The following is a 228,991-nucleotide window of genomic DNA, read 5'->3' as shown; positions in this document are numbered from 1 at the left end:
GGGCCCGCCTCCAGCTCGGCCCAGCCGGTCATGAAGGAGCCGCGCTTCTCCAGCCGGCAGTGGCCCGGACGGCCCCCGGCCGGCGGATGCCAGCGGACGACCTCCATGACGTCCTCGAACGCCGCCCGGCCCACACCGGTCCGGGCCGTGAACCGCGTCCCCACGCCCGTCGGCGGCGGCGTCGTCACCGCGACGCGGGTGAACGGGACGTGCTCCCCGTGCCGCTCCCAGTCGGTGAGCCGTCGCCACGCCTCGTCGACCGGGAGCCGGGAGTGGTGACTGATCAGAATGGATCTCACCACTGAAGGTATGTCACATCCTGGCGGCCTGTGCCGGGAACGGCTCGGGCTCGGTCACCACCGGTACCAGCGCCCCCGTCCGCCACCGGGCCCGGTGGACCTCATCAGGAAGCCCAGCAGCCAGATCACGAGCACGGCCACGGCCACCCACCACAGCACCTTGACGGCGAACCCCGCGCCGAAGAGGAGCAGGGCGAGGAGCAGGGCGAGAAGGATCGGAACCAAAAGACGTCCACCTCCTGCCGTTCGCCTGCCCGGTCGCACGCGGTTCATGTCCGGGACCAGGCGAGTAGACACTGTCTACCACCCTCTGGTAGACAGTGTCTATGTCACAGGAATCCGATACCTCCCTCCGGGAACGGCTGATCGACGCCGGGGTGGAGCTGGTGCTGACCGAAGGCACCGCCGCGCTCGGCCTGCGCGAGATCGCCCGCCGCGCCGGCGTCTCGCACGGGGCCCCGCGCCGGTACTTCCCGACGCACCACTCCCTCCTCTCCGCGATCGCCCGCCGAGGCTTCGCGGACCTCGGGGCCCGCGTCGCCGCCACGACGGAGCAGGCGACGACGGAGCAGGCCGCGACGGAGCAGGCCATGACGCCGCGCGCCCGGCTGGGCGCGCTGGCGCGGACGTACGTCGGATACGCGCTGGAATGCCGCGGCATGTTCGAGCTGATGTTCCGGCACGACCTGCTGGACAGCGAGAAGAACGCGCCGGACGGGGGCGGCGGCGGGGCCCGGCTCCGGGAGTCGACGCTCCCCATGTTCGGCCTCTTCACCGGACTCGTCGCCCACTGCCGCGCGAACGAGGCCACGCCGCCGGACGTCGCGGCCGCCGCCCTCTGGGCCAACCTCCACGGCATCGCCCAGCTCTGGACGTCGGAGAGCCTGCCCCTCGTCCTCGGCAGCCCCGCGCCGGAGATCCTCGACCGGCTCGTCACGGCCGCCCTCGACGCCCACCTCGGCCCGGTGAACCCATGACCGAGTCCGCACGCGCCCGCCTCGTCCTGCTCGTCAGCGTGGCCGGCGCGATGATCGTCGCGCTGGACGGCACGGTGCTGAGCGTGGCGCAGCCCAGCCTGCAACGGGACTTCGGCGCGGGCCTCGCCCAGGTCCAGTGGACGAGCACGAGCTATCTGCTGGCCGTCGCCGCGCTCCTCGTCGTCGCCGGACGCCTCGGCGACCGGTACGGGCACCCGCTGATGCTCCGCATCGGCCTGCTCGGCTTCGCGGCCGCCTCGGCCGGCATCGCGCTCGCGCCCGGCATCGGCTGGGTGATCGGACTGCGCGCCGTCCAGGGCGTGTTCGGGGCGCTCCTCCAGCCCGCGACCCTCGCCCTGCTGAGGTCGGCGTACCCGGAGGAGCGGCTCGGCCGCGCCGTCGCCCTCCGCACGAGCGCGATCGGGGTGGCGGCCGCGGCCGGACCCGTGCTCGGGGGCGCCCTCGTCGGCCCGCTGGGCTGGCGGGCGGTGTTCGTCATCAACGTGCCGGTCGCCCTCGCGAGCGCCGCGGTCACCCTCGCCGTCCGCGTCCCCGCGCCGCCCCACGACGGCTCCCGGCGGCTCGATCTCCCCGGCGCCGCTCTGCTCACGACGGCGCTCGCGGTCCTGGTGCACACCCTCGTCGGCGTACCGGAACACGGCTGGACCGCCCCGCCCACGCTCCTCGGCCTCGCGGCCGTCGCGGGGCTCGCGACGGCGTTCGTCGGGCACGAACGCCGCGCCGCGCGACCGATCGTGCCGCGCGCCGTGGCCCGGTCGGTACCGGTGACGGCGTCGATGACGCTGCTGTTGGTCACCTCGGCGGGCATGTTCGGCGCGTTGTTCGTGACGACGTTCTTCCTCCAGAACGTCCTCGGGTTCGGCCCGCTCGACTGCGGTCTGCGCGTGCTGCCGCTGACGGCCCTCATGGTGCTCGGCGCGCCCGTCGCGGGTGCTGCCCTGCGCCGCCACGGTCCGCGCCGTACCGCGACCGCCGGTTCGCTCCTCGTCGTCCTCGGCGTCGCCGGGCTCTCCCGGCTCGACGCGGACAGCTCGTGGACGGTCGCCGGGGCCGCCTTCGCGGTGCTCGGCGCGGGGTTCGCGACCGTGATGGTCACCGCCACCGGGACGGTCGTCGGCGACGCCCCGCCCGGCTACGCCGGGGTCGTCGGCGGCCTCAAGCAGACGGCGATGAACGTCGGGCCGGCCTTCGGCACAGCCGTCGCCGCGGGCATGATGCTCCTCCATCCGCAGGCCGGCGCCGGCGCCGCCCCGCGGATGGGCCCGACGCTCCTGGTCCTGGCCGGGGTCACCGCCCTCGGCCTGCTTCCCGCGTCCCTGCTCCCGCGCGGCGGGACGCCCCGGAAGGGAACTCCCGCACAGGACGAACCCCGCCCCGTCGCGTCGCACACCGCCGGCTGACCCGACCGCCGCCGGTTCAGCCCCCGACCAGGGGGCGCAGCCCGCCGATCACCACGGAGACGCCGAAGCCGAAGAGCCGGTCGCGCTCGGCCCTGCTCTGCCGCCGGATCCCGCGGGCCTGTTCCTCGACGGTGAACCCGTTGACGTAGCTGGTCAGGACGTCGCCGGCGGAGGCCGCGGTGTCGGCGTCCAGCCCCGTCTCCCGGAGCACCGCGACGAGGCGCTCGAAGAAGGCGTGTGCCATGGGGCCCGGCGCGCTCATGCAGGCGATGACCCGTGCCCCGTCGGTGTGCGCGAGCATGGCGTCGCGTAGCGTCCGGGCGATCGCGTCCAGTCGCTCCGCCCAGTCCCCGTCGGGCAGCGGTGCGGCCGTCGCGTCGGCGGCGATGTGTTCGGCGATCGCGTCCAGCAGGGCCTGCTTGCTGGGGTAGTGCCAGTAGAGGGCGCCGACCCGGACGCCCAGCGCGGCCGCCAGTTTGCGGGTGGAGAACTCGTCCAGTCCCACCTCGTCGAGCTGTTCCAGTGCTGCTTTCAGCACGATGGACCTGTCCAGCGGCATCGCGAACCTCCCATGTTCCTTCGCCGTCCCATGATGCCCGTAACCCCTTGCCGACTTGAACACCGACCAAGTAACTTGAGCACCGTTCAATTGAGCAGTGCTCAATAAGGGGGAGGCGACATGCGTGTCATCGTGATCGGCGCCGGACTGGGAGGGCTCTGCCTGGCGCAGGGGCTCCGGCGGGCGGGAGTCGACGTGGTGGTCTACGAGAGGGACGCCCGCGTCACGGCCCGCTTCCAGGGCTTCCGGATAGGGCTCGCCGAACAGGGGCTCGCCGCGCTGCGCGGCTGTCTGCCCGGGGAGCTCCGCCCCTTGGTGGAGGCGACCCTGGGCGACCTCACGGGCCCCGCGCGGGCCGTCGACCCGTGGCTGCGTCCGCTGAGTGAGCAGCCGATGGCAGGGGTCACCGCCGCCGACCGGCACGTCCTGCGCCACATCCTGCTCGCGGGACTCGACGACGAGGCTCTGCGCTTCGGCAAGGAGCTGACGACCTATCACGTGCGTTCCGACGGCCGGGTGGAGGCCCGTTTCGCGGACGGGACCAGTGACACGGCCGATCTGCTGGTCGGCGCCGACGGGATCAACTCTGCCGTACGGGCCCGGTTGGCGCCGGCCGTCCGGCCCCACGACACCGGCGTCCGGTTCGTCATCGGCCGTACGCCGCTCACCGACCGCTTCGCCGGTCTCGTCCCCGGCTTCGGCACCCGCGTCGTCGCCGAGGACGTGAGCATGCTGCTCGGCCTGATGCGCTTCCGCCGGTCGCCGCGCGAGGCGGCGGCCGAGCTGGCGCCGGGGCTCTCGCTGCCCGGCGCCGCCGACTACCTCCGCTGGGCCATGCTGCTGCCGCCGGGGCGGACGCCGGAGCCGACTCCCGGCCGCGACGGGGCGCAACAGACCGTACTGGCCCGGACGGAGGGCTGGCACCCCGAGCTGCGGGCCGTCGTCGAGGCCGCCGATCCCGACAACAGCACCCTGCTCTCGATCCGGGTGGTACGGCCCGGCCCGAGATGGCCCCTGGGCCCGGTGACCCTCCTCGGGGACGCCATCCACGCCACGTCGCCCAGTGGCGGCAACGGCGCGAACACGGCACTGAGGGACGCCGATCTGCTGCGCAGCCTGCTCCTCGACGCCCACGCGGGCCGCCGCACCCTGCCCGACGCTGTCGACGCGTACGAGCGCCGGATGCTCCGCTACGGAGCCGAGGCGGTGGAACACAGCCTGGCCGCCCTCGTCCCGTTCCTCCCACCGATGGACGGAACGGCGGCGGACGGGATGGCCACGGCTGTCGTGGCCGCCGGGGGCGTACCTCACTCCTCGCCGCAATCGCAACCCTGACGATCGTCAGGGGTCGGCGATGCCGTTCGGTCACGGCAGCAGCGCGGCACCGACCACCACGACCACGAACCGGCTGCCGAGCACCAGCAGCCCCGGCACGGCCACCGCCGCGATCGACGCCGCCGTCACCAGCACGGTCGGCGCCACCACCAGCGGCCGGGTCCGCCCCGGCAGACGCCCCGCCGACAAGGCCGCGGCCATCGCGGGCAGGGCCCACCACAGGCTGGTCGCCCCCAGCCCGGTCGCCGCCTCGGCGAACGGCGCCAGCACGGCCCCGGGGTCACGGCGACGCCCCGGCGCACGGGTCGCCGCCGTCGTATCGGTCGTTCTCGTTCCGTCCACCCGATTCGTTCCGTCAGCCCGCCCACGGTAAGGAGCGGTGGGCGGCTGGCGGAAACGATCTTCCACGGGGCAGGATGCGGCCATGACCGACACACGACTCACCCACGTCCCGGCGCCGGAAGGTGTCCTCCCCGGCAACGGCTACACCCATGTCGTCATGGGTGCCGGCCGCTTTGTCGCGCTCTCCGGACAAGTGGCCCTCGACGAGCGGGGCGAGGTGGTCGGCGAGGGCGACCCCGCCGCCCAGGCGCGGCAGGTCTTCGAGAACCTGCGGCGCTGCCTGGTGGCGGCGGGCGCCACGTTCGACGACGTCGTCAAGCTCACCTACTACGTCACCGACATCGCCCACCTCCCCGCCGTCCGCGAGGCGCGTGACGCGTACGTCGGCACCGCGCGCCCACCCGCCAGCACGGCCGTGCAGGTGGCCGCGCTGTTCCGCCCCGAGCTGCTCCTGGAGGTGGAGGCGTTCGCGCTCCTGAGTCAGGCGGCCGGGCGCGCGGAGTGAGCCGGGTGAGCCGGGTGGCGGCGTGACGCGGGCGCCGTCAGTTCCGGTGCCCCCGCGGGTACGGGTACGGCGGCGAAGATCGCGTCCTGCTGCTCCTGGAGCTCCTTCCGGCGCTCGGGCGTGGTCGTGGGCAGCCGCTCCTCCTCGTAGAGCTTGTGGGTCTCCTCCTGTGCCCGCTTGCTCGCCGGGGTGTGGAACTGCACCTCGAAGACGTGCCCCGAACGCGGCTCCTTCCAGGCGGAATTGACGCCCTTGTAGCCCTTCGGGCGGCTCCAGGTGTTGGACCACTTCACGCTGTCGTCGCCCCGGCCCGCGAGGACCCACGAGGCCAGGGCGACACCCGAGGCGTACCGGCCGTCGGGCCACTGGAGGGTGTAGCGGACGGAGTCGTTGATGCCCGCCAGCGCCTGGTCCACGGTCCGGCCGGGGGTCTCCTTGACGGCGGTGGCGACCTTGCGCTTGAGCGAGTCGGCGGACTTCAGCCGGTGGTCGAAACCGATCACCTGGGCGTGGCTGATCGCGGCCGCCGCCTTGACCTGCGGGCTGATGGACCGCTCCGCCGTGCGGGCGTGGAGGAGGAAGGCGTCGACCTTCTTGTTGTCGGCGGCGTTGAGCTCCAGCCCGTCGCCGTGCCACCCGCCGTCGCCGGGGCCGCCCTTGAAGGTCTTGCCGGAGACGTCGCCGTGGGCGCCGGGCAGGAGCCCGGCCGACACCCCGGCCGGGGACTGCCGGTCCCCGGCCGGAGCCGCCGTGGCCGCAGGGGCCGGGACGAGGCCGAGTGCTGTGACCAGCGCGGCCGAGGAGACGGCCCGGAGAGCGGTGCGGTGGAGGGTCATGGAAGTGTCGCGTCCCTTTCCTGGTGTGTACGTGCATGAGTACGCGTACACAACCGCACGACGCGCTCACCGGTGACGGGGGATCCCGGTGTGTCCCGACTTTTCGACGTGATCCGATCGGTGCCGTGGCGGGATCACCGCACACCGGCCACCGCCCGGTGCGCTCACTCGTGGAGCCAGAAGCCGGTCCGCTCCCGCCACTGCTCCAGCAGCGCCGCGTCCCCCGTGACCTCCGGGCCGCCACCCGCCGTGGGCCGCCCGTAGACGTACAGCAGGAGGTCGGCCAGTGGGGCGCTCGCCACGACGGCGGCCTCCCCGAGGGCACGGTTCCAGACCGGGACGTTGCCCGTGAGGTCCACCCGCCAGTGCGCCCGCGCCCCGGGCGCGGTGCCGGTGGCACGGAACGCGAGCGTACGGCCGGGGCCCAGCAGTGCGGGCACCCCGGGCCCCGGGGCGAACGCTTCCGGCACCGAGCCGAAGGACATCCACTCGTCGAGCGCGTCGGCGGCGACGTCCTCGGCGACGGCGAACTCCACACCGGCGGCCCGCGCCGCGTCCGCGCGGTGGACGGCCGTCTCGTGCGTCATCCTGCGGGCCCAGAACGCCGGGGAGGCCTCCCCGGGCACCGGCGTCCACACCCGCGACCCGGGCCCGGCGTCCCGCAGCGCGGCCACCAGCAGCTCCGCGCCCTCGGCCAGCCACGGACCGACCACGGTCAGGTCCTCGTCGGTGTACCCGGCGACGTCGTCGAGCCGCGCGTGGGACACGGCCTCCGACGACCGCGTCCGCACGATCGTCTCCGCCCAGCGGTGCGCCCAGCCCAGATGGCGCAGCAGCTGCCCGAGGTTCCAGCCGGGGCAGGAGGGCACGGGCGCACTCAGGTCCACGCCCTTGACATGCGTCGTCAACAATTCGGTCTGCGTGAGGATTTCGGCGCGGAGACGGTCGAAGCTCAGCTGTGTCATGCCGCCACGGTACGACCCGTGGTCGTAGGGCGCCTCCGCCGTGCGGCGGAGGGGCACCGGCCCCCGGAAGGATGTCCCGGGGCGCGGTGGACGGCAGGGTGGGGAGTGACGCCACGGCCGGCGGGCCCACGCCGCATCGCAGGGGAGTGCGGCGCGGGCCCGCCGACCGTGGTCCGGTCGGATGTGGTCCGGTCGGCAGTGCTCCGCGTCAGCGGAGGACGACGTTGTAGGCGGGGGTGACGTCGGGCTGGAGGTCGCCGTACCCCAGATCGGCCAGGATGGGGCCGAGGTGCTTGGCGAAGGCCTCCAGCGCCTCGGACGACTCCCAGACGTCGACGACCCGCCAGCCGCCGTCCACCGGGCCCGCGATGTGCGCGAGCAGTCCGGGCACGGGAAGGTCGGCCGGCGAGGTGAAGCCGCGGCCGTCGGTGATACGCGTGATGCAGTCGTCGTAGAGCTTCTTACCTGCGGCGCCCTCGACCTGGAACGTGACGATGATGGCCATGGTGGCGTGTGCTCCTGTCCCTGAGATCCGTGTGCGGCACGGCCCGCCGGGCCGTACGGACCAACGATCGCCCCCGAAACCGCCCGGGACACCCTCGTGGGTGGCGGCTCGTCGGAGCGCCGGGAGCTGATCCGTACGGTCCGGGCGCGGGTGCCGGTGCGGTGTGCTCAAGTCCCGTGGCCCGGGCGGCACCGAGGGACGTGATGGGCGGCAGACGGAACCCACCCCGCCGGTTGCCTATGCTGGCGGGCGTGAACGCCGCCGACCCCACCCCTCAGGACACCCTCGACGCACTGGCCGCCCAGGACGAGCTCACCGGCCTCGACCTCACCGGCCTGGACCTGCGCGCGGCCCTCGCCCGTCGCACGGCCCCCGTGGCCCTGCGCCGCTGCGACCTCAGCCGGGCCGATCTGCGCGGCGCCGATCTCACCGAGGCCGTGTTCGACGACTGCGTCGCCGTCGAGGCCCGCCTCCCGGAGGCCGTGCTGACGCAGGCCCGTTTCTCGGGCGGCTCCTTCGCCTCGGCGGACTTCGAGGCCGCCGACCTGGGCGACGCCGTCTTCGAGCGCACCGACCTCGCCAACGCCCGCTTCGCACGGGCCATGCTGGACGACGCCGCCTTCACCGGCTGCCGGATGACCGGCGCGGACCTGTCCGCGCTGCGTGGCCTGGCCGTCACCCTGACCCTGCGGAACTGCGCGATGCAGCTCGTCGACCTGCGTGACACGGCCCTGCGCGGTATCCACCTGACCGGCTGTGACCTGACCGAGGCACACCTGTACCGCGCCGACCTGCGGGACGCGGTCTTCGAGGACTGCCGGCTGCGCGAGGCGGACCTGAGGGAGGCCAGGCTGGACGGCGCCGACCTGCGCGGCGCCGACCTCGGCGAGATCGGCGAGGCCGTGGTGTCCCGGCTGCGCGGCACGGTGATCTCACCGGGGCAGGCCGCCGCCGTGTGCGCCGCGCTGGGCCTGCGGGTGGTCGGCTGAAGGCCCGCGGAAGCCCTATCGCTTGACGGCCTCCCCGGCCTTCGCCCAGTTGGCGCGCAGCCGGTCCAGATACGACTGGGCCTGGGGGCCGGGCTTCGCGCCCCGGGCGAACGCGCTCATGTTGCCCGCGCCGGCGTTGTAGCCCAGGGCCAGCAGCTCGTCCCTGGTGTAGGGACCGGACGGTTTCCGCGGCAGGCCCGTGGCCAGGTCGTGGAGGAACCACGCCGCGGCCTCGACGGCCAGGTCCGGGTCGTCGGGCAGCTCGTCCCACGACCGGTTCGCGAAGTCGCGGCCCTGTTTGGTGTCGCCGAAGGCCGCCTTGTGCATGTTCGCGATGCCGAACGCCGAATCGGGCTTCATGCGCTGCCAGGCGCGCTCCAGCGCCGGGTCGTGCGGCTTGTACGACTCGTTGTAGAGGATCGCCATCAGCAGCTGGGCGTCGGTCTTCGCCTGCCCCGCGTATTTCACGACCTGGGGTGCGAAGCGAGCGGGGTCCTGGTTCGCGGGCTGCCCCGACGCGCTCGGCGCGCCGGGGCTCGCCGAGGCGGGCGGCGGCGCGGCGCGGTCGCCCGTGCCGCCGCAGGCCGCGAGGGACCCGGCTGCCGCGACGGTCACCGCGACGGTCACCGCGACCGTCGCAGCGAGCCGCCGTAGGGATCGCCGGGGTGCCATGCGCCGTCCGCCTCCTCACCCGCCCCGAGGGGCCCTCACCATCCGCCGGAACGGTCCGTCAGAACGGTCCGTCAGAACTGTCGGTCGGAACCGTCCGTCAGACGTTGACGCCGAAGTCCGAGGCGATGCCCGCCAGCCCCGAGGCGTAACCCTGGCCGATGGCCCGGAACTTCCACTCGGCGCCGTGCCGGTAGAGCTCGCCGAAGACCATCGCCGTCTCGGTGGAGGCGTCCTCGGTGAGGTCGTAGCGGGCGAGCTCACGGCCGTCGGCCTGGTTCACCACGCGGATGAAGGCGTTGCGCACCTGCCCGAAGCTCTGGCCGCGCTGGTGGGCGTCGTAGATGGACACAGGGAAGACGATACGGGCGACCCCGGGCGGGACCGTGCCCAGCGAGACCTGGATCTGCTCGTCGTCCCCGTCGCCGCCGCCGGTGAGGTTGTCCCCGGAGTGGACCACCGAGCCCTCGGGGCTGCGGAGGTTGTTGAAGAAGACGAAGTGCTGGTCGGAGAGGACCTTCCCGGCCGTGTCGCACAGCAGGGCGGAGGCGTCGAGGTCGTAGTCGGCGCCGGTGGTGGTGCGCACGTCCCAGCCCAGCCCGATCATGACGGCGGTCAGGCCCGGGGCCTCCTTGCTCAGTGAGACGTTGCCGCCCTTGGCCAGGGTCACGGCCATGTTCTTCCTCCGGAGTTCGCTGGTCTGCGTGCTGTCATTGCGCAATAACGCCAGGCCAGAGCCTATGGTTCCCGACTTGCGCAAGCAATGAAGTAGTTTGTGACGAAGTGCTTTGCGGTGAAGTACCTTGTCACGCCTGTCACCCCTCTTCGGCCAGTACGACGATCTGGTCCCCTTCGTACAGAGTCAAGGGCTCGGTCCTGGACGGGTTGAGGCGCACCCCGTACGAGGGCGCGGTGTCGCGGTCCCGGCCGAGCCGGTAGCCGATTGCGGTCTCGCCCCGTCTGCGGGCGGCCTCGACGGCGGTCGCGAAGGTGGCCTCGGCGCCGGGCACCAGATAGTGGTCCGCCGGTTTGAGGTAGATCTCCGAGCCGGCCGGGTCGAGGAGGATGCGCAGCACCCGGTAGAGCCGCTGGTTCTCGGCCAGTTGCGTCAGCAGCAGGCAGATCAGCTTGTTGCTGACGATGAAGTCGTCGGCCTTGGTGACCTGGGCGACCTCGCGGTTGCTGTCGTTGTTCATCTCCGAGACGATCGAGTACGGGTCGCCGAGGCCGACTTCGATGTCACGCAGGTGCAGCAGCGTCACCAGCGTCTGGTTGTCGGCCTGTTCGGGGTCGACGGTCTCGTCCGAGAGGACGAGGATGTGCTGGTAGTCGCCGGGGGAGAGGGCCTCCAGCGACCGCCTGTTCGTCGGTTCGCAGTGCCTGTGCCCCAGCCGGAGGCGTTCCGGCGCGAGGTCGTCGAACCCGGCCGGACGTGCGGGGGAGGCCACGTCGAGGGCCGAGTCGGGCCGGGTGAACCGGTCCAGCAGCTCGATGATCTTCGCGGCCCGGGAGTTCCAGCCGATCAGCAGCGTACGGTCGGGGGCCGGCGGCCGCCCGGTGCCCCGGGCGATCGCCGCCTCCACGATCGGCGGCGGCCCGTCCGCGAGCCGGATGTACTCGTCGTCCCAGGCGACCAGGATGATGCCGTCCTCCGCGCCGATGAGGGTGTCCATGGCCGGGTTCAGCAGGATCCGGCCGTCCGCCCGTGCCACGCCTATGGGCACGCCGAGGGCGTAGCGGTGTAACGCCTCCCCGTAGGAGACCCCGGCGAGGGCCGGTTCGTGGGCGATGTAGATCTCGTTGCCGTAGAAGCTCAGCAGTTCGTTGCAGACCGTGGACAGGCCGGCCTGCCGGTGCGACTGCACGGTCAGCCGTACGGCGAGGTCGTCCGCGTCGACCACCAGGCCGCTCGGCCCCGCCGCGAGCCGGGCGGCGGCGAGGTTGCCCTCGTCCTGCACGGCCGCGATCAGCGGCGGCCGCCCCTTGGCCCACGGCCTGTTGTTGAGGACCAGCAGCACCTTGATCACCCTGGTGTCGCTGTCCCGGGAGAACGACGGCAGCACGACGACGGCCTTCGCCGTGTCCGGGCTGACCAGCTCCAGGTCCGTCTGCTTCAGCGGATTGCCGGACCGGCAGATCACCTGCGTACGGCGGGTGTCGGGGACCCGCAGCCGGATCTGCTCCTCCATGCCCACCTTGTCGCGGTCCGCCAGGATGACCACGCAGGAGCGCCGCTCGCTCTGATTGGCCTCGGCCAGCTCCTCGACCACCGTGAACACCTGCTCCGACCAGCCCAGGACGACGGTGTGGCCGCTTTCGATGATCGGCGAGTGCCCCTTGCGCAACTGCTGGATCCGGTGGTCCAGCCCCGTGGTCAGCACACCGATGAAGGTGCTGACGATGAAGATGCCCCCGATGGTCACCATCAGCATCAGCGCCAGGAACACCCAGCCCCCCTGGTCCCCGCCCATGGTGCCGGGGTCCAGGGTGCGCAGCATGCTCATCCACGCCACGCCCTCCCAGCCGCCGTTGGCCTCGGTGTCCTCGTCGGTGAACGTCACCACCAGCACGGTCGTCAGGCCTATCAGCACCAACGACGCCATCGCCAGCCAGCCGATGAGGGCCGGCGTGCCACGGTCCATGGTGCTGTCGAACCAGTACCGCAGCCGCTCCCGCCACTTCACCGCACCACTCCCGCCGTCCGCCGCCGACGGGGGAGGTTCTACCCCCGTCGGGGCGCCGGTAGCCCGGTCCGCGCGCCGGTCACGCGCCGCTGGGCCGGGCCCGTACGTGGATGCGCTCGCCCTGCGGACCGAAGAGGCTGAGGAACTCCACCGGCTCTTCCCCGGCGTTGGCGAAGCCGTGGGGGACGCGCGTGTCGAACTCGGCGGCCTCACCGGCGGTGAGAACGAGATCGTGCTCGCCGAGCGCCAGCCACAGCCGCCCCGACAGGACGTAGAGCCACTCGTAGCCCTCGTGGGTCTTCTGCCCGGGCCGTACGTCCTTCGGCTCCCGGGCCGGGACGATGTGCTTGAAGGCGCGCAGCCCGCCGCCCAGGTCACGGGTCAGCGGGATGAAGGTCTTCCCTTCCCGGGTGAACGGGCGGGGATGGACGCGAGGGTCGCCGGTGGGCGGCGCGCCCACCAGCTCGTCCAGCTGGACGCCATAGGCCTTGGCCAGCGGCAGCAGCAGTTCGAGGGTCGGCTTGCGCTGCCCGGCCTCCAGCCGGGAGAGGGTGCTGAGCGAGATCCCGGTGGTCTCGCTCAGCCGCGCCAGGGTGACCCCGCGGTCGTGACGCAGCGCCCGCAGCCGGGGGCCGACAGCGCTGAGTACCTGGGGAATGTCGTCGTCGGTCATCCCTCCATTTGCCGATCCGGCAAGAAATTTTGTCAAGCGGCCGGGGTCCGGGCGAGGCTCGACACGGACCCGCGACCGAAAGGGAAGACTCCCGATGAGCATCAGCGAGCACCAGCACCAGCACCACACAGAAGGCGCCGACGCCGACGTCGACGCCGCGGAGTACTGGGAGCGGCGCTACCAGGAGCGCGAACGCGTGTGGAGCGGCAGGGCGAACCCCGTCCTCGTCGACGTCGTCGAGCCGCTGCCGGCCGGCACCGCCCTCGACCTGGGCTGCGGCGAGGGCGCCGACGCCGTCTGGCTGGCCCGGCGCGGCTGGCGGGTGACCGCCGCCGACGTGTCCGCCACCGCCCTGGCCCGGGCCTTGGGCCACGCGGCCGACGCGGGCGTCGCGGACCGGATCGACTTCCAGCGGCACGACCTGGCCCGCACCCTCCCCGAGGGCACCTTCGGCCTGGTCTCCGCCCAGTTCTTCCAGTCGAACGTGGAACTGCCCCGCGAGCGGATCCTGCGCGCCGTCGCGGAGAAGGTCGCGCCCGGCGGCCTCCTGCTCGTCGTCACCCACGCCACCGTCCCCCCGTGGTCCTGGCACCCCCATGAGGACGCCGCTGTCCCCACCCCGGAAGAGGAACTCGCCGCGCTGGGCCTCGCACCGGGCGGGTGGCACACCGAGCGCCTGGACGCCCCCGCCCGCCAGGCCGCCGGCCCCGAGGGACGGACGGCCACCGTCACCGACAACGTCATCGCCCTCCGGCGCGCCGCGCGTTGAGCACGCGGGCCCGCTCGGCGGGGTCCCGCCGGGACCCCGCCGGGTAGGGTCGACGGCCATGGACAACGCCATGGACAACGCCATGGACATGAACATCCTCGTGCTCGGTGGTACGTCGTTCGTGGGCCGCGCGATCGTGGAGGACGCCCTGCGCGGCGGCGCCCGGGTGACCCTGTTCGGCCGGGGCAGGACGGGCACCGGCCTGTTCCCCGGGCTGACCCGGATCGTCGGAGACCGCGACACCGGCGACTACGCCGCGCTGCGCGACGGCCGTTGGGACGCCGTCGTGGACGTCAGCGGCTACGTCCCACGGCACGTCGGCCAGGCGATGGACGCGCTGGGCGACCGCGTCGGCCGGTACCTGTTCATCTCCAGCCACGCGGTCTACGACAACACGGGCCTGCGGCCGGGCTCCGACGAGGACACCCCCCGCCGCCCGCCCGAACGCGACACCGAGGTGCTCGACAACACCACGTACGGCCCGTGCAAGGTCGCCTGCGAGGACGACGTCCTGGCCCGGTACGGCACCCGGGCCACCATCGTCCGGCCGGGCAAGGTCGCCGGCCCGTACGACCCGTCGGACACCTTCACCCACTGGGTGCGGCGGGCCGCCCGAGGCGGCCGTGTCGCCCTGCCCACCGACCCCGCCCAGCCGGTCCGGATCGTCGACTCGCGCGACCTGGCCCGCCTCGTCGGCCGGCTGCTCGCCGACGACCGCCCCGGCGCGTTCCACGCCGTGGGCCCCGCCGAACCCACCACGCTCGGCGGCCTCATCCGCACCTGCGCCCGCGTGGCCGGGACACGGGTCGAGATCGTCCCCGTGACGGTGGCCCCCGACGAGCTGCCCCCGCTCTTCCCGCTCCTGCGCCCGGACCGGCCTTCCCAGCAGCGCAGCCCGGCCCGCGCCCGGGCGGCGGGCCTGCCCGCGACCCCGCTGGAGGTGACGGCGGCCGATGTCCTCGCCTGGGACCGCGCCCGCGGTCTGCCGGCGATCCGGCGCGGTTTCAGCCCCGGACAGGAGAGGGAACTGCTGGCGCGCCACGACGGCCCGGCCCGGGCTTCCGGGTGAACGGAGGGGACGGGCGGTGTCGTGCCCCGGTGTCCGAGGAAGGCATCAGGCGCGAACACCGAGGAACGAGGAGGGCGCTGTGGAGATGCCTCAAGTGGCCGTGTGCGAGGTTGCCGAGTGCGCGTACAACGAGGACACCGCCTGCCATGCCCTGGCCATCACCGTGGGCGACTCGACCCGCGCGCGCTGCGACACGTTCTTCGTGCACCCGTCCAAGGGCGGCGACGCGTCCGCCGTGGGGCGGGTGGGGGCCTGCCACATGGCCGGGTGCCTCCACAACGTCGGGCTCGAGTGCCAGGCCCCCGGCATCACGGTGGCCGCCCTCCAGGACGCGGCGGACTGTCTGACGTACACGGCGCGGTGACGGTCAGTCGCCCACGAGTTCCGCCGCCTCGTGGGCGTCGAGGAGTGGGCCGGTGAACTGCCGCAGCGTCCCCCGCCCCCTGTCCCGGACCAGTACATGGAGGGCCAGGGACGGGGCCACCGCCTCCATGAAGGCGGCGGGGGTGTTGGAGCGGACGACCGGGACCCGGTTGTACGGGTGGGTGTTCTCCGCGCCGCGGTCCTCGTAGCCCCACCGCGCGGGCACGGCGCGCAGCAGCGCCTCGCCGATGTAGCGCACGGCCCCGGAGGTGAAGTCCGCGTTGGGCGCGGCGTCGATGGCGGCACGGTCCGGGTAGCGCGACAACAGCAGCGGCTCCAGCGCGTCCAGGGAATCGAGACCGAAGTCGAAGGGGAAACCGGCCGGAAGGTGGGCCCGGTGCCACTCCTCCAGCGCGGTGTCCATGGTGGCCAGCCACTGGTCGAGGAACGCGCACGCGGGCCCGGTCATGCTCGCGCGGTCCTCGGCCGTGTACGCCTCGGCCCGGCCGGGATCGTTCAAGTTCTCCGCCTCCATCGTCGCCGGGACCGTCCGCCCGGGAAATCCGCCGCCGCTACGGTACAGGGACGCGTTCGGCGTTCCGGCAGCGCAAACGCCCATGTCGGTTCACTCGAACGGTAGATACGCGCCGACCGCTCGACGCGCCCACGGTTTGCCCACCCATGGGCGTAGCCCCGCCGGACCGGGGCATACTCCACGACCGTGACGGAAAAGCCCGCCCTCGTACCCGCCCCCGGGGCGCACCCGCACCCCGCCCCGCGCCGACGCCGCCGCGCCCCCGTCTACGAGCTGATCGACTGCGCCCTCCGCGGGCATCACCTCGTCGGCACCGACGCCGCCGCCGTGCGCGGGGCGGACGCGCTCGTCGTCCGCGAGACGGACGACGGGACGCGCTGGCACCGTTGCCTCCGCTGCGACGCGTGGCTGCCGCTGCCCGCCCCCGCCCGGCCGGAGCGGGAGTTCCCGCCCGGCCGGGCGGAGATCGCGCTCCCGCTGCGAGGCAGGCCGCTGCGCGACCGGTACGTCCTGCGGCTGATCGCCATCGACCGGATGGTGCACTTCGTCGTTCTGGCCGTGCTCGCCGCCGCCGTCTTCGTGTTCGTCCATGAGCGGAGTCGGCTCCAGAAGCCGTTCTACCGGATCGTCGACGCGATCCAGAACGGCGTCGGAGGGCCGAGCGGGCTGTCGAACCACGGGCTGCTCAAGGACCTCGACAAGGCGTTCGCCGCGCACACCTCCACCCTCTGGATCGTCGGCCTGGTCCTGGCCGCGTACGCGCTGCTCGAAGGCGTCGAGGCCGTGGGGCTCTGGTACGCGAAGCGGTGGGCGGAGTACCTCACCTTCGTGGCGACGGCGGTGCTGCTGGTGCCCGAGGTCTACGAGCTCACCGGGCACATCACCGTCGCCAAGATCCTCACCCTGGTCATCAACCTGGCCGTTGTGCTCTATCTGCTCATCGCCAAGCGGCTGTTCGGCGTCCGGGGCGGTGGCGGGTCCGAGGCGGCCGTGCGTGCCCACGACACCGGCTGGGGGGCGCTGGAGCGGGTCTTCACGGGGCGTGCTCAACCGCCCGCCGCACCCGGCATGTCCGGCAGCGCCCGACCGTAGAGCCAGCCCGCGAAGAACCCGCCCAGCGCCTCGCCCGTCACCTCCTCCGCCAGCGCGATGAACCGTTCGGTGTCGCACACGCCGCCCCCGTACCGGGTGAGCAGCTCGCGCGCCAGACGGAAGAACGCGTCGTCGCCCACGGTCAGCCGTAGCGCGTGCCGCGTGCCCGCGCTACGGCCGTACATCCAGTCCTCGTACATCTCGGCCGGCCCGGGGTCCGCCAGGACCGACCCCCTCGGTGTCCCGGCGCGCCGCAGCCCGGCGGTCTCCGAGGCGGCCATCGCCGACGCGGCGGGACCGCCGGAGGCCTCCCACCACAGCCACTCGGCGTACGTCGCGAACGCCTCCTTCAGCCAGAGGTCCCGCCAGCCCCGGATGCCCACGTGGTTGCCGAACCACTGGTGGGCCAGCTCGTGTGCCACCTCGTCCTCGTGGCCCCGGACGCCGTCGACGCGGTCGGTGCCGAACACCGGGAAGGTCTGCGCCTCCAGGGGGTCCCCGACGTCGTCGTCCACGACCACGACCCCGTATTCCCCGAAGGGGTACGGGCCGAAGAGGTCCGTGAACGCCCGGAGCATTCGCGGCTGTCCGCCGAAGTCGTACGCCGCCCGGTCCGCCAGCCGCTCGGGGAAGGCGTTGCGCAGCAGGACGCCGGGCGGGCCGCCGGACTGCTCGGTGAGGACGAAGCGGCCGATGGCGACGGTCGCCAGGTACGGCGCCATCGGGTTCGCGTGCTCGTACACCCACGTGGTACGGCCCGCTCCCGCCGCCCGGCGCTCCGTCAGCAGGCCGTTGGCGCACACCTGATACGGCCCGGGGGCCGTGATCTCGAAGCGGTGGGCGGCCTTGTCGTCGGGACGGTCGTCGCAGGGGTACCAGGACGAGGCGCCCACCGGCTCACTGGCGACCCGCACGCCGCCGTCCCGGGTGCGGAACCAGCCCGCCGCGTCGTCCAGTTCGGGCAGACCGACCGGCCGGGGCACCCCGTGGTAGGCCACGGTCACCTCGACGGGCTCGCCCGCAGGCAGGGGGCGTCCCGCCACGAGGTGGAGCTTCCTCTTGCGGTGCCGGAAGGCCACGGCCGTGCCGGCGACCGTGACCCGGGTGACGCGCAGGCGCGCCAGATCGAGGTCGAGCTCGTCGAGCGGGTGGTCGGGGACGACGGTCAGGGCCGCGTTGGCGAGGACGCGGCCCGAACCGGGCTTCCAGTCGAGGCGGATCCGGTAGCGCGCCACGTGGAAGGCCGTGCTCCCGTGGCCGGGGAAGTAGCGTTGCCGCCGCCGGGCCGGATGGCACACGGTCTCAGCGGGCCAGCCGGCCCAGCAGGGAGGCCGCCGCGGCGATGCCCAGGAGCGCGGCGAGGGTGAGGACGGCGAAGTCGGTGACGAGGTGGGCGTGGGTGCCGATGAGGAGCCCGCGCAGGGCGTCCACCTGGTAGCTGAGCGGGTTCACGGCACTGAACGCCCGCAGCCAGCCGGGCATCACGTCCACCGGGTAGAGGGCGTTGGAGCCGAAGAACAGCGGCATGGTGATGGCCTGGCCGATGCCCATGAGGCGGTCGCGGGTGAGCACGATCCCGGCGATCGTCATCGACAGGCAGGAGAAGAAGGCCGAGCCGAGGAGGACGACCACGAGAACGCCCAGCAGCCGCAGCGGGTTCCAGGTGAGCGCGACGCCCAGCACCGCGGCGATCGCGATCACGACCACGGCCTGGATCACCGCCTTCACCCCGGACGCGAAGGCCTTGCCCGTCACCAGCGCGGCCCTGGGCGTGGGGGTGACCAGGAGCTTGGTGAGGACACCGGAGTCCCGCTCCCAGATGATCATGATGCCGTAGAAGATGGCGATGAACATCGCCGACTGGGCGATGATCCCGGGGGCGAGGTAGTCGATGTACGGGACGTTCCCCGTGGGAATGACGCGCATCCGGGTGAAGGTCTCGCCGAAGATCAGCAGCCAGAGCGCCGGCTGGACGGCCCGCGTGTAGAGCTCGGTGCGGTCGTGCCGCAGCTTCTGCAGCTCGACCGCGCACATCGCGGCCACCCGGGCCGGGACGACCCGCAGACCGCTGCGGGCGCGCGGCGGGGTCAGCAGCAACGCGAACCGCTGCTCCGGGGCGACGTCCGGGCCGGGCCCGGTATCAGCCGACGCGGGACGCGGTGCGGCGGGTACGGCGGACATCGCTGAACTCCCCTCGCTGGTCGGGGCCCGGGTCGCCCAGCCCGCTGCCCGCGAAGTGCCGGAAGACGTCCTCCAGGGAGGGCGGCGGCGAGCTCGTGTCACCGGACTCCCGGCGGTGGACGACCAGTTCGGCCTTGAGCTCCTCGGGCGTGCCCAGGGCGCGGATACGCCCGCGGTGCATCAGCGCCAGCCGGTCGCAGCGCTGGTCGGCCTCCTCCATGGAGTGGGTGGTCACCAGCACGGTCATGCCCGTGCCCGCCCGGATGTCGGAGATCCGCTCCCAGATGCTGTCGCGGGCGATCGGGTCCATGCCGATGGTCGGCTCGTCCAGGATCAGCAGGCGCGGGGCGCTCACCAGGGCCTGGGCGAGCTCGAGGCGGCGGACCATGCCGCCCGAGTACGTTCCGGCGGACCGCTGCGCGGCGTCGGCCAGGCCGACCGCGTCCAGCGCCTGCGCGACGCGCGCGGCGCGTTCACGGCGGGGGACGTCGAAGACCCGGGCGAAGAGGGCCACGTTCTCGCGGCCGGTGAGGTTGGCGTCGGCGGACAACTGCTGGGGCACATAGCCGAGCAGCCGCCGGACGGCCATCTTCTGCCGGGCCGCGTCGTGCCCGAAGACCTCGACGACGCCCGGCGGAACGGGCAGGAGCGTGGTGATCGCGCGGATCGTGGTCGTCTTGCCCGCGCCGTTGGGCCCCAGGAGGCCGAAGACCTCGCCCTGCTCGACCCGCAGGTCCAGGCCGTCCACGGCCTTGGTGGCGCCGAACGAGTACCGCAGGTCCGTGCAGCTGAGGGCCGCGGTGTCCGTGGGTTCCCCGGAGGTCTCCGGGCGGTGGGTGATGGGAGTGGTCATGGCACCTCCGCGGTGTCAGACGGGTTCCGCGTCCCGTAGCGACGCGGACAGCCTGCGCAGCGCCGGCAGCGCCGCCGCCAGGGCCGCCCGGTCCCCGTCCGTGAGCTCCCGGACGTGGTCCCGGAAGAGTGCGGCGCGCCGCGCGTCCCAGTCCCGAAGCCGTTCCCCGCACGACGGCGTCGGGAAGAGCAGCACGGCGCGCCCGTCCCCGGGGTCGGCCTCCCGGAGCAGCAGGCCGGCCGACATCAGTTGATTGACCAGTGTGCTGACGGTGTTGGCGGCCAGGCACAGCTCGCGGGCGGCGGCCGAGACGCCGATGCCGGGGCGGGCCGTGACCAGTCGCATCAGTTCGACCTGGGCGCCACGGGGCCGTGGCGCCGGAAGGCCGTGCCAGAGCCTCCGGCGGGCCAACCGCTGGATACCGGACAGGACCCCGGCGAGCTCGTCGGGCAGACTCCCTGCGGCCATACCATCATTTTAGCTCTGTGTAAGAGCTACCGACAGACGCCGGCACGCGCCGGTTCGGCCCCGGCGCACGCCGCGTGCGGGGCGTTCGCCGCCCTGCCGGACGGCACCACGCGCTTGGCCGGTTCGGCGTCCGCGCCGAGGCCGAAGGACCGGTGCAGCGCGCGCAGCGCGTCCGGGAGCCGGTCGGCGGGGCAGAGCACCGAGATCCGGGTCTCCGTCGCCGTGATGGTCTCGAACCGCACGTCCGCCCTGGCCAGCGTCTCGCAGAACGCCGCGATCGCGCCCGTGCGGGTGCGGACGCCGGAGCCGACGAGCGAGACCTTGCCGATGTCGTCGCGGCAGGTCACCTTCTCGTGGCCGATCTCCGCCCGGTGCTCGCACAGCGCCGCGAGCACGGCGGGCACATCGCTCTCGGGGAGGACGAATCTGATGTCGCCGGCCTGTTCACCGGGCCCGCACACCGGCGGCTGGACGACCGTGTCGATCTCGGCACCGGCGTCCGACACCACCCGGAACACCGTGGACACGGCCCCCGGACGGGCCGGGACGGCGGTCACGGTGACCTCGGCCGTGGACAGGTCGTGCGCGACGCCCGCGAACGGCGCGCGCTCCGGGCAGGCGGCGTGTTCGGCGCACGCCCCGCGCTCCGGTTCGTCCGGGCACGCCGACACCACCGTGCCGGGGCAGCCGCCGTCGCAGGCGCGGACGCGCACGGTCACACCGTGCCTGCGCGCGTACTCCACGCTGCGCGGGGCCAGTACCTTGGCGCCGCTCGCGGCCAGCTCCAGCATCGTGTCGTAGTCCAGCCGGGACAGCGGCCTGGCCTGCGGCACCAGATGGGGGTCGGCCGTGTGGACGCCGTCCACGTCGGTGTAGATCTCGCAGACGTCCGCCTTGAGCGCGGCGGCCAGCGCGATCGCCGTGGTGTCGGAGCCGCCGCGGCCCAGCGTGGTGTCCTCGCCGGTCTCCCGGCTGACGCCCTGGAACCCCGCGACCAGCACGACCATCCCGCGGTCGAGTGCCTGCCGCACCCGGGTGGGCTCGACGCCGATGATCCGGGCCCGGCCGTGCACCGAGCTGGTGATCACACCGGCCTGCGGGCCCGAGAAGGAGCAGGCCGGCACCCCCAGCGTCTGGACCGCCATGGCCGTGAGCGCGTTGGAGATGCGCTCGCCGGCGCTCAGCAGCATGTCGAGCTCGCGACGCGAGGGGACCGGCGCCATCTCCCGCGCCAGCCCCAGGAGCTGATCGGTGGTGTCGCCCATGGCGGAGACCACCACGACGACGTCGTGGCCTTCGTCGTGCGCGGCGACGATGCGTTCGGCGACGCGCCGGATCCGCTCGGTACTCCCTACCGAGGAGCCGCCGTATTTCTGGACGATGAGCATCGTTCGGGGCCTTCCACTACGGAGTACGTGCGGTTGAATCGACTACGGGCACGCCGGGGCGCGGGGTGTGCGGGCGGTGACCGCGTCGACGAGGATCGAGCAGGCGGTGTCGACGACCTCGGCCGTCACATTGAGCGGCGGCAGGATCCGTACGACGCAGTCGTCACGGCCGCCGAGCTCCACGATCAGCCCGTGGCGCAGCGCGTGGGCCTGTACGGCCGAGGCGGCCTCGGTCGCGGGCCGGCCGGTCACCGGATCGGCCAGCTCGATGCCCCACATCAGGCCCCGGCCCCGCACCTCGCGGACCCATGGACGGCCCGTCAGCGGCGCCAGCCGGTCGGCGATCTGCTCGCCGCGCCGCCGGACGTTGCCCAGCACGTCGTCGCGCCGGATCACCCGGATCGCCTCCACCCCGGCGGCGAACGCCAGCTGGTTGCCCCGGAAGGTGCCGATGTGGGCGCCGGCCTCCCAGGTGTCCAGCGCGGCGTCGTAGAGGATGACGGCGACGGGCATGCCGATGCCGCTCAGGGCCTTGGACGCCACGACGACGTCCGGCTCGACGCCGTACTGCTCGAAGGCGAACCATGTGCCGGTGCGGCCGCAGCCCGTCTGCACCTCGTCGACCACCAGGGGGATGCCGAGGTCACGGGTCAGGTCCCGCACCCGCCGGACGAATTCGGGGCGGGCCGGGACCACGCCGCCCTCGCCCTGCACCAGTTCCAGCAGGACGGCGGCGGGCAGCGGGATGCCGCCGAGGCTGTCGGTCAGCGCCTGCTCCAGGTACTCGGCGCGGTTGTACGGGAAGAAATGGACGCCGGGCATGGTGTTGGCCACGTTCCGCTTGGCGGACACCAGGCCGCTGAGCGCCATGGCGGCGTGGGTACTGCCGTGGAAGCCGCCCTGGAAGGAGACGACGTCCCCGCGGCCGGTCGCGGTCTTGCACAGCTTGATCGCGGCCTCGACCGCGTTGGCGCCGGTGGGCCCACAGAAATGGATCTTCATCTTGTCGCGCAGCCCCGGGCGGAGCATGGACAGCTGGGCCTCGGTGAAGGCGTCCTTGACCGGGGTGGGGAAGTCCAGGCCGTGGGCGAGCAGCCCCAGCTGCCGGGTCACGCTCGCGACGACCTCGGGGTGGTTGTGGCCCAGCGAGAGCACCCCGGCGCCGGCGAGGAAGTCGATGAAGACGTTGCCGTCGACGTCACGCACGAAACTCCCGGAGCCCTCCTCCAGGGCGATGGGCAGATGCCTCGGATACGTCCGGGCACTGGACTCCCGGAGCTCCTGACGGGCCAGCAGCTCGGCGGAGAGCGGGCCGGGCAGCTCGCCCTCGACGTACGGGGCGGTCAGCGGGCGGGCGGTGACGAGCGAGGTCATGACGCGCCTCCTGCGGTCGCTTCGGGGGTTTCCGCGGTCGTCCGGGCGGGGGCGGCGGGCGTGGCGGGCCGGGCGGGGATGCCCCGCCAGCTCGTGCCGTCGGGCAGGGACTCGCCCTTCATGACGAGGGACATCGAGTCGAGCCGGGCACCGGACCCCACCCGCGCGTCGTACAGGACGACGCAGCGCACGCCGACCGACGCCGACGCCCCGACCGTGACGTGGGACATCTTCATCACCCGGTCCTCGAACAGATGGGTCTGGAGGGAGGTGACCTCCCCGACCGCCGCGTCGTCCCCGACCTCGACCAGGTCGAACTCCGTCAGGTACGTGGTGGACAGCCACACCCGTCGCCCGATCCTCACGCCGAACAGGCGCAGCACCCAGCAGGCCCAGGGCGTGCCGGTCAGCAGATTGAGGAAGGCGGGCACGACCAGGTTCTCGAACAGGCCGGTGACCAGCTCCGTGCGCCGGACCCAGACGCTCCACAGCGGCTCCTCGCGCGGCCGGTAGCGGCCCACGACCAGCCACTTGACCATCACCGTGATCAGGGTGGCGGCCAGCCCCGCCACCAGCACCAGGGCCGGGCCGAGGAGGAACAGCGCCAACGGGCGGAAGGCCTCGGCCACGCGCAGCGCGACGTAGAGGCTGCCGAGGCCGCACAGCGCACCGATCGTCGCGGGCAGGGTCACCCGGAAGTACTCGATGGCCAGGCGCGCGGCGATCAGCCCCCGGCTCGGGCTGTAGGTCAGCCTCGGGTCGAACGCCTTGCCGGCCTCGCGGTGCGGCAGGAAGATCGCGGGGGAGCCCAGCCAGGTCGTCTCGGGGGAGATGGGCGTCTCGGGCGCGAGGGAGTGGACGCCCAGGAGGGCGTTGTCGCCGACCCGGCGGGAGCCGGGCACCAGCGCCCCGTTGCCGACGAACGCGCGCCGCCCCACCTCGGCGGGCGCGAGCGCGATCCGGCCCCGGTGGTAGACGGCCGGGCCCACCATGCTGATGTCGGCGACGAAGCTCTGCTCGCCGATGACCAGCATGTCGGGGTCGACGAAGCTCACGGTCGCCACCTCCGCCCAGCGTCCCGTCCGCGCCCCCAGTCGCCGCAGGAAGGGCACGAGGTAGAGGGTGGAGTACAGGGCGTGGGTGAGCGTCAGGCTCAGTGTGAGCATGCCGTCGCTGATCCACTTGCGTACCCCGAAGGCGCCGCGCTCGGAGTGGAGCCCGGCGGGCGCGCCGGGCATGACGGCCCGTTTGACGAGGAGGACGGTCGCGCAGACGGCCAGCACCGTCAGCGGTCCGGCCACGGCCGCCGCCGCGCAGGCCCAGGCGAAGCCGTAGTGCCAGGCCGCGTACGCCACCACCCATGTGGGGATGGAGATCATCAGCAGCGGGACGAGCGTGAAGAGCAGCGCTCCCGCCGCGTAGCCGGCCAGTACGGGGACGGGCCAGGGCCGTTCGTCGTCGGCGCGGGCGGCCATGTCCGCCAGCAGGGGCGGGGTGGCGTCCCTGCGGGTCGCCGGCGCGCCGGCCCAGTGCTCGCCGGAGGGGACGGCCTGGTCCTCGGGGACGAGCGACTGCTCGCCGATCGAGGCCCCGTCGCCGATGACGGCACCGGGGAGCACCACGCTGTTGGCGCCCACGAAGCAGCCGGAGCCGATGCGTACGGGCGCGAGCCGCAGCCGTCCGCCCGAGACGGTGTACGGCTGGATACGGGCGCCGTAGCCGACGGCGGTCCGGTCGCCGATCTCGACGAGCGCGGGCGGGAAGACGAGCGCCGACAGATGGCAGCCCCGGCCGATCCGGGCGCCGAGCAGCCGCAGACAGCCGGCGTAGAGCGGCGAGCCGGGCAGCAGGGCGACCGGTGACGTGGCGAGCACCCTGCCGTGCAGCCAGAACCGCAGATAGGTCACGCCCCACAGGGGATGGTCCCCGGGTCGTACGCCGGCCATGAGCAGCCGGCAGATGAACAGGGGCAGCACGCCCAGGGTCAGGACCAGCCAGCCCGCCGTCAGCAGCAGGAACGTGGGCGCCGGGAGGTGGGCGACCGTGTCCAGGGCGCTGCCGGCCAGGGGCGCCCGCACGGGGGCGCGCCACGTCTCGAAGAAGCGGTACAGCACGGCCACCGCGGCGAGCGACGGCAGCAGCAGCCACGCGTACAGCGCCATGAGCTGGGCGATGCCGCAGCCCGCGACGCGGAGGGTGGAGTGGCGCAGGGGAGGGGGAGCGGGTGTTTCGCGGGCGGGTGTCCGCGCACCCGTGGACGCGATGAAGGCGGCCAGGTCGCGGACGGTCGGGTGGGCGTAGAGGTCGCCCATGGCCACGTCGCTGAGCGCGGGGTCCTGGCGCATCCGGGAGATCAGCCGGGCCGCGGTCATGGAGTGACCGCCGAGGTCGCAGAAGAAGTCGTCCTCGACGGAGATCTCGACGGAGATCCCGCCATCGGTGCCGCCGGCGCCCAGGACGTCCTGCCAGAGGGCGGTCAACCGCCGCTCCAGCGGTGTCGCCGGGGCGGTGCGCGGCCGGGTGCGGCGGGCGAGCGGCGGGGAGACGGGTGGGGGCAGCGCGGCCCGGTCCACCTTGTCGGCGGCCAGCAGCGGGAACCCGGGGAGCACTTCCAGGAACGAGGGGATCATGTAGCCGGGAAGCCTGTTGCGCAGCCGGACCCGCAGCCGCTCGCGCAGCTCCTCCTCCGAGGGCCGGTCGGCGGCGTGGCAGGTGAGGGTGACATAGCCGATCAGGCCCTGGGCGACGCCCTCGCGCTCCAGGGGGGTGACGACCGCGTTACCGACCGCCCGGTCCTCGCGCAGAATCGTTTCGATCTCGGCGAGTTCTATGCGGTAGCCACGGATCTTCACCTGGGTGTCGGTGCGGCCCAGGTATTCGAGCTCTCCCGCCCCGATGAAGCGGCCCCGGTCGCCCGTGCGGTAGACGCGCGGGGCGCGGTCGCGGTCCTCCGGCACCGGGTTGGGGACGAAACGCTCGGCGGTCAGCTCGGGGCGGTTGACGTAGCCCAGGGCGATGCCGGGGCCGCCGATGCAGATCTCGCCGCTCTCGCCCCGGGCGACCGGGCGGAGCTTCTCGTCGAGGACGTAGACACGGTAGGTGGGCAGGGGCGTGCCGATGGTGACCGGCCGGTCGGGGGCGAGCTCACCGCAGGTGGCGGTGACGGTCGCCTCCGTGGGGCCGTAGGCGTTGAGGATGCGCCGGCCGGGGCGCCACCAGCGGCGCACCAGGTCGGGAGGGCACGCCTCGCCGCTGACGAGCAGGCTGCGCAGGGTGGGCACCTCCGCCTCCAGCGTCATCAAGAGGGTGGGGACGCAGCACAGCACCGTGATGCCGTGCTCGATCAGGAAGTCGTTCAGCCCCTCGCCGGCCCGCCGGTCGTCGCCGGGCCCGGCGACGAGGGTGGCCCCGGCCAGCCAGGTCGGCCATATCTCCTCGACGGCGAAGTCGAAGGCGAGGGAGAGGCCCTGGTAGACCCGGTCCTCCGGCCGTACGCGGTAGACGGGGGCGACCACACGCAGGAAGTTGACGATGCTCGCGTGCGAGACGGCCACGCCCTTGGGCCGGCCGGTGGTGCCGGAGGTGTAGATGACGTAGCAGAGCGAGGACGGGCCCGCCCGGACCCCGGGCCGGGTGTCCGGCCGGCGGGCCAGCAGCTCCTCCGCACGGTCCAGTTCGAGGACGGGACAGTGCAGGTCACGGGTCTTCTCGGCCAGGGACGAGGTCGTCACCAGGTCGGACAGCTCCGCGTCATGGACGATGAACGCCAGCCGGTCGGCAGGGAAGGACGGGTCGAGCGGCACATAGGCGGCGCCCGCCTTGAGCACCGCGAGGAGGGCGGCGTAGCCGTCGGTGGAACGGTCGAGGAGGATCCCCACCCGGGAGCCCTCCCCGGCGCCGCGCTCCCGGAGCAGATGCGCCAGCCGGTTGGCCCGGCGGTCGAGCTCCGCGTAGCCGAGGCGCCGTCCGTCGCAGATGACGGCGGTGCGGCACGGGGCTTTGTCGCAAGCGTATTCGAAGTACTCGGCCAGGGTCCGGACGTCGGGCGGCGCGCCCGTGGCCCGGGTCCCGGCGGACCCCGCGGCTGTCGTCGGCTCTGTCATGACCTCTCCCTGCGGGGCGGATCCGCAGCATGTGTGCCTTGCCTGTCCATATGTACGGATTGATGAGGTGCGCTGTTCATCCGATGGGCCCGGACGACGGCGTCTGCGGAATCTTCACGTCGAGCTTTTGACGAGTGGAATGTAGCGTTTTATCCCTCTTCTTCCACGGTAAGTAACGTGACCGCAAAGGGGAAATGGAAGGACGGTGGTGGGTCGCCGGTCCTCGGGGAAGGCGCCGGGGACGGGCCGGTGCGGTGCGGCGCCTGTCCGGATCCGGTGGTGTACGGCGCCGGGCGCGGCGGCCATGCTGGAGCGGCGCCCGAGAGGACCATCACGGGGCCCGAGAGGCCCGCCGACGGGGAAGGACTCCGCATGAATCCTCACGTGAACCGCCCGAACCGCCGGCTGAGAACCTTGAGCACGCTGGTCGCGAGCGTCGCGCTCGCCCTGAGCGGGACAACGGCCACGGCGGCACCGCCGACGCCGCCCACGGCGACATCGATACAGGCCGGCCCGCTCTTCAACCTACGGAACGCGGCCGACCCGAACGGCAACAAGTGCGTGGGGCTGGCGAACAACGGCAGCACCGCGAACGGGACGACCCTCGTCCTGTGGGACTGCCACCTCAACTTCGATCAGTGGTGGTACCAGGGCGGCGACGGCGTCTCCCTGCGCAGCAACGCCTCCGGCTATCCGTACGGCAAATGCATAGGCCTGGCGGACAACGGCAGCACCGCGAACGGAACGCGCCTCGTGCTGTGGGACTGTCACCTCCACCCCGACCAGTGGTGGCGGATGCAGGCCCTGGGCGACGGCAACGTCGCCCTCGTCTCGGGGGCGGGCCAGGACAAGTGCGTGGGGCTGGCGAACAACGGCAGTACGGCGAACGGGACGCCGTTGGTCCTGTGGGACTGCCACTACCACCCCGACCAGCGGTGGTTCACGCGTTCGTAGCGCGCCGAGCGCATCTACGCGCGGCGGACGTAGAGCTCCACGGGGTTGAAGCCGACCGGGTCGGGGACCCGCGGCGGGACGCGGCGGAAGCCGGCCCGGGCCAGGGTGGAGCGCACGGCGATGCCGTCGATGTACTTGTCGTGGATCTCCATCACGATCCGCGCCACCCGGGCCATCCACGGCCGGGGCTCGGCGAAGATCCCGGTCTCGCTGCCCTCGACGTCGACCTTCAGCAGGTCGACGCGGTCGATGCCGTGCTTGTCCAGCAGCCGTTCCACGGTGACGGCCCGGACCGTGCGCGACGGCCGGGCCAGGACGTTCTCCAGCCGGTGGGGGCGGCTGCGGCGCAGCTCACGGACGGCGGGGACGGCGGTGCAGGTGTCCCAGAAACCGCTCACCGTGAACTCCAGTTCCCCTTCCCGGCCGTCGACGGCCAGCGGCTCGACGATCCACTCCAGGCCGGACAGCGCGGCGTTGCGCCGCAGCACGGCGAGGCTCTCCGCGATGGGCTCGACCGTCAGCAGCCGGCGCGGCCGGTAGCGGGCCGTCAGATAGGCGGCGGCCAGGCCGGTGTTGCCACCGAGGTCCACCACCGTGTCGAGGGTGGTGAGGGGCTCGTCCAGCGCGTAGACGGCGTCGAGCTCGTAGAAGCGGCGCAGGAACACCTGCCACAGGATCAGCAGATCGCTCTGGCTTCTCCGGACGACCACGCACGCGGGGCGGTCCGGGGTGGCGAAGCGGAAGGAGAGTAACGTCTCGCTGTCGAGGGGCGTGCCGGCGGCACCCGCGAAGCGCCGGGCCATCCAGTACGGCACCGTCACCCGCCCGGCCCCCCGCGCCCGTCCGGCACCCACCGCCATGTCCCGCACACACCCGGCCGCCTCCCGCGCCAGCACCCGTGCCGTGCCCGTCCCCGCCGCCCGGTCGGCGTCCGACCGCAGATACGCGAATCCCATCGCCCTCCCCCTTCAGCGCCCTTCCGGTGCGCCCTGAAGACCATCACGGTACGTGAAGGACCGGTGTCCTCCGGGTGGTTCGGGGAGGGATGCCGTCGGACGGAGTACGCCGGGCGACGGCGGGTGACCGGGCGGGAACGGTCAGCCCCGGGCCGCCGCGACGGCCTCCGGGCTCGGCGCCGTGGCGGTGAGGCGGGCGCGGACGAGGTGGTGCTGGGCGGCGCAGGTGGCGGCGATGAGGGTGCCGAAGGCCGTCCAGCCCAGGGGGCCCGTGGCGATGGCCGCGGTGACGGCCAGGGGGCCTACGGCGCGTTGGGTCGCCTGGGCGAGGCCGTGGACGCCCAGGTAGGCGCCCTGGGCGGTGTCGGGGGCCAGGGCGATGGACAACTCCCAGGACACGGTGGCGTGGAGCATCTCGGCGAGGGTGAAGCCGGTGGCCGCGAGGGTCAGGAAGACCGTGGCGGGCACGGCACCGGGCGCGGCGGAGGCCGCCATGGCGACGCCGGACGCGGCGAAGACGGCGCCGAGGGGCAGGAGCAGCGCGCGCGACCTGGCGGTCGTGGCGCCGAAGCGGGCGAGGGGCACCTGGAGGGCCACGACCAGCACGCTGTTGAGCACCAGCAGCAGGGGGACGAGGCCGTGCGGGGCGTCGGTGGCACGGATCGCCCACAGGGGCAGGCCCACCCGGAAGACGGCGTCGTCGAGGAAGAGCACGATCTCGCTGACCACGTACGCGAGATACATACGGTCCCGCCAGGGGTTCGTGGGGCGCGCCGCCGGTACGGGCCCGGAGCCGCCCGTGACCGTGCGGGCGGGCGCGGACGCCTCCGCGCAACGCAGGGTGATCAGGGCGGCGGCGACGAACGAGAGGGCGTCGCCGAGGAGCAGGCCCGTGTAGACGGTCGTCGTGCCGGCGGAGAGGGCCGCCGCCGCGCCGAGCCCGCCGACGGCCCAGCCGGCGTTGGCGACGGTTCGGTGGACCGCCTGGTAGCGCACCCGTTCGGGCCCGGCGATGCGGGAGGCGTAGAGCTTGGTGAGCACGCTCGACGCCCGGTCGCCGAAGCCGCCGGCCGCCGAACAGATCAGCAGGAGCGTGTAGTCGTGGGTGAGGAGCAGGCCCACGGCGGCCGCGGTGCGCAGCAGTTGGAGGGCGGCCAGGACACGGACGACCGACAGCCGGTCGGCCAGCAGCCCGCCGGCCGGCGCGCCCGCGATGCCGACGATCCCGGCGGCGGCGACCAGGGTGCCGACCTCGGCCACGCCGAGGTGGGCGACGTAGGTGAAGTACAGGACCGAGGTGGCGGCCCACAGGCCGCTGCCCACCCGGTCGACGAGGGCGACCGCCAGCATCCGCCGCCCGTCCCGCCCTCCTGGTACGCGCGTGGTGACTGCGGCGACGGCTGTGGTGATCCATCCGCGATCCGAGCTCACGGTTCCCCCGATTCCCTTGCCGACCAGATATGTATCAATACATAATTGACGATGTGGCAACACAATATGCGATCACTGGTACGACAGCCAAGGCCCTTTCCGCGTCCGTCGAACGGGCCGTGACCGAGGGTGCTCTGGAGCCCGGCGCCGCGCTGCCGCCGGTGCGCAGGCTCGCGGAGGACCTCGGGATCAGTCCCGGCACGGTGGCGACCGCCTACAAGGAACTGCGGCGGCGCGGGATCGTCGTCACGCGGGGGAGGGGCGGCACGGTCGTCGCGCCCGCCCCCGCCGTGGCCTCCCGGCGCCCGCCCAAGGTGCCCGAAGGGCTGCGCGACCTGGCCGGCGGCCACCCCGACCCGGCCTTCCTCCCCGACCTCCTGCCACCCGTCCGGCTCTCGCCCGGCGCCCGCTCCCACCGCTCGTCCCCCCGGCTGCCGCGCCTGGAGGAGGCCGTCCGCACCTGGCTGGGGGCCGACGGGGTGCCGGTGGAGCACGTGACGTTCGCGCACGGCGCGCTGGACATGATCGGACGGCTGCTGTCCGTCGAACTCCGCCCGGGCGACGCCGTGGCCATGGAGGACCCCGGCTACCACCACATGCTCGACCTCGTCACGGCGCTCGGACTGCGCACCGTCGCCGTCGCGGTCGACGACGAGGGCATGCGTCCCGAGGCCCTGCGCGCGGCGTTGCGCGAGGGCGTGCGTGCCGTGGTGTGCAGCCCCCGGGCGCAGAACCCCTACGGCGGCCGCTTCACCCCCGCCCGCCGGGACGCGCTGGTGGCGGTCCTGCGCGAGGCGCCCGACGTCCTCGTGATCGAGAACGACCACGCGGGGAGCGTCGCGGCGGCCCCCCTCCACACCCTCACCGGCGGTGGGCTCACGCGCTGGGCGCACGTCGCGACCGTCACCAAGTACCTGGGCACGGACCTGCGCTGGGCTGCCGCCGCGTGCGACGCGACGACCCTCGCCCGGCACGACGGACGGATGCTGCTCACCTCCGGCTGGGTGAGCCACCTCCTCCAGGAGACGGTCCTCGGCCTGATGGCGGACACCGGGACCCGGGACCTGGTGCGCCGCGCCCGTGACGCCTACGAGGAACGGCGGCTGGCCCTGGCCGGCGAGCTCGGCCGGCACGGCATCACGGCCCGCGGGGTGAGCGGCATGAACGTCTGGGTGCCCGTGCGGGACGAGTCCGCCGTGGTCAACGGGCTGCGGACGTACGGCTGGTGGGTCGCAGCGGGGGCGCGCTTCCGGATCGGCAGCGCGCCCGGGGTGCGCATCACCGCCGCCGGGCTGCCGCCCGCCGACGGGCGGCGGCTGGCCGCCGATTTCGCGGCGGTGCTGGGCGAGTCCCAGGCGACGTACGGGGGGTGAGGCCCGTGGCGGGGGATCAGCGCCGCTCGAGCTCCTCCTTGAGGACGGCGGCGGCGCTGATGTCCTGGTCGCGGGTGGCCGTCAGCAGGGTGAGCGGCCGCTCCCCGGCCACCTCGCGCAGATGCCCGAGGGCGTTCTCGTGCGTCGCGTCGCCGTGCAGCTCGGCCCGGTAGCGGCGGCCGAACTCGGCGAACTTCCCCGGGTCGTGGCCGTACCAGGTGCGCAGCCCGGTCGAGGGGGCGACGTCCTTGCACCACTCGTCGAGGGCGGCAGCCTCCTTGCCGAGGCCGCGCGGCCAGATCCGGTCGACCAGCACCCTGTCGCCGTCCGCCGCCGAGGGTTCCTCGTAGACCCTCCGCACCCGGACGTCACGGGCCTTCTTCGCCGTCACGTCACCTCCCGGTCAGGCTTCCATGGTCCGCCGCGCCGCGTGGCCGCGCACCCGGAACCGGCCGCACCGCAGCGGCCGCCGCCTCGTCGTAGCGGCGCAGCACCAGCCGGGCCACGGCCGGGTGGGCGCCGAGCGGCGCGGCCACGACATCGGCCCCGCAGCCCGGCCCGGCGGCCCGCCGGGCGAAGTCGCCCGGCGCCAGCAGGTACGGGGCCACCGCCACCGGCCCGGGGCGGCCGCGCCCGCGCAGCGCGGCGACGGCCTCGGCGGGCGGGGGCAGCGGCCCGCCGAGGTGCGCGGGGACGACCGGCGCGCCCAGCCGCGCGCTCAGCAGCCCGGCCATGGCGCGCGTGGCCGCCGTCGCCGCCGGGTCCCGGGACCCGGCGGCCGTCAGCACCACGGCCCCGCCGGGCACCCGCCCGTGCCACCCCGCCTCGCGCAGCCGCCCGGACAGGGCCTCGGCGAGCAGCGGGTCCGGGCCCAGCGCGGGCGCTGTCGCGGCCCGGTGACCGGCGCCGGCGACGTCCAGCACGGCGGGGATGTCCACCCGGACGTGATACCCGGGCCCGAGCAGCACGGGCACCACCACGACGGGCCCCGCCACCCGGTCGAGCACCTCCGGCAACGAGGGCGAGGCCAGTCCCAGGAACCCGCACTCCACCCGCAGCCCCGGCCGCGAGGCCCGCACCTGCTCCAGCAGCCGGTGCACGGTCCGCACACCGGCCGGATCCCGGGTGCCGTGCGCGGCGGCGACGAGGACGGGCGCGGGCCCGTCCGGGGTGTCGGCGACGGGGCGCCCGGGCCCGGTCCCCGGCCATGCCCCCGGCCGGTACCCGCCCATCACGCCCCCGCCAGGGCGTAGCCCCGCTTGGGGACCGTGCGGACCAGGGTCGCGTGGCGGCCCATGGCCCTGCGGAGGCGGGCGATCGACATGTCGACCGCGTGCCGGTCGGCACGGCCGTCCGGCCAGGCGCGGAGCAGCAGTTCGGTGCGGCTGAGCACCTGGCCGGGGTGCTCGGCGAGCGCGCGCAGCACCGCCGCCTGCAACGGCGGCAGCCACACCGGGGCGCCGTCGCCGAGGAGCGCGTTGCCCTGGAGCACCAGGCGGTCCGGCCCGGGGCGGAGGTTCCGGCGGCCGCGCCGGGACAGGACGTCCTCCAGCGTCCGTACGAGCGCGCCGAGCCGGCTCCGCTCCGGGCAGTGCACCGGCACGTCCGCCTCCCGCAGGGGCTGCGCGCACAGCGACCCGACGCAGAACGCCGCCGCCTCGTCGCGCAGCGCGGCCAGGAACCGTTCCCGCTGCCCGATCGCGGCGGCCGCCTCCAGCAGCGCCACGGCGGCCGGCGCGCTGGTGAACGTCAGCGCGTGCACCTCCGCCCGCGTGGTGGCCTCCACGAGGCGCCGGACCGCGCCCGGATCCTCCGGCGGCCCCCACCGGTAGACGGGGACCTCGATCACCTCCGCGCCCCGCTCGCGCAGCGCGGCCGTGAAGTCCGGCAGCGGCGCCCCGTGTTCCTGGACCGCGACCCGGCGGCCGTCCAGATCCCGGGCGAGCAGCCACGTCAGCACCTCGTGACTGGCCTCGGTCCCGGGCGCGAACGCCTCCGCCAGGCCGCAGGCCCGTACCGCGCCGGTGGCCTTCGGGCCCCGGCTGACGACCGTGGCGTCCCGGAGCGCGCCCAGCAGCGCGTCGGCCGTCCCCCACCCCTCGGCCGCGCTCATCCAGCCGCGCCAGCCCACGCCCGTCGTGGCGACGACGTAGTCCAGCGGCGCGGCGAGGCAGCGCTCGGTGGCCCGGCGCAGCGCGACGTCGTCACCGAGTGGCATGATGCGCAGCGCGGGTGCCTCGACGACGCGGGCGCCCCGGCGCACGAGCAGTGCCACCAGCTCCTCGCGGCGCCGGTCGGCCGTCACCCCGATCGTGAAACCCGTCAGCGGTCCCGCCGCCCCGGTGTCCGGTCCGGCGGTCGTGTTCCCCGTACTCATGGGCTCAGGTTTCCGGCGGTTTGTTACCGGCGAGTTGCCGCACTGTCATGCAGGCGTCAGCATTTGCCCGGCTCATGTTAAATGCGGATGCCATGGACATCACATCGCCCCGGCGGGGCCGTGAGGAATTCGTGCCATGGCCGCAACATCCCGGACCCGGCCGTGAAACGGGCGGGACCGACGCTCGGGCCATGACTTCGACCGACACCCACTGCCCCTACTGCGCGTTGCAGTGCGGCATGCGACTGCGGCCGCGGCCCACCGGCCCCGGCACCCCGTCGCCCTCCGCCCCGCCGGTCGACGTCGAGGAACGCCCCGGATTCCCCGTCAACCAGGGCGCGTTGTGCGGCAAGGGCCGCACCGCGCCCGCCCTCCTCGCCCGCGCCGTCCGCCTGACCGCGCCCCTGGTCCGCGACCCCGGCGACGGGGCGCTGCGCGAGGCGTCCTGGGCCGAGGCCCTGGACCGGGTGGCCACAGGGTTCCGGCAGGCCGCCGAACGCCATGGCCGCTCGGCCGCCGGCGTCTTCGGCGGGGGCGGGCTGACCAACGAGAAAGCCTATCTGCTGGGCAAATTCGCCCGCGTGGTCCTGCGCACCCCGAACATCGACTACAACGGCCGCTTCTGCATGTCCTCGGCCGCCGCCGCCCACCGCGCGGCCTTCGGCATCGACCGCGGCCTGCCCTTTCCGATGGAGGACATCGCGACGACCGGCTGCGTCATCCTCGCCGGGGCCAACCCCGCCGAGACCATGCCGCCCGCGCTGCGCTACTTCACCCGCATGCGAGAGGCCGGCGGCCGGCTGATCGTCATCGACCCCCGCCGGACGCGCACCGCCGAACAGGCGGACCTGCACCTGCGCCCGGTCCCCGGCACCGACCTCGCGCTCGCCCTGGGAATGCTCCACCTGGTGATCGCCGACGGCCATCTGGACGAGGAGTTCATCGCCGCCCGCACCACCGGCTTCGAGGGGGCCCGGGCCGCCGCCATGGCCCACTGGCCCGAACGGGTCGAGCAGATCACCGGGGTACCGGTCTCGCAACTGCGCGAGGCGGTGCACCTGTTCGCCGACGCCGCCACCGGCATGGTCCTCACCGCGCGCGGCAGCGAACAGCACAGCAAGGGCACCGACACCGTCCGCGCCTGGATCAACCTGTGCCTGGCCACCGGCAAGGCCGGCCGCCCCGGCAGCGGTTACGGATGCCTGACCGGCCAGGGCAACGGCCAGGGCGGCCGCGAGCACGGGCAGAAGTCCGACCAGCTCCCCGGCTACCGCTCGCTGACGGACCCCGCCGACCGCGCCCACGTGGCCGCCGTCTGGGGCGTCGACCCCGATACCCTGCCAGGACCGGGCCCTTCCGCCTACGAGCTCCTCGACCGTGCCGGAACCCCCGACGGCATACGGGCCCTGCTGGTCATGGGCTCCAACCCGGTCGTCTCCGCACCCCGCGCAGCCCATGTCACCGAGCGGCTCCGGGCACTGGACTTCCTCGTCGTCAGCGACGTCGTGCTCTCCGAGACCGCCGAGCTGGCCGACGTGGTCCTGCCCGCCGCCCAGTGGGCCGAGGAGACCGGCACCACCACCAACCTCGAAGGCCGGGTCATCCTCCGTCAGGCGGCCGTCCCCCCGCCCCCCGGAGTCCGCACAGACCTCGCCGTCCTCAAGGAGCTCGCCGCACGCCTGGGCACCACCCGCGGCTTCCCCGACGACCCGCGGGAGGTCTTCGACGAGCTGCGCCGGGCCTCCGCGGGCGGCGCCGCCGACTACGCGGGCATCGACTACACCCGTATCCGCGCCGAGGACGGCGTCTTCTGGCCCTGCCCCGACCCCGCGCACCCGGGGACGCCCCGCCTGTTCCTCGACCGTTTCGCCACCCCCGACGGCCGGGCCCGGTTCGCCGAGGCAGGCCACCGGCCGCAGGCCGAGGAGCCCGACCACGCCTATCCGCTGCACCTCACCACCGGACGGGTCACCGCCCAGTACCAGAGCGGCGCCCAGACCCGCCGGATCGCCGAGCTCAACGCGGCCGCCCCCGGCCCGTTCGTCGAACTCCACCCCCACCTCGCCGAGCGCCTCGGCGTCGGCGAGGGCGACGTACTGGCCGTCACCAGCCGGCGCGGCCGCGCCCTCGCCCCCGCCAGGATCACCGCCGCCATCCGCCCCGACACCGTCTTCATGCCCTTCCACTGGGACGGACCCGGCCGCGCCAACTCCCTCACCAACCCCGCCCTGGACCCCCAGTCGCGCATGCCCGAGTTCAAGGTCTGCGCGGTACGGGTGGAGAAGGCCGTCGAAGCCGAGGCCGGCGCATGAGCACAAGCTTCAGTACGGACACCCGGCGCGTAGCCGTCGTCGGCGCCGGCATGGCCGCCGCCCGCTTCGCCCAGCAACTCCTCGCCCGCACAGCCCCCGGCGCCGTCGAGGTGACGCTGTACGGCGCGGAGCCGGACGCCCCCTACAACCGCACCCTCCTCGCCGACGTCCTCACCGGCCGCCACGACCCCGACGGCATCGGCCTGCCCCTGGCCGAGGGCGCCACCGTCCGCACCGGCACCCGGGTCACGGCCGTCGCCCCCGCCACCCGCTCCCTCACCCTGGCCGACGGCACCACCGGCCATTACGACACCCTGGTCCTCGCCACCGGAGCCGCCCCCGTCCTGCCGCCCCTGCGGGGTCTGCGCGACGGCGGGTCCGGCGACGGTGACGGACTCCTCGGCCGTGACGGACCTTTCGACGGCCACGGACTCGACGGCGACGAACCCGCCAGTGACGACGGCCTCCTCGGCGGCGTCCACGTCCTGCGCACCCTCGCCGACTGCCGGGCCCTGGCCGCGGCCGCCCGCCGCTCCGCGCACGCGGTCGTGCTCGGCGGCGGAGTGCTCGGCGTCAGCGCCGCCCGGGCCCTGGCCGCCCTCGGCACGGCCACCACGATCGTCCACCGGGCGGCACGGGTGATGGAACGCCACCTCGACGACCGGTCCGCGCACTTGCTGCACGGACAGCTCACCGCCCTCGGCATCACCACGCACCTCGCCGCCCACCCCGTCGCCCTGCACGGCGCCGGCCACGTCCACGCCGTCGAACTCGCCGACGGCACAAAGCTGGAGACCGATCTCGTCCTGCTCGCCTGCGGCACACGCCCCCGCACCGCGCTGGCGCGGGCGGCGGGTCTGCGCGTACGTCACGGAGTCGTCGTCGACGACCGGCTGGCCGCCTCCGCCCCCGGCGTCCACGCCATCGGCGACTGCGCCGAGCACCGGGGCGTCGTCCACGGACTGACCGGACCCGCCTGGGACCAGGCCGACGCCCTCGCCGCCCACCTCGCGGGCGCGGACCCCGGCGCCCGCCGCACCGGCACCCGGCCCCTGACCCGGCTGTCCGCCGGGCCCCTCCAGATCACCGCGTTCGGCGACATGGCCGCCGAACACGCCCCCGGCCACGACGTGCTGCGCTACTCCGACACCTCGCGCGGCACCTCAGCCACGCTCGTCCTGCGCGGCGACCGGCTCGTCGCCGGCGTCCTCCTGGGCGACCTCACCGCCACGGGCGACATCGCGCTCGCCTGGCACCGGGACGAACCCCTGCCCGCAGACCCCTCCTACCTGCTCATCCCCGAAGGAGCCCGCGCGTGACGCCCCCGCTCTCCACCTCCGCCCCGCACCGGCTGGTCCTCGTCGGCCACGGCATGGTCGGCCAGCGCTTCCTGGAAGCCCTCCACGAGCGGACCGGCACGGCCGGGCGCTTCGAGGTGACCGTCCTCGCGGCCGAGACCCGGCCCGCCTACGACCGGGTCCACCTCACCTCGGCCTTCAACGGCACCACCGCCGAAGAACTGTCGCTGTGCCCACCGGACTTCCTCACCACCCACGGCATCGACCTGCGCCTGGGCGACCCGGCCGTCGCCGTCGACCGCCCGGCCCGCACCGTCACCACCGCCTCCGGCGCCCGCGTGCCCTACGACACGCTGGTCCTCGCCACCGGCTCCTACCCCTTCGTCCCGCCCGTCCCCGGCCACGACGCCGACGGCTGCCACGTCTACCGCACCCTCGAGGACGTCGCCGCCATCCGCGCCGACGCCGGCCGGGCCCGAACCGGCGCCGTCATCGGCGGCGGACTCCTCGGCCTGGAGGCCGCCGGAGCCCTGCGCGCCCTCGGACTCGACACCCACGTCGTCGAATTCGCCCCCCGGCTGATGGCCCTTCAAATAGACGACGCCGGCGGCGCGCTGCTCCGCAGCAAGATCGAGGACCTCGGCGTCACCGTGCACACGAGCGCCGGCGCCCAGGCCGTCGAGACCGGCCCCGACGGACGCGTCAGCGCCCTGACCCTCTCCGACGGCACCGGCTTCCCCACCGACCTCGTCGTCTTCTCGGCGGGCGTCCGGCCCCAGGACCGGCTCGCCCGCGACTGCGGCCTGCCCGTCGGCGAACGCGGCGGCATCGTCGTCGACGCCCGCTGCCGCACCGCCGACCCCCACGTCTTCGCGATCGGCGAATGCGCCCTGGCCGTCGACGGCCGCGTCTACGGGCTCGTCGCCCCCGGCTACGCCATGGCCGAGACCGCCGCCCGCGCCATCACCGGTGACACGACCGGGGAGTTCACCGGCGCCGACACCTCCACCCAGCTCAAGCTCCTCGGCGTCGGCGTGGCCAGCTTCGGCGACGCCCACGGCACCACCGAAGGCGCCCTGGACGTCACCTACGCCAACAGCCGGGCCGGCGTCTACAAGAAACTGACCCTCGGCCCCGACGGCTCCCTGCTCGGCGGCATCCTCGTCGGCGACACCGACGCCTACGCCACGCTGCGCCCCCTCGCCGGCAACGGCGCCCCCCTGCCCGTACCGGCGGAACAACTCCTCCTGCCCCAGCCGGCCGGATCGTCCGGCGGCGGTGTCGGCGCCGCGGCACTGCCCGACCAGGCCGTCGTCTGTTCCTGCCACAACGTCACCAAGGCGACCATCCGCGCCGCCGTCAGCGAGCGCCAGTGCGCCTCCGTCCCCGCCGTCAAGAAGTGCACCAAGGCCGGCACCGGCTGCGGAAGTTGCGAGAAGCTCCTCACCTCCATCGTCACCGACGAACTCGCCGCGGCGGGCGCCCCGATCACCCGCGGCCTGTGCGAGCACTTCACCCACACCCGCGCCGAGCTCTACGAGATCATCCGCGTCAAGGGCATCACCACCTTCGCCCGGCTCCTCGCCGAACACGGCACCGGCCAGGGCTGCGCCGTCTGCAAGCCCGCCGTCGCCTCCATCCTGGCCGGGCTCGGCGACACCTCCTACATCCTCGACGGCGAACAGGCCGCCCTCCAGGACACCAACGACCACTTCCTCGCCAACCTCCAGCGCAACGGCTCCTACTCCGTCGTCCCCCGCGTCCCCGGCGGCGAGATCACCCCCGAAGGCCTGATCACCATCGGCGCCATCGCCCGCGACTTCGGCCTCTACACCAAGATCACCGGCGGTCAGCGCATCGACATGTTCGGCGCCACCGTCGACCAGCTCCCCGAGATCTGGCGCCGCCTCGTCGACGCGGGCTTCGAGTCCGGGCACGCCTACGGCAAGTCCCTGCGCACCGTGAAGTCCTGCGTCGGGCAGACCTGGTGCCGCTACGGCGTCCAGGACTCCGTGGCCCTCGCCATCGAGCTGGAGCTCCGCTACCGGGGCCTGCGCGCCCCCCACAAGATCAAGGCGGCCGTCTCCGGCTGTGCCCGCGAGTGCGCCGAGGCGCAGAGCAAGGACTTCGGCGTCATCGCGACCGCCCAGGGCTGGAACCTCTACGTCGGCGGCAACGGCGGCGCCACCCCTCGCCACGCCGACCTCCTCCTCCAGGACACCGACCGCGACACCCTCCTGCGGACCATCGACCGCTTCCTGATGTTCTACATCCGCACCGCCGACCGGCTGGAGCGCACCGCCCCCTGGATCGAACGCCTCGAAGGCGGCCTCGACCACCTGCGCGCCGTCGTCGTCGACGACGTCCTCGGCATCGCCGAGGAGCTCGACGAGCTGATGGCCCGCCACATCGAGGGCTACGAGGACGAGTGGGCCGCTACCCTCGCCGATCCCGACCGGCTGCGGCGCTTCGTCTCCTTCGTCAATGCCCCGGGAACACCGGACCCCTCCGTCAGCTTCGTCCCCGAGCGCGAGCAGATCCGCCCGGCCCTCCCCGAAGAGGTAGGAACCCGATGAACAATCACCCCACTACCGTCCTCACCCCGCCGGCCCTCCTCCACCCCGACGCCCGGGTGGAGATCGGCGGGACCGGCGACGACACGGCCTGGACCGCCGTCTGCCGCTACGGCGACCTCACCCCGGGGCGCGGCGTCACCGCCCTCGTCGCCGGGCGGCAGATCGCGGTCTTCCGCGACGAGAACGGAACGCTCTACGCGCTGGACAACCGCGACCCCGTCAGCGGCGCGTACGTCATCTCGCGGGGGATCACCGGCAGCCTGGGCGGCGTGCCGGTGGTGACCTCGCCCATGTACAAGGAGACGTACGACCTGCGGACGGGCGTGCGCGTCGGCGAGGAGGGCGGTGAGGACGGGGGCGCCACGGCGGACGGCCTGCGGACGTGGCCGGTCCGCGCGATCCACCCCGTGCCCGGACCGGAGACCCCGTCGGCCCCGGGAAGCCCGTCGGTCATGACGGCCCTGGCGGCCCTGTCAGGCCCGCGTGCCTTGGAGACCCGGTGACCCCGGCGGGCCTGGCGACCGCGGCGGACCCGGCCGCCCGGGGCCGCACCCTGACCGACTGGCGGCCGGAGGAGCCCGAGTTCTGGGAGCGCACGGGCGCCCGCGTCGCCCGGCGCAATCTGCTGCTGTCCGTGTTCACCGAGCACATCGGCTTCTCGGTGTGGAGCATGTGGTCGGTGCTGGTGCTCTTCCTCGGCCCCGAGTACGGCATCGACCCGGCGGGCAAGTTCACGCTCACGGCAGTGCCGACCGTCGTCGGCGGCATCCTGCGCCTGCCCTACACATACGCGGTGGCCCGCTTCGGGGGCCGCGCCTGGACGGTGTTCAGCTCGCTCCTCCTGCTGGTGCCCACCCTTCTCATGGCCGCCGTCCTCAGGCCGGGAGTGTCCTTCACGACCCTGCTGCTCGTCGCCTCCGTGGCGGGGGTGGGCGGCGGCAACTTCGCCTCCTCCATGGCCAACATCAACGCCTTCTACCCCCGGAGCCTCAAGGGCCGGGCCCTGGGCGTCAACGCCGGCGTCGGCAACATCGGTGTACCCGCCGTGCAGCTCGCCGGCCTCCTCGTCCTCGCCACCGCCGGCGCGGGACACCCCGCCGTGCTCCCGCTGGCCTACGTCCCCCTGATCGTCCTCGCCACCCTCGGGGCCCTGCGCTGGATGGACGACCTCCCGGCGGTGCGCGACGCCCGGCCCGTGCTCCGCGAGATCATCCGCGACGGCCACACATGGGGGCTCTCGCTGCTGTACATCGGGACGTTCGGGTCGTTCATCGGCTTCTCGTTCGCCTTCGGACTGGTGCTCCAGACGCAGTTCCACGATCAGTTCGACACACCGGTGAAGGTCGCGAGCCTCACCTTCATCGGCCCCCTGCTGGGCTCACTGGCCCGCCCGTACGGGGGCGCCCTGGCCGACCGCCTCGGCGGCGCCCGCGTCACCCTCGCCGCCTTCGCGGCCATGGCGGCGGGCAGCGCCCTCATCCTCGTCGCCGCGCGGGCCCACTGGGTCGTGGTCTTCTTCGCCGCTTTCATCGCCCTGTTCGTGCTCAGCGGCCTCGGCAACGGCTCGACCTACCGCATGATCCCGGCCGTCCACGGCACCCGGGTCCGCCGCGCGACCACACTCATCGGCTTCGCCGGCGCGGTGGGCGCGCTGGGGGGAGTGCTGGTGAACGTCGCGTTCCGGCAGTCGTTCCAGAGCACGGGGAACGGCGAGTGGGCGTACGTGGGGTTCCTCGTCTTCTACGCGGTGTGCGCGGGGGTGACGTACGGGGTGTACGGGCGGCGGGGGTTCTGAGGGTTGTCCCGTGTCCGCCGGTCACCGCGATGCGGCGCGAGGGCGCGGGCCCGGCACGCAAGGGCCGGCCGTCCGGTGCGAAGGCCGCCGTCGGCCGGGCCGCGGTCATCGACGGACGGCGGTCACCGGGCCCGCGTCGAGCACGTCCGCGCGCGGGGAATGCTCAGTCGAGACAGAACTCGTTGCCCTCGATGTCCCGCATCGCGATGCACGACTCGTTCTCCTCATCGGCAAGCAGCACTTGCACGCATACCGCGCCGAGCGCGACCAGCCGTGCGCACTCGGCCTCGAGTGCGGCGAGGCGCTCTTCCCCCACGAGCCCGGTGCCGACCCGCACGTCGAGATGCACCCGGTTCTTGACGGCCTTCCCTTCGGGAACGCGCTGGAAGTACAGCCGCGGGCCCACACCTGAGGGATCACTGCACGCGAACGCCGAACCCTGCCGCTCAGGAGGCAGGGAGCGATCGAAGTCGTCCCACGTGGCAAACCCCTCCGGTGGCGGCGGTACGACGTACCCCAGCACCTCGCACCAAAAACGAGCGACACGCTCGGGTTCCGCGCAGTCGAAGGTGACTTGGAACTTCTTGATCGATGACATCGGCGCACCATAGCAGGGGGGACTCCGCTGGTGGCGATGTATTTTTGGCGGCCGAACTCCCGCACCGCCTCGACGGCTCACCGACAATGCCGGAGGAGAATGCCTCGCGCCGCCCCGGCATCGTGACGAGGGGCGGGTGCGAGACGACGACGGTGCGCTATGCGGATCCGGGAGGTGCGTGTCATGGCGGTGTTCGTCCTGGTGGCGGGCGGGTGGCTGGGCGGCTGGGCCTGGCGGGACGTCGCGGCGGAACTGGAGGGCGCGGGGCACCGGGCGGTACCGGTCACCCTGACCGGCCTCGGGGACCGCGCGCATCTCGCCACGGCGGAGACCGGGGTGAGCACCCACATCCAGGACATCCTCAACGTCCTGGAATACGAAGAGCTCTCCGGCGTCGTCCTGGTGGGCCACAGCTACGGCATCTTCCCCGTCCTCGGCGCCGCCGACCGCTCCCCGGGGCGCGTCGGCCGCGTCGTCTTCCTCGACGCCGCCGCGCCCCGGGACGGGCAGAGCGTCGTGAACACCTTCATGGACCCCGAACGGCGGGCGGCGTTCGAGGAACGGGTCGCGACCAAGGGCGAGGGCCTGCGCCTCCCGCTGCCGGAACCGCACGAACTCCCCCTGTGGGGCAGCGTCGACGGCCTGGACGACACGGCCCTGGCCCGGATGCGCCGCCTCGCCGTCGGCCACCCCTACGGCTCGTTCACCGAACCCCTCCGCCTGACCGGGGCGGGCGACGGGCTCCCCGCCTCCGCGGTGTTCTGCACGGCCAACGGCAACACCGTCGCCATGATCGAGGCCCTCTACCGGGCCGGCGACCCACGCCTGAGGGCCGTGGTCGACAAGGACACCACCTTCTTCGAACTGCCCACCGGCCACTACCCGATGCTCTCCGTGCCCACCGCCACCGCCCGGGTGCTGATCGACGCCGCGGAGGGCAAGGGCCGGCGCCTCGAACCGGGGCCGTGAACCCCCTGCGTTCATGGCCGGTAAGGCTCTCCTCCTCACTGTTCCCCTGAGACGGAGGGCAGCGTGGTGTACCTGATCCGGGTACCCGTCGACGGCTGCGAACCGGTCCTCGTCGAGGCCGCCGACGGGGCGGACGGCATCGTCCGGGTGGCCCGCCCCAGCGAAGTGATCGCCGCGGCGGAGGCGCACTCCCCGGCCCCGTGCGCGTGACCGTTCGCTCCCGCCGTCGTTACCCACGACGGGTACACGTATCACCCGCCGGGCCGTCAGGACACCGTCCTGACGGCCCGGCGTTTGCATGCCGCCACCCCGGTCTCATGAACGGTCTGTCACATCCGTACGGTCTCCTTCGTCAAAGAGATGACGACAGCCGACGGAAGAAAGTGACCGATGAACGACGAGGAATTCCTGGCCGAGCGCTTCGAGGCCCACCGCACCCACCTGCGTGCGGTCGCCTACCGGATGCTCGGCTCGCTGAGCGAGGCCGACGACGCGGTGCAGGAGGCGTGGCTGCGGCTGGCGCGTACCGACACCGGGGACGTCGCGAACCTGGGCGGGTGGCTGACGACCGTGGTGGGCCGGGTGTGCCTGGACATGCTGCGCTCCCGGACCACGCGCGGCGAGCAGCCCCTGGACGTCCATGTGCCCGACCCGGTCGTGAGCGGCGCCGACGGGATCGACCCCGAGCACGAGGCGCTGCTGTCCGACTCCGTCGGCCTGGCGCTGCTCGTGGTGCTGGAGTCGCTCGCCCCCGCCGAGCGGCTGGCGTTCGTGCTGCACGACATGTTCGCCGTGCCCTTCGACGAGATCGCCCCCATGGTCGGCCGCACCCCGGCGGCCGCCCGTCAGCTCGCCAGCCGGGCCCGCCGCCGGGTGCGAGGCTCCGCGCCGGTGCCCGACGCCGACCTCGGCCGGCAGTGGGAGGTCGTCGACGCGTTCCTCGCCGCCTCGCGCGGCGGCGACTTCGACGCCCTGGTGACCCTTCTCGACCCGGAGGTCGTCCTGCGCGCGGACACCGGCGTGGGCCTCCCGGGCGCGTCGCGGGAGCTGCGCGGCCCCGCCGCGGTGGCCGGGCAGGCGCTCCTCTTCCAGCGCGCCGCCGGCTTCGCGCACCCGGCGCTCGTCAACGGCGCCGCGGGCATCGTGTCCATCGTCAATGGGCGGCCGACGGCCGTCCTGGGCTTCACGATCACGGACGGGCGGATCGTCGAGATCGACATCCTCGCCGACCCCGAGCGCCTGAGTGGCCTCGACCTGACGTCGCTCGACGGCTGAGCCGGGCCGCCCGACGAGGTGACGCGGCCGATCGGCCGCTCCTGACCGCCCCCGGCCGACCGGCTACCGCCGGGGGCGGCGCCCCGGTGGTAGGGATGGGAGCGATGACTGACGCGCGGCTGCTTCTGGAGGTCCACGACGTCCACAAGGCATACGGCAGGCACCGTGTGCTGCGCGGCGTCGACATGGAGCTGCGGGCGGGCCGCCTGGCCGGGGTCGTCGGCGAGAACGGGTCCGGCAAGTCGACCCTGCTGCGCATCCTCGCCGGGCGGCTCCGGCCCGACCGGGGCGTGGTGAAGGGCCCCGGCGGCATCGGTTACTGCCCGCAGGAGACCGTGCTCAACCCCGCCTTCACCGTCGAACAGCACCTCGAACTCTTTCGCGTCGCCTACGGCCTGCCCAGCCTTGACCGCGCCCATGAACTCCTGGAGACCCTGAGCTTCGCCGACTACCGCCGCCACCGGATCGGCACGCTCAGCGGCGGCACCCAGCAGAAGCTCAATCTCGTCCTCGCCCTGATGCACGACCCGCCCCTGCTGCTCCTGGACGAGCCCTACCAGGGCTTCGACTGGGAGGCCTACCAGCGGTTCTGGGAACTGGCCGGGCAGCTCCGGGCGTCGGGGCGGTCCTGCCTGGTCGTCACCCACATCGCCTACGACACCAGCCGGTTCGACGACCTGTGGCGGCTCGACGCCGGACGGCTCGCCGACGACGCGCGACGGGCCGGGTGAGCCGGCCGTGCGCGCCGGCTCCGGATCAACCTCCACCTCCACCTGGACGTACTTCTCCACCGCCACCCGCTACGCGCTGCTCGAACACTCCCGCAACCGCCTCGCCCTCGTGCTCGTCCTCTTCTACCTCCCGCTGTGGATCTCCCTCGGCCATGTGGTGATCACCTCCGCCGAGGCCCGGTTCCTGCTGCGCGCGACCAACGAGACGATCACCGCGCCGGGCAACAACATCAGCAACATCTCCGGGGCCCTCAACGCCGTCACCCTGATCGTCGGCTTCATGATGTTCTCGGTCACCTTCACAGCCGGCCGGTTCGACCACCGGCTCGCCATGGCCGGCTACCCCCGCGCCCACCTGATCGCCGCCAAGCTCGCCGCGCTGCTCATCGCGTCCGTGCTGACCAGCGCCTACGCCACCGCCGTGGTCTGCTGCTACTGGCACCCCCGGCAGCCCTGGCTGCTCGGCCTCGCCCTGGCCACCGGCGCCCTGACCTACGGCGGCTTCGGGGTGATGCTCGGCGCGACGCTGCGCGGCGAACTGGCCGGCATGCTGCTCATCATCATGACCAGCATCATCGACACGGGTCTCCAGAGCCCGATCGCCAATCCGATCGCGGACAACGACATCGTCCGGTACCTGCCGTCCTACGGGGCCATGCAGGCGGCGGTCACGGCGGGCTTCCGGGACTCCTTCCCGGTCTTCTACCTGCTACTGGGCCCGCTGTGGTTCCTCGGCGCCGTCGTCGTCGCCGGGATCGCCTTCCACCGGCAGACCCGCGACCGCAGGCCGGCCCTCTTCGGCTGACCGCCGGGGCGCGCGGGACCCCGCCGGTCCGGGCGGTTCAGGCCCGCCGGAGGTAGGCGAGCGTCGCGGGCGCGTACCCGAACTCCACGGGAACGGTCACCCCCAGGGCGCGGGCGACCGGCACCATCACCGCCAGGTGGTGGACGGCGTGGTGCGCGACGAACAGCAGCTCCCGCCCCACGGTGGAGCGCGTCCGGACGACCGTGCCGGCCGCGTCCACCACACTGAGCACGTCCACGGGCCGGTCGAGATCCGCCGGTACCACCGCGGCCACCCGGGCGGAGACATCGGCCAGCCGTGCGAGCGCGGCACCCCGGTCGGTCTCCAGCACACCACCGCGCTTCCGCCGGTCGTAGTCGACCGTGCCGCCGCCCGCACCGGCCAGGATCGCCGTGTAGTGGTCCACGCAGTGCCGTACGTGACCGGCGACGCAACTGCCGGCCTCACGGGGCGGGCACACGTACTGCGCGTCGCTGAGCATGCCGAGCAACTCCCGCGTGTGCTCCAGCTGGGCGGTGGCGTATCCGACGACCCCGGCGGCCCGTTCCTCGTCCTCTTCCCATGGCGTCATCACCCCACTGTGAGGATGCCCCCGCGCACGGCACCGGGCCCCGGCGACGGATTCACACGATCGGGGAGGGGCGGGCGTCATTGGTCCGTCCGGGTGAGTTCGGCTTGCCTGTTGACTGGCGGGGCAGGTCTCCCCGGTGGTTGGCCTGCACGTAGGATCGAACGTTATGTCGGATGTGTGTGCTGTGACCGAAGGGGTTGTTGAGGGATGAGTCTTCGTCAGGGGCGGGTCGGGGCGCTGGTGGTCGCCGTGTGCACGGTGGGGGCCGCCCTCGCCGGTTGCGGTGGCAAGTCCGGTGACGCGGCTTCGTCGTCCGTCTCCCCGTCGCGCTCGGCCGCCGCGTCGGCATCGGCGTCCAAGGTGCCCTCGGGCGAGGGGAAGAACCGCGCGGGCGACCCGTTGCCGGGGCTCCCGGCGACGAGCGACGCCCGTAAGCAACTGGCCGCTCTGAAGGTGGAGAAGCCGCACTCGATGTCCGGCTACAGCCGCTCCAGGTTCCCCCACTGGGCCCAGCAGGGCAACAAGTGCGACACCCGTGAGACGGTCCTGGAACGGGACGGCAAGGGCGTGAAGCGGGACGGGGAGTGCCGGGCCGTCGCCGGGAACTGGCACAGCCTCTACGACGACAAGACCGCCGACAAGGCCGGTCAGGTGGACATCGACCACATCGTGCCGCTGGCCAACGCCTGGCGTTCGGGCGCCGACAAGTGGGACGACGACCGGCGCAAGGCGTTCGCCAACGACCTGACGCACCCGCAGCTGCTCACGGTCTCCGCCGGCTCGAACCGGTCCAAGGGCGACCAGTCCCCGGACCAGTGGCAGCCGCCGGCGAAGAGCGCCTGGTGCTTCTACGGCCGGGCGTGGACCTCGGTGAAGTCCACCTACGGTCTGAGCGTCACCGAGGAGGAGCGAGGCATGCTCACCAAGATGATGGATACATGTACGTCATGAACGCAGAAGCGAGCCAGGAGCACTACGAGGACAAGGTGACCGCCGGCCCCGGCGGTGCCATGACCGACGACGTGGGGGTCGTCACCGGCGACCTCACCGTGGTCACGGCGCGGCGCCCCGACGGGCTGGCGGATGTCCGCGTGCAGTACACCGGTGCCGAGGAGTGGTACACGCTCACCGGCGGCCCCCGGGCCGTGCCGCCCGGGGGGCTGCGTGCCTTCCACGACGCGGTCCTGGCGGCCGTCCGCGCCGGGGGCGCGGCGGAGGTGCCGCGCTGACGCGTGAGGTCAGCGGCGCCGCGCGCTGGCCGAACGCGGCCGCAGCAGCGCCGCGGCCAGCACGGCCGGGGCCGTGATCAGCAGGGTGAGCGTGACCAGAGGGAAGCCGTGCACCGCCTTCTTGCCCAGCGCCTTGACGAGACCGTGATGGACGGACCCTGGGGGGAACCCCGGACGCGGCGGCGGTGCCGGGGCGCGAGGGGCGGGCGCGGGCGGCGGCGGTGCGGGGGCCGGGCGCGGGGCCGCGTTGTTGACGGGCACGTTGCCCGGCGCCCCTGGCCCGGGCGCGGCGGGTGCGGCGGGCACCCCCGGAGGTACGGGCGCGGGGGCGCCCGGCGCCGGAGGGGCGCCCGGAACGGGCGGTGTGCCGGGGGCCGGTGGGGCAGGTGGTGCTGGCGCCGGCGGCGCGGGCGCGGGTGGCGCCGGAGCGGGCGGGGCGCCCGGGGGAGCGGGTGGCGCCGGGGCCGGTGGTGTGCCCGGGGCCGGAGGCGCGGGAGCGGGTGGTGCCGGTGGTGCAGGCGGGGCGCCCGGCGCCGGGGGAGCGGGCCCGGGCGGCGCGGGAGCCGGTGGGGCGGGCGCCGGAGGCGCGCCCGGAGCCGGTGGTGTGCCGGGGGCTGATGGCGCGCCCGGAGCCGGTGGTGCGGGCGCAGGAGGTGCCGGTGCGGGCGGCGCGGGTGCCGGAGGCGCGGGAGCGGGTGGCGCCGGGGCCGGTGGTGCGGGCGCCGGAGGGGCAGGAGCCGGCGGTCTCGGCTTGCGGCAGCGCAGCCACACCTCCGCGTCCGCATTCGCGCCGGGAACCTGCGCGTTGACGTTCAGACACCCCGTACCGCTGTCGATGACCTCGGCGTTCACCGCGCCGCCCAGGAGCGACGCGGTCACATGGGTCGGCGGGTGCGGGAGCAGGGCCAGCGGGTTCGGCAGGTGGTGGAGGACCGCCGTCACCGATGTGTCGCCGAGCGCGGCGTGCGCGCCGCCGTCGTCCGCGGCGGCCTCGCCCGCCGGCGCGAACACGGCGAGCGCGGCCAACACCCCCGCATGTGCTGCTCTTCGCCATCCCGTCACGGAGACAGCCTGCACAACCGAGCGTGTGTACAGCCGTGTTCGCGGCCGTATTCCTCCGATGGGCGGAAAAATGGCCGAGCGCCCCCTTAAGAGGTTTATTCCGGCGACAGGACGGCGGCGGACAAGTCACGTGCGGAAGAGATGAGTTGTCTGTGTCGGCGATGTAAAACGTGACAGCCGATATCAGGAGTGGCTGTCCAACTTGCCTGCGTTCCTTGCTGTTTGTAGTTACGCAAGAATGTTGCGTATGCCACACATCTCGGATCGGTGTTGATCTGAGCGCGTCAAGGCTGCCAGGGTTTTGGATCACCCGGAGCGAATCCGTGTTCGCCTCGGGTGTGTCGCGTGACCGAACGCGCGACCGCCCCCCCACAACTCCACGAGGAGGAACCCTCGTTATGGCAGCCCACAAGCGCACCGGCAAACGGCGTCTGGTCCTGGCGATATCCACCGCCGCGGCCGTGACCGCCGGAGCCACCCTGCTGGCCCTGCCCGCAGGAGCGAGTGCGCCCGCGGAAGGCACCGTCTTCGGAACGGCTTCCAAGGACGCCGTCGACGGCAGCTACATCGTTCTGCTGAAGGACGGCGCGAAGGGCGTGGCGAAGAGCGCCGACGCCCACGCGGTCTCCACCGAAGGCAAGGGCCTGGCCGAGCGGTACGGCGGCAAGCTGGAGCGTACGTACACCTCCGCCGTCCACGGCTTCTCCGCCAGCGGCCTCGACCTGAAGGGAGCGAAGCGGCTCGCCGCCGACCCCGCCGTCGCCAAGGTCGTCCAGAACCACCGCTTCACCGTCAAGGCCACCCAGGAGGCCCCACCCTCCTGGGGGCTGGACCGGATCGACCAGACCGAGACCAAGGGCGACGGGAAGTACGCCTACCCGGACAGCGCCGGTGAGGGCGTCACCGCGTACGTCATCGACACCGGTGTGCGCATCAGCCACAAGGACTTCGGCGGTCGCGCCTCGTACGGTTTCAACGCCGTCGACAACAACGACAAGGCCGACGACGGCAACGGCCACGGCACGCACGTGGCGGGCACCATCGCCGGTGCCGCGCACGGCGTGGCCAAGAAGGCCAGGATCGTGGCGGTGCGGGTGCTGAACGCCGAGGGGCAGGGCACCACCGAGCAGGTCGTGTCCGGCATCGACTGGGTCACCAAGAACCACAAGGGCCCCTCCGTCGCCAATATGAGCCTCGGCGGCGGCGCGGACGAGGCGCTCGACGCCGCCGTCCAGAAGGCCATCGCGTCGGGCGTCACCTTCGCCGTCGCGGCGGGCAACGAGTCCACCGACGCCGGCCAGGGCTCCCCGGCCCGGGTGAAGGAGGCCATCACCGTCGCCTCCAGCACCAAGGACGACAAGCAGTCGGACTTCTCGAACTACGGCGCCGTCGTCGACCTCTACGCCCCCGGCTCGGACATCACGTCCGACTGGAACGACAGTGACTCCGGCACCAAGACCATCTCCGGCACATCCATGGCCACCCCGCACGTCGTGGGTGCCGCCGCGCTGTACCTCGCGGGTCACAAGGACGCCACCCCGGAGCAGGTGGCGAGCGCCCTGACCCAGGGCGCCACCCCCGACAAGATTGCCAACCCCGGTGCGGGTACCCCCAACAAGCTCCTGAAGGTCGTTCAGTAGCGGTCCCGCGCCACCCCTGTCGCCCCCGGCCGGTCACCCCGGCCGGGGGCGGCTGCGCATACCCACCTGAGAGTTAATTTCCCTTTCGGATTGCGACACAAGGGTGACTAATTCGCTTTGTATTTGATTGACCACCCTTTCAGCCTGCACAGTTCCATTAAGCGGAAACGTCATGGTTCCGTCGGTAACCCAGTCACGACAGTTAGGGGAGTGATCGTGAAGGGCAGGCAGATTCAGTGGATTCGGCGGTGTGCGCCTCGTCGCCACCCGCTCGCCGATCAGGTATACGACGCGCTGACCGTCGTGGTCGTGGTCATCGTCGTCGCCGTCTGTTCCCCGGGCCTGAGCCCGGAGGCGCTGGGGCTCATCGGGACGGTGGCGACCGTCCTCGGCTCGCGGTCCCGGCCGAGAACCTGCCGGTGACGAAGGCGGAAAGGAGAAAAGGGAGTTCACGAAGCACAGGCCATGGCTAGGGTGGACCGCGCTGTCGGGCCGGCCATGACCTTGTGAGGGGTGGGGATCGGATGCTCGTCAAATCCTGGCTTCGGATCGTGATCGCGGCGGTGATCGCGCTGGCCGTGTTCCCGGGCGCGGCCGGCGCCTCACCGCCGCCCGGCAGAACCCCGGTCGTGTTCTTCCCCGGTTACGGCCTCACCAGACTCGAGGTGACCGTCGACGGCCAGACCACGGCCCCCGGATGCCCGCGCTCCGGCAGCTTCGGGAGCTGGTTCGCCAACGACCACCCGAGCACGGAATTCAGCCAGGTCTGCCAGGACCGGCTGCTCACCCTCCACTACGACCCGGACCCGGCGAAGCCGATGCCCGCGCGCTTCTCCTACCCGCCCGGCGTCGACGTCCGCGTCGCCGGCTACGGCAGGACGGACAGCGCGCCCGCCTACGAGCCGCTGTACCGGGCCCTGGAGGCGAGCGGATACCGGCGCGACCACGACATCCGCGTCGCCGGCTACGACCCCCGGCTCACCCCCGACCTGGACGGCTTCCTGGAGCGGACCCGCCGGCTCGTCGAGGACGCCTACCGCGAGAACGGCGACCGGCCCGTCCACCTGGCCGGGCACTCCAACGGCCCGCTCTACGTCCAGTACCTGCTCACGCACACCACCCGCGCCTGGCGGGACAAATACCTCCACGGCTTCACCTCGTTCGCGGGCAACATCCCGGGCCAGGGCCTGCTCTACGCGACGATGTTCACCGGCCTCGACATTCAGGACTTCGGCACCCCGAAGACAGCGGAGAACGCCCGCAGCAGTGCCCTGATGTACCTGAGCGCGCCCTCCACCTATATGAGCGCCGCCGACCCCGCCGTCTTCGGCGACCGCGAGGTCGTCGTCCAGGACACCTCCACCGGACGCTCCTACACCCCCCGCGACTACCCGCGGCTCTTCGCCGACGCCCGCCTGCCCATGGCCAAGGAGCTCGCCGACCACTACATCGGCCTGGTGGAGTTCACCGGCCCCCGCTCCTTCCCCGGCGTCGACGTCTTCGCGGAGAAGGGCTCCGGCCTGCCCACCACCGTGGGGGCACGCCTCGCCGGACTGACCCCCGGACAGGTCCTGGACACCAAGGCCCTTCTGACCCGCGACGGCGACGGCAACCAGGAGGACATCACCAACGAGGCGGTCCTGGCCTGGCGGTCGATGCCCTGCCACCGGTTCACCCTCACCGACAACCCCGGCGTCGACCACTTCGCCCTTCCCGGCCACCGCGCCGCCCTCGACCGGCTGATCACCCACCTCGGACAGCCCCGCACCACCTGCCGGGAGCCGTGAGACCGGAAGCACGACGCGCCCTGCTCGCGGGCTCGGTGGGCAACTTCATCGAGTGGTACGAGTTCGGGGCGTACGGATACATGGCCACGGTCATCGCCGCCAATTTCTTCGGCGGCGACGGAACGACGGGCGGCGCCGAGGGGCTGATCAGGACGTACGCGTCCTTCGCCCTGGCCTTCTTCTTCCGCCCCGTGGGCGCGGCGCTGTTCGGCCGCGTCGGGGACCGGCTCGGGCGACGCCCCGCCCTCGTCCTCGCGCTCGCGCTGATGACCGGGGCCACCACCCTCATCGGGCTGCTCCCCACGTACGCCACGCTCGGCGCCGCCGCGCCATGGCTCCTGACCGGGGCGCGGGTGCTCCAGGGCCTGTCCGCCGGCGGCGAGTTCGGCGGCGCGGTGTCACTGCTGACCGAGAACGCCCCGCCCGGCCGCCGCGGCCTCTACGGGGCGTGGCAGTCCTGCACGGTCGCCCTGGGCCTGCTGGCCGGAGCGGGACTCGCCGCCGCGCTGGCGGCGGTGCTCGGACCGGACGCGCTGACCACGTGGGGGTGGCGGGTGCCCTTCCTGCTGGCGCTTCCCCTCGGCGCGGTGGCGCTGTGGTCGCGGCTGACGCTGGAGGAGTCACCGGAGTTCCGGCGCATCGCCACGGCCGGCCCGGCGGCCGACGGCGTACCGGAGGAGTTGCCCCGGCCGCTCCGGGCCGTCGCCATCGGTATCGGCATCGGGCGGATCATGGGCTGGGCGGCGGCCGGCTACACCTTCCTGGTGGTCCTCCCGGCCTATCTCCAGCACACCGTGGGCACCACGTTCCAACAGGCCCTGACCGCCACCGCACTGGCCAACCTCGGCTTCGCCGCCGCCGTCCTGCCCGCCGGGGCACTGAGCGACCGCGTCGGCCGCCGCCCGGTCATGGCCGCGGGCGCGGCACTCGTCGTCCTGCTCGCCTTCCCCCTGCTGACACTTCTCCAGAGTGCCACCGCCCCCACCGCGGCGAAGGCCGCCGCGCTCCTCCTCGCCGGAGCGGCGGTCGGCGCGATGGCGGGGCCGGGCCCGGCGATGCTGGCGGAGATGTTTCCGTCCCGGGTGCGCTGCACCGGCCTCGGGCTGTCCTACGCGCTGGCGAACGCGGTGTTCTCCGGCTGCGCCGGCCTGATCGTCACCGAACTGGTCGAGCGCACCGGGAACACCGGCATCCCCGCCTACTACGCCGCCGTGACCTGCGCGATCAGCGCCGTGGCCCTGCTGGCGCCGGGCGGCGGAGGCGCCCCGGCGCGGGGATAGTCACCCCTTGGCAAGACCTGGACGGATTCCCGGCGCCCCCTTGCCCCGCCCTTTGTTCACACCCCGAGTGCGCGGCCCGATGATGGCCGGATGTGTGCGTCACCAAGGCCGGAGGGGTGCGGATGAATGCGGACAAGGGCATAGACGTCGTCGAGTTCGCGTGCGCGCACTGTGGACTCAGCTGGACCCATGAGTACGAGGTGGTCCGCTGTGCGACGTCGAGCGGTTTCGAGAGGGAGTGCTTCCGTATGCACGACCTGCCGGTGATGCCCCCGTACAGCTGGGAAGGGGCGCCCGAGTGCGCCCGGTGCGGCCACTGGGTGGTGGGGAAGCTGGCCATGCGGCGCTCCTGACCCACCCCGCGCCGTGCCGCGCGAAATCGCCCCGGAGAGTGGTTTGACCGCCGGAGGAGCGCCGACGGCCGGACACCGCCAGCACACTGCCGTGGTCCGGACAGGCAGATCATCTCAACAGACGGGGGATGTCATGGTGGGCGGCACGGTGCTGTTCGCGCTCGACGAGGACCCGCTCGGCGCGGGCGCCGCGGGCGGACAACTGCGCAGGATCCGCGAGGAGGTGGAGGCGCAGGGCCTCGAAGCGCGCTGGGCCCGCACCGGGACCGACGCCCGGGCGGTGCTGCGGACGGAGGCCGGACTGGCGGCCGCCGTGGTGGCCTGGGACCTCCCGCCGGGGAAGCGGAGCCCGGGGAAGCCGGGGGAGAAGGACGGGGACGAGACGGGCGGCGCGGCGGTGCTGCGCCAGATCGGGCGGCGTTTTACGGACCTGCCCGTGCTCCTGGTGATGACGGACGGTGCCGACGACGAATTCGAGCGGCTGCCCCTGTGGGTGGCGGAGACCGTCGTCGGCTACGTCTGGCCGCTGGAGGACACCCCGGCGTTCATCGCCGGGCGGATCGCCGGCGCGGCGCGCGCCTACCGCCAGTCGGTCCTCCCGCCGTTCTTCAAGGCGCTGCGCCGCTTCGACGACGCCCACGAGTACTCCTGGCACACCCCGGCACACGCCGGAGGTGTGGCCTTCCTGAAGTCCCCCGTCGGGCGTGCCTTCTTCGACCACTACGGGGAGCGGCTCTTCCGCAGCGACCTGTCGATCTCGGTCGAGGAGCTCGGCTCGCTCTTCGAGCACACGGGCCCGATCGGCGAGGCCGAGCGCAACGCCGCCCGGATCTTCGGCGCCGACCGCACCTACTTCGTCCTCCACGGCAACTCCACCGCCGACCGCATGGTCGGCCACTATTGCGTCGCCCAGGACGAGATCGCCCTGGTGGACCGCAACTGCCACAAGTCCGTCCTCCACGGACTCGTCCTCTCCGGTGCCCGCCCGGTCTATCTCGTGCCCACCCGCAACGGCTACGGACTGGCCGGTCCGCTGCCCCCGGAGGAGATCGGGGCGGCGTCCGTGGCCGGCCGCATCGCCCGCAACCCGCTCACCTCGGGCGCGGTGTCACCCCACGCCGAATACGCCGTCCTCACCAACTCCACCTACGACGGCCTGTGCTACGACGCGATCCGGGTCACCCGTGAACTCGCCCCCAGCACCCCGCGCGTCCACTTCGACGAGGCGTGGTTCGCCTACGCGCGCTTCCACCCCCTCTACGCGGGCCGCTACGGGATGTCCGTCGGCCCCGACACCTTCGACGGGCCCGACCGCCCCACGGTCTTCTCCACCCAGTCCACCCATAAATTGCTGGCGGCGCTGTCGCAGAGCGCGATGGTGCACCTCAAGCCCTCATCGAGGGCACCGGTCGAACACGAGCGTTTCAACGAGGCGTTCATGATGCACGGCACGACCTCACCGCTCTACCCGGCCATCGCCTCCCTCGACGTGGCGGCCGGGATGATGGACGGCCCGCAGGGCCACTGGCTGGTCGACGAGGCCGTCACCGAGGCGATCCGCTTCCGCCAGGCCGTCGCCCGCACCGGACGGCGCGTCGCGGCGGCGGGCGACCGCCCCGCCTGGTTCTTCGGCGCCTGGCAGCCCCCGGCCGTCACCGACCCGGCGACCGGCGAGCGCTACGACTTCGCCGACGCCCCCACCGAGCTGCTGCGCTCGCACGCCTCGTGCTGGCAGCTCGAACCGGGCGCCGACTGGCACGGCTTCCCCGGCCTCGCCGACCACTACTGCCAGCTCGACCCGGTCAAGGTCACCGTCACCTGCCCCGGTATCGACGCCACCGGCACCTGGGCCGACTGGGGCATCCCGGCCCGGATCCTGACGGCCTACCTCGCGACCCGCAACATCGTCGTGGAGAAGACCGACAGCTACACCACGCTCATCCTCTTCTCCATGGGCATCACCAAGGGCAAGTGGGGCACCCTGCTGGACGCCCTGATGGACTTCAAGGCGCTCCACGACGAGGACGCGCCCCTCGACCGCGTCCTGCCCGGCCTGGTGGACCGATACCCCCGCCGGTACACCGGCACGACCCTGCGCGAACTGTGCCGGTCCATGCACGGTCACCTGCGCGACGCGGACCTCGTCGGCCTCCTCGACACCGCCTTCCAGGAGCTGCCGCGCCCGGTCGTCCCGCCCCAGTGGTGCTACCAGCGCCTGATCCGCCAGGGAACCGAGCGCGTCCGTGTCGCCGACGCGGCGGACCGCGTGGCCGCGGCCATGGTCACCGTCACCCCGCCCGGCATCCCGGTCCTGATGCCCGGCGAGTCCATCGGCGCCGCCGACGGCCCCCTGCTGCGCTACCTCGGCGCGCTGGAGTCCTTCGACCGCCGCTTCCCCGGCTTCCGCAGCGAGACCCACGGCGTCACGGTGGACGACGAGACCGGCGACTACGCGATCGAGTGCGTACGTCAGGACGAGGACATCCCCGCTCCCTGACACCTAGGGTGCGGGTATGACCGCCACTTCCCTGCCCGCACCCCCGCCCGGCACCCCCGGCCACCACGGCCGCACCGCGCTCGTCACCGGAGCCGCGAGCGGCATAGGGGCGGCCTGCGCCTTACGGCTCGCGGCCGCCGGAGCCCATGTCCGCGCGCTGGACCGCGACGCGGCCGGCCTCGACGGGCTCGCCCGACGGGCGTCCGGGTCGCCCGGAACCGTCGAGGCCGTCGTCCTCGACCTCGCCGACCTCGACGCCGCCGAACAGGCCGCCGCCGGCGCCGACATCCTCGTCAACAACGCGGGAATCCAGCTTGTCCGCCCCGTCCAGGACTTCCCGCCCGACGCCTTCCACACGATGCTCACCATCATGCTGGAAGCCCCCTTCCGGCTGATCAGAGGCGCCCTGCCGCGCATGTACGAGCGGGGCTGGGGCCGCGTCGTCAATATCTCCTCCGTCCACGGACTGCGCGCCTCCGCGTACAAGTCCGCCTATGTCACCGCCAAACACGGCCTCGAAGGGCTGTCGAAGACCGTGGCCCTCGAAGGCGCCCCCCACGGAGTCACCTCCAACTGCGTCAGCCCCGGCTACGTCCGCACCCCCCTCGTGGAGAAACAACTCGCCGACCAGGCCGCCGCCCACTCCCTGTCCGTCGAGGACGTCCTGACCGACGTCCTGTTGCGCGACACGGCGCTCAAGCGGCTCGTCGAGCCGGAGGAAGTGGCCGAGGCCGTCGCCTACCTCTGCGCGCCGCACGCCTCCTTCATCACCGGTACCACCCTGGTGATGGACGGCGGCTGGACCGCCCACTGACCGCGCGAGGGTGACGTAAGCCCCGGATAAACTCCCCGAAGATCTTTACGGGGAGGACATGTTCATGACGGAGCGACAGCGACCGACGGCGGCGGAGGAAGGCCACGGCTGTCTGGGGATAGTGACCAACGCCCGCACGGTCGCGCACACCATCTTCGCCAACTCCGGACCCGGCCGGGTGACCGACCCGGTCGTGAACCGCGTCCAGAAGGCACGCGCGGTCATCGGCGCGCTGACGACGTTTCTGCTGATATCCGTCTACGGCGTGGACGGGGGCTGGAGCGCGGTGGCCGAGGACGGGTTCACCAGACTGTTCCTGGCGCCGCTGGTCCTCATCCTGGTCGGCCCGCTCGTCGTCGCGGGCTTCATCTGGTACGCGCCGCCGCCCCACCGGCCGCTGCTGCGCGCACGGCTGCGCTATCCGCTCAGGGCCATCGCCTGGTTCCTGGGCGCGCCGGCCGTGGCCGTCGGCGCCGTCATCGGCTTCGCCTTCCTCGCGAAGGTCCTCGACGACTACTACCTCGCCCAGATGCTGGTCTACCTGGTCACCCTGGTGGTGGGGATCCCCGTCCTGGTGTGGGCGGCGGCCTTCCTCTTCTTCGCCTCGGGCGCCGCCGCCCGCTACGCCTTCAACACCGCCGACGTCCACGCCGCGCTGCCCGCCGTCCTCACGGCCGTCCTGGTGTGGGTGCTCAACCTCGTCCAGCTCGGCGACGGACTGCCGAACGGCCCCCTGGCCGTACGGATCGCGGCGTTTCTCGGCGGACCGGCGTCCGTCACCGCCGTCTCCTGCTGGGAGCTGTATGTCCTGCGGAATCGTTACGGCGTGCGGGTGCGCGGCTGAGCGCGGCCGATGCCCGCCCGGGCGCACACCGTCTAGAGTGACCCGGACCCGGGAGACGGAGGCGCCATGAACAGACAGGACGGGCCCCAACGGCCCTACGACGTCGTGCTCTTCGGAGCGACGGGGTTCGTCGGCGAGCTCACCGCCGAGTACCTGCTGGAACACGCGCCGAAAACCTGCCGGCTGGCGCTCGCCGGGCGCGACCGGGCGAAGCTGGAACGGCTGCGGGAACGGCTGGCGGCGGTGGACCCGGCGCGGGCCGCCGAGTTGGGGATCGTGACGGCCGACGCGTCCGACCCGGTGGCCCTGCGGGCGCTCGCGGAGTCCACGCACGTCGTCGCGTCGACCGTCGGACCGTACATCCGCTACGGCGAGGAACTGGTGGCCGCGTGCGCGGAGGCGGGCACCGACTGCACGGACCTCACGGGCGAGCCGGAGTTCGTGGACCTGATGTTCGTCCGGTACGGCGCGCGGGCCCGGGAGACCGGCGCGCGGCTCGTGCACGCGTGCGGCTTCGACTCGCTGCCGCACGACCTGGGGGCGTACTTCACCGTGCGGCAGCTCCCGGAAGGCGTACCGCTGACGGTCGACGGGTTCGTCCGGGCGATGGGCCTGATCTCCGGCGGTACGCTCGCCTCGTCGCTGACGATCCTCTCCCGGCGGCCCCAGGCGGCTGCCGCGGCCCGGGAGCGGCTGCGGTACGAGCCCCGGCCGGCCGGGCGGCTGGTCAGGGCGCCGCTGGGGCCGCCGCGGTTCAGCAAGGAGACGGGCACCTGGGCGCTGCCGCTGCCCACGCTCGACCCGGTGGTCGTACGGCGCTCGGCCGAGGCGCTGGAACGTTACGGCCCGGACTTCCGCTACCGCCACTACGCGTCCGTGAAGACCCTGCCGATGGCGCTGGCCGGGCCCGTCGCGGTGGGCACGGTCGCGGCCCTCGCTCAGGTGCCGCCCGTCAGGTCATGGCTGACGGCGCGGTACGAGCCGGGGCGCGGTCCGGACGCGCGCCTGCGGGCCCGCGGCTGGTTCCGGCTGCGGTTCGTCGGGGAAGGCGGCGGACGACGGGTGTTCACCGAGCTCACGGGCGGTGACCCGGGCTACGGCGAGACCGCGAAGATGTTCGCCGAGGCGTCCCTGTGCTTGGCGCTGGACGACCTGCCGACGACGTCCGGTCAGGTCACCCCCGCCGTGGCGATGGGTGACGCGCTGCTGGAACGGCTGGCGGCGGCCGGCCTCCCGTACCGCGTCAGGCACGCGCGCTGACGCGGCCCCCGGGCCGGGGCCGCCGGGCCTTATCTCAGCACTGGGGCCGGCGGCCGTGGTTGGCCGCGTGCTTGCGGCGCTGTTTCTTCTTGCGACGGCGCTTCGACGACATGACGCCTCCTCTCCAGGGGAGCCTCCGTCCAATTTATCCGGCTCATGGCCGGTTCGCTCGGTGATGGTGAGATGAATCCGCCTTGGTCGGGTTTTCGGGTCATCTGCGAAGCTTGGCGCATGACTACTCGCTTCCGCTTGCCCGTCACTCACTGGCCCGCCGTCGTGCCCGTCGTGGCCGCCGTCGTGCTGGCCATGACCTGGGGACGGTCACTGTCCGTCGGGATGGTCGTCCTGGTCAGCTGCTGTCTGGCCGGAGCGGTCCTCGCCGCCGTGCACCACGCGGAAGTGATCGCGCACCGGGTCGGTGAACCGTTCGGGTCACTGGTCCTGGCGGTCGCGGTGACGATCATCGAAGTGGCGCTCATCGTCACGCTGATGGCCGACGGTGGGGAGAAGAGCAGCTCCCTGGCCCGGGACACCGTCTTCGCCGCCGTCATGATCACCTGCAATGGCATCGTCGGACTGTCCCTGCTGGTGGGCGCGCTCCGGCGGCGGGTGGCGGTGTTCAACGCCGAGGGCACGGGCGCCGCCCTCGCGAGCGTCACGACGCTCGCGGGCCTCAGCCTGGTCCTGCCGACCTTCACCACCAGTACCCCGGGGCCCCGGTTCTCCCCGCCCCAGCTCGTCTTCGCCGCGACCGCCGCGCTCATCCTCTACGGCCTGTTCGTGGCGACCCAGACCGTGCGCCACCGCGACTACTTCCTGCCCGTGACCGCCGAGGGCGTGGTCATCGACGGCGACGACCACGCCCACCCGCCGTCGACCCGCGTCGCCCTGGTCAGCCTCGGTCTGCTGGGCGTCGCCCTGGTCTCGGTGGTCGGGCTGGCCAAGGGCGTCTCGCCCACCATCGAGTCGGGCGTGGCGGCGGCCGGCCTGCCCGCCTCGGTCGTCGGCGTCGTCATCGCGTTGCTGGTGCTCCTCCCGGAGACGATCGCGGCCCTGCGCGCCGCCCGTCGCGACCGCGTCCAGACCAGCCTCAACCTCGGCCTGGGTTCGGCCATGGCCAGCATCGGGCTGACCATCCCCGCCGTCGCGGTGGCCTCGGTGTGGCTGGAGGGCCCGCTCGTCCTCGGCCTGGGCGCCACCCATATGGTGCTGCTCGCCCTCACCGTCGTCGTCGGGACCCTGACCGTCATCCCGGGCCGGGCCACCGTGCTCCAGGGCGGCCTCCACCTCTCGCTCCTGGCCGCCTACATCGAGCTCGCGGTCACCCCCTGACCGTGGGGGGGGGGCGGGCGGGGGGGGGGGGGGGCGCCCCCCCGCCCCCCCCCCCCCCCCCCCCCGCCCGCGGTGGGGGGGGGGGGGGCGGAGGGGCGGCGCCGCGGCCGCGGGCTGCCCGCTGCTCCTGCTGGTCGTCTCCCCCGCCATCTGCGGCACCGTGATCTCCCGTTTCGGCACGGACGCGTGCCGTACCGCCCCTCCCTCGCCGCGCCCGCCCGCTGCTACAGCACCTTGGACAGGAACGACTTCGTCCGGTCGTGCTGGGGGTTGGTCAGCACATCCCTCGGGTGGCCCGACTCGACGACGACGCCCTGGTCCATGAAGACGACCGAGTCGCCGACCTCCCGGGCGAAGCCCATCTCATGGGTGACCACGATCATCGTCATGCCGTCCTCGGCCAGGCCCCGCATGACGTCCAGGACGTCGCCGACCAGCTCCGGGTCCAGTGCCGACGTCGGCTCGTCGAAGAGCATCAGCTTCGGCTCCATCGCCAGCGCCCGGGCGATGGCCACGCGCTGCTGCTGGCCGCCGGAGAGCTGGGAGGGATAGTTGCCGGCCTTGTCGGCGAGGCCGACGCGGTCGAGGAGCTTCAGGGCGCGCTCCCGGGCCACGGCCTTCGTCTCGCCCTTGACCTGGACCGGCGCCTCCATGATGTTGGCCAGCGCCGTCATGTGCGGGAAGAGGTTGAAGCGCTGGAAGACCATGCCGATGTCACGGCGGTTCTGGGCGACCTCGCTGTCCTTGAGCTCGTAGAGCTTGTCGCCCTTCTGCCGGTAGCCGACGAGCTCGCCGTCGACGTAGAGCCGGCCGGCGTTGACCTTCTCCAGGTGGTTGATGCACCGCAGGAAGGTGGACTTGCCCGAACCCGAGGGGCCGATGAGACAGAACACCTCGCGCGGGGCGACCTCCAGGTCGATGCCCTTGAGGACCTGCACGGCGCCGTAGGACTTGTGGACGCCCTGCGCCTTCACCATCGCGTTCATGCGCTGACGCCTCCCTTGGAACGGTTGCCGAAGGCCGCCAGGTTGGCCCTGACCTTCTGCCACGGGGTGAGCGGCAGGCTGCGCAGCGCGCCACGGGCGAAGCGCCGCTCAAGATAGAACTGGCCGACGCTGAAGACGCTGGTCAGGATGAGGTACCAGGTGGCGGCGAGGAACAGCATCTCCACTGTCGCACCGGTCGTCTGCCCGATGTCGGACGTGGAGCGCAGCAGCTCCAGGTACTGGGCCGCCGCCGCGGCCAGCGACGAGGTCTTGAGCATGTTGATGAACTCATTGCCCGTCGGCGGCACGATCACGCGCATCGCCTGCGGCAGCACGATCCGGCGCAGCGTCCTGCCCTGGCTCATGCCGAGCGCGTGGGCGGCCTCGGTCTGGCCCTCGTCGACGGACTGGATGCCGGCCCGCACGATCTCGGACATGTAGGCGGCCTCGTTGAGCCCCAGGCCGAGCAGCGCGGCCATGAAGGGGGTCATGAAGTCGCTCATCTCGTCCCGGTAGATCGGGCCGAGGTTGATGTACGGGAAGATCAGCGCCAGGTTGAACCACAGCAGCAGCTGGACGTAGACCGGGGTGCCCCGGAAGAACCAGATGTAGAGCCAGGAGACCGCTGATGTCACCGGGTTCTTCGACAGTCGCATCACGGCCAGGACGATGCCGAGGACCAGGCCCAGCAGCATCGCGAGCAGCGAGATCAGGACGGTCTTGCCGAGGCCCGAGATGACGGACGAGTCGAAGATGTAGTCCGGGATGGCGCTGTAGTGGACGTTCGCCGAGGCGAAGGCGTTCACCAGCAGGCCGAGGACGGCCAGCACGAGGACGGCGGCGATCCACCGGCCGTAGTGGCGGACCGGGACGGCCTTGATCGCCTCGGGCTCGACGGGTGCGCCGGCGCTTGCCTTGCCGGTGGGGGCCGGGGGATCGGCCGGCGGGTCGGCCGGGTCCGGGTCCGGGTCGGCGGGGTCGTCGCCCGGGTCCACGGGGTCCTTGTCCGCGGACGCCTGCTTCTTGGTCGAGACCTTTTCGGCAGCCGGGGCCTTCTCGGCTGAGGCCTTCTTCTCGGGCGCGGGCTCGGGTGCCTTGTCGGCCTTGTCGGCCTTGTCGGCCTTGTCGGCCGGGGACTTCTGCTCCGGCTCGGGCGTGCCGGACTTCTCGGCCTCGCCGGGCTCCGTCGCCTTGTCCGGCTCGGACGTCTCGGCGGGCTCCGTCGCCTTGTCCGGCTCGGACGCCTTGTCGGGCTTGTCGGGGGAATCAGTCACTGGGGGTGCCTTTCAGCGTCTGCCATACGAGGAGGGGGACAGCCAGGACAAACGAAGGGACAGACGAAGGTCAGGAACCGCCGTTGATCTTCGCTTCCTTGATGGCGCCCGCATCGACGCCCCAGGTCTTGATGACCTTCTCGTACTCGCCGTTCTTGACGATCGCGTCGAGCGCCTCCTTGAGGGCGTCGCGCAGCTGGGCGTTGTCCTTCGCGACGGCGATGCCGTACGGCGCGGCCTGCACCTGGTCCCCGACGATCTCGAAGTCCTTGCCGCCGCCCGAGGTCTTCACCGCGTAGGCCGCGACCGGGAAGTCGCTGGAGACGGCGTCGACACCGCCGGCCCGCAGCCGGGTCTGGGCCTCCAGATCGTTGTCGAAGGCCTCCATGCCGATCTTGTCCTTGCCGTCCTTCTCGCACTTCTCCGACTGGGACTTCGCCAGGTCCTCGGAGACGGTGCCGCGCTGGACCGCGATCTTCTTGCCGCAGAGGTCGTCCCAGCCGTTGATGCCCTTGGTGTCGCCCTTCTTGGTGTAGAGCGAGACACCGGCGTTGAAGTAGTCGACGAAGTCGACGCCCTCGCCCACCTTCTTGTGGGTCTTGGAGTCGAGACCCTCCTGCCGTTCCTTGGTGTCCGTCATCGCGGACATAGCGATGTCGTAACGCTTGGATCGCAATCCGGTCAGCAGGGCGTCGAAGGTGCCGTTGTCGAACTCGACCCGGACCCCGAGCTGCTTGCCCAGCGCCGCGGCGATGTCCGGATCGATGCCGACCGTCTTGCCGTCCTTCTTGAACTCGACGGGCGGATAGGCGATATCGGACCCGACCTTGATCACCTTGGCGCTCTTGATCTTCTCCGGCAGCTTGGCGAAGAGCGGGGCCGAGGAGCCCTGGGCGGACGACTGGCCGGACTCGTTGCCGGTCTTGTTCCTCTGGTCGCCGCAACCGGTCAGCAGCAGGGTGCCGGCGACCGCGATCGCGCCGACGGCGGCCAAGCGACTCCAGGCGGCAGCCGGGCGAGGGGTGGTGCTTGCGGTCATTGCTCGTTCCTCCTGCGGTTGAGGGGGTATACGACAGGTAATTCGGCAATCACGTGAGAACGCGGGAGAAGTCGCAGCACACTTCCTCGTACGACGCGACCTTGTGCGGTGTGCGCATCTTGCCATCCGGACTGCCCCATTCGGGGGGCCAGCCATGTCAAAATCGGATAACGGGTGATCCCCATTCGTTACCGGTCGGTTCGCACCCCTTGGGCTGCTGTGTCTGTTCTGATCGGCTTCCTGGCGCGAGACGCAGGTCACGCCCGCACCGTCTCACTTCGTGGACACCTTGTCGCGTCCAGGACCAGTTGACACGTTCCCGCCGTGATCGCGTGTCGGGTTCGCGCCACCGGGGCCCGGAACTCACTCGTCGGCCGTAGTGGTCTTCCGGTAGAAAGACCAGTTACACCCCTCACCCGGGGCTCAGGGCGCGCATGTGCGGCGCGCCCGCTTTGTCCGTACCGCCCCGTCGCACGGAAGTCATCCGCCGTCCGGGGTCCGGACATGGTTCGGACATGTGCCCGACCCGCCTCCCACACCCAGAGGCGGTTACCCTCGATCTGCACTTACGACAAAGGGGTCAAGAAAAGTGGCAGCGGAGATCGTGAATCCTCGCAGCGACAGCGGCACGGACGAAGGGGCTCGCGCAGAGTTCTTCGATCCGGCCTTCGCGCTGCACCGTGGCGGCAAGATGGCGGTTCAGGCGACCGTTCCCCTCCGGGGGAAGGACGACCTGTCCCTCGCCTACACGCCGGGAGTCGCCAAGGTGTGCAGCGCCATCGCCGAACAGCCGGAACTGGTCTACGACTACACCTGGAAGTCCCAGGTCGTCGCGGTCGTGACGGACGGCAGCGCGGTGCTCGGCCTGGGGGACATCGGTCCCGAGGCGTCCCTGCCCGTGATGGAGGGCAAGGCCATCCTCTTCAAGCAGTTCGGCGGCGTGGACGCGGTCCCGATCGCCCTCGACTGCCGTGACGTCGACGAACTCGTCGACACCGTGGCGCGCATGGCGCCCTCCTTCGGCGGCATCAACCTGGAGGACATCTCCGCGCCGCGCTGCTTCGAGATCGAGCGCAAGCTCCAGGAGCGCGTGGACATCCCCGTCTTCCACGACGACCAGCACGGCACCGCCGTCGTCACCCTGGCCGCGCTGCGCAACGCCGCGCGGCTGACCGGCCGTACGCTCGGCGAGCTGCGCGCGGTGATCTCGGGCGCGGGCGCGGCCGGTGTGGCCATCGCCCGGATCCTGGTGGAGGCGGGCATCGGCGACGTGGCCGTGTGCGACCGCAAGGGCATCGTCTCCGGCGACCGTACCGACCTGACGGACGTCAAGCGCGAGCTGGCCGGCTTCACCAACAAGGCCGGTCTGTCGGGTGCGTTGGAGACGGCGCTGGACGGCGCGGACGTCTTCATCGGCGTCTCCGGCGGCACGGTCCCGGAGCCGGCGGTCGCGAAGATGGCCGAGAACTGCCTGATCTTCGCGATGGCCAACCCGAACCCGGAGATCCACCCGGACGTCGCCCACAAGTACGCGGCCGTCGTCGCCACCGGGCGCAGCGACTTCCCCAACCAGATCAACAACGTCCTCGCCTTCCCCGGCATCTTCGCGGGTGCCCTTCAGGTGCGGGCCTCGCGGATCACGGAAGGTATGAAGATCGCGGCGGCCGAGGCGCTGGCCGCCGTGGTGGCGGACGAGCTGAGCGCGGACAAGGTGATCCCCTCGCCGTTCGACGAGCGGGTCGCCCCGGCGGTCACCGCCGCCGTGGCCGCGGCGGCGCGGGCGGACGGCGTCGCGCGACGCTGACGCCCCACCTCGTGTGAGCCTGTACGAGAGGGCCGGTCCGGACCGTGGGGTCCGGACCGGCCCTTCGTCATGGGCGGGTGCCGTCACCGGACGCTTATCGGATCCGGCGGACGAAGGCGTCGAAGACCTTGTTGGTGTCGCCGGGCACGAGGTTGTCCGCGGTGCTGCCGAAGACGAGCGCGCGCCCGGCCAGGTCGACGCTCGGGCCGTCGGACCAGCCGTTCGCCTGGGAGCCGTCGGCGGCGACGCTGACGCGCTCGACGGCGCCGGTCACCAGGTCCTTGGCGAAGACGTCCTCGACGCCGTTGGTGTCACCGGGCACGAGGTTGGCGGCCAGGGACATGAAGAACACATGCCGGTCGTCGGCGCTCATGACCGCGCCGCGGTACGAGCTGTTGTCGGCCTGCGAGCCGTCGGCCGCGACGCTGACGCGCCGGGTGACGCCGGTGAGCAGGTCCGTGGCGAAGGCGTCGGCCTTGCCGTTGGTGTCGTTCTCCACCACGGCGTCGGAGACGGACGAGAAGAGCGAGTACCGGCCGTCGGGGCTCAGCGCGAAGTCGCCGTCGACCGCCACGCCCCCGCCGTCGAGGGCCGGGGCCCCGCGCTGGGTGCGGCCGGTGCGCAGGTCGTGGACGTAGAGGCCCCTGGCGCGCGGCCGTTGGAGCGCCTTCTCCTCGCCGGGCGGCGCGACCAGGTCGGACAGGCTCAGGAAGGCGACCTTGCCGCCGTCCGCGCTGATCACCGGGGAGACGGAGAAGCCGTCGGCCTGGGCGCCGTCGCTCGTGACGCTCACCCGTGTGGTGGTGCCCCGCAGCCGGTCGCGGACGAAGACGTCCGTCTGGCCGTTGGTGTCGCCGGGCACGAGGTCGTCCCGGTCGGACGAGAAGGCGACATAGCGGCCGTCGGCGCTGATGGACGGGGACGAACTGTGCGCGGGCCTGGTGCCCTTGTTCTCGACGAGCACCTCGGTGCGGCCCGTGACCCGGTCGCGGACGAAGACGTCGTAGTGGTCGCCCGGATTGCGGTTCGGGGCGAGGTTCTTGGCCTCGGAGTCGAAGGCGACGTACCGGCCGTCGCCGCTGATCGAGGTCGTCCACGACGACCTGTCGGCGGGGGTTCCGTCGGAGGCGACGCTGGCGAGCTCGGTGCGGCCGCCGCGCAGGTCCTTGACGTAGACGCGGCGCATCGGCTCGGTGGCGCCGGGCACGAGGTTCGTGGCGCCGGTCTCGAAGGTGACGAAGCGGCCGTCGGCGCTGATCCGCGCGCCGATGCTCTCGGCGTTCGCCTGGGTGCCGTCGGAGGCGGTGTTCACCCGCTCGGTACGCGGTCGCGCCCGGTCCTCGGCGGCCGCCGCCGTGGTGACGGGCAGTGCCGCGACGAAGCTCCCCAATACCGTCGTCACCACGGCGACCTGTCTGAAGTGACGCATCATTTCCCCTCGTTCAGCGGGTGTGGCGTACGAAGACGTCCCAGGTGGCGTTGGTGTCCCCCGGCACCAGGTTGTCGGCCATGCTGCTGAAGGCCACCGTGCGGCCGGAGGCGTCGGCGCCGGCCGTGGTCGACATGGCGTTGCCCTGCGTTCCGTCGCTCGCGACGCTCAGCCGTTGGACGGCGCCGGTCCGCAGGTCCTTCGCGAACACGTCCGTCGTGTTGTTGGTGTCGCCGGGTACCAGGTTGCCTGCGTCGGAAATGAAGATCACCCGCTGGTTGTCGGCGCTGATGATCCCGCTGCTGTAGGAGCCCCCGTCGGCCGGGGAGCCGTCGCCGGTGACGCTGACGCGCCGTGCCTCGCCGGTCTCCAGGTCCCGGACGTAGACGTCCGTATGGCCCGTGTCCGGCCCGGGCACGATGCCGTCCGTGTTGCTGGAGAAGACGACGTAACGCCCGTCGGGGCTGATTCCCAGTCCGGGGATCAGCCTGGCGGCCCGGCCGTCGAGGGTCTCGGAGGCCCGCCGCGTCGTTCCGTCGCGCTGGTCGTACACATGGAGCCGGAGCGGCCGGTAGCGCGGCTTCCCGGGCCCCTGGGCGTCGTCCCCCGGGGTGGGGCCGTGGCCGGGGGCCAGGTCGGTGGCCTTGCTCCGGAAGCCGATCCGGCTGCCGTCCGCGCTGATCACGGGCTCCGCCGACGAGTCGTTCCCGGGCGCGCCGGCGCCGTTGACGCTCACCCGCTTCGTGGTGCCCTTCGCCAGGTCGCGTACGTACACCTGGCTGTACCCGTTGGTCCCGCCGGGCATCAGGTCGGCGCGGGCGGAGGCGAAGGCGACGTGGCGGCCGTCGGCGCTGATGACCGGGTCGGAGAGGTCGCCCGGCGTCGTGAGGTCCGGGAGGAGTCGGCTGGTCCGCCCGGCCCGGCGGTCGTGGACGAGGACGTCGCGCCGGATGCCGGCCCGGTCCGGCAGCAGGTGGACGCCCTCGAAGACGACGTACCGCCCGTCCCCGCTGATCGAGACGTGCTCGGGCTCGCCCTCGATCCCGGCGCTGTCCGGGGCGGCGCTGTCCGGGACGGCGATCTGTTCGACCGCGCCGGTGCGCAGGTCCTTGACGTAGAGGTGTCTGCCGGTCCGGCCGCCGGGCACGAGGTCGGTCGCCTCGGAGAGGAAGGCGACGTACCGTCCGTCGGCGCTGACGGTGGGCGTGTAGGACGAGTTGTCCGCCTGGGCGCCGGAGGCGGTGACGCTCGCGCGCTCGGTGTGCGGTGGCCGGTCCGCCCGTGTGTCCGCCGCTGCCGTGGTCGTCGTCGGCAGGACGGTCATCGACAGGACGGTCATGGAGCCGGCCAGTAACGCCGCCGCCGTCAGGGCGGCGCGTCTGGAACGACGCATGGTTGTTCCCCCCTCGCGTGGTCGCGCATATGCGCGTGGAGTACGCGGAGGAAGCCAACAGTCCGGTCGGTCCCCGGTCAATGAGGAGCGAGGCCGCCTCCGCTCCGGATACGGCTGTTGCCGGAGTGAGCGCGTGGACGCGGATCACGTCGTGATGCGACGCGGCGCGTGTCACAGCGCCATGTGGTTTCCTCCGCCGTGCCCCGCCACTAGGTTCGGCTCATGTTCGCCGCCTACGCCGCACGCATCGACCGCGACCAGCCGTTGAACGGCCTTGAGCTGGGGGAACGCCCCGAGCCCGTGGCACGCCCAGGCTGGACGATCGTCAACGTCAAGGCCGCCTCGCTCAACCACCACGACCTGTGGACGCTGCGCGGCGTGGGGATCGGCGAGGACACGCTGCCGATGATCCTCGGCTGTGACGCCGCGGGCGTCGACGAGCACGGCAACGAGGTCGTCCTCCACTCCGTCGTCGGCGAGACCGGCCACGGCGTGGGGCCCGGCGAGCCGCGCTCGATCCTGACCGAGCGCTACCAGGGCACCTTCGCCGAACGCGTCGCCGTGCCCGTCTGGAACGTGCTGCCCAAGCCGAAGGAGCTGTCCTTCGAGGAGGCCACCTGTCTGCCCACGGCCTGGCTGACCGCCTACCGGATGCTGTTCACCAAGGCGGGCGCGCGGCCCGGGCAGAGCGTGCTGGTGCAGGGTGCCGGCGGCGGGGTGGCCACGGCGGCGATCGTGCTGGGCGCGGCGGCCGGGCTGCGGGTCTTCGCGACCAGCCGCGACGCGGCCAAGCGCGAGCGCGCCGTGGAGCTGGGCGCCGAGGCGGCGTACGAGCCGGGGGCCCGGCTGCCGCACCGCGTGGACGTGGTCGTCGAGACGGTGGGCGCGGCCACCTGGTCGCACTCGGTCAAGTCGCTCAGGCCCGGCGGCACTCTGGTGATCTCCGGTGCGACCAGTGGCGACCGGCCCCCGGCGGCCGAGCTGACGCGGATCTTCTTCCATGAACTCCATGTCGCGGGCGTGACGATGGGCACCAAGGAGGAGCTGGCCGACCTGCTCGCCTTCTGCGCGGCCACGGGTGTCCGGCCGGTGATCGACACGGTGCTGCCCCTGGACCGGGCCCGTGAGGGCTTCGAAAAGATGCACAGCGGCGATCTGTTCGGGAAGGTCGTGCTGACGGTATGAACGACGGATGCCGAAGAGACGCACGCGCACGGCGGCGTTCCTCGCCGCGATCAGCTGTGTCCTGACTTTTCTCGCTCCCGAGGCCGCCGGGGCCCACGCCGCTGAGGCCCAGGCCCCGCCCCGCGCCGGTATCCCTCACCTGACAGACGAGCACGGCCGGGCGCTCACCCTGCGGGGCTGGAACCTCGCGGACAAGGAGCACCGGGGCGAACGCGCCCTGGAGGACATCACCGAGCGCTCGCTGCGCGACATGGCCGGGCAAGGATTCGGCTTCGCCCGGCTGGCGGTCTTCTGGGACGACCTCGAACCCCGGCGCGGCGAGTACAGCGAACCCTATCTGCGGAAGATCGAACGCGTCCTGGACTGGGCGGCGAAGTACCGCGTCCGGGTACTGGTCGACGCCCACCAGGACGTCTACGGACCGGCCTTCGGCGACCACCGGGGCATCCCCGCCTGGGCCACCCGCACTGACGGACTGCCCTACCGGCAGCACCCCGACGACTGGTTCGCCGAGTACTTCGAACCCGCCGTCCAGGCCGCCTTCGAGCACCTCTACGAGGACGCCGACCTTCGGCTCGCCCAGACGCGGATGTGGCAGGTGCTGGCCGGCCGGCTCGCCGGACACCCGGCCGTCCTGGGCTACGACCTGATCAACGAGCCCATGGGCCGGCTGCGTCCCGGCGAGGACATGTTCACGGCCGCCCGCCGTATCGAGGCCACCCAGATCACCCCCATGTACCGGCGTATCGCGCGGGCCGTCCGCGCCGTCGACCGGAAGCACTGGATCTTCATCGAGCCCACCCCGGCGGCGGGCGAGGGCAAGCCCACCGGGCTGGGCCGGGTCGCCGACCCCAGACTCGTCTACGCGCCGCACTTCTACAACGCCGCCATGGAGGCGGGCCGCGACTACGACCCCGCGTCCGGCTGGCTGGAGGCCTACGAGGCGGCCGTCGTCCGCTACCCGCGCGAGTACCACGTGCCCGTCGTGGTGGGGGAGTGGGGGCCGCTCGACAGCTCGCTGCCCCACATGGGCCGGTTCTACGAGGACGCCGTCGCCTCCATCGGGCGCTACGCGTCCGGATGGGCGAGCTGGCAGTGGTGCTACGGGGAGACGTACTGCGCCATGGACCGGCAAGGGCGCTTCCGCCCCAACAAGGAGCGCACGGCCAGCCCGTACGCCCCCGCCGTGGCCGGTACGCCCCGCGCGGAGGCGTACGACCCCGGCGCGCACTCCTACCGGCTCACCTATCTTCCCTCTCCGGGAGGAACCAGCGAGTTGTCCTTGCCCCCCACCCCCCACGGCTGGCGCGTTACGGTGACCGGACCGGCGCGGACCAGCACCGAAACCGTACGGCCGGGCCGGCGCGGCACGGTGTTCGTCCACGCTCCGGGACGGGCGGCGGGACCGGTCACGGTCATGGCCATGGCAGGACGCACCGTGAACTGACGAGGAGCGGTGGCGCTGTTCCGAAGCGCTGAGGATGATGCACTCCGGGGGCGCTCGCCCTGCTGTTCACCGCGCGGTTGCGCGTCGTTGTGAATGAGTGTGCTGGTCCGGTTCCGGGCCGCCGGGGGTGAAGCCATGTCCTCGCCGATTCCACCGTTGCCGTCCGTGGGGGACTTCATCGCGGCGTTCGAGAGATTCGTCGTGGTGCCACCGAAGCGGCGCGGCCCCTCCGCCAGGGTCGTGCTCATGCCGCAGGGCGATCCGGATGTGGCGGCGCGGATCGCCACGGGGGAGTGCGGACGGCTGCGGGTGTCGGGGCGCGCGCTCGTCCCGTACGTCCGGGTCCTGGAGGCACCGGGGGCCCCGGACGTGTTCGAGCAGATCGAGCAGGGCCTGCTGGACAATCTGCCCGACGGGTTCGGCCGGCTGCGCCTGCCGCGCTACCGCCTCGTACGGACCTTCGCCCAGGCCCGCTCCCGGGAGCGCGATCCGGGCGTACGGGCGAGGGACCTGCGCGACAAGTGCTTCGTGGAGCGGCGCAAGACCTCGGTCCTCCTCAAGTTACTGCGCGCGATCAGCCTCGCCGACGTGCCGGGGATGGCGTCCTGGGCGTGGCAACCCCTGCGACAGCTGTTCGAGGTGCTGCCGCGCTGGCTGTACGGGCGTCGTCAGCAGCGCCTGATGATGGGCAAGGACGGCTGGTTCCGGCGCTGGGCGGGGATCCCCGACGGGCGCGGCGACTTCTTCGCCCAGCACGAGGAGGTGACCGGGCGCGAGGCCGACGCGCTGCTGTGCGCGCTGCTCGGCGATCTGGAGGACGCCGTCCGGCGGCGCCGGATCTCGCCGTGGGTCCGGCGGCGCCGCTCCCGCTTCGTCCTGGTCGTTCCCAAGGCGGGTGCGGCCCGTTCGCTCACCGAGAGCGTGGTCGAGGGCTTCCCACGGGCGGTCGAGCGGACCAAGAGCACCGCAGTGGCCCTGCTGGCCGTGGGCTATCAGGACGAGCGGGAGGCACCCCAGTCCTTCGCGACGGCCACCAACACCGTCGACTCCTGGACGCCCGGCCAGAGCACGGGCCGGGGGCGGTCCGTCCACGTGGCCGTACCGCCCCAGGACGGCCGGACCGACGTGGAGGCCGACAGCTGGTTCCGCAGCTACCCCGAGATCAATCCCGGCGGCAGGACGCCCTCCGCCGTCGCCCCGCGCCTGGAGGCCCTCGCCCTGGCGGTGGCGGGCGTCGTGGTGCTGTCGCTCATCGCCTACGGCGGCATGATCTGGTTCCCCCGGGCGGCCGACACCCGGTGCCTGGGCGCGACCGTACCCGGGGCGAGGTCGGCGCCCCCGGGCAAGACCACCGGCCGGAGCCCCAAGGCGGTGTACCAGGAGGCCCTGGACACCATCAAGAACCAGAACGACATCGCCGACGTGGCGGCGCGGGTGAACCACGCGATGGTCCGCACCGTCGTCTACCTGGGCGTGCCCGCGCTCGCCGACACCTGGAAGGACGCCATCTACAGCGGCGCCATCCCCGAACTGCGCGGCATCGCGCTGGCCCAGGGGGAGTTCAACGGCGAGGCGGCCAGGGTGTCCGACAAGGTGCGGCTGAAGGTCCGGGTCGAGGACGCGGGGATGCGCTTCTCCAAGGCGCCCGAGGTGGCCGATCGGCTGGCGCGGGAGATCCGGGCCGAGCCGTCCGGCGCCCAGCAGATCATGGGCGTGGTCGGGCTGGCGCAGAGCCGGCCGGACACCCTGAAGGCCCGGGACATCCTCGCGGCCGCCAATGTGCCGATGGTCGGCACGGTGGCGACGGCGGAGGCGATGCAGCGCAGCGACCTCTACCGGCAGGTGGCCCCCGACAACCGGCGCGAGGCCAGGATCGCCGCGGCCTTCGCCCGCCACGGCAACCTCGTGGAGATCTCGCCCGGCCGCTGCGTCCCGGCCCGCCGGGCGGTGGTCGTGGCCGACCCGGAGGACACCTACAGCGACAATCTGAGCACGCGGTTCGTCGAGCAGATCCCCGACGCCCGGACGATCTGGTACTCGGCGCAGCCCGGCAAGGCGTCCGAACGGCGCGTTCCGCCGGACGACCGCACGGAGTGGGCGCGCACCCTGTCGGACATGGCCCGGATCGTCTGCGGACGGATCAAGGAGGACCGGCGCACCGTGCTCTACTGGGCGGCCCGGCAGAACGAATTCGCCGCCTTCCTCGACGAGTTCGACGGGCGCGCGGAGTGCAACGGGCGGCTGACGGTGCTCGGCGGCGACGACCTGACCGGTGTGGTCGTCGACGACCAGAAGCCGAGCAAGCGCCATCCCGGGGTGCGGCTCTACTACGCCGCGCACGTCCTGCCCGACGGCTATCCGCCCAACTCCATGGGCCGGCTCTTCCGCCAGCAGTACCTCGACGCCTACGGCGACGACGACCGGTGGAGCGACGACGGCCGGGCCCCCCTCGCCTGGGACGCGATGCGGGTGCTGTCGACGGCCGTCAACACCGCCTACCAGGACTCCCATTCGTCCCTCCTCACCCGGGGCATGGTCGAGTCCGACCTGGTGAAGGGTGTCGGCGGCCCGAACGGCATCCAGGGCGCCACGGGGATCCTGGCCTTCGCCAACGGCGGGAAGGTGCCCGTGAACAAGCGGCTGCTGATCCTGCACGACACCAGCGACGGGCCCGAGGTGTCGCTGGAGTGCGGGGCCCTCGACAGCGAGGAGGAGAAGACGTCCTGGGGGCCGGGCGGCGCGTACGACTGCCCGAGGGACGCCCGGGATCCGGGCCGAGCGTGATCCGGGCTGAGCGTGATCCGGGCCGAGCGTGATCCGGGCCGAGCGTGCGGTGAGCGTCACGCCGGGGCCGCGGTGGGCGTCATGCGGGGGCGCGCGGCGTAGTGCGCCGGAGTGGGTGGCGCACCCCCGGCGTGCTGAGGATGATGGGCGCACGGGGGCGTATCCCCGTGTCCCTTGCCCTGGCCGTCCGTCATGGGAGGGACTCGCCGGCCCGGTTCCGGGCCGTTCGGGGGGTGAAGCGTGTCCACGCCTGTACCACCATTGCCGTCCGTGGGGGACTTCGTCACGGCCTTCGAGGAGTTCGTCCTGGTGCCACCGGGACGCCGGGGCCCCTCCGCCAGGGTGCTCCTCGTGTCACCGCCGGGCGGGGACGAGGCGGAGCGGGTCGCCGACGGCGAGTGCCAGCGACTGAGGGTCCGGGGGCGGGCGCTCGTCCCGTTCGCCCGGGTCCAGGAGGCGACGCGGCGCGCCGGCACCACCTCGCGCACCCGCGATGCCTTCGAAGAGATCGAGATCGCCCTGCGTGACAACCGGCCCGCCGGCTTCGGCCGGTTACGGCTGCCGCGTTACGAACTCCTGCGCGCCTTCGCCGACGCGCGCACCCGGGAGACCCAACCGGCGGTGCAGGCGAAGGACTTCCGAGACCAGTGCTACGCGGAACGCTGCAAGACCTCGCTCTTCCTCAAGGCCCTCTACGCGATCAGCGGCGACGACCAGGCACCCGCGAGCGTCCCGGGCTGGCTGTGGCACTGGGCGCGTCGGCCCCTCTTCGGCGTGCTGCCGCGCTGGCTGTACGGGCGGCGGCAGCAGCGCCGGATGATGGGCAAGAACGGCTGGTTCCGGAGCTGGGCGGGGATCTCCTCCGAGCGCGGCGGCGACTTCTTCGCCCACCACGAGGCGGTCGTCGCCGGCCGGAACGACGCGCTGCTGTGCGCGCTGCTCAGCGATCTGGAGGACGCCGTCCAGCGCAGGCGCGCGCTGTCACCGTGGGTCCGGCGGCGCCGGAGCCGCTTCGTCCTCGTCCTCCCCCGGGCGGGGGCGCCCCACTCGGCCACCGAGAGCGTGGTCCAGGGCTTCCCCCAGGCGGTCGAGCGGACGGGCAGCACGGCGGTGGTGCTGCTGGCCGTCGGCCGGGACGGCCGGGACACCGCCCAGACCCTCGCGGCGGCCACGACCACCGTCGACTCCTGGACCCGCAGCCAGGGCCGGGGCCGGGGCCGGACCGTGACCGTGGGGGTGGGGCCCTACGACGGTCGCCCCGACGAGGAGGCCGAGAGCAGGCTGCGCGGCTACCCGGAGATCCGGCCCCGCAGGGTGTACTCCGACGTCGCGCCGCGCGTCGAGGCCGCCGTCATGGCCGTGGCGGGGGTCGCGGCGCTGTCGCTCGTCGCGCAATTCGCGGTGGCCCGGATCGGCGCGGAGACCAGCACCGAGTGCGTCGGCGCGAGCGTCGCCATGCCGGAGCCGGCCGCCCCGGGCAAGGTCCCCGTGGCCTCCCCGAAGGAGCTGTACGAGCAGGCGCTGTCCGCCATCAGGGCGCAGAACGCGGAGGCCGACGCGGCGGCGAGACGCCCCAACACGGCCGTCCGCACCGTCGTCTACCTCGGGGTGCCCGCCGTCGCCGGGACCTGGAAGGAGGGCATGTACAGCGGCTCCATCCCCGAACTGCGCGGCATCGCCCTCGCCCAGGAGGCGCTCAACCGCGAGGCTTCCCGGGACGTGGCCCGCAAGGTGTGGCTGCGGGTGCGGGTCGAGGACGGCGGCCAGCAGTTCGCGAAGGCGCCCGAGGTGGCCGAGCGCATCGCCAAGGAGGCCGAGGAGGAGCGGAAGAGCGGCGGAAGCCAGCAGATCATGGGCGTGGTCGGGCTGGGGCAGAGCCGGGCGGCCACCCTGAAGGCCCGGGACACCCTCGGCGCCGCCGGGCTGCCCGTGATCGGCACGGTGACGACCGCGGAGGAGATGCAGCAGAACCATATGTACCGGCAGGTGGCGCCGGACAACCGGCGCGAGGCGCGCGTCGCCGCCGAGTTCGCCCGCCGCGGCAACATCGTGGAGACCTCGCCCGGTGTGTGCGCTCCCGCCCGGGAGGCGGTGGTCGTCGCGGACCCCACCGACCGCTACAGCGACAATCTGCGCCGCCGGTTCGTCCAGGAGTTCAAGAACACCCGCACGATCCTCTACACGGCGGAGCCGGAGGCGCCCTTCGACCCGCCGCAGGACGACCGGACCGAGCGGGCCCGCACCCTGACGGACATGGCGGCCTCCGTCTGCCGGCGGATCCGGGCCGAGCCCCGCACGGTGGTGTACTGGGCGGGCCGGGGTAATGAATTCTCCGCGTTCCTCGACGAGTTCGACAACGGCACCTCCTGCCGGGGCCATGTGACGGCCCTCGGGGGCAACGACCTGACCAGCGCCGTCGTGGACGCCCAGCAGCCCAGCAGCCGCCACTCGGGCGTACGGCTCTACTACGCGGCGCACGCCGTGCCCAAGAGCTACTGGCCCAACGAGGTGGGCCGGGCCTTCCGTGCGCAGTACCTCGACGCGTACGGCAAGGACGACCTGTGGAGCAACGACGGCCGTGCCCCCGTCGCCTGGGACGCCCTGCGACTGCTGGCCACCGCCGTGAACACCGCCCGCCAGACCTCCGGCACCGGTTCCTTCTCGCGCGACACGGTGCAGACCGTGCTGGCGGCGGGGGCCGGGGGCGGCGACGGGGTGCGCGGGGCCACCGGGACCCTGGTCTACGACCAGGGCCGGAAGGTGCCCCGGGACAAGCGGCTCCTGATCCTCCACGACACCCGGCAGGGCCCCGAGGTGGCGCTGGAATGCGGGGTCCGCGACAGCGGGGACGAGAAGACGGAGTGGGGGCCGGGGGACGCGTACGACTGCCCCCGGGACACGACGGATCTGCCGTGAGCGGGCAGGCGTGCGCCTGTCCGCGCCCCTCGGCCCGCTCGGCCGTGCGGGCCGCAAGTGCTTCACGGGAAGCGCGGTCAGGTGGCTTCGGGCCGTCCGTGGCCGGTCGTGCCCACGCGGCGGCAGCCGCATGACGACACCGCCCCGCGCCCCTACGGGGCGCCTCAGTCGCGTGGCGCCTTCAGCAGGTCCGCGATCTGCACGGCGGCGGCCGCCAAGTGGCCTCGCGCCTGCCGGAGCTGATCGGGCGTCACCCCGTGGTCGCGGGCCGCGTCGCGCACGTCGTCGCGGAAGCGGTCCAGCAGCCGGTCGAGGTCGCGGGCCGGTTCCTTGGAGAGGGCGTCATCGGCGACCGCCCACTCGGGCAGCGGATACGAGGCGCTCAGCGGCTCGTCCTCCGCGCGCTCCACGACGATCACCGGCTCCGGCTCGTCGGCGGAGTGCCCCGGAGTCCGTCCGGCACGCATCTGCCCCGCCAGCGTGCCGAGCTCCTTGGCCAGCGCGCTGACGCCCTCGGTGATGCCCGCGGGCCAGTCGCCGTGCCGGGCGTGCTCACGGACCTGCTCCTGGACGCGCTCGGTGATGCGCCGCACCTCCTGGCGCGCCTGCTCCTGGGCCTGCCGGGCCTGCTGGCGGGCCGTCTGGGCGTCCTGGCGGGCGCGGCGGCTCTCCTCCTTCGCCCGGCGAGCCTGCTCCTTCCACTCCTCCTTGGCCTTGCGGAATTCCTCCTTCGCCCCGGCGAAGTAATCCCCTCCGGAGTCTCCAGGGCCTCCGGAGCCGCCGGCCGCGGAGTCCGTACGGGCCTTCAGCGCGGCCTCGCGCATCTCGCGGCGCAGGTCGCCGGCGGCCCCGCGCACGTCCTCGCGGATGTCGGCGGCCAGCGCGGCGACGGACTCCCGGATCTCCAGCTCCAGCTCGGCCAGCTCGCCCCGCCGGTCGGCGAGTTCGGCGCGGCCGGCATCGGTGATCGAGTAGACCTTGCGGCCGCCCTCGGTGGTGTGGGTGACCAGGCCCTCCGCCTCCAGCTTGGCGAGGCGGGGGTAGACGGTGCCGGCGGAGGGGGCGTAGAGCCCCTGGAAGCGCTCCTCCAGCAGGCGGATGACCTCGTAGCCGTGGCGCGGGGCCTCGTCGAGGAGGCGCAGCAGGTACAGGCGCAGTCGGCCGTGGCCGAAGACGGGGGGCATCAGAGGACCTTTCCCGACGCGGGGGCGTCGTCATCGGGGGACGGCGGCCGGCGCAGGAGCGCGACCGCGCCGGAGACAGTGGTGATCTTGAGCTTGCCGCCGCCCGAGCCCAGCGTGCCGGTGATCCGCTTGGCGCCCCACTGGCCGCCGACCCGCAGGTCCTCGAAGGCGCAGGAGACCGGGCCGCTGGTGGTGTTGGCCTCGACGTCGGCGTCGACCTGCTGCGGCAGCCGGATGGCGACCTCGCCGGAGACGGTGGTCAGCGCGAGGTCGGGGGTGCGGGCGGTGCCGGCGAGGTCGATGGTCATGTCGCCGTTGACGGACTCCGCCTTGACCCGGCCGCCGGTGCCCTCGATCAGGGTCAGGTCGCCGGAGACGGAGTTGAAGCGCAGGTCGCCGCCGAGGGACTGAGCCTCCAGCCGCCCGGAGACGGACTCCGCGCGGACCTCGCCGCTGACCCCGACGAGGGTGATGTCCCCGGTGACGCCCTTGACCGCCGTGGGGCCCGCGATGCCGGAGACGACGGCGCTCGCGCCGACGACGCCGGTCTCGACGCGGGTGGCCGTGGGCACGGTCAGTGTGATCGTGGCGGAACGCTTCCACTCGCTGCGGTCGAACCACTTGAGGATGTTCTTCCAGGGCAGGTCGTCATAGGCGACCGTGAGGGTGCCGTCCCGCAAGGTGACGACGAGCGGGGCTCCCTCGATCTCGGACAGCTCCAGCCCCGCGGGGCCGCTGTCCTTGCCCACGACATTGACGGTGCCGCCCACGATGCGCACCGCGAGTGCCGTGACGGGCTCCTCGAAGGTGAGCTTCTGGGGTGCGGCCAGTGACCACTGCGACCGGTCCGGCATTCCGGGCCTCCTCCGTACGGGCGTACTGCGTGGCGGGGCGTGCGGCATGGTGCGGCATGGCAAGCGTCGTGCGGCACACCTCGGATACTCGCGACGCAATATATCGCGTCTTCCATCTAACACGATATATCGTGGCCCCGGGAAGTCAAGGGGCTTCGGAGTGGCATAGCGTTGACGCATGTCCGCTACTGATCACAGTCCGGCGGCGGGGGTCCTGCTGCTCTGCCGGGCCGAGCCCGACCGCGTCCGTCCGTCCGCCCAGCTCCTGCGCGAGCCGCTGTTCCTCGCCCCGGCGGGGGAGGAGTGGACCGTGCTGGTCCCGGGGGAGGAGGCCTGGCGCGCGGAGGACGCGACCCCGGCCGCCCTGACGGCCGATTGGGCGCACGCCCTGACCGTCGCCGAACCCTGGACGACCGTGGGCCTGTGGTGGGACGCGGAAGGAGCCGGCTTCGTCGTCGCGGCGGGCTTCCGCCGCACGGCCGGCTACACCTGGCTGGCGGACGGCTCCCCGCTCGGGGAGGAGAGCGCCATGACGGCGCTGCGGGCCCGGCTGGGCCTGGACCCGGTGCTGGACGCGGAGGCGTTCGACCGGCTCACCCTGCCGGACTCCGACGCCGACGCGGCCGCGCGGGTGCTCGGGCTCGTCGCCGTCCTGGCCCGGGCCGGACTGCACCTGCCGCCCGGCCTGGCCCCGGGTACCGCCGCCGCCGAACTGCGCGCGGCGGCGGACGCGGCCCCGGAGGCGGAGACCGTCGAGTGGCCGGGCTGGCGCACGGTGGTGCGCGACGGCCTCGACGCGTCGGAGCGGGGGCCGCTGGGCCGGTGGACGCGGGGGCCTCGGGCGCGGACGCTCGGCGCGGTGGAGATCGCGGCGGGGGTGTCGCTCTGGGCGCTCGGGCGGCGGGGCGACGGCCGCCGCAGCCTGCGGGTCGCCGGGGCGGCACTCGTGGTGGACGGGGCGCTCACGTTGGCGTACGACGTCTGGCGGTCGCGCGAGCGTTGAAAAATGCCGGACGGGCTGACGACGTCAGCCCGTCCGGCATTTCGGCGTACTACTCGTCGTCGTCCTCGTCGTCCAGCCGCGCCAGCCACGTCGCCAGGCGCTCGACCGGGACCTCGAAGTCGGGGTTGAGGTCGACGAACGTACGGAGCTGCTCGGCGACCCAGCCGAGGGAGACCTCCTCCTCGCCCCGCCGGTTCTCCAGCTCCTCGATGCCGCGGTCGGTGAAGTACAACGTGATCTCCGTCAGGGGATGAGCCAATCGGTCCCGCCCAGGATAGGCCGCGCGGGCCACCCGCCTTTGGCCACGGCCTCTCGCGTCCGTCCCGCCCGGGGGCTAGCCTGCTGTGCCTGCCGCATCACGCGCGGTCGACGGGGGTGGACGGGCGTATGGCCGACGGGATCACTCAGGTCCGGCTCGACGACGGCACGGTCGTCTGGGCGCGGGTCACCGAAGCGCAGGAACTGGACGGGCCCAAGAACGCCGGGTCCGGAGGGCACGGGGGCGCCCCGTACGAGGACGCCCCCTACGCGGACTCCTCGTACGCGGACTCCGGCGCGGCCCGGCGCGTCGCCGACATGGCGGGCGGGCTCGCCGACACCGTCCGGGGGGTCGCGGACTCCGTGCGGATGGGCCTCGCGGCGGCGCGGCCCGACGAGGTGTCCGTGGAGTTCGGCATCGAGCTGTCCGCCAAGGCGGGCCAGGTCATCAGCCTGATAGCCGACGGCGAGTCCAAGGCGTCGATCACGGTGACGCTGAAGTGGGACGGCCGCCGGGAGGACCGGGCGGCCGCCGGGCCGGGGCCCACGACCCCCGGCGCCCCTTGAGCGCCCTGGAGGGCACCGCGCGCCGTGCCGTCGTACGCATCTCCGCGCCCGGCGGCGGGTATGACGCGAGCGGCGCCCGGTTCTGGGGAAGCGGTTTCTTCATCGCCCCCGGCTGGGTCCTGACGTGCGCCCATGTCGTGGGGAACGGGGGTGGCGACGTGCTGCGCGGAGCCACGGCCGTCGACGTCACCGACTGGCACGGGCGGACGGCCCCCGGCCGGGTGGCCTTCGCCCTGCCGATGCCGGCCGACCCCGACGTGCCCCCCAGGCCCTGGCGGCTGCCGGACCTCGCGCTGCTGGAGGTCGAGGGCGCGGAGGGCGCCGAGTGCCTCTGGCTGAGCGACCGTTCGGCGGTCGTGCCCGCCCCGATCAGCCTCCACGGCTGGTCGTTCGACATGGGCGAGCTCGGTCTGCGTTTCGGCGTGGGCACCGCCACCGGCGGGGACGGCGCCGACGGCACGGCCATGCTGCTGCGCGGGGAGATACCCGTCGCCGGCTGCTCCGGCGGGCCCGTGGTCGACACCGCGCGCGGCGCGGTCATAGGCGTGTGCAAGGGGCGCGGCAAGGACACCGCCGGGCTGGCCGTGCCCATCACCGCGCTGCGCCGGCTCGCCGACGACCTCCCCGGCCGCGACCGGCTGCACGCCGTCATCCGCGCCCACGACCGCCACCACTACGCCCGTTACCGCGCCGTGGGCACCGGCGCCGGCTGGACCGGCATGCAGCAGGCGCTGCGGCCGGGCCCCGCGGACGGCTTCACGCCCGTCCTGCGCACCCACCTGTTCGCCCGGCTCGCGGAGCTGTCGCCGCCCGCCACCCCCGGCGAGGTCATGGCGCTGGTGGAGACCGTCAAGCGCCGCGTGATCCAGGAGCCGTACCAGCCGGGCGTCGAGCACGACCCGCGCAGCTGGCGGGAGGGCGTGGGCCTGCTCTACGACCTGCGCGACGGCGGGCAGGGAGGGCAGGGCGGTCACGGCGGCATGGAAGCCGGCCCGGACCGCGATCTGGAGCTGGAGGCGGTGCTGCTGTACGCGGCGCGGGTCGCGGCCGCCGTCAGCCGGTTCGGGGCCCTGGACGACACCGAGCCGCTGCGCGAGCTGTCCACCTGGATCGCGGCCCAGGCCGAGCCGCTGCCGGACGTCATCAGGGTGGAGATCCACCGGATCCTCCACGGGGGATCGGACGACCCCGACGGCCCGCGCGCTCCCTCGCCGCCCGGCACGGTCGAGCTGCGCAAGCCCGAGCGCCGGGACGTGGAGCCGGGCGTCGCGGCCCCCTCCGGGGCCCGGGCCGACGTGCTCGTCCAGGTCGACTCGCTCGTCTACGGCGACCGCTACCCGTGGCGCGTGAAGCTGCTGCTGGATGGCGGCGTGGTCAACCCGCTCGTCGGCGACGAGACCGGCGTCCCCCGCGCGCGCCTGCGCGAGACGCTCCGCGAGCCCATCGCGCGGGCGCTGCGGCAGGGCGACGCCGGTGGCCATCTGGCGGAGCTGCACGTGATGCTGCCGCGTGAGCTGTTCGACGAACCGGTGGACTCCTGGCAGCTGTCGCCGCCCGGCGCCGACGGAGGCGGCATCGACCCGCACACGCTGCCGCTGGGACAGCGCCGTGTGGTGGTCGTCCGGGACCGCCGCCGTCGCGACCAGCCCCCGACCCCGGAGTGGCAGCAGCGCTGGGACGGCACCTTCCGGGGCCCGTTGACGGCCGTGCCGCTGCGCCGGGAGGCGCCCCTCAAGGGCCACGGCGGGCCCGGCCGGGAGGGCGGGCACGCGGCGTACGGCAGGCTGTCGTTCGCGGAGGACTCCGCCGTGCCGGTCTACTGCGGCGAGGCGGCCGTCGGCGCGGGCGCCACGGCCATGGAGGCGGCGCTGGCCGCCGGGCACGCGGTCGTGATCTGGCGACGATGCGCCACGGGGCACACGGATTGCGCCGAATTCCACCGGCGCGTCTCCCTGCTGGTGGGCGAGGCCGGTACCGCCGGGGGACTGCCCCAGCTGATACGCAGCCTCCGGATCGCCTGCGCCGACCCGGAGGCCCCCGACCCGGAGGCGGAATGGGCGCGCTCGATAACCCTGCTCTACGACTCGCCGCACCATCCGCCGTCGCCCGGCGAGCCGCTGTGCGCCCCGCTGCCCAGACCTGGAGGCGCGGCGTGAGAGCACGTCAATTACGCGTACAGGGAAGGGTGAAGAGGGGTCGGCAGGGCGGTCCCCGGACGGTACCGTCGGGCGGGGGCGGGCTGTGTCGGGGCCCCGGACGGCGCCGTCGGCCTCACGGTCACCCACCAGCTACGAGGAGCCCAGTGTGAACGATTGGCGGATCTACCGGGGAGCCGGGCTGCCGCACGACGGAATCCGGCGGCTGCCGCCGCCCCCGCCCTGGCGGGACTTCGCCTCCTCGGGCCCCGACACCGGCGCCGAGGCGGACCCGAGCGCCGCCCGCCGCCTCGGCGTGCTGCGCCGCCTGGTGGAGAACCACCACCCGCGCCCCGAAGAGGTCGAGGCGGTCAACGCCGCCCTCTATCTGCGCCGCCCGCTCCTCGTCACCGGCAACCCCGGAACTGGCAAGTCCACGCTCGCCCACGCCGTCGCCCACGAGCTGGGCCTCGGCCGGGTGCTGCGCTGGCCCATCGTCAGCCGCTCCACCCTGCGCGACGGCCTTTACCACTACGACGCCATCGCCCGCCTCCAGGACGTCCAGCTGGAGCGGGCCGGCGGCGAGGCCACCGGCGCCGGGCGCCGCTCCATCGGCTCGTACGTCCGGCTGGGCCCGCTCGGCACGGCCCTGCTGCCGGCCGCCCAGCCCCGGGTGCTGCTCGTCGACGAGCTGGACAAGGGCGACCTCGACCTGCCCAACGACCTGCTCAACGCCCTGGAGGAAGGGGAGTTCAGACTTCCGGAGCTGGAGCGGATCGCCGACCTCGAACCCGAGGTCGAGGTGCTCACCGACGACGGCGGCCGGGCCGTGATCCAGGGCGGCCGGGTGCGCTGCACCACCTTCCCGCTGATCGTCCTCACCTCCAACGGCGAACGCGACTTCCCGGCCGCCCTGTTGCGCCGCTGCGTCCAGCTGGAGCTGGAGGCGCCGGGCGAGGAGCAGCTGACCGCGATGGTCCGGGCCCACCTCGGCGACGACGCCGTGACCGACGGCGACGAGCTCATCCAGCGCTTCCTGGACCGGGAGCCCGGCGAGGTCATCGCCGCCGACCAGTTGCTCAACGCCCTCTTCCTCACCCAGCACGCCCCGCGCACCGAGCGCGTCACCCGCGACCGGCTCGCGGACATGCTCATGCAGCCCCTCGACCGCCCGAGGTGATGAGAGATGACGGCGCCCCCCGACCGGCGGTTGGGGCAACTGGTCGGCAGGCTGCGGGCCGCGGACTGGGACCTCACGGCGGAAGAGATCGCCGACGCTCTGTGGCTGGCCCAGTGGGTCGGCCCGGGCACCGTCGGCGAACCGCCGGACGGACCGGCCGCCACCGGTCGGCCGGGCACGACGGGTGAGGCCTCGACCGCCCGCGCCGGGGCCCCCGGCAGCCGTACGGACCGCCCCGGCGGCGCCGTCCGGTCGCCCGGGCCCGGCGACTCCCCGCCGCGGGCGCGGCGCCGGGAACGGGTGTCCCTGTACGCGCGCGGCGAGGGCCACCCGGGCGCCGTGGACACCTTCCCCATACGCGTCCCCATGGCCTCGTCCCTGCCCGGGCTCCTGGGCCTCCAGCGCGCGCTGCGGCCCCTGCGCGGCTACCGCACGCTCGCCGCGCCCCTCCCGGGCCCCCTCGACGAGGACGCCACCGCCGACTCCGCCGCCCGCACCGGGCTGCTGGAGCCCGTCCACCGGCCCGGCGAGCGCCGCCCGGCGGCCGTGCAGCTGGTGATGGACACCTCCCCGTCCATGGTGGTGTGGGAGCGGATGCTGGAGGAACTGCGGCAGACCTGCGCCCAGCTCGGGGTCTTCCGCGACGTCCAGGTGCGCTATCTGCACCGGGCCCCCGACGGCACGCCCCTCGTCGGCACCATGGCGGGGCGCGGCACTGGTACGGGCGGCTCCGGTACAGACGGCTCCGGTACAGGCAGTTCCGGTACGAGTGGCTCCGGTACGGGCGGTTCCGGGGGCGCCCGGTATCTTCGCCCGCGCCCCGCCGACCAGTTCCGCGACCCCACCGGGCGCCGGCTCACCCTTGTCGTCAGCGACTGCGTGGGCCCCCTGTGGCAGGAGGGGCGCGCCCAGAGCATGCTCCACCACTGGGCGCGCACCGCCCCGCTGGCCGTGGTCCAGCCCCTGCCGCCCCGCCTGTGGCCCCGCACCGCGCTGCCCGCCGAACCCGGGCGGCTCCGCCGCGACCCCGCCACCGGCGGCAGGACCAGCTTCACCCCCGACGGCTACGGGCCCGGCCCCGGCCCCGGCGCCCTGCCCGTACCGGTCCTGCTGCCGACCGCCGAGGCGCTCGGCGTCTGGGCCCGGCTGCTGTCCGGCCCCGGCCGCACGACGGTGCGCGGCGCCGCCGGATGGCTGCTGCCCGGCCATCCGCCCCGCCCCGCGCCGGCCCCCGGCGCCCCCGGCACCCGGAGCGCCGACGAACTCCTGCGCGCCTTCCGGGCCGGCGCCTCGCCGGGCGCCCTCCGGCTCGCCGTCCACCTGGCGGCCGTCCCGCTCACCCTCCCCGTGATGCAGCTGGTCCAGCGCGCGATGCTGCCCGACACCGGGCCCATGGAGCTCGCCGAGGTGCTGCTGAGCGGGCTGCTGTGGCGGCTGCCCGACATGGACCCGGACACCGGCACCGGCCCCTGGTACGAATTCGCCGACGGCGTCCGCGAGATGCTGCTGCACTCCCTCGACCGGGGCGCGGCGGCCCTGGTCCTCAAGCACTGCTCGGACTACGTCGAGCGCCACTTCGGCAAGGGCGCCCGCAACTTCTCCGCCCGCGCGGCCGCCCAGCTCACCGGCGAGGAGCTCATCGCCCCCGTGCCCCCGGGCCCGCCCGAGGAGCGCCGGGACGCCGCCGAACCGGAGCTCTTCGCCGAGGTCCCCGCCCGGGTGGTCCGCTGGTACCGGCCCGTGCCCGTCGAGAGCGGCCCCGTCGCCGAGGCGGAACGGCTGCTGCGCCTCTGGCAGGTCCAGGGCGACCCCTCGCTGCTCCACCAGGCCCGCGCCCTGGCCGGTCCCGCCGCGACCGCCCCGCTCCCCGGCGCGGCACCCGCCGAGGGGCTGCGCGCCCGGCTCGTCCTCGGCGGAGTGCTCCAGTCCCTCGTCGGCACGGAGTCCGTACGGAACGACGCCACGTCCCGTCGCGCCCTCCTGGAGGAGGCCGCGAACCACCTCCAGGACGCCTTCACCCACGCCCCGCCCGACGGCGACACCCGCGCCACCGCCGCGCTCCACCTGGCCGACGTCTCCTACGCGCTGTGGCAGGACGACGGCGACCGCGACCACCTCGTCGCCGCCGCCCGCGTCCTGCGGGCGCTGCCCCCCGGCACCTCCGCCCGCCACCTCCGTCTGGGCCGGACCCTGCTGGCGCTGACCGGGACCGGCGGAGCGCCCGGCCCGTACGCCGAGGAGGCCGCCGCCGAACTCCGCACCGCCTGCCGTCTGATGGAACGGGGACAACGGGAAGAAGCAGTACCCGACGTCCAGCGCTGCGCAGCGCTCCTCGACCTCGCCGCCGCGCTCCGGGCTGCCGGCGCCCCCGGCGCCGGACTCCTCACCGTCCTGGACGCCGCCGCTGCGGCCGCCACCGACGACGCCCAACGGCTGCGCTGCCGCACCGAACAGGCCCGCGCCCACGCGGCGGCGGACCAGTGGCCCGAGGCCGACGACGCCTACGCGGCGGCTGTCGGCCTCACCGCCCGCGACAGCCTCCGGCGCTGCGAACTCCTCGTGGAATGGGGCGAGTCGCTGCTCGGCCGGGCACCGGCCGCCGGGACTCCGGTCGGCGACGCCGGGGACGCCGCCGATCCCGTCACCCGCGCCGAGTCCGTGCTGCGCGAGGCGTACGCCGTCAGCCCCGGCCGGTCGCCGCTGCGGACCCGCACCCAGCTGGCGCTCGGCCGCGCGCTGGTGCTGCGCTTCGGCCGCCAGGGGTTCCTGCCCGACCTCTACGAAAGCTGCCACCTGCTCGAACAGGCCGCGCGCCGGGCGCCGGACGGCGCCACCCGTGCCGAGGCGTGGCTGGAACTGGGCACCGCACGGCTGCTGCTCAGCGACCGGCAGGGTGCTCTGCCGGTGGCCGACGCCGCCGCGGCCTTCGATACCGCCGCCAAGGAGGCCCGGCGGCTGCCCGCCCCCGACGGCCCGGGCTCGGTGACCGCCGCCCGCGCCCTTCACCGCTACGGCGACGCCCTGGAGCGCATGGGGCTGCGCCGCGCGGCCCTGGCCGCCTACCGCGACGGGCAGCGCGAATGGCGCGACCTCACGGGCCGGCTGGCCGAGGTGCCCTGGGCCGAGGTCCAGGCGACCCGGGAGGCGGTGGCGCGGCTCGTCAACTGACCGTCCGGCACCGGCGCGCCCCACCGGACCGGCCACCGAACGGGTTTCCGAACCGGGGGCGTTGGGAAGAACCGTGCAGCCGCGCGGGCCCGTTTCCGGCGGACGGCGGCAGGGAGGAGAAGAGCGTGAACCAGTTGGAGAACGCCCTGGTGACCGGTCGCGCGGACGGCGTGCCCGGCCCGTCGCCCCTGCCCGACCTCGCCCGCACCGGCCTGCGCGCCCTACGAGCCTCCCGGGACCCCGCCCTGGCGGCCGCCGTGGAGGGCGTGCTGCGCTGCGCCGGGCGGCTCGCGGAGGCATGGCACTCGGGCGGCGAGGGCAGCGAGGGCGGGGTCACCGGGGCGCGCCCCGGCCGGTGACCGGACCCCGGCCGGCGGACGGCACCCAGGGCGGCCGCCCGCGAGATCCCGGCCGCCCGGAAGGACCCGGCCGCGTCACCCCCGCGACCCTGGCCCGGCTCGCCCGGACCCGGGCCGCCCCCGGAGACGCCGCCCTCCTCCTCGACGGCCTGCACAGCGGACGGCTCCTGCTGCTGAAGTCCCTGCTGACCCGGCTGGAACGGCTCCCCGCCGTCCCCGGCCCCGCCCGCGCGCGCTTCGAGGAGCACTGGCAGCTGCTCGAACACGCCGAGGCGCACCACCCCGGCCGGGTCGCCGGGACCCTCGACTACCCATCCGTCGGCACCTGGCTCGCCCACACCCTCGCCGCCCCCGACGGGGAGACGCTCGCCCTGCGCCTCGGCCACTTCGGTGCCGTCGCCGCCACCGCGGCCCTGCGCGCCGGCGCCGACTTCGCCCTGGACCTCCCCGCCCCCGGCGGACGGCTCGCGCTCCCCGGCATCGGCCTGCTGCGCACCACGGACTCCCCGGTACGGCTGACCGCCCACGGCCCCGCCGCCCGGCTGGCCCCGCCCGGTGGGCACGGCGGCGCCCTGCTGCTGCGCGCGGCCGGGCGCGTCACCGGCCACGGTCCCGGCTGGCAGGGGCTGCTCCGGCTCGCGGGCGGCCCGGTCCGCCTGGACGACCTGGACCCGTACCGCGCCCCGCCCGGCGGCGCGGGCCGCTACGCGCTCCCCGCCGCGCCCCGGACCGCCGGCGGGCCCTGGGCCCGGCACTGGCGCGCCGCCCTGGCCCTGCTGCGCGCGGCCGACCCGGAGCGCGCCACGGAGGTGACGGCCCTGCTGCGCTGCCTGGTGCCGCTCGCCCCCGCCGGCCGGCCCGGGACCAAGGCCAGCGCGACCTACCGGGTGGCACCCGGCGCCGTCCTCACCACCCCGCGGAACTCCCCGTGGGAGCTCGCCGAGGTCCTCGTCCACGAGACCCAGCACGGCAAACTCGCCGTGCTCCACGACCTCGTCCCCCTCCACGCCCCGCCGCCGCACGGCCGGCCCGCCCTCCACCGGGTGGCCTGGCGCCCCGACCCCCGGCCCGTCGGCGGCGTCCTCCAGGGCGCCTACGCCCACCTCGCCCTCGCCGACCTCCGGGCCCGGGCGGCACTGCTCCCGGGCCTCGCGCCCACGGCCCGCCGCGAGGCCCGCACCCGCCGTGATTCCTGCCTCCGACAGGTCGCGCGAGCCGTGGACATCCTGCTTGAATCGGCTGAACTGACTCCCGAGGGCCGGGAGTTCGTGATCGCCATGGAACGGCACCTCGCGGGGCTGACGCGGCCCGGCGGACCCGACGTGACGATCGGCACAGCGTCACCTGTCGGTGACGTACGGTAATCTCGTGTCCAGGGTCGGCCCCGGCCGACGCGGCGCGGAACAGTGAGGGAGACGTGCGGATGGCCACGCAGCGGCAAGCGGCCGGCACCGGCGCGCAAGGGCGGGACAGCGAGCATTTCGTCGTCGTCTTCGCCGGGTTCCACCGGCCCTGGGCCACCTGGATCGCCCACCGGCTGGAGTCCCACGGACACCGGGTGACCCTCCACCGCTGGGACCCGCGCCGTGAGGTGCCCCTGGAGAGCTCCATCGACGACCTGCTGCTCGCCTCCGGCCGGATACTGCTGGTGCTCAGCGACTGGTTCTTCCAGCTCGGCCCGCGCCGCGAGGGCGAGTGGAGCGCCGCTCTGCGCGGCATCGTCGCCGCCCACGCCGAGCGCTTCGCCGCCGTCAACCTCACCAACCGCGCGCTGCTCCCGGCCACCGCCGTCCTGGAGCCCGTCGACCTGTGGAGCGTCGGCGCCCAGGAGGCCGAGCGCCGGCTCCTGACCCGGCTCGGCCTGCCCACCGGCGGCCCCCGCCGCCCCCTGCCCGCCGGCCCCGGCTCCCGCTACCCCAACGACCCCCCGGCCGTCTGGGGCGAGGTCCCCCGGCGCAACGTCCGCTTCACCGGCCGCGACGACCTCCTCAACGGCCTCCAGCAGCACCTGATGGACGCCGAGCAGGGCACCGCCGTCGTCACCCTCCTCGGCATGTCCGGCATCGGCAAGACCCAGATGGCCGCCGAGTACGCCCACCGCTTCAGTTCCGACTACGACGTCATCTGGTGGATCAACTCCGATACGCGCGGCACCCTGCGCGAACGCCTCGGCGAACTCGCCCCCGAACTCGGCCTGATCAGCGGCTCCGAGCCCGGCGAGCGCATCCGCGCCCTCCACGAGGCGCTGCGCCGCGGCGACCCCTACGGCCGCTGGCTGCTGGTCTTCGACGGCTGGGACGACATCGAGAGCGCCGAGGACCTGCTGCCCGAGGGCCCCGGCCACGTCCTGATCACCTCCCGCAACCGCAGCTGGAGCGACAGCCGGACGACCCTGGTCGAGATCCCCGGCTTCGACCGCCACGAGAGCACCGGCTATCTGATGCGCCGCGCCCCCCGGCTCACCGCCGCGGAGGCCGACGAGATCGCCGCCGAACTCGCCGACATCCCCCTCGCGCTCGTCCAGGCCGCCGCCTGGCTCGGCGAGTCCGACATGGAGGTCGCCGACTACCTCCGCATGGTCCGCGACGGCGAGCTCTCCGAACTGGCCGACCAGGGCGGCTTCGACGGCGTCCCCCGCTCCTCCCTCACCTCCTGGTCGATACTGATCAACCGCCTCCGTGAGGACCAGCCCCACGCCGTGGAGCTGCTCTCCCTGTGCGCCGCCTTCGCCCCCGGTCGCATCCCCATCGGCCTCGTCCGCCACCTGCCCGCCGCCGAGCTCCCCGAGGGCCTCGGCTGGCTCGCCACCGACCTCGCCGCCTGGACCCGCGCCCTCGACACCCTCGTCAACTACTCGGTCGTCACCCGCGACACCCGCTCCGCCCTCGCCGGCGAGGAACCGGGCCCCGAGCAGGAATCCGTGCACATGCACCGGATCGTCCACGACATCGTGGGCCGCCTCACCTCACCCGCGGACCGCGAGACCCACCGCCGTGTCGTCCGCTCCATGCTCGCCGCGGCCGACCCCGGCAACCCCCAGGACTCCCGGCTCTGGCCCCGCTACGCCGAGCTCCTGCCCCACCTCGAACCCTCCGGCGCCCTCACCGGCCGGGACGCCCGCGTCCAGGAGACCGTCCTCAACCTGCTGCGCTACTGCTTCCGCAGCGGAGAGTTCCGCACCGGCACGGCCCTCGCCGAACAGGTCCGCGAGCACTGGTCGGAGTTCCACCCCCCGGAGCACCCCAGGATGGTCGAGCTCACCACCCAGCAGGGCAACATCCTCCGCGCCTACGGCCACTTCCGCCCCGCCTACGAACTCGACCGCACCCTGCTGGAACGCCTCCGCGCCGCCCCCGGCCACGGGGGCACCCGGCTGATGACCGCCACCAGCTGTCTCGCCGCCGACCAGCGCTACCTCGGCCAGTACGACGAAGCCCTCCAGGCCCAGCGCGAGGTGCTGGAGACCGCCCTCGGACTCCTCGGCCCCGACGACTACCTGACCCTCCTCGCCCAGCACAACCTCGGCGTGGGGCTCCGCCTCCTCGGCCGCTACACCGAGGCGTACGAGATCGACCTGGAGACCCTCCGCAAACGCGAGACCCTGCTGCGCGCCCGGCACGCCTCGACCCTCGTCTCCGCCATGGCCTGCGCCCGCGACCTGCGGCTGATGGGCCGCTACCGGGACGCGCTGGCCCGCCAGGAGCTCGGCATGCGCCTCCACGTCCAGGTCCTCGGCCCCCAGCACCCCCAGACCCTGCGCGCCCGGCACAACCTGCTGCTGTGCGAGCGGCGCGCCGGCGGCCTGGCGGACATGGGCGGCGCCCTGGCCAGCCTCCTCGAACAGACCGAGCAGGTCCACGGCCGCCGCCACTACGCCACCGCCGGCCTCATCGTCGACCACGGCAACTACGCCCGCGAACACGGCGACCTGGCGCAGGCCAAGGACCTCATCGCCGAGGGCGAGGCCGGCTTCCGTGAACTGCTGGGCCCCGCCCACCCCATCAGCACCGGCATGCTCTCCAACACGGGCCTGATCCTCCAGGCCGCCGGGGAGCGCTCCGAGGCCCTCACCATGTTCGAAGCCGCGCTCGCCGGGCTCACCGCCACCCTCGGCCCGGACCACCCCTGGGTCCTGGGCTGCGCCCTCAACGCCGCGGGCGGCCGCAATTTCACCGGGCGGATCGAGAGCGCCCTGGAGCTCAGCCGCGACACCCTGCGGCGGGCCCGGCACGCGCTGGGGGAGGTCCACCCCTTCACCCTCTCCTGCGAAGTGGCCCTCGCCATGGACCTACGGGGGCTCCGGGAGCACGAGGAGGCGGGCAAGATCGAGGAGGACGCCCTCCAGCGGCTCACCCGCTCCCTGGGCGCCCAGCACCCCCACACCCTCGCCGCCCGCCAACGCATCCGCCCTTACTGGGACTTCGAGCCGTATCTGGGCTGATCCGTCACCGGGCCGGTCATCCCGGCCGATCCGTCAGTCCACCCAGCGGGGCACCTCCACGATCTCCACCACCGCCGCCGACCAGGTGAACCCGGCCCCCACCCCCACCAGCAGCACGAGCTCACCGGGCGCCACCTCCTTCGTCTCCACCAGCCGCGCCAGCCCCGCGAACTGGTCGCCCGCCCCCAGATGCCCCACGCCCCGGCTCCAGCCCCACGTCGTTCGTTGGGGATCCATCTCGAACGGAAGGAAGTACGCCGCCTCCAGCCGCCGCCTGCCCAGGTGCGGAAGGACGAACCGGTCCACCTCCCCGAGACCGGTCCCCGCCGCCTCCACCGCCCCCGTCAGCGCCCGGCGCTGCCCGCCCGCCACCCAGGCCACCGCCGCCGGCCGGCCCACCCGCCGCAGGAACTGCCGCTTGCACGCGTCGAGATCGACCGTCCCCGCCCGCCCGAAGGGCCGGTCGCCCCGGTGCATGCCCTCCAGCCGGGGCTCCGAGCACGTCACCAGCGACCGCAGCCGCGCGAAACCACCGGCGCGGGAGAGCACGAGCGCGGCCCCGCCGTCCGCGTAGACCGTGCCCGGATCGCTGTGCCAGCGGTCGAAGCCGGGCGGACGATAGGCGTCACCGGCCGTCAGCAGCGCCGCCGGCCGGTCCGTGCCCGCCCGTAGATACGCGGCCGCCAGCTCCAGCGCGGCCATCCCGCCGTTGGAGACCTGCCGCACCTCCAGCGCCGGACAGGCGGGCCGGGCGCCCGGCAGCGCCAGCGACTGGACGTAGGAGGCCGCCCCCCACAGCTCGTGTCCCTGGTCGTAGAGCGCGGCGTGCAGCAGCAGCCCGACGTCCGCCGCCCCGTGCCCGGCGCGCCGTAGTGCCGTCCGGGCGGCACGGGCGGCCATCCCGGGCCCCGAGTCCTCCGCCCCCGCGACGGTCACGGACACGGCGCCCGTACGCCGGGCGACCGCCTCCGGTACGGGGACCGCCGGCGGCAGCCATGCCGCGCAGCCCGCGATGTACAGATGCTCGAAGGTCATGGCTGTCATGGCCCACTGTGGCCGCCCCCGCCTCAAGGGCGGCTGGACCGGCGGTCGATACGACGGAAGGTGGGCTCCCCCTTGAGGGGAAGCCCACCTTCCGTGGCGCTATCGAACCGCTACGCGGAACTCAGGTGTCGCTCAGGCGTCGAAGACCTCGGCCATCAGCGCCGCCTGCTCGGCCTGGTGGCGCTTGGCCGAGCCGACCGCCGGGGACGAGGAGTGCGGACGGGAGATCCGGCGCAGTCGCTCGCGGGCCGGGACGTCGGCACCGACGGCCAGGTCCAGGTGGTCGATCAGGTTGAGCGCGATGAACGGCCACGCACCCTGGTTCGCCGGCTCCTCCTGCGCCCAGATGTACTTCTCGGCGTTCTTGAACTTGGCGATCTCGGCCTGGAGCTCCTCACCCGGCAGCGGGTAGAGGCGCTCGAGACGGATGATGGCGGTGTCCGTGAGGCCGCGCTTCTGCCGCTCGGCCTCCAGGTCGTAGTAGACCTTGCCGGAGCAGAAGACGACCTTGCGGACGGCCTCGGCCTGGACGCTCTCGTCGCCGATCACCGGACGGAAGCGACCGCTGGTGAACTCCTCCGCCTTCGACGCCGCGGCCTTCAGACGCAGCATCGACTTCGGGGTGAAGACGATGAGCGGCTTGTGGTGCGGGTTGTGGACCTGCCAGCGCAGCAGGTGGAAGTAGTTCGACGGCAGCGTCGGCATGGCGACCGTCATGTTGCTCTGCGCGCAGAGCTGGAGGAACCGCTCGACACGGGCCGAGGAGTGGTCCGGGCCCTGGCCCTCGTAGCCGTGCGGCAGCAGCAGGGTGACGCCGGAGGTCTGGCCCCACTTCTGCTCGGAGGAGGAGATGAACTCGTCGACGATGCTCTGGGCGCCGTTGACGAAGTCACCGAACTGGGCCTCCCACAGGACGAGCGCGTCCGGGCGGGCCAGCGAGTAGCCGTACTCGAAGCCCATCGCCGCGTACTCGCTGAGGAGCGAGTCGTAGACGTTGAAGCGGGCCTGGTCCTCGGAGAGGTAGAGCAGCGGGGTGTGGTCCTCGCCGGTCTCCCGGTCCACCAGCACCGCGTGGCGCTGGCCGAACGTGCCGCGGCGGGAGTCCTGGCCGGCGAGCCGGACCGGGGTGCCCTCCATCAGCAGGGAGCCGAAGGCCAGGGTCTCGCCCATGCCCCAGTCGATGGTGCCGTCCTCGACGCTGGAGGCGCGGCGCTGGAGCTGCGGCATCAGACGCGGGTGCACCGTGACGCCGTCGGGGAGGTTGACCTGCGACTCGGCGATCCGCTTGACGACCTCCTGGGAGATCCCGGTGTCCACCGCGATCGGGAAGCCGTCCAGCGGGGCCGGGGCCGGAGCCTCGGCGGGGGCCGTGTCGGCCTCGCGGACCTCGACGAAGACCTTCTCCAGCTGACCCTGGTAGTCCTGGAGGGCCTGCTCGGCCTCTTCCAGGGTGATGTCGCCACGGCCGATCAGCGACTCGGTGTACAGCTTGCGCACCGAGCGCTTCTTGTCGATCAGGTCGTACATCAGCGGCTGCGTGAAGCCCGGGTTGTCGGACTCGTTGTGGCCGCGACGGCGGTAGCAGATCAGGTCGATGACGACGTCCTTGTTGAACGCCTGGCGGAACTCGAAGGCGAGCCGCGCGACGCGGACCACGGCCTCCGGGTCGTCACCGTTCACATGGAAGATCGGCGCCTCGATCATCCGGGCGACGTCGGTGCAGTACATCGACGAGCGCGAGGACTCCGGCGGCGCGGTGAAGCCGACCTGGTTGTTGATGACGATGTGCACGGTGCCGCCGGTGCGGTAGCCGCGCAGCTGCGACATGTTCAGGGTCTCGGCCACGACGCCCTGGCCCGCGAAGGCCGCGTCGCCGTGCAGCTGGATCGGCAGGACGGTGAAGTCCGTGCCGGCCTTGCCGATGATGTCCTGCTTGGCGCGGGCGATGCCCTCGACGACCGGGTCGACCGTCTCCAGGTGGGAGGGGTTGGCGGCCAGCGAGACGTTGATCTGCTCGCCGTCCAGGCCGGTGAAGACGCCCTGGGCACCCAGGTGGTACTTCACGTCGCCGGAGCCGTGCATCGACTTCGGGTCGAGGTTGCCCTCGAACTCGCGGAAGATCTGCGCGTAGGACTTGCCGACGATGTTGGCGAGGACGTTCAGACGGCCACGGTGGGCCATGCCGATGACGGCCTCGTCCAGGCGGGCCTCGGCGGCCGCGTCCAGCACCGCGTCCAGCAGCGGGATGACGGACTCGCCGCCCTCCAGGGAGAAGCGCTTCTGGCCGACGTACTTCGTCTGGAGGAAGGTCTCGAAAGCCTCCGCCGCGTTCAGCCGGCGCAGGATGCGCAGCTGCTCCTCGCGCTCCGGCTTGTGGTGCGGGCGCTCGACGCGCTCCTGGATCCAGCGGCGCTGCTTCGGGTCCTGGATGTGCATGTACTCGATGCCGGTGGTGCGGCAGTACGAGTCGCGCAGCACGCCCAGGATGTCGCGCAGCTTCATCATCGACTTGGCGGCGAAGCCGCCGACCGCGAACTCGCGCTCCAGGTCCCACAGGGTGAGGCCGTGCTCGGTGATGTCGAGGTCGGGGTGCTTGCGCTGGCGGTACTCCAGCGGGTCGGTGTCGGCCATGACGTGGCCGCGGACCCGGTAGGAGTGGATCAGCTCGAAGACACGGGCGGCCTTGGTGACGTCGTCGTCGTGCGAGGCGTCGATGTCCTTGAGCCAGCGGACCGGCTCGTAGGGGATCCGCAGCGCCTCGAAGATCTCGTCGTAGAAGTTGTTCTCGCCGAGCAGCAGCTGGTGCATGATCCGCAGGAACTCGCCGGAGGCGGCGCCCTGGATGACCCGGTGGTCGTACGTCGAGGTCAGGGTCATGACCTTGGAGATGCCCATCTTGTTCAGGGCGTCCTGCGAGGTGCCCTGGAACTCGGCGGGGTAGTCCATGGCGCCCACGCCGATGATGAGGCCCTGGCCGGGCATCAGGCGCGGCACGGAGTGCACGGTGCCGATGCCGCCGGGGTTGGTCAGCGACGCGGTGACCCCGGTGAAGTCGTCCATCGTCAGCTTGCCGACGCGGGCGCGCTTGACGATGTCCTCGTAGGCCTGCCAGAACTCGAAGAAGTTCAGGGTCTCGGCCTTCTTGATGGCCGCGACGACGAGCTGGCGGTCGCCGTTCGGCTTGACCAGGTCGATGGCCAGACCGAGGTTGACGTGCTCGGGCTTGACGAGGGTCGGCTTGCCGTCCTTCTCCGTGAAGGAGTGGTTCATCGACGGCATCAGCTTCAGCGCCTGCACCATGGCGTAGCCGATGAGGTGCGTGAAGGAGACCTTGCCACCGCGGGCGCGCTGGAGGTGGTTGTTGATGACGATGCGCTGGTCGAACAGCAGCTTCACCGGGACCGCGCGGACGGACGTGGCCGTCGGCAGCTCCAGGGAGGCGTTCATGTTCTTGGCGACCGCGGCGGACGGACCGCGCAGCGTCACGAACTCGGGACCGACGGCCGGCTCGGCAGCCTTGGCGGCGGCGGGCTTCGCCACGGCGGGCTTGGCAGCCGCGGGCTTCGCCACGGCGGCGACCGGAGCTGCGGCGGGCTTCGCGGCGGCCGGGGCCTGAGCCGCGGCGGCGACCGGAGCTGCGGCAGCCGGAGCGGCCGGTGCTGCCGGAGCAGCGGCGGCCTGCGGCGCGGCGGGGGGAGTAACCGGCGCGGCGGCGGCCGGGGCGCTCGGGGCGCCCCCGGTCACTGCCTGCCCCGGCGGAGCCGGGGCAGTGCCCGGCTTGTAGTCGGCGAAGAAGTCCCACCAGGCTCGGTCGACCGAGTTCGGGTCCTGGAGGTACTGCTGGTAGATCTCGTCGACGAGCCACTCATTGGGACCGAACACATCGGCAGGACTCTTGCCCTGCCCTGCTTGGTCGGTCGAGACGCTCGAGGTGTTGGGGGACTGTGGCGACACGGCGGCAACCGCCCTCTTCCGCTTCCTAAGGTGGTGGACAGCGGGAATAAAGGCTACGCCTGTCGGGACCCTTAATGCAGGCCACCCGGGCCAGTCGTCGCCTAAGTCACACTCGACGTCGGGTTTCAGGGCACGAAGAGCTGGGAAAACCCGAAGGTTCCGCTTGACCCCGGGCTCTCCTGGGTTCGCCGCATCCTGCCCCACATCCGGTCGGATGTGTGCTCCCGCCACCGACCCTACGTCAACACGGCTCACGAGGACCTCCCGGAAGCGTGACCTTGATGCGGCACCCGCGCGGGGACTCGGCCACCCCGATGCTCCCGCCGTGGAGGTCGACCGCCCAGCGGGCGATGGCCAGGCCCAGGCCCGTACCGCCGTCGGCGCCGGGCCCCTGCGAGGCGCCGGAGCCCCGGTTGAAGCGCTCGAAGACGCGGTGCCGCTCGGCCTCGGGGATGCCCGGCCCCTCGTCCACCACCTCCAGGGCCAGCGACTGGGCCCCCTCGCCCCGGCGGGCACGGACGGTGACGCGGCCGTGCGGGGGAGAGTGCTTGACGGCGTTGTCCACCAGATTGGCGACCACCTGGTGCAGCCGTTCGGCGTCCGCGTGCGCCGTGAGCTCCGGGGGAGAGACGTCCAGGTGCAGATGGACGTCCTTGCGGGCGCGCGGCGAGGAGCCGCTGCCGCAGGCCATGCTCGCCTCCTTGAGCACCCCCGCCAGATACGGCCAGACCTCGAAGCGCCGGGCGTGCAGCGGCACCACCCCGTTGTCCAGCCGGGACAGGTCCAGCAGCTGCTCCACCAGCCGGCCCAGCCGCTCGGTCTGCCGCAGCGCGGTGCGCATCGTCTCGGGGTCGGGGGCCGAGACCCCGTCCACCACGTTCTCCAGCACGGCCCGCAGCCCCGCGATGGGGGTGCGCAGCTCGTGCGAGACATTGGCGACGAGCTCCTTGCGGTGGGTGTCCACCGCCTCCAGGTCGGCCGCCATCCGGTTGAAGGCCTCGGCCAGGTCCCCGAACTCGTCCCGCCGCCCGGCCCGCACCCGGCGGGTGTAGTCACCCTGTGCCATCGACCGGGTGACCTCGGTCATCTCGTCCAGCGGCGCGGTCAGCCCGTGCGCCACGAACTGGGTGATCAGGAGGGAGGCGATGATCGAGAAAACGGTGATCACCCGGAGCTCGGTCGCCGAGTGGATGGCGACGAACACCAGGAATGTCGTGATCACCACCGAGCCGATCACCAGCGCGCCGAGCGCCGCCTTGACCGACCGGTAGGGATCCAGGGGGCGCAGTGCCTCCCAGAGCCTGCTCCACAGACCCTGCGGCGGCCGGTGCTCACCGGACACCGGGATCACCGTAACGAGCCATGCCACCCGCCCCGGGCCATGTGCGCCGTCATGCCGCCGGGGTCTCCAGCGCGTAGCCGACCCCGTGCACCGTACGGATCCGCTCCGCCCCGATCTTGCGGCGCAGCGCCTTGATGTGGCTGTCCACGGTCCGGGTGCCGGAGGCGTCCGCCCAGTCCCACACCTCCGCGAGCAGCTGCTCACGGGAGAGGACCGCGCGGGGGGTGTTGGCCAGGCAGACGAGCAGGTCGAACTCGGTCGGCGTCAGATGGACGTCCCCGCCGCGCACCCGCACCCGGCGCTGCGCGTGGTCGATCTCCAGCTCGCCCAGCCGCAGGATGCCGCTGCGCGGGGTGTGCGCGGCCAGCGTGGCCCGCTCCACCCGGCGCAGCAGCACGTGCACCCGGGCGGCGAGCTCGCGCATCGAGAACGGCTTGGTCATGTAGTCGTCCGCCCCGACGCCCAGACCGACCAGCATGTCCGTCTCGTCGTCGCGCGCGGTCAGCATGAGGACGGGCACGGGCCGCTGCGCCTGCACCCGGCGGCAGACCTCCAGGCCGTCGAAACCGGGCAGCATCACGTCCAGGACCAGAAGGTCCGGCTGCCATGCCTCGGCGGTGTCGACGGCGGCGGGCCCGTCGCCCGCGGTGCGTACCTGAAAGCCCTCGGCCCGCAGCCGGGCCGCGATGGCATCGGTGATCGTCCGGTCGTCCTCGACGATCAGCACCCGGCGCTGCGCCCCGGTTGACGCCACGACGCCGCTCGGGCCGATGTGTGTGTGCTCCATGCGCCCCGCCCCTAAGCGTGTTCCCGCAGCGAAGTGACTACGGGTCCTGCACCTGTGCAAGGCAGGGTACGGGCACCCGGCGGGACTCGGCTACGCGGCACGGATGCCGAGGTGAACGACGTCCGGGACGCCTCGGGCAACGGTGATCTCTTCCGTCGTTACCCCGGCGAACCCGGCATTACGGAGGGCCTGTTCGAACGCCGGGGAGGGCTGCGCGGACCACACGGCGAGCACCCCTCCGGGCGTCAGCCGGTCCCGGCACGCGGCGAGTCCGGTGGGGGAGTAGAGGCTGCCGTTGTCCTCCGTGACGGTCCAGTCGGGGCCGTTGTCGATGTCCAGGCAGAGCGCGTCGAAACCGCGCCCCGGCGCCCGGAGATACGTCACGAGGTCGGCATGGACGATCTCGGCGCGCGGATCGGCGAGCGCCGCCGCCGAGTACGCGCCCAGCGGGCCCGAGCGGTGCCAGTCCACGACGGCCGCCTCCCGTTCGACGACGGCGATCCGCCCCCAGCGGGGCTCCTCCGCGGCCCGGGCGAGCGAGAAGCCCACACCGAGGCCACCGATCAGGACGGCCGGTTCCGCACGGTCCGCGGGGAGGGCGGCCAGGGCGGCGTCGACGAGCAGCCGCTCGGAGCGCCCGTCCGAGGTGTCCATCAGGAAACAGCCGTTGGCGATGATCTCGAAGTGCTCGCCCCGCCGTCTGAGCACGACCTCCCCGTGGGGGCCGTCGCGGCGGTCGAGGACGGTGGGGGTGGAGTCGCTGTGCTTCATGTGGTGCATGTGCTGCTGCCTCCTGTTGACCGTTCGGTGACTGTCGACGAATCGGCCGACGCCGCTACACGTCAAGAGGTTGACAAAGGTGACGGGAGTCACGACCAGAGGTTGATCCGGTGCCCGACCGTGGACCTTAATGTTCAAGGAGGCCCGGAGAAATGCGCGGAAAGGGGCTGGCCGAGTGACTGCGGTTGACGCCGACGGCAACGCCCAGGGGGCGGCCGCCGCCCCCGGCCGCCTCCGCACGGCGATCCGCCGCCTCGGCCGGCTGCTGCCCACGCCCACCGGCACGCCCTTCACCTTCTGCTACGGCCTGATCCTGCTGGGCACGGCCGTCTACGCCGACTTCGGCGACCAGGCCACCGTCAGCCAACTGCTCCGTGACTCCAGCACGGACGCCGCCCACCTGACCGAACAACCGCTGGTCGTCCTGGTCGCCAGCGCCCTGTGGGTGGCCGGCGGGCTCTACTCCGCCTACGGCGTGGCCTTCGCGCTCGTCCTCACCGCGCTGGAGCGGCGCGTGGGCGGCGCCCGGACGGCCGGTGTCTTCCTCGTCGGGCACGTCCTGGCCACGCTCGCCACGGAGCTCCCGGTGGCCGGCGCCGTCGCGGCCGGGCAGCTGCCGGAGTCCTCGCTGCACCGGCTCGACTACGGCATCAGCTTCGGCCTCATGGCCTGCATCGGCGCGCTCTCCGGGCTGGTGTCGCGCCCGGCGCGGTGGACCATGCTGGGCGTGGCGGGCGCCATGTGTGCCCAGGACCTGATCGAGCTGATCGATCCGCTGGCCAGCGCCGGGCACCCCATCGCGCTGCTCACGGGAATCGCCTGCCGGTCGCTGATCCGCGACGGGCTGCCGGGTCCGCGCCGCCTGCGTCGCCCGCGCGAGCGGGCGGAGGCGGACGCGGTGCCGCCCGCCCAGGCGGCCGTCGACGCCGAAGCGCTCCGCGGGCGCCTCGCCGGCCCCGTCGTCCCGGCGCCCCCGCGGCCCCGCGCGGAGGGCGACGATCCGCGCCCCGCGGCGGACACCGCCCTCCACGGCCGCTGAGCGCCGGGCGCTAATTCACTCCGACGGGCTACACCCCACTTCGGCGTACCTGCCGCCGCCTTGCCCTCGCCCTGCCGTCGCCCCTTCCCGAGCCGATCGCTCACGGCGAACACGCTGCCACCGGGCGCCCGGGAACAATCACCCTCCCCCGCGCATTGAGTCGGCATAGCTCAACTTGCCTGCCGAAGGGGAGATCATGGCTTCGATGTCCGCACCGCTCACCCTGCCCGTGCTGCCGCTCGACGACGAGGTGGTGCTGCCCGGCATGGTGGTGCCGCTCGACCTGTCGGACGCGGAGGTCCGGGCCGCCGTCGAGGCCGCCCAGGCCGCGGCGAAGGGCACCGGCGCCAAGCCGCGCGTGCTGCTCGTCCCACGTGTCGACGGCACGTACGCGGGAGTCGGCACCCTGGGCACGGTCGAGCAGGTGGGCCGGCTGTCGGACGGCGACCCCGGCGCGCTCATCCGGGGCGACGGCCGCGTGCGCATCGGCGCGGGCACGACCGGCCCCGGCGCCGCCCTATGGGTCGAGGGCACCTCGATGGAGGAGTTGACCCCCGATCCTCTCCCGGGCTCGGTCGCCGAGCTGATGAAGGAGTACAAGGCCCTCGCCACCAGCTGGCTGCGCAAGCGCGGCGCCTGGCAGGTCGTGGACCGCGTCCAGCAGATCGAGGATCCCGGCCTGCTCGCCGACAACTCCGGCTACTCGCCCTTCCTCACCGTCGCCCAGCGCGTCGAGCTGCTGGAGACCACCGACCCGGTGGCCCGGCTGAAGCTCGCCGTGAAGTGGCTCGGCGACCACCTCGCCGAACAGGACGTGGCCGAGTCCATCGCCAAGGACGTCCAGGAGGGCGTCGACAAGCAGCAGCGCGAGTTCCTGCTCCGCCGCCAGCTGGAGGCCGTCCGCAGGGAGCTCTCCGAGCTCAACGGCGACCCGGAGAACGAGTCAGAGGACTACCGCGCCCGCGTCGAGGCCGCCGACCTGCCCGAGAAGGTCCGCGAAGCGGCCCTCAAGGAGGTCGCCAAGCTGGAGCGCGCCTCCGACCAGAGCCCCGAGGGCGGCTGGATCCGCACCTGGCTCGACACGGTCCTGGAGATGCCGTGGAACGAGCGCACCGAGGACGCCTACGACATCCCCGGCGCCAAGGCCGTGCTCGACGCCGACCACGCGGGCCTGGAGGACGTCAAGGAACGGATCACCGAGTACCTGGCGGTGCGCAAACGGCGCGCCGACCGGGGGCTGGGCGTGGTCGGCGGGCGGCGCGGGGGCGCGGTGCTCGCGCTCGTCGGCCCGCCCGGTGTCGGCAAGACCTCGCTGGGCGAGTCCGTCGCCCGGGCCATGGGCCGGAAGTTCGTCCGCGTCGCCCTCGGCGGCGTCCGCGACGAGGCCGAGGTCCGTGGCCACCGGCGGACGTACGTGGGCGCGCTGCCCGGCCGGATCGTCCGGGCGGTCAAGGAGGCCGGATCCATGAACCCGGTCGTCCTCCTCGACGAGATCGACAAGGTCGGCTCCGACTTCCGCGGCGACCCGGCCGCCGCCCTCCTGGAGGTCCTCGACCCCGCCCAGAACCACACCTTCCGCGACCACTACCTGGAGGTCGAGCTGGACCTGTCCGACGTTGTCTTCCTGGCGACCGCCAACGTCCTGGAAGCCATCCCCGAGGCCCTCCTCGACCGCATGGAGCTCGTCCGCCTCGACGGCTACACCGAGGACGAGAAGGTCGTCATAGCCCGTGACCACCTGCTCCGCCGCCAGCTGGAGCGCGCCGGCCTGGAGCCCGACGAGGTCGTGCTGGAGGACGACGCCCTGCGCGGGCTCGCCGGCGAGTACACCCGCGAGGCGGGCGTACGGAACCTGGAGCGCGCCATCGCCCGGCTGCTCCGCAAGGTCGCGGCCCAGCACGAACTGGGGGAGCGGGAACTGCCCTTCACCATCGGCGCCGAGCAACTGCGCCCGCTGATCGGACGCCCGCACCACACGCCCGAGTCCGCCCAGGACCCGGCCGAGCGGCGCACGGCCGTCCCCGGTGTGGCCACGGGCCTCGCGGTCACCGGCGCGGGCGGCGACGTGTTGTTCGTCGAGGCGTCCCTGGCCGACCCGGAGAGCGGCGGCGCGGGCCTGACGCTCACCGGCCAGCTGGGCGACGTGATGAAGGAGTCGGCGCGGATCGCGCTCTCCTTCCTCCGCTCCCACGGCGCCGAGCTGGAGCTCCCCGTCGGCGACTTCAAGGAGCGCGGCGTCCATCTGCACGTTCCGGCGGGCGCGGTGCCCAAGGACGGCCCGAGCGCGGGTGTCACGATGACGACGGCGCTGGCCTCCCTGCTCTCCGGCCGCCAGGTCCGCCCGGACGTGGCGATGACGGGCGAGGTGTCGCTGACCGGCCGCGTCCTGCCCATCGGCGGGGTCAAGCAGAAGCTGCTGGCGGCGCACCGGGCGGGGATCACCACGGTGATCATCCCCAAGCGGAACGAGCCGGATCTGGACGATGTGCCGGCCGAGGTGCTGGAGAAGCTGGAGGTCCACGCCGTCTCGGACGTCCGCCAGGTCCTGGATCTGGCGCTGACGCCGGCGACGACGGTCTCCGCTGAGCGGGTGCCGCTGGCGGCGTGAGCGGCGGAGGCCCCCGTCCGGGGGCCTCCCTCATCTCAGGGGTGGTGGGTGACCGCCCGGTCGAGAAGGGCGTGGAGGGTGACCTTCTCGTCGTGGGTGAGGGCTCGCAGGGGGGAGTCCTCGGAGAGGACGGCGATGAGGCGCTCGCGCACCGCCGTGCCCTCGGTCGTCAGGATCAACTGCTTGGCGCGGCGGTCCGTGGGGTGGGGGTGACGCTCCAGGAGCCCCAGGCACTCCAGCTTGTCGATGACGAAGGTCGCGTTGGACGGCTCGCAGCTCATCCGGTCGGCGAGCTCGCGCATCGTCATCGGGTCGGTGAGCTCACGCAGGGCCGTGGCCTGTGGCGCGGTGAGGCCGAGGCGGGTCGCGGCCACGCGCACGTGGTCGGAGATCTGGCGGGCGAGGCCGTTCACCAGGCCGCAGAGCTGTCGCTCGGCGAGGGTCTGCGGTTCTGGGCTGCTCATGGAGCCATCTTAGGCCAGCTGCATCAAGCGAACATCTTTATAGCTTGAATCATTCAAGCTGGAAGATTATTGTGGACGCATGACGACCAACTCCCAGAGCAGCCTGGGCGATCGACTGCTCCGCCCGTCGGGGATCCGCAGCCTCCAGCTCGGTGACATCAAGGTCACGTACGTCCCGGACGGCGTGGTCCGGCTCTCGCCGCGCGGCTGGCTGCCGACCAGCACGGAGGAGGAGTGGGCCGCCTACTCCGCATATCTGGATGACTCAGGCTATTTCGTGGCGGGCATGGGTGGTCTCCTGGTGGAGCACGGCGACCGTGCCCTGTTGATCGACGCGGGCTTCGGACCCCAGTCGTTCCCGGCCGGGGAGGACGGCCCCATCGGGGCGATCTCCGGAGGCACGTTGCTCGACAGCCTCGCCGAGATCGGCCGAGCCCCCGCCGATATAGAGGCCGTGGCCGTCACCCACCTCCACATCGACCACATCGGCTGGCTCTATCAGCCGGCCCCGGGCACCGAGCAGCTCCCGTTCGCCCACGCCGACTACCTCGTGAGCGAGGAGGAGTGGACACACCGCGATCTGCTGGAGGAGCACGGCATCTCCAAGGAGATGACCACGATCCTGGAGCCCAGGATCCGCACCGTCGCCGACGGCGAGGAGATCTTCCCGGGCGTGCGCGTCGCGCTCTCGCAGGGCCACACGGCGGGCCACGCCTCGTACGTCATCTCCGGCGGCGGCCGCCGGCTGATCGCCTTCGGCGACGCCATGCACACGCCGGTCCAGGTCAGCCACCCGGAATGGTCCGCCGTCGTCGACCACGACGCGGAGCGGTCGGCGGTCCACCGCCGCCGACTGGTCGAGGAGCTGTCCGAGCCCGGCACGATCGGCTTCGGCATCCACTTCGCCGACGTGGCGTTCGGCCGCGCTCGCTTTGACGGCACCGGGAACCCGGCGGCCTGGGAGCCGGTCGACGAGTGAGCCCCACCGCCGGTGGTCCCCCGACGGGGGTGGGGGACCGCCGGCGGTGGGTGAGCCCGTTCCGGGCGTGTCCGGGGCGCCGTGCGTATCGTTGTACTGCGCGGCTGTCGCAAGACGCGGCGGCGGGGAGGAGCGCGAAGTGACCATCGAGCTGACCAACAGGATCGAGATGGCCGACAGCGACGAGCTCAGCCTGGACATGCTGTTCGACTGGCTGGAGCGGATGCCCGTCCCCGAGGGCTACACGGTGGAAATCGTCGAGGGGGCCATCTACATGTCGCCGCAGCGGGACAACCATTGGGACCTGATCGCCAACCTCTATGACCAGCTGCGGACCAAGTACCCACGGGCACGTGTGAAGAACGAGATCCGTGTCGACTATCCGGGGCACCTCAACGGATTCTCTTCCGACGTCTTCCTGATCAAGGAAGGCGCGGCCAAGGGCCCGAGCGGGCGCTGGCATTACCAGGACGTCGAGTTCATCGCCGAGGTGATCTCCCGGGACACCGCGAAGAACGACTACGGGCCGAAGAGGGACGCCTATGCGCTGGCCGGCGTGCCCGTTTACCTGATCGTGGATCCATACATCGGCCAGTGCCACGTCTTCACGGAGCCCAAGGACGGAACGTATCGCGCCGCACCGGCGGTCAAGTTCGGGGACCCGATCGACCTGACGGACACGGTTGTCGGTTTGGCGGTCACCACCGACGAATTCGGGTGGGACTGAGGCCTGTCAGAAGGCGGCGCGGAGCGCCGTTCCTCTGAACCGTCGGCGCAACCGGAAGCGGTTCGCGATCGCCGTCGCGGCTGAGCGGTCCGCACCGGGGCGGCGTTTCTCGGACGGCGTCACGGTCTCCGGAAGCCCCGACTGCCATACGCCCCGGTAGTCCGTAAAACGCCTCGTCCCGCAGGCGTTGCAGCGCTGCTCACCGCTGTCGGAGGCCCAGCCTCCATCGTGCGGGCAGTGATTCACGAGCCTTCCGACGGCCCTCATCGATGCCCCTCCGTCGCCACGCCGTGCGTCACGATCCAGTGCATCCGCACCGCCGCGGCCGCGCGGGAGCGATCCTCGCCCACTGCCTTCTGCTGGGCGTCGTCCAACTCGACGCACTCGGCGCAGCCGCTCAGATACGGCCGCAGCCCGGCCGCGTTCCGGTCCTCGCGCGTCGCGAGCCGCAGTGCGGAGGGCGGTACCTCCCAGACCGCCTCGCCGCCCGGCTGCCGGACAGCCACGAGGGTGTCGCCCTCGCCGACCACCTGGGCGATCCTGTCGTCGCGGGTATCCACGACGTAGGCACCAATCCTGTACGTCACTGCGGTACGCCTTTCACTCATCCCTCGCTACGTCCCCCGCATGACTGTCCGTGCGGGGGGACTTACAGCGTGACCGTGCGGGTCTAGGCTCCGGAAGAGCAGGGCTGTAGCCCTTGGCGCATGGACCACAAGGGAGTAGTAGTGCCCGCACGTAAGTCCACTTCGGGGCGCAAGCCCTCGGCCCGGCGGACGCTGGCGGAAGAACTGGCGCGTCTGCGCGAGGAGTCGGGCAGGTCGTTGAGCGAGCTGGCCGAGGAGACGACGTACGACCGCGCGTACTTGCACAAGCTGGAGAAGGGCGAACGCCTCGGATCGCCGGAGGTCATGAAGGCCCTGGACCAGGTGTACGGGACGGACAAGCACCTGAGTCTGCTGTGGGAGCTCGCCACGGTCGATGTGATCCCCGACAAGTACAAGCGGTTCATGGCGCTGGAGAGGGACGCGATGTCCCGGTGCGAGTTCTCCGTCAGTACGGTGCCGGGTCTGCTCCAGACCGAGGGATACGCACGCGAAATCCTCAAGGCGGGCCGGCCTCGGACCGAGGATGAGCTGGAGGAACAAGTAACCGCACGGCTGGCGCGTCAGGAGTGGCTGCGAAACCCGGACCAGCCCCATTACCGGGTCCTCCTGGACGAAGCAGTCCTGTGCCGGGCGGCGCAGGACCCGAAGGTCTGGCACGAGCAGCTGGACAGGCTGGCCCACATGGACCACCTGTCTTACGGAACACTTCAAGTGGTCCCGTTCTCCGCCGGCCTTCACGACCTGCTCGGCGGGTCACTGACCCTCCTGTGGTTGCCCAACGGAGACTCGGTCGCCTACGTGGAAAGCAGCGTCTCCGGCGATCTGCACGAGGACGCGGCAGACGTGGAACGACTACGGCTGTCCTACGATCTGCTGCGGGATTCAGCCCTGTCGCCCCGCGAGTCCGTGGCATACGTGCAGCGATTGATGGAGGACAGCTCGACATGCGGCCCCCGCGACCAGACCTGACCACTGCCTGTTGGCGGAAGTCGTCGTACAGCAACTCCGACGGCGGCAACTGCCTCGAAATCGCCGACAACATACCCGGGGCCGTCCCGGTCCGTGACAGCAAGGACCCGGGCGGCCCGGTACTTGTCTTCACGCCTGCAGCGTGGGCCGCGTTTCGCGGCAGTGCCGTTCCCACTCCTCCCGGGTGAGCTCGTACTCGACCTCCCCGTGCTCCGAGCCCTCGATCTGCTCGGGCCAGTCCCCGGTGAAGCTCCGTAGGAACGACAGGCCCGCCTTTTCCATCACGCGCCGGGAGCGCGTGTTCACGGCCATCGTGTTCGCGGTCACCCGCTGCACCCCCAGCTCCGTGAAGCCCTTGTGGATCAGGGCCTTCGAACCCTCTGTGGCGTAGCCCGAACCCCATGCCGTCCGGCCCAGCCGGTAGCCGAGTTCGACCACCGTCGGGTCGTGGTCGTCCAGCGGACGGAACTCGAACCAGCCCAGGAAGGCCCCGGTGGCCTTCTCCTCCGCCGCCCAGAAGCCGCGCGTCCCGGAGCACGGGTGGTCGTGGAGCAGACGCGGCAAGGTCCGCGCCCGGATCGCCTCGCGGGTCGTGGAGCGGCCGCCGTTGATGAAGCGCATGACCTCCGCGTCGTTGTCCAGCGCGAGCAGGTGGTCGGTGTCGGCCTCGGTGAACGGGCGCAGGGAGAGGCGGTCGGTCTCCAGGAAGGGGTGCATACCGTGATCTTCGGCGTCGGCGGCCGAGGGCGCCACTCGTTATGCGGTGGCGGCGCAAGGTGCCGACAGGCCCGGCCCGGAGGTGAAGAAGACCCCCTCGGTTCCCTCCCCGCCCCACCCAACCCACCTAGGCCGAAAGTAACCCCCCTCAACGCGCGAACCATTGATCAGCCTCCTCCCCACCTGTTGCATATGCCCCGACCACAGATGTTCCGGCGTTCCGTACGTACGGAGGGGGAACCTTGCGTAAGTCCAGAGCACGTTCCAGAGCACGTTCAGGAAGTCAGGTCGCGAAGAGCGGCATAGCAGGGGCGGCGGCGCTGGTGGGCGCTGCCGCCCTTGTCGTGTCCGCCGTGCCCGCGCAGGCGTTCGCCGCGCCGGCCGCCGGCGATCCGGCGGATGTCATTCCGGGGAAGGGAACCTCCACCCCTTCCCTGGTCGACGGCATCCGGGAAGGTGTGAAGGCGAGCGGGAGCGCGGCCGACGCCGCCCGGGGGCACCTCGCCGACAAGAAGAGCCGCTATCGCATCGCCGATCCGGCCCGGGACCTGAAGGCCGTCCAGTCGGTCACGACCGGGCCGAACGAGACGGTCAGGCTCCAGCAGAAGCACAAGGGCGTCGACGTCCTCGGCGGCCAGTACGTCGTCCGGATGGAGAAGAAGGACGGCAAGCGCGTTGTCACCGGCACCTCCGGCAAGTACTTCACAGCGCTGACCACCGGCACCACGCCCGAGGTGAGTGAGGAACTCGCTGTCCAGCGCGCGGTCGGTGCGACGCTCGCGCAGATCGGCGGGAAGAAGCTCACGGCTGCCAAGCCCGGTGGCAAGGCGAAGCCGTCGCTCAGTGGCACCGCGCGCGGCCTCGTCGTCCTGCCCAAGGGGGCCGGCGTGCTGACCCAGCACGTCACCGTCCGGGGCACCGACCCCGCCACCGGGCAGCCCGTGCTGCACGAGGTGTACGTCGACGCCAAGTCCGGCTACCCGGTCCTCCAGTACAGCGGGATCAAGACCTTCGGGACGCCGAAGACCGCCACCGCCAAGGCCACCGCCACCGGCGAGGCGAAGGCGGCCGGCGAGGGCGAGCCCGCCGGGGGCCCGGCCAAGCATCCGGGCGTCGCCGGATCGGGCGTGAAGTACGACGGCACCACCGTCGAGCTCGGCCTGTTCTTCGACACGGCCCGCGGCGAGTACGTCATGAACGACCACTCCCGCATGTGGGACACCAGCAAGAACGTGATCTCCACCTGGGACACGCGCGGCAAGGACGTCTCGGAGGTGGGCGGCGGCCGCTGGCCCGAGGGGCTCAAGGAGTTCGGCTCGAAGAGCCCGCAGTTCGGCAAGGACGCCACGGACGCGGGCGCGGTCGACGCGCACTGGGCCGCGGGCAAGGTGTACGACTACTACAAGAAGGTGCACAGCCGGGACAGCCTCGACGGCCGGGGCATGGCGATCAACTCCCTCGTGGGCGTGACGAACTTCGGGATGCCGTACGTCAACGCCTTCTGGGACGGCACCAAGATGGTGTACGGCGGGGGCGACGCGGAGTTCAAGACGCTCTCCGCCGACCTCGACGTGGTCGGCCACGAGATGACGCACGGCGTCGTCGAGAACAGCGCCAACCTCGTCTACGCGGGCCAGTCCGGCGCGCTCAACGAGGCGATCGCCGACTACTTCGGCAACGCCATCGCCGTGGACGCGGCCGGCATGTCCATGGACGACCCGGACGCGGGGCTGCTGGGCGGCAACCTCTGCCGGACCAAGACCCCGCGCCAGTGCGCCTTCCGTGACCTCAACGACGGGGCGACGACGTCCAAGAACTTCCTGGGCGTGTCCTTCGCCAGCGACAACGGCGGGGTGCACCTCAACTCCACCATCTTCTCGGGCGCCCTCTGGGACATCCGCGAGGACCTGGGCCGCACCCTCGCCGACAAGATCGCCTACAAGGCGCTCACCGAGTACATGACCCCGCTCGACGGGTTCACCGAGGGCCGTAACGCGGTGATCGCCGCCGCCAAGGCGCTCAAGGTCTCCGCCAAGGACCTGAACGTCGTCACGCGCTCCTTCAACGCCCACGGCATCGTCCCCAACTGGGAACAGGCCATGGGTGTGGACTCCGACCAGCTGCTCGGCAAGCTCAACGTCTACAGCACCAAGGTCGGCGCGGGCGGCGGCTGGTGGGCCACGTCGAAGTCGAACGACGACGGCACCGAGGCCTTCTCGGTGTGGGCCGGGCGCACGGACGGCAAGGGCGCGCCCAAGCTGATCAGCCCCAATGACGGGCGTTTCCACGTCAACCCGGCGACCGACGGCAAGACGGTGGCGTGGGCGGCGTACAGCGCGGCCGGTATGGAGGTGCTGTCGCGGCCGCTCGCGGGCGGACCGGTCAGGAAGCTGTACAGCACCTCCGACAACATCCTGGACGTCCGGGTCGAGGGCGGTGTCGTGGCCTTCGAGAAGATGGACGCCTTCGGCGCCCGGCACGTGGGCTTCATGCGTACGGGTGACAAGGACGCGACCTGGGCCGACGGCGGCAAGGCCGACACCGGCTCGGCGTTCCCCTCGCTCTCCGGTGGCCGGCTCGCTTACGCCAAGACCTACGCCGACGGCGACGACTACCGCATGGGCGTCGAGGTGCTGGACCTCAAGAGCGGTGAGCGGAAGCTGATGAACCAGCTCGGGCGGCCCGAGAGCATCGGCGAGACCGCGATCAACGGCAAGTACGTCTTCTGGCTGGCGGACGAGGTCGTCGACGACGGCCAGGTGGCCGTGCGCCGGTCGAACCTCGACGGCACCGGGACCGTGGACCTCAGCAAGGAGAAGGGCGAGGGCGCCCTGTTCGCCCAGGGCCTCACCGCCTCCGACGAGGCGCTGACCGTGACCGCGTCGCTGCCCGACCCCAAGTACCACAACGAGACCATGTCCAAGCTGTGGCAGTTCGGCGGGGCGAACGGCACCGACCGCGCCCGCGTCTCCTGCAACCGTGGTGAGCAGCTCTCCGCGGCGGCCGCCGGCGGCAAGCAGGTGGTGTGGATCGACGGCACCACCGGATACACCGACCTGGTCACCCGCACCCGCCCGGCGGGCAACTGCGGCTGACCCCCGGGACCGGCGGCTCGTGGAGTCGCCGGTCCGACCCGCTACGACCGGGCCCACGGCGCCGACACGCCGGGGCCCGGTCCTCGTGCTTCCGGGACCGGGACACGGTGGGGGCGACGGCGGGGGCGACGGCGTGTCGTCAGCCGTACGCCAGCGACTTGAGCCTGCTCAGCGAGCCGTTGAAGAGGTTGTGGTCGCCGACGGTCGAGCCGGTCTCGGTGTACTGCCAGAAGGTGTGGAAGTCCCACCCGTTCGGCAGCTCCCCGGCCGAGGAGCCGTAGCGCGGCACCCACAGCGGGTGGTCCGAGCCGAAGCGGCCGTAGTTGCCGGTGCACTTCTTCCACCAGGCGGTGGTCGTGTAGATGACCGCGTCGCGCCCGGTGCGGTGGCGGTAGACGGAGAGGAAGTCGGCGACCCAGTCGAGCAGCGCGTCGGCGCTCATGCCGTAGCAGGTGCTGCCGTAGGGGTTGTACTCCATGTCGAGCACGCCCGGCAGGGTCCTGCCGTCGTCCGACCAGCCGCCGCCGTGGTCGACGAAGTAGTCGGCCTGGTCGGCGCCGCCGGAATTGCCCGGCAGGGCGAAGTGGTACGCGCCGCGGATCATGCCGGCGTCGTAGGAGCCGTTGTACTGCTGGGAGAAGGACGGGCTGCGGTAGCTGGTGCCTTCGGTGGCCTTGACGTAGGCGAAGCGGGCGCCCTTGTTCCAGAGCGTCGACCAGGGGACGTTGCCGTTGTGGCTGCTGACGTCCACGCCCTCGACCGTGGCGATCGCCTCGGCGCCCCCGGCCGGGGGCCTGCCCGCCTCGTGGGTGGGGACGGTCGAGCCCATCCAGTCGCGCTCGGGGTGGAACGGGCGTTGCCGGGAGCCGGCCGTGGCCGCGGCGGCGGTGCCGGGCAGGGCGAGCATGGTGAGGAGCAGGGCCAGTAGGGAGAGCAGGGGGACGAGGGGGGCCAAGGGGGCGGGTCGGGCCGCGGGTCTGTAGGGGACCGGGCGGCCCGGCCCTGAGCGATGTGCGGGCATATGGTGCCTCCGAAAGCCAGGGTGGGGGGAGAGTGGGGGAGAATTCAACGGCTATCGAATTGGTATGACCATGCCATTAATCGGGTGAGGAGCGGTGGCGCACACCGTGATGGGGACCCGGGGTGCTGCCCTTGGGCTAATCCTGCGAAATACTTACGGAGCTGCGGCGACACGACGCGGCCGAAATGATTTTTCAGCGGCTGAAAGCAGGAAAGGGCCTCACGTGCAGGAGACCCACGAGACCAGTGCCCCGCTCCCGGAGGAAGACGTCCCCGGCCGGGGCGCCGACGCCGGTACGGACACCGGTACGGACCCATGCGAGGGTCCCGCCGTCGACCCCGCCTTCCTCGCCCTGGAGCGTGAGCTGGCGGTCTTCCTGCGCCGCGCCCGCGCGTCCTCCGGCGAGATGGCCCGTGAGGTCCACCCCGACCTGGAGCCCGCCGCGTACGGGCTGCTCGTGCGGCTGGAGGAGAGCGGCCCGCAGCGCGCCACGGACCTCGCCGGCTACTTCGGCGTCGGCAAGGCCACCATGAGCCGCCAGCTGCGCGCCCTCGGAGACCTGGGCCTCATCGCCCGCGACCCGGACCCCGCCGACGGCCGCGCCGCGCTGATCCGGATCACGGCGGAGGGGCGGGAACGATTCACCCGTGTGCGGGACGCCCGTCGTGCGCAGTACATCCGCAAGTTCGCGGACTGGAACCGCATGGAGGTCGCCGAGCTGGCCCGCCTGCTCCACCAGCTGAACGAGCGGGCCGAGGCGTAACGCCTGACGGCCGGCCGGGTGGGGGGCTGGGGCTTCGCCCCAGGAAACAGGAAGGGGCGGGGCCGGGGCTCTCACCCCGCCGCGACGGCGCCCGGCCACCACCGACGCGCCGGCCACCGCCGACGCGCCCGGCGGTGCCGAACCGGCGGTACGCGCCGTCAGGCACCGCCGGACTCCGCCGTGACGGCCGATCACCGTCGCGGCGGATCCGGGGCGCCCCCGGACCGTGCCCCCGCCCAGCGGCCAGGCGCCCCAGCGGCAGGCGTCAAAGCTCCGCGTAAACGGCCGCCGCGTCGTCATGAGCCTTGCCCCGGCGGAACGCGCGCCCGTCCGGGTCGGCCAGCTCCGCCTCCCGGACGTGGTCGATCAGCGTCCGCGGGCCCTCCTTCGTCAGGAGCGCGAAACAGTCCGCCCAGCGCCCCTGCCGGAAGACCTCCACCCAGCGCGCCGCGCCGTCCGTGAGCGCCGCCAGCGCGCGGACGTCCCCGCGCGCCGTCGTACCCGTGACCGCGCGGGCGCTCACCGCCGGATCGGCTGCGGCAGTGAAGAAACCGCCCTCCGTATTGCGCTGGGCATCCGTCACCCGCCCGGCGGCGGCCAGCCGGGCGATGCGGTCGTCCAGGACGGCCGACACCGTGCCGTCCGCCCCCTCGATCAGCAGCGCCGAGTCGGACAGCACCAGGTGCTCCACCGCCTCCGCGTCCCAGCGCGCCGCCACCACCGTCGCCTGCGGAGTGAGCCGGCGCGTCAGGTCGCAGGTGTCCCGATGGGCGTCGGCCGTACGGGAGATGGCGGCCGACAAGCATTCCGCCAGGGTCATATCGCGGCGCGAGGAGGCGAGTTCCAGCAGCGCCCCGCCGAGTCGCGCCGTGAACCACGGAACCCCGTGCGTACACCCCGACTCCCCGGCCGGCGGCGGCGTCACCCCGTCCAGCAGCACCAGGGCCCCGCCCTGCCCGCCGGCGGGCAGGGCGACGGACGCGTAATCCTCGTTCGGACGGCCCGGATCCCCTGGCTGGGTGGAGAGTTCGATGCGCATGCGACCAGTGTGCCGGATGCCCGAATTTCCTTGCCCGTTGACGCGCATCCTTCCGGCGTGCTCGGCGGTTGATGTGGTGGGGCACTTGCCGGGGGGAAGCGGTGGGTGACATCCGGCAGGGGCCACCAGCGGGTGGAGCGGAAGACCAGAGCAGAATGCGAGCACCGGTGCGCAAGAAGCGGCTTCGCGGCGGCACGCGCGAACAGCAGACCACAGGAGTACCGGAGCGCACCGCCCGCGTACGCAACAGGCTCATCGCCTCCGTCGCCGTCGTCTCGCTCGGCGCCCTCGGTGCGGGTGCCTTCGGCATCGCCGACGCCATACGCGACCTCACCGACTCCCGGCGCCTCGCCGGGCAGGCCACCACCGCGAGCGGCGCCGTCGCCCTCGCCCACGCCCTGGCCGACGAGCGCGACGCCATGACCGAGTACGTGGCCGGGGGGCGTACCGACGCGGGCGGGGCCGGCGCGGCCTCGGAGGAGCAACGGGCCGGTGTGGACCGGCAGATCGAGGAGTTCCGCGCGAGCGCGCCCGACTCCCTGCGGCACCGCCTCGCCGCCCTGCCCGAGCTGCGCCGCCGCGCCCTGGCCGGGCCCGACGACGCCCTCGCCGTCTTCACCGCCTACACCGCCACCGTCCAGGCCCTGCACGCGGTGGAGACCGGGCTCGTCCAGCGGCTGCCCGGCCGGGCCCGGCCCGGTGAGGCCGTCGCGCTGCCCGCCCTCGGCCGGGCCGTCGAGGAGGCCTCGGCCACCCGCGGCCTGTTCCTGGCCGCCCTGGCGGTCCACGGCGCCGCCCAGACGCCGCTCCTGCTCGCCGCCCAGCAGCGACGACTACAGGAGCAGGCCGCCCTCGACGACTTCCACCAGCTGGCCCCCGCCGGGCTGCGCGCCGAATACGCCCGTACCGTCAGCGGCCCCCAGACCGCCGCCGCCGAGGCCAGGCTGGCCCGGCTGGCCGCCCGGCCCCAGGCCGTCGCCGCCGAGCCGGAGCGGCCCGGGACCGTACGAGGGCAGCTGACCGCCCGCGTCGACCAGATGCGGGGGCTCGAATCCGGCCTCGGCACCGAGGAGATGGCCCGTCTCGCCGGACTGCGGGAGCACGACACCACCGCGCTGGAGGTGCGCGGCGCCCTCGCCGCGCTGGCCTTCCTCCTCATCCTCGGCACCGGAGTGCAGTCCGCTCGCTCGGTGACCCGGCCGCTCGCCGCGCTCCGCCTCGGGGCGCGCCGCGTCTGCGCGGACCCGGTGGACAAGGAACCGGTCGCCTTCCGGGGCCGCGACGACGAGTTCGCCGAGGTCGCCCGCTCGGTCAACGTCCTCCACGGCACGATCGTCCGGCTGCGCGAGCGCGTCGCCCTGCTGGAGGGCGAGCGCAACCGCCTCGACGTGGCCCGCCAGGACCTCGCCGACGAGCGCGACGCGCTGCGCGCCCGCTGCCAGGAGATCGACGACCGGATGAGCGGGCTCTCCGGCCGGGTCCACGCCACCTTCGTCAGCCTCTCCCGCCGCACCCTCGGCCTGGTCGAGCGGCAGCTGACCGTCATCGAGTCCATGGAGGCCCACGAGGCCGACCCGGACCGGCTGGAGGTGCTCTTCAAGCTCGACCACCTCGCCACCCGGATGCGACGCCACAACGAGAACCTCCTCACCCTCGCCGGCGCCGACCACCACAGCACCCACTCCGGCCCCGTGCCCCTGCTGGACATCCTGCGGGCGGCCGTCAGCGAGATCGAGCGGTACGAGCGCGTCCGGATCCACTCCCTGCCCGCCCGTGCCCAGCTCGCCGGCTTCGCCGCCGACGACGTAAGCCATCTCGTCGCCGAACTGCTGGAGAACGCCACGACTTTCTCGCCCCCGGACGTCCAGGTCCAGGTCTCCGGCTGGCTGCTGGAGAACGGCGAGGTCATGCTCTCCATCCAGGACGAGGGCATCGGCATGCCGCCCGAGCGGCTCGACGAGCTCAACGCCCTCCTCGCCGAAGCCGATCCGGACCCGCGCGGCACCGGATTCGGTGAGCAGGGCGATCCCGTCATGGGCCTCGGCCTGTACGTCGTCGCCCGGCTCGCCGCCCGGCACGGCGTCCGCGTCAAGCTGCGCGAACAGCGCCCCGGCGGCATCACCGCCGTCGTCGTCCTGCCCGGCCATCTGCTGCCCGCCGAGCCCCCGGCCGCCGCGAGCGACCTCGCCGGGAGCCGGCTCCAGGGCGCCGTACGGACAGCGCCCCACACCGACCTGCCCGGCGTGGTCGCCGAGGTCAACTCCCATGCGCTGCACGGTCGGTCCCACCCCCAGGGTCCGCCGCCCGTGGTGCCCGGGCCCCGGCGCTCGGGCCCCTGGGCCCAGCAGGAGGAGCACACCATCCAGCTCACTACCGTGCGCAGGGCCGCGCCCGCGCCGGACGAACCGCGCCCGGCCGCTCCTCCGCATCAGGCTCCTCCGCATCAGGCGGCTCCGTATCCGAGGCCACCGCATCCGGCGGCTCCGTATCCGACGCCACCGCACCCGGCCGCGCCGCACTCGGCCACTCCGTACCCGGCCGGACGGCACTCCCGGAGCGCCACGCCCCCGCCCGCCGCCCCTGCCCCGGCTCAGGCCCCCATCCCGGAGCCCCGCTGGCAGCAGCCCGCCCGCCCCGCGCCCGCCCACGGGCCTGCGGGACCGGCGGCCGGGCCCTCGACGGCGGCCGGCGCCGCACCGGCCGGCCCGGCGATGGCACCGCCCCCGCCGGGCTACGGCGCCACGGACGTACCCGGCATGACCGGCAACAACGGCCTGCCCAAGCGCACCCCCCGGGTCGTGGCCCGCAAGCCCGTGCCGCTCAGCGTCCGCCAGGGCGTCGACGCGGAGGCGCTCCGCCGCAAGCTGGCCGGCTTCCAGCAGGGCGCGCGCGACGGACGGCGGGACGTGGAAGTGGAGTTGACGCATACGACGGGGTTGACGGGACGTGATCACAGCACGCGTGATCGTGGTACTGATCGGAACCGAGCGGGGGCGCCGGACGAGGGCGGCACTGTCGAGGAGGCACGCGGTTGACTGCATTTTCCCAGGGGGCGACGCCCGTAACCCCCACCCGCACCACGGGCGTCACCGCCTACGGACTGAGCGAGGAGGCCCGGAGCCTGCACTGGCTGCTCACCGATCTGGTGGAGGAGGTACCGGGCGTGCGCTCCGTCGCGGTCGTCTCCTCCGACGGACTGCTGCTGCTCTCCTCCACCCCCGACCAGCCGGGCGCGCGCGGCGCGGGCGGGGCCGCGGAGGGGCCGCGCGGCTCCACCGCCGACCTCGCCACCATCGTCGCCGGGCTCGGCAGCCTGACCTCGGGCGCCGCGGCGCTGATGGACGGCGGGCCCGTCAAACAGACGATGGTCGCGATGGCCGGGGGCGGCCTGTTCGTCATGACCATCAGCGACGGCTCGCTGCTGGGCGTCCACACCGCGCCCGACTGCGACATGGGCGTGGTCGCCTACCACATGGCCCTCTTCGTGGGCCGGGCCGGACACGTCCTGACCCCCGAACTCCGCAGGGAGCTGCGGCAGTCGGTGGAGGCCGCCGGATGAGCACCGCCGCCCCCGTGCTGCGCGCCCCCGCCGGGCCCGTACCGGACCGGCGCACCGCGCGCGTACGCCCGTACTCGCTCACCGGTGGGCGTGGCCGTTGCGGCCATGTGCTGCTCATGGAGACCTTCGTCGGGGCCCTGGCCGACGCCGACGACGGCCGGGGCGACGCCCGCGACCCCGGCGCCCCGGCCGGGCCCGGCGCGGCGCTCACCTCCTGGCTGCTGCCGGAAGTGCGCGCCGTCCTCGGGCTGTGCCGGCGGCTGCGCTCCGTCGCCGAGGTCTCCGCCCTGCTGAGGATGCCGCTGGGCGTGGTCCGCGTCCTCCTCGGCGACCTGGCCGACCAGGGAAGGATCCGCGTCTACGGCACCGGCCACCTCACCGGACGACCCGACCGCGCGCTGCTCGAAAGGGTGCTGAGTGGACTACGCAGGCTCTGACGCGACGGCCCCCCGCGACCCGGGACCGGCCCCGGGCTGGCAGACCGATCTGTCCCGCGCCCCCGCCGCCACCAAGATCGTGATCGCGGGGGGCTTCGGGGTCGGGAAGACCACCTTCGTCGGCTCCGTCTCCGAGATCACCCCGCTGCGCACGGAAGCGGTCATGACGACCGCCGGGGAGGACGTGGACGACCACACCGCCGTCCCCGCCAAGGCGACGACCACCGTCGCCATGGACTTCGGCCGCATCACCCTCGATGCGGACCTCGTGCTGTACCTGTTCGGCACCCCCGGCCAGCAGCGCTTCTGGTTCATGTGGGACGACGTGGTGCGCGGCGCCATCGGCGCGGTCGTGCTCGTCGACACCCGTCGGCTGGCCGACTCCTTCGCGGCGCTCGACTACTTCGAGAGCTGCAGGCTGCCCTATGTCGTCGCCGTCAACCACTTCGAGGGCACCACGCGCCACTCTTCCGAGGCGGTGCGCGAGGCCCTGTCCCTGGAACCGGATGTCCCCGTGATCAGCATGGACGCCCGGCACCGGATCACCGTTGTGGAGACGCTGCTGACGCTGGTGGGACGGGCCCTGGAGATCACCCCGGGAGCCGTCTCCCGGGCCGTTCACCGTGCCGCGCCGAGCGCCGCACCCGAGCCGAGCCGAGGCGGGCGTTGCGACGGATCCTCATAGTCGGAGCCGGCCAGTCCGGGCTCCAGCTGGCCCTGGGACTTCAGGCCAAGGGGTATGACGTGACCGTCATGTCGAACCGCACCCCGGAGGAGATCCGCTCCGGCCGGGTGATGTCCACCCAGATGATGTTCCGCACCGCGCTGCGCTACGAGCGCGAGCTGGGCCTCAATTTCTGGGAGGGCCTGGCCCCGCGCGCCCTGGGCCTGGGCTTCTCGGTCGCCGGGACGGTCCCCGGCGTGCCCGGCGTCCAGCGGCCCGTCGACTGGATCGGCCGGCTGGACGGCTACGCCCAGTCCGTCGACCAGCGGGTGAAGATGGCCGGCTGGCTGGACGCCTTCGCCGAGCGCGGCGGCCGGCTCGTCGTCCACGCGGCGGCCGTCTCCGACCTGGACTTCCTCGCTTCCCGCCACGATCTGGTGCTGGTCGCCGCGGGCAAGGGCGAGCTGGTCTCGCTCTTCCGCCGCGACCCCGCGCGCTCCCCGTGGACCGCGCCGCAGCGCTGCCTCGCGCTCTCCTACGTCCATGGGCTGGGCCCGCGCGCCGAGCACCCGGAGTACGACGCGGCGCGCTGCACCGTCGTCCCCGGAGTCGGCGAGCTGTGGGTCATCCCCACGCTCACCACCTCCGGCCGGGCCGACATCCTCTTCTGGGAGGGCCTGCCGGGCGGGCCCCTCGACGTCTTCCAGGACGTCGAGGGCCCGGGCGAGCATCTGACGCGGACGCTGGAGCTGCTGGAGTGGTTCGTTCCGTGGGAGTACGGGCGGGCCACCGCCGTGGAGCTGACCGACCCGGGCGCCACGCTGGCCGGGCGCTATGTCCCGGCCGTCCGCGACCCGGTCGGCCGGCTGCCGTCCGGCGGGCTGGTGCTGGGTGTCGGCGACGCGGTCGTCGTCAACGACCCGATCACCGTGCAGGGTGCCAATTCGGCGGCCAAGTGCGCCGCCTCGTACCTCGCCTCGATCGTGGAGCGGGGCGACGAGCCTTTCGACGCGGAGTGGATGCGGACGGCGTTCGAGCGGTACTGGGCCTCGGCACGGCACGTCACCCGCTGGACCAACACCATGCTCGGCCCCCGGTCCCCGCACATCCGCGCCCTGATCGACGCGGCGGCGGGGCTCCAGCCGGTCGCCGACCGCATCGCCAACGGCTTCGACGACCCCTCGGACTTCGACGACTACTTCTACGACGCGGCGTCGGCGGAGGCCTATGTGGCGGAGACGAGGGCGCTGACGGCGGGCGGGATGGCGGGCGGGACGTAGCCGGTCATGGGCGGTTTGCCGGCGTCCGGGCGCACGGCCCCCAGCAGCGGGTTCGCGGCGATGGGGGAGATCTTGACGACGTCGCCGGGGCGCGGGGCCTGTACCACCTGCCCGTGGCCGAGGTAGAGGGCGACGTGTGTGGCGCCCTCGAAGTAGAGGACGAGGTCACCGGGGCGCAGCTGGTTCAGCGGAACCTTGGGCAGCGTCTTCCACTGCTCCTGGCTGGTGCGGGGGATGACGTCCCCGGCGTGTGCCCAGGCCTGGGAGGTGAGCCCGGAGCAGTCGAAGGCGTCCGGGCCCTCCGCGCCCCAGACATAGGGCTTGCCGACCTGCCGGAAGGCGAAGTCGAGGGCCCGGATGCCCTCCTCCGAGGGCGCCTGGGCGCCGCTGAGCGCGCCGGAGGCGAGCAGGCTGCGCTGGGCGTCGCCGATGCCGTCGGCCTCCGCGCGGCGCAGCGCGGCCAGCTGCTCGCCGTCGAGCGAGGCCAGCAGCCGCTCCACCTCGCCCAGCCGTTCCTGGATCGCGTCTCGCTGCCGCTTCTGCTCGGCGGCCAGGGTCTGCTGCGCGTTGAGCGCCTCGCGGGCCTCGCGGGCGAGGGCGGCGGCGCGCCGCTCGCCGTCGGTGAGCCGTTCCACGGCGTCGGCCCGGCGGCCGGCGGCGCGTCTGATCTCGTGGCCGCGGGCCATGGCCTGCCGGGGGTCGTCGCTGAGCAGGAACTGGACATAGGGGGAGAGGCCCCGGCTGCTCCGGTACTGCTCGCGGGCGATCCGGCCCGCCTCCTCGCGGCCGGTGGTGAGCGCGATCCGGGCGTCGGCCAGTTCCTCGTTGAGCCTGTCGGTCCGTGCGCGCTGCTTCTTCAGCTTGTCGTCGGTCGCGTCATAGGCCTCGGTGGCCTCCTCGGCCTGGCGGTAGAGCGCCCGGAGCCGGGTGAGCAGGGCGCTGACCGGCTGTCCGGGCGGGTCTGCGGGGGCCGCGAACGCCTTCGGCGCGGGGGCGGCGGTCAGGGCGAGCACGGCGGTCGCGGTGCTCACGGCCAGCGCCGACGCGCGGACGACGCGGCCGACACGAACGACACGGGCGACGCGCACGAACCGTCCTGACACAGGCTCACCTCCGGCGGCGGGCGTGATCACGCCCGGAAAGCGATCCTGCCATGGACGATATGACTAGTAGGAACGACGTGGACGAAACCGCCCAATGGGCGTCATCGGGGTCACCCGTACGTTGATCCGGCGCGGCGATCAGTCCGTGCGGGGCGGGTGGGGTTTGTGGGGTGCTTGGGGTGTGTCGTCGGATCCCAGGGGCGTCTGGGATCCCTGGGACGGCCGGGACCAGGGCCACTTCAGCTCCACACCCGGCTTGCCCTCCGGGTCGTACGCGTACTTCCAGCCCTTGGGGAGCCCGAGGCGCCGCGTCACGGCCGCCGGCTCCCGCCGGTAGACGTACACGGTCGGGGCCGCGCCGGGCTCCTCGGCCGGGACCGGCACCTCGTACTTCTTGGGCGGCAGCCCGTTCAGCCCGAGCAGGACGTCCAGCACACGGCCGTCCATCGGCCCGCCCTCGAAGGGCGTCTTCTCGCTTCTCACACCACCAGTCTCCGTCAGGACGCGGCCGCGGTGCTCATCGGCCGCGCTCGTCGGCCGGTACGAGGTGCCGCAGGTAGGCCTCCGGCTCGCTCAGATAGCGCCGCCAGTGGTCGACCAGCAGCAGATCCCGCCACTCCACGGGCTGGATGCCGTGCTCGCCCACCTCCAGGATCCGGGCGCCGGGAGTGGAGGCCAGGACGGGGGAGTGGGTGGCGCAGACGACCTGGGCGCCGGACCGTCCCAGCCGGTGCATCAGGGAGACCAGCCGCAGACAGGACGCGAAGGAGAGCGCGGCCTCCGGCTCGTCCATCACATACAGGCCCGGCTGCCGGAACATCGCCTCGAAGACCGCGAGGAAGCCCTCGCCGTGGCTCATCTCGGAGGTGTCCTCGTCCCAGTAGCCGGGCAGGCCCGAGACCGCCCCCATCAGGCCGAAGGCGGTCTCCGACCGCAGGAAGAAGCCCTTCTTCCTCGTACGCGGACCGGCCATCATGCGGGCGCCGCGCGAGGTGAAGTCCAGGTGGATACGCTCGCCCAGCTCCGTCATCGGCCGGTTGTTGCCGTACTTCCGCCCGGCACGGCCGCCCTGCGCGTCCAGCCCGAACCCCTCGGCTATCGCCTCGACGATCGTCGACTTCCCGGAGCCGTTCTCCCCGACGAGGAAGGTGACGGGCGCGTCGAAGACGATCCCGCCGGCCAGCAGCTCCTTCACACAGGGCACCGACCAGGGCCAGGTGTCCGCCTCGTCGTCACCGACGAGCTCGGGCGGTACGTAAGCGCGGTTCACGAGCATGCGTACGAGCGTAGGGGCGGGGTCTGACAACGGCCCGGATTCCGGTCGTCGGCGCAGGCCGGAGGCGGATCAAAGGAGGTGACCGGCGTCCTCCAGCAGGGGGAGCACCCGGCGGGCGAGGTCGCCCACCGGTCCGTCGGCCGGCTCCCGGGACAGCGCCGAGCGGGCCACCGAGGCGACCTGGGGGTCGCCCGCGCCCGTCGTCACGAGCAGGGCCACGAAGTGGTCGACCAGCCAGTCGCGCAGCTCGACCGGCGGGGGCCGCTTCCCCTCGTCCAGCCAGATCAGCGAGGCGGCCTCGACCGCAGTGATCCACATGCGCACCATGGTGCGCAGCCGCACCCCCGGCTCGGCCACGGACAGGTGCTTGACGATCTGCGCGACGGCGGCCCGGCGCACCTCGTCGACGATGGCGCCCGTCCGCGAGGTCTCCGCGACGCTGCCGCCCTGGAGCAGGGCGGAGAAGCCCGCGTCGTGCTCGTCGACGAAGGCGAGGTAGCGGTCCAGGACCGCGGAGAGCCGGCCCGTGAGCGGGCCGGCCTCGGGCTCGGCGAAGCACAGCTCGAGCTCGTCGGCCGCGCTGCGCAGGGCTGCCTCGTACAACTGCTGCTTGCCGCCGGGGAAGTAGCGGTAGACCAGCGGGCGGGAGACCTTGGCGGCGGCCGCGACGTCGTCGAGCGAGACGTCCTCGGGCACGCGGTGGGCGAACAGGCGCAGAGCGGTGGCGATCAGCTGGGCGCGGCGCTCGGCGACGCCGAGCCTGCGGTAGGAGGTGGTTCCGCTGCCGGTCATGGATCGCAGCGTAACGGGCCGGACTCCGGCGGCAGAGGGCGTCAGGGGTCAGGCCAGCAGCCCGGAGCTGCGCCAGAGCCGCCGCCCGGCGCCGCGCAGCAGTCCGATCTCGTCCAGGAAGCCCGTCAGGCGCTCGGCGCCCGTCCGCATCACCTCGCGGCGGTGGCCGCTGGCCCGGACCTGGGCCACGGCCTCGCGGCGGTCCAGCCCCACGTTCGTGTAGACCTGCGGGTTGATGAACGCGGCCGTGAAGACGCGGGCCGCCTCGCCCGTGCTCACGCGCGTCAGCTCCGCCTCCCAGCGCGGGCACGAGGTCATCTGCCGCCGCAGCTCCTCCCGCGCGTAGCGGACGTGGCGGGCCTCCTCGACGACGTGGATGCGGGTGACGCCGCGGACGAGCGTCTGGACGCGCTCGTCGGGGAAGGTCAGCCGCTGCATGTGGTCGAGGATCTCCTCGCCCAGCAGGGTGGAGGCGAAGGAACCCGGTGTGGTGGAGACGGTCTTGAGGACCCGGGCGAGGTTGTGGTGGCGGCGGGCGACGGGGTAGGCGGGGGCGCCGACCTTGTCGATCATCCGGGCGAACATCTTCGAGTGCCGGCACTCGTCGGCGATCTCGGTCAGCGCGTAGCTGACGTGGGAGCTGGTCACGGGCTTGTCGTAGATGTGGCGGACCAGCAGCTGCATCAGGATGATCTCGAACCAGATGCCGAGGGAGGCGAGCGAGGCTATCTCGTGCCGGGAGAGGTCCATCCGCTGCTCCTCCGGCATCCGCCGCCACAGCGGGGTGCCGTAGAGGGAGACCAGCTCCGGCGGGCAGTACCACTTGCCGGGCTCCAGGGGCGCGGCCCAGTCGAGGTCGGTGTCGGGATCGAAGGAGTGCCGGGCGGAGGACTCGAGCAGCCGCCGGGCGACCCGCTCACGGTCCTTGAGCGGGCCGAGCGCGTCGCGGGCGCCGGGGACACCGCTGGTATCGGGGACGGTCGCCATGACGGAAGCCACCTCATCGTCGGACTGGAGCGTGCTCTCTGTACTTGGACTTGGACTTGGACTTCGGACTACCGGCGGTACGCCCTTATGAGACTACTTGTCAGCAAGCCCGTCAAGGCTTCTCGTGGACCCCACGAACGGCTCATTGACCCGGCGGTAACCCCGTGTGAGCCTTCAGAGGAGTCACCAGAAGAGTCATATGACCTGCCCAAGAGTTACACCTGCCCAACAGTGCTGATGAGCAAGGGACAGGAGGCGTCCACGATGACGCGCGACCTCTACCGCCACGACCCCGGCCCGTCCGTCTGGGAGGTCCCCGCGACGGGGGCGGCACGCTTCAGCTGGGACTACGACGAGGGCCGCGAACGGCTTCTCGCCCTCTACCAGAAGGGCAAGGACAAGCAGTGGGACGGCACCAAGCGCGTCGACTGGGACCTGGAGGTCGACCCGTACGACCCGCTCGGCGTGCCCGACGAGAACCTCGTCGTCTTCGGCACGCCCTACTGGGACAAGATGAGCGAGCACAACAGGCGTGATCTGCGCCGTCATTACGCCTCCTGGAACTTCAGCCAGTTCCTGCACGGCGAACAGGGGGCGCTGGTGTGCGCGACCCGCATCGTGGAGGCCGTCCCCGACCTGGACGCGAAGTTCTACGCCGCCACCCAGGCGATGGACGAGGCGCGACATGTGGAGATCTACAGCCGTTTCCTGCACGAGAAGATCGGCATGATCTACCCCGTCAACCCCAGCCTCCGCTCACTGCTGGAGGACACCCTGCGCGACTCCCGCTGGGACATGCCCTCGCTGGGGATGCAGGTGCTGATCGAAGGACTCGCCCTAGCGGCGTTCGGAATGCTGCGCGACTCGACGGAGAAGCCGCTGCCGAAACAGATCCTCGCGTACGTCATGCAGGACGAGGCCCGGCATGTGGCCTTCGGTCGTATGGCGCTGCGCGAGTACTACAAACAGCTTTCCGATGCCGAATTGCGCGATCGCGAGGAATTCGTCATCGAGGGCTGCTACCTGATGCGCGACCGGCTGCGCGGCGAGGAGGTCCTCGCCGACTTCGGGGTGCCGGCGGCGGACGCGGTCGAGCTGAGCGAGCGCTCCGAATTCCTCCAGATCTTCCGGAAGTTGCTGTTCAGTCGCATTGTGCCGTGCGTGAAGGACATCGGCCTGTGGGGCGAGAGGCTCCAGCGCGCCTACGCGGACATGGGGGTGTTCGAGATGGGTGACGCCAGCCTCGATCAACTCATGGCCCAGGACGAGGAGATCGCCGAACAACTGGACGCCCGACGCTTCACGGCGGAGGAAGCGGCCCGCACGGAAGAGGTCGCCCGGACGATCGCGGAAGGGTAACGGTAGTGGGGCTGCCGGGAACTTTACAGAGGAGCCGTGCCTGTCCTGTCTGAATTCTGTGAGCGATGCCGTGTTACGGAACGCTTTGCGGTACATCGCCGTCCTACGCGGGCAGGAATGGACTCAGCTGCGCGAGGGGGTGTGGGAAGTCATGACACGATTGACGGCCCGTAGGCGGCATCTGGTGATCGCGGCGGGAGGGCTGATCGCCATCGCGGGGGTGATATCGGGCTCCGTGGCCGTGGCCACCGAGGGCTCGGGGAACTCCCGGGGTGAGGAAACGATCGCCCAGGACCCGACGCCGGCCCCGGACACGGCCCCGGACGGCAAGGGCGGCACCCCGCCCCCACCGACCACGCCGGGCACACCCAGCGCCCCCACGCCGGCCGCCCCGACCGGCCCGGTCTCCCCGGAGATCGCCCACGGGACGGAGACCGGCGGGAAGACCGTGGCCCTCACCATCGACGACGGCCCCGACCCCAAGTGGACCCCGAAGGTCCTGGAACTGCTGAAGAGGTCCGGCATCAAGGCCACCTTCTGCATGATCGGCCCCCAGGCCAAGGCCCGCCCCGACCTCGTCAAACAGGTCGTCGCCGACGGCCACCGCCTCTGCGACCACTCCGTCGACCACAACGTCGCCATGGACAAACGGTCCGAGGACTACCAGAAGCAGCAGATCCTCGACGCCAAGAAAATGATCGAGGACGCGGCCGGCGGCGGCCCTGCCGGAACGATCCGCTACTACCGCGCCCCCGGCGGCGCCTTCACCCCGTACAGCCGCCACCTGGCCGCCGACAACGGCATGCGCCCCCTCGGCTGGGACGTCGACACCCGGGACTGGCAACGCCCGGGCGTCGACCGCATCATGGAAAACATCAAACGCGAACTCCCCAACGGCCCCATCATCCTCTTCCACGACGGCGGCGGAGACCGCAGCCAGAGCGTCGAGGCCCTGGCCCGCTGCATCGACTGGCTGAAGGGGGAGGGCTACGGCTTCGGGTTCCCGAAGGTGTGACCGCCGGGCGCACCGGCGGGCCAATTAAAAAGACCCCGCACCCAGCGGAACGCTGGTGGCGGGGTCTTCCGGCACTTCATGCGAAGTGCCCCCGGCAGGATTCGAACCTGCGCACACGGCTCCGGAGGCCGTTGCTCTATCCCCTGAGCTACGGGGGCTTGTCGGCCGTTTCGCGGTCTCGCTCGCGGCGACGGGTAGAACACTACCAGCTCCGGGAGGGTGCCCTGCAACCTTGATCGAAAAGAGGTGGGGGCGCGGGGCCGGGAGGTCGCTCGGGAGGGGTGGAAGTGGGGAAAACCCGGACGCGGGGTGAGGAGCGCGCCTACTCTCGGGGTGTGCCTGGCTTGTCCGGCCGGGTCCTTGTTGTGGACGACAACAAGGTCATCCGGCAGTTGATCAGGGTCAACCTCGAGCTGGAGGGCTTTGAGGTCGTGACCGCGGCCGATGGTGCCGAGTGTCTGGAGATCGTGCACCGGGTGCGTCCCGATGCGGTGACCCTGGATGTCGTGATGCCCCGGCTCGACGGGCTGAACACGGCCGCCCGGCTGCGCGCCGACGCGCGGACCCGGGACATCCCGATCGCGATCATCAGCGCCTGCACCCCCTATGAGATCGAGAGCGGCTGGTCCGCCGGGGCGGACGCGTTTCTGCCCAAGCCGTTCGAGCCGGCGGAGATGGTGCGGCTCGTGCGGAGGCTGGTGGGATGGCCGGAGGGGGAGGGGGCGACGGGGGATGCCGAGACCGTCGTCCGTCCCGCAGGGTGAAACCGGTTCGCGGAGTGCCGCACCTTCTCCCCTAGGCTGGCCTTGTGACCCCCGCCGATCTCTCCCGCACCGTGTTGCACACCGTGCGCCGCGCCGTCGAGGAGGACGAGCTGCGCGCGCCCGTGCCGGAGCGGGTCAGCGTGCGGGTGCCCCCCCGGCCCGGCTGCGGGGACTACGCCACCAACGTCGCGCTCCAGCTCGCCAAGGGCGGCGACCGTCCCGCCCGCGAGATCGCCGAAGTGCTGCGGCGCCGGCTCCTCGCACGGCCCGGCATCGCCCGAGTCGACATCGCCGGGCCCGGCTTCCTCAACATCACCCTTGACGGTGCTTCCGGTGAGGAGATCGTCCGGGAGGTGCTGAGCGCGGAGATCCGCGGGGACGCGCTGCCTTTGCGGCCCCGAGCCGTGGATGTCGAACGGCTTGGGAATGACGCCGCCCGGTGGAGCCTGCTCTCTCCCCCCGGCCTCGACCGGTCCCTGCTGCTCGTGCAGAAGGACAGCAATCCGCTCTTCCGGGTTCGATACGCCCACGCCCGGAGCCGGGCCTTGGTGCGCAACGCCCGTGATCTCGGGTTCGGGTCCCTAGTCGGCCCGCTCGACGACAGCGCCGACACGGTCCTCGGCGCCCTCGCCGACCACTCCCGCGTCAGCGCCGCCCGCGCCCCCGACCGGCTCGCCCGGCATCTTGAGCGGACCGCCGAGGCCTTCCTGAAATGGCAGGCCATCTGCCCCGTCCTGCCCTGCGGCGACGAGAAACCCTTGGCCGTTCACCGCGCCCGCCTGGCCCTCGCCGAGGCCACGGGCAAGGTGCTGGCCAACGGCCTGACCCAGCTCGGCATCACCGCACCCGCACACCTGTAACAAGGGGATCGCCAGTCATGAGTCGTTCCGCCCACCCCGCCGGGCCCCGCTACGCCGACGTCCTTCCCGAGGGGCACTACGTCGCCCCGCCCACCGATCTCAACGAGCTCGACCCCCGCGTCTGGTCCCGGACCGTCGCCCGCGGCGACGACGGCGTCGTCGCCGTCGGCGGGATGGACGTCAAGCGGCTCGCCGAGGAGTTCGGCACGCCCGCCTACGTCCTCGACGAGGACGACTTCCGGGCGCGGTGCCGTGCCTGGCGGGACGCCTTCGGGGCCGACGCGGACGTCTTCTACGCGGGGAAGGCGTTCCTCTCCCGCGCCGTCGTCCGCTGGCTGCACGAGGAGGACCTCAACCTCGACGTCTGCTCCGGCGGCGAGCTCCTCACCGCCCTCGACGCCGGGATGCCCGCCGAGCGCATCGCCCTCCACGGCAACAACAAGTCCACCGACGAGATCACCCGCGCCGTCGAGGCCGGCGTGGGGCGGATCGTCGTCGACTCCTTCCAGGAGATCGCGCGCGTCGCGCACATCGCCGAGCGGCTCGGCAAGCGCCAGCGCGTACTGATCCGGGTGACGGTCGGCGTCGAGGCGCACACCCACGAGTTCATCGCCACCGCCCACGAGGACCAGAAGTTCGGGCTCCCGCTGGCGGGCGGGCAGGCCGCCGAGGCCGTGCGCAGGGCGCTCAAGCTCGACGGGCTCGAGCTCCTCGGCATCCACTCCCACATCGGCTCGCAGATCTTCGACACCTCCGGCTTCGAGGTCGCGGCCCACCGCGTCATCGGGCTCCTGGGGCAGATCCGCGACGAGCACGGCGTCGAGCTGCCCGAGATCGACCTCGGCGGCGGCCTCGGCATCGCCTACACCTCCGACGACGACCCGAGCGAGCCCCACCAGATCGCCACCGCCCTGCGCGAGATCGTCACCCGTGAGTGCGCCGCCGCCGGCCTCGCCGTGCCGCGGATCTCCGTCGAGCCCGGGCGCGCCATCGTCGGCCCCACCGCCTTCACGCTCTACGAGGTGGGCACCACCAAGGAGCTGCCCGGACTGCGGACGTACGTCAGCGTCGACGGCGGGATGTCCGACAACATCCGCACCGCGCTCTACGACGCCGACTACTCCGTCGCCCTGGTCTCCCGCGCCTCCACCGCCGAACCGATGCTCACGCGCGTCGTCGGCAAGCACTGCGAGAGTGGCGACATCGTCGTACGGGACGCCTTCCTCCCCGCCGACGTGGCCCCCGGCGACCTGCTCGCCGTGCCTGCCACCGGCGCCTACTGCCGCTCCATGGCGAGCAACTACAACCACGCGCTGCGCCCCCCGGTCGTCGCCGTACGGGACGGCGCGGCGCGAGTGATCGTCCGACGGGAGACGGAGGAGGACCTCCTCCGTCTCGACGTCGGCTGACGGAAAATACAGAAACAGAAGAACAAAATCCTTGGTGAAATCGGTCTCGGATGCTGGACGGGGAGGAATTCCCCGTCCAGTGGGTGAGACTGTGGGACAACCAAAGGTGTACTGAGAAACGAGGTCGGATGATGCGTACGCGTCCGCTGAAGGTGGCGCTGCTGGGCTGTGGAGTCGTCGGCTCTGAGGTGACGCGCATCATGACGACGCACGCGGACGACCTCACGCAGCGCATCGGGGCGCCCGTCGAGCTCGTCGGAATCGCCGTGCGGCGCCCCGACCGGGTACGCGAGGGCGTCCCCCAGGAGCTGATCACCACCGATGCCACCGCCCTCGTCAAACGGGGCGACATCGACGTCGTCATCGAGGTCATCGGCGGCATCGAGCCCGCGCGCTCCCTGATCACCACCGCCTTCGAGCACGGCGCCAGCGTCGTCTCCGCCAACAAGGCGCTGCTCGCGCAGGACGGCGCCGCCCTCCACGCCGCCGCCGAGCAGCACGGCGTCGACCTCTACTACGAGGCCGCCGTGGCCGGTGCCATTCCGCTGGTCCGGCCGCTGCGCGAGTCCCTCGCCGGCGACCGGGTCAACCGGGTGCTCGGCATCGTCAACGGCACCACCAACTTCATCCTCGACAAGATGGACTCGAGCGGCGCGGGCTACTCCGAAGCGCTCGACGAGGCCACCGCGCTCGGCTACGCCGAGGCCGACCCGACCGCCGACGTCGAGGGCTTCGACGCCGCCGCGAAGGCCGCGATCCTCGCCGGCATCGCCTTCCACACCCGGGTGCGGCTGGACGACGTCCATCGCGAGGGAATGACGGAGGTCACCGCCGCGGACTTCGCCTCGGCGAAGCAGATGGGCTGCACCATCAAGCTCCTCGCCATCTGCGAGCGGGCCGCCGACGGCCGCTCCGTCAGCGCCCGCGTCCACCCGGCGATGATCCCGCTGACCCACCCGCTGGCGTCGGTGCGCGAGGCCTACAACGCGGTCTTCATCGAGGCGGACGCGGCCGGCCAGCTGATGTTCTACGGCCCGGGCGCGGGCGGCGCGCCGACCGCCTCCGCCGTCCTCGGCGACCTCGTCGCCGTCTGCCGCAACAAGGTCGCCGAGGCCACCGGCCCCGGCGAGTCCGCCTACACGCGCCTGCCGGTGTCCGCCATGGGCGAGGTGGTCACCCGCTACCACATCAGCCTCGACGTGGCCGACAAGCCGGGTGTGCTGGCCCAGGTCGCCACGGTCTTCGCCGAGCACGGCGTCTCCATCGACACGGTCCGCCAGCAGGGCAAGGACGGCGAGGCCTCCCTCGTCGTCGTCACGCACCGGGCCTCCGACGCGGCCCTGTCCTCCACGGTCGAAGCCCTCCGCAAGCTGGACACGGTCCGTGACGTGGCCAGCATCATGCGGGTCGAGGGCGAGTAAGGCGTCAGGCGAAGCAGGGAACAAGGGATAACGAGAGCAATGTCTGCCAACATCAGCCGTCCTGCCGCCTCCGGTACCCACCAGTGGCGCGGCATCATCGAGGAATACCGCGACCGTCTTCCGGTCACCGCCGACACCCCGGTCGTCACCCTGCGGGAGGGCGGCACGCCGCTCGTCCCCGCCCAGGTGCTCTCCGAGCGCACGGGCTGCGAGGTCCACCTCAAGGTCGAGGGCGCCAACCCCACCGGGTCCTTCAAGGACCGGGGCATGACCATGGCCATCACCCGGGCGAAGGAAGAGGGAGCGCGCGCGGTCATCTGCGCCTCCACGGGCAACACCTCCGCCTCGGCCGCCGCCTACGCCGTACGGGCCGGGATGGTCTGCGCCGTGCTCGTACCCCAGGGCAAGATCGCCCTGGGGAAGATGGGTCAGGCGCTCGTGCACGGCGCCCGCATCCTCCAGGTCGACGGCAACTTCGACGACTGCCTGACGCTGGCGCGCGGGCTGTCCGAGAACTACCCCGTGGCGCTGGTGAATTCGGTCAACCCGGTGCGTATCGAGGGGCAGAAGACGGCCGCGTTCGAGATCGTGGACGCGCTGGGTGACGCGCCTGATATTCATGTGCTTCCCGTGGGCAACGCGGGGAACATCACCGCCTACTGGCGTGGGTACCGCGAGTACGCGGCCGACAAGGTCTCGACCCACAACCCCCGGATGTGGGGATTCCAGGCTTCCGGTTCCGCGCCGATCGTGCGGGGGGAGCCGGTGCGGGACCCGCACACCATCGCCACCGCGATCCGGATCGGCAACCCGGCGTCCTGGGAGTACGCGGAGGCGGCCCGGGACGAGTCGGGCGGGCTCATCGATGAGGTGACCGACCGACAGATTCTCGCCGCGTACCGGCTGTTGGCCTCGCAGGAGGGGGTCTTCGTCGAGCCGGCGTCGGCCGCCAGCGTGGCCGGTCTGCTGAAGGCTGCCGAGCTCGGGCTCGTCGACCCCGGGCAGAAGATTGTCTGTACGGTCACCGGGAACGGGCTCAAGGATCCTGATTGGGCGGTGGCGGGGGCGCCGCAGCCGCTCACCGTTCCGGTGGATGCCGGGGTTGCCGCGCGGGAGCTTGGGCTCGTCTGACCGTTTCCGGGTGCCGCCCGGTGGAGGGCGGGTGGGTGCAGGTCCGTGTTCCGGTTGCGCCCGCCCTCCCCCGGCTACCGCTGGGAGGTGTCCCCGGCCCAGCGGAACGATCGCCCACAACCAGGCTTAAAGCCGACAGATGCACAGGTAGCAGTGCGACACGCATCGTGCGCCTCCTGTGCGCCCTATGTCGCCACTGAACCTTCCTTCGATAGGCTGTGTTCACTCCGCCCCGTCGCTGACCGTGCCGTCCCCACGCGGTATCGCCGTCGCGGCCTTTGCGGATGTCGTATGTCATCAACCACGGTTACACCAAGGAGAGTCATCGAGCGATGGCCGGTCCCGCCTTCCGCGCCGCCGCCGTCCGAGTGCGCACCCCCGCCACCAGCGCCAATCTCGGTCCCGGCTTCGACGCCCTCGGCCTGTCCCTGAACCTCTACGACGATGTCGTGGTCCGGGTGGCGGAATCGGGGCTGCACATCGACATCGCCGGCGAGGGTGCCGACACCCTCCCGCGCGACGAGAGCCACCTGCTCGTACGGTCCTTGCGCACCACCTTCGACCTGCTCGGCGGCCAGCCGCGCGGTCTGGAGGTCGTCTGCGCCAACCGCATTCCGCACGGCCGGGGTCTCGGCTCCTCCTCCGCCGCCATCTGCGCGGGCATCGTCGCCGCCCGCGCGGTGACCATAGGCGGGGCCGAGAAGCTCGACGACGCGGCCATGCTGGAGCTGGCCACCGAGATCGAGGGCCACCCCGACAACGTCGCGGCCTGTCTGCTGGGCGGGTTCACCCTCGCCTGGATGGAGTCGGGGGTGGCGCGGGCCATTCGGATGGACCCGGCGGATTCCATCGTTCCGGTGGTCTTCGTGCCGTCGGCGGCAGTGCTCACCGAGACCGCGCGCGGCCTGCTGCCGCGCAGCGTCCCCCATGTGGACGCGGCCGCCAACGCCGGGCGCGCCGCTCTGCTCGTCGAGGCCCTGACCAGGCGTCCCGAGCTGCTGCTGCCGGCCACCGAGGACCGGCTCCACCAGGACTACCGCGCTCCGGCGATGCCGGAGAGCGTGGCCCTGGTCAACCGACTGCGGGCGGACGGCGTCCCCGCGGTCATCTCCGGCGCGGGCCCCACGGTGCTCGCGCTGGTCGAGGACGGTGCGGCCGACAAGGTCGCACGGCTGGCGGGCGAGGGATGGGCGGCGAACCGCCTGGCCCTCGACTCCGGGGGGACGAGCGTGCTGCCGCTCGCCTGACCAGCGGCGCCCGGGGTGTCCAGGGGTGCCCCGGGCCAGGAAAAAAACACGATTGCCGGTCTTGGAGAGGGGGAATGTTTGTGGGATCCGGTAGTGTTAACCTCAAGTCTGCACCCGAAGCCACATCGGCTCGGTGCTCTGTGTCCCGATCAGGGACCGCTTTTCTTCCGGGAGCCTCCCCAACTGCCTGAGCAGCCTGCCTGAGCAGTTTCGAGCACGCTCCGGAATCGGCGTGGGCGACATGAGTGAAGCGTTATGTCGTGCCCTTCCCTCATTTCTTCACGCCGACAGCAACGCACTGATTTTTTCTTCCGCCGTGACAAAGCGGCGAACCACCGCCCCGGCCCGGTCCGCGACGAAGGACCGCAGCCGGACAGCACAACCGGTCGCCGAGCCAAGACAGGCCGACGCCCGCTCCAGGGAAGGACCCCTTCGTGAGCGACACCACCGATCTGATGGGCGTGAACGCCGACAGCTCCGTCGGCAATGCCTCCGCGCCCGCCACGGACGCTCCCGCCGCGTCCGCCACCGGTGCTGCCACCGCCCCCAAGCGGCGCCGCTCGGGCACCGGCCTCGACGCCATGGTTCTGGCCGAGCTCCAGCAGCTCGCTTCCGGCCTCGGCATCAAGGGCACCGCGCGGATGCGCAAAGGCCAGCTGATCGAGGTCATCAAGGAGAAGCAGGCCGGTGGCGGTGCCGCCGCGCCCGCCAAGACCGAGCCCGCCGCTGCCGCCGAGGCCAAGCCCAAGCGCCGTGCGACCTCCCGGGCCCGTACGGGCGAGGCCGCGGCCGAGAAGCCCGCCGAGAAGGCTGCCCAGCAGCAGATCGAGATCCCCGGCCAGCCGGGTGGGGACGAGGCCCCGGCCGGTGAGCGTCGCCGTCGGCGCGCCACCGCCCCCGCGGGCAGCCCCGAGCAGGCCGCCGCCGAGGCCCGTACCGAGGTCAAGGCCGAGGTCCGTGTCGAGGAGCGCGCCGAGGCCAGGGCCGAGGCCGCCGTCGACACCGCCGAGGGCAAGGCCGCCAAGGGCGAGCGCCAGGACCGCGCCGAGCGCGGCCAGAAGGGCGAGCGCCGGGAACGTGGCGAGCGCGGTGAGCGCGGTGAGCGTGGCGAGCGCCGTGAGCGCGACCGCCGCGGCAGCCGCGACGGCGACGCCGGCCAGCAGGGCGCGGGCCGTCAGCAGCAGCGTGGCGACCGTGCCCCCCAGGGCGGCCCGCAGGACGAGGACGACTTCGACGGTGGCCGTCGTGGCCGTCGCGGCCGCTACCGCGACCGTCGCGGCCGTCGTGGCCGTGAGGAGTTCGGCCCCGGCGAGCCGCAGGTCGCCGACGACGATGTGCTGATCCCCGTCGCGGGCATCCTCGACATCCTCGACAACTACGCCTTCATCCGGACCTCCGGCTACCTGCCGGGCCCGAACGACGTCTACGTCTCCCTGGCCCAGGTCCGCAAGAACGGCCTGCGCAAGGGCGACCACGTCACCGGTGCGGTCCGCCAGCCGAAGGACGGCGAGCGGCGCGAGAAGTTCAACGCGCTCGTCCGTCTGGACTCGGTCAACGGCATGGCGCCGGAGACCGGCCGCGGCCGTCCCGAGTTCGGCAAGCTCACCCCGCTCTACCCGCAGGACCGTCTGCGGCTGGAGACGGACCCGGGCGTTCTGACGACCCGCATCATCGACCTGGTCGCCCCCATCGGCAAGGGCCAGCGCGGTCTGATCGTGGCCCCGCCGAAGACCGGCAAGACCATGATCATGCAGGCGATCGCCAACGCGATCACCGTCAACAACCCCGAGTGCCACCTGATGGTCGTCCTGGTCGACGAGCGTCCGGAAGAGGTCACCGACATGCAGCGGTCGGTCAAGGGCGAGGTCATCTCCTCGACCTTCGACCGCCCGGCCGAGGACCACACCACCGTCGCCGAGCTGGCCATCGAGCGCGCCAAGCGCCTGGTGGAGCTGGGCCACGACGTGGTCGTCCTGCTGGACTCGATCACCCGTCTGGGCCGCGCCTACAACCTGGCCGCTCCGGCCTCGGGCCGCATCCTGTCCGGTGGTGTCGACTCCACGGCGCTCTACCCGCCGAAGAAGTTCTTCGGTGCCGCGCGCAACATCGAGGACGGCGGCTCGCTGACCATCCTGGCCACCGCGCTGGTCGAGACCGGCTCGCGCATGGACGAGGTGATCTTCGAGGAGTTCAAGGGCACCGGCAACATGGAGCTCAAGCTCGACCGGAAGCTCGCCGACAAGCGCATCTTCCCGGCCGTCGACGTGGACGCCTCCGGCACCCGCAAGGAGGAGATCCTGCTGGGCAGCGAGGAGCTGGCCATCGTCTGGAAGCTCCGCCGGGTGCTGCACGCGCTCGACTCGCAGCAGGCCATCGAGCTGCTCCTCGACAAGATGAAGCAGACGAAGTCCAACGCCGAGTTCCTGATGCAGATCGCGAAGACCACGCCCTCCTCGGGCAACGGCAACGACTGATCCATCGGCGACCGCCGGCAGGGCCCCTTCAGGCCCGTGAAACCTCCCCCGTCACCTTCGTGACGGGGGAGGTTTCGCTTTTTGTGATCTTCCCGTGACCTTTTGAGACATGCGCCACAGCAGGCCACCGCCGAGATGGCCGGAACGACCGGCCCCGGAATGGCCGAAATCCCAGGTGGCAGTGGGCGGAACGGGATCACACGCTCCACTTTCGCCACGGCTTTTCTAAGACGGTCCTCAGAATCCGCTGTGCAACCCTGGCGCAGACTTCCCCGTCAACCAGCAGGGGGCGACGTACAGCGAAGGACTGAGGAGCGCATGGCCGACGACAGCAGGGGTACGCGGGCGGGTTCGCACCGCCGCCGTGCCGGGGGCACACGTGGCCGCCGCCGCAAGCCTCCCGTGCGCCGCAAGGGCCGCCGAATAGCCGCCTGGAGCGCCGGCGCCCTGGTGCTGCTCGGCGGCACCGGCGCGGGGTTCCTCTACTTCAAGCTCAACGGCAACCTCAGCAGCGTCGACATCAACGGCGCGCTGGGCAAGAACCGGCCGCAGAACATCGACAACGGCTCGATGGACATCCTGGTCCTCGGCTCCGACTCCCGGGCCGGCGCCAACAACAAGTACGGCCGGGACGAGGGCAGCTCCCGTTCCGACACGGCGATGATCGTCCATGTCTACGCGGGTCACCAGAAGGCCAGCGTGGTCTCCATCCCGCGCGACACCATCGTCTCCCGCCCCGATTGCGTCACCCCGAACGGCAAGACGGCCCCGGCGGTCAAGCGCGAGCAGTTCAACGAGGCGTACTCGGTCGGCGGCGCGGTCTGCGCGGTCAAGACCGTCGAGGCGATGACCGACATCCGGATGGATCACTACATGGAGGTCGACTTCGCCGGCTTCCAGAAGCTGATCGACAACCTGGGCGGCGTGGAGGTCACCACCACCAAGCGCATCGACGACAAGTGGAGCCACCTCAAGCTCGACGCGGGCACCCACAAGCTCAACGGCGAGCAGTCCCTCGGTCTGGTCCGCACCCGCCACGACGTGGGCGACGGCAGCGACCTCGGCCGGATCAAGCTCCAGCAGGCGTTCATCAAGGCGCTGATCAACCAGGTGAAGTCCGTCGGCCTGTTCACCAGCCCCACCAAGCTCTACGGAATCGCCGACGCCGCCACCAAGTCGCTCACCACCGACAAGGACCTGGCCTCCGTCGACAAGCTCTACGGCTTCGCCAACAGCCTCAAGGGCATCAGCTCCGACAACATGCACATGGTGACCCTCCCCGTGGGCCCCGACCCCCGTGACCAGGACCGCGTGGTCCCGCTCACGGAGCAGTCGAAACTGCTCTGGCAGGCGCTGAAGAGCGACCAGGACATCCCCGAGGCCGCGACCAAGGACGGCGACGGAGCGAAGACCCAGGCCGACGGCGTGGTCAAGTAGTCCCGGCGCCCCCCGCCCGAGCTGCGGGAATATCCGGCGGCCACCCCCCGTTTTGGGGGATACGGCCAGTACTGGCAGACTGGTACGTCGGCCCCGGTTCACGTACGGCAATCCCGCCTGTGCGACCCGGAGCCCTCCCGAACCTAGGAGAACCCCTTGAAGCGCGACATCCACCCGGAGTACGTGGAGACCCAGGTCAGCTGCACCTGTGGCGCCTCCTTCACCACCCGTAGCACCATCGGCGCCGGCAACATCCGCGCCGAGGTCTGCTCCGAGTGCCACCCGTTCTACACGGGCAAGCAGAAGATCCTCGACACCGGTGGCCGTGTGGCGCGGTTCGAGGCCCGCTTCGGCAAGCAGGCCGCGGCCAAGTAGCGACCCGCAGGCGCCGGTCTTCGGCCGCCCAGTTCACGCTGGGCGCCCGGACCGGCGCTTTGTCGTCCAGCAGGCCCGTCACTTCCAGCAGCTAGGGAAACTTGATGTTCGAGGCAGTCGAGGAACTGATCGGCGAGCACGCCGACCTCGAGAAGCGGCTCGCCGACCCCGGCGTGTTCGCGGACCAGGCCAACGCCCGCAAGCTCAACAAGCGCTATGCCGAGCTGACCCCGATCGTCGGCACCTACCGCGCCTGGAAGCAGGCCGGCGAGGACATCGAGACGGCGCGCGAGCTCGCCGCCGAGGACCCGGACTTCGCCGCCGAGGTGAAGGAGCTGGAGCGCGGCCGCGAGGAGCTCACCGAGAAGCTGCGCCTGCTGCTCGTCCCGCGCGACCCCAGCGACGACAAGGACGTCATCCTCGAGATCAAGGCGGGCGCCGGCGGCGACGAGTCCGCGCTCTTCGCGGGTGACCTGCTGCGGATGTACCTGCGCTACGCCGAGCGCGTCGGCTGGAAGACCGAGATCATCGACTCCACCGACTCCGAGCTGGGCGGCTACAAGGACGTCCAGGTCGCGGTGAAGACCAAGGGCGGCAACGGCGCCACCGAGCCCGGCCAGGGTGTCTGGGCCCGGCTGAAGTACGAGGGCGGCGTCCACCGCGTCCAGCGCGTGCCCGCCACCGAGTCCCAGGGCCGGATCCACACCTCCGCGGCCGGCGTGCTCGTCACGCCCGAGGCCGAGGAGGTCGAGGTCGAGATCAACATGAACGATCTCCGCATCGACGTCTACCGCTCCTCCGGCCCCGGCGGCCAGTCCGTGAACACCACCGACTCCGCCGTGCGCATCACCCACCTGCCCACCGGTGTGGTCGCCTCCTGCCAGAACGAGAAGAGCCAGCTCCAGAACAAGGAGCAGGCCATGCGCATCCTGCGCTCCCGGCTGCTGGCCGCCGCCCAGGAGAAGGCCGAGGCCGAGGCCGCGGACGCGCGCCGCAGCCAGGTGCGCACCGTCGACCGTTCCGAGAAGATCCGCACCTACAACTTCCCGGAAAACCGCATTTCGGATCACCGCGTCGGTTTCAAGGCGTACAACTTGGACCAGGTGCTCGACGGCGAGCTGGACGCGGTCATCCAGGCGTGCGTCGACGCCGACTCGGCGGCGAAGCTCGCCGACGCCCAGTAATCTCCGCCCCGACCCGCACGTCCCCGCCGACCGGCGCCCGACAAGAAGTGAGGAAGGCCCAGTGAACCTGCTGCTCGCCGAGGTGGCCCAGGCCACCCAGCGGCTGGCCGACGCCGGCGTACCTTCCCCCCGCTTCGACGCGGAGGAACTCGCCGCGTTCGTGCACGGCGTGAAGCGGGGTGAGCTCCACAACGTCAAGGACGCCGACTTCGACGCCCGCTACTGGGAGGCCATCGCGCGCCGTGAGGCCCGTGAGCCGCTCCAGCACATCACCGGGCGGGCCTTCTTCCGCTATCTGGAGCTCCAGGTCGGCCCCGGCGTCTTCGTGCCCCGCCCGGAGACCGAGTCGGTCGTCGGCTGGGCCATAGACGCCGTACGGGCCATGGACGTCGTCGAGCCCCTGATCGTCGACCTGTGCACGGGCTCCGGCGCCATCGCGCTCGCCCTCGCGCAGGAGGTGCCGCGCTCGCGCGTGCACGCCGTGGAGCTGGACGAGACCGCCCACTCCTGGGCCCGCAAGAACACCGAGGGCTCGCGCGTCCAGCTGCACCAGGGGGACGCCCTCGCGGCCCTGCCCGAGCTGGACGGCCAGGTCGACCTGGTGATCTCCAACCCGCCGTACATCCCGCTCACCGAGTGGGAGTACGTCGCCCCGGAGGCCCGCGACCACGACCCCGAACTCGCCCTGTTCTCCGGCGAGGACGGCCTGGACACCATCCGCGGCCTGGAGCGCACCGCGCACCGGCTGCTGCGCCCCGGCGGCGTCGTCGTCATCGAGCACGCCGACACCCAGGGCGGCCAGGTGCCGTGGATCTTCACCGAGGAGCGGGGCTGGGCCGACGCGGCCGATCACCCCGACCTCAACAACCGGCCGCGTTTCGCGACCGCCCGCAAAGCGATGCCCTGATGGTCCCCGCGGCCGTCACCGGCGAACGACACCAGACACAGAATCCGTACGAGGAGGTCCGTTAGATGGCACGGCGATACGACTGCAGCGACGCGACCGACCGCAAGACCGGTCTGCGCGAAGCGGCCGCCGCGGTCCGCCGCGGCGAGCTGGTCGTGCTGCCCACCGACACCGTCTACGGCATCGGTGCGGACGCCTTCAGCAGCGAGGCCGTCGGCGACCTCCTGCACGCGAAGGGCCGGGGCCGGGGCATGCCCTCGCCCGTCCTCGTCGGCTCCCCGAACACCCTCCACGGCCTGGTCACCGACTTCTCCGAGCAGGCGTGGGAGCTCGTCGACGCCTTCTGGCCCGGCGCCCTCACCCTCGTCGCCAAGCACCAGCCGTCGCTGACCTGGGACCTGGGCGAGACCCGCGGCACCGTGGCGGTCCGGATGCCGCTGCACCCCGTGGCCATCGAGCTGCTCAACGAGTTCGGCCCCATGGCCGTCTCCAGCGCCAACCTCACCGGCCACCCCGCGCCGCAGACCTGCGACGCCGCGCAGGAGATGCTGGGCGACTCCGTCTCCGTCTACCTCGACGGCGGCCCCACCCCCGCCGACGTGCCGTCCTCCATCGTGGACGTCACCGGCAAGGTGCCCGTCCTGCTGCGCGCCGGCGCCATCAGCGCCGAGCAGCTCCGCGAGGTGGTACCCGACCTCGAGGTGGCCAATTGATCGCCCCGCAGGGGCGTGGCATAGCGGGACCGGACACCTCCACCGACACCTTCCGCATCCTCCACGTCAGCACCGGCAACGTCTGCCGCTCGCCCATCACCGAGCGGCTGACCCGCCATGCCCTCATCCGCCGGCTCGGCGACCCCTACGGGGGCGGCCTGGTGGTGGAGAGCGCGGGCACCTGGGGTCACGAGGGCGCTCCCATGGAGGCCCACGCGGCCACCGTCCTGGCCGACCTCGGCGCCGACCCGCACGGCTTCATCGGCCGTGAGCTCCTGGACGAGCACGTCATCCGCGCCGACCTGGTCCTCACCGCCACCCGCGACCACCGCGCCCAGGTCATCTCCATGGGCCACTCGGCGGGCCTGCGCACCTTCACCCTGAAGGAGTTCACCCGGCTGGTACGGGCCATAGACCCCACGACCCTCCCGGACCCCGAGCGGGCCGGCGGGGTGGTCGAGCGCGCCCGCGCCCTGGTGCAGGCCGCCGCCGCCCTGCGCGGCTGGCTGCTGGCGCCCAACGCGGAGGCCGACGAGGTCCACGACCCCTACGGCGCCCCGATCACCTTCTTCCGCTCCATCGGCGACGAGATCAACCAGGCGCTCGACCCGGTCGTCACCGCGCTCACGGGAGTCTCCACCCGGGCCTGACGGCGCACAATCGGACAAATCGGCCGATCGCGGGCCTACAGTTGGTGCTGAGACCGTCGCGCCGCACAGCCCGGAGCCCAGCGATGCCCATCAGCCCCACGCCCACCAGGGACATCGGCACACCCCGTGCCACCGCGACCGGGGCACGGTCCCCGGTGCTCCCCGCATGGGGACGCGGCTTCGACGCGCTCACCCGCACCGACCCCGAGCTCGCCGGCCTCCTCCTCGCCGAGGCCGAGCGCCAGGCGACCGGGCTCCAGCTCATCGCCGCGGAGAACTTCACCTCGCCGGCGGTCCTCGCCGCCCTCGGCTCCCCGCTGACCAACAAGTACGCCGAGGGCTACCCCGGCGCCCGCCACCACGGCGGCTGCGAGCTGGTCGACCTCGCCGAGCGCACCGCCGTCGAGCGCGCCAAGGCCCTCTTCGGCGCCGAGCACGCCAACGTCCAGCCGCACTCCGGCACCGCCGCGGTCCTGGCCGCCTACGCGGCCCTGCTGCGCCCCGGCGACACGGTCCTGGCCATGGCGCTGCGGCAGGGCGGCCACCTCACCCACGGATCGCCCGCGAACTTCTCCGGCCGCTGGTTCGACTTCGCCGGCTACGGCACCGACCCGGACACCGGTCTCATCGACTACGCGGAGGTGCGCGCCCTGGCCCGCGAGAAGCGGCCCCGGGCCATCGTCTGCGGCTCCACCTCCTACCCCCGCCACCCCGACTACGCGGCCTTCCGCGAGATCGCCGACGAGGCGGGCGCGTATCTGATCGTCGACGCCGCCCACCCCATGGGGCTGATCGCCGGGGGAGCGGCGCCCAGCCCCGTCCCGTACGCCGACATCGTCTGCGGTACCACCCACAAGGTGCTGCGCGGACCGCGCGGCGGGCTGCTCCTGTGCGGCTCCCGGCTCGCGGAGCGGGTGGACCGGGCGGTCTTCCCCTTCAGCCAGGGCGGGGCCCAGATGAACACCGTCGCCGCGAAGGCCGTCGCCTTCGGCGAGGCCATGACGCCGGCCTTCACCGACTACGCCCACCGGGTCGTCGGCAACGCCCGGGTGCTGGCCGAGGCGCTGGCCGCCGAGGGCCCGCGCGTGGTCACCGGAGGCACCGACACCCACCTGGTCGTCGCCGACGTCTCCCCGCTGGCCCTGGAGGCCGCCACGGCCCGTAGGAGGCTCGCCGCGGCGGGGATGGTCCTGGATGTCTGCGGACTGCCTCCGGGGCCCGCACGCGGCCTGCGGATGGGCACGGCGGCCCTCACCACCCAGGGGATGGGAGAGGCGGAGACGCGCCGGGTGGCGGCCCTTCTGGGGGCCGCCCTGCGCGGCGACCGTCCCGAGGGCCGGCTGCGGGTGGAGGTGACCGAGCTGGTCGCGGGTTTCCCGCCGTATCGCGCGGGAGGGTGAGGCCGCCGGCCCGCCGGAGGTATCCACAAGATCCACAACGTGCCCAGTTGTGATCATTTGCAACCGGGGCCGGGCACCTTACGTCTTCCCCTCCGTTCACGGTTCGGGGGCGGACCCGAATATGGTGTGAGGCTGTGATGTCCAGCGCTATCCCTGGGGCAGCCCGTGCGTGAATACCTGCTGACGTTGTGCGTCACCGCGGCGGTCACCTACCTGCTGACGGGCCCGGTGCGGAAGTTCGCGATCGTGGCCGGCGCCATGCCGGAGATCCGCGCCCGCGACGTCCACCGGGAACCGACGCCCCGCCTCGGCGGTATCGCCATGTTCGGCGGACTGTGCGCGGGCCTGCTGATGGCCGCCCACCTGTCCAACCTGAAGTCCGTCTTCGAGCTCTCCAACGAGCCACGGGCCCTGCTCTCGGGCGCCGGGCTGATCTGGATCCTCGGGGTGCTGGACGACAAGTGGGGCGTGGACGCCCTGGTGAAGCTGGGCGGTCAGATGATCGCCGCGGGTGTGATGGTGCTCCAGGGTCTGACGATCCTGTGGATCCCCGTACCCGGCGTGGGTTCCGTCTCGCTGACCCCGATGCAGGGCACCCTGCTGACGGTCGCGCTGGTGGTGATCACCATCAACGCCGTGAACTTCGTCGACGGCCTCGACGGCCTGGCCTCGGGCATGGTGTGCATCGCCGCGGCCGCGTTCTTCATGTACGCCTACCGGCTCTGGTTCGGGCACGGCCTGGAGGCCGCCGCCCCCGCGACGCTCTTCGCCGCCGTGCTGATGGGCATGTGCCTGGGCTTCCTGCCGCACAACATGCACCCGGCGCGGATCTTCATGGGCGACTCCGGCTCGATGCTCATCGGCCTGGTCATGGCCGCCGGGGCCATCTCCATCACCGGCCAGGTCGACCCCGACGCCCTCAAGCTGTGGGCGGGCTCCGAGCGGGCCGCCATCCAGGCGATGGTGCCGGTCTACATCCCTCTGCTGCTGCCGCTGACGGTGATCGCGGTGCCGGTGGCCGACCTGCTGCTGGCGATCGTGCGGCGCACCTGGAAGGGGCAGTCGCCGTTCGCCGCCGACCGGGGGCATCTCCACCACCGGCTGCTGGAGCTCGGCCACTCGCACAGCCGGGCCGTCTTCATCATGTACTTCTGGTCGGCGCTGATCGGCTTCGGCACGGTCGCCTACTCCGTGAACTCGGCGAGCGTCTGGGTCCTGCTGCTGATCGTCGCCCTGAGCGCCATGGGCCTGGTGCTGCTGCTGATGCCGCGCTTCACGCCGCGGGCGCCGCGGTGGGCGGAGCGGTTCGTCCCGCCGCGCTACCGACGCCGGAAGACCGCCGTTCCCGCGCCCGTCGCGACGGCGGAGGACCGGGGCGAGACGGAGCCCGTGCCCGCCGGCCTGCACGGGGCGACGGCCATCGGCGACCGGTCGCGTTTCGCCCACGCCCGGAAGATCGGCAGCAACCACTGAAGTCGCCGCATTAGCAGAGATCGATTGGCGTCGTCAGCCCCATGACCAGGTGCTTGACCCCTGCGTGTGACATGCGGCACACGATGTAGGTAAAGACCTCATCAAATAGTTTGTGATACCGTTCACGAAACCCTTGGTAGAGCCGAAGGACCGTAGTGCGACGGCCCTTCAGTCGCGCTGCGCGTCTCATTCCCGGGGATACGCTCGTTCACGACGAATCGTTGCTTCCAACCCTTCGCCGGAGAAACCCTTCATGCAGTCCAACGACGCCCGAACGCTTCTTCAGTGCGCCGTCCCGACCGCCGTTGTCGGCCTGGTCGCCGTCGCCGTCAGCGCCGTGGTCGCCGGCGGCAAGGGCGGGCTCGGCGCTGCCGTCGGCGTGCTCCTCACCGGAGCCGTCATGGGGACGGGGCTGATCATCCTGAATCGCACCGCGCGGCTTCTGCCCCACCTGTTCCAGGCCATGGGTCTACTGCTCTATACGACGCAGATCCTGCTCGTGGCCATTTTCCTTCTGGTGTTCAAGGACACGACGCTCTTCAACACCAGGAGTTTTGCCTTCTCGCTGCTCGCCGCGACCCTCGTGTGGATCGGGGCCCAGGCGCGTGCCTACATGAAGGCGAAGATCCTTTACGTCGATCCCGAGTCCGGAGACGCCAAGAAGTCCACTCCGGCCGGGTCCACGTCATGACCGGTAGGGCCGGGATAAATGGTCGCGCGCTCACCTGCTATCGTCCGGTGCCATCTGAGGTGCAGCGGACGCAGGCAGCCGAATCCCCGGGTCCCACGGGTTCGAATCGGCTTCCGGTGCAGTTGACGCCTGCGATGACCGCCGGCCTGCGGCCGGCCTGCCGCACCCCTATCCGTAAGTCCAGTCCAGTGCCGTTCCGTGGCTGTGCGCCGCGCCGACACAACGAGGTTGCCGTACCTATGCGCCACGCTGAAGGAGCTCGCGGTGAGTGCTGACCAGACGCTGCTCGCCTTCGAGACCGATTGCCACATCTTCGAAGGGTGTGGCTTCCCGGCCCCGGGACTCCACTCGTTCGTCTTCGAGCCGCTTTTCAAGATCGGCGGCTTCGAGTTCAACAAGCCGATGCTGCTGGCCCTGGTGGGCTCGCTCGTCGTCGTGGGGTTCTTCTGGGCGGCGTTCGGCAAGGCCAAGGTGGTCCCGGGCAAGCTTCAGATGATCGGTGAGACGGGCTACGACTTCGTCCGCCGTGGAATCGTCTACGAGGCGCTCGGAAAGAAGCAGGGCGACAAGTACGTCCCCTTCATGGTCTCGCTGTTCTTCTTCGTCTGGATCATGAACCTCTGGTCGATCATCCCGGTGGCCCAGTTCCCGGTGACGTCGATCATTGCCTACCCCGCCGGCCTGGCCCTGGTCGTCTACGTCATGTGGGTCTTCCTGACCTTCAAGAAGCATGGCTTCGCGGGCGGCTGGAAGAACATCACCGGCTACAACAAGGAGCTGGGCTGGGTTCTGCCGCTGATCGTGGTGATCGAGGCGCTGTCGAACCTGATCATTCGCCCCTTCACCCACGCGGTCCGGCTCTTCGCCAACATGTTCGCCGGTCACCTGCTGATCGTGATGTTCACCATCGCCAGCTGGTACCTGATGAACGGCATCGGCATCGCCTACGCGGGTGCGTCGTTCCTGATGACGGTCGCGATGACCGCATTCGAGCTCTTCATCCAGGCAGTCCAGGCGTACATCTTCGTCCTCCTGGCCACCAGCTACATCCAGGGCGCGCTCTCCGAGCACCACTGAGCCAGCCCGCTCCCGCCCCGCAGCACAACAAACCCAGCCACACAGCCGTCCGGTGGCCAACCCCCACCGGTCCGTGAAAGAGAAGGAAGAACCGGCATGTCCGCTCTCCAGACCCTCGCCTCCGCCGACGCCTTCACCGGCAGCGCCAGCGCGATCGGCTACGGCCTGGCCGCCATCGGCCCGGGCGTCGGCGTCGGCATCATCTTCGGTAACGGCACCCAGGCCCTGGCCCGTCAGCCCGAGGCGGCCGGCCTCATCCGCACCAACCAGATCATGGGCTTCGCCTTCTGTGAGGCGCTCGCCCTCATCGGCATCGTCATGGGCTTCGTGTTCAAGTAAACCGACCCAAGCGACAACCCCTTTTCGACGAAAGGCACTGATGTGTACGCCCTGACGCGGCTGGCGTCCGAGGAGATGGAGAACCCTCTCCTCCCGCCGATGCCAGAGCTCATCATCGGCCTGATCGCCTTCCTCATCGTCTTCGGGTTCCTCGGCAAGAAGCTCCTCCCGAACATCAACAAGGTTCTGGAGGAGCGCCGGGCGGCCATCGAGGGCGGCATGGAGAAGGCCGAGGCCGCACAGGCCGAGGCTCAGCAGGTTCTCGAGGACTACCGGGCCCAGCTCGCCGACGCCCGCCACGAGGCCGCGCGTCTGCGCCAGGAGGCGCAGGAGCAGGGCGTCGCGCTGATCGCCGAGATGCGCTCCGAGGGTCAGCGGCAGCGTGAGGAGATCATCGCCGCCGGTCACGCCCAGGTCGAGGCCGACCGCAAGTCCGCCGCGGCCGCGCTGCGCCAGGACGTCGGTCAGCTGGCCATCGACCTGGCCGGCAGGATCGTCGGCGAGTCCCTCACCGAGGCCGAGCGCCAGAGCCGGACCATCGACCGCTTCCTCGACTCGCTCGAGGTCAAGGCGGCCGACGAGACGAAGGCCGAGGCAAGCCGATGAGCCTTGCGAGCCGGGAGGCCCTGGCCTCCGCACGGGAGCGCCTCGACGCGCTTGCGGACAACACCGCCGTGGACGCGGTCAAGCTCGCCGATGAGCTCGCGGCCGTCACCGCGCTGCTCGACCGCGAGGTCTCGCTGCGTCGTGTCCTCACCGACCCGGCACAGACCGGCGAGGCCAAGGCCGAGCTGGCCCGGCGCCTGCTGGGCGGCCAGGTGGGCGGCGAGTGCGCCGACCTGGTGGCCGGCATGGTCCGCTCCCGCTGGTCGCGTTCGCGCGACCTGGTGGACGCGATCGAGGAGCTGGCCAGCGGTGCCGAGCTCATCGCCGCCGAGCGCGCCGACGACCTGGACGACGTCGAGGACGAGCTGTTCCGCTTCGGCCGGATCGCCACGTCGAACCCGGAGCTGCGTGCGGCTCTGACCGACAAGGTCGCGGACAAGGCCGCCAAGGCGACCCTGGTGCGCGAGCTGCTGGGCGGCCGGGCCAACCCGGTCACCGAGCGCCTCGTCGCCCGCCTGGTGACCGCGCCGCGTGGCCGTAGCCTGGAAGGCGGGCTCAACGCCCTCTCCAAGCTGGCCGCCGAGCGCCGTGACCGGATGGTCGCGGAGGTCGTCTCCGCGGTGCCGCTGAGCGATCAGCAGAAGCAGCGCCTCGGTGACGCGCTGGCCAAGCTGTACGGGCGACGCGTCCACCTGAACCTGGACATCGACCCCGAGGTCCTCGGTGGTGTCCAGGTGCGGATCGGCGACGAGGTCATCAACGGCACCATCGCGGACCGGCTCGCCGACGCGAGCCGCCGTATGGCCGGCTGACCAGCCACCAACTCAAGAGCAAACTGACGGCCCGAGTTGGGTCGACGGTGTCCTCTGGGGGCCCAGAGCAGCGCGGCTGCTGTGGGAGAACGTCCCCAGACCCCCAGAATTACTTCGGGCCCAACAAGGAGAGCAGGGAACCCAAATGGCGGAGCTCACGATCCGGCCGGAGGAGATCCGGGACGCACTGGAGAACTTTGTCCAGGCGTACAAGCCGGACGCGGCCTCGCGCGAGGAGGTCGGTACGGTCAGCCTTGCCGGCGACGGCATCGCGAAGGTCGAGGGTCTTCCCTCGGCCATGGCGAACGAGCTGCTGCGGTTCGAGGACGGCACCCTCGGTCTCGCCCTCAACCTTGAGGAGCGCGAGATCGGTGCGGTCGTCCTCGGCGAGTTCAGCGGCATCGAGGAGGGCCAGCCGGTGCAGCGCACCGGTGAGGTGCTCTCCGTCGCGGTCGGCGAGGGTTACCTCGGCCGCGTCGTCGACCCGCTGGGCAACCCGATCGACGGCCTCGGCGAGATCGCGACCGAGGGCCGCCGCGCCCTCGAACTGCAGGCCCCCGGCGTCATGGTCCGCAAGTCGGTCCACGAGCCGATGGAGACCGGCTACAAGGCCGTCGACGCGATGACCCCGGTCGGCCGCGGTCAGCGTCAGCTGATCATCGGTGACCGTCAGACCGGCAAGACCGCGCTGGCCATCGACACGATCATCAACCAGCGCGACAACTGGCGTTCGGGCGACCCGAACAAGCAGGTCCGCTGCATCTACGTCGCCATCGGCCAGAAGGGCTCCACCATCGCCTCCGTGCGAGGTGCCCTGGAGGAGGCCGGCGCCCTCGAGTACACGACGATCGTCGCGGCTCCGGCGTCCGACCCGGCCGGCTTCAAGTACCTCGCGCCGTACACCGGCTCGGCCATCGGCCAGCACTGGATGTACCAGGGCAAGCACGTCCTGATCGTCTTCGACGACCTGTCGAAGCAGGCCGACGCCTACCGTGCCGTCTCCCTGCTGCTGCGCCGCCCGCCGGGCCGTGAGGCCTACCCGGGTGACGTCTTCTACCTGCACTCGCGTCTGCTGGAGCGCTGCGCCAAGCTCTCCGACGAGATGGGTGCCGGTTCGATGACCGGTCTGCCGATCGTCGAGACCAAGGCGAACGACGTGTCGGCGTTCATCCCGACCAACGTCATCTCCATCACCGACGGCCAGTGCTTCCTGGAGTCGGACCTCTTCAACGCCGGTCAGCGCCCCGCGCTGAACGTCGGTATCTCGGTCTCCCGTGTCGGTGGCTCCGCCCAGCACAAGGCCATGAAGCAGGTCTCCGGCCGCCTCCGTGTGGACCTCGCCCAGTTCCGTGAGCTGGAGGCCTTCGCCGCCTTCGGTTCCGACCTGGACGCTGCCTCCAAGGCCGCCCTGGAGCGCGGTAAGCGCATGGTCGAGCTGCTGAAGCAGGGCCAGTACGCCCCGTACGCCACCGAGGACCAGGTCGTCTCCATCTGGGCCGGCACCACCGGCAAGATGGACGACGTTCCGGTCGAGGACATCCGTCGCTTCGAGCGTGAGCTGCTGGACCACCTCCACCGCGAGAACAAGGGTCTGATGACCTCGATCCGCGAGGGCGGCAAGATGTCCGACGACACCCTCCAGGCCGTGGGTGACGCGATCGCGTCCTTCAAGCAGCAGTTCGAGACCTCGGACGGCAAGCTGCTGGGCGAGGGCTGAGCATGGGTGCCCAGCTCCGGGTCTACAAGCGACGGATCAAGTCCGTCACTGCGACCAAGAAGATCACCAAGGCGATGGAGATGATCGCCGCCTCGCGCATCGTCAAGGCACAGCGCCAGGTGGCCGCGTCCACTCCGTACGCCAGTGAGCTCACCCGGGCAGTGACCGCGGTTGCCACCGGCTCCAACACCAGGCACGCCCTGACCACCGAGGTCGAGAACCCGGTCCGGGTCGCGGTCCTGCTCGTCACGAGCGACCGCGGTCTGGCCGGTGGCTACTCGTCCAACGCGATCAAGGCTGCCGGTCAGCTGGCCGCCCGCCTCAAGGCCGAGGGCAAGGACGTCGAGACGTACGTCGTCGGCCGCAAGGGCGTCGCGTACTACGGCTTCCGCGAGCTCCCGGTCGCCGGGTCGTGGACGGGCTTCACCGACAGCCCGACCTACGCCGACGCCAAGCGCGTCGCCGGTCCGCTGATCGAGGCGGTCCAGCGGGAGACGGCCGAGGGCGGCGTGGACGAGCTGCACATCGTCTTCACGGAATTCGTGTCGATGATGACGCAGACGCCGGTCGACAAGCGGCTGCTGCCGCTGAGCCTCGAGGTCACCGAGGACGAGGAGTCGGAGACGGCCAAGGACAGGATCCTGCCGCTGTTCGACTTCGAGCCCTCGGACGAGGCCGTGCTCGACGCACTGCTCCCGCGGTACGTCGAGTCCCGGATCTACAACGCCCTGCTTCAGGCCGCCGCTTCCGAGCACGCGGCCCGTCGCCGGGCGATGAAGTCGGCGACCGACAACGCCGAAGATCTCATCAAGTCGCTCACGCGGCTTGCCAACGCGGCCCGACAGGCCGACATCACCCAGGAAATCAGCGAGATCGTCGGTGGTGCCAGTGCTCTGGCCGACGCGACCGCGGGGAGTGACCGATAAATGACCACCACTGTTGAGACGGCCGCCGCGACGGGCCGCGTCGCCCGGGTCATCGGCCCGGTCGTCGACGTGGAGTTCCCCGTCGACGCGATGCCGGAGATCTACAACGCCCTGACCGTCGAGGTCTCCGACCCGGCCGAGGCCGGCAAGAAGAAGATCCTGACGCTCGAGGTCGCGCAGCACCTGGGCGAGGGCGTCGTGCGCGCCATCGCCATGGAGCCCACCGACGGCCTGGTCCGCCAGGCCGTGGTGACCAACACCGGCGACGGCATCACCGTGCCCGTCGGCGACGTCACCAAGGGCCGGGTGTTCAACACCCTCGGCAAGATCCTGAACGACCCCGAGGCCGAGTCCGAGGTCACCGAGCGCTGGTCCATCCACCGCAAGGCCCCGGCGTTCGACCAGCTCGAGTCGAAGACCGAGATGTTCGAGACGGGTCTGAAGGTCGTCGACCTTCTCACCCCGTACGTCAAGGGCGGCAAGATCGGTCTGTTCGGTGGTGCCGGTGTCGGCAAGACCGTTCTGATCCAGGAAATGATCATGCGTGTGGCGAAGCTGCACGAGGGCGTTTCCGTCTTCGCCGGCGTGGGTGAGCGCACCCGTGAGGGCAACGACCTCATCCACGAGATGGCGGACTCCGGCGTTCTGGACAAGACCGCGCTGGTCTTCGGCCAGATGGACGAGCCCCCGGGCACCCGTCTGCGCGTCGCCCTGGCCGGTCTGACCATGGCGGAGTACTTCCGCGATGTGCAGAAGCAGGACGTGCTGTTCTTCATCGACAACATCTTCCGCTTCACCCAGGCCGGTTCCGAGGTCTCCACGCTGCTCGGCCGCATGCCGTCCGCCGTGGGTTACCAGCCGAACCTCGCCGACGAGATGGGCCTCCTCCAGGAGCGCATCACCTCGACCCGTGGTCACTCGATCACCTCCATGCAGGCGATCTACGTCCCCGCGGACGACCTGACCGACCCGGCCCCGGCGACGACCTTCGCCCACCTGGACGCCACGACCGTTCTGTCGCGTCCGATCTCGGAGAAGGGCATCTACCCGGCGGTCGACCCGCTGGACTCGACGTCCCGCATCCTGGACCCGCGCTACATCACGGCGGAGCACTACGCCGCGGCCTCCCGCGTCAAGGGGATCCTCCAGAAGTACAAGGACCTCCAGGACATCATCGCGATCCTCGGTATCGACGAGCTGGGCGAAGAGGACAAGCTGGTCGTCCACCGCGCCCGTCGCGTCGAGCGCTTCCTGTCGCAGAACACCCACGCGGCGAAGCAGTTCACCGGTGTCGACGGTTCGGACGTTCCGCTGGACGAGTCCATCGCCGCGTTCAACGCGATCTGCGACGGTGAGTTCGACCACTTCCCGGAGCAGGCCTTCTTCATGTGCGGTGGCCTCGAGGACCTCAAGAAGAACGCCAAGGAGCTGGGCGTCTCCTGATCCCGGGGCTCCTTCGAGCCCTGCGATCGACGGTCCGGGGGCGGGGCACTCCCGCCCCCGGACCGTACGTCCCCTATTCTTTGACCCAACACCCGCCGTACCCGGCGGGTGGAGACCCGAGGAGCCACGTTGGCTGCTGAGTTGCACGTCGAGCTGGTCGCGGCGGACCGAAGCGTCTGGTCCGGCGAGGCCACTCTGGTCATCGCGCGTACCACATCGGGTGACATCGGCGTCATGCCCGGCCACCAGCCGCTGCTCGGTGTGCTGGAGTCCGGCCCGGTGACCATCAAGACCGCCGACGGCGTCGTCGTCGCCGCGGTGCACGGTGGGTTCATCTCCTTCGCCGACGACAAGCTCTCGCTGCTCGCCGAGATCGCGGAGCTCGCCGACGAGATCGACATCGAGCGCGCCGAGCGGGCGCTCGAGCGGGCCAAGTCGGAGGCCGACGCGGCCGCCGAGCGGCGCGCCGATGTCCGGCTGAAGGCGGTCACGGGCGTTCACTAGCCCCGATCCGCTTCGAGTACGACCCTCAGCCGCGGGCCGGCCTGGAATAACTCCAGGGCGGTCCGCGGCTGAGGCAATAACGCAGGTGCGGTTGCTCTAGATGATGCGAGGAGGTCGGTGGAGATGGTCCTCGCTCTGCTCGTGAGCGGCGTCGTCGTCCTGCTGGTGCTGTTGGGGCTCTTCGTCTTCGGGCTGCGGAGACGGCTGATCCAGCGTTCCGGCGGCACCTTCGACTGCAGCCTGCGCTGGAACGTTCCGGAGCACGACCCCGAGCCCGCCGGCAAGGGCTGGATCTACGGGGTCGCCCGCTACAACGGCGACCGCGTCGAATGGTTCCGCGTCTTCTCCTACGCCCCCCGGCCGCGCCGGATGCTGGAGCGGGACTCCATCGAAATCATCGAGCGCCGCACCCCCCAGGGCGAGGAGGAGCTGGCGCTCCTTTCGGACGCCGTGGTGCTCGTCTGTCTCCACCGGGGGACGCGACTGGAGCTGGCCATGAGCGAGGACGCGCTGACCGGCTTCCTGGCCTGGCTGGAGGCGGCGCCTCCGGGGCAGAGGGTGAACGTCGCCTAGGCGTTCGTCTTCTCCTTCGAGGGCTCTTCCTTGGGCCAGAGCGTGTAGCTTCCCGCGATCGCCAGGTTGATGCCGATCACCAGCAGCATCTTGGTCTGCCAGTTCCGCAGCGAGCTGATGTCGCCCGAGCCCACGTACCAGACGGCGCATTGCAGCAGGCCGAGCGCCACGACCGCCGCGAGGATCCAGCGGCCGGCGGTCCTCCACTCGTGGACGGCGCGCTCCTTGCCGTACTTCGGCGGCTTGACCGGCGGCGGCCCGCCCGCGAAGCGGTGGGCGAAGCGCCGGTCGGCCCATTTGACGGTGGAGTGGCCGAGCCCCACCGAGAAGCCCAGGTAGACGGCGGCCAGCCCGTGCTTCCAGTCGGCGGTCGCGCCGTTCCTCAGATCGATCGCGGTGGCGATCAGCAGCACCAGCTCCAGCACCGGCTCCAGCAGCAGTACCGCGACCCCCGCACGCGGCATACGGGCCAGGTAGCGGAGGCCGAGCCCGGCTGCCAGCAGGATCCAGAAACCGGTCTCACAGACGACGATCAGCGTGACGATCACGGTTCCCTCCCTTTCCTCACCTCCAGACTGACCGCCGCGACCTGCGGTTTCTTCGCCCGGTGTGAGGATCCGGGGCTGCATCCTTCGATGTACTCCCCGCCTTCCGGCCCGGCGCCGAAGGCGAGGACCGCGCGGTCGGTGACGTGCTGAGATGGACCCGTGCCCCGCAGCCTTCCCCTCCGTCCGCCCGACCGTGTCGACGCGGCCATCGCCGTCACCGGGCTGCTCGGCGGGCTCCTGCTGTACGCGCTGGGGCTGATCAGCCACGCCGCCCTGCCGGGAGTGCCGCGGCGGCTCGCGCTGCTCGCCCTCGTCGTGATGGCGGGCGCGGAGCTGCTGCGGCGCGGGGCACCGCTGGTGGCGCTGGGCATCGGGACGGCCGCCCTGACCCTGGACGTCCTCGCGGGCAGCCTCATCGCCAACGTCGGGATGTTCACCGATCTCGTCTACGCGGCCGTGCTCTACGGCCCGCCCGCCGCCTACCGGTTCATCCCCCGGGCCACCGAGGTGCTCACCGTGGTCGGCACGCTGCTGGCCGTCGCGCTGATGCGCGAGCCCGCCGCGCTGCTGGTCGGCATCGCGCTGGCCGTGCTGACCGTCGTCCCCGCCTGGACCGGAGTGGGCGTACGGGTGCACCGCGACGCCGCCGAGGCCGCCCGGCTGACGGCGGAGCGGACCGCGCTGCTGGCGGAGCTGGACCGGCGCGAGGCCGTGTCCGCCGAACGGGCCCGGATGGCACGGGAGCTGCACGACATGGTCGCGGGCCATCTGTCGGCCATCGCCATCCACTCCTCGGCCGCGCTGTCGATCGACGAGCCGGGGGCCTCCCGGGAGGCGCTCGGGGTGATCCGGGAGAACAGCGTCCAGGGCCTGGCGGAGATGCGCCGGCTGATCGGCCTGCTGAGGGAGACGGCCGGCGCGGACCAGCCCGCCCCCACGCCCCGGCTCGACGGGCTCGACGCCCTGCTGGAACGGGCCCGCACCAGCGTCCGGGACGACCGCTTCTCCTTCGTACTGCGCGACGGGCGGGGAACGGGCGCGCTGCCCGTGCCGGTGGAGCTCGCGGCGTACCGGATCGTCCAGGAGTCGCTGACGAACGCGGTGAAGCACGCCGCCTCGGGCGAGGTGGCCGTGGAGCTGGAGCGGGTGGCCGGCGGCGGCCCGCTGACCGTCCGGGTGACGAGCCCCCTGGGCGCGGCCCGCCCGGGACCGAGGGCGCCGGGCGCGGGCGCCGGGCTCGTCGGCATGCGGGAGCGCGTCGCGCTGCTGAACGGGGAGTTCGAGGCGGGGCCGGTGGACGGGACATGGACGATCCGGGCGGTGCTGCCCGTGGACGAGGAGAGGTCGGAGAAGTCATGACAGGGTCGGTACGGGTCCTCGTCGCCGAGGACCAGGCCGCGGTGCGGTCCGGGCTGGTGCTCATCCTGCGCTCGTCGCCCGGTATCGAGGTCGTCGGGGAGGCGGCCGACGGCGAGGAGGCCGTGCGGCTGGCCCGGGAGCTGCGCCCCGACGTGGTGCTGATGGACATTCAGATGCCCCGGCTGGACGGGGTGTCCGCCACCCGGCTGGTCACCGCCGAGGGGATCGCCGATGTGCTGGTGCTGACCACCTTCGACCTCGACGAGTACGTCTTCGGCGCGCTGCGGGCGGGCGCGGCCGGCTTCCTGCTGAAGGACAGCGAGGCGGCGGAGCTGGTGGCGGCCGTACGGACGGTGGCCCGGGGCGAGGGGATGATCTCACCGGCCGTCACCCGCCGGCTCATCGCGGAGTTCGCGCGCCCCGCGCCCGTCCGCCCGGAGCCCGGGGACGGCGCGGCCGCGCTGGAGACGCTCACCCGTCGGGAACGGGAGGTGCTGGTGTGCCTGGGGGAGGGGCTGTCGAACGCGGAGGTCGCGGGGCGGCTGGGGATGGCCGAGGCGACGGTGAAGACGCATGTGAGCAGGCTGCTGGCGAAGCTGGAGCTGCGCAGCCGGGTACAGGCCGCGGTGCTGGCCCGGGAATGGGGTCTGGTCCAGACCTCTTGACCATTGGTACGGACCTTCTTACGCTCCCCTCACAACGCGCACCCCCCACCCTGTTCTGGCCCTCACCCGAGGAGCACGCCGTGCACACAGGAATCCCGGGACACGCAACCCTTCACCCTCATCTCCGCCTTCTCGGACATGGCCGCTTACGGGCCGTCATCGCGGCCCTCGCCGCCCTGCTGCTCCCCATCGGCCTGATCGTCGGCCTGGCCGCCCCGGCCCATGCCGCCGCCTCCGCGACGGCGGCATTCGTCAAGACCTCCGACTGGGGGACGGGCTTCCAGGGCGCCTGGACCATCAAGAACACCGGCACGACCGCCATCGACTCCTGGACCGTCGAGTGGGACTTCCCCGCCACGACGACGGTCGGCTCCTACTGGGACGCCCTGGTCAGCAGCTCCGGAACGCACTTCACCGGCAAGAACCGCGAGTACAACGGCACGATCGCGCCCGGCGCGAGCGTCACCTTCGGCTTCGTCGCCGCCGGGGACGGCAGCCCCACCGGCTGCAAGGTCAACGGCGCCGGCTGCGACGGCTCCTCCCCCGGCGGCGAAGGGCCGGGCGCGCCGGGCACCCCGACGGCCTCGTCCGTCACCGCGAACAGCGTCGCGCTGAAGTGGACGGCCGCGACGAGCGGCAAGGGCATCAAGAACTACGACGTCCACCGCTCCGGGACGAAGGTCGCGACGGTCGCCAAGCTCGCCTACACCGACTCCGGGCTGAGCGCGGGCACCGAGTACACCTATACGGTCGTCGCCCGCGACACCGCCGACCGGACCGGCCCGGCCAGCGCCCCGCTGACCGTGCGGACCACGGGCGGAGGCGGCGGCGACCCCCAGCCGGGCGGCGACTACGCCAAGGTCGGCTACTTCGTGCAGTGGGGGATCTACGGGCGCGGCTACACCGTGAAATCCCTGGACGCCACGGGCGCCGCCGCGAAGCTCACCCACCTCAACTACGCCTTCTCCAATATCGACCCCGTCAATCTGACCTGCCTCAACGGTGTCACCAAGGCCACTACTCCCAACCCTCAGGACCCCAGCCAGGGGGACGGCGCCGGTGACTCCTGGGCCGACTACGAGAAGGGCTTCGGCGCGGGCGAGTCCGTCGACGGCGTGGGCGACACCTGGGACCAGAAACTGGCCGGCAACTACAACCAGCTGAAGAAGCTCAAGGCCAAGCACCCCAAGCTGAAGATCAATATGTCGATCGGCGGCTGGACGTACAGCAAGTACTTCTCGGACGTCGCGAAGACGGACGCGTCGCGGCAGAAGTTCGTGAAGTCCTGCGTCGACATGTACATCAAGGGCGATCTGCCCGTGTCGAACGGCCGTGGCGGCCCCGGCACGGCGGCCGGGATCTTCGACGGCTTCGACATCGACTGGGAGTGGCCGGGCTCGGACGGCCACGCCGGCAACCACGTCTCCAAGGACGACAAGGCCGACAACCTGCTGCTGTTCGCCGAGTTCCGCAAGCAGTTGGACGCGCTGAGCGCTACGACGGGGAAGAAGTACCTGTTGACCGCCTTCACTCCGGCCGACCCGGCGAAGATCGACGCGGGCTGGGACATCACCACCAAGGACGGCACGCCCAGCGTCTTCGACTACATGGACTTCGCCAACGTCCAGGGCTACGACTTCCATGGCTCGGGCAGCGACAACAGCTGGGAGCCCAACCGTACGGGCCACCAGGGGAATCTGTACGCGGACGCGAAGGACCCGTACAGCACGAAGTTCAGCGTGGACAAGACCGTCCAGACCTATCTCGACGCGGGCGTCGACCCCCGCAAGGTCGTCCTGGGGCTGGCCTTCTACGGCCGAGGCTGGCAGCAGGTCGCGGACGGCGGCGCGCACGGTGTCTGGCAGGCGGCGGGGGGCGCGGCCCCGGGCCAGTTCCCGGAGGAGTCCGGGACGCGCGGCTACGACAATCTGCTGGCGTCCGTGCCGAATCTGACCGTCTACCACGACGAGGCGTCGGTGGCGACGTACGGGTACACCGGGGACGGTGGGCAGTGGTGGACGTTCGACGACGCGTGGTCGATAGGGAAGAAGACGGCGTGGCTGAAGGGGAAGAAGCTGGGTGGGGTGATGATCTGGGAGATGTCGGGGGACAGCGGGACGCTGATGACGGCGGTTGACAGCGGGCTGAGGTAGCGCCCGGGTAGCGCCTGCGCCAGGGGTCCCAGGGGGGCTGCGCCCCTGGGACCCCTGGTCGTCAACGGTTCTCGCCCGGCACCCACAGCACGTCCCCGACCTCCCGGTTGGCGCTGCGAGCCAGGATGAAGAGCAGGTCCGACAGCCGGTTCAGATATGTCGCCGTCAGGTGATTCATCGTGTCACCGTGCATCTCCAGCGCCGCCCACGTCGACCGCTCCGCCCGCCGTGCCACCGTGCACGCCTGGTGCAGCAGTGCCGCGCCCGGTGTGCCTCCGGGCAGGATGAAGCTGCGCAGCTTCTCCAGGGGCTCCAGGAAGTGGTCGCAGTCCGCCTCCAGCCGGTCGATGTAGGACTGCTCGACCCGCAGCGGCGGGTACTTGGGGTTCTCCACCACGGGGGTCGCCAGATCCGCGCCCACGTCGAAGAGGTCGTTCTGCACCCGGACGAGGACCTTCACGATCTCCTCGGGCAGCTGCCCGAGCGCGATGGCCACCCCGATCGCGGCGTTCGCCTCGTTGGCGTCGGCGTAGGCCGCGATCCTGGTGTCGGTCTTGACGGTGCGGCTCATGTCGCCCAGGGCCGTTGTGCCGTCGTCGCCGGTGCGGGTGTAGATGCGCGTCAGATGGACCATGGGTACGAGCCTAGCTATTCCCCCAGCTACCGCTGGGAGGTTCCCCCGCCCGCCCCGCGGAAGTACCGTGCGCCGGCCGCCACCGAGACGGCCATCAGTATCAGGGCCGTCAGGGCGCCGCGGGCCAGTGCCGGGTCGGAGTAGTGGCCGACGAACGCGGCGCGGACCGCGTCGACCAGATAGCGCAACGGCATCACATGAGAGAGGGTGTCGAGCCAGCCGGGCGCGAGGGACATGGGCAGCAGCAGGCCGGAGAGCAGCATGGTCGGCATGGTGGCCGTGTTGACGAGCGGGGCGAAGGACATGGGGGCGGCGGCCTTCATGGCCAGGGTGTAGGACAGGGCCGCCAGCGAGAGGGCCAGCGCCGCCGTGAAGGCGAAGCCCAGCAGGACGCCGGGCAGCGGTGCCCGCAGCCCCATGGCCACGGCGACGAGGACGATCACGACGGCCTGCGCGGTGAGCAGCGCGGCGTCCTTCAGGACGCGCCCCAGCAGCAGGGCGAGCCGGCTGACCGGGGTCACCCGCATCCGGTCGACGATGCCGTGCTGTTTTTCGATGATCAGGCCCATGCCCGCGAAGGACGCGCCGAACAGGGCGAGTTGCAGCAGCAGGCCGGGGACCAGGACCTGCCAGGAGGACCCCGCGCCGCCGCCGAGCGGCATGTCGGTGAGCAGCGGGCCGTAGAGGACGAGGTAGAGCACGGGCATCAGCGCGCCGAAGGTCATGGCGGCCTTCGAGCGCAGGGTCTGGCGGGCGTACCGGCCGAAGACCAGGGCGGTGTCGGAGAGGAGGGTGCGCACGGGGCCTGGCTCCTGGTGGGCTAGACGGCTACGGGGGTGGTGTCCTGGGCGGCCGGGCCGCGCCCGGTGATGGCGTGGAAGGCGGTCTCCAGCGTGGCGTCGGGGGAGCCGGCGTGGCGGGTCTTCAGTCCGGCGGGGGTGCCCTCGGCGACGATCGTGCCCTTGTCGATGACGACCAGCCGGTCGGCGAGCGCGTCGGCCTCGTCGAGGTAGTGGGTGGTGAGGACGACCGTCGTGCCCCATTCGGCGCGGATGCGACGCACGAGGTCCCAGAGGTCCGCGCGGCTGCCGGGGTCGAGGCCGGTGGTGGGCTCGTCGAGGAAGAGCACCTCGGGCCGGTGGGTGAGGGCCATGGCGATGTCGAGCCGGCGCCGCTGCCCGCCGGAAAGGGTGGCGCACGGCCGCTCCAGGAGCCCGGTCAGGCCGAGCTCCCGCGCCAGCTCCCCGGCGCGCTCCTCGGCCCGGGCCTTGCGCAGCCCGTAGAGCCGCCCCTGGGTGACCAGTTCCTCTCGGACGGAGACGGCCGGGTCGACGCCGCCGGACTGGGCGACGTGGCCGATGCGGCGGCGCACTCCCGCGGGGTCGCAGGCGAGGTCGTGACCGGCGACGGTCGCGGTGCCGCCGGTGGGGGAGAGGAGCGTGGTGAGCATGCGCAGGGTCGTGGTCTTGCCCGCGCCGTTGGGGCCGAGGAGGCCGAGGATCTCGCCGCGCCGGACGGTCAGGTCGATGCCGCGCACGGCCTCGACGGGGCCGCGCGGGCTCGGGTAGGTCCGGGCGAGCCCGGACGTGCGGATGCTGTCGGAGCTGTCCATGCCCCAAGAAAAGCAGAGTCGCTGAAAGTTTGCAATGGCTCCAAGTTTTCAGTGGATACAGCGAAGCTACGATGAGGGCATGACAGGAGAAGGGCTCAGGGAGCGGAAGAAGCGCCAGACCAGGCAGCACATCTCGGACATCGCGACCGGCCTGTTCCTGGAGCACGGCTTCGTCACGGTGACGATCGCGGACATCGCCTCGGCCGCCGAGGTCTCCGTCAATACCGTTTACAACTATTTCGGGTCGAAAGAGGACCTCTTCCTCGACCGCGAGGACGACGCCGTCGAGTGGCTCGCCTCCGCCGTCCGGGGCCGCCGGGCGGGGGAGTCCCCGGCCGCGGCCGTGCTGCGCGCCCTGCGCGCGGAGGTGGTGGCCGTCTCGCCGAGGGTGGGGCTCATCGACGGGTACGAGCGGTTCATGCGCGTCATCGAGGAGTCGCAGGCCCTCCGCTCCCGGGTCTTCGACATGCGGCGCCGCGCCACCGATCTGCTGGCCGACGTGCTCACCGAGGAGGCCCGGGAGGCGGACGAGGCTGGTGAGGCCGGGGAGGGCGCCGGACCGCTGCCCGCGCTGGTGGCCGGTCAGCTGGGCTGGATCCAGGCACATGTCGTCGAGCACATCCAGCGCGAGCTGGTGGCGGGGAGCACCGCCGCCGAGGCGTCCCGTTCGGCCCTCGTCGTCCTCGACGAGATCGAGGGGATGCTGAGCGACCGTCTGCTGGAGTACGGCGTCCGTCCCGCCGTCTGACCCGGCCCCGCCCTGTGTCCCCAGGGGCTCCCGGGGCCCGGGTGGCCCAACTGCGGGGTGTGGCCCGGCCGGTGGCCGTCTCAGTGTGATGTCCGTCATCCGGGACGTGACGCGCATCTCTTACCGCCCAACGGCGCCCCCGTGAACGCTAAGGTCCGGGCGGAGAGCCGTAAATGAACAGATTCATGCACAGGGAGTAAGGGGACAGCCGTGGCCAAGAAGCTCGCCGTCATCGGTGCCGGACTGATGGGCTCGGGAATCGCCCAGGTCTCCGCCCAGGCGGGATGGGACGTCGTGCTGCGGGACGTCACCGACGAGGCCCTGAAGCGCGGGACGGACGGCATCAAGGCCTCGTACGACAAGTTCGTCTCCAAGGGCAAGCTGGAGGCCGCCGCCGCCGAGCAGGCGCTGGCCCGGATCACCACCACCACCGATCTGGACGCGGCCGCCGACGCCGACATCGTCGTGGAGGCGGTGTTCGAGGACATCGAGACCAAGCAGGGCATCTTCCGCGCCCTGGACGGTCTGGTGCGGGACGAGGCCGTGCTGGCCTCCAACACCTCCGCCATCCCGATCACCAAGATCGCGGCCGCCACGAAGCGCCCCGAGCGCGTCGTCGGCGCGCACTTCTTCTCCCCGGTGCCGATGATGCAGCTGTGCGAGCTGGTGCGCGGCCACAAGACCAGCGACGAGACGCTGGCGAAGACCCGCGAGTTCGCCGAGGGCATCGGCAAGACCTGCATCGTCGTCAACCGCGACGTCGCCGGGTTCGTCACCACCCGCCTCATCGCCGCCCTCGTCGTCGAGGCGACGAAGCTCTACGAGTCGGGCGTGGCCAGCGCCGAGGACATCGACATCGCCTGCAAGCTGGGCTTCGGCCACGCGATGGGCCCGCTGGCCACGGCGGACCTGACGGGCGTGGACATCCTGATGCACGCGACCGAGAACATCTACACCGAGTGCCGGGACGAGAAGTTCGCCTCGCCCGAGCTGATGCGCCGCATGGTCGACGCCGGCGACCTCGGCCGTAAGAGCGGCCAGGGCTTCTACCAGTACTGAGCCCGTACGGCCAGCTCTCTTCACCCTGTGGGGTGAAATAAGTATCGGTTCGCTTACAGACGGCAACTTTGTCGTGTGAGAGGCAGTCAGTTCTTTAGAGCCAGGACCCACCCACACCACGCACCACTCGGGGAGCGCATATGCACATCAGGGGCGACCACGCCGAACTGGTCGTCGGGGGACGCCTCGACGTCCGCAGCGCGGCGGACGCCCGTACGGTCCTGCACTCCGCCCTCGACGCCGGGCGTGGCGACCTGGTCCTGGACCTCACCGAGCTCGACTCCTGGGACGCGACGGGGCTCGGCGTCATCATGGGCGCCCACCGCCGGGCCGGGCGCACCGGCCGGCGGCTGGTCCTGCGCGGGGTGCCCGACCGGATGCAGCGCGTCCTGGTCGCCACCCGGCTCCACCGCATCCTCGCCATCGAGGACGACGCGACGGCCCCGGCCGGCGCCGCCCACCCGGCGCCCCGGCCGGTGACCCGTCAGCACCCGCATCAGCACCCGCAGCGCGGCGGGTGACAGGGGCGCCGGACGAGCCGGACGAGCCCCCCTGAGGTGTGAGTACCCCGATCCTCACGAGACTGTGACGTCCCACGATGACGCGGCACCATCCGCGTCATAGATACTGTGGCGAGGTCTGTTCGGTTTCCCGCCGGCTTCGGCGGGCACCGGGCCGAAGGTCGAAGGAGTGCGGACAGGCCGGAGAGCACGACGGCACGCCACGCATCTTGGGGGCTTCAGAACCATGGACCCGACGAACCGGGGATCCGAGGCATTCCACGACGACGAGCAGTCTTCCGCGGGCGGCCCGCGGAAGCGCCGCCCACCCCGGGAGCCGGCGCAGGCCGATACCGCGCCCGGCGGCCAGGGCCCGGTGCGCGTCGTCCAGCTCGTCTCCGGTGAATATCTCCTGACCGTCAATCCGGTCGACGGCAGCGAGATAGAGCCCTGCCCGCCCGGCTCCCTCCCCGCCCGCCCCGAACGGCACGGCGCCGAGCAGCGCGCCGAGCTGCGCCGCGCCGCCGCGCCCCCGCGGCCCGCCCGCGAGGCCGGCCCCCAGCTGCCCCTGCTGCACCGCGAGGAGGAGCGGGAGAGACTGGGCCGGCTCCTGTCGCGCGGCCGGTCCGTACGGCTCACCGGCCCCGCCGGCTCCGGGCGCAGCGTCCTGCTCGACGCCGTCGCCGAGGACTGCGCGGGCCTCGCGCCCGACGGCGTCGTCCGGCTCAGCGGCTACGGCCGCGCCCCCGGCGATCTGCTCCACGAGCTGTTCGCCGCCGTCCACCACGCCCCGCTGCACCGGCCCGACCGGGCCGGGCTGATGGCCGCGGTGCAGGGCATCGGCGCCGTCGTCGTCCTGGACGACCTGGAGTTCGGCGGGGTCGCGCTCGACGAACTCCTCGACGCCACGCCCGAGTGCGCCTTCGTGTTCTCCGCGACGCCCGACGTCCCCGCCCCCTCGGCCGACTCGCACGTCGAGGAGGTCTTCCTGGGCGGGCTCGGCCGCACCGGCTGCCTGGAGCTGCTGGAGCGCGCCGTGGACCGGGCGCTGACGGACGAGGAGGCCGACTGGGTCGCCGACCTGTGGTTCGAGTCCGAGGGGTTGCCGCTGCGGTTCGTCCAGGCCGGTGCGTTGCTGCGGCTGGGCGCGACGGCCGGCGCGGCCGCGACCGAGGAGTTCGACGCCTTCGGCGAGCGGCCCGCCGGCGAGGACGGGACGTCCGGGCCGGACGGGGAGCGCCCCGTACCGCTGCCCACCCTCGCCCAGGCCGCGGCCCCCGCCACGCTGCTGGCCGCCGCGCTCGGCGAGGCCGCGCGGGAGACCCTGCGCTTCGCCGTCGCCCTCGGCGGCGAGCTGCCCCACCAGGCACACCTCCCCGCCCTCGTGGGGGACACCCACGCCGACGCGGCCGTCGGCGAGCTCCTGGCCTGCGGCCTGATCACGCCCGTCGCCGCGCACTACCGGCTGGCGGCCGGCGTCGCCGACCAGCTGATCGCCGGATACGGCGAGGAGTGGGCCCGGCAGGCGGCCGCCACGGCCCACACGGCCGCCCAGCACTACGCCTGGTGGGCCGGGCACCCGTCCGTCTCGCCCGAGCGGATCGCCGTCGAAGCCGACGCGATCCTCGCCGCCCTGGCCGCGCTGACCGGCGAGGAGGACTCCGGGCACCGGGCGTCCGCCGTGCTGCTGGCCCGTACGGCGGCGCCCGCGTTCGCCGCGGCGCTGCACTGGGGCGCCTGGGAGCGCTGCCTCCGCCACGGCCAGGAGGCGGCGCGGCTCACCGGCGAGGTCGGCGAAGAAGCGTATTTCCACCACGAGTTGGGCGTACTGGCGCTGTGCACCGGCAATCTCGACCGGGCCCGGTCCGAGCTGGAGGCCTCCATCGGGCTGCGCGGCGTCCTCGCGGACAAGCGCGGCACGGTCGCCGGCCGCCGGGCGCTCGCGCTCGTCGCCGACCGCTCCGGCCTGGCCCTGGGCGCCCGCGCGCTGCCCGGGAGCACCCCGGCGCGCCCCGGGGGCGCGGTCCCGCCGCTGCCGCCGCCGCGCGTCGGCGTGGACGGGCGCACGTCCGCCGGTGAGGAGATCCCGGACGCGCGCAGCGAGCAGTCGGCCGCGCCGCCCGCCAAGGCCAAGGTCACGGGCGAGGACACCACGGCGATCATCGGCAGGGTGTCGGGCGGTGCCGCTGCTGCTGCCGCCGCCGCGCCGCCGGTGCCCGGGGCGGCCCCGGCCGCCCCGCGCCCGGCGGGGGTGCGCAAGGGCTCGTGGGCGCAGAAGCTGATGTCCGGCGGCAACCGCCGCAACCTCCTCGCGGCCGGCGCGGGTGCCCTGCTCGCCGCCGTCCTCGGCACCGTCGTCACCCTCGGCGCCGCCTCCGGAGGCGACGCCCCGCCCTCCGGCCCGGTCAAGCCCGGGCAGTCCGCCTCCCAGCAGGACGGCGACGGCGGGCTGAGCGCCGACGAGCCGGCGGCGGGGGAGCCGGGGGCGCCGCAGGTGCCCGCCCGGCGCGGCCGGCAGGGGGAGAAGAAGGGCGACTGGGGCGACGGGTCCGCCTCGCCGCGGCCGTCCGGCTCCGCCAGGCCGTCCACGGACCCGGAGCCCAGCGCCTCGTCCAGCCGGACGCCCACGGGCGATCCTTCGCCCAGCGCCTCGACGAAGACGCCGGGCGGCGACGGGACCAAGACGCCGTCGGACGAGCCGTCGGCGACGAAGTCGCAGGGCGGCGACAAGACGCCCTCGGAGAAGCCCACCCCGTCGAAGGAGCCGAGCCACTCGACCCAGCCGTCGGCCGGCGGCACCAACTCGGCGAGCGGCCCGGCCCCCGGCGGCAAGCCCACCGCGGGCAAGCCGACGGGCGGGACGCCGGTGGCGTAGCGGAAACGGGCGTAGCGGAAACGGGCGTAGCGGAAACGGGCGTAGCGGAAACGGGCGTAGCGGAAACGGCGGACGGGCCGGGGTGGTGACCCCGGCCCGTCCGCCGTTTGTACGCGAGCGTTTGTACGCGAGCGTTTGTACGTGAGGAGGCTCAGAACAGCCGCAGCTTGTCGTCCTCGATGCCGCGCATCGCGTCGTAGTCCAGCACGAGGCAGCCGATGCCGCGGTCCGTGGCGAGCACCCGCGCCTGGGGCTTGATCTCCTGGGCGGCGAAGACGCCGCGCACGGGAGCCAGGTGCGGGTCGCGGTTGAGCAGCTCCAGATAGCGGGTGAGCTGCTCCACGCCGTCGATCTCGCCGCGCCGCTTGAGCTCGACGGCCACCGTGTTGCCCTCGGCGTCCCGGCAGAGGATGTCCACGGGGCCGATCGCCGTCGGGTACTCGCGGCGGATCAGGGTGTAGCCCTCGCCGAGCGTCTCGATGCGGTCCGCCAGCAGCTCCTGGAGGTGCGCCTCGACACCGTCCTTGATCAGCCCCGGGTCGACGCCCAGCTCGTGCGACGAGTCGTGGAGGATCTCCTCCATGGTGATGATCAGCTTCTCGCCCGCCTTGTTGATCACCGTCCACACGTTGTCGTCACCCTCTTTCAGGGTGCACGGCGGCGACATCCAGTTCAGGGGCTTGTAGGCCCGGTCGTCCGCGTGGATGCTGACGCTCCCGTCCGCCTTGACCAGGATCAGACGGGGGGCGGAGGGCAGGTGGGCGGTGAGCCGGCCCGCGTAGTCCACGGAGCAACGGGCGATGACGAGACGCATGGTGGGCCACGCTACTCGACTCCTGCCACTTCACGCGATTCGCCCAGGAAGGGGCCCTACGGCTTTGGCCAGTTGTCGGTGTTCTCCTGGTGGGGCAGCAGTGGCCGGATTACCGTTGAACCGGGCGGTCGCCGTACGGGCACGGGGCGTCGTCGTCCGCTCGCCCATCCCTGAGATCCCCCACGGGGGGTCGCGAGAGGAGAACCCATGTCGCTCGACGTCTCACCGGCCCTCCTCGAACAGGCCGAGCGAGGCGAGGTCGACGAAGCAGAGTTCGTCGACTGCGTCCGGACCTCCCTGCCCTACGCGTGGGAGATGATCAGCTCCCTGGTGGACCGGCTCTCGGCCGAAGGCGGCGAGTTCGCCGACAACCGTACGCCGCCGCCGGACGAGCAGGCGCGTGGCCAGCTGCTGCGCGCGCTGGCGAGTGACGCGATCCGCGGTGCCCTTCAGCGCCACTTCGGGGTGCGCCTGGCGTTCCAGAACTGCCACCGGGTGGCGGTCTTCCCGGTGGCCCCCGCGGCGGACGAGCGGCTGGCCCGTTTCACCTCGATCAGGGGCCAGCTGCTGAACCAGTCGCCGGAGCTCCGCGACTGCTGACGCGTTCCGTGCTGCCGCTCCGGGCGCGGGGAGGTGCGAACGAAGGGGAGCGGCAGCTCCGGCGGGACCGACCGGGGAGCGGCTCAGACGAGCAGCGGCAGCACGTCCGAGCCCAGCCTGCGGAGGTTCTCCTCGGTGGCGGCCAGATCCCCGGAGCCCTCGGCCAGGAGCGCGAAGCGGCGGATGCCCGTGCGCTCGGCGGTGGCCGACAGCCGGTCGGCGCACAGCCGGGGCGGGCCCACCGGATGCAGATCGCAGAGCAGTTCCGTGTACGCCAGCGGGTCCCGCATCCGGCGCTGCCGCCCGTCGACCGTCACATGCGCCGAGAGCCCGTGGTGGAACCAGCCCGGCATGGCCTTCAGCAGCGTCTCCGCCGCCTCGTCCCGCCGGTCCCCGACCTGGACGACGCCCGCCGCCACATGACCGGCCGCCGCGACCTCCTCCCGTGAACGCCCCGCCTCCAGCGCGCACTTGCGCCACAGGGCGACCATCTCGGCCTTCTCCTCGTCCGTGCTGTGCATCCCCAGCAGCATCGGCAGCCCGTGCCCGGCCGCCAGCCGGACGCTCGCGGGCGAGGTGCAGGCGACGATCACTCCCGGGCCGGTGGAGTCCCCGTCCGCGCCCAGGAGTTCGTCGGGGCGCGGTACGACCGGGACCTCCCGGAAGGCGAACCGCTCCCCGGCCGAGCCGACCCGGGGCTCCCGCAGCCACCGCATCAGCAATTCGAGCGATTCCGGGAACCCCTCTTCGTACGCCCCCAGGCCTGAGTTGAACACCTCCAGGTCGACCCACGGCCCGCCGCGGCCGACGCCCAGCACGAACCGTCCGCCGGAGGTGAGATGGAGCAGCGCCGCCTGCTCGCCCAGCGCCACGGGGTGGGTGGTGGGCAGCACGCTCACGGCCGTACCGACCTTGATGGAGCGGGTGCGGCCGAGCAGCAGGGCGGCCAGGGTGACCGCCGACGGGCACACCCCGTACGGCACGAAGTGGTGTTCCGCCAGCCAGACCGCGTCCAGCCCCGCCTCCTCGGCCACCTCGGCCGAGCGGACCGCCCGGTACAGCGCCTCGCCATGGCCCTGGCCCGGGAACTGGGCGGCGAGGACAAACGTTCCTACGCGCATCGCTCTTGTACCTCCTAGCGACCGACGCGGTATCCCCCTGGTGGCAATAACGGCTGACACGTGCCGAAGGTACGGCTGCGCGTGAAGTTTTCATGATGATCGGAGCGCAAGCGCCATAGCGCCGGGGCGACTCCGGGCCGGGCGGGTGACCATGGCGCGTAGGCTGGTCACGACCCGTAGCCGAGTTCCTGCCGAGGTGCCCTGTGTCCCCGCGCCGAAACCGCCCGCGAGGCGGCGCCGCCAGCCAGAGCCCGTTCCCGCGCGCCGAGGGCGGCGAGCGTTACGGCCTGGAGAGCACGGAGCAGTGGCAGGGCGAGGAGTGGACGGTCCGGGCCGTCGGCGGCGGCGCGGCCGCCAAGCACTACCGCTGCCCGGGCTGCGACCAGGAGATCCCGCCCGGGGTGCCGCACCTGGTCGCCTGGCCGCGCTTCGGCGCCGGCGTCGACGACCGGCGGCACTGGCACAAGGCCTGCTGGAACGCGCGGGACCGCCGGAGCGCGCGGCTCCAGCGGTCCCGTAACGCGCCGAGGTACTGAGGGGTACCGAGGGGTACTGAGGGGTCTCTTCAGTCGTCCCGCTAGTCGTCCCGCTAGGCGTCCCGCTTGGCCATCGAGAGGTACGCGCCGCCCAGGGCGGCGCCGGTCACCAGCGTCATGATCCACAGCGGGTCCCAGCCGCCGGGGCCGCTGTCGGCCGTGACGTCGTAGAAGACGCCCAGCTGGTTGGGGATCGAGTAGACCAGCAGCCACGACCGGATCTCGTTCAGATCCGAGGCCACCAGGAACATCGCCAGCACCAGCGGCATCATCACCAGGCCGAGCATCACGGCGATCGCGCCCGCCGAGTGGCGCAGCATCGCGCCGACGGCGAGTGCGAGCACACCGACCAGCGACATGAACAGGCTCACCCCGACCGTGGCCTTCAGCCACTGTCCGGCGGTCGGCACGGCGCCCAGCCGGCCGGCGATGCCCTCGGCGGCCACGGCCACCAGCGTCGTCGCGACCGTGGTGGTCACGAGCGTGAGCAGGAAGAACACGACGGCCTTCGCCGTCAGCACCCGTGCCCGGTCCGGGCAGGCGGTCAGGGTGGTCCGGATCAGCCCCGTGCCGTACTCGGACGACATCGTGAGCACGCCGAGCGTGATGACGCAGATGAGGGAGAGCATCGTGCCGTAGATGCCGAGGACGAGGACGGGCGTCTGATCGGTCCGCGTGGCCGCGGTGGAGTCCGTCGCGCTGACGACGGAGGCGGCGAGCAGCCCTATTCCCACGATGAGCAGCACCATGGTCCCGAGCGTCCACACCGTGGACCGGATCGACCGGATCTTCGTCCACTCGGCGGCGAGGGCGTCGGTGAGCGTCGCCTTCCGGATCGGGATCGGCGACACGTAGCCCCCGAGGGGCTTTTGGCCGGGCCACTGCGGGGTGCTCTGCGCCTGCGGCGCGGGCTGGGACTGGGGGGTGGTCATCGGGCGTCCTCGCTGTCGCGCTTGGTCGGGTCGGCGTCGGCCGCCGCGACCGGGGCGGTGGGCTGCTGCGTCGGCGCGCTCGCCGCGGGCGGCGTCCCGTACCGGTTCGGGCGTTCGCCCGGGAGGACCGGGTAGGCCTGTTCCGCCCAGCCGGCCTGGAGCTGCTGTGCGGGGCCCGGCTGCGGCGTCGGGGCCTGGAAGCCCGAGCGCTGGTCCGCCGTCGAGCGGTAGTCGACCGCGCCCTGCGTCATCCGCATGTACGCCTCCTCCAGGGAGGCCTGGTGCGGGGAGAGCTCCCACAGACGGACGTCCGCGCCGTGCGCGACGTCGCTGACGCGGGGGAGCGGCAGGCCGGTGACGCGCAGGGCGCCGTCCGGCTCCGGCAGGACGTGCGCCCCGGCCGCGACCAGCGCCTCCTTCAGCCGGTCGTGGGCCTCCCGGTCGTCGTCGGGGGTGCGGACGCGCGCGAAGCCGGCGGAGTTCGCGGCGATGAAGTCCTTGACGCTCATGTCCGCCATCAGCTGGCCGCGCCCGATGACGATCAGGTGGTCGGCGGTCAGCGCCATCTCGCTCATCAGGTGCGAGGAGACGAAGACCGTGCGGCCCTCCGCCGCCAGCCGCTTCATCAGATTGCGGACCCAGAGGATGCCCTCGGGATCCAGTCCGTTGACGGGCTCGTCGAAGAGCAGCACCTGGGGGTCGCCGAGCAGCGCCGCGGCGATGCCGAGGCGCTGTCCCATGCCGAGGGAGAAGCCGCCGGACCGCTTCCGCGCCACCTCCTGGAGGCCGACCACGCCGAGGACCTCGTCCACGCGACGGGCCGGGATGCCCGCGAGCTGGGCGAGGGACAGCAGGTGGTGGCGGGCGCTGCGGCCGCCGTGCACGGCCTTCGCGTCGAGGAGGGCGCCCACCTGGCGGGGCGCGTTGGGCAGCTTGTGGAAGGGGTGCCCGCCGATCGTGACGTACCCGGCGGTCGGCTGGTCCAGGCCGAGGATCATGCGCATGGTCGTCGACTTGCCGGAGCCGTTCGGTCCCAGGAACCCGGTGACGGCACCCGGCCGCACCTGGAACGTCAGATTGTGTACGGCCGTCTTGGCGCCATAGCGCTTTGTCAGGCCGACTGCCTCGATCATTCTCAGCCCCTCGGAGCTACGACACGCTTCGGTTCGTTCGACTTTGTACAAGCGCAAAGCCCTCGTAAAGGTTAGGAGGATAGACGAGTCGTTGACGGTTCCCGATGTGCCGGGCGTTACAGCGGGACGCCCCGGGCGGCTCCGCCGGGGGCGTCGCCCGTCCCGCCGGGCCGCCGTTCGCGCAGGTCGCCGTAGGTGAGGGCGCCCTGCCCCGCCGGCTCGTGCGCCGGGAGGCCCGCCTCCCGCTCCACCCAGCCCTCCTCGGCGAGGATCCGGGTGCCCTCGTCCCTGACCTCCGGGTCCGCCGCCGCGCGCTCGACCCAATCGCGGGGGCCGGGCCCCAGCAGGGCGCGGAGCCGTGCCGAGCCCGCCAGCAGCGTGGCGAGCAGCGTGCTCTGGTCGCCGCCGCCCGGCCGGTGAGGACCGCCGGCCGGCGGGCCGGTGAGGACGCCCCATTTGCTGACGTACAGATACGCGCCCCGCAGCCGCTCCCCGGACGGCAGGGTCACGGGGAAACGGTCGCCGGGCAGCAGCACCCGCCGGTAGTTGAACTCCGTGGCGTCGACGGCCGTCAGCTGCTCGCCGTCCAGCCAGCCGGCGACCAGCGTGGTCCGCGCCCCGGGCGCGGCGTACGGCGCGGCCGCCACATAGCCGTGCCGCCCGATGTGCCCCGAGCAGCCCACGGCGACGCCGCCCACCCGCACCGGCACCAACGGCACCGCGGCGGACAGGCCGGCGGTGGCGAACTTGTGGGCCAGCTGGGCGGGGGAGGCGTTGGAGCCGACGGCCAGCACCGGGTGGCGCCGGTCGGCGGGATCCCGGCCGAGGGCGGCCAGGGCGTCGTCCAGCGACGATCTGCCGGGTCGGTCCGGTCCATCCGGTCCATCCGGTCCGTGCGGTCCATCCGGTCCGTGCGGGGTGTCCGGCCCGACCGGCCGCCAGTCGCCCAGCGGCCCGGCCCCTGGCGTGAGCGGCAGCAGTTCCGGGCCGGTGAGCAGGGCGGGCTCGGTGGCCGGGCGGCCGGGGTAGGTCAGCGGGCGCAGCGCGGGGACGACGTCCAGCCCGAGGGCTCGCAGGGTCCACCGCGTCATGCCCGCATCCCTCCCCATCCCCGCCCCTCCCCGAAACGGGCGGTGGGGGACCCCGCCCGGCCGAGGGCTACGCGTCGCGCCGGCTCAGCACCGCATAGCCGCCGGTCAGCGCCGCGACCACCCACAGCACCATGATCGTGAAGCCGCCCCAGGGCCCGTACGGCGTGTCGCTGCCCACCGTGATCACCTGCATCACCTTCTGCCCGGCCTGGTCCGGCAGGTACTGCCCGACCTTCTTCGTCGCGGAGACATTGCCGAGGATCGCGGAGATCAGGAAGAAGAACGGCATGAGGATGCCCAGCGAGAGCATCGGGCTGCGCAGCATCGTCGCGACGCCCATCGAGAAGACGGCGATCAGCGTCATATAGAGACCGCCGCCGATCACCGCGCGCAGTACTCCGGGATCGCTCAGCGCGGCGCCGTAGTCGCCGAGCATCGCCTGGCCGACGAAGAACGCCACAAAGCTCGTGACCATGCCGACCGCGAATGCGAGCAGCGCCGCGACAATGATCTTGCTGAAGAGAAACGTGGCGCGCTGGGGAACGGCGGCGAGCGAGGTGCGGATCATTCCCGTGCTGTATTCATTCGACACCACGAGCACACCGAAAACGATCAATGCGAGCTGACCGAGGCCCATCCCGGCGAAGCTGATGAACGTGGGATCGAAAGCGATCTTGTCTTTCGGGGACAGATTGCCGAAGTCCTTCTTGGTGAGCGCGCTGATCAGCGCTCCCAGAGCGACCGTCACCACGATCGCGAGGCCGAGCGTCCACACCGTGGACCGGACGGATTTGATCTTCGTCCATTCCGACCGGAGGACCTGCGTCACCACCGCCATGGTTCAGGATCCCTTCTTCCGCCAGTCGGTTCCCCAGCCCGCGCCGGGCTCCGCCGGTGATTCCGTCGGTGATTCCGTCGGTGGTTTCGCCGGTGATTCCGTCGGGCGGTGGTTCTCATGGGCGTGATACTCCACCGACCCGGCCGTCAGCCGCATGAACGCCTCCTCCAGCGAGGCCGACTGCGGGCTCAGCTCGTGGAGGGTGATCCGGTGCCGCGCGGCCAGCTCGCCCAGGTGCGCCGCGTCCTCGCCCTCGACCTCCAGCGCCCCCTCCTCGCCGGGGGTGACGTCGATCCCGGCACCGCGCAGGACCTCCCGCAGCCGCTCCTGCTCGGGGGAGCGCATCCGGACGTAGGAGCGGGAGTTCTCCTTGATGAAGCCGGCCATGCTGGTGTCGGCGAGCAGCTTGCCCTGGCCGATGACGACCAGGTGATCGGCGGTCAGCGCCATTTCGCTCATCAGGTGGGAGGAGACGAAGACCGTACGGCCCTGGGTGGCGAGGCTCTTCATCAGATTGCGGATCCAGTGGATGCCCTCGGGGTCCAGGCCGTTGACCGGCTCGTCGAACATCAGGATCCGCGGATCGCCCAGCAGCGCCCCCGCGATGCCCAGTCGCTGGCCCATGCCCAGCGAGAAACCCTTGGTCCGCTTCCCGGCCACCGAGGTGAGGCCGACCGTGTCCAGGACCTCCCGCACCCGGGCCCGGGGGATGCCGTTGCTCTGCGCCAGGCACAGCAGGTGGTTGTAGGCGCTGCGACCGCCGTGCATGGCCTTCGCGTCCAGCAGGGCCCCGACGACCCGCAAGGGGTCGCGCAGCTCCCGGTAGTGCCGGCCGTCGATACGGACCGTGCCACCGGACGGGTTGTCCAGGTCGAGCATCATCCGCATGGTCGTCGACTTGCCCGCGCCATTGGGGCCCAGAAAGCCCGTGACGATGCCGGGCCGGACCGTGAACGTGAGGTGATCGACGGCGCGGACGTCGCCGTAGTGCTTGGTCAGCCCCTCGAGCTCGATCATTCAGCCACGGTAAGGGCGCCCGACGGGCCCCGCCACCGCAGCCGGAGACGTCCCCCGGGCACCACGACGCGCCCTGTACCACCGGCGGGCGGCACAGGGCGCGCTGAGCACAGGGTCCCCCGACAGCGTGCGTAGAACAGCGTGCGTAAAGCGGTACCCGATCAGCGGCTCTGCTGCGCCGGCACGCCCCGGCTGATCGGCTCGTCGTCGCCGGGGACGCCGGCCGCGGCCACCGCCGCACCGGTCAGGGTGGCCAGCATCTCGCGGACGTTGGTCAGCTGGGCGTTGATGCTGTCGCGGCGGTTGGTGAGCGCCGCCAGCTCCCGCTCGGACTCGCTGCGGATACGGTCCGCCTTGGCGTTGGCGTCGGCCACGATGTCCTCGGCCTGGCGCTGGGCCGTCTCCACCGTCTGGCGCGCCCGGCGCTCGGCGTCCGTGCGCAGCTTCTCCGCCTCCAGGCGCAGCTGCTCGGCGCGGTGCTCGATCTCCGCCAGCCGCTTCTCCGCCTTGGCCTGGCGGGAGGCGAGGTCGCGCTCGGACTGCTCACGGCGCTTGGCGAGGTTGGTCTCGAAGTCGGCGGCGGCCTGGGCGGCCTTGGCGCGGGTCTCCTCGAAGAGCGCGTCGGCCTCCTCCCGCTTGGACTGCGCGTCCTTCTGCGCCTCGGCGCGCAGCGAGGCGGCGTCGCCCTTCGCCTTCTCGACGATCCGGGCGCCCTCGTCCTCCGCCTTCGCCTTGCGGTCCGCGGCGAACGACTCGGCGTCGTTGCGCACCTGCTGGGCGGCCGACTCGGCCAGCTCGCGGTGCTGCTCGGCGGCGCGCCGGGCCTCCTCACGCAGATCCTTGGCCTCTTCCTCGGCCAGCCGGAGGATCTTCTCGACGCGCGCCCCGAGCCCCGCGTACGACGGCTCCGCGTCATTGATCTGGGCCTGAGCGTTCTGCGTCTCGAGGTGGAGCTCCTCGATGCGCTTTTCCAGAGAGGTGATCCGGGTCAGTGCGCTGTCACGGTCCGCTACGAGCTTTGTAATGCGGTCGTCCACCTGGCCGCGGTCGTATCCACGCCGCACCAACTCGAAGCCGAAGGGGGAGGAAGTGTCGCTCATGGGGTTCCTGTCATTGGAGAACCGGTGAGGTGATAGAGGAATCCTAGGGGCGTGAGCGGCGTGTCATCCGGCAGATGGTTTAAGACAGTTGGGGAATCCGGAAAATGTCCCCTCGATTGAGTGGCTACTTTCGGTCCTGCTTGCCACCCGATCGAGTAGCTCCGGAACCGGCCGTCGCCTTCACCCCACTGTCCTTGGAGCCGCCCGCCCCCGGGGACTCAAATGATTCCAACGCCTCCAACACGTCCTGGACACGGGAAATCTCCGCCTGAATGTCCTCACGACGGCGGACGAGTACCTCCAACTCCCGCTTTCCTTCCTCCAGAAGGCGTGCGGCCTCCTCCTGAGCCTCGGTGCGCAGGCGGTCGGCCTCGCGTACGGCGGTGTTCCTCTTCTGCTCCGACTCCTTGATCAGCGCGTCCGCCTTCTTCACGGCGGTGATCCGCACCTTGCTGGCCTCGCTCTGGGCGTCCGAGAGCAGCTTCTCCGCCTTCTCCTCGGCGTTCGCCAGCTGCTCGGTGGCGGCGGCGACGAGCTTGTCGCAGCGCTCGCCCGCCGACTGCATCGCCTCGGCCGCCTCCCGGCGCGCCCGCTCGTGGAGCTTCTCGACCTCGCTCTCGATCCGGCCGCGCAGCTCGTCGGCACGGTCCCTTATGGCCGTGGCGTCGCCACGGGCCTCGGCGAGCATCGTGTTGGCGTCCGTACGGGCCTGCTCCACCAGCGCGTTGCCCTCGTTGGAGGCGTCCTGGACGATCCGGTCGGCCTCCTTGCGGGCCGCGCCGACCATGGCGTCCGCCTGCTCCTCGGCGGCGGTCGCCGACAGCACGGCCTCCTCCTGGGCCTTGGCGATCAGCGCGTCCGCCTGCTCGGCGGCGTCCGCGAGCCTCTTGGCCCCGGCGTCCCGCGCCTGGTCGACGGTCCGCTCGCCCTCGGCCCGCGCCTCCGCGCGCAGCCGCTCGGCCTCCTGGACCGCGTCCGCCTTGATCCGCGCGGAGTCCGCACGGGTGCTGTTGGCGTTCTCCTGGGCGGCCGCCAGCGCCTCGGCGGCCTCGCCGGCCATCAGCTCGGCCTCGGCCGTCGCCTCGGCGATCAGCTTGTCCGCCTGCTCGGCCGCCTCCGCCCGGCGGGTGCCCGCCGCCGCCCGGGCCTCGTCGGTGGTCCGGGTCGCCTCGGCGCGGGCGTTCTCCAGCGCCGCGTCGGCGTCGGCGCGCAGCCGGTCCGCCTCCGCGTTCGCCTCGGAGACGACGCGGTCGGCCTGCTCGACGGCCTCGGACAGATGCGCGTCGGCGGCCTCGCCGGCCTCCTCGACCGTACGGGCGGCCTCGGCGGCCATCTTCTCCGCCTCGGCCGTGGCCTGGGCGATCAGCTCGTCGGCCTGCTCGGCCGCCTCCGCCCGGCGGGCGTTCGCCGCCTCACGGGCCTTGTCCACGATCCGGTCGGCGTCGTCCTGCGCGGAGGACGTCAGCTCGGCCGCCTCGTTGACGATCCGCTCCGCCTCCGCCCGGCCCTCGCCGCGGATCTTGTTCGCGTCCTCGCGGGCCTCGGCGCGCGTCCGGGCCGCGTCCTGCTCCGCCGACGCCAGGGCGTCGGAGGCGTCGGTACGCATCTGCTGCGCCTTCGCGGACGCGTCCGCGACCAGCCGCTCGGCCTCCGCCGTCGCCTTGGCGACCACGGCGTCCGCCTGCTCGTCCGCCTTGGCCTTCTTCTCGGCCGCGGCGGCCCGCAGCCGCTCCGCGTCCGCCGAAGCCCCGGCCCGCTCGGCGTCGGCGGCCTCCCGGGCCTCCTCGACCGTCCGCGTGGCCTCGTCCGCCAGCTTCTCCGCCTCCGCGACGGCCTCGGAGATCAGCTCGTCGGCCTGGAGCGCGGCCTCCGCCCGGCGGGCGTTCGCGGCCTCCCGGGCCTCGTCGACCGTCCGCGCCGCCTCGGCGCGCAGCCGGTCGGCGTCGGCCTCGGCCTCGGCGCGGTGGGCGTCCGCCGCCTCCCGCGCCCGCTCCTCGAAACGGGCCGCCTCCGCGCGCGCCGCCTCGACCATCTCGGCGGCCTCGGCGATCAGCCGGTCCGCGTCCGCCGCCGCCTCGGCCCGGTGGGTCTCCGCGGCCTTGCGGGCCTCCTCGACCGTACGGGCGGCCTCGGCGGCCATCTTCTCCGCCTCGGCCGTGGCCTCGGCGATCAGCTTGTCCGCCTGCCCGGCGGCCTCGGCACGGCGCTTGTTGGCCGCTTCCCGGGCCTCGTCGACGGTACGGGCGGCCTCGGCGCGCAGCCGGTCGGCGTCGGCCTCGGCCTCCGCGCGGTGGGCGTCCGCCGCCTCCCGCGCCCGCTCCTCGAAACGGACGGCGTCGGCCTTCGCGGTCTCGGTCAGCTCCGCGGCCTCGGCGACGATCTTCTCGGCCTCGGCGGTCGCCTCGGAGATCAGCTCGTCGGCCTGGAGGGCCGCCTCGGTACGCCGGGCGTTCGCAGCCTCACGCGCCTCGTCCAGGGCGCGCGTGGCCTCCGTGGCCATCTTCTCCGCCTCGGCCGTGGCCTCGGCGATCAGCTCGTCCGCCTGCCCGGCGGCCTCGGCGCGCCGCTTGTTCGCGGCCTCCCGGGCCTCGTCCAGGGCCCGCGACGCCTCGGCCGACAGCCGCTCGGCCTCGGCCCGCACCTCGTCCGCGGCGGCCTTGGCCTCGCTCCGCGTCCGGGCCGCGTCCTCGTCCGCGCGCTCCCGCTCGGCGTAGGCGTCGGCACGGACCCGGTCCGCCTCGATCTGGGCGTCGGTGACGGTCCGTTCGGCGTTGTGCTCGGCCGCCGAACGCAGCCCGGCGATCTCCTCCTCGGCCTGCTCGTGCAGCCCGGCCACGGACTCCCGCACCTGCTGGGCGGTCTGCTCGGCGGCGGCCACGAGCTCAGCTGCCCGCGCCTCCGCCTCCTCGACCAGGCGCCGGCCCTCCTCCTGCGCCTCGGCGACCCGCTTGCGCGCCGAAGCCAGCAGCTCCTCGCTCTGCTCGTGCGCCGCCTCGCGCTCGGTCCGCGCCTCCGTACGGGCGTCACCGAGCAGTTCCTCGGCCTCCCGGCGTCGCCGGGCGGCCTCCTCCTGCGCGGCGGCCAGCGCCTCGGCGGCCTCCGCGGCCGTCCGCTCGGCCGCGGCGTTCGCCTCGCCGCGCAGCCGGTCGGCGGCCTCCTGCGCCTCCGTGCGCAGCCGCTCCGCCTCGGCCTCGGCCTCCTCGCGCAGCCGCGCGCCGGCGGCCTCGCCCTCGGCGCGGGTCTCCGCCGCCTCGGCCGTCGCCTCGCCGCGCAGCCGCTCGGCGTCGGCCTCGGCCTGCGCGGTGACCGTACGCACCCGCTCCGCGGCCTCCGTACGCTGCCGCTCGGTCTCCTCCGCGGCCTCGCGGCGCAGCTTCTCCGCCTCCGCGCGCGCCTCGCGCAGGGCGGTCTCCGCCGCCTCCACCCGCTGCTCGGCCTCGCTCCGCAGCCGCTCCAGCTCGCCGGCGGCCTCCTCGGCCCGTGCCTGGGCCGCGCGCTCGGCCTCCTCGCGCGTCGCCTTCGCCGCCTCGGCGGCCTCGGAACGGACCCGCTCGGCGTGGTCCTCGGCCTCCTCGGCCATCTCCTCGGCCTCGGTACGGGCCCGCTCCAGGGTCTCCTCGGCCTGCTTGCGCAGGGTCGCGGCGCGCTCGGCCGTCTCCGCCCGCGTCTTCTCGCTCTCGGCGGTCGCGCCGCTCCGGGTCTCCTCGGCGTCCGCCTTGGCCTTGCCCAGCAGCTCCTCGGCCGTCTTCGCGGCCTCCTCGATCTGCTGGAGCGCCTCCCGGCGCGCCTCGCCGCGGATGCGCTCGCCCTCGGCGACCGCGTCGGCCCGCAGCTGCTCGGCCTCGGCCCGCAGCCGGCGCGCCTCCTCCTGGAGCTCGGCCGTCTTCGCGCGGTACTCGGCGGTGTCGTCCTTCGCCTCGCCCTTGAGCTGCTCGGCCGTGTCGGCCGCCTGGGCCCGCAGCCGCTCGGCCTCGGCCTCGGCCTCCTTGCGGATGCGCTCGGCCTCGGCGGCCGCGGCCTTCGTCGCCGCCTGGGCGTCCTCCGTGGCCTTGGCCAGCACCTCCTCGGCCGTCCGGGCGGCCTTGGCCAGCGCGGCGGCGGAGTCCTCGGCGACGGCGCTGCGCGCCTCCGCGGCCGCCTCCGTACGCATCCGCTCCGCCTCGGCGACCGCGTCGGCCCGCAGCTGCTCGGCCTCGGCCCGCAGCGCCTCCGACTCCTTCGTCGCCTCGCTCACCAGCCGGGCGATCTCCGCCCGCGCCGTGCGCGTGCGCTGCTCGTTGTCCGACTCGGCGGCGGACAGCCGCCGGGCCGCGGCCTCCTTCGCCTCCGTGACGAGCTTCTCGGCCTCGGCCCGCGCCTCGCGCAGGGCCGTGTCGGCCTCCTGCACCCGCGCCTCGGCGGTGCGCGTCAGCTCGGCCGCGGAGCTCCGGGCCTGGTCGCTCTCGGCCGTCGTGGCCGTACGCACCTGCTCGGCGTGGGCGGTGGCTTCCTGCGCCTGCGTGGAGGCGGCCGTCAGCAGCCGCTCGGCGTCCGTGCGCGCCCGGCGCAGGATCGCTTCCGCTTCCGCACGGGCCTCCTCGGCGGCCGCCCCGAGCCGGCCGCTGGCCTGCTCGGTCAGCCGCTGGGCCTCGGTGCGCGCGGCGGTCAGCGAGGCCTCCGCCTCGGCCCGGGACTCGTCCAGCAGCCGACGGGCCTGCGCCTCGGTACGGGCCCGTAGCTGCTCGGCCCAGGCCACGTTCTCGTTGACGTGCGACTCGACGGTGCGCCGACGGTCGTTCAGCTCCTCGTCCAGGCGCTGACGGCGGGCCACCGCCTCGGCGTGGAGCTCCGCCTCCATCCGGGCCTGCCGCTCGGCCTGCTCCTGGAGCAGCCGCTGCGTCTGCGCCCGCGCCTCGCGCACCTCGCGCTCGGCGTCGCTGCGCAGCTGCTCGGCCTGAACCTGGGCGTTGCGGAGCAACTGCTCGGCCTGGTAGCCGATGTCCGCCGAGTCATAGGCGGGACGGTGGGCGAGATTGCGGCGCGCCTCGTGAAGCTTGGCGCGCAGAACCTCGACCTGGTAGCCGAGGTCGTCGGCGTGCTGGACCGCCTTCTCCCGCTCCGTCGTCAGCCGCTTCATCTCGGCCTCGAACTTCGAGAGGTGGTCGGCTTCCTCCAGCTGACTCTCCTGGCGCTCGTAGCCCCGCACAGCGCGGTCCATCCGTCCCCTGTGTCGCGTCGGCGGCCGGCCCCGTACTGCGTCGGTGGTGAACCCGGAGCCCGCCCTTCCGAAGAAATGGTGTCAGATCATCGGTACAGCCCGGCCCGGACCCATGGGCGGACCCATGAGAGCCCCGGCCGAACCTGCACTCTACCGGCCGGGGCAGGGGAGGGTCAGTGGTCCTTCGTCGCGGGAGGCGCCGAGGTGACCAGTTCGGTCAGCACCCCGTGACAGTCCTTGGGGTGGAGGAAGGTGATGCGGGAACCCATCGATCCGGTTCGCGGCTGGTCGTAGAGGACCCTTACGCCTTTGTCCTTGACGGCGGCCGCGTCGGCGTCCACGTCGGCGGTGCCGAACGCGATGTGGTGGACGCCTTCGCCGTTCTTCGCGAGCCACTTGCCGACGGGGGAGTCCTCCCGGGTGGCCTCCAGGAGCTGGAGGTAGGAGGCGCCGCCGTCCGACGTACCGTTGATTTTGAGCATCGCCTCGCGGACGCCCTGCTCCTCGTTGACCTCGGTGTGGAACACCTCGAAGCCGTACGTGGCACGGTAGAACTCGACAGTCTTGTCGAGGTCGAAGCAGGCGATCCCGATGTGGTCGATTCGCGTCAGCATGCGTACCAGTGCACCGCCGCGCGCGCGGTTACGCAACGTGCGCGCGATCACACCTTCCGCCGGGTGACCGGGTGCAGTACCGCTCAGTACATTGACGGGAACCGACGAGAACCGTCGTTAACATCCCTCTCCGCTCGAAGGGGCAGCGCCCAATGTCTGGTGCGAACGGAAAAACCGGTACGACCTCCGTCATCGTGGCGGGCGCCCGCACGCCGATGGGCCGCCTGCTGGGCTCGCTGCGCAGCTTCACCGGCGCCGAACTGGGCGCCGTGGCCATCAAGGCCGCCCTGGACCGGGCCGGGATAGGGGGTGACCAGGTCCAGTACGTGATCATGGGCCAGGTGCTCCAGGCCGGCGCGGGCCAGATCCCCGCCCGCCAGGCCGCCGTCAAGGCCGGCATCCCCATGTCCGTCCCGGCGCTCACCATCAACAAGGTCTGCCTCTCCGGGCTCGACGCCATCGCCCTGGCCGACCAGCTCATCCGCGCGGGCGAGTTCGACGTCGTCGTGGCCGGCGGCCAGGAGTCCATGACCAACGCCCCGCACCTGCTCCCCAAGTCCCGCGAGGGCTACAAGTACGGCGCGGTCGAGATGCTCGACGTCATGGCCCACGACGGGCTGACGGACTCCTTCGAGGGCATCGCCATGGGCGAGTCCACCGAGAAGCACAACACCCGCCTGGGCATCCGCCGCCCCGAGCAGGACGAGATCGCCGCCCTCTCCCACCAGCGCGCCGCCGCCGCCCAGAAGAACGGCCTCTTCGACGCCGAGATCACCCCCGTGGAGATCCCCCAGCGCAAGGGCGACCCGGTCCTCTTCAACAAGGACGAGGGCATCCGCGCCGAGACCACCGTGGAGTCGCTGGGCAAGCTGCGCCCCGCGTTCGCCAAGGACGGCACGATCACGGCGGGTACGGCCTCGCAGATCTCCGACGGCGCCGCCGCCGTGGTCGTGATGAGCAAGGCCAAGGCCGAGGAGCTGGGCCTCCACTGGATCGCCGAGATCGGCGCCCATGGCAATGTCGCCGGCCCCGACAACTCCCTCCAGTCCCAGCCGTCCAACGCCATCCGGCACGCCCTGCGCAAGGAGGGCATCGGCGTCGACGACCTCGACCTGATCGAGATCAACGAGGCCTTCGCGGCGGTCTCCGTGCAGTCCATGAAGGATCTGGGCGTATCCCCTGAAAAGGTGAACGTCAACGGCGGAGCGATCGCGCTCGGCCACCCCATCGGCATGTCCGGCGCCCGGATCGTGCTCCACCTCGCGCTGGAGCTCAAGCGCCGGGGCGGTGGCGTGGGCGCCGCCGCGCTGTGCGGCGGCGGCGGTCAGGGCGACGCCCTGATCCTCCGGGTGCCGGGCAACAACAAGTGAGGTAGGCCCGAGGCAGGTCCCCCGAGGAGGGAGCCGTGATGGTGGACGTCCCCGCACTGGTCGAGCAGGCCCGGGAAGGGCGGCCGCGTGCCGTGGCCCGGCTGATCTCCCTGGTGGAGGGGGCGTCACCGCAGCTCCGCGAGGTCATGGCGGCGCTCGCCCCGCTGACCGGCGGCGCGTATGTGGTGGGCCTGACGGGCTCCCCGGGCGTCGGCAAGTCCACGTCGACGTCCGCGCTGGTGAGCGCGTACCGCCGGCAGGGCAGGCGGGTGGGCGTCCTGGCGGTGGACCCCTCCTCGCCGTTCTCCGGCGGCGCGCTGCTCGGCGACCGCGTCCGGATGTCCGAGCACGCCTCCGACCCCGGCGTCTACATCCGCTCCATGGCAACCCGCGGCCACCTGGGCGGCCTCGCCTGGGCCGCCCCGCAGGCCATCCGCGTCCTGGACGCGGCGGGGTGCGAGGTGATCCTGGTGGAGACGGTGGGCGTCGGCCAGTCGGAGGTGGAGATCGCCTCCCAGGCGGACACGTCGGTGGTGCTGCTCGCCCCCGGGATGGGCGACGGCATTCAGGCCGCCAAGGCCGGCATCCTCGAAATCGGCGACGTCTACGTGGTCAACAAGGCCGACCGCGACGGCGCCGACGCCACGGCCCGCGAGCTCAACCACATGCTGGGCCTGGGCGAGTCCCGCGCCCCCGGGGACTGGCGGCCCCCGATCGTGAAGACGGTCGCCGCGCGGAACGAGGGCACCGACGAGCTCGTCGAGGCGCTGGAGAAGCACCACGCGTGGATGGCGGAACGGGACGTTCTCACCGAGCGCCGCCTCCGCCGCGCGGCCCATGAGGTGGAGGCCATCGCTGTCACGGCGCTGCGCGAGCGCATCGGCGACCTGAGCGGCGACCGGCGCCTGGGCGCGCTCGCGGAGCGGGTCGTCGGCGGGGCGCTGGACCCGTACGCGGCGGCGGACGAACTGGTGGCGGGGCTGACGGCGGGCTGACTCCGCCTCCGCCAAGCCATGGCAGCGTGGGTCTCACGCTCTCCTCCTGGAGAGCGTGAGACCCACGCTGCCGGAACGGCCCGCTGACTACTTGCCGCGTGCTACTTGCCGCGCGTGCCGCGCAGGTGCTTGGCGACCGGGGCCAGGGAGTCGTGGAGCGCCTTGAGCTCCTCCGGCGAGAGCAGGTCGATGAAGTGCTCGCGCACCGACGCCACATGGTGCGGGGCGACCTCGCGCATGGTTTTCCAGCCGTGGTCGGTGAGGACCGCGAAGAGGCCCCGCCGGTCGGACTCGCAGTTGACGCGACGGACCAGGCCGGCGTTCTCCATGCGGGTGATCTGGTGGGACAGGCGGCTCTTCGACTGGAGCGTGGCGGTCGCGAGGTCGCTCATCCGCATCCGGTGGTCCTTCGACTCCGAGAGGTTGACCAGGATCTCGTAGTCGTTGTTGGTGAGGCCGAACGGCTGGAGGTCCCGTTCGAGCTGGTGCATCAGCAGTCGGCTCACGTACAGGTGGGCACGCCAGGCGGCCTGCTCCTCGTCGCTGAGCCAGCGGGTGCCGTTCTCGGTGTCCATAGAGGGAGTCTACCTAAGAAGTTGAAAGATTAACTAATGAAGGTACGGTGTGACGGGTGGTGCGGGAGGTCGTTTGTTCGACCCGTCACACTCCGCAGGGTACCGCTCACAGCCCGAAGCGGCGTTGGAGGTCGCCCAGCTGGCCCGGCAAACGCGGGGACATTGACTGATTCCCGGAGGTGCCATGGGGGATACCCGCCTCGTCGGGCGGTCCGTCGCCGGTGGCGATCTCGGCCATCAGCTGTTCGGTGGACTGGAGCAGCACCGTGCCCGAGCCGACGAACTCGAACTGGTGCTCCTCGCCGGACGCGCCGCCCAGCCCCGTCAGCCTCCGGACGCCGCCCATGACGCCCTTGAGGTACTGGTGGTCGTAGTGGTGACAGGGGGACGGGCAGTCGGCCCAGCCCACCAGGGCCTGTGGGTCGACGCGGATCGGGGGCTCGACGAAGACGACCGGGCCGTTGGACGCGGCCACGAACTTCCCCGTGCCGATCAGGGTGAGAAAGCCCGGGATGATCGACTGCTTGAGCGAGAGCGAGGGCTCGAAGGCCAGCAGATTGCCGGAGCGAACGGTGAGATTGCCGTCCTCGAGGTCGTAGGAGTTGACGTCGAAGGAGCGGTCCGCGAGCAGCATCTTGCCGTGGCCCTCGGCGACGACCCAGTCCGCCGCGTGGAGGGGGGAGTGGAAGCTGCCGGCGATCAGCCGGTCGAGGGGGCCGTGGCCGATGCCATGGAAGTTGATCTGCCCGTAGTAGGCGATCATCTTCCCCTTCTGGAGGAACCACTGCCCCTTGAGGTCGACGCTGAAGGTGTAGGAGTTGACGTTGTCGTTGCTCGGGAGAGTCGACGCGTCGTGGATGACGGGGCTGGTCACAGCTTCTCCTCCGACGCCTGGACGTACACCGTGCCCTGGCCCGACAGTTCGAGCCGGAAGGCCTCGCCGCTGCCGCGGCCGACGACCTCGCGCCAGCCGAGCGCGGCCGACAGCTTGTTGCGGACCTCGCCGCGGTGGGCGACATAGGCCTGCGGGTCGACGACGACCGGCCGCCCGCCGGTGATCGGCAGCTCGATGAAGCCGCCGTGGGCCATCACGGCGACCGCGCCGTGCCCCTTGAGGGTGGTGGTGAACAGGCCCTGCCCGGTCACCTGGCCGCGCACCATGCCCATCACGCCGCCCTGGGACCCCATGAACATCGTGCCCTGCTGAAGGGTGCCGTCGAAGGCGAGCAGCCGGTCGGCCTCGACGTAGAGGGTGTCGCCGGTGAGCTCGATGACGTGGACGTGGTGCCCGCCGTGGCCGAACATCACCGTGCCGCTGCCCTCCACGGACATCAGCGGCGTGGCCTCGTTGGCGATCCGGCGGCCGATCATCCCCATGACGCCGCCCTGGCCGCCGGTGATGCTGGGGGTGAAGGAGACGTCGCCCTTGTAGGCGAGCATCGCGCCGCGCTGGCTGAACAGCCGCTGCCCGGGGATCACCTGGGCCTCGACCATGCGTGAATTGAGAAGCCGGAAGGGCATCAGAGGTCACCCCCGACGGTGTTGCGCTCGCTGGGCTGGACGTAGACGAGCCCGTCGCCCTCGAAGCGGATCTGGAACGCCTCGCCGGAGCCCTCGCCGATGAAGGTGCGGAAATTGACGCCCGACTGGAAGTGCTGCTTGAGCCGGCCGGTGTGCGCGATGTACGCGCCCGGGTCGACCTGGAGGGGCATCTGCGGGGTCACGCGCAGCACGATCGCCGTGCCGTCGGAGAGGATCGCCGCCTGGCCCGTGCCCTCCACGGTGGTGGTGAACAGGCCGTTGCCCTGCGAGGCGCCGCGCAGACCGGTGAAGGTGGTGCCGGTACGGAGGGCGGAGTCGGTGCACAGGAGGTTGCTCGACTCGACGTAGAGGGTCTCCCCGCGCAGCGCGACGAGATTGATCTCGCTCGCCCGGTCGGCGAAGTAGCAGGTGCCGTGTCCTTTCACCTCCATCACTTCCATCTGTTCACCGGTGAGCCGGCGCGTGACCATGCCGCGCAGGCCGTCACCGCCACCCGTCATCTTCTTGAATGCCATCTCGCCCTCGTACGCGACCATCGAGCCGTTCTTGGCCTTGACCGCGTCCCCCGTCATGTCGACGGCGAGGACTTTGCTCCCGTGGAGCCGAAACTGAGCCACGCCCCGACGCTAGCGGGCGGACATACGGCTCCAACAGGCCCCAGGGCCCTCGGAACGCCCGGAACGGACCCCGAGCCATTGATCCGTTGCAGTACTGCGACAATGGAGCGGCTTGTGAACGCCATCACAAGCTGTGACCGTCCCGCCACTAGCGACCGAAGGTGTGCCCCGTGGACCTCAAGACCGCCTCCGCCCTGCGTCGGCTCCGCCTGGTATCGGTGCCGGAGGGTGTTTCCTTCCTTCTCCTGATGCTCTGCTCGGTGCTCAAGCGGACCACCGACTTCAACGCGGTGCCGGTGATGGGCGCCGTCCACGGCATCCTCTTCATCATCTACGTCGTCTTCTGGATCGACGCCTGGTCGCGCACCAAGTGGGAGCTGAAGACCGCCGCCCTCTACTTCGTCCTCTCCGTCCTGCCGACCGGCGGCTTCTTCGCCGACCGCATGCTCCGCCGCGAGGCCGAGGCCACGGTCATCGCCGCCCGCGCCCGCAAGGAAAGCGTGATCAACGCATGATCGTCGCCTTCTCCGTGACGCCGCTCGGCGTCGGCGAGGACGTCGGCGAATACGTCGCCGACGCCGTCCGCGTCGTCCGCGAGTCCGGACTGCCGAACCGTACGGACGCGATGTTCACCTCCGTCGAGGGCGAGTGGGACGAGGTCATGGACGTCGTCAAGCGCGCCGTCGCCGCGGTCGAGGCCCGCTGCGGCCGCGTCTCGCTCGTCCTCAAGGCCGACATCCGGCCGGGGGTTACGGACGGACTGACGTCGAAGGTGGAGACGGTGGAGCGGTACCTGTCGTCCTGACCGGCGGGTCCACCGAACCGTTGGACGCCCTTCCCCTTGCGGGGGAGGGCGTTTCTGTTTTCCGGGCCGGGCGGGTGTGCCGCCGGTACGGTCACCTCCGTGACTCTCGCCGACGCCGAACGTGGCATGACCCTGCTGCGCAGAGCGGCCGAGGCCGCTGAGGCGGCCACGGGCCCGCGGGCTGAGATCATCCACGGTGTCCTGGTGTTGGCGCCCAGGCTTACGGGCAAGCAAGCCGGAATCATCAACAATCTCTACGACCAGTTGCGACTGACGCTGCCTGAGCGGCTGAGGCTCTTCCAAGTCGCCTCGGTGCCCATGCCCGGCGATCCGGACGACTACACCACCCCGGACCTGCTCGTGTGCGACGCGGGCTTCGCGGACTCGGACGACTGGCTGGCTGATCCGGGCGACGTCGAGCTCGTGGTGGAGGTCGTGTCCAAGGGCAACAGCACCAAGGACACCCGAGAGCTGGTCGGCTGGTACGCCGACGCGGGGATTCCCGCCTACCTGCTCATCGATCCGCGCAATGGCAGCTGGACCCTCTGCACCCTGCCTCGGGACGGCGAGTTCCAGGCGAGGCGGCATGGCCTCTACGGCGAGGACGCCGAGCTGTCCGGTCTCGGGGTGAAGATCACCACGGAGGGCCTGGCGCGCTACGACAAGTGAGGCCGGGGCCCCGCAAGGCTCACCCCCCCAGCAGCGCCGTCCCCAGTGGCGTGCGTTCGTACAGCACGCGGTGGCCCTCGCGGCGGGAGGTCAGGAGGCCCGCGTCGCGGAGGACGCGGAGGTGGGACGAGACCGAGGAGAGGGCCAAGCCGTGGCGGTCGGCGAGGGCCGTGGTGGAGGAGGGCTCGTCGAGGGTGGTGAGGAGGGCGGCGCGGTTGGGGCCGAGGAGGCGGGTGAGGGCGTCGTCCGGGGCCGCCGGGGGCGGGGAGTGCCAGAGGCCGCCGATGCCGCGCGCCGGGTAGACCAGCGTCGCCTGCCACGGTGGGTCGAAGCCGCCGATCACCTCCGGCCAGGTGAAGACGCTGGGGACGAGCATCAGGCCCCGGCCGTCCAGCCGACGGCTGTGGTGGTCGCGCCGCTTGATCGTCAAGGTGTCGTCCGCCCAGGTCAGCGACGGGTGAAGGTCGGAGAAGAGGCGTTCCAGGCCGCCCTCGGCGAGGCGCCGCGCGTGGAAGGCGACGTCCGCGTCCAGCAGCGCGCGGAGCCTCGGCCAGTCCGGGGCGAGGACGGTGCGCCACGCCCGTTCCAGGGCCGCCGTCAGTTCGCGCACCGCGCCCGCCGGGTCGGCCAGCATCGTCCGGCCCCGCGTGGAGTCCGCCGCCCCCGGTGTGTCGGCCAGCGAGCGCGCGAGCTCCTCGCGCACCCGGGCCGGGTCGGTGGCCCGTACGCGCGCCAGCTCGTCCTCGAACGAGTCCAGCGGGCCGCTCGGCGGAGGGCACAGGAAATCGGGGTGGTAGCCCCGGTCCGGGACCACCAGGGACAGCCACGAGATGTCGAGCGACGCCAGCGGCTCCCGCATCCGCCGCAGCCACGGCAGGTGGTACACGTGCCGACGCGGCCGCAGCAGCGTGTAGAGGGCCTGATGGGTCTCCCACAGCGGGGAGACGCCGAACCGGCAGCGCAACAGGTCGTCCGCCTCGAAGCGCATGTGGAACGGCACGCCGTGTCCTTTCTTTCGGCTGAGGCCGAAAGACTAGAGGGGGCCGCAGTGCCCTGAGCACGCTGTTGGGCATGTCCACGACGTCCAGCGCTCCTCCGCGCTCCCCTTACCATGCGGTCTTCGCCGTCCCCGAGTTCCGCGCCGTCTTCGCCGCGCACACGCTGTCCCTGCTCGGCATCGTCGTCGGCGAGATCGCGCTGTCCGTCCTCGTGTACCGGATGACCGGCTCGCCGCTGCTCAGCGCGCTCACGTTCGCGCTCGGGTTCCTGCCGTACGTCCTCGGCGGCACCCTGCTGGCCGGGATCGCCGACCGGCGTCCCGCCCGTCGCGTCCTCGTCACCTGCGATCTGCTGTGCGCCGCCGGTGCCGTCGCCATGGCGCTGCCCGGCACACCCGTGGCCGCGCTGCTCGCCCTGCGGTGCCTCAACGCCGCCGTCGCGCCCGTCTTCGCCGGGACGCGGGCCGCGACGCTCGGCGACATCCTCGGCGAGGGCGACCTCTTCGTCCTGGGACGTTCGCTGCTGCGCGTCGTCGCGCAGGGCGCCCAGCTCGTCGGCTTCGCGGCCGGCGGAGTGCTGCTGACGGTCGTCGCGCCCCGGACCGCGCTCGTCGCCACGGCCATCGGCTTCCTCGCCTCGGCCGCGCTGCTGCGCCTCGGCACCCGGCGGCGCCCCGCCCGTTCCGCCCGTTCCGGCGCGGGCGGAGGCGGGTTGATGACGGCCTCCCTGGCCGGGATACGCGAGCTGTTCGCGCACCGCCGGATACGCGCCCTGATCCTGCTCTCCTGGATCCCCCCGTTCTTCCTCGTCACCCCCGAGTCCCTCGCCGCGCCCTACGCGCACGACCTCGGCGCCGGAGCCACGGCCACCGGGCTGCTGCTCTGCGCCATGCCGGTCGGCGCCATCACCGGCGAGGTGCTCGCCGGGGCCCTGCTCCGGCCGCGCACGCGGGAGGGGATCGCGCTGCCGCTGGCGGCCGCGATGCTCCTGCCGTTCCTGCTGTACGCGCTGCGGCCCTCGCTCGGCTGGTCGCTGCTGCTGGCGGCGGTGGCCGGGGCGGGCACGGCGTACACGCTGGGCGCGGACCAGTGGTTCATCGCCGCCGTGCCCGAGGAACTGCGCGGCCGCGCCATGACGGTGCTGTCGGCCGGGACGATGACCGTCCAGGGCCTCGGCATGGCCCTGGCGGGCGCGGCGGCCGAGTTCGCGCCCGTGCACATGGTGGTCGCCGGGTCCGGGCTCGTCGGGACGGTGGCCGTCACGGCGGTCGTCCGCCAGGTCGTACGATCTCGCTGATCAAGAACGAACGAGGGGGACCGGGTGTTCGGCAGGAACAAGGACAAGACCACGGCCACGGATCTCGGCGTCGTCGTGCTGCGCGACTCGCAGGCCGTGGCCGACGCCGTGCGCGAGGCGCTGGAGACGGCGGGCGAGGCCGAGCGGCCGGGCTTGGAGCGGGCCGCCGGGCTGATCGCGCTCCACGCCGCCCGCCCCGAGCGCGAGATCCGGGCCGAGTGGACGCGCGGCATCCTCGCCGCGGCCGGCGTGGACCCCCGGGAGCAGGAGGTCCACGCGGTACGGGCGTTGCGCCGGGCCGAGCCCGGGCTGAGCCTGAAGTCGGCGGTGCAGCTGGTGCGCGAGGCGGTGGACGCGGCGTAACGCGCGACCTGCGTGCCGGCCCGGTTCTGACCGGGGATGTCCGGAATCCGGAACAGGCCCGGCCGGGGCGGGGCCGACGGGTACGCTCGATGCCGTGCCGAAGCCGCTCAGCCTCCCCTTCGATCCCATCGCCCGCGCCGACGAGCTCTGGAAGCGGCGCTGGGGGTCCGTGCCGTCCATGGCCGCGATCACCTCGATCATGCGGGCCCACCAGATCCTGCTGGGCCAGGTCGACGGGGTCGTCAAGCCGTACGGGCTGACCTTCGCGCGCTACGAGGCACTGGTGCTGCTGACCTTCTCCAAGGCGGGCGAGCTGCCGATGTCGAAGATCGGCGAGCGGCTGATGGTCCACCCGACGTCGGTCACCAACACCGTGGACCGGCTGGTCACGGCCGGTCTCGTGGACAAGCGCCCCAATCCCAACGACGGCCGGGGCACGCTCGCCTCGATCACCGACAAGGGCCGCGAGGTCGTCGACGCGGCCACCCGGGACCTGATGGCGATGGACTTCGGGCTCGGCGCGTACGACGCCGAGGAGTGCGCGGAGATCTTCCGGGTGTTGCGGCCGCTGCGGGTGGCGGCGGACGACTTCACGGACGAGTTCACGGGGGAGGGCGGCGACGTCGCCGCCGACGAGAACGCGTAGGGCGGGGCGGCGAAGATCGCCCCGGAACATACCGTTACGCTCGCCTGCATGAAGAAGAGCGTGCTGACCCGCTACCGCGTGATGGCGTACGTCACCGGTGTCCTCCTGGTCCTCCTGACGATCGGCGTCATTGCCAAGTACCTGCTGGACATGGACGGCGCCGCGGGCCCGACCCGGGTCGTGGCCATCGCGCACGGCTGGCTGTACGTCCTCTACCTCGTCTTCGCCTTCGACATGGGCTCCAAGGCCCGCTGGCCGTTCGGCAAGCTGGTGTGGGTGCTGATCGCCGGCACCATCCCGGGTGCCGCGTTCGTGGTCGAGCGCAAGGTCTCCCGCGAGCTGGAGCCGGTCGTCACGGACGAGGCGGACGGTCCCGTACGGGCCTGACGCCACCGCCCCCACTGCTCGGCACCTCGGCGCGCCCCGGACACGTCCCTTGTGTCCGGGGCGTTCTTGCGCGAGAATTTACTAGGACGTCCTACTAAATTTTCGCTCGACGACGCCCGGAAGCGGCGCTCGGAAAGGCGGCGGAGGCCACCATGGACGCAAGTGCGATCGAGGAGGGGCGCCGCCGCTGGCAGGCCCGGTTCGACGCGGCCCACAAGCGCGACGCCGACTTCACCACCCTCTCCGGCGCGGCGGTCGCCCCCGTCTACGGCCCCCGCCCCGGCGACGCCTACGAGGGCTTCGAGCGGATCGGCTGGCCCGGCGAGTACCCCTTCACCCGCGGCCTGTACGCCTCCGGCTACCGCGGCCGCACCTGGACCATCCGCCAGTTCGCCGGCTTCGGCAACGCCGAGCAGACCAACGAGCGCTACAGGACGATCCTCGCCAACGGCGGCGGCGGGCTGAGCGTGGCCTTCGACATGCCCACCCTCATGGGCCGTGACTCCGACGACGGCCGCTCCCTCGGCGAGGTCGGCCACTGCGGCGTCGCGATCGACTCCGCCGCCGACATGGAGATCCTCTTCAAGGGCATCCCCCTGGGCGACGTCACCACGTCGATGACCATCAGCGGCCCCGCCGTCCCCGTCTTCTGCATGTACCTCGTCGCCGCCGAGCGCCAGGGTGTCGACCCCGGTGTCCTCAACGGCACGCTCCAGACCGACATCTTCAAGGAGTACATCGCCCAGAAGGAGTGGCTCTTCCCGCCCGAGCCCCATCTGCGCCTGATCGGCGACCTGATGGAGCACTGCGCCCGCGCCATTCCCGCCTACAAGCCGCTGTCCGTCTCCGGCTATCACATCCGCGAGGCCGGGGCCACGGCGGCGCAGGAGCTCGCCTACACCCTCGCCGACGGCTTCGGCTATGTCGAGCTGGGGCTGAGCCGCGGCCTCGACGTCGACGCCTTCGCCCCCGGCCTGTCCTTCTTCTTCGACGCCCACGTCGACTTCTTCGAGGAGATCGCCAAGTTCCGCGCGGCGCGCAGGATCTGGGCCCGCCGGCTGAAGGAGGTCCACGGCGCGCGCACCGAGAAGGCCCAGTGGCTGCGCTTCCACACCCAGACCGCCGGCGTCTCCCTCACCGCCCAGCAGCCGTACAACAACGTCGTACGGACGGCCGTCGAGGCCCTGGCCGCCGTGCTCGGCGGCACCAACTCCCTCCACACCAACGCCCTGGACGAGACCCTGGCCCTCCCCAGCGAGCAGGCCGCCGAGATCGCCCTGCGCACCCAGCAGGTGCTGATGGAGGAGACGGGCGTCGCCAACGTGGCCGACCCGCTGGGCGGTTCGTGGTACGTCGAGCAGCTCACCGACCGCATCGAGGCCGACGCCGAGGAGATCTTCGAGCGGATCGAGGAGCGCGGCCTGCTCTCCCACCCCGACGGCCGGCACCCCATCGGCCCCATGACCTCCGGCATCCTGCGCGGCATCGAGGACGGCTGGTTCACCGGCGAGATCGCCGAGAGCGCCTTCCGCCACCAGCAGGCCCTGGAGAAGGGCGCCAAGCGCGTCGTGGGCGTCAACTGCCACCACGGCTCGGTCACCGGCGACCTGGAGATCCTTCGGGTGAGTCACGAGGTGGAGCGCGAGCAGGTGCGCGTCCTGACCGACCGCAGGGCGCGCCGCGACGACGCCCGCGTCCGCGGCTGTCTGGAGACGATGGTGGCCGCCGCGCGCGACGGCTCCAACATGATCGCCCCCATGCTGGAGGCCGTTCGTGCCGAGGCCACGCTGGGGGAGATCTGCGACGCGCTGCGGGCCGAGTGGGGGACGTACACGGAACCGGCGGGTTTCTGAATTCCCGGAGTTATGTGTTCCGGTGTTTTGGTGTGGGTGAACGCGGGTAACTGCCGTGGCCAGGGGTGCAGTTGGTGTCCTTGACGTCGAAAGTTCCTTCGTATACCTTGCCTAAGGCATAGGCCAAGGAGCGATGTTCATATCGCGCCGGCCTTTCGATCGTTCTCGCATCGCCGAAATGCCCGGTACCGGAATGCGGAATATCCGAATCCGGCCGGGGTCCCGTAAGGAATACCCGCGCGACAGCGCGGCGCTCCATCATGCTCCCTTCCGGCCGGCGAAAAGCCCGGCCGGGATGCTCTGATGAGTTTTCCAGGAGGATCGGGCACCATGCGAAAGAGATACCTCGGCGCGGCAGGGGCCGCAGCGGCCGCCACCGGAATAGCCCTGGCGGCGGTCCTGTCGACCTCCGGCACGGCCATGGCGACCACGACCGTCGAGCTCAACGAGACCTGCCAGGCGAAGGAGCCGCTCTCGGGCGACCCCTTCGTCATCTCCACCACGTTCGCCGGCTCGGCGCCGGCCACCACGACCGCGGGAGCCGTCGTCACCGGCACGGGCCTGGCCCAGCCGTGGACCGTCCCCTCGGACATCGCCCACGCCCCGGTGAAGGAGGTGCGGGACTTCGCGATCAAGCTCTCGGTGTCCAACGCCACCGTGCTCAACGCCACGCTCTCCGGCGGCGCCAACCTCGGTTCCGGCACGCCGACCGTGACGCGGTCCGGCAGCACCGTCACCGTCAACATCCCCGGCCCGCTGACGCCGGGCAGCATCGTGCAGCTCCCCGCGATCAACTTCACCATGAAGGCGGGCGCCGGCGGCACGATCAAGACCAGCCTGGCCGGCACCGGCTACGACGACCCGGGCATCACGGTGACCGGCATCGTCAACCAGGCCGGCGGTGACCTCACCGGCCCCGCGACCTGCTACGCGCAGTCCGGCGCCGCGCTCACCAGCACCGTCATCCGCTGACGGCCGTCACCCGAAGCGAGCGCGGCGGAGCCGCAGTCACCGGCTCCGCCGCGCCCGGCCCAGAATATCGCCGGCCACCCGGCCCCGTTCTCCGGCGCACGGGCGGCTCCCCGGAGCCCGGAAATCCTCGACGCCCGGAATCCTCGGCGTGCCGGAATCTCATACGTGTGTGAAGCCCTTCGACGGGCTGTGCCGTACAACTCTGCGCCGGACAAGCCGGGTACAGGTAAGGGAGTGCACGAATCCGTGGGTGCGGTGAACGACTCGAAGGGCGTGGACCCGAGCCCCGGAGACGCATCCACGACCGCGGTACCGGCCGTGCTGCGCGCCGAGGGGCTGGTGAAACGATACGGCGACCGTACGGCCGTGGACGGCGTCAGCCTCGCCATCGCCCCCGGCGAATGCCTCGGCCTTCTCGGGCCCAACGGCGCGGGCAAGACCACCACCATCCTGATGATCTGCGGGCTGCTGGAGCCCGACCGGGGCCGCGTCGCCGTCGGCGACGCGGGGCTGTCCGTCCGCTCGCCCGCCGCCCGGCGCGGCATCGGCTACGTCCCCCAGGAGATCGCCGTCTACGACGATCTGACGGCCCATGAGAATCTCCGCTTCTTCGCCGCCCTCTACGGACTGGGCCGGCGCGAGACGCGCGAACGCGTCGGGGAGGTCCTCGCCTTCGTCGACCTGCAAGGCCGCGCGGACGACCGCGTTGGCACCTACTCCGGCGGGATGAAGCGACGCCTCAACATCGCCATCGCCCTCCTCCACCGCCCCTCCCTGCTCGTCCTGGACGAACCCACCGTCGGCGTCGACCCGCACAGCCGCAACGCCATGCTCGACGGACTCCAGCGCCTCCGCGACGACGGCCTCGCCCTGCTCTACTCCAGCCATTACATGGAGGAGGTCGAGCGCCTGGCCGACCGGGTCGGCGTCATGGACGAGGGCCGGCTCCTGGTCTGCGGCACCCGGCGCGAGCTGCTGGAACGGCTGGAGGACGGCGGCCGGCGGATCAGGCTGACCTGCCGGCCCCTGCCCGCCGACGCCGTACGCACCCTGGCCGCCCTGCCAGGGGTGACCGCCGTCCGGGCCACCGGCGACGAACTGGACGTCCTGGCCGAGGACCCCGCCGAGGCACTGCCGCGCATCCTCGCCGCCCTGAGCGGGAGCGGGGCGTCGGTGGGCGCCCTGGCGGTCGAGGAACCGGACCTGGAGAGCGTCTTTCTCCACCTCACCGGGAAGGCGCTGCGCGATGGGTGACCCGTACACCCCCGACACCCCCCGGAACACCTCCCGGGCGGGCGCCTTCCGTGCCCTGCTCCGCAAGGAGGTCCTGCACGGCTGGCGCGACCGCTCGGTGCTGCTCCTGGTCTTCGTGGTGCCCCTGCTGCTCGCCGGCATCACCTCGCTGGCCTTCGGCAGGCTGGCCGACGGCGGGAAGGCGACGATCGGAGTGGTCGACCACGACGGCGGGACCGCCGCCGCCCTCCTCGTCCACCGGATCCTGCCCGGCCTCCGACTGGACGGCACCGGACTCGTCGACACCAAGCTCTACATGTCCGACGCCGAGGCCGAGAAGGACACCCGGGGCGGCCGGCTGGCCGCGGCCGTCGTGATCCCCGCCCACTTCGGCTCCGGCATCCGCGACGGCCGGCCCCCCGCCCTACGGCTGCTCACCGGCGGCGACACCTCCATCGGAGCGCCCGTGGCCGAGAGCGTCCTGCGCGGCTTCAGCGCCCAGACCGGCGCCATCGGCCTGGCCCTGCGGACCGCGACGAGCGGCCCCGGCGCCCACGCCCTGGACCGGCGACTCGCGCAGAGCGCGAGCACCCTGAAGTCACCCGTGACCATCGGCATCGAACAGGCCGGCCCGCGCACCCTGACCCCGGCCGCCTACTTCGCCCCCTCCATGCTCGTCCTGGCCCTCTTCTTCTGCGGACAGATCGCGGCCCGCGGACTGGTCGCCGAGCGGGCCCGCGGCACACTGGCCAGGATCGTGGCGAGCGCGGTGCCCGTCTGGTGGCTGCCGGCCGCCAGATACCTGATCGCCCTGGGCGTCGGCATGCTCTCCGGAGGCGTACTGCTGGGAGTCTTCGCCGCGTTCGGCGTCTCCTTCGGCGACCCCCTCGTCCTGGCCGTGCTCGTGCTCGTCGCGGCGGCCGCCATGATCGGCGTCTCCTCGCTCGTCGTCCTGCTCGCCCGCACCGAGCAGCAGGCGGGCAGCCTGGGCACGACCGTCGCCTTCCTCCTGGCCGTCGTCGGCGGCACCTTCGTACCGCCGTCACGGACCCCGCCCGTCCTGGAACACCTCGCGCTCGCCACCCCCAACGGCTGGGCCGCCCGCGCCTTCGCCGACCTGTCGCTGGCGCCGGCCCGCCCCTGGGCGGCCGTCGGCCCCGCGCTCCTCGTCCTCGCGGGAATCGCGCTGGCCAGCGCTCTGGTCACCGCGGGCCTCGCCCGGCGGACGGTGAGGCGGACCGGTGCGTAACGCATGGCTGATAGCCCTCAACAACCTGCGCCGCGTGGTGCGACAGCCCATCATGCTGTTCACCACCCTGGCTCTGCCCTTCGTCATCGTCACCGTCATCGGCGTCGCCATCGGCGACAAGGCCGACACCATCAGCGTCGGCGTCGTCTCCCGGGCCAGTGACCCCGTCGGCCGCCGCCTCGTCACCGCCGTCCGGGAAGCACCCGCGCTGGACACGACGGCCTACGACGACGAGGCCGCGCTCCGCAGGGCCGTACGCCGCGGCCAGGTCACCGCCGGGCTGGTGGTGCCGGCCGGCTACGGAGCCGACCTGGCGGCCGGCCGCGAGACCGGGCTGCGCCTCCTGGTCACCCCGCGGCAGCCCGGCGCGGCCACGGTGCGCTCGGTGGTGGACGCCGTCGTCAGCCGGCAGGTGGCCCCGCTGGAGGCCGGGCTGTTCGCCCACCGGCAGACCGGCCGCCCCCTGGACGACGAACTCGCCCGGGCCCGGCAGTTCGCGCCGACCACACCCGGCCCCGCCGTCACCAAGATCTCCGTCGCGCCGTCCGGCACCATGCGGCTCGGTGTGAGCTACACCGGACCGTCCAACCTGACCCTGTTCGTCGTCATCACCTCACTGACCTCGGCCGCCGCGTTGATCGAGAGCAGACAACAGGGCATCACCCGGCGGATGCTGGCGATGCCGGTCTCCCGGGCCGTCGTCCTCGGCGGCGAGTTCCTCGGCCGCGTCCTCATCGCCGCCCTCCAGGCCATCGTCATCTGGGCGTTCTGCGCCCTCGTGTTCCACGTCGACTGGGGCGACCCCCTGGGCGTCGCGGTGCTCACCGGGACGCTGTGCCTCTTCGGCGCCGCACTCGGCATGCTCGTCGGCCTGCTGGCCCGCACCACCGCGCAGGCCATCGCCATCGGGCCGCCCGTGGGCGTCGCCCTGGGCATGCTCGGCGGCTGCATGTGGCCGCTGGACATCACCGGCGACACCATGCGGACCATCGGCCACCTCACGCCCCACGCCTGGGCCATGGACGGCTACGTACGTCTGATCAACACGGGAGGCGGGCTGCGCGAGGTGCTCCCCTCCGTATCCGTCATCGCCGCGATGACCCTCCCGGTCCTCGCGCTGGTGGCGCTCACGACGCGAAGGAAAGGTACGAGATGACCATTCCGCTCCCCGATTTCTCGGGGATGAGTGACGACGAGGCCCTCGCCTACGCGACGGATTTCCTCACCCGCCTGGAGGACGTCGTCGGCCGCACACCCGACGACACGGAGATGCTCGACGGGATCCGCCGGCTTCCGGAAGGCACCGTCGGCGCACTCGGATTCATCCTCTACGGAGTCCCCGCCATCTTCCGCCCGGAACAGGCCGAAGGAGAGACGGGCACGGTGGTGTTCGCCCTCGACGACGGGGAGCGAACGGTCCGCTTCTGCATGGAATTCCTGCCCGGGGAATGCCGGGTGACCGAACCCCCGGCGGACCCCGACGCCGTCATCCGGCTCTCCTTCGCCGTATTCCTGCGCATCGCCTTCAAATTCATGGACGGAAACGACGCCTATCTCGCCGGGCTCACCGACGTCACCGGCGACGTCTTCCTCGCCACCCACCTCGACCAGTGGTTCGGGGTGCCCGGCGACGCCCTCACCGACGAGGCCACCGCCGCCCGCCTCGCGAGCGGAGCACGGTCGTGAGGATCGGCATCGACGTCGTCGACCTCGGCCGGATGCGCCGCATCGCCGACGACTACGGCCCGGCCGCCGCCGGCACCCTGCTCGCCCCGGACGAACACGCCGCCCTGGCCGGCCTGGACGCGGCCGGACGGGCCCGGGCCATCGGCGTGGCGGTGGGCGTCAAGGAGGCCTGGCTCAAGGCCCACGGCCGCCGCCCGCCCGGCTGGCTCTTCCCCCACGCCCACTACGTCCCGGGGGACCAGGACGCCCCGTCCGCCCTTCTCGACGCGGCCCTCGCCGACTTCGCCCACGACCTCGGCACCCCACCCGCCGGCACGGGCCGGGTCACCGCGCTCCCTGGCGCCCCGGCACCCGCCGGAACAACCGCCGGCTGGGCCTGGCACGCCCCCTACGAACACTGGCTGATCTCGGCGGTGGTCGTATGACGGCCCTGCTGTTCCCCGGCCAGAGCACCCAGCGGACCGGCATGGGGCGAGCCCTGTTCCACGCCTCCCCGGAGGCCCGCGCCGTCCTCGCCGAAGCGAGCCGGGCGACCGCCGTCGACGTGCCGGACCTGCTGCGCCGCGGGCCCTCGGCCCGGCTGCGGCGCACCGAGTACGCCCAGATCGCCGTGACGACCGTCAATCTGGCGGCGCTCGCCGCGCTGAAGGCCCGCCGGATCCCCTACGACATCGTGGCCGGGCACAGCGTCGGCGCGCTCGCCGCCCTCGCCGCCGCCGGGGCGCTCTCTCCCGAGCGGGCCCTGCGGCTCGCGGCCCGGCGCGGCGCGCTGATGGGCGCCGTGCCGGAAGCCGGCGCCATGGCGGCCGTCACGGGCCTCGCGCCCGCCGAGGTCGACGCGGTCGTCCGGCGGGTGGCCGCCCGCACCGGCCGGCCCGTGGTCACCGGCCTGGTCAACGCCGCCGACCGGACCGTGGTCAGCGGCGCGGAGCAGGCGGTGGGGGAGGCGGTCGGCGCACTGCTGGCGGCCGGCGCGCGGAGCGCCGTACGGCTGGAGGTCAGCCACGCCTTCCACTCGCCGCTCATGGCCGCCGCCGCCCCCGCCTGGACGCGGACGGTCGCGGAACTGCCGCTGCGCGAGGCCCGGGTGCCCGTCGTGGCCGACACCACCGGGCGCCCGCTCACCGACCCCGAGGACCTCCGCGCGTACCTGGTCGACCAGCTGACCGGGCCGGTCCGCTGGGACCTGGTCGGCCGGAGCCTGGCGGACGCCGGGGTGACGGAAGCCGTCGAGACAGGAGACAGCAAGGTGCTCAGATCGTTCGGCCGGGACCACCCGGCGGTCCGGATCACCAGCATGGCCCAGCCGCACGTGCTGGCCCGGCTGCGCGCGGACGGCCCGCCGGCCGCCCGGCAGGTGGCGGTGGCCGTGGGGAGCGCCTCGTGACCGCGCCCGCGCCCCGCTCCGGGAAGCCGGTGGCCGTGGTCACCGGCGGCTCCCGGGGCATCGGGGCCGCCGTGGCGCGCAGGCTCGGCCGGGACGGGTACACCGTCCTCCTCACCTACCGTTCCCGGGCGGCCCGGGCGGAGGAGGTCGCGGACGCCGTCCGCGCCGAGGGCGGCGACGCCGAGGCCGTGGCGGCCGATGTCGCCCGCGAGGAGGCGGTACGGGCCCTCTTCCAGCACGTCCGGCGCACGTACGGGCGGCTGGACGTGCTCGTCAACAACGCCGGGGTCACCGAGGACGGCTACCTCCTGATGATGAGCGACCGCAAATGGTCCTCGGTCCTGGAGACCAACCTCACCGGCGCGTTCCGGTGCAGTCGCGACGGCGTCAAGCTCATGGCGGCCGCCGGCGCGGGCACCGTGGTCAACGTCGCCAGCGTCTCCGGGCTGGTGGGCCCCGCCGGACAGGCCAACTACGCGGCCTCCAAGGCCGGTCTGATCGCCATGACCAGGAGCCTCGCCACGGAGGTCGCCCACTCCGGCGTCCGCGTCAACGCCGTCGTACCCGGCTTCATCGAGAGCGACATGCTGAGGAAGGCACCGGAGTCGGCGCTGGCGGCGGAGCTCGCCAGGGTGCCCCTCGGCCGGGCCGGCACCTGCGACGAGGTGGCCTCGGCCGTCGCCTGGCTGGCCGGGCCGGAATCCAGTTACGTCACCGGCACCACGCTCGTCGTGGACGGGGGCCTCACCCGGCGATGACGCCCCCACCCGAGGGGCGGGGCGATCCGGGGACAAGTCAGGCAACGGCACGTGTGGAAGGAACGAGATGTCGGCCACGGAAGACATGAGACTGCGGGCCAAAGAGCAGCAGGAACTGTGCGCCCGGGTGAGGCGGATGCTGGTGTCCCGGCTCGACCTGCCGGTCGACACCGACTGGATCACCGACGACCAGCCGCTGTTCGGCCGGGGGCTGGAGCTCGACAGCGTCGACGCGCTGGAGATCTCCATCGGCCTGACCGCCGAGTTCGGCGCCACGGTCCACGACGACGACCGCGAGGCGTTCGGCTCCGTCGCCAAGCTGACGGAGCGCGTCCATGACCAGATCTGAGCCCGCCCTGCGCGTCCGGCCGCCCGCCCGGGCCACCGTCGGCGGCGTCCGGCTGCCACTGCTGGCCCACGACCTCGAACAGATCCTTCCGCACCGCGGGGCGTTCGCCCTGCTGGACCGGGTCGACGAGATCGAGGCCGGCGTCCGCGCGGCGGGCGCCCTGCTGCCCGGCCGCAGCGCCTCCTACCTCGAAGGGCACTTCCCCGGGCGGCCGGTCGTCCCCGGCGTCCTGCTGATCGAGGCCCTCGCGCAGCTGTCCGGCGTCGTGCTGTGGAGCGCCGCCGGCGCGGACGGCGCGCCGGCGCCCCCGCCGGACGGGCTGGGCGTGCTGGCAGGGGTGAAGAAGACGCGCTTCCGGCGCCCGGTGCTGCCCGGCGAGGAGGTGCGCCTGCGCTCCGAACTGACCGCCCGGCTCGGCGGATGCGCCGAATTCGCGGTGCGCGCGGCGGTCGGCCGCGCGCTCGTGGCCGAAGGCGTCGTGCAACTGGGCGTCGCCGACGCCGCGGTCCTGGGCGGACCGGCCCCGAAGCGGCCGGCCGGTATCGAGATGGGGGAGACGAAGTGAGCGGAGTCCTGACCGGACACCTCGGCCGGGAGCCGGAGTACACGACGGTGTCCGGCGCCCGGGTGGTCTGGCAAGTCGGCTCGTACGAGGAGGAGTACGCGGCCCTGCGCTCCGGGGCGGGCCTGGCGGACCTCAGCGGCGGCGGCCCGCTGCGCGTCCACGGGCCCGGCGCCGCCGAGGCGCTCAACCGCGTCCTCACCCGCGACGTGGAGTTCCTGGCGCCCGAACAGGCCCAGAGCGCCCTGGTCCTGGACTCCGGCGGCCGCCCCGTCGACGTCGTCGTGGTCCTCGCCCTCTCCGACGACGACTACTACGTCCACTGCGGCCCGGGCCGCGACGAACGCGTCGCGGCGCTGCTCGCCCCCGCCTGCGAGCCCGGCGAGGCGGAGCTCGCCAACCTGCGCTCCTCGACCTCGGTCCTCGCCGTGGAGGGCCCCGACGCCTGGCGCGTCGTCCAGGAAGTCTTCGGCGAGGACTACGTCTCGCTCGCCTACGAGAGCCTGCTGCCCGTCGAGGTCGACGGCGTCGACGTCGTCCTGGCCCGCATCGGCGTCACCGGCGAGTACGGCTACACGCTGTTCCTGCCCCACGAGATCGCCGAGCCGGTCTGGCGCGCCCTGGCCGCGCACAGCACCCCCGTGGGCCAACGGGCCCTGGAGACGGCCATGCTGGAGGTCCGCCAGCCCGTCCTCCACCGCGAACTGGGCGAGGACGGCACCGTGCTGACGGCCGGGCTCAACTGGCTCGTCGACATCAACAAGCCCGAATTCACCGGCCGCGAGGCGCTGATGGCCCAGCGCGCCGACCTCACCGGCACCCGCCCCATCGGCTTCGCGGTGACGACCGGGCGCGTGGCGGAGGGCGACGAGCTCCTCGTCGGGCCGGAGGTCGTGGGCCGGGTGACCTACGTGGTGGACTCGCCCGGCCTCGGCGCACAGCTCGGCCTCGCGGCCGTCGACCGCCACTGGCAGGCGAGCCGACTGGAGTTCGGCACGGCCTCGGGCGCCCGCGTCGGCACCCTGGCCGCCCCCTACGTCGTCCCCACCAGCTGGACGACCCCCATGGAGGTGTGATCGTGACCCGGGTGGTGGTGACAGGCATCGGCGTCCGTTGTGCCGGAGCCGAGAACGCGGGCGAGTTCTGGGCGCGCGTCAGGGACGGACGCAGCGCGGTCCGGGAGGTGAAGGACCTCGACATCGGGGCGAGCGAGTGCCGGGTCGGCGGTCAGGTCACCGATCTGGGCTACAGCGGCATGGGCGACCCCCGCGACAGGGTCGCGCAACTGCTCTTCGCGGCCCTGCGGGAGGCCGTCGCCGACTCCGGCCTGGACCTCGACGCCGAGGACCGGTCCCGGATCGGGGTCGCCCTCGGCCAGTGCCAGGCGGGCTTCTACGACGACCGGGGGTTCGCCCAGTTCCTCTACGCCAACGCGGACATGGTCGCCGCCGAGCTCGGCATCACCGGACCGCGCGCCGTGCTGTCCACGGCGTGCACCGCCGGGTCCGCGGCCCTGGCCCAGGCCGCCGAGCGGATCGTGGCGGGGGAGACCGATGTGATGATCGCGGGCGGGGTCGACCAGCTCTTCGCCCCCACCTGGCACGGCTTCGCGAGCCTCCAGGCCCTCGGCCCCGACGGCTGCCAGGCCTACAGCCGCTCCAACGGTCTCGTCCTCGGCGAGGGCGCGGGCATCCTCGTCCTGGAACCCCTGGAGCGGGCGCTGGCCCGCGGCGCCGAGCCGCTGGCCGAGCTCAAGGGCTGGGGCTCCTCGGCCGACGCCCACCACATCACCGCCCCCGACCCCAGCGCCAAGGGCGCCGTCCTGGCCATGAACCGGGCCCTGGAACGCGCCGGGCTGACCCCCGACGACGTCGACTACGTCAACGGCCACGGCACCGGCACCGAACCCAACGACGCCATGGAGGCCAAGGCGCTCCGCCTCGCCTTCGGCGACCGCGCCCCGAGCGTCCCCCTCAGCAGCGTCAAACCCGTCACCGGCCACACCCTCGGCGCCGCCGGCGCCATCGAGGCCGCCGCCGTCATCTACGCCCTGCGCGACCAGATCGTCCCGCCCACCGCCAACTTCGCCACCGACACCGAGCCCACCCTGGACTTCGTCCCCAACACCCCCCGGCCCGCCAGGCTCGACGTCGTCATGTCCAACAACTACGCCTTCGGCGGCGACAACGCCTCGCTCGTCTTCTGCCACCCCGGCCACGGCCCCGAGCCCCGGGAACGGGCCGCCCGCGAGGTGTCCATCACGGGCGTGGGCGCCATCGGCCCCCTCGGCAGCGGATACGAGCGGTGGCGGGACGCGCTCCTGGCCGGGGAGAACGGGCTCGGGCGGGCGCGCGGCTTCGACACCGAGGGCCTGCCCGTCTCCTTCGTGGGCGAACTCCCCGACCTCGACCCGCGCGGCGTCGCCCCCCTGGGCGACTGGCGCCAGATGGACGTCCTCTCCAGACTCGCCCTGTCCGTCGCCCGGCAGGCGTGGAAGGACGCCGACCTGCGACTGACGGCGGGCCAGCGCAACAACACCGCTGTCGTCCTCGCGACCGCCACCGGCCCGCTGGGAGCCATCACCCGCTTCACCGACAGCATCAAGGCCGGAGAACCCAGCCCGGTCCTCTTCCCCAACACCGTCTTCACCTCCGCCACCGGGCACGTCTGCAAGGCCCTGCGGCTGCGCGGCCCCCGCACCACCTTCAGCTCCGGCTCCGTCGCCGCCGTCCACGCCCTCGAGTACGCGGGCGCCCTCGTGGCCCGGGGCGACGCCGACCACGCCATCGTCATCGCCGCCGAGGAGATCACCCGGCTCCACCTGACCACCCCCGGCCCCCAGCACCAGTACATGATCGACGAGCGGGCCGTGCCCTACCAGCGCGACATCTCCGGCATCAACCTCGGCTCCGCCGGCCTCGCCTTCGTCGTCGAACCCACCGAGGCGGCCCGCACCCGCGGCGTCCGCTCCTACGGCCGGCTGCTCGGCTCCGCCGTCGGAGGCGACGCGCTGCCCCGCGGCGGCGACCGCCGCACCGAGCTCGACCCCCGCGGCACCCAGTGGGAGGCCGTGCTCCGCAAGGCCCTCCAGCGCTCCGGACGCACCCCCGAGGACATCGGCTACGTCTCCGGCGTGGCCAACGGCGCCACCGTGCTGGACTCCCTGGAGACCGGCGTGCTCTCCCGCGTCTTCGGCCGCGACATCCCCGTCTCCGCCACCAAGGCCGCCGTCGGCGAGACCCAGGGCGCCGGCGGAGCCGTCTCGCTGCTGGCCGGCCTCGTGGCCCTCGACACCGGCCTGATCCCCCCGACCGCCGGACTCACCGACCCCGTCGGCGGCGCCCGCGTGCGCCACGTCCTCACCGGCTCCCCCCTCCCGCTCACCAAAGACGCCGTCATGGCCAACGCCTTCTCCATCGGCGGCACCTACGGTTCCGTGGTGGTCGCCCGATGACCCGCACCCCGCGCGTCGCCGCGTTCGCCGCCGTCACCTACACCGACGGGCCCGACGCCGCCGCCCTCGCCGCGCTCACCCGCTTCGAACGCGCCTCCCTCGGCCACGCCGACGCCCCCCAGCGCGCCGCCGCGATCCTGGCCGCCAAACGCGCCGTCCAACGCCTCCACCCCGGCCTGGACCTCCGGGACATCGAGGTGCTGCGCCGCCAGCACTGCGCCCCGGTGCTGCGTCTGCGCGGCCGGGAGACCCCGCTGCCCCTCTCGCTCTCCCTCTCGCACGGTGACGGCCTCGCCGTCGCCGCCCTGCTCGCCGACCCGGAGGGGACGCCGTGCGCGCGCTGATCCAGACCGGCGTCGGCGACGTCGGCGTCCTGAAGCTGACGGACACCCCCGCGCCCACCGCGCGAGGCGGCCAGCTCCTCGTCCGCACCACGGCCATCGGCCTGAACTTCCACGACGTGGAGGACCGCCGCCGGATCGCCACCGGCCTGACCTTCCCCGTCGTGCCCGGCACCGACGTGGTGGGCGTCGTCGAGGACGTCGGCCCGGGCGCCGAGGGCTTCGCCGTGGGCGACAGGGTCGTGGCCCTCGTCCGCTCCGGCGGCTTCGCCGAATACGCCGTCATCCGCGCCCAGATGGCCGCCCGGCTGCCGGACGGCCTCGACGACGCGACCGCCGCGAGCATCCCCACCGCCGGCCTCACCGCCTGGTTCCTGGCCCGCGACCACGTCCCCGACGGCACCGGGCCCGTCGTCGCCCACGCCGCCGCGGGAGGCGTCGGCCACTGGCTCGGTGCCCTGCTGCCGCCCCGAGCGCCCCACACCATCGGCATCGTCTCCTCGCCCCGCAAGGCCGAACTCGCCCGGCAGGCCGGCTACCGGCACGTCATCGACCGCAGCGCCATCGACCGGAGCGCCGGGAACGACCTGGTCCGCGCGGTCCGCCGGGCCACCGGGGGCTACGGGGCGAGCGTCGTCCTCGACCCGGTGGCCGGCCCGCGCTTCGCGGACTCCTTCCGGATGCTCCACCCCGGCGGCCACGTCGTCCTCTACGGCAGGGCGGCAGGCAACCCCGAACTCACCGGCCTGCCCACCGCCTTCCTCGACGCCCGCCGCAACCTCGGCCTCCACACCTGGTACCTGGGCCGCGCCGTCACCCTCCACGCCCGCAGCGTCGGCCCGGCCCTCGCCGAACTCGCGGGCGTCCTCGCCGACGGCCGCGTACGGATGCCCGTCACCGAACTGCCCCTGTCCGAGGTCCGGCACGGGCACACCCTGCTGGAGAGCGGCGCCACGGTGGGGAAGGTGGTGTTCCGGCCATGACCGCGCCGAGCGCCCCCGAGCACGAGGTCCTGGTCGTCGGGGCCGGGCCCGTCGGGCTCGCGCTCGTCCTCGCCCTGTGCCGGGCCGGCGTCGACGCCGTGGCCGTCGACCGCGACGGCGGCCCGACGGACCACCCCAAGGCCAGGGTCGTCAGCACCCGCTCGATGGAACTGCTGCGCCGCCTCGGAGTGGCCGACGCCGTACGGGCCCGCGCCCTGCCGGGCGACTGGACCGAACGCGTCGTCGTCGCCGACACGCTGACCGGACCCGCCCTGCTGACCGTGGAGTCCACCGGACGGGAAACCCTCCACAGCCCGGAACACCGCGTGCTGTGCACCCAGGACCGGCTGGAACACGTCCTCGCCGAGGCGGTCGCGACCGTCCGGCCGGACGCGGTGCGGTGGCGGACCGGCGCGCTCGCCGTCACCGACCGGGGGCCGTACGCCGAGGTCACGGTCGCCCCCGACGACGGACCGGTCACCCGCCACCGGGCCCGCCACGTGGTGCTGGCCGACGGCTGCCGCGGCCTCGGCGCCGGCCCGGCGGTCGCGGGAGCGGGCGTACGGCGGCGGGCCATGAGCCAGGTCGGCTTCCGGCTGGAGGCGGACCTTGCCCCGCTGGTGGCGGAGCACCCCGCCTTCATCACCTATCTGATGGGCGGCAGCCACCCGGCACAGCTGCTGGTGGTGGACGGGAAGCGCGACTGGATCGTCAGCATGGTGGCCGGACGCTCCGACGGCCCGGCCGACCACCCGCCCGAGCGCGTCCGGCGGATGCTCTCCACGGTGGTGGGAGTGCCGCCCGGCGACCCACTCCTCACCACGGCACGGCTGCGCGGCATACGGTTCTACGACATCGCCTACCGGGTCGCCGAGCGCTTCACCGTGGGCCGGATCGTCCGCGCCGGCGACGCGGCGCACGAACTGCCCCCGACCGGGGCGGCCGGCCTCAACCTCGGTCTCGCCGACGCGGACGCGCTGGCCTGGCGGCTGGTGGCGATCTCCCGGGGCTGGGGCGGGCCCGCCCTGCTGGAGGACTACGCCGTGGAGCGCCGGGCGATCGGCGAACGCACCGCGCGCTGGGCCCGCTCCCGCGTCAACACGGTGGGGCTGCTGGCCAGTTCCCGGGCCCACGGCGACAGCGAGGGCATGGTCCGTGCGGAGCGGCAACTGGCCGTCTACCTCGACCACCCGGGTCTCGACCTCGGCCCCCTGCTGCCGCCCGGGGAGCCCGAGGACGCCGCCGTGCTCGTCGACGACTGGCGGGCGGGCAGCCGGGCACCGCGCCTCCTCGACCACTACGGGGACGCCCCGGTGCTCGTCCTCGGCCGGGACAGCGGCCCGCCGGAGCGGTGGACGGACGGCCTGGCGGCCCCCTGCCCGGTGCCGCTGCGCGTCCTGAGCACGTCCGGCGACGGGCCGGAAGGGGCCGCGCTGGTACGGCCCGACGGCTATGTGCACTGGCGCGGACGGTCCCCCGAGGACCTGCGGGCGGCACTGACGAGCCTCGGCGTCGGGGGAACGCATGCGTGACGACCACCGGATATCCGACCGGGAACGCGACGAGGCGGCATCCGTCCTGGGCGCCGCCTACGCCGAAGGCCGGCTCGACCACGACGAGTACCGCGAACGTCTGGACGCGCTCCTGGCCACCCGGACCTGGGGAGAACTGCGCCCGCTGACGGCGGACCTGCCCGAGACCGACACACCGTCCCGCGCGGCGTCCCGGCTCACCGCCCTGACCGTGCTCTGGACGATCTACCTGACCGCAGTGGCGGTCAACACGGTGGTGTACGGGCTCGTCGTCCTGACCACCGGACACCTCGTCTACTTCTGGCCGCTGTGGGTCGCCGGGCCGGCGGGGGCGGTCCTCGGCACGCTGACGCTGACGGGCCGCAGCCGGCGACGGCGCGCCGCCCGCTGACCCGCCCGACCCACTGCCCGCCCGACCCGGGGCGCTCGCGCCCCGCCACCGCTCGTCGCCTGCCCGTACCGCCTGCTCGACCCGAGGCGCTCGTGCCTCGACCGCTGCCCGTCCGTCCCTGCCCGGCCTTGCCGGTCCGTACCACCCGTCCGGCCCGATGCGCTCGGCCCCTCCGTTGTCCGTCGCGTCGGCCCGTACCGCCCGCTCGGCGCGAGGTGCCGTACCACCACCCGTACACCCCACCCGTACTCGCCGGCCGTGCCGGCCAAGGGAGTTCGTCATGCAACGCCGGATATCCGCGGTGTGCGTCACCGCCGTCGCCCTGCTGGCGACCCTGCTCGCCGGCCCGGCCACGGCGGCGGCCGGGGCGCCGCCTCCACCGACACCGTTTTCCTCCGCGGCCCCGGGGAAGCCCGGCGCGCCCGCCGGGCCGCGCAAGCCCGCCAAGCCGCCCGAGGCGAAGCCGGAGAAGGCGCCACCGGCCCCCCGGACGCCCACCGGCCCGCAAGGGCCGCCCGGGAGACCCGGACTGCGGCCCGCCGAGGGCCAGTTCGTGCCCGCCGACGCGACCCCGGCGCTGAAGACGACCCTGCGGGCGGGCGGCACCGCTTCCTTCGGCATCCCGGGCGTCCCCGGGCTGGCCGGGCCCGGCCGCGTGCTGGCGGTGGCGCTGAGCGTCGAGGCGACCGCGCCGCGCGCCGACGGCCGGCTGAGCCTCCTCACCGCCGACCCCGCCGACGCGGCGCAGGACGCCGCCCTGCGCTTCACCGCCGGTGCGAACGCCCGCCGCTACGACGTCGTGCGCCCCGCCGCGAACGGCCGGATCGGCGTGCACGCCAGCGCGGCCACCGGCGTCGAGGTGCGGGTGCGCGGCTACTACACCGCCGCCAAGGCGGACCGGGCCGGCGGCACCTTCGTGCCGCTCGACGGCGGCGCACCGGTCCTCGACGGCAAGGCGCTCGCCGCCCACGGCTCCGTCACGGCCACGTTGGCCGGGAACGGGGGGCTGCCCCGGGCGTCCGCGATCTCCGCGATCTCCGCGATCTCCGCGGTCGCCGTGAGCGTCGAGGCCGACGGCGCCCCGGCCCCCGGCTGTGTGACCGCCGGGCCGGAGGCCGGGCCGCGCGCCGCGACGACCTCGCTCTGCTACCGCCGGGGCGGCCGCGCCACGGCCCTCGACACGCTGCCGCTCTCCCGCTCGGGACAGCTCGTCCTCACCGCGAGCAGCCGGGTGAGGCTCACGCTGCGGCTGCGCGGCTACTACACGACCCCCTCGGCGACGGAGGCCGGAGCCACCTACGTGCCGGTCGACCCGAGGACCGTCCTGCGGGCGAGGACGTCCGCGACGGCACCGTCCGCCGACGTGAGCGTCGCGGGCACCGGCGGCGTCGGCCGAGCCGAAGACGTCGTGGCGGCCGTCGTCCGGCCCTCCGTCACCGGCGCCGCCCGCGACGGCTGCCTGACGCTGGCGCCCGGGCGCTCCGCCCGCCGCGACGCCGTGCCGAGCGCGTGCTTCGGGCCGCGCGGCGACGCGGGCGGGACGGACATCGCCCGGCTCTCCCGGTCCGGTGCCCTGGCCGTGGCCACCGACACGCCCGCCTCGGTCACGGTCGGGACGCGCGGATACTTCCGCAAGGCCACCGCCCCCCACGCCCCGGAGCGGGTGCGCGCGGTCGCCGGCCCCGGCCGGGCCACCGTCAGCTGGACGCCTCCCGCCGCCGACGGCGGCGCGGCGGTCACCGGCTACACCGTCACCGCCGACCCCGGCGGCGCCACCGTCCGGACGGACGGGCAGACCAGCGCCGTCCTCGGCGGTCTGACCGACGGCAAGAGCTACGCCTTCACGGTCACCGCCCACAACGCGGCGGGGCAGAGCGGGAGTTCGGACAAGTCGGAACGGGTCACCCCGGGGGTCGGGGCCGGGGCCACAGCCCGCGAGGAGGCGCCCCCGCTCACCACGGACGTGACCGCGACCCTCACCGTGGACGGGCCCGAAGGGTCCCTCGCCACGACCGCCGCCGGGCAGTCGGCGGTGTTCACCTACGCGGGCACCGCGGGCAGGCGGGTGTTCACCGGCATCACCAAGACGACCGGCAGCTCGTTCTCGTCGGCGGTCGTGCTGACCTCGCCGTCCGGCACGGTCCTGGCGAGGACGTCGACGGCCTATCAGACGCAGATCGACACCATGACCCTCCCCGCCACGGGCACCTACACCCTCAAGCTCACCCCCGACAGCACCGGGCAGGCCGCCTACAAGGTCAGGGTGACGTCCGTCCCCGACGACGCGGCGGCCACCACCACCATCGACGGCCCCGCCGCCTCGCTCGCCCTCGGCAGCCCGGGGCAGCGGGGCACCGTCACCTTCCAGGGAACCGCCGGAACCGACGTGTTCGTCCGGCTCTCGGCGTCCGCCGCCCCGGACTGGACGACGACCCTCGCCCGCCTCGTGGACCCCGCCGGGAACCAGGTCACCGGCTCCATGGCCTCGTCCGACGCGACCAAGGCGTACATCCCCAGGTTCACCCTGTCGGCGACCGGCACCTACAAGCTCGCAATCGGCCTGGGCGGCTCGCTGACCGGCACGGTCTCGGCGACCGTGACCAAGGTGCCGGCCGACCAGGTGGTGGCCGCGGCCGTCGACGACAAGGCCCGCTCGGCGAACGTGACCTTCGGCCAGGCAGCGCGGTTCACCTTCACCGGTACGGCGGGTACCAAGATGCACGCCGCCACGACCGGACCGGGCGGCCCGCTGAACAGCCTGACGCTCCTCGAACCCGGCGACACGATGGGCGCGAGCGGGACGGGGGACCTGACCGCCGCGCTGACCAAGTCCGGCACGTACACCCTCTACGTCTCGCCGAAGGACGACCAGGCCGGTACGGTCACGGCCACCCTCGGCCCGGTCCCGCCGGACGTGACCGTACCGGCCGTCATCGGCGGCCCGGAGGTCACCGCGGCCACGACGGGGCGGTGGCAGAGCAGCGCCGTCACCTTCGACGGCAAGGCGGGGCAGCGCCTCACGATCAGCTGTGCGACGACTCCGTCGGACGCGGCGAGCTTCACGCTCCTGAACCCGTCCGGCAACTGGGTCGTCAACTCGTCCGCGTGCCCGACGGCCGGGCCGGCAGGGTCCACCACCGCCCTGCTGGACCGGAACGGCACATACCGGCTGGAGATCCAGCCGTCCCGGACGACGGCGGCCCGCAGCGTCAGGATCAAGCTGACCGAGACCCCCGCGCCGGTCGCCGTCACCGCCGTGGTCGACGGGCCCGTCGCCCCGCTCGCCACCTCGCCGGGCCAGGCCGCCGAGGTCCGGTTCGACGCGACGGCCGGCCAGCGCGTTCTCATCAGTTGCACGGCCAGCGCGGCCACGACGCGCTTCGTCCTGTACGACCCGTCCGGCGCCCCCGCCGGATCCTCGGGCTACTGCTACGTCGACGGCGCGATCTGGCCCGCCGTCACACTGGCCGCCACGGGCACGTACAAGATCGCGATTACGAGCCCCGACGACCGGTCCGCGAGCATGGGCTTCCGGGTCCGTTCGACGCTCCCCGTCGCCACGGCGGCGGCGAGCGTCGACGGTGATCCGGTGACCGTCAACGTGACCAAGGCCTACCAGGACGCGCAGATCACCTTCGCGGGCAAGGCCGGACAGCGGGTCGCGGTCGATTGTGTGAAGGGCACGCAGTACCCGGACGGCAAGGGAACGTCCTTCACGCTGCTCGACCCCTCCGGGACGAACATCGACCAGAAGACAAGCTCCTGCGACAACCCGACCCTCTTCCTCTTCGACGCCCGGCCCCTCAACGCCACCGGCACCTACACCGTCTATGTCTCCCCGCCCGGCGACCGGACCGGCGGCTACACCGTGAAGGTCCTCTCCGTGCCCGACGACGTGACGGGCGGCACCGTGAGCATCGGCGGCGGCCCGGTGACGATCGCCACCACCAAGCCCGGCCAGCACGCGAGCGTCACCTTCACCGCGAACGCCGGGGACCGGATCTACGCGACCTGCTACCAGACGCTCACCGGAGGCGACCGCAACTCCTGGACCAACTACACGCTGTCGAACCCGGTGGGCGAGTACGAGACCTCCAGCGTCTGCAACCAGCCCGTCTTCCCCCTCCTGACCTGGACCCTGCCCCCGACGCTCTTCGACGCGCACACGCTCGGCGTCACCGGCACCCATACCATCGCGATCACCCCCGGAGGCAAGGTCACCACCAAGGTGACCATCCAGCTCTACCGCGTGCCGCCCGACATCATCCGGACGACCACCCTCAACAGCGCGCCCATCACCGTCACCACCACCGCGTACGGCCAGGCCGGCGAGGTGAGCTTCAACGCCACCGCCGGGCAGCGCGTCTTCATCACCTGCGACCACACCGTGGCGAACGCCAACGGCGGCAAGCCGATGTACGTCCTCAAGGGCCCCGACGGCGCGGCCGTCGGAGGTGTCGCCGGCTTCCAGTACTGCGAGAAGAAACCCGTCCTCTTCGACACCCAGGCCCTGCCCACCGACGGCACCTACACGCTCTGGATCAAGCCCAGGGGCCTGATGACGGGCACGTTCACCGTGCGGCTCTACTCACCGCCCGCCGACGTCACGGCCACCGCCGTACCCGGCGGCCCGGCGGTGAACGTCGCCACCACCACGCCCGGGCAGAAGGCCCGCGTGACGTTCGCGGCGACGGCCGGACAGCGCCTCTTCGTCACCTGCTCCCAGACCCTTCACGACGACAGCGGACTCGCCGCCTCCTACCGGCTGGTGACCCCTTCGGGCGCGGAGGGCTCCATAGGCGACTGCGCCAGCCCGCCCATCCTCTTCGACACCCAGACCCTCGCCACCGACGGCACCTACACCATCGCCGTCAGCCCACCGGGCGCGGGAACGGCCGACGTGACCCTGCGGCTCTACTCGCCGCCCGCCGACGCCAAGGCCACCGCCGCCGTCGACGGCCCCGAGACCGCGGTGGCCACCACGGTGCCCGGCCAGAAGGCCTCGGTCACCTTCCCCGGCACCACCGGCCGACGGATCTTCATCAGCTGCGCGGAGACCCTCACCGACCGGGCCGACGGCTTCGTCAACTACGTTCTGTCCGACCCCTCGGGCAACCAGGTCCAGTTCGGGCTGTGCGCCACGCCGCCCAAGGTGTTCGACACCACCACGCTGCCCGCCGACGGCACCTACACCCTCTCGGCCGCCCCGCCGGGCATCGCCACCGGGACGCTCAAGCTGCGCGTCTACTCGGTCCCCGACGATGTGACCGCGACGGCGACGATCGGCGGCCCCGACACCACGGTCACCACGACCGGCCCCGGCCAGAAGGCCACGGTGACCTTCACCGGCAAGGCGGGCCAGAAAGTGGACAGCACGTGCTCCCAGACCCTCACCGACGCGGGAGGCAGCCCCAACGACTACATGCTCCTCGACCCCACGGGCTCCCCGATCGCCTTCGGTGACTGCTCGGCGCCCCCCAAACTGTTCGACACCCAGACACTCCCCGCCGACGGCACCTACACCGTCGTGATCACGCCCCCGGGCATCGCCAAGGGCACGTTCACGCTGCGGTTCCGGTAGACGCGGCGGCTTTGTGAATTGAGGATGGGGGCCGGCTCCTTCAAGGAGCCGGCCCCCATCGCTGGTTCGAGCCGGGGCAGATCGACGCGCTTCCCATGGTTCCCGGCATCCGGAAGCGCGTGGACGACCGGCGGCACGGCAACATGCCGGCTGCCCGGTAGGCGCGGAAGGGCGGGCTCAGGCGTAAGCGGTTGCCAGCCCGCCCACCAGCAGCGCGGTGAAGCCGCGTGCCCACTCGGCGTCCACCGGTTCCGCGCTCACCAGGGTCCGGTGGACGACGGCGCCCGCGATGACGTCGAAGATGAGGTCGGCGTTGCGGGCCGCCGACTCGGGGTCGGGCTCGCGGGGCAGCTCCCCGCGGGCCTGGGCGCGGGCTCGGCCCAGGAGGACCAGGGACTTCTGGCGGTCCACGATCGCGGAGCGGATGCGGTCGCGCAGTGCGTCGTCGCGCGTGGACTCCGCCACCACCGCCATCAGGGCCGTCTTGGTCTCGGGCCGTTCCAGCAGCGCGGCGAACTGGAGGACGACGCCCTCGATGTCGGCCTGGAGGCTGCCGCGGTCGGGGAGCTCCAGGTGCTCGTCGAAGAGGGCGGCCACCGCGTCCACCACGAGTTCGTTCTTGCCCGCCCAGCGGCGGTAGAGGGTGGTCTTGGCGACCCCCGCGCGGGTCGCGACGTCGCCCAGCGTCAGCTTGCCCCAGCCCAGCTCGACCAGGGCCGCGCGGGTCGCGTCGAGGATGGCGCGATCGGCGTCGGCGCTGCGTGGGCGGCCCGTGCGGCGGGCCGGGGGAGGGGCGGCGGAGCTCATGGAGGGACCTTACCGCCGAGTAGGTCGCCGGGTATGAGGCAGATCACAGGGCCGGGGAGCGGTCGTTGCAGTTACGCTACGGCTCGTAGCGTAAGAGCGACAACCACATGCGCCTGGTGGGGACCCGGCGCGGAGCGAGTCAGCAGTCGTCCGCCGTTTTCCGGTTCGCCGTGCCGAGGGGGGAGGATAGGGCCATGCAGCCACGGAATATGTCCATGAGTGGAGTGGTCGACCTCGCCGCGGTGAAGGCGGCCGGTGAAGCCAAGCAGAAGGCGGAGCAGGTGCGCGCGGAGGCCGCGCGCCAGGGTGTGGACCCGGCAGTGGGCCGTCTCGTCTTCGACGTCGACGAGGCCGGCTTCGAGGCGGAGGTCCTTCAGCGGTCCGCCGAGGTGCCCGTCGTCATCGACTTCTGGGCCGACTGGTGCGAGCCGTGCAAGCAGCTGGGCCCGCTGCTGGAGCGGCTGGCCGACGAATACGCGGGGCGCTTCGTCCTCGCCAAGGTGGACGTCGAGGCCAACCAGCTGCTCTTCCAGCAGTTCGGCGTCCAGTCCATCCCGGCCGTGTTCGCCGTCGTGGCAGGCCAGGCCCTGCCGCTGTTCCAGGGCGCGGCCCCCGAGGCCCAGATCCGTCAGGTGCTCGACCAGCTGATCGCGGTGGCGGAGCAGCGCTTCGGCATCGTGGGCGCGCCCGTCGCGCCGGGAGAGCCAGGAGAGGGGGGCGAGGCCGCCGTTCCGCAGGCGCCCGCCGGCCCCCACGACATCGCCCTGTCCGCCGCGCACGACGCGCTGGACGCGGGTGACCTGGGCGGTGCCGTCCGCGCTTACGAGAACGTGCTGTCCGACGACCCGGCCAACGCCGAGGCCAAGCTGGGGCTCGCCCAGGCGCAGCTCCTCCAGCGGGTCCAGGGCGTGGACGCGCAGGCGGTGCGCAAGGCGGCCGCCGACGCGCCGGGCGATGTGACCGCGCAGATCGCGGCGGCCGATCTCGATCTCGTCGGCGGGCATGTCGAGGACGCCTTCGGGCGGTTGATCGACGCGGTGAAGCGGACTGCGGGGGAGGACCGCGACGCCGCGCGCATGCGGCTGCTGGAGCTCTTCGAGGTGATCGGCCCCGACGATCCGAGGGTGACGGCGGCGCGTACCGCGCTGTCCCGCGCCCTGTTCTGACGGGCACTCGACGGGCACTCGTCCCTCCCTCGTCACAGGCGGAACGGGCGACTGCGCTTTACCAAAACTTGGTAAACGCGGCCGCTGTTACGTGCGGTAAGGAAAACCCGGGCATTCGCCCGGGTTTTTCTGTTGTGCCCCCGCGGTCGCGGTCACGTTCCGGCGTCGTGCGGCCAAGTGGCGATACATACCGGCCGTCTGTTGGTTATCCGCTCGTTACTCGCAAGTAATCAACCTCTTGTGCCCCGGCCCGCGATGGACCACGATCGGGCCAGCCCGGTCCGCTCCCCGCCCGGCCGTCGGTCGTGCGCGGGTCGCGGGTCCCCACCGGGCGGGCCGGCGGCACGTCCACCGGTCCTGGGACAGGGGGGTCCCCGTGCGTCAACGGCGGGGCCTGTTCCGCGGGTTGCGCGAAGGCGTGGCCAGTGGTTGTCGCTCGGGGGTGATCGCCGGTGTGTGACGGGCGCGGCATGCGCCAGCGGACGCCACGGCGCTCTTCTTCCCGAGGACGTAGCTCTTCTCCCATCCCCCGCGCGGGCCGCCGGCCCGCACCGGGGATGTACGTCCGAGAAGGAGGAAAGTCGTGAAGGACCGGACTCGTGGTGGGACCAGATGGCGCAGGTTCGCCGTCGTCATGGTGCCCGGCGTCGCGGCGTCGGCAGCGGTCGGTGTGGCGGTCGCGCAGGGCGCCCTCGCGGCGTCGTTCAGCGTTTCGGGCCAGCAGTTCAAGGTCGCGGCCGGGAAGATGGTGGGCGAGGACTTCGTCCAGTACGGCGCTCTGGAGCAGAACTCGAAGGGTGCCCATCCCGTGGCGGTCGTCGGCGTGAACCACGCCACGATCAACAATCTCTGCCAGTCCGTCGTCGTCCCCATCCCGCTCATCGGCCAGGACGTCTCGATGGTGCTCAAGGCGGGCGACAAGGAAGCGGTCGACGCCAAGCAGCTCTACATCGACGCGGAAGCCCTCAAGGCCGACGCGGTTTTCGAGGACATCGACATCGGCGTCTCGGTGGACGACACCCTCAAGGGCAAGGGCGCCGGTAAGGGCCCCGGCCCGCACGCCGGCGACAAGTACGTGCCGGGCTCGTTCGCCCAGCAGGCCAAGAAGGTCACCTTCACCGACGCCAAGCAGCGGGCGTGGGCGACCACCGCGGGCACCTTCACCCTCAAGGGCCTGAAGATGAAGGTCGGCTTCGGCAAGAACGAGTGCTTCCAGGACTCGGAGCTGGAGTGACGGGACGGGCGTGGGACCGGGCCGCCCGGCCCCACGCCCGGACCGGCCGCCGTCCGCGACCGCGTTCGTGAGCGCGACCGCGTCCGCGTCCGTGAGCGCCACGCATCACCGATTCGCCAGTCCCGAGGAGCTGTACACCATGAGCGCCGATACGCGACCACGGCTGATCGACACGCTCGGCCGCACCCGCCGTTCGTTCTGGGACTGGCGGGGCCGACGCCCCTTCTGGGGCGGGCTGTTGTGCATCCTGGCCGGTGTCCCGGTCATGTACATCCCGTACCAGACGGTCTCGCTGGGCGATCTCCAGTTCCGGATGGCCACGACGGCCGGCGCCGGATCGCTGATCATCGGCGTGCTGCTGATCGTGCTGGGCCTGACCATGTGGTACCAGCCGCAGTCGAGGGTCTTCGCCGGTGTCGCCGCGATCCTCCTCGCGCTGGTCTCCCTCGTCGTCTCCAACTTCGGCGCCTTCCTGGTCGGATTCCTGCTGGCGCTGATCGGCGGTGGCCTGGGGGTGTCCTGGGCGCCGGGGCAGCCGCAGCCCGCGCCGGCCGACGAGCCCGCGGGGAGGCGCCGTGCCGACTGACCACGCACACGGCGGCGGGAGCGGCCCGCGCCACGCCGCGCCGAGAAAGCCGCTGCTGGCCCGGCTGAACATGCCGGCCGGCAAGGCGGTCGCCCTCGCGGCGATGCCGACCGCCGTACTGATGGGCATGGGGTTCACCCCCACGCTGGCGCAGGCCAAGCCGATGCCGCCGAACCCTTTCGGCGACGGGCCCTGCGCCACCGTCCCCGACCGGACGCCCGACGAGCCGGGCCCCACCGCGAGCCCGGGAGCGGCGGACGAGGGGAAGGACGCGAAGGCGTCCGCCGCCCCCGCCACCGGGGACGGGGAGCGGGCCGGGGCGCGTGACCGCGCGTCCGCGCTGCCCGGGTCACCCGCGGAGGCCGCGCGGCGGTCCGCTTCACCGCCGGCTTCCCCGTCCGCGAAGCCCTCGCCCGCCACGACGCCTTCGTCTTCCGCGACGCCCTCACCCACCGCCTCGCCGTCCTCGTCGGCCTCCCCGGCGACGCGGCCGCTGGACCCCCTCGGTCTCGGGGGTCTGCTCGGTGGTCTGCTGGGCGGCGGCCGGCATGACGCGCCGCCCCCCGCGCGGGGCTCCTCGCCCGCACCGACGGCCACCCCCTCCGCCGGGCGGTCGGCCACGCCCGCCGGGCGTGGGGCCGACGGCGGTCCGGGGAGCACGGCTCGTACAGCCGGACCCGGTGCGTCCGCGCCGGAGCGGGCCGGAACCCCGGCGCCCGGCCCCAGCACGAGCCCGAGCCCCGGAACGAGCCCCGGCGCGAGCGCGAAGCCGAGCCCGGGTGCGTCCTCCACCCCCGCCACCACCCCGACGCCCTCCGCCGACGGCGAGAAGCGGCCCTACCCGTGCGCGACCCCCGACCCGAAGGCGCTCGCCGCCGCGGAACCGGAAGTCGGCCCCGTCCTCCCCAATCAGCCCTGGTACCTGGAGAGCAGCGTGCTCACCCTGGAGGGGCTGAAGTACGAGGGGATCAAGCGGGTCACGATGGCGAACAAGCAGGAGAAGGCCGTCCTGAAGTTCACCGCGGACGCCGTGCGGATCCGCGACCTCCACCAGATCGTCAACAGCGTGGACGAGGACGGCCGGAATCCCCGGCAGTACCACGTCACGGGTTACGGCCACGCGGAGAAGGACGTCCCGACCATCACGGGCGGCAAGGTCACCATGTATACGGAGGAGCTGAAGGGCAAGCTCTTCGGCGTCCTCCCGGTGACGTTCACCCCGTCCCTGCCGCCCCCGCTGACCCTGCCGCTGCTGGTCTTCACGGATGTGAAGATCCGGCAGGCGGGCCAGTTCGGCGGCACCCTGCGCGTCCCCACGCTGCACCAGTACTCGACCGAGGGCGTCAACGGCCCCTGATCCCTGACGCCGCGCAGACGCGGAAGCATGCGAAACGGCTGTGGCCGCCGCCCCCTCGCGGGGGATGGCGGCCACAGCCGTCGTACGCCTACCGGCGCGCCGGAACCTAGCGGTTCTCGCCGCCGAGGTGGTGCACCCGCACCATGTTGGTGGTGCCGGGGATGCCGGGCGGGGAGCCGGCCGTGATGATCATGATGTCGCCCTCGGTGTAGCGCTTGAGCTTGAGCAGCTCGGCGTCGACCAGGTCGACCATCGCGTCGGTGTTGTCCACGTGCGGGACCACGTAGGTCTCGACGCCCCAGCTCAGCGTGAGCTGGTTGCGGGTCGCGGCGTCCGTGGTGAAGGCCAGGATCGGCTGCGCCGTGCGGTAGCGGGAGAGGCGGCGGGCGGTGTCACCGGACTTGGTGAAGGCGACCAGCGCCTTGCCGCCCAGGAAGTCCGCGATCTCGCACGCGGCGCGGGCGACGGAACCGCCCTGCGTACGCGGCTTCTTGCCCGGGACGAGCGGCTGGAGGCCCTTGGAGAGCAGCTCCTGCTCGGCCGCCTCGACGATGCGGGACATCGTCTTGACGGTCTCGATCGGGTAGGCGCCGACCGAGGACTCGGCGGAGAGCATGACCGCGTCCGCGCCGTCCAGGATGGCGTTGGCGACGTCGGACGCCTCGGCACGCGTGGGACGGGAGTTGGTGATCATCGACTCCATCATCTGGGTCGCGACGATCACCGGCTTGGCGTTGCGGCGGCACATCTCGATCAGGCGCTTCTGCACCATCGGGACGCGCTCCAGCGGGTACTCCACCGCCAGGTCGCCACGGGCCACCATCACACCGTCGAAGGCCATGACGACCTCCGCCATGTTCTCGACGGCCTGCGGCTTCTCGACCTTGGCGATGACCGGGACGCGGCGGCCGACCTGGTCCATGACGCGGTGGACGTCCTGGACGTCCTTGGCGTCGCGGACGAAGGACAGCGCCACCATGTCGCAGCCCATGGCGAGGGCGAACTTCAGGTCCTCGATGTCCTTCTCGGACAGCGCCGGGACGTTCACCGCCGCGCCGGGCAGGTTGATGCCCTTGTGGTCGGAGATGACACCGCCCTCGATGACGATCGTCCTCACGCGCGGGCCGTCGACCTCGGTGACCCGCAGCTCGACGTTGCCGTCGTTGATCAGGACCTGGTCGCCCTTGACGACGTCGCCGGGCAGGCCCTTGTAGGTCGTGCCGCAGATCGTCCGGTCGCCCGGGACGTCCTCGGTGGTGATGACGAACTCGTCACCGCGCACCAGCTCCACGGGGCCGTCCGCGAAGGTCTCCAGGCGGATCTTCGGGCCCTGGAGGTCGGCCAGCACGCCCACCGCGCGGCCGGTCTCCTCCGAGGCCTTGCGGAGGCGGTTGTACCGCTCCTCGTGCTCCGAGTGGGACCCGTGGCTCATGTTGAAACGGGCCACGTTCATACCGGCCTCGATCAGCGACTTCAGCTGGTCGAAGGAGTCGACGGCAGGGCCCAGGGTGCAGACGATTTTGGAACGGCGCATGGGGCAGATCCTATCGGTTTGTTTCGGAGCGGAATATTCGAGCTGTGGGAAAGACCAAGGAACGGATCGTGAAGATCAGCCGATCAAGAGCTGACCAGCGCATACGCCTGGGTGGCGATCTCCAGCTCCTCGTCCGTCGGGACCACGGCGACCGCGACCCGCGCGTACTCGGGGGAGATCAGTCGCGGCTCGCCCGAACGGATCTCGTTGAGCCCGGCGTCCACGACCAGGCCCAGCTCCTCAAGGCCCGCCACGGCGGCCTCGCGGACCGGGGCCGCGTTCTCGCCCACGCCCGCGGTGAAGGCCACGGCGTCGACCTTGCCCAGGACCGCGTAGTAGGCGCCGATGTACTTCTTCAGCCGGTGCACGTAGATGTCGAAGGCGAGCGCCGCCCGCTCGTCGCCCTCGTCGATGCGCCGGCGGATCTCGCGCATGTCGTTGTCGCCGCACAGTCCGATCAGACCGCTCTTCTTGTTGAGGAGCGAGTCGATCTCGTCGACGGACATCCCCGCGTTGCGGGACAGGTGCAGCAGCACCGCCGGGTCCAGGTCGCCGGAGCGGGTGCCCATGACCAGGCCCTCCAGCGGGGTGAGGCCCATGGAGGTGTCGACGCAGCGGCCGCCCTGCACCGCGGAGGCCGAGGCGCCGTTGCCCAGGTGGAGGACGATGACGTTGACCTCTTCGGGGGCCTTGCCCAGCAGCTTGGCGGTCTCGCGGGAGACGTAGGCGTGCGAGGTGCCGTGGAAGCCGTAGCGGCGGATCATGTGCGCGTCGGCGGTCTCGGTGTCGATCGCGTAGCGCGCGGCCGACTCCGGCATCGTGGTGTGGAAGGCGGTGTCGAACACCGCGACCTGCGGCAGGTCCGGGCGCAGCGCCCGGGCCGTGCGGATGCCGGTGATGTTGGCCGGGTTGTGCAGCGGCGCCACCGGGATCAGGCGCTCGATCTCCGCGACGACCTCGTCGGTGATCAGCGTCGGCTCGGTGAACTCGCTGCCGCCGTGCACGACGCGGTGACCGATCGCGGCCAGCTCCGGGGAGTCCAGGCCCAGCCCGTCGGCGGCGAGCTCCGCCGCGACGGCCTGGAGGGCGGCGTCGTGGTCGGCGATCGGGCCGGTGTGCTCGCGCTTGGCGCCACCGGAGGCCAGCGGGGTGTGCGCCAGCCGCGAGGTCTCCTCGCCGATGCGCTCGACCAGACCGGCGGCCAGCCGGGCGCCGTCGGCCATGTCGAGCAGCTGGTACTTGAGCGAGGACGAACCGGAGTTGAGGACGAGGACTCGGGTGGCGTTGGAAGTCATCTGGGCTTTCCGTGTGGGATGTCGGCGGAGGTCTTACGAGCGCGGGGCCGGGGCGTGGTGCCCCGGCCCCGCGGGGCGGATCAGGGCTCGACGCGCTCGCCGCGCTGCTCGCCCTGGGCCTGGATGGCGGTGATCGCCACGGTGTTCACGATGTCCTGGACCAGCGCGCCGCGCGACAGGTCGTTGACGGGCTTGCGCAGGCCCTGGAGGACCGGGCCCACCGCGACCGCGCCCGCCGAGCGCTGGACGGCCTTGTAGGTGTTGTTGCCGGTGTTCAGGTCGGGGAAGACCAGCACCGTGGCCTTGCCGGCGACCTCGGAGCCGGGCAGCTTGGTCGCGGCGACGCGGGCGTCGACGGCGGCGTCGTACTGGATCGGGCCCTCGACCATGAGGTCGGGGCGGCGCTCCCGGACCAGCTCGGTGGCCTTGCGGACCTTGTCGACGTCCGCGCCGGAGCCGGAGGTGCCGGTGGAGTACGACAGCATCGCCACGCGCGGCTCGACGCCGAACTGCTCGGCGGTCTCGGCGGACTGGATGGCGATGTCCGCGAGCTGCTCGGCGTTCGGGTCGGGGTTGACCGCGCAGTCGCCGTAGACCAGGACCCGGTCGGCCAGGCACATGAAGAAGACCGAGGAGACGATCTGGGCGCCCGGCGCCGTCTTGATGATCTCGAAGGCGGGGCGGATGGTGGCGGCGGTGGAGTGCACCGCGCCGGAGACCATGCCGTCGGCCAGGCCCTCCTGGACCATCAGGGTGCCGAAGTAGGAGACGTCGGCGACGACGTCGTGGGCCAGCTCGACCGTCATGCCCTTGTGGGCGCGGGCCTTGGCGTAGATCTCGGCGAAGCGCTCGCGCAGCGGAGAGGTCGCCGGGTCGATCAGCTGGGCGTCGGCCAGGTCGATGCTCAGCTCGCCGGCGCGCTTGCGGATCGCGTCCTCCTCGCCCAGCAGGATGATGTCGCAGACGTCCCGGCGCAGCAGCACGTCGGCGGCGCGCAGCACGCGCTCCTCGGTGCCCTCGGGGAGGACGACCCGGCGGCGGGCGGAGCGGGAGCGCTGGATCAGCTCGTGCTCGAACATCATCGGCGTGACGCGCTCGGAGCGGGCCACGGAGATGCGGTTCGTCAGCTCGGCGGTGTCCACGTGGCGCTCGAAGAGGCCCAGGGCGGTCTCCGCCTTGCGCGGCGAGGACGCCTCCAGCTTGCCCTCGACGGCGAAGAGCTCGGCGGCGGTGGGGAAGGAGCCGCCGGGCACGGAGACCACCGGCGTGCCGGGGGCCAGCCGGCCGGCCAGCGCCAGGATGTCCGGGCCCGGGCGCTCGTCCAGGGTCAGCAGCACACCGGCGATGGCCGGGGCGCCCGCGCTGTGCGCGGCCAGCGCGCCGACGATCAGGTCCACGCGGTCGCCGGGGGTGACCACCAGGCAGCCCTCGGTCAGAGCGGGCAGGAAGACGGGCAGCATGGCGCCGCCGAAGACGAAGTCCTTGGCGTCGCGGGCGAGCCCGGAGTCGTCGCCGAGCAGCACCTCGGCGTCCAGCTGCTGGACGATCTGGCGCACGGTCGGCGCGGACAGCGCGCTGTCCTCGGGCAGGGCGTAGCAGGGCACGGGCAGGCTCGCGGACAGTCGCTCGGCGACGGCCTCGCGGTCGGCCGGGGCCACCCGGTTGACGACCAGGGCGACGACGTCGCAGCCCAGCGACTGGTAGGCGCGGAAGGCGTTGCGGGCCTCGGCCCGCACCGACTCGGCCGACTGCTCCTGGCCGCCGACGACCGTGAGCACGGACGCGGCGAACTCGTTGGCCAGCCGGGCGTTGAGGGCCAGCTCGTCGGGGAGGGTGGTGCCCACGAAGTCGGTGCCGAGGACGAGCACGTACTCGTGGTCGCGGGCGACGGCGTGGAAGCGCTCGACGAGCTGGGAGACCAGCTCGTCCGTGCCCCGCTCGGCCTGGAGGGCGGCCGCCTCGTTGTAGGTCATGCCGACCACGCTCTCGGGGGACTGCGCCATCCGGTAGCGCGACCGCAGCAGGTCGACGAGGCGGTCGGGGCCGTCGCCGTGGAAGAGCGGGCGGAAGACACCCACCTTCTCGACATGGCGGGTGAGGAGCTCCATGACTCCCAGCTCGATGACCTGGCGCCCGTCGCCCCGGTCGGTCCCGGTCACGTACACGCTGCGCGTCACGCGTGCTCTCCTACTCGGCTAGTTCTCGACTGAAAATAAACCCGTTAGGGTGGGCTTGACCTCTTGACAATACCTGCGCTCGTGGATAAAGCGCCCGTCAGGAGGGTGATGGTGGAATGCGACGTGGGCCGTCGGCCCATGAAACAATCGGCCTGGCTCACAGGTACCAGTAGCGAGCAGGAGAAACAGCACGATGCGCATCGGAGTCCTCACGGCGGGCGGCGACTGCCCCGGCCTGAACGCTGTCATCCGTTCGGTGGTGCACCGGGCGCTCGTCGGCCACGGCGATGAGGTCATCGGCTTCGAGGACGGCTTCAAGGGCCTGCTGGACGGCCGCCACCGCAAGCTCGACCTGGACGCCGTCAGCGGCATCCTGGCCCGCGGCGGCACCATTCTCGGCTCCTCCCGTCTGGAGCGCGCCCGGCTGCGCGAGGCCTGCGAGAGCTCCAAGGAGCTCGCCCGCGACCTCGGCATCGACGTGCTGATCCCGATCGGCGGCGAGGGCACGCTCACCGCGTCCAAGATGCTCTCCGACGCGGGCCTGCCCGTCGTCGGCGTCCCGAAGACCATCGACAACGACATCTCCTCCACGGACCGCACCTTCGGTTTCGACACCGCCGTCGGCGTCGCGACGGAGGCCATCGACCGCCTCAAGACCACCGCCGAGTCCCACCAGCGGGTGATGGTCGTCGAGGTCATGGGTCGCCACGCCGGGTGGATCGCCCTGGAGTCCGGCATGGCCGGCGGCGCCCACGGCATCTGCCTGCCCGAGCGTCCCTTCGACCCGGCCGACCTCGTCAAGATGGTCGAGGAGCGCTTCGCCCGGGGCAAGAAGTTCGCCGTCATCTGTGTCGCCGAGGGCGCCCACCCGGCCGAGGGGTCCATGGACTACGCCAAGGGCGCCATAGACCAGTTCGGCCACGAGCGCTTCGCCGGTATCGGCACCAAGCTCGCCACCGAGCTGGAGCGCCGCCTGGGCAAGGAGGCCCGCCCGGTCATCCTGGGCCACGTCCAGCGCGGCGGCACGCCCACCGCGTACGACCGCGTCCTCGCCACCCGCTTCGGCTGGCACGCGGTCGAGGCCGCCCACCGGGGCGACTTCGGCAAGATGACGGCGCTCAAGGGCACCGACATCCAGATGGTGCCGCTGGCCGAGGCCGTCACCGAGCTCAAGCGCGTTCCGGAGAACCGGATGGACGAGGCGGAGTCCGTCTTCTAGTCACCCCTTATACGCATGAGGGCCCCCGTCCGACCGAGTCGGACGGGGGCCCTCGTTCATGGACGGGTCCCGGGGGCTCACTGCGCCCCGATGGCCTCCAGCGTGTCGAGCTTCGCCGCCCGGCGGGCCGGCCACACCGCGGCCAGCACGCCGACCGCGAGGGCCAGCAGCAGGAACACCGCGATCCGGCCCCACGGCACGACCATCTCGTACTGCGGGAAGGACGAGCGCAGCAGGTGGCCGCCCGACCAGGCGAGGAAGACACCGGCACCGACGCCCAGCACCGCGCCGAACATCGCGATCATCACGGACTCCACCCGGACCATCCGCTTGACCTCGCGCCGGTCCAGGCCGATCGCGCGCAGCATCCCGATCTCCCGGGTCCGCTCGAAGACCGACATGGCGAGGGTGTTGACGACGCCGATGACGGCGATGACCACGGCCATGCCCAGCAGCCCGTACATCAGGTAGAGGATGTCGTCGATGTTCCCGGCGCCGGCGCGGCGCAGGTCGTCCTGGCTCTGGACCTTGATGATCGGGTTGTTGCCGAGCGTCTCCTTGATCTTCCCGGCGAGGTCCTTCGCCTTGCCCGGCGCGGCCTTCACCAGCACCTGGTCGTCGCGCGCCTTGTCCTGGTGGGGGTCGACGAGGGCGGGGGCGGAGAGGACCGAGGAGAGGATGTCGCTGTCCTTGTAGACGGCGACGACGCGCGGGGTGGCCTTCTTGCCGTCGTAGAACGCCATCGGCAGCGTGGATCCCACCGTCAGACGTCCCTCGGCCGCGAACTTGTCCGAGACTGCGACGGCAGCCGTGCCGCGGACGTCGGCGAGCGAGCCGCTGACGACGGTCACGTCGAGCACCTTGCCGAGCTCCCGGACGTCCGTCGCCGTGGCCAGCCCCGGGCGCTGCTCCGACTGGAAGCCGGCCGTCCGCAGCGGCACGGCCGTCGCGACGCCGGGCTGCCCGGCGAGCGTCCGGGCGATCTCGGGGGAGAGGCCCAGATAGCTGTTGGAGCTGACCTTGTAGTCGGCCGTCATGTCCGGCTCGCCCATCGTGGACATGCCCCGGTCCGCCGAGACGGCGCCCACGGTCAGGCCGGTGATCAGAGTGAGGCCGATCATCAGCGCGGAGGCGGTGGCGGCGGTGCGGCGCGGGTTGCGCAGGGCGTTCTCCCGGGCGAGCTTGCCGCTGATACCGGCGACGCGGACCGCGAGCCGGCCGAAGAGCCGCACCACCGGGCGGGAGAGCAGCGGGGCCAGGACGATCAGGCCGGCGAGGGTGAGCGCCGAGCCCGCCATCGCGTAGTCGATGCCGCCGCTGTCCTTGAACTTCGTGACGTACAACATCAGGCCCACGCCCAGGGCGGTGAGCGCGGCGCCGATGGAGTTGCGCACCACGAGGCCACGGGCGGCCGGGGCCTGGTCGACGGAGGCCAGCGCCTCGACCGGAGCGATCCGCGCGGCCTTGCGGGACGGCAGCCACGCGGCGAGGACGGTCACCACGACGCCCACCGCGAGGGCGGACAGCACGGCCGACGGCTCGATCACCAGCGGGCCGTCGGGCAGGCTGCCGCCGGTCAGGTTGAGCACCGGGTGGAGCCCCTTGGCGACACCGAGGCCGAGGACGAAGCCCAGGGCGGAGGCGACCAGGCCCAGCAGCCCGGCCTCGATCAGCACCGAGCGCACGACCTGACGACGGGTGGCTCCCACGGCGCGCAGCAGCGCGATCTCACGGGTGCGCTGGGCGATCAGCATGGTGAAGGTGTTGGCGATGATGAAGACGCCGACGAAGAGGGAGATGCCCGCGAAGATCAGCAGGGTCTTGCGGATCGAGCTCGTCTGCTCGTCGACCATCTTCGACTGGCTGTTCGCGAGCTGCCGGCCGCTCGTGGCCTCGAAGCCCTTCGGCAGCGTCGCGCGGACCTTCGCGGTGAGCGCGGTCTGGTCGGTGCCGCGGGTCGCGGAGACGACGAGCTCGCTGTACTCGCCGGGCTTGCCGAAGAGCTTCTGCGCGGTCGCGGTGTCGAAGAGCGCCATGCCGGCGCCCGCGCTCACCCGGGGGTTGTCGGTCTTGACGATACCGACGAGCTTCTTGGTGACGACGGGGCCGTCGACGGCCATGCGGACGGTGCCGCCGAGCGTGGCGCCGACCTTGTCGGCGGTCTTCGCGTCCAGGGCTGTCTCGCCCTCGGCGGTGGGGCCGCGGCCCTTGACGAGCGGGTAGCGGCTGTCCTTGCCGTCCTTGCCGGGGACGTAGTTGGCGCCGTCGCTGCCCCATTCGCCGCCGACGGGGTCGCCGTGGCGGTCCGCGATCATCGGGAGGCCGCTGACGGAGGGCCGTACGGAGGCGACGCCGGGGATGGCGGCGATCCGCCGCGCCATCCCGGTGTCGAGGGCGCTCCGCTCCTTGGCGTCGGTGCTGGGGCCGCCCGCCGTCACGGAGACGGCGACGTCGTCGAGGCTCTTGGAGAGCCGGTCGCGGTAGGCGCCGCCGACGGTGTCGCTGAAGACGAGGGTGCCGGAGACGAAGGCGGTGCCGAGGAGGACCGCGAGGGCGGTCATCATCAGCCGGGTCTTGTGCGCGAGGAGATTGCGCAGGGCGGTACGGAACATGGGGTGGTCTAGTCCTGAAGATCGAATCCGGCGGGGATCAGCGGGGATCAGCTCGTACGGCCCTTGGCGTCGAAGGCCTTCATCCGGTCGAGCACGGCATCGGCGCCGGGCCGGTGCAGCTCGTCGACGATCCGTCCGTCGGCCAGGAAGATCACGCGGTCCGCGTAGGAGGCGGCGACCGGGTCATGGGTGACCATGACGATCGTCTGCCCGAGCGCCTGGACGGACTCGCGCAGGAAGCCCAGCAGCTCGGCGCCGGAGCGGGAGTCGAGATTGCCGGTCGGCTCGTCGGCGAAGACGATCTCGGGCTTGGCGGTCAGCGCCCGGGCCACGGCCACGCGCTGCTGCTGCCCGCCGGACAGCTGGCTCGGCCGGTGCGCGAGCCGCCCGGACAGACCCAGCGTCGCGACGATCCGCTCCAGCCACTCGGGGTCGGCCTTGCGGCCGGCGATGTCCAGCGGCAGCGTGATGTTCTCCAGCGCGGAGAGCGTCGGCAGCAGATTGAACGCCTGGAAGACGAAGCCCACCCGGTCCCGGCGCAGCCGGGTCAGCTGCCGGTCGCCCAGCGTGCCGAGCTCGACGTCCCCGATCCGGGCGGAGCCCGAGGAGATGGAGTCCAGGCCCGCCATGCAGTGCATCAGCGTCGACTTGCCGGAACCGGACGGCCCCATGATCGCGGTGAACTCGGCACGCCGGAACTCCACGGAGACCGAGTCCAGGGCGGCCACCCGGGTCTCGCCCTGCCCGTAGACCTTGCTCAGCCCGGTGGCACGGGCGGCGACGGCGCCGGCGGGCGAGCGGGGGACGGCGTAAGCGGCCGTGTAGGACACGGGTCTCCTCCGGAGGGGTGGGGAAAGGGGGGAATCAGCGATTCCAATCCTTGCCGCGACCCACCCGCGAAACGTCAGCCGAACGACCGGAATACGGGGTCGGTCTCGGGTCCCGTGACGGCACGGGCGCGTAGTACTTCAGACGGACGGCGTCATCCCGGGGATGCAGGTGTCCTCCCCGGGGGCGAAGCGGGGCGTGTCGAGGGCCGCGGGCGGTCTACGGTGTCGCCATGACGGAGACCACGACGATTCGGGTCCCTCGCAAGACCCGTGATCACCTTGCCGAGCTCGCCAAGGAACGTGGTGTGAGCATCGGCCGACTGGTCGAGACCCTGGCCGCCGTGCAGCCGACCGCCGCGCAGCGTGCCGAGCAGCTCGCCGCCGACCGGGAACACGCACGCAAGCTCATCGGCATCGACATCAGCGACGAGGAGTTCGACAAGGCACCCGACATCCTCGGCAACATTTACAGAATCGCCGCCGAGAAGGCCCGGAGCGCCCGCAATGCCGAGGAGGGCCGGGGAGGTGCCGCGTGATCACCCTTGACACGGGTGCGGCCGAAGCAACTCGGCCCCGGCCTACCCCTTCACCGCCCCGCCCAGCGCGAAGCCGCCGCCCAGGCGGCGGGCGATGAGGGCGTAGAGGAGGACGACGGGCGTCGAGTAGAGGATCGAGAAGGCCGCCAGCTGGCCGTAGGCCACCTGCCCGTAGTTCCCGAAGAACGTGAAGATGCTGACGGACGCGGGCAGCCGGTCCGGGGTGAGCAGCAGCATGAAGGGGACGAAGAAGTTGCCCCACATCATGATGAAGCAATAGATGGTGACGACCGCGAGCCCCGGCCCCATCAGCGGCAGGATGACGCGTACGAGCGTCTGGAGCCGGCCCGCGCCGTCGGTCCACGCCGCTTCTTCGAGGACGACCGGCACACCGTCCATGAAGTTCTTCATCAGCCAGATGGCGAAGGGGAGTTGCGCGGTGGCGAGGAAGAGCGCGGTGCCCTGGATGGTGTCGATCAGGTCGATGCGTACGAACAGCCCGTACACCGGCACCATGACCGCCGTGATCGGCAGGCACGTCGCGAAGAGCACGCCGAGCAGATAGGGCCTGGTGAAGCGCGAGCGGTGACGCGAGAGCGGATACGCGGCGAGTGCGGCGCACGCGATCGTCAGCAGGGTCGCCCCGCCGCACAGCAGCAGGCTGTTGAGCATGGGCGTGAACGTGATCTCGTCGGTGAGGACGGCGGAGAAGTTCTCCGCAGTCGGCCCGGTGGGCGTCCGCACCCGCAGCCCGGCCTCGGCGTCGACGGACGCCAGCAGCAGCCAGACGAGCGGGGCGGCGAAGGCGGCCAGCAGCACGAGCAGCGCGGCGTCGGCGGCCAGCCGCCGGCGGAGCCGGCGGGGGAAGACGAAGGCA

The 228,991-nt window shown here is 72.5% G+C and carries 204 protein-coding genes, 1 tRNA gene and 2 pseudogenes (2 of these 207 only partly in view); 129 read left to right on the top strand and 78 right to left on the bottom strand.

Going from position 1 to position 228,991, the window contains the following annotated elements; genetic code table 11:
* Together AB0E98_RS09295 and AB0E98_RS09290 are read right to left on the bottom strand one after the other, a co-directional pair.
* Positions 1-299, bottom strand: partial view of an SRPBCC family protein gene (locus tag AB0E98_RS09295; protein ID WP_361700361.1) — the 5' portion only. The gene continues 136 nt to the left of window position 1, outside the view; 299 of the gene's 435 nt are visible here — the first part of the coding sequence; the start codon lies at positions 297-299; its stop codon lies off the left edge, out of view.
* Between the two features lie 54 nt (positions 300-353).
* The gene (locus AB0E98_RS09290; RefSeq protein WP_361700358.1) at positions 354-524 is read right to left on the bottom strand and encodes a hydrophobic protein; all 171 of its coding nucleotides are present in this window, start codon (positions 522-524) and stop codon (positions 354-356) included.
* Positions 525-625: 101 nt separating this feature from the next.
* Between AB0E98_RS09290 and AB0E98_RS09285 the strand changes: the two genes are divergently transcribed.
* Complete coding sequence (locus AB0E98_RS09285) at positions 626-1,276, top strand: TetR/AcrR family transcriptional regulator (protein ID WP_361700355.1); 651 nt, start codon at positions 626-628, stop codon at positions 1,274-1,276.
* Positions 1,273-2,697, top strand: coding sequence for an MFS transporter (locus AB0E98_RS09280; RefSeq protein WP_361700352.1), 1,425 nt, complete (start codon positions 1,273-1,275; stop codon positions 2,695-2,697). Before AB0E98_RS09285 ends, AB0E98_RS09280 begins: the two co-directional genes overlap by 4 nt.
* 16 nt (positions 2,698-2,713) lie before the next feature.
* On the opposite strand, the gene AB0E98_RS09275 is transcribed toward AB0E98_RS09280, so the two are convergent.
* Positions 2,714-3,256, bottom strand: a complete 543-nt coding sequence (locus AB0E98_RS09275; protein WP_361700349.1) for a TetR/AcrR family transcriptional regulator C-terminal domain-containing protein — start codon at positions 3,254-3,256, stop codon at positions 2,714-2,716.
* Between the two features lie 120 nt (positions 3,257-3,376).
* Here AB0E98_RS09275 and AB0E98_RS09270 point away from each other — a divergent pair, with 120 nt between their 5' ends.
* Positions 3,377-4,591 (top strand): NAD(P)/FAD-dependent oxidoreductase, encoded by a 1,215-nt coding sequence (locus AB0E98_RS09270; protein ID WP_361700346.1) that lies wholly within the window; start codon positions 3,377-3,379, stop codon positions 4,589-4,591.
* Positions 4,592-4,621: 30 nt separating this feature from the next.
* Here the strand turns inward: AB0E98_RS09270 and AB0E98_RS09265 are convergent, their stop codons facing one another.
* Positions 4,622-4,933 (bottom strand): hypothetical protein, encoded by a 312-nt coding sequence (locus AB0E98_RS09265; protein WP_361700344.1) that lies wholly within the window; start codon positions 4,931-4,933, stop codon positions 4,622-4,624.
* 82 nt (positions 4,934-5,015) lie between these two features.
* On the opposite strand from AB0E98_RS09265, the gene AB0E98_RS09260 reads away from it, so the two are divergent.
* Complete coding sequence (locus AB0E98_RS09260; RefSeq protein WP_361700342.1) at positions 5,016-5,438, top strand: RidA family protein; 423 nt, start codon at positions 5,016-5,018, stop codon at positions 5,436-5,438.
* On the opposite strand, the gene AB0E98_RS09255 is transcribed toward AB0E98_RS09260, so the two are convergent.
* The 3 genes from AB0E98_RS09255 to AB0E98_RS09245 form a co-directional block, all read right to left on the bottom strand.
* Positions 5,414-6,274 carry an ATP nucleotide 3'-pyrophosphokinase gene (locus AB0E98_RS09255; protein WP_361700339.1) on the bottom strand — a complete coding sequence of 287 codons (861 nt, stop codon included), beginning with the start codon at positions 6,272-6,274 and terminating at the stop codon, positions 5,414-5,416. The genes AB0E98_RS09260 and AB0E98_RS09255 overlap by 25 nt on opposite strands.
* Positions 6,275-6,438: 164 nt before the next feature.
* A complete protein-coding gene (locus AB0E98_RS09250) occupies positions 6,439-7,239 on the bottom strand; it encodes a maleylpyruvate isomerase family mycothiol-dependent enzyme (protein ID WP_361700336.1) in 801 nt (266 codons plus the stop codon).
* 208 nt (positions 7,240-7,447) lie between these two features.
* Positions 7,448-7,744, bottom strand: coding sequence for a hypothetical protein (locus AB0E98_RS09245; RefSeq protein ID WP_361700333.1), 297 nt, complete (start codon positions 7,742-7,744; stop codon positions 7,448-7,450).
* 251 nt (positions 7,745-7,995) lie between these two features.
* Here AB0E98_RS09245 and AB0E98_RS09240 point away from each other — a divergent pair, with 251 nt between their 5' ends.
* Entirely contained in the window at positions 7,996-8,733 is a 738-nt protein-coding gene (locus AB0E98_RS09240; protein ID WP_361700330.1) for a pentapeptide repeat-containing protein, read from the top strand.
* Positions 8,734-8,748: 15 nt separating this feature from the next.
* On the opposite strand, the gene AB0E98_RS09235 is transcribed toward AB0E98_RS09240, so the two are convergent.
* The 4 genes from AB0E98_RS09235 to AB0E98_RS09220 all read right to left on the bottom strand — a co-directional run bounded on the left by AB0E98_RS09235 (position 8,749) and on the right by AB0E98_RS09220 (position 12,759).
* Positions 8,749-9,405: a transglycosylase SLT domain-containing protein gene (locus tag AB0E98_RS09235; protein ID WP_361700328.1), complete on the bottom strand. Its 657-nt coding sequence runs from the start codon at positions 9,403-9,405 to the stop codon at positions 8,749-8,751.
* A gap of 97 nt (positions 9,406-9,502) precedes the next feature.
* Positions 9,503-10,078: a TerD family protein gene (locus tag AB0E98_RS09230; protein WP_361700325.1), complete on the bottom strand. Its 576-nt coding sequence runs from the start codon at positions 10,076-10,078 to the stop codon at positions 9,503-9,505.
* A 139-nt stretch (positions 10,079-10,217) separates the two neighbouring features.
* On the bottom strand, positions 10,218-12,086 hold the full coding sequence (locus AB0E98_RS09225) for a potassium transporter TrkA (protein WP_361700323.1): 1,869 nt from the start codon (positions 12,084-12,086) through the stop codon (positions 10,218-10,220).
* A gap of 79 nt (positions 12,087-12,165) precedes the next feature.
* Entirely contained in the window at positions 12,166-12,759 is a 594-nt protein-coding gene (locus tag AB0E98_RS09220; RefSeq protein WP_361700320.1) for an XRE family transcriptional regulator, read from the bottom strand.
* A 94-nt stretch (positions 12,760-12,853) separates the two neighbouring features.
* Between AB0E98_RS09220 and AB0E98_RS09215 the strand changes: the two genes are divergently transcribed.
* The 3 genes from AB0E98_RS09215 to AB0E98_RS09205 all read left to right on the top strand — a co-directional run bounded on the left by AB0E98_RS09215 (position 12,854) and on the right by AB0E98_RS09205 (position 14,961).
* Positions 12,854-13,528, top strand: a complete 675-nt coding sequence (locus AB0E98_RS09215) for a class I SAM-dependent methyltransferase (RefSeq protein WP_361700318.1) — start codon at positions 12,854-12,856, stop codon at positions 13,526-13,528.
* A gap of 58 nt (positions 13,529-13,586) precedes the next feature.
* Positions 13,587-14,597 (top strand): NAD-dependent epimerase/dehydratase family protein, encoded by a 1,011-nt coding sequence (locus AB0E98_RS09210; protein WP_361700315.1) that lies wholly within the window; start codon positions 13,587-13,589, stop codon positions 14,595-14,597.
* Between the two features lie 85 nt (positions 14,598-14,682).
* A complete protein-coding gene (locus AB0E98_RS09205; protein WP_361700549.1) occupies positions 14,683-14,961 on the top strand; it encodes a DUF1540 domain-containing protein in 279 nt (92 codons plus the stop codon).
* A 3-nt stretch (positions 14,962-14,964) separates the two neighbouring features.
* On the opposite strand, the gene AB0E98_RS09200 is transcribed toward AB0E98_RS09205, so the two are convergent.
* Positions 14,965-15,480, bottom strand: coding sequence for a hypothetical protein (locus tag AB0E98_RS09200; RefSeq protein WP_361700313.1), 516 nt, complete (start codon positions 15,478-15,480; stop codon positions 14,965-14,967).
* Between the two features lie 201 nt (positions 15,481-15,681).
* Between AB0E98_RS09200 and AB0E98_RS09195 the strand changes: the two genes are divergently transcribed.
* Entirely contained in the window at positions 15,682-16,587 is a 906-nt protein-coding gene (locus AB0E98_RS09195) for a DUF2127 domain-containing protein (RefSeq protein WP_361700310.1), read from the top strand.
* Here AB0E98_RS09195 and AB0E98_RS09190 read toward each other — a convergent pair.
* From AB0E98_RS09190 to AB0E98_RS09160, 7 genes and pseudogenes are all read right to left on the bottom strand, one after another.
* A complete protein-coding gene (locus AB0E98_RS09190; protein ID WP_361700307.1) occupies positions 16,542-17,885 on the bottom strand; it encodes a M1 family metallopeptidase in 1,344 nt (447 codons plus the stop codon). The two genes, AB0E98_RS09195 and AB0E98_RS09190, sit on opposite strands and share 46 nt — an antisense overlap.
* A 4-nt stretch (positions 17,886-17,889) precedes the next feature.
* The gene (locus tag AB0E98_RS09185; protein ID WP_361700305.1) at positions 17,890-18,768 is read right to left on the bottom strand and encodes an ABC transporter permease; all 879 of its coding nucleotides are present in this window, start codon (positions 18,766-18,768) and stop codon (positions 17,890-17,892) included.
* On the bottom strand, positions 18,728-19,621 hold the full coding sequence (locus tag AB0E98_RS09180) for an ATP-binding cassette domain-containing protein (protein ID WP_361700303.1): 894 nt from the start codon (positions 19,619-19,621) through the stop codon (positions 18,728-18,730). The genes AB0E98_RS09185 and AB0E98_RS09180 overlap by 41 nt, the downstream gene beginning before the upstream one ends.
* Before the next feature lie 15 nt (positions 19,622-19,636).
* Complete coding sequence (locus tag AB0E98_RS09175; protein ID WP_361700301.1) at positions 19,637-20,089, bottom strand: MarR family transcriptional regulator; 453 nt, start codon at positions 20,087-20,089, stop codon at positions 19,637-19,639.
* Between the two features lie 116 nt (positions 20,090-20,205).
* Positions 20,206-21,477: pseudogene (locus tag AB0E98_RS09170) on the bottom strand (aspartate kinase); the annotation flags it as partial.
* 42 nt (positions 21,478-21,519) lie between these two features.
* Positions 21,520-22,851, bottom strand: coding sequence for a diaminobutyrate--2-oxoglutarate transaminase family protein (locus AB0E98_RS09165; RefSeq protein WP_361700298.1), 1,332 nt, complete (start codon positions 22,849-22,851; stop codon positions 21,520-21,522).
* Positions 22,848-26,954 (bottom strand): Pls/PosA family non-ribosomal peptide synthetase, encoded by a 4,107-nt coding sequence (locus AB0E98_RS09160; protein ID WP_361700295.1) that lies wholly within the window; start codon positions 26,952-26,954, stop codon positions 22,848-22,850. Before AB0E98_RS09160 ends, AB0E98_RS09165 begins: the two co-directional genes overlap by 4 nt.
* A gap of 414 nt (positions 26,955-27,368) precedes the next feature.
* Between AB0E98_RS09160 and AB0E98_RS09155 the strand changes: the two genes are divergently transcribed.
* Complete coding sequence (locus tag AB0E98_RS09155) at positions 27,369-27,908, top strand: RICIN domain-containing protein (protein ID WP_361700292.1); 540 nt, start codon at positions 27,369-27,371, stop codon at positions 27,906-27,908.
* Between the two features lie 14 nt (positions 27,909-27,922).
* Here the strand turns inward: AB0E98_RS09155 and AB0E98_RS09150 are convergent, their stop codons facing one another.
* Both AB0E98_RS09150 and AB0E98_RS09145 read right to left on the bottom strand, forming a co-directional pair.
* Positions 27,923-28,864, bottom strand: a complete 942-nt coding sequence (locus AB0E98_RS09150) for an FkbM family methyltransferase (protein WP_361700289.1) — start codon at positions 28,862-28,864, stop codon at positions 27,923-27,925.
* A gap of 141 nt (positions 28,865-29,005) precedes the next feature.
* Positions 29,006-30,295, bottom strand: a complete 1,290-nt coding sequence (locus AB0E98_RS09145; protein WP_361700286.1) for an MFS transporter — start codon at positions 30,293-30,295, stop codon at positions 29,006-29,008.
* Positions 30,296-30,348: 53 nt separating this feature from the next.
* Between AB0E98_RS09145 and AB0E98_RS09140 the strand changes: the two genes are divergently transcribed.
* Complete coding sequence (locus AB0E98_RS09140) at positions 30,349-31,668, top strand: aminotransferase class I/II-fold pyridoxal phosphate-dependent enzyme (RefSeq protein ID WP_361700283.1); 1,320 nt, start codon at positions 30,349-30,351, stop codon at positions 31,666-31,668.
* Between the two features lie 16 nt (positions 31,669-31,684).
* Here AB0E98_RS09140 and AB0E98_RS09135 read toward each other — a convergent pair whose 3' ends face one another.
* Genes AB0E98_RS09135 through AB0E98_RS09125 form a run of 3 tightly spaced genes read right to left on the bottom strand, consistent with a single transcriptional unit; the run spans position 31,685 to position 34,045 of the window.
* Positions 31,685-32,059: a DUF488 family protein gene (locus AB0E98_RS09135; protein ID WP_361700281.1), complete on the bottom strand. Its 375-nt coding sequence runs from the start codon at positions 32,057-32,059 to the stop codon at positions 31,685-31,687.
* Position 32,060: 1 nt separating this feature from the next.
* Positions 32,061-32,900: a CbiX/SirB N-terminal domain-containing protein gene (locus tag AB0E98_RS09130; protein ID WP_361700277.1), complete on the bottom strand. Its 840-nt coding sequence runs from the start codon at positions 32,898-32,900 to the stop codon at positions 32,061-32,063.
* Complete coding sequence (locus tag AB0E98_RS09125; RefSeq protein ID WP_361700274.1) at positions 32,900-34,045, bottom strand: uroporphyrinogen-III synthase; 1,146 nt, start codon at positions 34,043-34,045, stop codon at positions 32,900-32,902. The genes AB0E98_RS09130 and AB0E98_RS09125 overlap by 1 nt, the downstream gene beginning before the upstream one ends.
* Before the next feature lie 191 nt (positions 34,046-34,236).
* Between AB0E98_RS09125 and AB0E98_RS09120 the strand changes: the two genes are divergently transcribed.
* Genes AB0E98_RS09120 through AB0E98_RS09100 form a run of 5 tightly spaced genes read left to right on the top strand, consistent with a single transcriptional unit; the run spans position 34,237 to position 42,026 of the window.
* Positions 34,237-36,357, top strand: coding sequence for a molybdopterin oxidoreductase family protein (locus AB0E98_RS09120; RefSeq protein ID WP_361700272.1), 2,121 nt, complete (start codon positions 34,237-34,239; stop codon positions 36,355-36,357).
* Positions 36,354-37,676, top strand: coding sequence for an FAD-dependent oxidoreductase (locus tag AB0E98_RS09115; protein WP_361700270.1), 1,323 nt, complete (start codon positions 36,354-36,356; stop codon positions 37,674-37,676). The genes AB0E98_RS09120 and AB0E98_RS09115 overlap by 4 nt, the downstream gene beginning before the upstream one ends.
* A 53-nt stretch (positions 37,677-37,729) precedes the next feature.
* A complete protein-coding gene (gene nirB, locus AB0E98_RS09110; RefSeq protein ID WP_361700546.1) occupies positions 37,730-40,231 on the top strand; it encodes a nitrite reductase large subunit NirB in 2,502 nt (833 codons plus the stop codon).
* A complete protein-coding gene (locus tag AB0E98_RS09105; RefSeq protein WP_361700268.1) occupies positions 40,228-40,734 on the top strand; it encodes a nitrite reductase (NAD(P)H) small subunit in 507 nt (168 codons plus the stop codon). Before nirB ends, AB0E98_RS09105 begins: the two co-directional genes overlap by 4 nt.
* Positions 40,731-42,026 (top strand): nitrate/nitrite transporter, encoded by a 1,296-nt coding sequence (locus AB0E98_RS09100; protein ID WP_361700266.1) that lies wholly within the window; start codon positions 40,731-40,733, stop codon positions 42,024-42,026. The genes AB0E98_RS09105 and AB0E98_RS09100 overlap by 4 nt, the downstream gene beginning before the upstream one ends.
* A gap of 163 nt (positions 42,027-42,189) precedes the next feature.
* Here the strand turns inward: AB0E98_RS09100 and AB0E98_RS09095 are convergent, their stop codons facing one another.
* Positions 42,190-42,624 (bottom strand): VOC family protein, encoded by a 435-nt coding sequence (locus tag AB0E98_RS09095; protein WP_361700263.1) that lies wholly within the window; start codon positions 42,622-42,624, stop codon positions 42,190-42,192.
* Between the two features lie 183 nt (positions 42,625-42,807).
* Here AB0E98_RS09095 and AB0E98_RS09090 point away from each other — a divergent pair, with 183 nt between their 5' ends.
* From AB0E98_RS09090 to AB0E98_RS09070, 5 genes are all read left to right on the top strand, one after another.
* Positions 42,808-43,593 carry an alpha/beta hydrolase gene (locus AB0E98_RS09090; protein WP_361700261.1) on the top strand — a complete coding sequence of 262 codons (786 nt, stop codon included), beginning with the start codon at positions 42,808-42,810 and terminating at the stop codon, positions 43,591-43,593.
* Positions 43,594-43,656: 63 nt separating this feature from the next.
* Positions 43,657-43,803 (top strand): hypothetical protein, encoded by a 147-nt coding sequence (locus AB0E98_RS09085; RefSeq protein WP_361700258.1) that lies wholly within the window; start codon positions 43,657-43,659, stop codon positions 43,801-43,803.
* A gap of 180 nt (positions 43,804-43,983) precedes the next feature.
* Positions 43,984-44,868: a sigma-70 family RNA polymerase sigma factor gene (locus tag AB0E98_RS09080; RefSeq protein ID WP_361700255.1), complete on the top strand. Its 885-nt coding sequence runs from the start codon at positions 43,984-43,986 to the stop codon at positions 44,866-44,868.
* Between the two features lie 125 nt (positions 44,869-44,993).
* A complete protein-coding gene (locus tag AB0E98_RS09075) occupies positions 44,994-45,599 on the top strand; it encodes an ABC transporter ATP-binding protein (protein WP_361700543.1) in 606 nt (201 codons plus the stop codon).
* Between the two features lie 7 nt (positions 45,600-45,606).
* On the top strand, positions 45,607-46,404 hold the full coding sequence (locus tag AB0E98_RS09070) for an ABC transporter permease (protein WP_361700252.1): 798 nt from the start codon (positions 45,607-45,609) through the stop codon (positions 46,402-46,404).
* A 37-nt stretch (positions 46,405-46,441) separates the two neighbouring features.
* Here the strand turns inward: AB0E98_RS09070 and AB0E98_RS09065 are convergent, their stop codons facing one another.
* A complete protein-coding gene (locus AB0E98_RS09065; protein ID WP_361700250.1) occupies positions 46,442-46,975 on the bottom strand; it encodes a DinB family protein in 534 nt (177 codons plus the stop codon).
* Between the two features lie 207 nt (positions 46,976-47,182).
* Here AB0E98_RS09065 and AB0E98_RS09060 point away from each other — a divergent pair, with 207 nt between their 5' ends.
* Entirely contained in the window at positions 47,183-47,926 is a 744-nt protein-coding gene (locus AB0E98_RS09060) for an HNH endonuclease family protein (RefSeq protein ID WP_361700248.1), read from the top strand.
* Entirely contained in the window at positions 47,923-48,204 is a 282-nt protein-coding gene (locus tag AB0E98_RS09055) for a hypothetical protein (protein WP_361700246.1), read from the top strand. Before AB0E98_RS09060 ends, AB0E98_RS09055 begins: the two co-directional genes overlap by 4 nt.
* Before the next feature lie 9 nt (positions 48,205-48,213).
* On the opposite strand, the gene AB0E98_RS09050 is transcribed toward AB0E98_RS09055, so the two are convergent.
* Complete coding sequence (locus AB0E98_RS09050) at positions 48,214-48,465, bottom strand: hypothetical protein (protein WP_361700244.1); 252 nt, start codon at positions 48,463-48,465, stop codon at positions 48,214-48,216.
* 125 nt (positions 48,466-48,590) lie between these two features.
* Here AB0E98_RS09050 and AB0E98_RS09045 point away from each other — a divergent pair, with 125 nt between their 5' ends.
* From AB0E98_RS09045 to AB0E98_RS08995, 11 genes are all read left to right on the top strand, one after another.
* On the top strand, positions 48,591-49,013 hold the full coding sequence (locus AB0E98_RS09045; protein WP_361700242.1) for a hypothetical protein: 423 nt from the start codon (positions 48,591-48,593) through the stop codon (positions 49,011-49,013).
* A 651-nt stretch (positions 49,014-49,664) separates the two neighbouring features.
* Positions 49,665-50,906, top strand: a complete 1,242-nt coding sequence (locus AB0E98_RS09040) for a S8 family peptidase (protein ID WP_361700240.1) — start codon at positions 49,665-49,667, stop codon at positions 50,904-50,906.
* Positions 50,907-51,116: 210 nt separating this feature from the next.
* Positions 51,117-51,329 carry a hypothetical protein gene (locus AB0E98_RS09035; RefSeq protein WP_361700237.1) on the top strand — a complete coding sequence of 71 codons (213 nt, stop codon included), beginning with the start codon at positions 51,117-51,119 and terminating at the stop codon, positions 51,327-51,329.
* 101 nt (positions 51,330-51,430) lie between these two features.
* The gene (locus AB0E98_RS09030; protein WP_361700234.1) at positions 51,431-52,693 is read left to right on the top strand and encodes a hypothetical protein; all 1,263 of its coding nucleotides are present in this window, start codon (positions 51,431-51,433) and stop codon (positions 52,691-52,693) included.
* Positions 52,690-53,973, top strand: a complete 1,284-nt coding sequence (locus tag AB0E98_RS09025; RefSeq protein WP_361700232.1) for an MFS transporter — start codon at positions 52,690-52,692, stop codon at positions 53,971-53,973. Before AB0E98_RS09030 ends, AB0E98_RS09025 begins: the two co-directional genes overlap by 4 nt.
* 122 nt (positions 53,974-54,095) lie before the next feature.
* Positions 54,096-54,326, top strand: a complete 231-nt coding sequence (locus AB0E98_RS09020; RefSeq protein WP_229356369.1) for a hypothetical protein — start codon at positions 54,096-54,098, stop codon at positions 54,324-54,326.
* A gap of 133 nt (positions 54,327-54,459) precedes the next feature.
* Positions 54,460-56,823: an Orn/Lys/Arg decarboxylase N-terminal domain-containing protein gene (locus AB0E98_RS09015; RefSeq protein ID WP_361700228.1), complete on the top strand. Its 2,364-nt coding sequence runs from the start codon at positions 54,460-54,462 to the stop codon at positions 56,821-56,823.
* A 16-nt stretch (positions 56,824-56,839) separates the two neighbouring features.
* Positions 56,840-57,637 (top strand): 3-hydroxybutyrate dehydrogenase, encoded by a 798-nt coding sequence (locus AB0E98_RS09010; protein ID WP_361700225.1) that lies wholly within the window; start codon positions 56,840-56,842, stop codon positions 57,635-57,637.
* A gap of 64 nt (positions 57,638-57,701) precedes the next feature.
* Positions 57,702-58,481 (top strand): hypothetical protein, encoded by a 780-nt coding sequence (locus AB0E98_RS09005; protein ID WP_361700222.1) that lies wholly within the window; start codon positions 57,702-57,704, stop codon positions 58,479-58,481.
* A 66-nt stretch (positions 58,482-58,547) separates the two neighbouring features.
* Positions 58,548-59,741 carry a saccharopine dehydrogenase NADP-binding domain-containing protein gene (locus AB0E98_RS09000; RefSeq protein WP_361700220.1) on the top strand — a complete coding sequence of 398 codons (1,194 nt, stop codon included), beginning with the start codon at positions 58,548-58,550 and terminating at the stop codon, positions 59,739-59,741.
* 231 nt (positions 59,742-59,972) lie between these two features.
* Positions 59,973-61,073: an ionic transporter y4hA gene (locus tag AB0E98_RS08995; RefSeq protein WP_361700218.1), complete on the top strand. Its 1,101-nt coding sequence runs from the start codon at positions 59,973-59,975 to the stop codon at positions 61,071-61,073.
* Between the two features lie 224 nt (positions 61,074-61,297).
* On the opposite strand, the gene AB0E98_RS08990 is transcribed toward AB0E98_RS08995, so the two are convergent.
* The 3 genes from AB0E98_RS08990 to AB0E98_RS08980 form a co-directional block, all read right to left on the bottom strand.
* A complete protein-coding gene (locus tag AB0E98_RS08990; protein WP_361700216.1) occupies positions 61,298-62,059 on the bottom strand; it encodes an amino acid ABC transporter ATP-binding protein in 762 nt (253 codons plus the stop codon).
* Positions 62,056-62,940: an amino acid ABC transporter permease gene (locus tag AB0E98_RS08985; protein WP_361700541.1), complete on the bottom strand. Its 885-nt coding sequence runs from the start codon at positions 62,938-62,940 to the stop codon at positions 62,056-62,058. The genes AB0E98_RS08990 and AB0E98_RS08985 overlap by 4 nt, the downstream gene beginning before the upstream one ends.
* 463 nt (positions 62,941-63,403) lie before the next feature.
* A complete protein-coding gene (locus tag AB0E98_RS08980; RefSeq protein WP_361700213.1) occupies positions 63,404-64,372 on the bottom strand; it encodes an ABC transporter substrate-binding protein in 969 nt (322 codons plus the stop codon).
* Positions 64,373-64,961: 589 nt separating this feature from the next.
* Here AB0E98_RS08980 and AB0E98_RS08975 point away from each other — a divergent pair.
* On the top strand, positions 64,962-66,176 hold the full coding sequence (locus AB0E98_RS08975; protein ID WP_361700210.1) for an NADP-dependent malic enzyme: 1,215 nt from the start codon (positions 64,962-64,964) through the stop codon (positions 66,174-66,176).
* Between the two features lie 94 nt (positions 66,177-66,270).
* On the opposite strand, the gene AB0E98_RS08970 is transcribed toward AB0E98_RS08975, so the two are convergent.
* A complete protein-coding gene (locus AB0E98_RS08970; protein WP_361700208.1) occupies positions 66,271-67,605 on the bottom strand; it encodes a hypothetical protein in 1,335 nt (444 codons plus the stop codon).
* A 13-nt stretch (positions 67,606-67,618) separates the two neighbouring features.
* Complete coding sequence (locus AB0E98_RS08965; RefSeq protein WP_361700206.1) at positions 67,619-68,998, bottom strand: hypothetical protein; 1,380 nt, start codon at positions 68,996-68,998, stop codon at positions 67,619-67,621.
* 222 nt (positions 68,999-69,220) lie between these two features.
* Here AB0E98_RS08965 and AB0E98_RS08960 point away from each other — a divergent pair, with 222 nt between their 5' ends.
* The 4 genes from AB0E98_RS08960 (at position 69,221) to AB0E98_RS08945 (ending at position 77,330) form a co-directional block, all read left to right on the top strand.
* Positions 69,221-70,183, top strand: coding sequence for a zinc-binding dehydrogenase (locus AB0E98_RS08960; protein ID WP_361700203.1), 963 nt, complete (start codon positions 69,221-69,223; stop codon positions 70,181-70,183).
* 7 nt (positions 70,184-70,190) lie between these two features.
* A complete protein-coding gene (locus AB0E98_RS08955; protein ID WP_361700200.1) occupies positions 70,191-71,630 on the top strand; it encodes a cellulase family glycosylhydrolase in 1,440 nt (479 codons plus the stop codon).
* A gap of 135 nt (positions 71,631-71,765) precedes the next feature.
* Positions 71,766-74,414 carry an ABC transporter substrate-binding protein gene (locus AB0E98_RS08950; protein ID WP_361700197.1) on the top strand — a complete coding sequence of 883 codons (2,649 nt, stop codon included), beginning with the start codon at positions 71,766-71,768 and terminating at the stop codon, positions 74,412-74,414.
* A 270-nt stretch (positions 74,415-74,684) separates the two neighbouring features.
* Positions 74,685-77,330: an ABC transporter substrate-binding protein gene (locus AB0E98_RS08945; protein WP_361700195.1), complete on the top strand. Its 2,646-nt coding sequence runs from the start codon at positions 74,685-74,687 to the stop codon at positions 77,328-77,330.
* A gap of 164 nt (positions 77,331-77,494) precedes the next feature.
* Here AB0E98_RS08945 and AB0E98_RS08940 read toward each other — a convergent pair whose 3' ends face one another.
* Complete coding sequence (locus AB0E98_RS08940) at positions 77,495-78,514, bottom strand: PadR family transcriptional regulator (protein WP_361700193.1); 1,020 nt, start codon at positions 78,512-78,514, stop codon at positions 77,495-77,497.
* Positions 78,514-79,368, bottom strand: coding sequence for a DUF4097 family beta strand repeat-containing protein (locus AB0E98_RS08935; RefSeq protein ID WP_361700190.1), 855 nt, complete (start codon positions 79,366-79,368; stop codon positions 78,514-78,516). Before AB0E98_RS08935 ends, AB0E98_RS08940 begins: the two co-directional genes overlap by 1 nt.
* A gap of 178 nt (positions 79,369-79,546) precedes the next feature.
* Here AB0E98_RS08935 and AB0E98_RS08930 point away from each other — a divergent pair, with 178 nt between their 5' ends.
* The gene (locus AB0E98_RS08930; RefSeq protein WP_361700188.1) at positions 79,547-80,371 is read left to right on the top strand and encodes a hypothetical protein; all 825 of its coding nucleotides are present in this window, start codon (positions 79,547-79,549) and stop codon (positions 80,369-80,371) included.
* A 49-nt stretch (positions 80,372-80,420) separates the two neighbouring features.
* Here AB0E98_RS08930 and AB0E98_RS08925 read toward each other — a convergent pair whose 3' ends face one another.
* Positions 80,421-80,603, bottom strand: coding sequence for a DUF6104 family protein (locus AB0E98_RS08925; RefSeq protein ID WP_215085132.1), 183 nt, complete (start codon positions 80,601-80,603; stop codon positions 80,421-80,423).
* Between the two features lie 155 nt (positions 80,604-80,758).
* Here AB0E98_RS08925 and AB0E98_RS08920 point away from each other — a divergent pair, with 155 nt between their 5' ends.
* From AB0E98_RS08920 to fxsT, 7 genes are all read left to right on the top strand, one after another.
* The gene (locus AB0E98_RS08920) at positions 80,759-81,196 is read left to right on the top strand and encodes a CU044_2847 family protein (protein WP_361700185.1); all 438 of its coding nucleotides are present in this window, start codon (positions 80,759-80,761) and stop codon (positions 81,194-81,196) included.
* On the top strand, positions 81,193-83,352 hold the full coding sequence (locus AB0E98_RS08915) for a trypsin-like peptidase domain-containing protein (RefSeq protein WP_361700182.1): 2,160 nt from the start codon (positions 81,193-81,195) through the stop codon (positions 83,350-83,352). Before AB0E98_RS08920 ends, AB0E98_RS08915 begins: the two co-directional genes overlap by 4 nt.
* A 148-nt stretch (positions 83,353-83,500) precedes the next feature.
* Complete coding sequence (locus tag AB0E98_RS08910) at positions 83,501-84,511, top strand: MoxR family ATPase (RefSeq protein ID WP_361700179.1); 1,011 nt, start codon at positions 83,501-83,503, stop codon at positions 84,509-84,511.
* 6 nt (positions 84,512-84,517) lie between these two features.
* Positions 84,518-87,679: an SAV_2336 N-terminal domain-related protein gene (locus AB0E98_RS08905; RefSeq protein WP_361700176.1), complete on the top strand. Its 3,162-nt coding sequence runs from the start codon at positions 84,518-84,520 to the stop codon at positions 87,677-87,679.
* A 125-nt stretch (positions 87,680-87,804) separates the two neighbouring features.
* Entirely contained in the window at positions 87,805-88,038 is a 234-nt protein-coding gene (locus AB0E98_RS08900) for a hypothetical protein (protein WP_361700173.1), read from the top strand.
* Positions 88,035-89,402: an HEXXH motif-containing putative peptide modification protein gene (locus AB0E98_RS08895; protein ID WP_361700170.1), complete on the top strand. Its 1,368-nt coding sequence runs from the start codon at positions 88,035-88,037 to the stop codon at positions 89,400-89,402. Before AB0E98_RS08900 ends, AB0E98_RS08895 begins: the two co-directional genes overlap by 4 nt.
* Before the next feature lie 59 nt (positions 89,403-89,461).
* Complete coding sequence (gene fxsT, locus AB0E98_RS08890) at positions 89,462-92,479, top strand: FxSxx-COOH system tetratricopeptide repeat protein (RefSeq protein ID WP_361700167.1); 3,018 nt, start codon at positions 89,462-89,464, stop codon at positions 92,477-92,479.
* 33 nt (positions 92,480-92,512) lie between these two features.
* Here the strand turns inward: fxsT and AB0E98_RS08885 are convergent, their stop codons facing one another.
* The 5 genes from AB0E98_RS08885 to AB0E98_RS08865 all read right to left on the bottom strand — a co-directional run bounded on the left by AB0E98_RS08885 (position 92,513) and on the right by AB0E98_RS08865 (position 100,386).
* Complete coding sequence (locus AB0E98_RS08885; protein WP_361700538.1) at positions 92,513-93,514, bottom strand: ketoacyl-ACP synthase III family protein; 1,002 nt, start codon at positions 93,512-93,514, stop codon at positions 92,513-92,515.
* A gap of 141 nt (positions 93,515-93,655) precedes the next feature.
* Positions 93,656-97,477 (bottom strand): multifunctional oxoglutarate decarboxylase/oxoglutarate dehydrogenase thiamine pyrophosphate-binding subunit/dihydrolipoyllysine-residue succinyltransferase subunit, encoded by a 3,822-nt coding sequence (locus AB0E98_RS08880; protein WP_361700164.1) that lies wholly within the window; start codon positions 97,475-97,477, stop codon positions 93,656-93,658.
* A gap of 241 nt (positions 97,478-97,718) precedes the next feature.
* A complete protein-coding gene (locus AB0E98_RS08875; protein WP_361700162.1) occupies positions 97,719-98,819 on the bottom strand; it encodes a HAMP domain-containing sensor histidine kinase in 1,101 nt (366 codons plus the stop codon).
* Between the two features lie 49 nt (positions 98,820-98,868).
* Complete coding sequence (locus AB0E98_RS08870; protein WP_126916018.1) at positions 98,869-99,606, bottom strand: response regulator transcription factor; 738 nt, start codon at positions 99,604-99,606, stop codon at positions 98,869-98,871.
* Between the two features lie 90 nt (positions 99,607-99,696).
* Positions 99,697-100,386 carry a spermidine synthase gene (locus tag AB0E98_RS08865; protein WP_361700159.1) on the bottom strand — a complete coding sequence of 230 codons (690 nt, stop codon included), beginning with the start codon at positions 100,384-100,386 and terminating at the stop codon, positions 99,697-99,699.
* Between the two features lie 175 nt (positions 100,387-100,561).
* On the opposite strand from AB0E98_RS08865, the gene AB0E98_RS08860 reads away from it, so the two are divergent.
* On the top strand, positions 100,562-101,425 hold the full coding sequence (locus AB0E98_RS08860) for a rhomboid-like protein (protein WP_361700156.1): 864 nt from the start codon (positions 100,562-100,564) through the stop codon (positions 101,423-101,425).
* Positions 101,426-101,621: 196 nt separating this feature from the next.
* The gene (gene lon / locus AB0E98_RS08855) at positions 101,622-104,033 is read left to right on the top strand and encodes an endopeptidase La (RefSeq protein ID WP_361700153.1); all 2,412 of its coding nucleotides are present in this window, start codon (positions 101,622-101,624) and stop codon (positions 104,031-104,033) included.
* Positions 104,034-104,068: 35 nt separating this feature from the next.
* Here the strand turns inward: lon and AB0E98_RS08850 are convergent, their stop codons facing one another.
* The gene (locus AB0E98_RS08850; RefSeq protein WP_361700150.1) at positions 104,069-104,497 is read right to left on the bottom strand and encodes a MarR family transcriptional regulator; all 429 of its coding nucleotides are present in this window, start codon (positions 104,495-104,497) and stop codon (positions 104,069-104,071) included.
* Between the two features lie 79 nt (positions 104,498-104,576).
* Between AB0E98_RS08850 and AB0E98_RS08845 the strand changes: the two genes are divergently transcribed.
* Positions 104,577-105,476: an MBL fold metallo-hydrolase gene (locus AB0E98_RS08845; RefSeq protein WP_361700148.1), complete on the top strand. Its 900-nt coding sequence runs from the start codon at positions 104,577-104,579 to the stop codon at positions 105,474-105,476.
* A gap of 139 nt (positions 105,477-105,615) precedes the next feature.
* Entirely contained in the window at positions 105,616-106,203 is a 588-nt protein-coding gene (locus AB0E98_RS08840) for a Uma2 family endonuclease (protein ID WP_361700145.1), read from the top strand.
* Between the two features lie 6 nt (positions 106,204-106,209).
* On the opposite strand, the gene AB0E98_RS08835 is transcribed toward AB0E98_RS08840, so the two are convergent.
* Positions 106,210-106,470 (bottom strand): DUF6255 family natural product biosynthesis protein, encoded by a 261-nt coding sequence (locus AB0E98_RS08835; protein ID WP_361700142.1) that lies wholly within the window; start codon positions 106,468-106,470, stop codon positions 106,210-106,212.
* Positions 106,467-106,790, bottom strand: coding sequence for a hypothetical protein (locus tag AB0E98_RS08830; RefSeq protein ID WP_361700139.1), 324 nt, complete (start codon positions 106,788-106,790; stop codon positions 106,467-106,469). The genes AB0E98_RS08835 and AB0E98_RS08830 overlap by 4 nt, the downstream gene beginning before the upstream one ends.
* Before the next feature lie 141 nt (positions 106,791-106,931).
* Between AB0E98_RS08830 and AB0E98_RS08825 the strand changes: the two genes are divergently transcribed.
* Together AB0E98_RS08825 and AB0E98_RS08820 are read left to right on the top strand one after the other, a co-directional pair.
* A complete protein-coding gene (locus AB0E98_RS08825) occupies positions 106,932-107,780 on the top strand; it encodes a helix-turn-helix transcriptional regulator (protein WP_361700136.1) in 849 nt (282 codons plus the stop codon).
* Entirely contained in the window at positions 107,756-107,968 is a 213-nt protein-coding gene (locus tag AB0E98_RS08820) for a DUF397 domain-containing protein (protein ID WP_361700133.1), read from the top strand. Before AB0E98_RS08825 ends, AB0E98_RS08820 begins: the two co-directional genes overlap by 25 nt.
* Here AB0E98_RS08820 and AB0E98_RS08815 read toward each other — a convergent pair.
* Positions 107,910-108,497 carry a GNAT family N-acetyltransferase gene (locus AB0E98_RS08815; protein WP_361700130.1) on the bottom strand — a complete coding sequence of 196 codons (588 nt, stop codon included), beginning with the start codon at positions 108,495-108,497 and terminating at the stop codon, positions 107,910-107,912. The genes AB0E98_RS08820 and AB0E98_RS08815 overlap by 59 nt on opposite strands.
* Positions 108,498-108,820: 323 nt before the next feature.
* Between AB0E98_RS08815 and AB0E98_RS08810 the strand changes: the two genes are divergently transcribed.
* Positions 108,821-111,592, top strand: a complete 2,772-nt coding sequence (locus tag AB0E98_RS08810) for a M4 family metallopeptidase (protein ID WP_361700128.1) — start codon at positions 108,821-108,823, stop codon at positions 111,590-111,592.
* 139 nt (positions 111,593-111,731) lie between these two features.
* Here AB0E98_RS08810 and AB0E98_RS08805 read toward each other — a convergent pair whose 3' ends face one another.
* Positions 111,732-112,499, bottom strand: coding sequence for a lysozyme (locus AB0E98_RS08805; RefSeq protein WP_361700536.1), 768 nt, complete (start codon positions 112,497-112,499; stop codon positions 111,732-111,734).
* A gap of 337 nt (positions 112,500-112,836) precedes the next feature.
* On the opposite strand from AB0E98_RS08805, the gene AB0E98_RS08800 reads away from it, so the two are divergent.
* Positions 112,837-113,376, top strand: a complete 540-nt coding sequence (locus AB0E98_RS08800; RefSeq protein WP_361700126.1) for a MarR family transcriptional regulator — start codon at positions 112,837-112,839, stop codon at positions 113,374-113,376.
* Positions 113,377-113,641: 265 nt separating this feature from the next.
* Here AB0E98_RS08800 and AB0E98_RS08795 read toward each other — a convergent pair whose 3' ends face one another.
* Positions 113,642-114,415 (bottom strand): protein phosphatase 2C domain-containing protein, encoded by a 774-nt coding sequence (locus AB0E98_RS08795; RefSeq protein ID WP_361700124.1) that lies wholly within the window; start codon positions 114,413-114,415, stop codon positions 113,642-113,644.
* Between the two features lie 155 nt (positions 114,416-114,570).
* Here AB0E98_RS08795 and AB0E98_RS08790 point away from each other — a divergent pair, with 155 nt between their 5' ends.
* The 5 genes from AB0E98_RS08790 to AB0E98_RS08770 are packed head-to-tail and all read left to right on the top strand — an operon-like array spanning position 114,571 to position 120,355.
* Positions 114,571-117,450 carry a nitrate- and nitrite sensing domain-containing protein gene (locus AB0E98_RS08790; protein ID WP_361700121.1) on the top strand — a complete coding sequence of 960 codons (2,880 nt, stop codon included), beginning with the start codon at positions 114,571-114,573 and terminating at the stop codon, positions 117,448-117,450.
* The gene (locus AB0E98_RS08785; protein ID WP_361700119.1) at positions 117,447-117,974 is read left to right on the top strand and encodes a roadblock/LC7 domain-containing protein; all 528 of its coding nucleotides are present in this window, start codon (positions 117,447-117,449) and stop codon (positions 117,972-117,974) included. Before AB0E98_RS08790 ends, AB0E98_RS08785 begins: the two co-directional genes overlap by 4 nt.
* Entirely contained in the window at positions 117,971-118,411 is a 441-nt protein-coding gene (locus AB0E98_RS08780) for a DUF742 domain-containing protein (RefSeq protein ID WP_361700117.1), read from the top strand. The genes AB0E98_RS08785 and AB0E98_RS08780 overlap by 4 nt, the downstream gene beginning before the upstream one ends.
* Positions 118,392-119,096: an ATP/GTP-binding protein gene (locus AB0E98_RS08775; RefSeq protein WP_361700115.1), complete on the top strand. Its 705-nt coding sequence runs from the start codon at positions 118,392-118,394 to the stop codon at positions 119,094-119,096. Before AB0E98_RS08780 ends, AB0E98_RS08775 begins: the two co-directional genes overlap by 20 nt.
* On the top strand, positions 119,078-120,355 hold the full coding sequence (locus tag AB0E98_RS08770; protein WP_361700112.1) for a styrene monooxygenase/indole monooxygenase family protein: 1,278 nt from the start codon (positions 119,078-119,080) through the stop codon (positions 120,353-120,355). Before AB0E98_RS08775 ends, AB0E98_RS08770 begins: the two co-directional genes overlap by 19 nt.
* Here AB0E98_RS08770 and AB0E98_RS08765 read toward each other — a convergent pair.
* The 5 genes from AB0E98_RS08765 to AB0E98_RS08745 all read right to left on the bottom strand — a co-directional run bounded on the left by AB0E98_RS08765 (position 120,301) and on the right by AB0E98_RS08745 (position 124,513).
* A complete protein-coding gene (locus AB0E98_RS08765) occupies positions 120,301-121,458 on the bottom strand; it encodes a C40 family peptidase (RefSeq protein ID WP_361700109.1) in 1,158 nt (385 codons plus the stop codon). The two genes, AB0E98_RS08770 and AB0E98_RS08765, sit on opposite strands and share 55 nt — an antisense overlap.
* Positions 121,459-121,596: 138 nt before the next feature.
* Positions 121,597-121,941 (bottom strand): hypothetical protein, encoded by a 345-nt coding sequence (locus AB0E98_RS08760; protein WP_361700105.1) that lies wholly within the window; start codon positions 121,939-121,941, stop codon positions 121,597-121,599.
* 34 nt (positions 121,942-121,975) lie between these two features.
* Positions 121,976-122,734, bottom strand: a complete 759-nt coding sequence (locus AB0E98_RS08755; RefSeq protein ID WP_361700103.1) for an AAA family ATPase — start codon at positions 122,732-122,734, stop codon at positions 121,976-121,978.
* 69 nt (positions 122,735-122,803) lie between these two features.
* The gene (locus tag AB0E98_RS08750) at positions 122,804-123,526 is read right to left on the bottom strand and encodes a TetR/AcrR family transcriptional regulator (RefSeq protein ID WP_361700100.1); all 723 of its coding nucleotides are present in this window, start codon (positions 123,524-123,526) and stop codon (positions 122,804-122,806) included.
* Positions 123,527-123,574: 48 nt separating this feature from the next.
* A complete protein-coding gene (locus AB0E98_RS08745; RefSeq protein ID WP_361700098.1) occupies positions 123,575-124,513 on the bottom strand; it encodes a diiron oxygenase in 939 nt (312 codons plus the stop codon).
* A 264-nt stretch (positions 124,514-124,777) separates the two neighbouring features.
* Here AB0E98_RS08745 and AB0E98_RS08740 point away from each other — a divergent pair, with 264 nt between their 5' ends.
* On the top strand, positions 124,778-125,872 hold the full coding sequence (locus AB0E98_RS08740) for a ferritin-like domain-containing protein (RefSeq protein ID WP_361700533.1): 1,095 nt from the start codon (positions 124,778-124,780) through the stop codon (positions 125,870-125,872).
* 151 nt (positions 125,873-126,023) lie between these two features.
* The gene (locus tag AB0E98_RS08735; protein ID WP_361700095.1) at positions 126,024-126,887 is read left to right on the top strand and encodes a polysaccharide deacetylase family protein; all 864 of its coding nucleotides are present in this window, start codon (positions 126,024-126,026) and stop codon (positions 126,885-126,887) included.
* 86 nt (positions 126,888-126,973) lie between these two features.
* Here the strand turns inward: AB0E98_RS08735 and AB0E98_RS08730 are convergent.
* Positions 126,974-127,045 (bottom strand) — tRNA-Arg (locus AB0E98_RS08730).
* Positions 127,046-127,168: 123 nt separating this feature from the next.
* Between AB0E98_RS08730 and AB0E98_RS08725 the strand changes: the two genes are divergently transcribed.
* From AB0E98_RS08725 to AB0E98_RS08605, 25 genes are all read left to right on the top strand, one after another.
* Positions 127,169-127,651: a response regulator gene (locus tag AB0E98_RS08725; RefSeq protein WP_361700093.1), complete on the top strand. Its 483-nt coding sequence runs from the start codon at positions 127,169-127,171 to the stop codon at positions 127,649-127,651.
* 44 nt (positions 127,652-127,695) lie between these two features.
* A complete protein-coding gene (gene nrtL, locus AB0E98_RS08720; RefSeq protein ID WP_361700091.1) occupies positions 127,696-128,511 on the top strand; it encodes an ArgS-related anticodon-binding protein NrtL in 816 nt (271 codons plus the stop codon).
* Positions 128,512-128,528: 17 nt separating this feature from the next.
* Positions 128,529-129,920 (top strand): diaminopimelate decarboxylase, encoded by a 1,392-nt coding sequence (gene lysA / locus AB0E98_RS08715; protein WP_361700088.1) that lies wholly within the window; start codon positions 128,529-128,531, stop codon positions 129,918-129,920.
* Between the two features lie 128 nt (positions 129,921-130,048).
* Positions 130,049-131,341: a homoserine dehydrogenase gene (locus tag AB0E98_RS08710; protein WP_361700086.1), complete on the top strand. Its 1,293-nt coding sequence runs from the start codon at positions 130,049-130,051 to the stop codon at positions 131,339-131,341.
* Positions 131,342-131,380: 39 nt separating this feature from the next.
* Entirely contained in the window at positions 131,381-132,472 is a 1,092-nt protein-coding gene (gene thrC / locus AB0E98_RS08705) for a threonine synthase (protein WP_311612036.1), read from the top strand.
* 332 nt (positions 132,473-132,804) lie between these two features.
* The gene (thrB, locus tag AB0E98_RS08700; RefSeq protein ID WP_361700084.1) at positions 132,805-133,719 is read left to right on the top strand and encodes a homoserine kinase; all 915 of its coding nucleotides are present in this window, start codon (positions 132,805-132,807) and stop codon (positions 133,717-133,719) included.
* A 434-nt stretch (positions 133,720-134,153) separates the two neighbouring features.
* A complete protein-coding gene (gene rho / locus AB0E98_RS08695; protein ID WP_361700081.1) occupies positions 134,154-136,193 on the top strand; it encodes a transcription termination factor Rho in 2,040 nt (679 codons plus the stop codon).
* Positions 136,194-136,511: 318 nt separating this feature from the next.
* On the top strand, positions 136,512-137,630 hold the full coding sequence (locus AB0E98_RS08690; protein ID WP_361700079.1) for an LCP family protein: 1,119 nt from the start codon (positions 136,512-136,514) through the stop codon (positions 137,628-137,630).
* A 156-nt stretch (positions 137,631-137,786) separates the two neighbouring features.
* The gene (gene rpmE, locus AB0E98_RS08685; protein WP_126916079.1) at positions 137,787-138,005 is read left to right on the top strand and encodes a 50S ribosomal protein L31; all 219 of its coding nucleotides are present in this window, start codon (positions 137,787-137,789) and stop codon (positions 138,003-138,005) included.
* A gap of 104 nt (positions 138,006-138,109) precedes the next feature.
* Positions 138,110-139,189, top strand: a complete 1,080-nt coding sequence (gene prfA / locus AB0E98_RS08680; protein ID WP_361700076.1) for a peptide chain release factor 1 — start codon at positions 138,110-138,112, stop codon at positions 139,187-139,189.
* Positions 139,190-139,250: 61 nt separating this feature from the next.
* Positions 139,251-140,096, top strand: coding sequence for a peptide chain release factor N(5)-glutamine methyltransferase (gene prmC / locus AB0E98_RS08675; RefSeq protein ID WP_361700074.1), 846 nt, complete (start codon positions 139,251-139,253; stop codon positions 140,094-140,096).
* 65 nt (positions 140,097-140,161) lie between these two features.
* Positions 140,162-140,809, top strand: a complete 648-nt coding sequence (locus tag AB0E98_RS08670; RefSeq protein WP_361700071.1) for an L-threonylcarbamoyladenylate synthase — start codon at positions 140,162-140,164, stop codon at positions 140,807-140,809.
* A complete protein-coding gene (locus AB0E98_RS08665) occupies positions 140,806-141,459 on the top strand; it encodes a protein-tyrosine-phosphatase (RefSeq protein ID WP_361700068.1) in 654 nt (217 codons plus the stop codon). The genes AB0E98_RS08670 and AB0E98_RS08665 overlap by 4 nt, the downstream gene beginning before the upstream one ends.
* A gap of 83 nt (positions 141,460-141,542) precedes the next feature.
* Positions 141,543-142,859 (top strand): serine hydroxymethyltransferase, encoded by a 1,317-nt coding sequence (gene glyA / locus AB0E98_RS08660; RefSeq protein WP_361700066.1) that lies wholly within the window; start codon positions 141,543-141,545, stop codon positions 142,857-142,859.
* Positions 142,860-143,024: 165 nt separating this feature from the next.
* Positions 143,025-144,332: an MraY family glycosyltransferase gene (locus tag AB0E98_RS08655; protein ID WP_361700063.1), complete on the top strand. Its 1,308-nt coding sequence runs from the start codon at positions 143,025-143,027 to the stop codon at positions 144,330-144,332.
* A gap of 253 nt (positions 144,333-144,585) precedes the next feature.
* Positions 144,586-145,023: a hypothetical protein gene (locus AB0E98_RS08650; protein ID WP_361700060.1), complete on the top strand. Its 438-nt coding sequence runs from the start codon at positions 144,586-144,588 to the stop codon at positions 145,021-145,023.
* A gap of 264 nt (positions 145,024-145,287) precedes the next feature.
* Positions 145,288-146,100 carry a F0F1 ATP synthase subunit A gene (atpB, locus tag AB0E98_RS08645; RefSeq protein ID WP_361700057.1) on the top strand — a complete coding sequence of 271 codons (813 nt, stop codon included), beginning with the start codon at positions 145,288-145,290 and terminating at the stop codon, positions 146,098-146,100.
* 96 nt (positions 146,101-146,196) lie between these two features.
* Positions 146,197-146,439, top strand: coding sequence for an ATP synthase F0 subunit C (atpE, locus tag AB0E98_RS08640; protein WP_030280712.1), 243 nt, complete (start codon positions 146,197-146,199; stop codon positions 146,437-146,439).
* Positions 146,440-146,481: 42 nt separating this feature from the next.
* The gene (locus AB0E98_RS08635; RefSeq protein ID WP_361700055.1) at positions 146,482-147,045 is read left to right on the top strand and encodes a F0F1 ATP synthase subunit B; all 564 of its coding nucleotides are present in this window, start codon (positions 146,482-146,484) and stop codon (positions 147,043-147,045) included.
* Positions 147,042-147,857: a F0F1 ATP synthase subunit delta gene (locus AB0E98_RS08630; RefSeq protein ID WP_361700052.1), complete on the top strand. Its 816-nt coding sequence runs from the start codon at positions 147,042-147,044 to the stop codon at positions 147,855-147,857. The genes AB0E98_RS08635 and AB0E98_RS08630 overlap by 4 nt, the downstream gene beginning before the upstream one ends.
* A gap of 145 nt (positions 147,858-148,002) precedes the next feature.
* Complete coding sequence (gene atpA, locus AB0E98_RS08625; protein ID WP_189451408.1) at positions 148,003-149,574, top strand: F0F1 ATP synthase subunit alpha; 1,572 nt, start codon at positions 148,003-148,005, stop codon at positions 149,572-149,574.
* 2 nt (positions 149,575-149,576) lie between these two features.
* Complete coding sequence (locus tag AB0E98_RS08620; RefSeq protein ID WP_361700049.1) at positions 149,577-150,500, top strand: F0F1 ATP synthase subunit gamma; 924 nt, start codon at positions 149,577-149,579, stop codon at positions 150,498-150,500.
* Positions 150,501-151,943 (top strand): F0F1 ATP synthase subunit beta, encoded by a 1,443-nt coding sequence (gene atpD, locus AB0E98_RS08615; RefSeq protein ID WP_361700047.1) that lies wholly within the window; start codon positions 150,501-150,503, stop codon positions 151,941-151,943.
* A gap of 129 nt (positions 151,944-152,072) precedes the next feature.
* Positions 152,073-152,447, top strand: coding sequence for a F0F1 ATP synthase subunit epsilon (locus AB0E98_RS08610; RefSeq protein ID WP_311612009.1), 375 nt, complete (start codon positions 152,073-152,075; stop codon positions 152,445-152,447).
* Positions 152,448-152,570: 123 nt separating this feature from the next.
* Positions 152,571-153,020, top strand: a complete 450-nt coding sequence (locus AB0E98_RS08605) for a DUF2550 domain-containing protein (protein WP_361700045.1) — start codon at positions 152,571-152,573, stop codon at positions 153,018-153,020.
* On the opposite strand, the gene AB0E98_RS08600 is transcribed toward AB0E98_RS08605, so the two are convergent.
* On the bottom strand, positions 153,017-153,568 hold the full coding sequence (locus tag AB0E98_RS08600) for a hypothetical protein (protein ID WP_361700042.1): 552 nt from the start codon (positions 153,566-153,568) through the stop codon (positions 153,017-153,019). The genes AB0E98_RS08605 and AB0E98_RS08600 overlap by 4 nt on opposite strands.
* A 159-nt stretch (positions 153,569-153,727) precedes the next feature.
* Here AB0E98_RS08600 and AB0E98_RS08595 point away from each other — a divergent pair, with 159 nt between their 5' ends.
* From AB0E98_RS08595 to AB0E98_RS08585, 3 genes are all read left to right on the top strand, one after another.
* Positions 153,728-154,927, top strand: coding sequence for a histidine kinase (locus AB0E98_RS08595; RefSeq protein WP_361700039.1), 1,200 nt, complete (start codon positions 153,728-153,730; stop codon positions 154,925-154,927).
* The gene (locus AB0E98_RS08590; protein WP_361700037.1) at positions 154,924-155,592 is read left to right on the top strand and encodes a response regulator transcription factor; all 669 of its coding nucleotides are present in this window, start codon (positions 154,924-154,926) and stop codon (positions 155,590-155,592) included. Before AB0E98_RS08595 ends, AB0E98_RS08590 begins: the two co-directional genes overlap by 4 nt.
* Before the next feature lie 158 nt (positions 155,593-155,750).
* On the top strand, positions 155,751-157,745 hold the full coding sequence (locus AB0E98_RS08585; RefSeq protein ID WP_361700530.1) for a glycoside hydrolase family 18 chitinase: 1,995 nt from the start codon (positions 155,751-155,753) through the stop codon (positions 157,743-157,745).
* A gap of 61 nt (positions 157,746-157,806) precedes the next feature.
* On the opposite strand, the gene AB0E98_RS08580 is transcribed toward AB0E98_RS08585, so the two are convergent.
* The 3 genes from AB0E98_RS08580 to AB0E98_RS08570 are packed head-to-tail and all read right to left on the bottom strand — an operon-like array spanning position 157,807 to position 159,991.
* Positions 157,807-158,379 carry a cob(I)yrinic acid a,c-diamide adenosyltransferase gene (locus AB0E98_RS08580; protein ID WP_361700034.1) on the bottom strand — a complete coding sequence of 191 codons (573 nt, stop codon included), beginning with the start codon at positions 158,377-158,379 and terminating at the stop codon, positions 157,807-157,809.
* Between the two features lie 26 nt (positions 158,380-158,405).
* Positions 158,406-159,179 carry an ABC transporter permease gene (locus AB0E98_RS08575; protein ID WP_361700032.1) on the bottom strand — a complete coding sequence of 258 codons (774 nt, stop codon included), beginning with the start codon at positions 159,177-159,179 and terminating at the stop codon, positions 158,406-158,408.
* 20 nt (positions 159,180-159,199) lie between these two features.
* The gene (locus tag AB0E98_RS08570) at positions 159,200-159,991 is read right to left on the bottom strand and encodes an ATP-binding cassette domain-containing protein (protein ID WP_361700029.1); all 792 of its coding nucleotides are present in this window, start codon (positions 159,989-159,991) and stop codon (positions 159,200-159,202) included.
* A 79-nt stretch (positions 159,992-160,070) separates the two neighbouring features.
* On the opposite strand from AB0E98_RS08570, the gene AB0E98_RS08565 reads away from it, so the two are divergent.
* From AB0E98_RS08565 to AB0E98_RS08550, 4 genes are all read left to right on the top strand, one after another.
* Positions 160,071-160,739 carry a TetR/AcrR family transcriptional regulator gene (locus AB0E98_RS08565; RefSeq protein WP_361700027.1) on the top strand — a complete coding sequence of 223 codons (669 nt, stop codon included), beginning with the start codon at positions 160,071-160,073 and terminating at the stop codon, positions 160,737-160,739.
* Between the two features lie 210 nt (positions 160,740-160,949).
* The gene (locus AB0E98_RS08560) at positions 160,950-161,798 is read left to right on the top strand and encodes a 3-hydroxyacyl-CoA dehydrogenase family protein (protein WP_361700024.1); all 849 of its coding nucleotides are present in this window, start codon (positions 160,950-160,952) and stop codon (positions 161,796-161,798) included.
* Positions 161,799-161,938: 140 nt separating this feature from the next.
* Positions 161,939-162,319, top strand: coding sequence for an STAS domain-containing protein (locus AB0E98_RS08555; RefSeq protein WP_361700022.1), 381 nt, complete (start codon positions 161,939-161,941; stop codon positions 162,317-162,319).
* A 226-nt stretch (positions 162,320-162,545) separates the two neighbouring features.
* Positions 162,546-165,173, top strand: a complete 2,628-nt coding sequence (locus AB0E98_RS08550) for an ATP-binding protein (protein WP_361700019.1) — start codon at positions 162,546-162,548, stop codon at positions 165,171-165,173.
* Positions 165,174-165,324: 151 nt separating this feature from the next.
* On the opposite strand, the gene nucS is transcribed toward AB0E98_RS08550, so the two are convergent.
* Positions 165,325-165,987, bottom strand: coding sequence for an endonuclease NucS (nucS, locus tag AB0E98_RS08545; RefSeq protein ID WP_311611990.1), 663 nt, complete (start codon positions 165,985-165,987; stop codon positions 165,325-165,327).
* A gap of 207 nt (positions 165,988-166,194) precedes the next feature.
* Between nucS and AB0E98_RS08540 the strand changes: the two genes are divergently transcribed.
* The gene (locus tag AB0E98_RS08540; protein ID WP_361700017.1) at positions 166,195-166,587 is read left to right on the top strand and encodes an SCO5389 family protein; all 393 of its coding nucleotides are present in this window, start codon (positions 166,195-166,197) and stop codon (positions 166,585-166,587) included.
* 83 nt (positions 166,588-166,670) lie between these two features.
* Here the strand turns inward: AB0E98_RS08540 and AB0E98_RS08535 are convergent, their stop codons facing one another.
* A complete protein-coding gene (locus AB0E98_RS08535; RefSeq protein WP_361700014.1) occupies positions 166,671-167,708 on the bottom strand; it encodes an LLM class flavin-dependent oxidoreductase in 1,038 nt (345 codons plus the stop codon).
* Positions 167,709-167,911: 203 nt separating this feature from the next.
* On the opposite strand from AB0E98_RS08535, the gene AB0E98_RS08530 reads away from it, so the two are divergent.
* Positions 167,912-168,244 (top strand): ATP/GTP-binding protein, encoded by a 333-nt coding sequence (locus AB0E98_RS08530; RefSeq protein ID WP_361700012.1) that lies wholly within the window; start codon positions 167,912-167,914, stop codon positions 168,242-168,244.
* 53 nt (positions 168,245-168,297) lie between these two features.
* Here the strand turns inward: AB0E98_RS08530 and AB0E98_RS08525 are convergent, their stop codons facing one another.
* The 8 genes from AB0E98_RS08525 to mce all read right to left on the bottom strand — a co-directional run bounded on the left by AB0E98_RS08525 (position 168,298) and on the right by mce (position 180,166).
* On the bottom strand, positions 168,298-169,176 hold the full coding sequence (locus AB0E98_RS08525) for an ABC transporter permease (protein WP_361700009.1): 879 nt from the start codon (positions 169,174-169,176) through the stop codon (positions 168,298-168,300).
* The gene (locus tag AB0E98_RS08520) at positions 169,173-170,309 is read right to left on the bottom strand and encodes an ABC transporter ATP-binding protein (RefSeq protein ID WP_361700006.1); all 1,137 of its coding nucleotides are present in this window, start codon (positions 170,307-170,309) and stop codon (positions 169,173-169,175) included. Before AB0E98_RS08520 ends, AB0E98_RS08525 begins: the two co-directional genes overlap by 4 nt.
* A gap of 116 nt (positions 170,310-170,425) precedes the next feature.
* A complete protein-coding gene (locus AB0E98_RS08515) occupies positions 170,426-171,400 on the bottom strand; it encodes a hypothetical protein (RefSeq protein ID WP_361700003.1) in 975 nt (324 codons plus the stop codon).
* 67 nt (positions 171,401-171,467) lie between these two features.
* A complete protein-coding gene (locus AB0E98_RS08510; RefSeq protein ID WP_361700001.1) occupies positions 171,468-172,238 on the bottom strand; it encodes an ABC transporter permease in 771 nt (256 codons plus the stop codon).
* A gap of 3 nt (positions 172,239-172,241) precedes the next feature.
* Entirely contained in the window at positions 172,242-173,255 is a 1,014-nt protein-coding gene (locus AB0E98_RS08505; RefSeq protein WP_361699998.1) for an ATP-binding cassette domain-containing protein, read from the bottom strand.
* Between the two features lie 161 nt (positions 173,256-173,416).
* Positions 173,417-174,355, bottom strand: coding sequence for a cellulose-binding protein (locus tag AB0E98_RS08500; RefSeq protein ID WP_311611975.1), 939 nt, complete (start codon positions 174,353-174,355; stop codon positions 173,417-173,419).
* Positions 174,356-174,479: 124 nt separating this feature from the next.
* Positions 174,480-179,552 carry a polarized growth protein Scy gene (gene scy, locus AB0E98_RS08495; protein WP_361699995.1) on the bottom strand — a complete coding sequence of 1,691 codons (5,073 nt, stop codon included), beginning with the start codon at positions 179,550-179,552 and terminating at the stop codon, positions 174,480-174,482.
* A gap of 173 nt (positions 179,553-179,725) precedes the next feature.
* Complete coding sequence (gene mce, locus AB0E98_RS08490) at positions 179,726-180,166, bottom strand: methylmalonyl-CoA epimerase (protein WP_361699993.1); 441 nt, start codon at positions 180,164-180,166, stop codon at positions 179,726-179,728.
* 152 nt (positions 180,167-180,318) lie between these two features.
* Between mce and AB0E98_RS08485 the strand changes: the two genes are divergently transcribed.
* Both AB0E98_RS08485 and meaB read left to right on the top strand, forming a co-directional pair.
* Positions 180,319-181,536, top strand: coding sequence for an acetyl-CoA C-acetyltransferase (locus AB0E98_RS08485; protein ID WP_361699990.1), 1,218 nt, complete (start codon positions 180,319-180,321; stop codon positions 181,534-181,536).
* Positions 181,537-181,574: 38 nt separating this feature from the next.
* Positions 181,575-182,531, top strand: coding sequence for a methylmalonyl Co-A mutase-associated GTPase MeaB (gene meaB / locus AB0E98_RS08480; protein WP_311611967.1), 957 nt, complete (start codon positions 181,575-181,577; stop codon positions 182,529-182,531).
* Between the two features lie 101 nt (positions 182,532-182,632).
* On the opposite strand, the gene AB0E98_RS08475 is transcribed toward meaB, so the two are convergent.
* The 4 genes from AB0E98_RS08475 to AB0E98_RS08460 all read right to left on the bottom strand — a co-directional run bounded on the left by AB0E98_RS08475 (position 182,633) and on the right by AB0E98_RS08460 (position 185,265).
* Entirely contained in the window at positions 182,633-183,106 is a 474-nt protein-coding gene (locus AB0E98_RS08475) for a MarR family transcriptional regulator (RefSeq protein ID WP_361699988.1), read from the bottom strand.
* A 106-nt stretch (positions 183,107-183,212) separates the two neighbouring features.
* The gene (locus AB0E98_RS08470) at positions 183,213-183,980 is read right to left on the bottom strand and encodes an AIM24 family protein (protein ID WP_361699986.1); all 768 of its coding nucleotides are present in this window, start codon (positions 183,978-183,980) and stop codon (positions 183,213-183,215) included.
* A complete protein-coding gene (locus AB0E98_RS08465) occupies positions 183,977-184,627 on the bottom strand; it encodes an AIM24 family protein (RefSeq protein WP_361699983.1) in 651 nt (216 codons plus the stop codon). Before AB0E98_RS08465 ends, AB0E98_RS08470 begins: the two co-directional genes overlap by 4 nt.
* Positions 184,627-185,265, bottom strand: coding sequence for an AIM24 family protein (locus tag AB0E98_RS08460; RefSeq protein ID WP_311611959.1), 639 nt, complete (start codon positions 185,263-185,265; stop codon positions 184,627-184,629). The genes AB0E98_RS08465 and AB0E98_RS08460 overlap by 1 nt, the downstream gene beginning before the upstream one ends.
* A gap of 170 nt (positions 185,266-185,435) precedes the next feature.
* Between AB0E98_RS08460 and AB0E98_RS08455 the strand changes: the two genes are divergently transcribed.
* The 3 genes from AB0E98_RS08455 (at position 185,436) to AB0E98_RS08445 (ending at position 186,739) form a co-directional block, all read left to right on the top strand.
* A complete protein-coding gene (locus AB0E98_RS08455; RefSeq protein ID WP_311611957.1) occupies positions 185,436-185,780 on the top strand; it encodes a DUF3817 domain-containing protein in 345 nt (114 codons plus the stop codon).
* The gene (locus AB0E98_RS08450; RefSeq protein WP_229348214.1) at positions 185,777-186,070 is read left to right on the top strand and encodes an MTH1187 family thiamine-binding protein; all 294 of its coding nucleotides are present in this window, start codon (positions 185,777-185,779) and stop codon (positions 186,068-186,070) included. The genes AB0E98_RS08455 and AB0E98_RS08450 overlap by 4 nt, the downstream gene beginning before the upstream one ends.
* A 99-nt stretch (positions 186,071-186,169) precedes the next feature.
* On the top strand, positions 186,170-186,739 hold the full coding sequence (locus tag AB0E98_RS08445) for a Uma2 family endonuclease (RefSeq protein ID WP_361699980.1): 570 nt from the start codon (positions 186,170-186,172) through the stop codon (positions 186,737-186,739).
* Between the two features lie 19 nt (positions 186,740-186,758).
* Here the strand turns inward: AB0E98_RS08445 and AB0E98_RS08440 are convergent, their stop codons facing one another.
* Complete coding sequence (locus tag AB0E98_RS08440; protein ID WP_361699977.1) at positions 186,759-187,739, bottom strand: DUF5937 family protein; 981 nt, start codon at positions 187,737-187,739, stop codon at positions 186,759-186,761.
* Positions 187,740-187,810: 71 nt separating this feature from the next.
* On the opposite strand from AB0E98_RS08440, the gene AB0E98_RS08435 reads away from it, so the two are divergent.
* From AB0E98_RS08435 to AB0E98_RS08330, 22 genes are all read left to right on the top strand, one after another.
* On the top strand, positions 187,811-189,034 hold the full coding sequence (locus AB0E98_RS08435) for an MFS transporter (protein WP_361699975.1): 1,224 nt from the start codon (positions 187,811-187,813) through the stop codon (positions 189,032-189,034).
* Positions 189,035-189,058: 24 nt separating this feature from the next.
* The gene (locus AB0E98_RS08430) at positions 189,059-189,397 is read left to right on the top strand and encodes a hypothetical protein (RefSeq protein WP_361699972.1); all 339 of its coding nucleotides are present in this window, start codon (positions 189,059-189,061) and stop codon (positions 189,395-189,397) included.
* A gap of 94 nt (positions 189,398-189,491) precedes the next feature.
* Positions 189,492-190,043: a MarR family transcriptional regulator gene (locus tag AB0E98_RS08425; protein WP_361699969.1), complete on the top strand. Its 552-nt coding sequence runs from the start codon at positions 189,492-189,494 to the stop codon at positions 190,041-190,043.
* Positions 190,044-190,091: 48 nt separating this feature from the next.
* Positions 190,092-190,430 (top strand): DUF3817 domain-containing protein, encoded by a 339-nt coding sequence (locus AB0E98_RS08420; protein WP_361699966.1) that lies wholly within the window; start codon positions 190,092-190,094, stop codon positions 190,428-190,430.
* Between the two features lie 152 nt (positions 190,431-190,582).
* Entirely contained in the window at positions 190,583-192,283 is a 1,701-nt protein-coding gene (locus AB0E98_RS08415; protein WP_361699963.1) for a methylmalonyl-CoA mutase family protein, read from the top strand.
* Positions 192,284-192,613: 330 nt separating this feature from the next.
* On the top strand, positions 192,614-193,255 hold the full coding sequence (locus AB0E98_RS08410) for a hypothetical protein (RefSeq protein WP_361699961.1): 642 nt from the start codon (positions 192,614-192,616) through the stop codon (positions 193,253-193,255).
* A gap of 246 nt (positions 193,256-193,501) precedes the next feature.
* Positions 193,502-194,509: an ABC transporter ATP-binding protein gene (locus AB0E98_RS08405; RefSeq protein WP_361699959.1), complete on the top strand. Its 1,008-nt coding sequence runs from the start codon at positions 193,502-193,504 to the stop codon at positions 194,507-194,509.
* Positions 194,502-195,737: an ABC transporter permease gene (locus tag AB0E98_RS08400; protein ID WP_361699956.1), complete on the top strand. Its 1,236-nt coding sequence runs from the start codon at positions 194,502-194,504 to the stop codon at positions 195,735-195,737. The genes AB0E98_RS08405 and AB0E98_RS08400 overlap by 8 nt, the downstream gene beginning before the upstream one ends.
* Complete coding sequence (locus tag AB0E98_RS08395) at positions 195,730-196,893, top strand: ABC transporter permease (RefSeq protein ID WP_361699953.1); 1,164 nt, start codon at positions 195,730-195,732, stop codon at positions 196,891-196,893. Before AB0E98_RS08400 ends, AB0E98_RS08395 begins: the two co-directional genes overlap by 8 nt.
* The gene (locus tag AB0E98_RS08390; RefSeq protein WP_361699950.1) at positions 196,890-197,423 is read left to right on the top strand and encodes an SCP2 sterol-binding domain-containing protein; all 534 of its coding nucleotides are present in this window, start codon (positions 196,890-196,892) and stop codon (positions 197,421-197,423) included. The genes AB0E98_RS08395 and AB0E98_RS08390 overlap by 4 nt, the downstream gene beginning before the upstream one ends.
* Complete coding sequence (locus tag AB0E98_RS08385) at positions 197,420-197,848, top strand: 4'-phosphopantetheinyl transferase superfamily protein (protein ID WP_361699947.1); 429 nt, start codon at positions 197,420-197,422, stop codon at positions 197,846-197,848. Before AB0E98_RS08390 ends, AB0E98_RS08385 begins: the two co-directional genes overlap by 4 nt.
* Positions 197,845-198,810, top strand: coding sequence for an ACP S-malonyltransferase (locus AB0E98_RS08380; RefSeq protein ID WP_361699945.1), 966 nt, complete (start codon positions 197,845-197,847; stop codon positions 198,808-198,810). Before AB0E98_RS08385 ends, AB0E98_RS08380 begins: the two co-directional genes overlap by 4 nt.
* On the top strand, positions 198,807-199,568 hold the full coding sequence (fabG, locus tag AB0E98_RS08375; protein ID WP_361699942.1) for a 3-oxoacyl-ACP reductase FabG: 762 nt from the start codon (positions 198,807-198,809) through the stop codon (positions 199,566-199,568). The genes AB0E98_RS08380 and fabG overlap by 4 nt, the downstream gene beginning before the upstream one ends.
* A gap of 67 nt (positions 199,569-199,635) precedes the next feature.
* Positions 199,636-199,917, top strand: a complete 282-nt coding sequence (locus tag AB0E98_RS08370) for a phosphopantetheine-binding protein (RefSeq protein WP_361699940.1) — start codon at positions 199,636-199,638, stop codon at positions 199,915-199,917.
* Positions 199,904-200,482, top strand: a complete 579-nt coding sequence (locus tag AB0E98_RS08365) for a hypothetical protein (RefSeq protein ID WP_361699937.1) — start codon at positions 199,904-199,906, stop codon at positions 200,480-200,482. The genes AB0E98_RS08370 and AB0E98_RS08365 overlap by 14 nt, the downstream gene beginning before the upstream one ends.
* The gene (locus AB0E98_RS08360; RefSeq protein ID WP_361699934.1) at positions 200,479-201,555 is read left to right on the top strand and encodes a hypothetical protein; all 1,077 of its coding nucleotides are present in this window, start codon (positions 200,479-200,481) and stop codon (positions 201,553-201,555) included. Before AB0E98_RS08365 ends, AB0E98_RS08360 begins: the two co-directional genes overlap by 4 nt.
* Positions 201,552-203,933 carry a beta-ketoacyl-[acyl-carrier-protein] synthase family protein gene (locus AB0E98_RS08355; protein WP_361699931.1) on the top strand — a complete coding sequence of 794 codons (2,382 nt, stop codon included), beginning with the start codon at positions 201,552-201,554 and terminating at the stop codon, positions 203,931-203,933. Before AB0E98_RS08360 ends, AB0E98_RS08355 begins: the two co-directional genes overlap by 4 nt.
* Entirely contained in the window at positions 203,930-204,277 is a 348-nt protein-coding gene (locus tag AB0E98_RS08350; RefSeq protein WP_361699929.1) for a hypothetical protein, read from the top strand. The genes AB0E98_RS08355 and AB0E98_RS08350 overlap by 4 nt, the downstream gene beginning before the upstream one ends.
* The gene (locus AB0E98_RS08345) at positions 204,265-205,257 is read left to right on the top strand and encodes a zinc-binding dehydrogenase (RefSeq protein ID WP_361699926.1); all 993 of its coding nucleotides are present in this window, start codon (positions 204,265-204,267) and stop codon (positions 205,255-205,257) included. Before AB0E98_RS08350 ends, AB0E98_RS08345 begins: the two co-directional genes overlap by 13 nt.
* On the top strand, positions 205,254-206,789 hold the full coding sequence (locus AB0E98_RS08340) for an FAD-dependent monooxygenase (RefSeq protein WP_361699923.1): 1,536 nt from the start codon (positions 205,254-205,256) through the stop codon (positions 206,787-206,789). Before AB0E98_RS08345 ends, AB0E98_RS08340 begins: the two co-directional genes overlap by 4 nt.
* Entirely contained in the window at positions 206,782-207,180 is a 399-nt protein-coding gene (locus AB0E98_RS08335) for a DUF1707 domain-containing protein (RefSeq protein ID WP_361699920.1), read from the top strand. The genes AB0E98_RS08340 and AB0E98_RS08335 overlap by 8 nt, the downstream gene beginning before the upstream one ends.
* A gap of 280 nt (positions 207,181-207,460) precedes the next feature.
* Positions 207,461-212,761: a fibronectin type III domain-containing protein gene (locus AB0E98_RS08330; protein ID WP_361699917.1), complete on the top strand. Its 5,301-nt coding sequence runs from the start codon at positions 207,461-207,463 to the stop codon at positions 212,759-212,761.
* Between the two features lie 177 nt (positions 212,762-212,938).
* On the opposite strand, the gene AB0E98_RS08325 is transcribed toward AB0E98_RS08330, so the two are convergent.
* Positions 212,939-213,568, bottom strand: coding sequence for a TetR/AcrR family transcriptional regulator (locus tag AB0E98_RS08325; protein ID WP_361699915.1), 630 nt, complete (start codon positions 213,566-213,568; stop codon positions 212,939-212,941).
* Positions 213,569-213,762: 194 nt separating this feature from the next.
* On the opposite strand from AB0E98_RS08325, the gene AB0E98_RS08320 reads away from it, so the two are divergent.
* The 4 genes and pseudogenes from AB0E98_RS08320 to AB0E98_RS08305 all read left to right on the top strand — a co-directional run bounded on the left by AB0E98_RS08320 (position 213,763) and on the right by AB0E98_RS08305 (position 217,911).
* Positions 213,763-214,734: a tetratricopeptide repeat protein gene (locus AB0E98_RS08320; RefSeq protein WP_361699913.1), complete on the top strand. Its 972-nt coding sequence runs from the start codon at positions 213,763-213,765 to the stop codon at positions 214,732-214,734.
* A 583-nt stretch (positions 214,735-215,317) separates the two neighbouring features.
* Positions 215,318-215,968 carry a DUF6230 family protein gene (locus AB0E98_RS08315; RefSeq protein WP_361699910.1) on the top strand — a complete coding sequence of 217 codons (651 nt, stop codon included), beginning with the start codon at positions 215,318-215,320 and terminating at the stop codon, positions 215,966-215,968.
* Between the two features lie 139 nt (positions 215,969-216,107).
* A pseudogene (locus AB0E98_RS08310) lies at positions 216,108-216,506 on the top strand (DUF6114 domain-containing protein); the annotation flags it as partial.
* Between the two features lie 37 nt (positions 216,507-216,543).
* Positions 216,544-217,911, top strand: a complete 1,368-nt coding sequence (locus tag AB0E98_RS08305; RefSeq protein WP_361699908.1) for a hypothetical protein — start codon at positions 216,544-216,546, stop codon at positions 217,909-217,911.
* A 106-nt stretch (positions 217,912-218,017) separates the two neighbouring features.
* On the opposite strand, the gene pyk is transcribed toward AB0E98_RS08305, so the two are convergent.
* The 3 genes from pyk to pta all read right to left on the bottom strand — a co-directional run bounded on the left by pyk (position 218,018) and on the right by pta (position 222,917).
* Positions 218,018-219,445, bottom strand: a complete 1,428-nt coding sequence (gene pyk / locus AB0E98_RS08300; protein WP_361699905.1) for a pyruvate kinase — start codon at positions 219,443-219,445, stop codon at positions 218,018-218,020.
* A gap of 83 nt (positions 219,446-219,528) precedes the next feature.
* Positions 219,529-220,740 carry an acetate kinase gene (locus AB0E98_RS08295; RefSeq protein ID WP_361699902.1) on the bottom strand — a complete coding sequence of 404 codons (1,212 nt, stop codon included), beginning with the start codon at positions 220,738-220,740 and terminating at the stop codon, positions 219,529-219,531.
* An 80-nt stretch (positions 220,741-220,820) separates the two neighbouring features.
* Complete coding sequence (gene pta, locus AB0E98_RS08290; RefSeq protein WP_361699900.1) at positions 220,821-222,917, bottom strand: phosphate acetyltransferase; 2,097 nt, start codon at positions 222,915-222,917, stop codon at positions 220,821-220,823.
* Between the two features lie 193 nt (positions 222,918-223,110).
* Here pta and AB0E98_RS08285 point away from each other — a divergent pair, with 193 nt between their 5' ends.
* Positions 223,111-224,136, top strand: a complete 1,026-nt coding sequence (locus AB0E98_RS08285; protein WP_361699897.1) for an ATP-dependent 6-phosphofructokinase — start codon at positions 223,111-223,113, stop codon at positions 224,134-224,136.
* 77 nt (positions 224,137-224,213) lie between these two features.
* Here AB0E98_RS08285 and AB0E98_RS08280 read toward each other — a convergent pair whose 3' ends face one another.
* Complete coding sequence (locus AB0E98_RS08280; protein WP_361699893.1) at positions 224,214-226,748, bottom strand: FtsX-like permease family protein; 2,535 nt, start codon at positions 226,746-226,748, stop codon at positions 224,214-224,216.
* A 47-nt stretch (positions 226,749-226,795) separates the two neighbouring features.
* Positions 226,796-227,578 carry an ABC transporter ATP-binding protein gene (locus AB0E98_RS08275; RefSeq protein WP_361699891.1) on the bottom strand — a complete coding sequence of 261 codons (783 nt, stop codon included), beginning with the start codon at positions 227,576-227,578 and terminating at the stop codon, positions 226,796-226,798.
* 230 nt (positions 227,579-227,808) lie between these two features.
* Here AB0E98_RS08275 and AB0E98_RS08270 point away from each other — a divergent pair, with 230 nt between their 5' ends.
* Entirely contained in the window at positions 227,809-228,114 is a 306-nt protein-coding gene (locus AB0E98_RS08270; RefSeq protein ID WP_361699888.1) for a hypothetical protein, read from the top strand.
* A 42-nt stretch (positions 228,115-228,156) separates the two neighbouring features.
* Here AB0E98_RS08270 and AB0E98_RS08265 read toward each other — a convergent pair whose 3' ends face one another.
* Positions 228,157-228,991 carry the 3' portion of a carbohydrate ABC transporter permease gene (locus tag AB0E98_RS08265; RefSeq protein ID WP_361699885.1) on the bottom strand. Its footprint extends 14 nt past the window's final position, so the window shows 835 of its 849 coding nt (coding positions 15-849); the start codon falls outside the window, past its right edge — the gene reads right to left on this strand; it ends in the stop codon at positions 228,157-228,159.

The sequence above is a fragment of the Streptomyces sp. NPDC037389 genome (assembly GCF_040636475.1).
In the GTDB taxonomy this organism is placed as follows: Bacteria; Actinomycetota; Actinomycetes; order Streptomycetales; family Streptomycetaceae; genus Streptomyces; species Streptomyces hesseae.
This window is presented reverse-complemented; position numbering and strand designations above follow the sequence as displayed.

Excerpts from the sequence above, each read along its gene's own strand:
- AB0E98_RS09280 (WP_361700352.1), top strand. The coding sequence starts at position 1,273 with ATGACCGAGTCCGCACGCGCCCGCCTCGTCCTGCTCGTCAGCGTGGCC.
- AB0E98_RS09215 (WP_361700318.1), top strand. The coding sequence starts at position 12,854 with ATGAGCATCAGCGAGCACCAGCACCAGCACCACACAGAAGGCGCCGAC.
- thrC (WP_311612036.1), top strand. The coding sequence starts at position 131,381 with ATGTCTGCCAACATCAGCCGTCCTGCCGCCTCCGGTACCCACCAGTGG.
- AB0E98_RS08935 (WP_361700190.1), bottom strand. The coding sequence starts at position 79,368 with ATGCCGGACCGGTCGCAGTGGTCACTGGCCGCACCCCAGAAGCTCACC.
- AB0E98_RS09205 (WP_361700549.1), top strand. The coding sequence starts at position 14,683 with ATGCCTCAAGTGGCCGTGTGCGAGGTTGCCGAGTGCGCGTACAACGAG.
- AB0E98_RS08525 (WP_361700009.1), bottom strand. The coding sequence starts at position 169,176 with ATGACCACCCCCCAGTCCCAGCCCGCGCCGCAGGCGCAGAGCACCCCG.
- AB0E98_RS08740 (WP_361700533.1), top strand. The coding sequence starts at position 124,778 with ATGACGCGCGACCTCTACCGCCACGACCCCGGCCCGTCCGTCTGGGAG.
- AB0E98_RS09275 (WP_361700349.1), bottom strand. The coding sequence starts at position 3,256 with ATGCCGCTGGACAGGTCCATCGTGCTGAAAGCAGCACTGGAACAGCTC.
- AB0E98_RS09015 (WP_361700228.1), top strand. The coding sequence starts at position 54,460 with ATGGTGGGCGGCACGGTGCTGTTCGCGCTCGACGAGGACCCGCTCGGC.
- glyA (WP_361700066.1), top strand. The coding sequence starts at position 141,543 with ATGCCCATCAGCCCCACGCCCACCAGGGACATCGGCACACCCCGTGCC.
- AB0E98_RS08980 (WP_361700213.1), bottom strand. The coding sequence starts at position 64,372 with ATGACCGCAAGCACCACCCCTCGCCCGGCTGCCGCCTGGAGTCGCTTG.
- AB0E98_RS09250 (WP_361700336.1), bottom strand. The coding sequence starts at position 7,239 with ATGACACAGCTGAGCTTCGACCGTCTCCGCGCCGAAATCCTCACGCAG.
- AB0E98_RS08570 (WP_361700029.1), bottom strand. The coding sequence starts at position 159,991 with ATGGACAGCTCCGACAGCATCCGCACGTCCGGGCTCGCCCGGACCTAC.
- AB0E98_RS09165 (WP_361700298.1), bottom strand. The coding sequence starts at position 22,851 with ATGACCTCGCTCGTCACCGCCCGCCCGCTGACCGCCCCGTACGTCGAG.
- AB0E98_RS08930 (WP_361700188.1), top strand. The coding sequence starts at position 79,547 with ATGTCCGCTACTGATCACAGTCCGGCGGCGGGGGTCCTGCTGCTCTGC.
- AB0E98_RS08795 (WP_361700124.1), bottom strand. The coding sequence starts at position 114,415 with ATGCGCATCGAACTCTCCACCCAGCCAGGGGATCCGGGCCGTCCGAAC.
- AB0E98_RS08835 (WP_361700142.1), bottom strand. The coding sequence starts at position 106,470 with ATGAGGGCCGTCGGAAGGCTCGTGAATCACTGCCCGCACGATGGAGGC.
- atpA (WP_189451408.1), top strand. The coding sequence starts at position 148,003 with ATGGCGGAGCTCACGATCCGGCCGGAGGAGATCCGGGACGCACTGGAG.
- AB0E98_RS09230 (WP_361700325.1), bottom strand. The coding sequence starts at position 10,078 with ATGGCCGTGACCCTGGCCAAGGGCGGCAACGTCTCACTGAGCAAGGAG.
- AB0E98_RS08940 (WP_361700193.1), bottom strand. The coding sequence starts at position 78,514 with ATGCCCCCCGTCTTCGGCCACGGCCGACTGCGCCTGTACCTGCTGCGC.
- AB0E98_RS09090 (WP_361700261.1), top strand. The coding sequence starts at position 42,808 with ATGGCGGTGTTCGTCCTGGTGGCGGGCGGGTGGCTGGGCGGCTGGGCC.
- AB0E98_RS08580 (WP_361700034.1), bottom strand. The coding sequence starts at position 158,379 with ATGGTCCATCTGACGCGCATCTACACCCGCACCGGCGACGACGGCACA.
- AB0E98_RS08370 (WP_361699940.1), top strand. The coding sequence starts at position 199,636 with ATGTCGGCCACGGAAGACATGAGACTGCGGGCCAAAGAGCAGCAGGAA.
- meaB (WP_311611967.1), top strand. The coding sequence starts at position 181,575 with ATGGTGGACGTCCCCGCACTGGTCGAGCAGGCCCGGGAAGGGCGGCCG.
- AB0E98_RS08620 (WP_361700049.1), top strand. The coding sequence starts at position 149,577 with ATGGGTGCCCAGCTCCGGGTCTACAAGCGACGGATCAAGTCCGTCACT.
- thrB (WP_361700084.1), top strand. The coding sequence starts at position 132,805 with ATGGCCGGTCCCGCCTTCCGCGCCGCCGCCGTCCGAGTGCGCACCCCC.
- AB0E98_RS08400 (WP_361699956.1), top strand. The coding sequence starts at position 194,502 with ATGGGTGACCCGTACACCCCCGACACCCCCCGGAACACCTCCCGGGCG.
- AB0E98_RS09235 (WP_361700328.1), bottom strand. The coding sequence starts at position 9,405 with ATGGCACCCCGGCGATCCCTACGGCGGCTCGCTGCGACGGTCGCGGTG.
- AB0E98_RS08475 (WP_361699988.1), bottom strand. The coding sequence starts at position 183,106 with ATGGACACCGAGAACGGCACCCGCTGGCTCAGCGACGAGGAGCAGGCC.
- AB0E98_RS08865 (WP_361700159.1), bottom strand. The coding sequence starts at position 100,386 with ATGCACCACATGAAGCACAGCGACTCCACCCCCACCGTCCTCGACCGC.
- AB0E98_RS09065 (WP_361700250.1), bottom strand. The coding sequence starts at position 46,975 with ATGACGCCATGGGAAGAGGACGAGGAACGGGCCGCCGGGGTCGTCGGA.
- AB0E98_RS08435 (WP_361699975.1), top strand. The coding sequence starts at position 187,811 with ATGTCCACGACGTCCAGCGCTCCTCCGCGCTCCCCTTACCATGCGGTC.
- AB0E98_RS09115 (WP_361700270.1), top strand. The coding sequence starts at position 36,354 with ATGAGCACAAGCTTCAGTACGGACACCCGGCGCGTAGCCGTCGTCGGC.
- AB0E98_RS09105 (WP_361700268.1), top strand. The coding sequence starts at position 40,228 with ATGAACAATCACCCCACTACCGTCCTCACCCCGCCGGCCCTCCTCCAC.
- atpE (WP_030280712.1), top strand. The coding sequence starts at position 146,197 with ATGTCCGCTCTCCAGACCCTCGCCTCCGCCGACGCCTTCACCGGCAGC.
- AB0E98_RS08500 (WP_311611975.1), bottom strand. The coding sequence starts at position 174,355 with ATGAGCGACACTTCCTCCCCCTTCGGCTTCGAGTTGGTGCGGCGTGGA.
- AB0E98_RS09120 (WP_361700272.1), top strand. The coding sequence starts at position 34,237 with ATGACTTCGACCGACACCCACTGCCCCTACTGCGCGTTGCAGTGCGGC.
- AB0E98_RS08330 (WP_361699917.1), top strand. The coding sequence starts at position 207,461 with ATGCAACGCCGGATATCCGCGGTGTGCGTCACCGCCGTCGCCCTGCTG.
- AB0E98_RS08340 (WP_361699923.1), top strand. The coding sequence starts at position 205,254 with ATGACCGCGCCGAGCGCCCCCGAGCACGAGGTCCTGGTCGTCGGGGCC.
- AB0E98_RS08270 (WP_361699888.1), top strand. The coding sequence starts at position 227,809 with ATGACGGAGACCACGACGATTCGGGTCCCTCGCAAGACCCGTGATCAC.
- atpD (WP_361700047.1), top strand. The coding sequence starts at position 150,501 with ATGACCACCACTGTTGAGACGGCCGCCGCGACGGGCCGCGTCGCCCGG.
- AB0E98_RS09125 (WP_361700274.1), bottom strand. The coding sequence starts at position 34,045 with ATGAGTACGGGGAACACGACCGCCGGACCGGACACCGGGGCGGCGGGA.
- AB0E98_RS08920 (WP_361700185.1), top strand. The coding sequence starts at position 80,759 with ATGGCCGACGGGATCACTCAGGTCCGGCTCGACGACGGCACGGTCGTC.
- nirB (WP_361700546.1), top strand. The coding sequence starts at position 37,730 with ATGGTCGGCCAGCGCTTCCTGGAAGCCCTCCACGAGCGGACCGGCACG.
- AB0E98_RS08515 (WP_361700003.1), bottom strand. The coding sequence starts at position 171,400 with ATGACGCGGTGGACCCTGCGAGCCCTCGGGCTGGACGTCGTCCCCGCG.
- AB0E98_RS08365 (WP_361699937.1), top strand. The coding sequence starts at position 199,904 with ATGACCAGATCTGAGCCCGCCCTGCGCGTCCGGCCGCCCGCCCGGGCC.
- AB0E98_RS09160 (WP_361700295.1), bottom strand. The coding sequence starts at position 26,954 with ATGACAGAGCCGACGACAGCCGCGGGGTCCGCCGGGACCCGGGCCACG.
- AB0E98_RS08550 (WP_361700019.1), top strand. The coding sequence starts at position 162,546 with ATGGACCCGACGAACCGGGGATCCGAGGCATTCCACGACGACGAGCAG.
- AB0E98_RS09260 (WP_361700342.1), top strand. The coding sequence starts at position 5,016 with ATGACCGACACACGACTCACCCACGTCCCGGCGCCGGAAGGTGTCCTC.
- AB0E98_RS09130 (WP_361700277.1), bottom strand. The coding sequence starts at position 32,900 with ATGGGCGGGTACCGGCCGGGGGCATGGCCGGGGACCGGGCCCGGGCGC.
- AB0E98_RS08690 (WP_361700079.1), top strand. The coding sequence starts at position 136,512 with ATGGCCGACGACAGCAGGGGTACGCGGGCGGGTTCGCACCGCCGCCGT.
- AB0E98_RS08320 (WP_361699913.1), top strand. The coding sequence starts at position 213,763 with ATGCAGCCACGGAATATGTCCATGAGTGGAGTGGTCGACCTCGCCGCG.
- AB0E98_RS08950 (WP_361700197.1), top strand. The coding sequence starts at position 71,766 with ATGTCCTCGCCGATTCCACCGTTGCCGTCCGTGGGGGACTTCATCGCG.
- AB0E98_RS08510 (WP_361700001.1), bottom strand. The coding sequence starts at position 172,238 with ATGGCGGTGGTGACGCAGGTCCTCCGGTCGGAATGGACGAAGATCAAA.
- AB0E98_RS08630 (WP_361700052.1), top strand. The coding sequence starts at position 147,042 with ATGAGCCTTGCGAGCCGGGAGGCCCTGGCCTCCGCACGGGAGCGCCTC.
- lon (WP_361700153.1), top strand. The coding sequence starts at position 101,622 with ATGGCTTCGATGTCCGCACCGCTCACCCTGCCCGTGCTGCCGCTCGAC.
- AB0E98_RS08540 (WP_361700017.1), top strand. The coding sequence starts at position 166,195 with ATGTCGCTCGACGTCTCACCGGCCCTCCTCGAACAGGCCGAGCGAGGC.
- AB0E98_RS08870 (WP_126916018.1), bottom strand. The coding sequence starts at position 99,606 with ATGGAGCACACACACATCGGCCCGAGCGGCGTCGTGGCGTCAACCGGG.
- AB0E98_RS09210 (WP_361700315.1), top strand. The coding sequence starts at position 13,587 with ATGGACAACGCCATGGACAACGCCATGGACATGAACATCCTCGTGCTC.
- AB0E98_RS09185 (WP_361700305.1), bottom strand. The coding sequence starts at position 18,768 with ATGTCCGCCGTACCCGCCGCACCGCGTCCCGCGTCGGCTGATACCGGG.
- AB0E98_RS09095 (WP_361700263.1), bottom strand. The coding sequence starts at position 42,624 with ATGTCATCGATCAAGAAGTTCCAAGTCACCTTCGACTGCGCGGAACCC.
- AB0E98_RS08670 (WP_361700071.1), top strand. The coding sequence starts at position 140,162 with ATGGCACGGCGATACGACTGCAGCGACGCGACCGACCGCAAGACCGGT.
- AB0E98_RS08845 (WP_361700148.1), top strand. The coding sequence starts at position 104,577 with ATGACGACCAACTCCCAGAGCAGCCTGGGCGATCGACTGCTCCGCCCG.
- scy (WP_361699995.1), bottom strand. The coding sequence starts at position 179,552 with ATGGACCGCGCTGTGCGGGGCTACGAGCGCCAGGAGAGTCAGCTGGAG.
- AB0E98_RS08450 (WP_229348214.1), top strand. The coding sequence starts at position 185,777 with ATGATCGTCGCCTTCTCCGTGACGCCGCTCGGCGTCGGCGAGGACGTC.
- AB0E98_RS09220 (WP_361700320.1), bottom strand. The coding sequence starts at position 12,759 with ATGACCGACGACGACATTCCCCAGGTACTCAGCGCTGTCGGCCCCCGG.
- AB0E98_RS08755 (WP_361700103.1), bottom strand. The coding sequence starts at position 122,734 with ATGCTCGTGAACCGCGCTTACGTACCGCCCGAGCTCGTCGGTGACGAC.
- pyk (WP_361699905.1), bottom strand. The coding sequence starts at position 219,445 with ATGCGCCGTTCCAAAATCGTCTGCACCCTGGGCCCTGCCGTCGACTCC.
- AB0E98_RS08960 (WP_361700203.1), top strand. The coding sequence starts at position 69,221 with ATGTTCGCCGCCTACGCCGCACGCATCGACCGCGACCAGCCGTTGAAC.
- AB0E98_RS08590 (WP_361700037.1), top strand. The coding sequence starts at position 154,924 with ATGACAGGGTCGGTACGGGTCCTCGTCGCCGAGGACCAGGCCGCGGTG.
- AB0E98_RS09055 (WP_361700246.1), top strand. The coding sequence starts at position 47,923 with ATGAACGCAGAAGCGAGCCAGGAGCACTACGAGGACAAGGTGACCGCC.
- AB0E98_RS08520 (WP_361700006.1), bottom strand. The coding sequence starts at position 170,309 with ATGATCGAGGCAGTCGGCCTGACAAAGCGCTATGGCGCCAAGACGGCC.
- AB0E98_RS09150 (WP_361700289.1), bottom strand. The coding sequence starts at position 28,864 with ATGGGATTCGCGTATCTGCGGTCGGACGCCGACCGGGCGGCGGGGACG.
- AB0E98_RS08335 (WP_361699920.1), top strand. The coding sequence starts at position 206,782 with ATGCGTGACGACCACCGGATATCCGACCGGGAACGCGACGAGGCGGCA.
- AB0E98_RS08325 (WP_361699915.1), bottom strand. The coding sequence starts at position 213,568 with ATGAGCTCCGCCGCCCCTCCCCCGGCCCGCCGCACGGGCCGCCCACGC.
- AB0E98_RS09010 (WP_361700225.1), top strand. The coding sequence starts at position 56,840 with ATGACCGCCACTTCCCTGCCCGCACCCCCGCCCGGCACCCCCGGCCAC.
- AB0E98_RS08820 (WP_361700133.1), top strand. The coding sequence starts at position 107,756 with ATGCGGCCCCCGCGACCAGACCTGACCACTGCCTGTTGGCGGAAGTCG.
- AB0E98_RS08535 (WP_361700014.1), bottom strand. The coding sequence starts at position 167,708 with ATGCGCGTAGGAACGTTTGTCCTCGCCGCCCAGTTCCCGGGCCAGGGC.
- AB0E98_RS08885 (WP_361700538.1), bottom strand. The coding sequence starts at position 93,514 with ATGACCTTCGAGCATCTGTACATCGCGGGCTGCGCGGCATGGCTGCCG.
- AB0E98_RS08350 (WP_361699929.1), top strand. The coding sequence starts at position 203,930 with ATGACCCGCACCCCGCGCGTCGCCGCGTTCGCCGCCGTCACCTACACC.
- AB0E98_RS08850 (WP_361700150.1), bottom strand. The coding sequence starts at position 104,497 with ATGAGCAGCCCAGAACCGCAGACCCTCGCCGAGCGACAGCTCTGCGGC.
- AB0E98_RS08280 (WP_361699893.1), bottom strand. The coding sequence starts at position 226,748 with ATGTTCCGTACCGCCCTGCGCAATCTCCTCGCGCACAAGACCCGGCTG.
- AB0E98_RS08505 (WP_361699998.1), bottom strand. The coding sequence starts at position 173,255 with ATGATCGAGCTCGAGGGGCTGACCAAGCACTACGGCGACGTCCGCGCC.
- AB0E98_RS08780 (WP_361700117.1), top strand. The coding sequence starts at position 117,971 with ATGAGCACCGCCGCCCCCGTGCTGCGCGCCCCCGCCGGGCCCGTACCG.
- AB0E98_RS08390 (WP_361699950.1), top strand. The coding sequence starts at position 196,890 with ATGACCATTCCGCTCCCCGATTTCTCGGGGATGAGTGACGACGAGGCC.
- AB0E98_RS08565 (WP_361700027.1), top strand. The coding sequence starts at position 160,071 with ATGACAGGAGAAGGGCTCAGGGAGCGGAAGAAGCGCCAGACCAGGCAG.
- AB0E98_RS09040 (WP_361700240.1), top strand. The coding sequence starts at position 49,665 with ATGGCAGCCCACAAGCGCACCGGCAAACGGCGTCTGGTCCTGGCGATA.
- AB0E98_RS08790 (WP_361700121.1), top strand. The coding sequence starts at position 114,571 with ATGCGAGCACCGGTGCGCAAGAAGCGGCTTCGCGGCGGCACGCGCGAA.
- AB0E98_RS08750 (WP_361700100.1), bottom strand. The coding sequence starts at position 123,526 with ATGACCGGCAGCGGAACCACCTCCTACCGCAGGCTCGGCGTCGCCGAG.
- AB0E98_RS09245 (WP_361700333.1), bottom strand. The coding sequence starts at position 7,744 with ATGGCCATCATCGTCACGTTCCAGGTCGAGGGCGCCGCAGGTAAGAAG.
- AB0E98_RS09080 (WP_361700255.1), top strand. The coding sequence starts at position 43,984 with ATGAACGACGAGGAATTCCTGGCCGAGCGCTTCGAGGCCCACCGCACC.
- AB0E98_RS08955 (WP_361700200.1), top strand. The coding sequence starts at position 70,191 with ATGCCGAAGAGACGCACGCGCACGGCGGCGTTCCTCGCCGCGATCAGC.
- AB0E98_RS08380 (WP_361699945.1), top strand. The coding sequence starts at position 197,845 with ATGACGGCCCTGCTGTTCCCCGGCCAGAGCACCCAGCGGACCGGCATG.
- AB0E98_RS08995 (WP_361700218.1), top strand. The coding sequence starts at position 59,973 with ATGACTACTCGCTTCCGCTTGCCCGTCACTCACTGGCCCGCCGTCGTG.
- nucS (WP_311611990.1), bottom strand. The coding sequence starts at position 165,987 with ATGCGTCTCGTCATCGCCCGTTGCTCCGTGGACTACGCGGGCCGGCTC.
- AB0E98_RS08815 (WP_361700130.1), bottom strand. The coding sequence starts at position 108,497 with ATGCACCCCTTCCTGGAGACCGACCGCCTCTCCCTGCGCCCGTTCACC.
- AB0E98_RS08465 (WP_361699983.1), bottom strand. The coding sequence starts at position 184,627 with ATGCCCTTCCGGCTTCTCAATTCACGCATGGTCGAGGCCCAGGTGATC.
- AB0E98_RS08485 (WP_361699990.1), top strand. The coding sequence starts at position 180,319 with ATGTCTGGTGCGAACGGAAAAACCGGTACGACCTCCGTCATCGTGGCG.
- AB0E98_RS09270 (WP_361700346.1), top strand. The coding sequence starts at position 3,377 with ATGCGTGTCATCGTGATCGGCGCCGGACTGGGAGGGCTCTGCCTGGCG.
- AB0E98_RS09285 (WP_361700355.1), top strand. The coding sequence starts at position 626 with ATGTCACAGGAATCCGATACCTCCCTCCGGGAACGGCTGATCGACGCC.
- AB0E98_RS08410 (WP_361699961.1), top strand. The coding sequence starts at position 192,614 with ATGCGAAAGAGATACCTCGGCGCGGCAGGGGCCGCAGCGGCCGCCACC.
- AB0E98_RS08805 (WP_361700536.1), bottom strand. The coding sequence starts at position 112,499 with ATGCTCGCCCTGCCCGGCACCGCCGCCGCGGCCACGGCCGGCTCCCGG.
- AB0E98_RS09255 (WP_361700339.1), bottom strand. The coding sequence starts at position 6,274 with ATGACCCTCCACCGCACCGCTCTCCGGGCCGTCTCCTCGGCCGCGCTG.
- AB0E98_RS09180 (WP_361700303.1), bottom strand. The coding sequence starts at position 19,621 with ATGACCACTCCCATCACCCACCGCCCGGAGACCTCCGGGGAACCCACG.
- AB0E98_RS08420 (WP_361699966.1), top strand. The coding sequence starts at position 190,092 with ATGAAGAAGAGCGTGCTGACCCGCTACCGCGTGATGGCGTACGTCACC.
- AB0E98_RS08285 (WP_361699897.1), top strand. The coding sequence starts at position 223,111 with ATGCGCATCGGAGTCCTCACGGCGGGCGGCGACTGCCCCGGCCTGAAC.
- AB0E98_RS08710 (WP_361700086.1), top strand. The coding sequence starts at position 130,049 with ATGATGCGTACGCGTCCGCTGAAGGTGGCGCTGCTGGGCTGTGGAGTC.
- AB0E98_RS08990 (WP_361700216.1), bottom strand. The coding sequence starts at position 62,059 with ATGAACGCGATGGTGAAGGCGCAGGGCGTCCACAAGTCCTACGGCGCC.
- AB0E98_RS09020 (WP_229356369.1), top strand. The coding sequence starts at position 54,096 with ATGAATGCGGACAAGGGCATAGACGTCGTCGAGTTCGCGTGCGCGCAC.
- AB0E98_RS09000 (WP_361700220.1), top strand. The coding sequence starts at position 58,548 with ATGAACAGACAGGACGGGCCCCAACGGCCCTACGACGTCGTGCTCTTC.
- AB0E98_RS08735 (WP_361700095.1), top strand. The coding sequence starts at position 126,024 with ATGACACGATTGACGGCCCGTAGGCGGCATCTGGTGATCGCGGCGGGA.
- AB0E98_RS08745 (WP_361700098.1), bottom strand. The coding sequence starts at position 124,513 with ATGGCGACCGTCCCCGATACCAGCGGTGTCCCCGGCGCCCGCGACGCG.
- AB0E98_RS09175 (WP_361700301.1), bottom strand. The coding sequence starts at position 20,089 with ATGGCCGCAGGGAGTCTGCCCGACGAGCTCGCCGGGGTCCTGTCCGGT.
- AB0E98_RS08970 (WP_361700208.1), bottom strand. The coding sequence starts at position 67,605 with ATGCGTCACTTCAGACAGGTCGCCGTGGTGACGACGGTATTGGGGAGC.
- AB0E98_RS08555 (WP_361700022.1), top strand. The coding sequence starts at position 161,939 with ATGCACATCAGGGGCGACCACGCCGAACTGGTCGTCGGGGGACGCCTC.
- AB0E98_RS09005 (WP_361700222.1), top strand. The coding sequence starts at position 57,702 with ATGACGGAGCGACAGCGACCGACGGCGGCGGAGGAAGGCCACGGCTGT.
- AB0E98_RS08650 (WP_361700060.1), top strand. The coding sequence starts at position 144,586 with ATGCAGTCCAACGACGCCCGAACGCTTCTTCAGTGCGCCGTCCCGACC.
- mce (WP_361699993.1), bottom strand. The coding sequence starts at position 180,166 with ATGCTGACGCGAATCGACCACATCGGGATCGCCTGCTTCGACCTCGAC.
- AB0E98_RS09060 (WP_361700248.1), top strand. The coding sequence starts at position 47,183 with ATGAGTCTTCGTCAGGGGCGGGTCGGGGCGCTGGTGGTCGCCGTGTGC.
- prfA (WP_361700076.1), top strand. The coding sequence starts at position 138,110 with ATGTTCGAGGCAGTCGAGGAACTGATCGGCGAGCACGCCGACCTCGAG.
- AB0E98_RS08965 (WP_361700206.1), bottom strand. The coding sequence starts at position 68,998 with ATGCGTCGTTCCAGACGCGCCGCCCTGACGGCGGCGGCGTTACTGGCC.
- fxsT (WP_361700167.1), top strand. The coding sequence starts at position 89,462 with ATGGCCACGCAGCGGCAAGCGGCCGGCACCGGCGCGCAAGGGCGGGAC.
- lysA (WP_361700088.1), top strand. The coding sequence starts at position 128,529 with ATGAGTCGTTCCGCCCACCCCGCCGGGCCCCGCTACGCCGACGTCCTT.
- AB0E98_RS08295 (WP_361699902.1), bottom strand. The coding sequence starts at position 220,740 with ATGACTTCCAACGCCACCCGAGTCCTCGTCCTCAACTCCGGTTCGTCC.
- AB0E98_RS09030 (WP_361700234.1), top strand. The coding sequence starts at position 51,431 with ATGCTCGTCAAATCCTGGCTTCGGATCGTGATCGCGGCGGTGATCGCG.
- AB0E98_RS08415 (WP_361699963.1), top strand. The coding sequence starts at position 190,583 with ATGGACGCAAGTGCGATCGAGGAGGGGCGCCGCCGCTGGCAGGCCCGG.
- AB0E98_RS08605 (WP_361700045.1), top strand. The coding sequence starts at position 152,571 with ATGGTCCTCGCTCTGCTCGTGAGCGGCGTCGTCGTCCTGCTGGTGCTG.
- AB0E98_RS08905 (WP_361700176.1), top strand. The coding sequence starts at position 84,518 with ATGACGGCGCCCCCCGACCGGCGGTTGGGGCAACTGGTCGGCAGGCTG.